Raw genomic sequence first — 230,686 nt, 5'->3', positions numbered from 1 at the left:
GATATTCCGGAAAATCAATTCCATTTTTTCCAGAGCAGAGATCACCGTATCGCCGTCGGTCGTCACGTACGCCTGACGGGGAATGGTCCCTTTCACCGGTACGCGCATGTTGCCATTGCCTTTGCCCGTCTCACTGTTGATCGGGTTCGGCTTGATTTGGGTCAGCGGTTCGTATCCGACGGAATTGTACATGTTCGGCGCGTATTCCCATGCCTGATGCTGCGGGTCGCGTTTCATGGATGCCAGAATCACAACCACGAGGGAAGCGGCAATCCATACGAACGGTAGGTATTTTTTCATTGGTACAATAAGTTGATGTGATAGATAGACAGTTTCGTGATTTCAGATCTTACGCTGCTTCTTCTACCACTTCCTTGATATTCACTTCCGTCGCACCTGTATCGCGAAGGGCTTTCTCGATTTCGGCTTCCGTTTTCCGGTTGGCTCCGGTGTCGATGGCTACGACAAACTTATCATCTGTCGCGCGGAGATCGAAAATCACCGGCTTCACACCCCACCACAGTCCGTTTGAGATAAAGAAGGTAAACACCATCCCGAAAGCGGTAAAGAGTACCGTAAACTCAAACATTACCGGGATGAAATCCGGAAGTGCATAAAAATCCTTACCCCCGATGTTCATCGGCCAATCGAGTGCCATTGTATACAGGGTCAGGAGAAACATACAGGTCAGACCCAGCGCGCCGAACATAAACGCCGCGACAGGGATCCGGGTACGGGGATGTCCGATCGCTTTGTCCAGTCCGTGAACCGGGAAAGGCGTGTATACGTCATGTACCTTGATGCCGCTGGCCCGGACGCTTTTCACCGCTGCCAGAACTTCGTCATCGTCGTCGTAAACTCCAACCAGAAATCGCTTATTAGTATCCATTGTGAGACGGATTGCAGCAGGCGGTTGAACCCGCCTGCCAATTCCTTTATTTATTCAGTGACTTTTTCTCCTGTGCTTTTACCGGGCTTCACTTTGTACGGGAAGCGCTCGGACGAGCTCTTCATAACCGCCTTCACTTCCGCCATGTTGATAACCGGGAGGTACTTGGCAAACAACAGGAAGAGGAAGAAGAACAGACCGAAGGTGAAAACGTAATCGCCGATGTCGATGATCGTCGGAGAGAACATAGCCCAGCTGGAGGGAATATAATCCCGGTGGAGGGACGTCACGATGATCACGAAACGCTCAAACCACATCCCGATGTTTACGACAACCGAGAGCGCGAACGTCCACATGATGCTGCGGCGGATGCTCTGGATCCAGAAAAGCTGGGGCGTTACTACGTTACAGGTCATCATCGCCCAGTAAGCCCACCAGTACGGACCGAAGGCCCGGTTGATGAACGCATACTGTTCGTATTCTACGCCTGAATAAGCAGCAATAAAGAACTCGGTGATGTAAGCGATACCTACGATGGAACCCGTTACGGTGATGATCTTGTTCATCGTCTCGATGTGCTCGATGGTAATGTAGTCCTGGAGTTTGAACGTCCAGCGGACGATCAGCAGGAGGTTGTTTACCATCGCAAATCCTGAGAAGATAGCCCCTGCCACGAAGTAGGGAGGGAAGATCGTCGTGTGCCATCCCGGAATCACCGAGGTTGCAAAGTCAAAGGATACGATCGTGTGTACGGAAAGTACGAGGGGGGTAGAAATACCGGCGAGGATAAGTGAGACGTACTCGTAGCGGAACCAGGTCTTGGTATTTCCGTTCCAGCCCATTGAAAGAAGGCCGTAGATGAATTTCGAAACCTTGCTCTTGGCCCGGTCGCGGATGGTAGCGAGGTCAGGAATCAGACCGCAATACCAGAAGAGGCAGGATACCGAGAAGTACGTCGAGATCGCAAATACGTCCCAGATAAGCGGAGAGTTGAAGTTAACCCACAGCGAACCGAACGTATTGGGGAAAGGAATACACCAGTAGGCGAGCCACGCGCGGCCGGCGTGCATCAGAATGAAGCTGGCCGCACAGATAACGGCGAAGATCGTCATCGCTTCCGCCGCCCGGTTGACAGATGTCCGCCATTTCTGACGGAACAGCAAAAGGATCGCGGAGATAAGCGTACCGGCGTGACCGATACCTACCCACCACACGAAGTTCGTAATATCCCATGCCCAGCCAACTGTCTTGTTCAATCCCCAGTTACCCAAGCCGTCCCACCAGGTCCAGAATACGGAACAGGTACCCAGAAACAGGACCACGGAGGAAATACCGAAAACGATTTTCCAGGAAGCGGTAGGTTTACCTTCCACCTGCCGGCAGACATCCTCCGTAATATCATGGTAGGATTTTCCACCTGTCACCAAGGGAGGTCTTACGACAGCACTGACGTGTGACATATTTCTAAATTTTCAGAGTTTCAAAAGTTAGGTTCCGGCTGCCGGTCGGGTCAGACCAGCAGCCGGAATCAAATAATTACGCGTGTTCTTTCTCGTGCTTGTGCGCTTCCTTCTTGGGCTTCTCGTGGCCGCCCTTGTGGATCGCCTGCGCATCGGCCTCATCCTTGTTCCGGATCTTGGTCAGGTAGTTCACCTGCGGAAGAACGTTGATTTCTTCGAGCATGGTGAAAGCCCGGCCTTCCTTCTCGTCGGCGAGGATTTTGAAGATGTCGCTTTCCGGGTTGTTCATATCGCCAAAGACGATCGCACCGGTGGCGCAGGAAGCCGAGCAGGCTGCCTTCACCTCGTTGGCGTACAGGGAACGGCGCTCTCTCTTGGCAGAAAGTTTACCAGCCTGGATACGCTGCACGCAGAACGAACATTTTTCCATTACCCCGCGGCTGCGAACCGTTACTTCCGGGTTGATGACCATCTTGCCGAGGTCATTGTTGAAGTGGTAGGGGAATTGGTCTTCGTCGAAATATTTGAACCAGTTGAAACGGCGTACTTTATAAGGGCAGTTGTTGGCGCAGTAACGCGTACCGATGCAACGGTTGTACGTCATCTGGTTGAGCCCTTCGTTGCTGTGCGTGGTAGCGAGTACCGGACAAACCGTTTCGCACGGAGCGTTTGAGCAGTGCTGGCACATCATCGGCTGGAACACTACTTCCGGGTTTTCAGAAGCAAGCTCCAGGGTTTTCAGCTCCTGGAAGACGCTTTCATCTTCTTTCGGCTGAACCGAAGAATAGTAGCGGTCGATGCGGATCCAGTGCATTTCACGGCGCATCACCACTTCTTTACGGCCGACAACCGGCACGTTGTTTTCTGACTGGCAGGCAACCACACAAGCGCCGCAACCGGTACAGAGGTTGAGGTCAATGACCATACCCCAGCTGTGATTGTTCTTCTTGTGACCGTTCCAGAGGGTAATATCGTTCGGAGCTTTCGCACCTTCAGACGTAGCCACCTTCGGGAAGAAACGACCGGCCTGCGCATTTTCCTGGTACTTGGCCAGAACCGTTTCCTGTACAACCGACTCACGGGCCATTACCGTGTTGTGCGTCTGGGTCTGAGCGATGCCCCACTTGTAGGTGCTGCCCGTCGGCGTTACAGTAATATCAGCGCCAGTCGCGTTGATCCAGGGGAATACGTTCTTACCAACACCGTCAGCAGCCTTACCGGCTTTGGTCCGGCCGTAGCCGATGGCCACGCCAACAGTATCGTTTACCTGGCCGGGCTGGATCAGCACCGGAAGCTCGATGGCTTCTTTGCCGGCGATTTCCAGCTTCACTACGTCGTTCTGCTTCACGTTCAGCTTTTCAGCCGTTTTCTGTGAAAGAGTAGCGTAGTTATCCCAGCAGGCTTTTGAGATCGGATCGGGGAATTCCTGCAGCCAGGGGTTGTTGGCCTGCGAACCGGTACCCATCCCTACTTTTTCGTAGGCGATGAACTCGAGCTTGTCGGAGTTGGCCCGGTAGGTGCCGCTCACTTTGCCGAGTGCGGTCAGCAGGTCATACGTCGTAGAAGGAGCAGCCGGGGTAGTACCCTTGGCCGGCTCGAATACGCCGTCGTAAACAGCCTTGTTCCAGGCTTCCTTGCTGTTGGTTTTGAGAATAGTAGCCGCCCAGTTCTTCTTCAGAAATTCGTAGAAATCTCCGTTCTGACCAGCCCAGGTCAACAGAGAAGACTGCGCCTGGCGGGTGTTGAAGATCGTGGAGATCGTCGGCTGAATGATCGAGAAGTAACCCGGCTTCGGCTCTGCGTCACCCCATGATTCGAGGAAGTGTGAATCCGGAGCAATGTACTGGCAAAGGGAAGCGGTTTCTTCGGCGCGGTCTGCGAAGGAAACACTGAGTTTCACGTTCGGCAGAGCCTCTGCGATTTCCTTTCCGCGGGGGCTGTTGTACACCGGGTTAGCGCCGTAGAAGATAACAGCGTCTACTTTGCCGGCCTTCAGTTCCGTTGCGAAGGTGTTGAACGCGTCGTCGTTACCCTGCTTGTAATTGGCAGTGCCGGCGATCGTCGTTCCGTAGTTGCCGAGCAGTTTGTTGATTTCAGCAACGACAGCCTGAACATTGGCGTCGTTCGAACCACTCACTACCAGCGTAGAACCCGGAGCAGCTGCTTTCAGATCCTTTGCTGCTTTTTCGAGGAATTCAACTTTTACGTCAGCCGTCGAAGCAGAACCGCCGATAAGCTTCAGCAGCGTAGAAGCTACCAGACCAAGCTGGGAAGGCTTCAGGCGACCCCGGTAATCCGCATTGGAAGCGGTCAGGGACATGATAGAGCTGAAGTCATAGTGACGGGACATCTGGCGGTTACCGCCTTTGCCTGACGACACTTTCCGGCCGGCTGCCCATTGCTTGGCAAACTCGTCCGGAGAAATCCAGGTGCCGAGGAAATCCGCGTCGAGGCTGACGATTACCTTGGCTTTGCTGAAATCAAAAGCAGGAAGCTGACCACCGTGAACCTGCGTCAGCCCGTAAGCAGAGGCCGGATCGTAGGAAACATGAACGGTCGACGGGTACTTGGCTTTGAAGGCCTCAATAACCGCTTTCGTGGTCGGGCTCAGAACAGTACCCGTTACGAGGCGGATATTCTGAGACTTCGCCAGTGCCGCTGCTACTTCTTTATCGAGCGTTTCCCATTCGGTTTTCTTTCCACCTTTATGGGGCTCTTTCAGTTTCTCGTTGTCGTAGAGGCTGAGTACGGAAGCGTGTACACGCGTTCCGACGCCGCCCTGCGAAATGCCCGACAAGGGGTTACCCTCGATGAAAATGGGCCGCCCCTCCCGGGTTTTCACCAGGACAGAGCAATATTCTCCACCGTCAACGAAAGAAGAAGCGTAGTAGTTGGCTACGCCCGGCTCTACGTCAACAGGCTTATTCAGGTAAGGGATTACTTTCTTAACAGGAGCTTCACAGGCAGCCAGGGAAACAGCTGCCACGCCGAAGCCAAGCATCTTCAGAAAGTCCCGACGGTACGTTCCTCCCCCATCGGTGATGTCACTGGCATCGGCAAACTCGCGGTGTGAGTTCTTAACGAATTCCGGATCATTCCGCAGTTCTTCCAGACCTCGCCAGTATCTTTTCGTAGTATTTTCCATTAGAAAAACTCGTGTTGGGGAAAGGCGGCTCCTTGCGGACCCGCCCCGAGATTATATTAATAGTGGCACTTCGAACATTCAAGTCCGCCGATATCCGCCACTTTCATTTCCTTTACGCCTTTGGAAGCGTGCAACTCAACAAGCTTGTCGTAGTACTTGTTGTCTTTTGAGTTGACGTTGGTTTTCCGGTGGCAGTCGATACACCAGCCCATCGTCAGCGTAGACCGCTGCTCGATCACTTCCATCGTCTGCACTTCCCCGTGGCACTGCTGGCACTGGAGACCTCCGACGTTCACGTGCTGTGAGTGGTTGAAGTAGGCCAGGTCAGGCAGGTTATGCACCCGGATCCATTCGATCGGCTGATCTTTTTCGATCGCGCGGTAGATCTTCTGGATTTCGGGAGAAGAAGCCTTCACCGAGTTGTGGCAGTTCATACAAATGTTGGCAGACGGAATGTTAGCCTGCTTGCCTTTGTTGACGCCGGTGTGGCAGTAGTTGCAATCGATTTTGTATTCGCCGGCGTGAAGCTTGTGAGAGAAGGCAATCGGCTGCTTCGGCGCGTATCCCTGGTGAATACCGATGCCGTACATGCCATCGAGGGTTGCCTTACCTGCCAGCAATACGAAGAGAAGAAGTGCTCCGGTACGGAAGGCAGGGCTATTGCCAAGCTTTCCGGCGTTTTCCTTCAAACGAGCGAAGAAGGGAATCTTTTCAGCTTCAGGAGAGTTCGGATCTACCGAAGACAAGCGGTTCAGAACACCCAGGATACCGAGCAGCGCTGCCAGCATCAGGATCATCACCACGAGCAGGGCTACCAGTACGACACTGAAGAAGCCGGAAGACTGATCGCCGGCCGCTGCTGCAACGGCCTGGCCACCACCACCACCTGTCGGACCTGTTGTCGGCTCAGGAGCAGCATTCTTTTCCTTAATGTATGCCAGGATGCTCTTGATGTCATCGTCAGACATACTGCCGAACGCCGTCATCATCGTCGGCTTGAACTGGTCGTACAGCTTGACAGCTGCCTCATCACCACTGGCCACCATCCCGGCGGGGTTCTTGATCCATTTGATCAACCAGGCCTCGTCGTGACGCGTGTCTACGCCTTTCAGACCGGGTCCGATCAACTTCTGTTCCCCTACATTATGGCATGATGCACAGTTTTGGGTGAAGAGCTTCTCGCCTTTAGCGGAGTCCTGGGCAAAGCTGGACGTGCTACTCCAAATCGTCAGTACGATTGCCGTCGCGGCCCATAGGAAGTAGCTGAGTGCTCGTTTGATCATAAACTTTTCAACTTTTATTTTCAGTACGGGTTAGCCGTATAGACCCATTCCGGGCCCACAAAACTACAATCGGATCGTTGTTCTTCAAACTCTGCATTTTTCCATGACATTAAAAGTAGGGTAAAAATATCTATTTAAAATCATTCTAAAGAAGTTTTAGAGACCCCCTTCGTTTGCGATTTCAACGACTGGTTTGTATGCGATTTTCTTGTTTATTCAAGTTCTAAATTCACACGATAACCTATTGTTTATCAGCGAAATAAGGCAAAACCGACAGCATTTTTCTCCCTGCCGTCCAATTTTATCTCCCTAAAAAACAAATCCCCCGGATCGGAAATCCGGGGGACCTTATTGCAACAAAAAAAGTATCAATTGTGGCAGTCAGGACACACGCCCTGCACAAGAAGATTAATTTCCTGGCGTTTGTACCCTTCCGGCAATGCCAGGGCAGGGATACGAACCTCGTCCAGGCAGGTAGTATGACCGCACACCAGGCATTTGAAGTGTACATGGTCATGGTGGTGCACATGATCCTCGGCTTGGCATACTTCCTTGCACATGGCATACTTCACCGTTCCCTCATCATCCAGTACCTTGTGCAGAATACCCTTATCGAGAAATGTCTTCAGGGTCCGGTAGATCGTCACCCGGTCGAACCGTGCATCGAGCTGGCTTTCCAGGTCACCGTGCGAAAGGGCGAAGTCCCGGTTATAGAACAAATCCAGTACATCCTCCCGGGCTTCGGTATGCCGGAGGTTGTATTGCTTGAGCATCTGGGGCACGCGTGCATTCATAGGCTTTCCTGTTTTCGGGGGTCTATTCCCCTGTATTTACTCCAGATTCAGCGCATTCTCGAACTGAAGCTTAACCAATCCGCTATATAAACCCGCTTCGAGCAAAGATAATTCTTCGTGCGTTCCCTGCTCGACAATTTCTCCCTGCTGCAGCACGTAAATCTGATCGACGTTGCGGATGGTGGCGAGCCGGTGTGCAATGATGATCGTCGTCCGGTTTTCCATTAAACCGTCCAGTGCTTCCTGTACGAGCTTTTCCGATTCGGCATCCAGCGACGACGTTGCCTCATCCAGAATCAGAATCGCCGGGTCTTTCAGAATCGCACGGGCAATGGCAATCCGCTGCCGCTGCCCGCCGGAGAGCTTCACGCCCCGCTCACCCACTACCGTTTCAAACCCTTCCGGGAAAGACAGGATGAATTGATAGGCATTTGCCTTCCGGGCTGCTTCTTCGATTTCGGCAGTGGTCGCGCCCGGCCGGCCGTAAGCGATATTTTCCCGGATAGTGCCACCGAAGAGCATGACCTCCTGAGGTACTACAGCAATATGCTTCCGGTAATCGGTAATATTAAAACCGGCGATGTCTTTGCCGTCGACAAAAATATGCCCCCCCTGTGGTGTGTGGTAGCGCATGAGCAATTGTACGATCGTCGATTTGCCGGCGCCTGAATACCCGACCAGGGCTATCTTCTCCCCTTTCCGCACCTGGAGGCTGATGTCCTTCAATACCTGTACGTCCGGGCGGGAAGGATAGCTGAACCGGATATTCCGGAAGGAAATCTCCCCTTCTACCGGCGTGGCAATCGCCTCGCCGACGCCGGGCTGTACCTCCGATGTCTCGTCGAGGATTTCCAGAATACGCTCAGACGCGCCGACCGTTTTCTGAACCTGGGCATACATATCCCCCAGCCCGCCGACCGATCCGCCGATGAATGCCGTATACAGGACGAAGCCAAAGAGGTCTGCCATGATCATTTCCCCGCTCTGCACGAGGGATGCGCCGTACCATACCACTCCGATAATCCCGCCGAAAAGGGCAAAGATGATGAAGGATACAAACGTTCCCCGAAACATGGATGCCTTCAGGGCCGTTTTCACGACCCGGTCGAGCGCCGACGTATACCGGTTGATTTCCAGGTTTTCGTTGGTAAACGCTTTGACAATCTGGATAGACTGCAGGGTTTCTTCGACTACAATATTCGCGCCGGCCAGTTCGTCCTGCGCAGCTTTGGACATTTTACGGATATAACGGCCGAAAATCATCGCAGCCACGACGAGTACCGGAAACGTCGCGAGCATGAAAAGCGTCAGCTTCCAGGAAATCGTCACGATAACAACGGTACCGATCACCAGCGTTGCGACGCCGCGCAATAGCTCGGCCAGCGTAATGGTCAGGACATCCTGAAGCTGGGTAACGTCGGACGTCATCCGGCTCATCAACTCCCCTACGCGGCGCTGTTCGAAAAAACGTATCGGCAGTGTAACGATTTTACTATAAAGTGACCGACGTACGTCTGCCATTGTCCGTTCACTCACACGCGTGAAGTAGTAAATCCGGCCAAACGAAAACAGTGCCTGCCCGATCAATACCGCGAACAATGCCATCAGTACATGATTCAGCGTGAATTGTGATTTCTTTTCCAGTACCGCTACTATCTCGCGGATGAGCAGGGGAAACGACATCATCGTCACCTGTGACAACGCAAGAAAAACCAGCCCGATCAGAAACAGGCCGCGGTATGGTTTTACGAAACGGAAAATCCGGAGAGCTTTATTCAACCCTTCCCGGTTTACCTTCTTTTTGTCTTCGGGAGAAGGCTCTTCGCCAAAGGAGCGCTTTGCCATGCGTGTAAAATGAGTTTTGCGTTTTGCGTTTTGGGTTTAATGTTCCGGGATCCGAAAGAAACTCAAAACTGCTATATATATTAAGGAGGTGCTCTCCTACCGTCCGGTTGCGAAGCGGAGCATGTTTTCAAGTACTGCCACCGGCGCCTTGTTGGTCCGCTGATCCCACGCCGCCCAGTCGGCCAGCAGCGGCCGCCGGCCCTGCACCTGCGCGAAAAGCCGCTCGATGAGGTCTTTCACGTTTTCTTCCGGCACCCAGTAGTCCTTTTCGGCATTGTCAGAAGGGTTGAGACCAAACTGCGGCTGCTCGGAGAGGTACCATTGCAGCTCGGTATAGAGTTTGCGGACGAGGGAATCGTCATATCCTTTTTCTGTCAGCGCTTCGATAAAGGCTCCTTCCGACAGCGACGGGCGCTTACCGGAAAGCGTTTGCAGGCGCTTTCCGCGGAAGGATTCTCCCTGAGAAGCGGCTACCAGAAAAAACGTCACCGCACCGAGCGCCAGCAGAACGACAAAGGCAAAAGCAAAAAGTAAAAACATAGAAATCGGAAAATTAGGATTCGGGCGTTTGGCCCCGGTATTTCGAAAGTTCCAGAATCTGCCGGGCGTCTTTGTTCTGCATCAGTTCCCTGACCGTGACGTCCGGATTCTGCTCCTTATAAAAACGCACAATCTGCCAGCCTACCCAACGGCCTATACTGCCTGGACAGCGGGGACCGATTTCGAAGGTCGTAGGCCGGTCGCCGGTATACTTCACCTTCTTCATCGGGTTGGTTTCGTACAGCAGTTTGTTGTCGATGAGGTGTGCCCAAACTAAATCCTGGGCTATTTCTGTTTCAGCGAGCTGTTTTCCCGTATATCCGATCAGCAGGCTGTCGGGTGTTTCAGGCAACAGGGTCTGGGCAAATTCATAGGCTTTGCCGTATCCGATCATCTCGTTGAGCAACGATTTATCCTGGCGATTGGTTTCCACGTATTTTTCCGACAGAATGAACAGAATCTGCGGAACCAGCGCCTTCGGATTATACCGCCAAAGCTGGTATCCGTAGACGTCCGGCCGGAATTTGGCCTTGTTCCCCAGAAAGTAATCAGTCCCGATGGTGATGGTACTATCTGTTAAAACCAGGTCAGAACCGAGGAATCCGGTAAAGGCCAGCCGGATCTCCGGCACCCGGAAAGCAGGGTCATAGGCTTTCAGGTGGCGGAATGCCGTCGTTAATTCGCGCCGCAGCGTATCGAAGTTGCCGAAACTTTCCTTGGTTTGTCCGTAAAATTCGCGGAGACTTGGTTCGTTGACTCTTCTGAAAAGCTCCGAAACCAGTTGTTCCCGCTTTCCGGCTTCCGGAAAATAGGAACGGACAAAGGCAGGATTCGCGGTGACCCAGGCTTCGACGTCCGTACGGGTGCGGCAGGCAAAAAGGGACGAATCCAACCGCTGGATAACCAGGTGAATGGAAATCGTGTCGGCACCGGGAAGAGATTTGGGGGTATGGCGGACCGAATCTGTCTCTTCATGACAGCCCGTCAGTACACCGGCGATTCCAGCCAAAAAGCTGAAAATCAAAATTTTTCTCATGAAAAAGACCTTCAAAAAATCGTGCAAAATTAGGCAAAAAATTGTCCTCTCCGGCGTTTTACTGCTGGTTTCGTTCCTGACGCGGGCGCAGAGCGGCGAGACGGGCCTGGACGACCGTCGGGGAATGATCCGGTATCACGGTTCACGGATTCAGATGGGCTTCAAGTTTTCTCCCTTTATTTCAGGCCACAGCGTCGAGGGAATCAACCAGTACCGTTCCTTTGAAAGTAACGGCGCGGGAGGGCGGATCAGTCTCGGACCGGTTGCCGATATTTTCTTCGCCGAGAAATATGCTTTCAGTACCGGGCTCTGGTACACCGTCAAGCGGGTAAGCCTCCGGAGCGCAGCGTCCTTTGTCGCAGATGTGACGCCGCCCACAGCCGCCACCACATCTACCTACAACCTGCAATACCTGCAGATTCCGCTGACGTTCAAGATGTTTACGAATGAAGTCGCGGATCGCTTCCGGATTTATGTCCAGTTCGGCGCCCTCGCCGATATTAAACTGGCAGAAAAGCCTATCAACCGCCCCCTGAATGCGCTGTATCTCTACAATGCATCCAAAGGCCGGACCCGGGCATTCAGTTTCGGAGACCTGGATTTACTGCTCGCAGCGGGCGGAGAATATGCGCTTGCTGGCAGTGACGCCCTGTTTTTCGGCATCAGCTACCAGCGGGGACTAACGAACGTGTCCCGGGCAGGAGACCTGACCATCAAACACAACTGCTTTTTCCTCGACCTTGGTTATAAGTTCTGAGGACTGTTTTCGAGACGGAAACCAACGCCGTGAACACTCACCAGGCGGAGGTTTTCGTCTTCACGCAGGTATTTCCGCAGCCGGCTGACAAAGACATCGAGGCTGCGGCCGAGGAAGTAGTCTTTCTTGCCCCACAGGCGTACGAGGATTTCATCGCGTGAAACGACTTCATTGACCCGCTCGGCCAACAACTTCAGCAAGGCCGCTTCCCGGGCGGTCAGGTCGATGGAAAAATCCCCGCTCGACAGGCGCTGGTTTGCGCTGTCGAAACGATACCGGCCGATGGAGAAGTTGCGCTTTTCCTTGCCGGATGTCCGCCGGAGAATCGCCTCCATCCGCAGTACCAGCTCTTCCATGCTGAAAGGCTTGACGAGGTAATCGTCGCCACCGGCGCGAAATCCGCGTATCCGGTCTTCTTTCAGCGAACGCGCCGTCAGGAAAATAATAGGCACCGGATTTCCTTCCCGGCGGACTTCCTCCGCAAGGGAAAAACCGTCCATTTCCGGGAGCATGACATCAAAAAGGCACAACTCATATATTTCGGTCTGCAGCGCTTCGAGGGCTGTCCTGCCGTCCTGTTTCCAGTCTACCTCGTAACCTTCCTGCTCAAGGTTATCCTTGACGACAAATCCAAGAGTTTCGTCGTCCTCCACCAGCAGAATGCGGGGTTGGCTCATACTTTTTTCGGGTTGAAGGGAAATTGCAACTGAAACCGGCTGCCTCCGCCCTCCCGGTTTTCGACGCGAACGGTTCCGTTCATCGCCTCGGTCATCGTCCGGACATAGTACAATCCGAGTCCGAAACCTTTGACATTGTGAACGGGGCCTGTCGGAACCCGGAAAAACCGGTCAAATACCCTCCCCAGGTACTCGGGCGGAATACCCGCTCCCCGGTCTTCGAACCGGATCAGCAGTTTATCTTTTTCAGGCATGGCCGAGATCCGGATATCCGGCTGGCCGGAGGAATATTTCAGGGCGTTATCGAGGAGATTAAAAAGAATATTGGAAAAATGCAGCCGGTCTACATAGAGGGAAACCTCTTCTTCCGAAAGATCCAGCGATACGGCCGCACCGGTTTCCCGGATCCGCTCCGCCGAACGCTCCAGCAGTTCGTTCAGTGCGTCCCGGATCGAGACTGTTTCGGGATGCAGGGAAGTAGTCCCGTTGGATTGCTGCGCGGTTTGCAAAACAGTATCTACCTGCTGCTTCAGTCGGAGCGCTTCTTTCCGGATGATCGTCGCATAGCTCGCCAGCCGTTCCCGCGGCTGGTCCGGCCGGGCCAGGACATCGGTTGAAATCAGGATGGTCGACAGCGGCGTTTTGAATTCGTGCGTCAGGTTATTCACAAAATCAGACTGCAATTCGGATAGCTTTTTTTGCCGGAAGATAACCCAAAGCGCATAGCTGAAAAACACAATCACGAGCAGGACAGCGCCGGTTGATACCGCCCACAGGTTCAGCTGGTTGAGCAGGTACTGCCGTTTCTCCGGAAAAAAAACCCCGAAGTAGTAGTTCTGCCTCCGTACCTGAGGAAAGGTATACTTCAGGGCAAGGGTACTGTCGCAATTGGCTGTATGGCAGACAAACCCGCCGTAGCGGATTTCGCTTTGCTCACAGTCATAAATGGCATATTCAAAATTGGCTTTGAGGTCCTGCCGGGCAAACTCCTGGCGCAGAAATACTTCGAGCGCCGACGGGTCGATGCGGTCGTTGATCTGGACGGTATAGTAGTTGGAGGTAACCCGCTCCACCGGACGGATCGGCGGGTTATTGGGCCGGTTGTTGAAATCGATAAGCCGCCGGCAGACAACCCGCAGCGAAGCAGTAACCCGCTGATCGAAGTCACGGTCTTCCATCCGGTATGCCTGGCGAAACCAGTAGAACTGAACGGACGCCAGGCCCAGCAACAGCAGGACCGACAACACGGTGAATATGCGAAGGGTACGGCTCGGCATGAAACAAAAATAACAGGTTCCGGATTAGGCGCCGGGTCGTTAACATTTCATTAACCTGTTTCCGTTTCCCCGACCAATACGACTAAGCTGTCAGAACCAATCTTCAACCTTTACTTTTATGAAAAACATCGCTCTTGTCTCCCTGGTGGTTCTTTCGCTTTTTACCGGTTGTAAGTCCTCCAGGGAAGATCCCGCTGCCGGATTTTCGGCTCAGATCCGCAACATTGTCCCCGAATCGATCATCCAAAACCTGAAAGACCGCGGAATGCCGGTTTACGAAGGTACTGCTCCTCCCAAAGTAGAAGGTATTTATGTCTCTTCGCCTCACGAACTGTTCAGTCCCTATGACGGAGACAGCTACTCCAAAGGCTACAAATTCAACGATCTGAAGATCAAATTCTCTGAACAGAATGACAAGGATCTCAGCATCCGCGCCGACCTGAAAGGCAGTACCACCGGCACCGGTATCGGCGCATTTCTATCCGGACATGGTAATTTCTTCACACTGTTTGCGGAGATTAAAGCGACGGACGGCGTTGTCACCAGCACGCAGATACGCGTATTCTCGGGCGAATGGACAGATACCGGCATCAAAAACCTGTACACCGCTCTGATCATGAAGGATAAAAACGATCCGGGCGAAACCCTGATCCCGGTAGGCCAGGGACGCATACTTCGTGACAGCGACGGACTTGCCTCCAATTCCAGCTCCTTCCGCCTGGCCACAGGGGAAGAAAAGCCGTCGGACGCATCCAACAAAAAATAAATATCCGTGATTATCAGATTTCAAAAAAGTTGCATCTTTGCGCCCGCTATGAAATTATTCGTCCCAGCATACGATCAGGATTGGAACGAGCGTCAAAGTCTGTCGAACGACTTTGGACGCGAGTATCATGATGGTTCCGGACGAAAACCATAGCACCAACGGGATGACTTAATCGTTAAGTACCCATATTGGCCCGGAACTGCGTGTTCCGGGCTTTTTTTGTTTAGGACTTCAGGTCTGAAGTGTAGAGTCGGGCCCCTTTAACCTTCTGACACCGCATCCTGAACGTCAACCAACCAATATCCAAATCAATGGAAACACAGATTACCAGGGAAGAACTAATCGCCCTGGGTTTGCTTTCGGAAGATCTCCAGAAAGCGTTTTTACGGGTAGCGAACGGATTGTTGTCCAACGGTATCTACCCGAAAGAGAAGCTCCTCGTGCTGTTTGCCGAGGTGATCGAACGGCCTAAGAAATTCGCCTTTTCGAAGAATAAGGTGACAAATCTGGGTGTGGCTGTTAAAAAAGCGGCTGACGAAGGTCAGCCCGTCATCCTGAGCGAATGGGGACTATCCCTTCTCGCCGAAGACCGCGCGAAGCAACCCGTATACGAGCTGCCGTCGCTGCCGGGTCAGGTAAGCCGTGAATTTCTCCTCCGGGAGGAAGCGCTGCCGTATGCTGTTTTCGGCGCAAATCAAATCGAGCAGGGAGCACTCAACCAGATGAATACCGCGATGCGCCTGCCCATCGCCGCGGCCGGTGCGCTCATGCCTGACGCCCATCAGGGCTATGGCCTGCCGATCGGCGGGGTCCTTGCCACAGATGCCAATACAGTGATTCCGTATGCCGTCGGGGTGGATATTGCCTGCCGTATGTGCCTGAGCGTTTTCGACCTCCCGGCGTCTGCGATTGACACCCAGACGCATTGGCTGAAGTCGTTGCTGGGCGAGCATACCTTTTTCGGAATGGGCAGCGAGTCGGGGAAAAAGTTCGAAACCACGTTATTTGACCGGCCCGAATGGACGGCCACCAAACCGATCCGGCAGCTGATGGACAAAGCCTACCGGCAGTTGGGAACGTCCGGAACCGGTAACCACTTCGTTGAATGGGGTGAACTGGAAGTACTGACGCCGGACGAAAGCCTGCCCGAGGGCCGGTATCTGGCCCTTCTCTCCCACTCCGGTTCCCGCGGGTTCGGAGGAGGCATCGCCAATCACTACTCAAAAGTGGCGATGGAGAAGACCCGGCTTCCGAAAGAAGCCCAACACCTGGCGTGGCTGGAACTTGATTCTCAGGAAGGAATTGAATACTGGATCGCGATGAACCTGGCGGGCGACTATGCCTCTGCCAATCACCACGAAATCCATAACAAGATTGCGAAAGCGCTCGGTCAGCAACCGCTGATCCGGATCGAAAACCACCACAACTTCGCCTGGAAAGAAACACTGACGGACGGACGGGAAGTGATTGTCCACCGCAAAGGCGCCACGCCTGCTGCGGAAGGAGACATTGGCATCATCCCGGGTTCAATGACCCAGCCGGGGTATGTGGTTCGGGGAAAAGGGCTGGCGGCTTCGCTCCGGTCGGCGTCTCACGGCGCAGGCCGGCAAATGTCCCGGACGAAGGCGATCCAGACCATTCAACCGGCTGAAGTCCGCAAAGCCCTCGAAGAGGCCCGCGTGCAGCTGATCGGCGCCGGGCTCGACGAAGCGCCTATGGCTTACAAAAACCTCGAGCAGGTCATGGCCGAACAGACGGCACTGGTAGAGGTACTTGCCCGGTTCTCCCCCCGTATCGTCCGCATGGCAGACGGGAAGGAGAAAGCGGAAGACTGATCCTTATTCTGCCAAACACAAGGGGCCGGCGAATGTATTCGCCGGCCCCTTCTTTTCTTTCACGCGTTTACTTCTTCGAAAACGAAAACGGAGCGTCTTCGTCTTTCGTACCGCGGGTTTTGTTAGGCTTCGCTCCCATCGTAAACTTGAGCGAGCCGCCTTTCATCAGATCGCCGTGGCTGATCCAGTTCTTGCCATAGGCCGTGCCGTTGAGCTGAAGAGACTGGATATAGCGGTTATCATCGCTGTTATTGGCCGCCGTAATGGAAACGGTCTTGCCGTTTTCCAGCGTGAGCGTCGTCTTGCCAAACAGCGGACTACCCAGTACATACTGATCCGTACCCGGGCAAACAGGATAGAAACCAAGGGCCGAGAAAACATACCAGGCTGAGGTCTGACCATTGTCTTCGTCGCCGCAGTACCCGTCCGGGGTTGGGCTATAAAGACGGTTCATGACCTCGCGGAGCCAGTACTGAGCTTTCCAGGGTTCGCCGGCATAGTTGTAGAGGTAGATCATGTGCTGGATGGGCTGGTTGCCGTGGGCATAGTTCCCCATGTTCATGATCTGCATTTCGCGGATTTCATGGATGACGCCACCGTAGTAGGAATCGTCGAAAACCGGAGGTACGACAAATACCGAATCGAGCATCTTCACAAACTCCTTCTTACCACCCATGAGGTTGGCCAGGCCCTGTACGTCGTGGAATACCGACCAGGTATAGTGCCAGCTGTTTCCTTCGGTAAACGCATCGCCCCATTTGAAGGGGTTAAACGGCGACTGGAACATACCATTCTGGTTCTTGCCCCGCATGAGTTTTGTTTCGGGATCGAAGAGGTTCCGGTAGTTCTGGCTCCGTTTGGCGAAGAGATCAATCTCGGATTGAGGACGCTTCAGGGCTTTCGCCAACTGATAGATCGCAAAATCATCGTAGGCATATTCGAGCGTGCGGGCGGCGTTTTCCGGAATTTTTACGTCGTACGGAACATACCCGAGCTGGTTGTAATACTTCACGCCTTTCCGGCCTACGGAACTCAGCGGGCCTTCGTTTTCCGTGTTTTTGAGGACGGCTTCATACAGTTTTTCAATATCATATCCACGAACGCCCTTGATATAGGCGTCTGAAATCAGGGAAGCAGAATTGGAACCGATCATGCAGTCCCGGTGACCCGGACTCGCCCACTCAGGCAGGAAGCCGCTCTCCTTGTAGGCATTGGCAAGCCCTTCCATGATCTGGCTGTTGAGCGACGGATACATGAGGTTGAAGAATGGAAATACTGCCCGGAAGGTATCCCAGAAGCCATTGTCCGTAAACATGTATCCGGGTAGTACCTGGCCGTTGTACGGGCTGTAGTGGACCACTTTGCCATTGGCGTCGAATTCGAAGAACTTCCGGGGGAAGAGCATCGTCCGGTACAGGCAGGAGTAGAAAGTACGCGTCTGATCGGTTGAACCGCCTTCTACCCTGATCCGGCTGAGCTCCCTGTTCCAGATGGCGCGGGCCTTTTCTTTAACGGTATCAAAACTGTCGTTGCCGATTTCTTTCAGGTTTCGCTCCGCCTGCTCGGGGCTGATGAACGAAGAAGCAACGCGGGCATATACTTTCTCACCTTTCGCTGTTTTGAACGTCACGACTGCACCGACGTGGTTGTCCTGGAGTTCCAGCTTGTTTGCCACAACTTCCTTTTCTTTCCAGACGGTTGTTTCGGCAAATGCATGGTCGAACACCAGCACGAAGTAGTTTTTGAAATTGGCCGGGACGCCGCCGCTGTTTTTGGTGGTATAGCCGATAATCTTCCGTTCTCCCGGAATAATCTTAATGTACGAACCCTTGTCGAGCGCATCGATCACCACGCGGGATTCATCGCTTTTGGGGAACGTAAACCGCAGGGCCGCGGCGCGTTCCGTCGGCGCGATTTCCGTCGTCACGTCGTGATCGGCGAGGTATACCTTGTAGTAATACGGACGGGCTACTTCTGACTTATGCGAGAACCAGCTCGCGCGTTCATCTTCATGAAAACGCAGCTTTCCGGTCACGGGCATGACGGCAAACTGGCCGTAGTCATTGATCCACGGGCTCGGCTGGTGCGTCTGCTTAAAGCCCCGGAGCTTGTCGGAGGTATAGGTGTAGGCCCAGCCGTCGCCCATCTTGCCGGTTTGCGGCATCCAGAAGTTCATTCCCCAGGGCAGGGCAATGGCGGGATAGGTATTTCCGGTCGAAAGGCTGAATTTGGATTCGGTGCCCATCAGGGTATTGACCCAGTCGGCGGGCTGTTCAGAGGCCGTCTGTGCCCCCGCGCGACACGTCGCCAGGGCTACCAGACCGAGTACGAGGAAACGTCTCATCAATCAGCTGTCAGTTAGTGTTTAAAGGAAATAGAGGCAAATATCCCTGTAAAACTCAATCAGGCGTCTGTTTTGCATAAAATGCGGGACAGACGCCTGGTTTTGAAAGACTTATGGAAAAGTTTAGAGTTTAGAGTTTAGAGTTTAGAGTTTAGAGTTTAGAGGGCGACTCGGGTTCGGCGGTATGGCCCCTGCCTGGTTTCAAAATTAATTCACTCAAAATCAAAATTTTATGTCAATTAACAACGAATACCACCGTGTCAAAACTCTAAACCCTAAACTCTAAACATTCCAACTTCTCTTACTTTTCAAACGTCACCGCATCCAAATAAATCAAATGCTCATTAGGCTTCTCTTTCTTCACGAATACGAAGTAGAGATCGTGCTTGCCGCCGGGGTCCTGGATCGGGGCACTCAGTTCGGCGAATTTGTTCCAGCCGCCGGTAGCGGTGTAGTTCAGCGTGCTGATGACCGCGCCCTTCGGCGAATCGGTATGCACCTCGATGGTCGCGTCCCGGTTCTGGGAAGCATACCGGTACGTCAGCTTCTGAATACCTTTCAGGTCGATGTTTTTCAGCACGAAGTACGACTTGTGATGCACCGCACCCAGGCGCTTGTCCTGGCTAACTATGTTGGAGACGGCGTCCGCTTCACCTGCCTGCACCCGGTTGGGGCGGAGGATGAGCGTCTGGCTCGTTGTGAGGGGAGTAATCGCGCCGCCTTTGTCGGTATAGGAAGCTGTCAGCAGGTAGCGTCCTTCGATCGGCGTCTTGCCGGCGTGATCTTTTAGAACCGTACTGCCTTGTTGCGGAAGGCGTACTTCTACTTTCTGGTTCGACAGCGAGAGTACATATTTCACGATTTCGGTTGCGTCTTCTTTCGACAACTGCGGGTGCGCATTCATCGCGTGATCACCCCATACGCCGCCGCCGCCGGTAATTACCTTGTTGGCCAGGCGGGTCAGCGCACCCTTGTCGTTCGTATACTTCTTCGATACGTCCATGAACGCCGGACCGACCGACTTCTTGTTGATCTGGTGGCAAGCCTTGCAGTCAGAGCCCTCCATCAGCGACTTGCCCAGGTTAAACGACGCCGAAATCTGCTGGTGCCCGATCTGCGGACCGTTGTCAGCGACTTTCGGAATGTAATTGAGGGAAACTTTTACGCGCTTTTTGTCGATGACTTTGTCTTCGTTGTCCTTCACCGTTACCTGGTACTTCAGCGGGTTGTTTCCGGGGAAGAAGAACGAGCTGTTTTCTTCTGTCGAAATCGCTACCTGCGGCAGGGTATTCCCCACTTTGATTTCCAGGGTATCAAGACCATAGGCGCCGGTCGGATCGCTGACTTTCAGAATAGCTTTGTAGATACCGTTTTTCTGGAAGGTATACGTCGGGTTGGCTTCCGTAGATGCTACCTGATTCCCTTCGAAACGCCATTCGTATGACAGCTTGTCTTCCTCGTCAAAATCATAGCTCTTCGAACTGTTGAACGCTACCTTCAGCGGAGCAAGGCCGATGGTATCTTTCGCCCAGATACGAGCGACGGGCGCACGGTTGCCGGGGTTGTAATCAATCCGGACCAGGCGGGCATCGTCGTTGTCAATACCGTAAACCGAGCCATACTCGAGCATGTAGACGGCTCCGTCCGGGCCGATTTCCATGTCTACCGGGCGGCGGAAATCGCCAAGCGTCGGCATAAACGGTTCCATGCGTTTGTAGTCGCCTTTTTCATCAAGGCGAACGGCAAATACCCAGTTCCGCATCCAGTCATAGAAGAACACGGCCTTATCGTAATAAGCCGGGAGTTTTACGGTTGACTTCAGATTCGGATCGAAGTGGTACACCGGCCCGCCCATGGCGCAGCGGCCGGCGGCGCCGAGTTCGGGAAATTCCGCCGACTTGTTATACGGATACCAGATCATCGCCTTTTGTGCCGGCGGGAGGTTCTGGATACCGGTATTATTGACCGACTTATTAACCGGCGCATTGGCGTCGAAATACTCGCCTACTGCCTTGGTTTCGAAGTTATAGGCCTTGTACGGCTTGCTGTCGCCGACGAAATACGGCCAGCCAAAATTGCCCGCCTTCTTCGCCTGGTTGAACTCGTCATACCCGCGCGGACCCTGCGGGCCATCTACGCCGGAGTCCGGGCCGATTTCTCCCCAGTAGACATATCCCGTCGCCGGATCTACCGAAATCCGGTACGGGTTCCGGCAGCCCATGACGTAGATTTCCGGCCGTGTGCCGGCAGTACCTTTCGGGAACAGGTTGCCGTCAGGAATGGTATAAGAGCCGTCTTTTTCGACATGGATTCGAAGGATTTTTCCACGAAGGTCGTTCGGGTTACCGGCCGAGCGCTGCGCATCGAAAGTAATCCGGCCCTTGCGCTCGTCGATCGGCGCAAAACCGCTCGATTCGAACGGAACGGTATTGTCTCCTGTAGAAATAAACAGGTTGCCGTGTGCATCCCACGCCATCGAACCGCCGGTATGCGCACTGACTTCCAGGTCAATCGGAAACTCAATAATCGGCTTTTCGGAGGCGACATCCAGGGTACCGTCATCACCCATCACAAAACGTGCGATGCGCTGCCGGGTCTGGTCTCCTTCCTGAATGGTATAGAAGAAATAGAGGTAGTGATTGTCCTTGAAATTCGGGTCGATCGTCATCCCCAGCATCCCGTTGAGGTACTTTTCCACAGCTTTCACCGGAAAATCATACACCAGGCGCGTCTTCTGGGTTTTCGGATCGAATTGGTAAAACTTCCCGCCCCGTTCCACAAAAAATACCCGGCCGTCAGGCGCGACGGAAAGCTCCATGGGCTCGTTGAGGTCGTTCGAAAGGACCGTTTTCACAAAGCGGTTTTCCTCCGGCGTCCGGACAGAATAGGCTTTTGAATAATCCAGCTCCTTGTCGCCGATAGCCCAGGTAATACCGCCGAGCAGGTGCTTCACGAAGAGCGGTTCACTGAAGCTTTCATTGGTATGGCCGCCGGCAGTGTAAAACGCCCGTCCGCCGTCGTACTCATGGTACCAGGCAAAGGGGTGGTTGCTGCCGTTGATCCCGCCGACGTAGCTGTCTTCGTCCAGGTTCATCAGAACGTGCACATCGGGGTTGATATTCTTGAAATTGTAGAGCTCGTCAAAGCGCTCCCACCGGTCGGGCAGGAAGCTGGTCGACGGGTGCTTTTTATCCAGTACATCAATTCCCGCCTTCTGCTGGTGCGGGTGACTGGCGAAGTAAGCGCCTACGAGTTTGTTGTACCAGGGCCAATTGTATTCCGTGTCCGTCGCGGCGTGAATACCCACGAAGCCGCCGCCGGCCTGAATGTACCGCTCAAAGGCCACCTGCTGATCGGGATCGAGCACATTCATGGTGGTACTGAGGAAGACAACCGCGTTGTACTTCTTCAGGTTTTCTTCGTTGAAAAGCGCGGCATTTTTCGTGGTATCAACGAGAATACCGTTTTCCTCGCCCAGCTTCTGCAGGGCCGCAATACCGGAGGGAATCGACGTGTGGTAGAAACCCGCCGTCTTGGAAAAAACCAGGATGCGGGGCTTCTTTTTTTCGACGGGTTTGGGCGCCGGTTCGGCGGCGACGGCAACAACGGGCGTCGACTGCGCAGAGGGAGCGGGCGTTTTTCCGGTTTTACAACCGACAACAACACCTACTCCGGCGAGTGCGACCAACAAGCCCGCACGCCATTTTCCGCTTCGGAGCGGGAGTCCTGAGTACAGCATGAGTAATGGTTAAATGGGATGAGATACATTCGTGGCGATGAAGCGCGATTTCTCCGGCTTCCGCACCAACGGAAGGGAAAAATCCTGTAAATATACCCGGCCCGGGCATTCCCGCGAAGGGGGTTGATTACTGCTTCGCGACGAGCGCCGTCTTTCCTTCGACTGTCTTCAATACCCAGACGCCTACTTTCGTCCCCTGTTCGCGTCCGTTATCGATGGCATCCATGAAGTGGATACCGCCATAGAGCCGGGAAATACCCGCCTCCTCGGCGGCGTGCCGGAAGGAACGGAAGGACCTCGCTTTCAAGCCGAAAGGCTCTTCCACGGTATCCGTATAAGCAAAATTATCACCCAGGTAGTAGGTCAGTACTTCGGCGGCGGCAGACGAAATCGTCGAGTGCCCGCTGAGGTATTCCGGAAAAGGCGGCGTCTGTAGAAAAGGCTTCCAGCCGGGGTCAATACACTGACGGATAGCCGTTTCCGGGCGAATACGATTGCTGCGGTACTTTTCGTCCCAGCAGCAAATGAACCCGTCTGTCAGCGCCAGCGCCAGTACGGTATTGATCTTCATGGCCCGTCCGAACGGAACCTTCGCTTTCTCACAGGCGATACCGGCAATTCCCAGCCAGTGTGCACCCGGAGATATCTTTTTCATGCCAACCATGAGGTGGCCGTTGTCTTCCAAAGCGAATGGATTACAATCCCAGAAAGCAGCGATCTCTTTGTGATCTCCGTCGAGCTTTTCGTCGTAGTTCTGCTTCATCAGCTTGTAGAAGGCAGAGTTTTTGTCGGTCGAATAGGCGGCCGGCGGCGCAGGCCTGAACTGCGAGCAGGTATCGAGGGTAAACGGCCGCACGGTTTTGAAATACGGCTCTACAGGTGCGAAATAACCCGGCGGCGTCGGATACCACATGCCGTCGCCCTTTACCGGCTGGTAGCGGGGATAGTTGCTAATGCGGTTATAACGATCTTTCTTCGCATAGGCCAGTATCTGTTTGCTGATCGCCTGCGCATAGGCGCGGGAGCCGGCGAGTACGTCTTCCGAAAACCCGGCTGTCCGGCAGGAATCCAGGAATTTCGCTTCATAGCCGGCCATGCGCTTGCCCGACGGCTGCATTTTCTGGGACGTTTCCATCATGGCCAGCAGCGCTGCCAGCGGAGCGGAATAGGCTTTGATTTCTGTCGGATGCTGAATTACCGGAAATCCGTTGAGTTTTCCGGCCATGCTGCCGCCAACGGAGTCATGGCGGGCAATGATCTCGTAGCCCGACAGGCACGCGTAGGAGAAAAACCGCGCTGCCAGCGGCGGGTTGCTGACGTCGTGAATCATGATTTCGGTCATCTCTTCGACGACGCGCGTAATCGCAGCCTGCGGTACTTCGGGCTCCTTGCCCGCACATCCGGCCAGGAGCCAGAGAAAAAGGAGGAAATAACGTTTCATTTTTTTGCCGGACGATACGCTACCAGCGGCTTTTCATTGATGCCCAGCAGCAGGGTTTCGTTGAGAGTAAGGATGTTGCGGACGTCTCCGATGATGCGGAAGCCGGAGTGATGCTGGGGAACGTAGCTGAATCCGCCTTTCCCGTCGCCGCGCAGTACAACCCCGTAATTCGCATCGTAGTTGCCGAAGCGCAGGCGCGCCCGGTTGATGTTTCCGGCGAGAAGAAGATCTTTGCGGCCATCCCGGTCGACGTCAAAAACAGTCATCGCCATGACCGGCGCCATCTGCGCTTCCAGGGGCAGCTTCTGCTCGGAGAATTTGCCGTCGGCGCCCTGCCGGAAGTACATGGTATGCAGGCAGTTCGCTTCCAGTTTGCGGGTGTCTTTCCGCTCTTCTTCCGTAAAAATATCCGTGAGTGTCGCCTCGGCGTAGCTTTTGTAGTCCGGGAAACGCGTCCGCATGATGCTCAGCTGGTCGAGTAACTCATCCCGGGTGACGTACGGGTAGCTTTTTCCCTGGATATAAAAACAGAGTATGGGATCGATTGCCCCGTTGTCATCAAAATCCTTGACATACAATTCTGCCGGTTCGTTTTCCGATACGCGGCATTGGGTATTTGTTCCCTGATTGCCGACGATCAGATCCGGGCGGCCATCGCCATTCAGATCATCCACCAACAGGCGGTTCCACCATCCTTTGTAGGATTTAGGAAAGTAATCAGCAGTTTTATCTACCCATTTTCCGCCCTGGTTTCCCAGTACAGTCAGCGGCATCCACTCGCCCACCAGCAATAGTTCAGGCGTTTTATCCCGGTTCAAGTCCAGCCAGGCCGCATCCGAAACCATCCCAATCTGCCGGAGACCGGGAGCCAGTTTGTCGGTAAGATCGGTGAAATGCCCTTTTCCGTCATTGATCAGCAGGTAGCTCGGCGAGCTCTCCGGGTACCGGCCGGGTACTGTCTTTCCGCCGACAAAAAGATCCGGAGCGCCGTCACCGTTTATGTCCGCCGCTTTCACGCATCCCTTCGCTCCTTTTACGGGCGGAAGAGCCGCCGGCTGAAAGTTTCCTTTGCCATCGTTGAAGTAAAGCTTATCCTGCAACCGGGCGTCGTCCGGAAGCAGGTCTCCGTATCCGCCAGCGGCCACATATAAATCCGGGAAGCCGTCTTTATTGGCGTCGAAAAAGAGAACAGCCGTCTCGTCTGCGCCGGGGGCAAAATCGGTCTTTTTCGAGAACGTACCGCCGGCCTGTTGCAGGTAGAGCGCGCCGCCCTTGCCGTTACCACCGCCGACGTACACATCTTCCCTCCCATCGCCATTCACATCTGCCTTGGCGAGTGCCGGTCCGGCAAACGACTGCGGATTGACCATCAGCGGCTGGCGCTTGAAATCGTTCAGCGTACTCGTTGCCGGCACGTAGTTTACCGGTGAGGCGACGGCTTCATACCAGGCCATTGCTGCCGGAGCAAAGACAGATTTGGCCGCTTTCGCCGCCGATTCCTTCAATACCAGCGTCTGATCAGCCTTGACCTGGTAGCGTACTTCGGTTTTGCCGTCGGGCCAGGTGATCTCCAGGGTATCTACCAACGCCTGCGTCCCCAGTCCGAAGTGCAATACCGGCGTGACGCTGGACTGGTATCCCCTTGAGGGCGACTGCTCCAGGTATTGCGTCTGGCCTTTTGCCCGGAGGCGTATCTTCGCGCCTATCCCCTGGCTGTTGTGCTGCTCTCCTTCGAGGCGAACGGCCAGGTAGTGTGCTTTGGCATCGTTCCGGTAAACCGCTGCGGGTTGGTTGGTATTATTGACGATGAGATCGAGGTCTCCGTCATTATCGAGATCGGAAAAAACAGCACCGCTGCTGTTGACAGGCTGGCGCAGGCCCCAGGACTTCGGCGTAAACGTGAGGTCTCCGTTATTCCGGAACACATAATTGGGAAGATTCGAAGCAGGGATTTGCTGGACCAGGCTGAGTACATCTTCCCGGTGAATATTTCCCTGGCGGTTTTTCATGAAATCGCCCATGTATTTCAGGAAATCCTGGTTGGTATAGTCCCTGGGATAGCCATTGGTGACGAAGAGATCCTTCCAACCGTCGTTATCCAGATCGGCAAACAGCGGCGCCCAGCTCCAGTCGGTATTTGAGATGCCGGCCAGCTGGCCTACTTCGCTAAAGGTTCCGTTTCCGTTGTTGACATGCAGCATATTGCGCATGTACTGGTAGTAGAAGCCGGAGCGCAGGTTGAGGTCGAACTTTTCATAGTTGTCCGGCGCCATGAGGAGTTTCTGGCGACGGTTATCCTCGGGGAGCATGTCGAGGGTATAGATATCCGGATAGCCGTCGTTGTTGATATCCGCGATATCATTTCCCATCGAAAAATGGGAGGTATGCCGGAGCTGCTGCTGAATCTGATTGGTGAAGGTACCGTTCCGGTTGTTGAGGTACAGGAAATCGGGAACGGTGTAGTCGTTGCCCACGTAGATATCCGGCCATCCGTCTCCGTTGACGTCGGCCACGTTTACGCCCAGTCCATACGAAAGCGCAACACTCTGGATACCGGACTGACGGGTAATGTCTTTGAATTTCCCCTTATCATTCCGGAAAAAGCGGCATCCTGCGGACGCATCTTCCTGTTTCAGGATTGCTGCCGTCGATGCTTCGTCGAGAACCGGCAATGACTTGGGGTTATGGTTAAGCAGGAAAAGATCCAGGTCGCCGTCGCGATCAGAATCGAAAAAAACGGCGTGCGTGCTGGTCGCCGGGTGGTTCAGCCCGTAGGCTTCCGATTCTTCCCTGAAATGCGGGATACCCTTCGCATCCGCACCCTGATTGATGAAAAGCTGATTGGTCCGGTTTTCGGCAGCTACGCTGCCGGAATAGCAGACGTAGATATCGAGGAGGCGGTCGCCGTTGACGTCCGCCATTGTCACCCCGGTTTTCCAGGGACCGGGACGTCCGGCGGCGCCGGAAGCGTCCGTAATGTCTTCGAAGCGCATGTTTCCCCGGTTGAGGTACAACCGGTTCGGAGTCATGTTCGCGGTAAAATACAAATCGTCGAGGCCATCGCCGTTGAGGTCTCCGGCCGCTACGCCACCGCCGTTGTAAAAATATTCATACATCAGAATATTCGTATTCAGGCCTTCGGTAAGCGTATTCGTAAAGGTAATCTGTGTCTGTTCGGGGGTTAAAAGCGAGAAGAGAGGCTCTTCTTCCTTTCCGGTCTGAACCTGTTCTTTTTCTTTTTTCTGGCAGGCAGACAGCAACAGACTGCCGGCCAGCAACAGGGAAAGTGCGCGTACCATTTCAAAAGTTAAGGGAGGGGTGAGAACAATGAAGGGAGGTTAAGCAGGATAAGCAGCACTAAAAAAGATTCAGTACGGGATGCCCGTCCCGGCAATACCGGAACGGACACCACGTACTGAAGGGTAATCCATTAATAACCGGGGTTCTGAACGAGCTTCTTGTTCCGGTTCATTTCATCCCGGTGAATGGGGATGAAGTACATCTTGTCGGACCAGTTCCGGTTTTCGATACCCGGATCAATGTCGGTGACCTTGTACGCGTAATCGTAGCTGGTCGGGTCGTATTTATACAGTGTCACGTTTTTGCCGGCTTTCAGCGTACCGTTGATCTGTATAATTCTGGCTTGCTTGCCGATGGTCGTCGGCGCGATCATCCAGCGGCGGGCATCGTGGAAACGCTGCTCTTCGTACGCCATTTCGACACGGCGTTCGTTGCGGTAGCGGTCACGGAGGGCCGTTCCCTTGTCGGTAATGGCCGGCATACCTGCCCGGAAACGGACCTTGTTCAGCCAGAGCGTAGCTTCTGCTTCTTCACCCAGTTCGATACAGGCTTCGGCGTAGTTCAGGACAGCCTCGGTGTATCGGAACAGCGGCCAGGGAATCTGCTGCTGACCGTTCTGATCGATAATTGCCGGGTTCGGATCAATGAACTTACGCATGTAGTAACCGGAGCGGGTACCGTTCCAGTCTTCGATGGAGCTCTGACGGGTGTCGAGACCAAACGCGTTGACGACTTTGCCGGTCGCGTCGTTGATCTGGTACTGACCGGTCTGGATCTGGTTGTAGGGATCCTTTCCGGCCGCGTCAGAGGGCCGGGGCTTCCAATCAGCGCCGTCATGCAGAATCGTGCCTTTGAAACGGGGGTCACGGTTGGTATACGGAGCTGCAGCATGAGCCGGGTTCGACCAGCTGAACTTCGTACCGTCCATCATTTCATAGTCGTCTACCAGGTTCTGGATCGGCGAGTTACCTGCCCAGTTGTGGTATCCGTTCGGGCCGTTGTAGAGACCGATGTGCTGACCGTTTTCATCTTTCACAGCCGAGAAATAACGGCCGAGGATGAGTTCGGCTTCGCCGCCGTTCTTCGCAGTTGCTACATTGATGTAGTTCTGGGTACCGGCTGCCGCCGTAACGGGAGCCGTCAGGTTGAGGCTGTAGCCATATCCGGAAAGATCCAGAACAGCCTTCGCCGCTTCCTTGGCCTTTTGCCAGCGTGCTTTGCGGTCGCCACTCACATACCCGAGGAATTCGGGGTTGGAGTAGCCGGCGATAACCGATGAAGTCTGCTTCGCAGTCGGTACATCGTGCAGGTCACTCGCGGCGTAAAGCAGCACGCGTGACTTCAGCGCGAGCGCGGCGCCTTTCGTAGCGCGGCCCTGAGCAAGTGATTTGCCGTCGAGGGCTTTTGCCGCATCGTCGAGATCCTTGACGATGAAGTTGACGCCTTCTTCGTACGTGTTCCGGGGAACGGTATAGTCCGCTTCACCCAGCGTAGAGACCTTGTCCATCAGGGGTACTCCACCGTAGAAACGCATCAGCTGGTGGTAGTAGAAGGCCCGCAGGAACTTGGCTTCGCCGAGGAGACGCTCTACCATAGCGGCGTTGTCGAACTTCGGACTGGCCAGGTTCTGGATAGCGAGGTTACAGGCGCGGATGCGCAGGTACATGTTCTGCCAGCTCCAGGAACCGTTTACCCAACCGATATCGGCGGGGTTTGACCGGGACTCCGTGATGGTGTTGATCCCGCGGCCGGGGTGCGTAAAGAGCGCTTCATCGGTAAGAGAAGCGTTCATCTGCTCGTCGAACCCGCCGTTCTGAAAGCCGTTGTAGATTTCGGTTACGAATGCTTCGGCCAGACCGGCGTCCGACCACACGTCTTCCTGTGATACTTCACCCAGGGGCTTGATATTCATGAAGTCCGTGCTGCATGCCTGGCTCACCAACGCAAGGCATACGATCAATCCAATTTTCTTATACAGTTTTTTCATGAGTAGAAGCACCAATTAGAAGGTGAGCGATAAACCGGTGTTGATGATGCGCGACTGCGGGTAGTACTGGCCCGTGGTGCTGCTTGATTCAGGATCGTACACTTTCAGTTTATCGAAAGTCAGCAGGTTCAGACCGTTCACGTAGACACGGAGGCTGTTGACGCCTACTTTTCTCGTCAGGGTCTGCGGAATGGTGTAACCTACTTCCAGGTTTTTGAGACGGATGTAGTCCGTGCTGCGCAGCCAGTAGGTATTACCGTTTGAGTAGTACTGGTTGCTGCGGTCGGCGATACGCGGATCAACCGAGCTCGGGTTGTTTACCGTCCAGCGGTGCTTGTACACGTCGAGGAGGTAGTTACCGATACTTCCGGATTCACCCGTGCTCACGTATGACTGAGCGCCCGTTGCGTACTGGAACAGGATGGTCATGTCAAAGCCCTTGTACTGCAAGGAGCCGTTGATACCGCCCTGGAGCGTCGGCGTGCTGGTTTTGTCACCGCGGAACTGATCGTCCGGCGTGATTTTACCGTCGCCGTTGTAATCCTTGTACTTCATGTCACCGGGGCGGAGCGTTTTGGTGATCGCGGTGTAATCGAGCTTGTTGGCGTCGATGTCAGCCTGATCCTTGAATACGCCGTCATACTGGTAGAACAGGTAGGCGCCGTATTGCTTGCCGGTAGTACGTTGATAAGAAGGAGCACCCGGAGCTTCATCCCAGAAAACGATCTTGTTCTTGGCATAACCGCCGTTTACGCTGACGTTGTACTTGAAGTCGCCTGCATTGCCGGCATATCCTACCTTGAATTCAAAACCCTGGTTGCGGAGAATACCGATGTTCACAGCCGGCAGGGTCATACCCGTCGTTTGCGGAACAGAAGCATTTTGCGGCCACAGGATGTTCGTCCGCTTGTTGTTGAAGTAGTCGAATTCGAAGTTCAGCTTGCCATTGAGCAGTTGTCCTTCGAGACCTACGTCGAGGTTATTCGCCACTTCCCAGGTGATGTTCGTGTTCGGTACGCGGCTTTCACGAAGCGTTTTCACCGGCTGGCCGTTGATGATGTACGTGTTGAAGCCGAACGTCGACAGGTACTGATACTCCTGGAGTGATCCGTTGTAGAAGATCTGGTCGTTACCCATCTGTCCGTAAGAACCGCGCAGCTTCAGGTAGTTGATCGCGGGTACTCCGTTCTTGAAGAAGTTTTCTTCCGAAATAACCCAGCCGGCCATGATACCCGGGAAGAAGCCGAAACGCTTGTTGGCCGGGAAGTTGTACGAACCGTCATACCGCCAGAGGAACTCGGCGAGGTACTTCTCCTTGTAGTTGTACGCCATACGACCGAAGTAGCTCAGACGGCCCTGGTTGTAAGCGCCGCCGCCGTTGTCTTTCTGGGCGTCTCCACCGGCAAACATCTGGTCAATCGCTGACGAGATGAAGAAGCGGCGGTAGGCGCTGAAATAATCGTCCTTCACCGTTTCCTTGTTGATACCCGCCAGGAACGTTACCGTGTGATCCTTGAAGGTACGGTCGTACGACAGCAAGCTACCGAGGAGAATGTTGAGTTTGCTTTCGTCATACTGGTTCAGGTTCGGCTCGGCCGGACCACGCTGACCTTTTACGAGCAGCGGCGTCTTGCCGTCGGCTTCGTACTTGCCCTGCCAGGTGTAGAGGAACCAGGGCGTCTGCCACTGCTTCGTGCGCTGGATGTACTTATCGACAGCAGCGGTACCCGTCAGTTTCAGGCCTTTCACACCGGGGATCTTGATTTCAACAGAACCGTTGGTCTGGAGGTAATCGCGGTAATCGCGGTTGTAACCCGTCTGGTTGGTCGTGATGACAACCGGGTTCTGACCGTTTTCGATATCCGGACCGGGCTTGCCGTTGGGCCAATAAGCCGGAGACGTCGGCAGACCGCGCATCAGCATCCGGAAGATCGCGCCTGCGCTTTGGGTCGGGAAGAAACGGAATTCTTCGCGGGCCAGGGCGCCGACTTTCACGTTGACATATTCGTTGACTTTCGCATCTACGTTGATACGAAGATCATACTGCTTGTAACCGGTAGCGGCGTTCTTGTAGTACGCATCCTGATTCTGGTAGCCCAGTGAGGTCATGTACTTGACGTTTTCGTTGCCGCCGGACAGTTGCAGCGTGTGGCGAACCTGCGGAGACCAGGTCTTCAGTGCAGATTTATACCAATCGGTGTTGGGGTGGAACCAGGGATCGGAACCATCTGCAAACTTCTGGAAATCGGTCGGACCAAACGGAGCAGCCTTTACGCTTCCGTCAGGACGGGTGTAAGAACCGGTCGACTTGAATGCATCGGTAGCACCTTTCCATTCTGCCGTCGGCAGGTTGAATACTTCCAGCTCGTTCCGCATTTCAGCGTACTGGGTAGCATTGGCCAGCTTCGGAACAACCGTCGGTTGCGCAAACCCCTGGTTAAACGAGTACGACAGCTCGGGCTTACCCGTTTTGCCGCGCTTGGTCGTGATGAGGATAACGCCGTTTGCTGCGCGTGACCCGTAGATAGAGGCCGCAGCATCTTTCAGAACGGATACGCTTTCGATATCGGCCGGGTTCAGGCGGTCAAAACCACCGTTCCGTGCCGGAATACCGTCGATTACGACGAGCGCTCCGGTGTTACCCAGCGTATTGACGCCACGGATACGGATGGTTGAACCATCGTAACCCGGCTCGCCGCCGCCCTGGGTAGCGATAACCCCCGGCATACGGCCGGCCAGTGAGTTGGAGAGGTTGACGGACGGTGATTTTACCAGGTCGGAGCCTTTCACGCTCACGACAGAACCCGTTACCGTTTCCTTCTTTTGCTCGCCGTAACCCACAACGACTACTTCAGACAGCGCTTTGATGTCGTTCTGAAGCTTCACGTCGATCGTGGTACGCGTTCCTACCGTAATTTCCTGCTTGAGGAAACCAACGTAGCTGAAGACCAGCACGGAGTTTCCGTTGGGCACGGAAATCTTGTATTTCCCGGAGGCGTCTGTCGTCGTTCCCTGAGAAGTTCCCTGGACGAGTACGCTCACACCGGTCAATGCGTTACCTTCTTCGTCCGTTACCGTACCTGTCACCGAAACATCGGCAGGTGCGACATTGAACGAGGTCGTGGCCGCTTCGTCTGACGAAGCTTCCGCCGGCATCGAGGATGTATTGACATTCTTTGCGGACAGGCGTTTCAGGATGATCTGCTCGCCGATTACCTGATAGGTCAGGTTAAGCGGATGAAGCAGCTCTTCGAGGGCGGTTCCTACCGTCGTATTCTTCAAACGCAGGCTAACCTTACGCTCGGCCGAAACCATCTCATGGCTGTAAAGAAACCGAACGTTGGCGATCTTCGAAATTCTGTCTAATACACTCTCTAAGTCCTGATTTTTAACGGCAATGGTCACTCGGTGTGCCAGAAAGTCCTGCCCCGAACTCTCGTGGGCATGACTCACTCCAACAAACACCACTGCCATGAAAAACTGCACAAGACTGACTTTCATAACGTCGTACAGCAGTTTGTTTGAGTAGACAAATTTTTGCATAGATTTGAAAGGTTTTTAATAAACCAATTGACAAAAGAACCCCTGTCATCCTCGTTGTCGGGATGAGATCAAGCAACTGTAAAAGGGGGGATTTTCTCGCCTCCGATGCTGGTACCATCGGGGGCTTTTTCATGGGATAAGGGTTAGTCGTTTGCTACATAGGCACGAATAAGAAAAAGAGACAAAGATTCGACTTAGGGGTTGAGATGTTGGCAGCCCTTACTTTTGATCATGACCGACCCGTTTTCATACACATAACTGGACTCGATCGCTGCGCAGATCATGTCCAGCTTGTCGGTCAGGGGTTTATCCCCCAGCGTAGCCGTAAGGGTACAGTTTTTTGTCACGTCGGCGTCGAATTCAATCCGTACGCCATAGGTCTTTTCCATTGCCCGGAATACCGCGCTGATCGGAGTCCGCAGGTAGATAAATGTCTCCTGTTCAATCGGTTGTAATTCCGGCGCCTTTACTTCCGACAGGGTCAGTTTGAAATCCTGCCGCTGAAACACTGCTTTCTGACTCGGGGAAAGAACCAGCATGGGTGTCGTTGCCGACGGCTCCACCGTTTCCTGTTCCACCGTTTCCTCGCGCTGATACACCGAAACCGAGCCGGTTTTGACCAATACCTGAACCTGGGTATCGTGGTCAAATGCCCGTACGGTAAAGCTGGTCCCCAGTACCCGGGCCACTACCTCGTTTGCATACACATAAAATGGCTGGCTCCGGTCTTTCTTCACTTCAAAGAAACCCTCGCCGCTCAGGAATACTTCCCGTTTTTCCTTTTCAAACCGGGTCGGAAAACTGATCCGACTGTTGGCCTGAAGCAGGACTGAACTGCCGTCCGGCAGGAGGACTACCCGGGGTTTTTCGGAGGCATTGACTACCTCTTTCAATTCTTTTCCAACCTCCTTTTTCAGCGCCTGGTACGAAACTGCGGGCGCGGGCGGCCCGGGCGCCGTCAGGTACGTCCGGCCAAATCCCCACCAGGCAAGCCCGGCGATCAGCAGAAAGCCGCTGACGGACGCAGCCAGCCCCCGGGAGAACGCAAGGCGTCGTCGGGGTACGGTATACGCAAGTATTTGCTCCGATTTTTCCAGTACGTACTCGTCTGTGAGTACGGTAGCCGGAGCCATGCCGGCCAGAACGCCTCTGGCGCGCTCCAGCGCTTTCAGAGAAGGAGGGCGACTGTACACATACGTTTCCCAGTCGGCAGACTCCTCTTCCGACGAACGGCCCAATACCCATCTCCGGAAAGAAGGGTCGTTCAGAAAATCTTCGACCTTAAAATGGTTATAGCTCTGCATGGAATAATCAAATAGGCACCTATTCCACTCTGATTAGGAAAAGGGCAGCCCGTCATACCCTTCAGAAATAGTAGTTTTTCAATTTTTTTTTAAACCCATTGCTTCCACCCGGTGTCTTTGCAACATCTATGTGTTATGCCGACACATTCAGGAAGCATTTATATTCCTATTCCTCAGGATATTACCCCAAAAAAGCAGAAAGAATAAACAGGTATAGCGGCGAAACGACCGACTTCTGCCAATGCATGCGCAGGTATGTCATCGCCTTTTGAAGGTGGTTGGAAACGGATTGGCGGGTAATGCCCATGATCTCCGAAATCTGCTGAATATCACAGTCTTCGTAGTACTTGAGATACAAGGCTTCCCGCTGACGTTCAGGAAGTTGGGCCAGCATCAGCGAAAGCTGGCTGGCGATTTCGCCTTCTGACTCGTTCCGGAGCAACGTCTCCTGAATACTGGGTTCGAAGGTAGACTCTTCCTCGCTTTCGGAAAGATCTGTATAGCGCTGATGCTGCTTGAGTTCAAAGACAATCCGGTTGCGGAAAGCCTTGAGCAGGTAATTGCGGAGAGAAGGGGGTGTATCGGTCAGGTCCTGTTTACGCTCCCAGAGATAGACAAACAAATCCTGGATAACATCTTCAATGAAATCGCTGTCGCGACAGAAGCGCGTGCCGTAATTGTGAAGAATGCGGTAATGGGTGACGATAATCTCCTGAAACGCTATGCGGTCTCCCCCGGTGAACCGTCTCCAAAGCAGGATTTCCTCACCTACCTGAATCATAGCGTTTTCTTTCATGATAGAGTTTCAGGGTAAACTAATCAAAGTTACTGCATTTGCCGCAATAGTTTAATTTATTACCCGGATAATCTCATTAAACTCCAGCGACAATTGTAAATCAGGGATCAAGTATAAAAATTTTCAGGCGGAATTTACATTAAAACAGACACAGAACGGCAAAAAAGAAGGCGCCGAACAAGCCGGCGCCTTTAACTGGATAATTTAGTACCAAAACCCGTTAACCTACCAGCTCCATCAGGTCCCGGTCGTGGATCATTTTCCGTTCGTCGGCCATGAGGAGGAAGCGGTCATACAACCGGTCGAGATCCAGTTTTTCAAACTGGAAGCCGAGCAATTGCAGGCGGTGGCGCAGGGCAGCGCGACCGCTGCGGGCCGTCAGGATGATTTCCGACTGCGGCACGCCCACTTCTTCCGGGGTGATGATTTCGTAATTGGATGCGTTTTTCAGGTGCCCGTCCTGGTGAATCCCGGACGAGTGTGCGAAGGCATTCCGGCCCACAATGGCCTTATTCGGCTGCACAGACATCCGCATCATTTCCGAGACCAGTTTGGACATCGGATACAGACGGCGGGAATCAATACCGGTTTCGAAGCCCAGATCCTTATGGACCTTGAGCGCCATCGCTACTTCTTCCAGCGACGTGTTTCCGGCCCGTTCTCCGATCCCGTTGATGGTGACTTCCACCTGCCGCGCCCCCGCCCGTATACCGGCCAGCGTGTTCGCTGTTGCCAGCCCAAGGTCGTTATGGCAGTGCATGGAGATCGTCGCCCTGTGAATATTCGATACGTTTTCGAAGAGATAGCTGATCCGGTCATACATCTGATCCGGCAGAAGGTAGCCCGTCGTGTCGGGGAGGTTGACAACCGTCGCCCCGGCGCCGATGACAGCTTCCGTCAGCTTTGCCAGGAACTGGAGGTCAGCCCGGCCCGAATCTTCTGCAAAAAACTCGACGTCTTCGACAAATTTCTTTGCATACTTCACCGCGGCCACTGCCCGTTCCAGAATCTGCTCGCGGGTCGAGTTGAACTTGTGTTGAATGTGTACATCCGAAGACCCGATACCCGTGTGAATACGCGGGCGTTTCGCCCATTTAAGCGCATCCGCAGCGACTTCGATATCTTTTTCCACGGCGCGCGTAAGGCCGCAGATTGTCGGTTCGGTGACGGCCTTGCAGATTTCCACGACCGAACGGAAATCACCCGGACTGGAAATCGGAAAACCTGCCTCGATGACATCAACCCCCAAGGCTTCCAGTTCCTTGGCGACCACCACCTTTTCTTCCGTTGTGAGCTGGCAACCAGGCACTTGCTCGCCATCTCTCAGGGTAGTGTCGAAAACTTGAATTCGCTGACTCATGGGTAAACAGTGGTTCGATGAACTGGTAAATTACATTGGTTAGGAACCGGTACTCGCGGTAACATCGCCGAAAGAAAGGCTCAATAAAAAACCCCTTCTCAAGTCTGAGAAAGGGTTCGGTATATCAACACCAGGTCCCATCCTCAGACACAACGACTGAGAAGAATAAGAGCAAGGTTGAGTTTCTGAGCAAACATGACACAGGCGGTTACGCTTATAAGGACAAAAATAGCCGGAAATTTGATTCGGACAAATTTTTTCCGTTCGATTCGCTGCTCAGAGACGTTTGAGCAGCTCGGCTCCCATGGCGTCAGTACCGAGAATTTTGGATGCGTCCGTCGTGGTATCAGCGATGTCGCGGGTCCGGAATCCATCCTTCAGCACGCCGTCTACCGCAGCGATAATCGCTTCGCTTTCTGCCTTCAATCCAAAGGAAATATCCAGCATAAGCGCAGCAGACAAAACAGATGCGAGGGGGTTGGCTACGCCCTTGCCCGTAATATCGTGTGCTGAACCGTGGATGGGTTCGTATACGCCTGTACTGTCGCCGACAGAAGCGGACGCGAGCATACCCATCGAACCGGCGATCTGGCTGGCTTCGTCCGTCAGGATGTCACCGAAGAGGTTTCCGGTTACAACCACGTCAAAGCGGCGCGGATCCTTGATGAGCAGCATTGCCGCCGCGTCGATAAACTGGTGTTCTACTTCCACGTCCGGGTATTCCGGGGCCAGTTTCTGGATGACTTCGCGCCAGAGACGGCTGGATTCGAGTACGTTGGCTTTGTCTACCGACATGAGCTTTTTGCTCCGGGTACGGGCCGCTTCAAAGGCTTTGCGGGCGATACGCTCTACTTCGTACTTGTGGTAGATCATCGTGTCATAGGCTGTATTGCCGTCTTCCAGGCGCTCGCGCTTGCCGAAGTACACGTCGCCCGTCAGTTCCCGGAAAAACAGGATATCTGCGCCGCGCAGGATATCTGCTTTGATGCTGGACGCTTCGAGCAGTTCGTCAAACAGCTTGATCGGACGGAGGTTGGCATACAATCCGAGTTCCTTGCGCATTTTCAGCAATCCCTGCTCCGGGCGTACTTTGGCAGAAGGGTCGTTGTCGTATTTCGGGTGACCTACCGCTCCGAACAGAATGGCATCCGAAGCACGCATTTTCACGAGCGTTTCTTCCGGCAGCGGATCGCCCGTTGCTTCGATGGCTACGTGACCGATGAGGGCTTCGTCGTAGGTAAACTCGTGGTTGAACTTTTCGGCGATGCGATCCAGTACCTGCTTGCCAACGGCGGTAACTTCTTGCCCGATTCCGTCACCGGGAACGATAAGGATGTGTTTTTTCATTTTTTGAGAAGTATCGGAGCCTTTGCGGCGCTATCCGACACCGGATTTATTTCAGATTTGAATAAGACGTTTATCGGCCTGTTCCGGGCTGCTACATCAGGTTCAGCATTTTCTGCGTCGCGATGATAGCCGAAACGGTCTGGTCAGAATCCAGTCCGTGCGTTTTGAACTCCTTGTTATTCCAGTGCCAGGTAATGACCGTCTCGCAAAGTGCGTCAGTTTTTCCGCCGGTCGGAATCCGCACGGCATAGTCTGTCAGCACCGGAAGATCCAGCCCTTTACGCCCGTAGATTTTCTTCAGGGCATTCATAAAGGCATCGTACTGGCCGTCTCCCTGGGCGTTGGCTTCAAAGGTTTCGTCTTCGATTCTCACCTTCAGCGTTGCCGAAGGGCGAAGATCCTTCGAATGCGTCAGCACATAGTTCAGCACCTCGATCTTGAGCTCGATTGCATTCGTATCCAGTACGTCGGAAATGATGTACGGGAGATCTTCCCGGGTAACGACCTCCTTGCGGTCGCCAAGCTCAATAATCCGCTGGGTAACCTTTTTGAGATCCTCATCCGCCAGCATGATACCCAGCTCGCGGAGGTTGTTCTCGATATTGGCTTTTCCGGAAGTCTTTCCGAGCGCATAGGAGCGTTTCCGTCCGAACCGCTCAGGCATCAACTCGTTGAAATACAGGTTGTTTTTCTTGTCTCCGTCGGCGTGAATACCGGCCGTCTGCGTAAACACATTATCGCCTACAACCGGCTTGTTGGCCGGGATACGCAACCCGGAGAAAGTCTCAACAATTTTACTGACCGAATACAGAGACCCTTCTGCTACGCCGGTTTCCACTTCCGGCATAAAGTCTTTCAGGACGGCAATGGCGCTCGCCAGCGGGGCATTGCCCGCGCGTTCGCCCATTCCGTTAACAGTCAGGTGGAGGCCGCTTGCACCCGCCCGCACCGCTTCCATGATGTTGGCGATGCTCAGGTCGTAGTCATTATGCGCGTGAAAATCGAAATGCCGGCCGGGGTAGCGGTCCACAATCGCTTTGACAAACGTGTACGACTCCGCCGGCGTCAGTACGCCGAGTGTATCCGGAAGCAAAATGCGCCGGATGGGCAGCGTCGTCAGAAAATCGAGGTATTGAAACACATACTCCGGTGAATTACGCATGCCGTTGCTCCAGTCTTCCAGGTACACGTTTGCCGAAATACCTTTCGACGCCGCGTCTTCGATGACTTTCCGGATATCGGCAAAATGCTCTTCCGGCGTTTTCTTGAGCTGATAGGTCAGGTGGTTGAGCGAGCCTTTCGTCAGCAGGTTCATCACCTTCGCGCCGGATTCCAGCATCCAGTTGATGGACACGCCGCCGTCTACAAACGTCAACACTTCCACCTTATCGATGTAGCCGTTTTCCTGAGCCCAGCTCGTAATTTTTTGTACTGCCTTGAACTCCCCTTCCGACACCCGTGCCGAAGCGATTTCAATGCGGTCTACCTTGACTTCGGTGAGAAGGATCTGGGCGAGTGCCAGCTTCTCCGAAGCCGAAAAAGACACTCCGCTGGTCTGTTCGCCATCGCGGAGTGTCGTATCCATGATCTCAATATACCTCATAGAAATCAGTAAGGCCGGGCAGCTTCGAACGTAGCAATTTCCCCTTTCATGGCTTGCAGATAGTCGATATCGTCATAGCCATTGATGAGATTGTGTTTTTTGTATCCGTTGATCGCGAATGACTCTGATTCACCCGTCGAAACGATGGTAATGGTTTGCGCCGCCAGATCAACCGTCAGTTCCGCCTTCGCATCTTTCTCGATGGCCTGGAAGATTTTGTCCAGAAACTCAGGGGTTACCTGCACGGGGAGGATACCGACGTTGATTGCGTTGTTTTTGAAGATATCGGCGAAGAAGCTCGACACCACACAACGGAATCCGTAATCATAAATAGCCCACGCAGCGTGTTCGCGGCTGGAACCGCTACCGAAATTGCGGCCGGCTACAAGAATCTTGCCGCTGTACTGCGGGTTATTGAGGACGAAATCGGCCTTCGGCGTATCGTCGCCGTTGTAGCGCCAGTCGCGGAAGAGGTTATCACCGAAACCCTTGCGCTCCGTCGCCTTCAAAAACCGCGCCGGGATGATCTGGTCCGTATCTACGTTTTCCAGCGGCAGCGGTACTGCCGGGGAGGTTAACTGGGTGAATTTATCGTAAGCCATTGTTTTTTTGCGTGTTTGGTAATTGTCGGCGAATGCTTTACGCTCTATGCTTTAGGCTGTAAGCCAGGGGATCATTTACCGATCTTTTGTTCCAAATGGTACAGTTTCTTCTTCAGCTCATTTACCTTCCTGTCCAGTGATCGGTAGATTTCTTCATTCAGAAAACCAAGTTCACAGGACAATTGAAGTAAGTACTCCGTTTCATGCGCAGATCCCAAAGCGATATGTAGAAATCGGACGAACTCATTGTCTGTATTTCTGCCACACCCTTCGCAGATATTTGCTGGAATGGAAAGGGCAGCTCTGCGAATCTGGCTGGTCAACCCATACAGTTCACTTCTGGGGAAAGTATTCGAGGACGAATAGGACTTCCAATACCAATGCATGAGCAAGGCGCCAGACTTCGTATTTCCGGAAATCCCGCATAAGCTAGAGGGTTGGCTAGGCTATAAGCTTTGATCTTTCACGGGCAATTTCGGCACATTCTCTCCAAGCTAAAAGACCGAGCTATCTACCGGCTTACTGCCTACTGCTTAAAGCGTATAGCCTAAAGCCTGCCTCCCCTACAAAAACTCTCTCGGATCCGTCACCTTCCCCGTAATCGCGGCGGCGGCGGCAACGAGCGGGCTGGCCAGCAGGGTGCGGGCTCCCGGTCCCTGGCGACCTTCGAAATTCCGGTTGGAAGTACTGACGGCATATTTACCGGCAGGAATTTTGTCATCGTTCATCGCCAGACAGGCAGAGCATCCCGGCTGACGGAGCTGGAAACCAGCCTCGGTCAGAATATCCAGAATACCTTCTTCCTTGATCTGCGCCTCCACGATGTGTGAACCCGGTACCAGCCAGGCTGTCACATTGTCTGCTTTTTTATGTCCTTTGACGACCGAGGCAAACGCCCGGAAATCTTCAATACGACCGTTGGTGCAGCTTCCGAGGAAGACAAAATCAATCGGCTTGCCGAGAATGCTTTCATCTTCCGCAAAACCCATGTAGTTCAGCGACTTGGCATAGGAAGCAGCGCCGTCCAGTACCTGACCGGCCTTCGGAATATGCTTCGAAATACCGGTACCGAGGCCCGGGTTCGTTCCGTAGGTAATCTGCGGCTCGATATCAGACGCCAGGTAGGTGTATTCCACGTCGAAGGAAGAACCTTCATCGGTCTTCAGTGTCTTCCAGTAGGCGACCGCCTTGTCCCAGGCTTCGCCCTTGGGAGCCTGCTCGCGACCGTTCAGGTACGCAAACGTCTTTTCATCCGGAGCGATCATACCGCCGCGGGCGCCCATTTCGATTGACATATTGCAGACCGTCATCCGGCCTTCCATGCTCATGTCTTCGAATACGTCACCGGCATATTCCACAAAATAACCCGTAGCACCACTCGCCGAAATCTGCGAAATAACGTAGAGAATAACGTCCTTCGGCAGTACGCCTTTGCCTACCTTGCCATTGATGGTAATGCGCATCTTCTTCGGCTTCGGCTGCATGATACACTGGGAAGCGAGTACCATTTCCACTTCCGACGTACCGATACCGAAGGCAATCGCGCCAAACGCACCGTGCGTAGACGTATGGGAGTCACCGCATACGATGGTCATACCCGGGAGAGTGATGCCGTTTTCCGGTCCCACCACGTGCACGATACCGTTTTTCTGGTGACCGAGGCCCCAGTGAGAAATACCGTATTTCGCCGTATTGGTTTCGAGCGCCTTCAGCTGATTGGCAGACAGGGGATCTGCAACCGGCAGGTGCTGGTTGATCGTAGGCGTATTGTGGTCGGCCGTCGCGAACGTCCGGTTCGGAAACAGCACGCCGATACCTCTGCTTTCCAGACCGAGAAACGCGACCGGGCTGGTTACTTCATGAATAAAGTGACGGTCGATAAACAAGACATCGGGTCCGTCTTCAATCTTGCGGACAACGTGGGCATCCCACACTTTGTCGAAGAGGGTAGTCGGCAGATTTGACATATCCATTTGCGATTAATGCTCGAAAAAATAAGATGTTACAAAGGTGGAGGAATCCGGCGACAGTCTTATAACGCCCTCCGCTCAAACAATAGCGTTTTTGGTTCTTGGATATAACGCGGGCGTTAAACCGTATTGCGCTTTAAATGCTTTGATGAAGTGCGAAACACTCTCATAACCAATCTCATAGCTGATTTCTGAGACGTTTCGGGAAGATGTTTCCAGAAGAAAGACAGCGTGTTCGAGTCGCTTTTTCCGAATCCAGGTAGCGGGGCTGGTACCAAATTCTTTCTCGAAATCACGCTTGAAGCTCGACAGGCTGCGTCCCGACAGACGGGCCAGTTCATCCAGTGTCAACGGCTTCAGGAAGTAGTTTTTCAACAGCCATTCCAGGTCCATTTTCTCGCCCTGGTAAATACTGTTCAGAAAGGCATGCAACTGCCCGGAGGAATCGTGTTCCAGCAGCAACAGCAACAGCTCATGGGATTTCAGGCGAAGAAACTGGTTGAGAAAGGGCGTCTTCCGCTGAAAAAGCGGAAAGATGGCCTCCGCAAACGCCTGCAGGCTCTCATGACCGGGAAATACGAGCAGCGGCGATTCAATATCCCGCTCTCCCAGCGGCCCGGAGAGAACTTCGAGGTGTTGTTCGACGAACGACTTCAACAGTTTTTCGTGGAAAAAGAACACCAGACTCCGATAACCGCGCTCGACGGCCTCCTGCATGAAATAATACCCCCGCCGGATGAATACCACGTCCCCTTTCCGGACGCTGATTTCCCGTTCCGGAGCCAGAAAGCGCTTCTCCCCTTCCAGCACGAAAATCACAGCGTGCTCTTCGAAGAACACTTCGTTCCGGAGCGGCGGGTCCTGATTCCGGTAGGCGACGAACGTCATCTCCTGGATTTTCAGGGACTCAAACTCTCCTGCATGGATAAAAGAAGGGACTCGCAGCATGCGCGACGAAGGGGTTAAAAATCTCCGGAAGAGGTCATCTTCCGGAGAATATTCAGGCCGCTTTCCGGTTCTGCATGGAACTCAGCGACGTTTCGTGCTTTTCGCGGAATGCTTCCCATTCGAGAAGCTGCCGGGTTTGTTCTTCGGGAGAAAGATTCGAAAACGCGGCCAACTGGCGGTGCAGGAATTCCAGTTTTTCCTGCTCAGTCGGGAATGCCTCCAATCGGGAGGCAAGGTCCCGTAATTCGGATAGGGTATTCATACTTTCTTGCTCCTCTTTTCGATCCATCTCTCCAACAGCAGGATTGTCCTGCTGGTTTCACTTAAACGAATAGTAATAATGAACTGCTACGCGTGCAGGCATGAAAAACCGGGAGTTTTCAGTCGTACCACCCCAGAAATTGATAAAATGAGACACGTCGATTTCCAGGCTCTTTTTGTACGCAATGCCAAGGGCGGGAAAAATAACCCCGGATACAGACATATTCCCGGAATATGCTCCTAATCCAATGTTCCAGAACGGCTGAATGTTGCCGCGTCCGATGTATCGTCCGAATGTTATCTCCGCAGCCCGTCCTGTTCCGGTTTCGATGCGTCCGTTGTATCCATTGATCGTTGTGATACCCGGCGTTACGAAATAGGAGACTTTCAGAAATGTGTTGTAAAATGCTCTCGGGAAGTTCAGCCTGGCAGTGAGCCCGACCGACAACTTCGGCTTCCCAGAGGCAAAATCGCTATTCAACATCTCCGCTCCTGCGCCTAGACCGACTGCGAACCTCGTTTTCTCCCGCTTCAATAAACCGGATGTCGTTCCGCTGTTACGTGCCAATGCATAGGCCTCCAGGTAGGCGACAACCGATTCCGGAGAGTACCCTTTTACTTTTGCTGAAAAACCCGGCACGTCACTCGTCAGTGTTGCGAGCTGATCCTGATACTCGCTTACTTCCTGGTAATACAGTTTTCCATTGATCATTCTCTTATACCGGAAGTAGTTCAGCTCCATCGGCTCTCCGTCCCGCTGAATGAGTAGCCGCTGTTTGTTTTCGCCGTCAATCTGAACCAGATACAAGGTAATGTCTCCGCCTTTCCACATCCTGCGGCTAAATAGCCGGAACATCTCGTAATGCTGGGGAGGAGTGGCATACGCCATGTCTGCTATTTGCAATATCCGGGCGTTCAGGGTTTCGTAATTCTCCTTCTCCACAAAAAAAGCCTTGATATCGGTCGGGGTCAGTGTCTTGGCTTCTCCGTCGGGGTTTTTAAACCGCACTTCAACCGGACTATGCTCCCAGTCTTCATATAGTAAATGGCCTTTCAACGTATCTCCGTTCAACGAAACAATGTATCCGGGTTTGTAGCGCTCCTGCGCAAGAGTTGGAAAAGCAAAAAGGGCAAACAGAAAAAGAAACAACTGTCTCTTCATATAATTCAGGTAGTCGGGTCTCGAGAGTTAATTCAAACCAGCATTCCATACAAATCCGGCTTGTCGTTCAGGTATTCATAGGTGATTTTGGCGTTATCCATGCGTTGGATAAGGCTGGCAAAATCACTCCTGGATTTCAATTCAATACCCACGATGGCAGGCCCCTGCTCGCGGTTGGTTTTCTTGACATACTCAAACCGGGTAATGTCGTCGGTCGGGCCAAGTACGTTCAGGAACTCCCGGAAGGCGCCGGCCCGCTGCGGGAACCGGATGATGAAATAGTGTTTCAGGCCTTCATAGAGGAGAGACCGTTCCTTGATCTCTTCCATCCGGGTAATATCATTGTTACCGCCGCTGACGAGGCAGACGACGTTTTTTCCACGGATTTCATCTTTCAGAAAATCAAGCGCGGCTATACTCAGGGCGCCGGCCGGTTCGGCTACAATCGCCTCTTCGTTATACAGCTGCATGATGGTCGTACATACCTTGCCTTCCGGCACAGGTACGATGCCATCGAGGTTATCCCGGCAGATCCGGTAGGTCATATCGCCTACCCGTTTGACGGCAGCACCGTCCACGAACTTGTCGATATCATCAAGCGTCACTACTTCTCCCTGCCGGAGAGAGGCCTGCATTGAAGCGGCCCCGGCCGGCTCTACACCGATCAGACGGGTATGCGGAGAAAGCGGGCGGATCGCCGTCGCGATGCCGGAGGCCAGTCCGCCTCCACCGATCGAAAACAGCACATAATCGATCTTGAAATCGGCATCCTTGAAAATTTCGAGACCCACAGTCCCCTGCCCTTCAATCACACCAAAGTCGTCAAACGGGTGAACGAAGGTCGCCTGGTGTTCCTTTTCAAACTGGCGGGCGGCATCGTAGGCATCGTCGTAGGTATCGCCCGTCAGTACCACTTCCACTTCTTCCTTGCCAAACAGCTTGACCTGCTTGACTTTCTGATTGGGCGTCGTACTCGGCATAAAAATCGTCCCTTTTACGCCCATGCTGCGGCAGGCGTAGGCCAGCCCCTGGGCATGGTTTCCGGCACTGGCGCACACGACGCCCTTCGCCAGGGCTTCGGGCGGCATTTTGGCCATGGAGTTATAGGCTCCGCGGATTTTGAAGGAACGGACGAGCTGGAGGTCTTCGCGCTTCAGGTAGATATTGGCTCCGAAGCGTTCGGATAAATTCGGATTGTGCGTCAGGGGCGTATGTACCACCACCTTGCGCAGGCGTTCGGCGGCATGAAAGATGTCGTCGAGCTGGGGGAAAACGGGTACTTCTTCGGTCTCTTTCATCCTCGGGGAAAATTGGTTTTCAGTTTTCTGCCTTCTGTTTTCAGTTAGGCAACGCCCAAAACGGAAAACAGAAGACAAAAAACCGAAAACCCCAAAACGAGAATGGGTGAACGAACGCCCACCCATTCTCCTGTTCCGGTTAAGAACTAGCTACGTTCGGGGCGCAGGCTGCGAACGGTTGCTCCGGCTTTCCACATTTCTGATTCACGGAGTTCGGCCAGTTCCACTTCCAGTTTCTCACGGTAATCCGGTTGTGAGTTACGGGTGATGGAGATCTGAGCCTGTTCGCCGGATTTAACGGAGTTGTACAGTTTTTCGAAGACGGGCTTGGTAGCTTCCTTGAAGGGCTTCCACCAGTCGAGAGCGCCGCGTTGTGCGGTCGTTGAGCAGTTGGCGTACATCCAGTCCATACCGTTCTCGGCAACGAGGGGCATGAGTGACTGGGTGAGTTCTTCTACCGTTTCGTTGAACGCTTCAGACGGAGAGTGGCCGTTTTCGCGGAGTACTTCGTACTGAGCCGCGAAGATGCCCTGGATAGCACCCATGAGGGTACCGCGCTCGCCGGTGAGGTCAGACGTTACTTCCTTGTAGAAGTCGGTCTGGAACAGGTAACCTGAACCTACGCCGATACCCATGGCGATGACGCGCTCACGCGCTTTGCCGGTTGCATCCTGATAGATGGCGAAGCTGGAGTTCAGTCCTTTGCCTTCTACGAAGAGGCGGCGGAGAGACGTACCTGAGCCCTTCGGAGCCACGAGGATCACGTCTACGTCGGCCGGAGGAATGATACCCGTCTGGTCTTTGTAGGTTACGCCGAAACCGTGCGAGAAGTACAGGGTTTTGCCGGGCGTGAGGTGCTTCTTCACGGTCGGCCAGAGGGCAATCTGGGCAGCGTCAGAAAGGAGGTAGCAGATAACCGTACCTTTTTCCAGTGCTTCTTCGATGTCGAAGAGGGTCTCACCCGGAACCCAACCGTCGGCAACTGCCTTGTCCCAGGTCTTGGAATTTTTCCGCTGACCCACGATGACGTTGAAACCGTTGTCTTTCATGTTCAGGCCCTGGCCAGGTCCCTGAACACCGTAACCGATGACAGCAATTACGTCGTCTTTGAGTACTTCACGGGCTTTCTCAAGGGGAAACTCTTCCCGGGTGACTACTTCTTCTTCGACTCCGCCGAAGTTCAACTTTGCCATTTTGAATTGATTTTTTGGTGGTACTAAAGAATTAGAGTTTTCGGTCTTCGGTTTTCGGTTTTCAGTTCTGCCGTCTTTCAACAGAAAACTGTAAACTCCGAAACTGAAAACCCGTTATGCAATCTCCCACACCCCTTCCTCCGGTAAATATTCAACGAGGCCTTTTTCCTCCTTCGACACGCTGATGCGGCCGGAGCGGACGAACTCGAGGATTCCCTGAGGTTTGATGTAGTGGTAGAATTCCATGATTTCGGCTTCCGTCCCCGATTTCTCGATGATGACGTAATCGGCGCCCCAATGTACAACCCAGGCGTTGAAATCCTTGTTGACACGCTCAATGTCGAGCTGAGGACCGCCCAGCGGCGTCGATACCTTAAACAGCGCCGTTTCGTGGTAGACGATGTCTTCGTTGAGGTACCCGTAGACTGCCAGTACGTCGACAATCTTCCGGATCTGGCGTACCAGTTTTTCGACCTGCTCCCGGGTTTCCGACTTGAGCACGATCGTAAACCGTGAAACGCCCTTCCGTTCGGTTTCGCAGACCGTCAGTGATTCGATGTTCAGCCGGCGACGGGTAAACACGATCGTAATGCGGTTCAATAACCCCACCGTGTTGGTGGTAAATATCGAAATGGTGTAGTTTGTCATGGTTTTTCAGGATTCTACTCCAAACGGATCTTGTCGACAGCCTGCCCGGCCGGTACCATGGGAAATACGTTTTCTTCCTTCTCGCAAATCACTTCGAGCAGGTATGCGCCGTCGTGATTCAGCATCTTTTCGAGCGATGCCCGCAGCTCTCCCCGCTCGCGGCACGTATGCCCTTCGATGTGGAAACCTTTGGCGATCGTCACAAAATCGGGATTTTTGATGTCCACAAAGCTGTAACGGTTGTCGAAAAACAACTGCTGCCACTGGCGAACCATCCCGAGGAAGTTATTATTCAGGATAAGGATTTTGACGTTCAGGTTTTCCTGCCAGATCGTCGCCAGCTCCTGAAGCGTCATCTGGAAGCCGCCGTCGCCGATGATGGCAACTACCTGGCGGTCAGGCGCGCCAACTTTCGCTCCCAGCGCCGCCGGAAGGGCGAAGCCCATCGTACCGGCGCCTCCCGAGGTCACAATGGAATTATGCTTCTTGAACCGATAGTACCGGTTCGCAATCATCTGGTGCTGCCCTACGTCGGTTACCGTGACAGCCTCTCCTTTGGTCAGTTCGGAGAGCAGGGCAACGGCCTCGCCCATTTTGATATGCTCACCGTCGTGAAACAACGTCCGGCGGGTGATCTTCTCTTCTTCAATGACGTCATACTTGCGGAACTCGTCCCGCCACTCCGGGTGCGATTTCTCGTCGATCAGCGGCAGCAGCGCCTTCAGGGCTTCCTTCGCATCGCCGACAACGGGCGCGGTGGCTTTCACATTCTTGTCGATCTCTGCCGGATCGATTTCGATGTGTACCACTTTCGCCTGACGGGCATACTGGCTCAGATCGCCGGTTACCCGGTCGTCAAAACGCATCCCGATCGCGATCAGGACGTCGCATTCGTTTGTCAGGACGTTCGTTCCGTAGTTGCCGTGCATACCCAGCCAGCCGACATAGTTCGGGTGATCGGCATCAATTGCCGACATCCCGAGGAGCGTCGTCGCAACGGGAATACCCGACTTCTCGGCAAACGCCTTCAGTTCAGCTTCCGCCTGCGAAATCAGAATACCGTGGCCGGCGAGGATATAGGGCTTTTTCGCCTTGTTGATGAGCTCGGCGGCCGCCCTGATCTGGTCGTCCTTCGGCACCGTCCGCGGGTGATAGCTCACCATCGTCTCGCATTTCTGATAGGAGAACGGGCGGGTCATGAGCTCCATCTGCGCCGTCCGGGTGAAGTCGAGCACAACCGGCCCGGGGCGGCCCGTCTGGGCAATGTAAAAGGCCTTTGCCAGGATTTCGGGCACTTCGTCGGCGCTCGTAATCTGGTAGTTCCACTTCGTAATCGGCATGGTCATGCCAATCACATCGGCTTCCTGAAACGCGTCGGTTCCGAGGAGCTTGTTATATACCTGACCCACAATGCACACCATAGGGGTAGAGTCGAGCAGCGCGTCGCAGATCGGCGTCATGAGGTTGGTCGCGCCCGGTCCGGACGTTACCAGGGCCACGCCGGCCTTGTTCTGCAGCCGGGCATATCCCTGAGCCGCGTGACCGGCTCCCTGCTCGTGACGGACCAGGATGTGACGAAGGACATCCCGGTAATCGTACAGCGCGTCATACGTAGGCATGATCGCCCCGCCGGGGTACCCGAACAAGGTGTCCACGCCCTCGGCCAGCAACGAAAGCATCAGGGCATGGGCGCCGGTGACGGTGCGTTGAGAGGCCTCTTCCAAAACCTCGGCAGCGGTTTGTTTCTGGTGTGCCATAAAGGAAAATGACTGGTTATTATTTCTGTGTTTTCGGGGGTTGTTACAAATCGGTGACGCAACCCTGGCTGGCGGACGATACGTTCTTGATGTATTTCCGCAGAACGCCCTGTTTGAACGGGCTTTCCGGCGCTACCCAGGCTTGTCTCCGGGCTTCCATTTCTTCGTCTGAAATGTGTACCTGAAGCAGGTTGTTAACCGCATCAATGGTAATCCGGTCTCCATCCTGAACGAGGGCAATCGGGCCGCCGTCAAATGCTTCCGGCGTAATGTGGCCAACGACAAATCCGTGCGTACCTCCGGAGAAACGGCCGTCGGTAATCATCGCGACCGAGTTACCGAGACCCGCACCCATTACCGCTGAAGTCGGCTTGAGCATTTCCGGCATACCCGGTCCGCCCTTGGGTCCTTCGTACCGGATAACGATGACCGTTCCGGGCTGAATTTCCTTGTTGGCCAACGCCTCCATAAGCGCTTCTTCCTTGTCACATACCTTCGCGATTCCTTCAAAACGCTCTCCTTCCTTGCCGGTAATCTTCGCGACGGCTCCGGTCGGCGCCAGGTTTCCGTACAGAATCTGAAGGTGACCGTTGGGCTTCAGCGGAGATTCCACCGGGAAGACGATTTTCTGGGTATCGAAATCGAGATCCGGCTCGGTTTCCAGGTTTTCAGCGATGGTTTTACCGGTGATCGTCATGCAATCGCCGTGGAGGTATCCTTTTTTCAGGAGGTATTTCATGACAGCCGGTACGCCGCCGATGGCAAGCATATCTTCCATGAAATACTTACCGGACGGCTTCAGATCCGCGATCAGCGGCGTGCGGTCGCTGATATCCTGTATATCTTTCAGGGTGAATTCTACCCCGGCTGCATGGGCAATCGCGAGGTAGTGGAGAACGGCGTTCGTCGATCCGCCGAGGGCAATCACTACCGTCAGAGCGTTTTCGAGCGACTTTCGGGTAATGATATCCCGGGGTTTCAGGTCCAGTTCGAGGAGTTTCTTCATCGCCGCGCCGACAGCCAGGCATTCCGCCTGTTTGCCCTCGTGCGTGGCCGGGAAGGTACTCGAGTTGGGAAGGCTCAGACCGAGTGCTTCGATGCTGGAGGCCATGGTATTAGCGGTATACATCCCGCCGCAGGCTCCCTGTCCGGGGATTGCGTTCTGGATGACGCCTTTGTAATCTTCGTCTGAAATCGTTCCGGCAAACTTGCGGCCGAGCGCTTCAAAAGCCGAAATAATATCCAGCTTCTGTCCTTTCCAGAGGCCGGTGCGGATCGTTCCGCCATAGACCATGATGGAAGGGCGGTTCAGGCGGGCCATTGCCATGATCGCGCCGGGCATGTTTTTGTCGCACCCAACCACCGTAATCACGCCGTCGTACCACTGGGCAGCCACTACGTCTTCGATGGAATCGGCGATGATGTCGCGGCTGGGGAGGGAGTAGCTCATCCCGTCATTACCGTTGGTCATCCCGTCGGATACCCCGATGGTGTTGAAGATAAGTCCGACGAGCCCGTTGGCCTGTACCCCTTTTTTGACGTGAACGGAAAGTCCGTTCAGGTGCATGTTACAAGTGTTTCCCTCGTACCCCGTGCTGGCAATGCCGATCTGGGGTTTGCTCATGTCTTCCTCGGTCAGGCCGACTCCGTAGAGCATGGCCTGTGCGGCCGGGTTTGTGACTTCCTGCGTCAGGACGCGTGAATAACGGTTCAGGGGGGTGGTTTCGATTGCCATCTTAACTCGTTGATAAACCGGAAAAAAGGTAAACGGACCCGTCTCGGCGTTCACCGGAAAACTACTTTTCACAGACGATGTCTGTCGTCAGCGACGCGCGTCAAACAGCCCGGATAATTGCATTTATCAAATAATTCTTGCCTTATTCTAAGACTCGGATGGACCGATAACAAAAAGACCTTTCTCGTCATGTGAGAAAGGTCCTTTCTGGTGAATATCAACCTATCTCACACGGATTGTCGGATGAGCACGAGGAGAATAATCACAAGAATATTTGAAGCGAAACGAATCATCAGGAATTGAATTTTGCCGTTTTCGGACAGGCGTATCGCAAAGGTAACGGCATCTATTTTTTAATTCCAAGAAATCAAGAAACAAAATTTTGTCTTTTTTGAAAGACGCGGCATAGTATTGCCAATTTATCAAAAACCACCTTCTTCTTTTGCAATTTTTATATTGAAAATTCGCCAGCCGGCAAAATTGTTTGCAACTCAGAATTCGATCCAGGCGGCCATCATGATCCACCCAACAACCGTATCCCGCAGAAACTGAAGCGCCCGGCTCAGGTGATTGATGACAGACTGCGACTGGATTCCCATAACGAGCGCGATTTCTTCATTCGACATATCGTCAAAAAAGCAGAGCATAATGGCTTCCTTCTGACGACCGGGCAGCTGATCGATTCCCTTCCGCAGGCGACCCATCCGGTCCTGGTAGTTTTCTTCTTCCGTCAGCAGCGACTCCGCCGAGGGCGAGAGAAAGTCTCCCGAAAGTACCTGCCCCCAGTCGAACGGCTCCTCGTGCCGCTTCAGCGTCTTGGTGATCGCGTTGCGGAATACCCGGAAGAGATAGAATTTGATTGTCTGAAGGTCGGTCAGGTTTTCCCTGCGCTGCCAGATTTCGACAAATACATCCTGTACCGTATCCCGGACGAGGTCATAGTCTGATGTCAGTCGTTTTCCATACGAAAACAACGCCGGCGAATACCTCCGGTAAATCGATTCGTAGGCCTGTGAATCTCCCCGCCGGAACGCATTCCATAATTCAGCGTCGGAAGGACTTTGATTAGCAGTCACCATAACCTTTCATTCATATACTACTATAGAAAGAGTACGAAAGACACAATATCCCCTGCACCATGACAAAAACTGCCCGGAACTCCTTCTGTGGAGCTCCGGGCAGCATCGATCAGCTCCAGTCGCGGTCCCAGGAATCTACCTTATCCCAGTCCGTCGTCGGCGCAAACCATTGTTCGCCTTTCTTAAGAAACTTCTTGGCAAACTCCTCGTTGAATTCAACTCCGAGTCCCGGTTTGTCGGGTACTTTCACGAATCCGTTGGCAAAGGGCTTGTCGATACCCGTGACGAGGTCTTCCCACCCGGCCACATCCACGCCGTGGTGTTCCAGGGCGATGAAGTTCTGGGTAGCGGCGGCACAGTGTACGTTGGCCATCATGCAGATCGGCGTACCGGCAAAGTGCATTGCCATCGGGACGCCATGTTCTTCGGCATAGTCGCCGATTTTCTTGGTTTCCAGAATTCCACCGGAAGAGGCCAGATCGGGGTGGATCATGTCCACCGCCTTCGCATTGATCAGTTTGATGAACTCTTCCTTAGCGAAAATATCCTCGCCCGTCAGCGTCGGAGTATCAATCGCTTCCGTAATCTGCCGCCACTGGTCGTGGTAAAACCAGGGAATCAGGTCTTCCAGCCATGCCAGCTGGTATTTTTCAACGGCTTTTCCGACGCGGATAGCGGTATTGACATCGAAGTGCCCGAAGTGGTCCGCGGAAACCGGAATGTCATATCCTACTACCGAACGGATCTTTTCTACATAATCGGCGATATACTGAAGTCCTTTATCTGTGACCTGAATCCGGGTGAAGGGGTGCTTGGTGAGGCCGTAGTTGCCGACTTTCTTGTTTTCGCTGTTGCCGTACTGCCGTTTTACGTCCCAGACGTTGGCGCCGACGAGCATACCCGGCTTATCGGCCAGGAGACCGATACCGAAGTCCATCTTGAGCCAGGTATATCCTTTGTCGAGACGGGTTTCCTTCAGTTTTTTTCCGAAGCTTGCCGGGTCGTCCATTTCCGGGGTATCGGCATAAAGCCGGATCTCGTCCCGGTATTTCCCGCCCAGAAGCTGGTACACCGGAACGCCGTATGCCTTGCCGGCGAGGTCCCATAGCGCCATCTCCACGCCGCATACTCCACCGGCTGCCCGGCCGTGGTTACCAAACGGCTTGATCAGCTTGAAGAGCTGTTCTACGTTACAGGGATTTTTACCGAGCAGACGGCTTTTGAGCATGAGGGCATACTTCGGACTGCCGCCGTCGCGTACTTCGCCCCACCCGACGATACCCTGATTGGTTTCAATCCGGATAACGGGACTGGTAAACGGTACGCCCTGGAGGTGGGCAATGCGAATGTCAGTGATTTTGAGATCGGACGGTTTGGATGCCCGCCCTACTTTCTGGGTAAGATACTCCAGCTCCTGCTCGGTTTTTCCGTCGAATTTCATCCCGAGGGCCAGCCCGCCCAATGCTGCTTTCCGGAGAAAACCCCTTCGGTCAGGTTCAGGAGGCGCCATAGCCACCTTGTTCGGCAGCCGGAAGCGGTCGATAAACTTTTCCATAGTAATTTATACAGTTTAGAGGTAATTTTTCGGCGAAAAGTTACGCACAATACGGACTATCCAAGAGAAAATTCTCTTTTTTTTGCACAGTGCGAAAGGCCTGTGTCTGACGTACGTATCTCATTCCTCTGAACCGATTTTATGAAAAAACTCTTCACCGCCGCTCTCATCCTGAGCGGCATTAGCCTGTTGCTTGCCTTAGGTCTGTTTTTGGCAGGCCGGGGAGACCAGACGGCCCTGCCGGTCGTCGGAGGGCTTGTCCTTCTTGCCCTTGGCGTAAAGCGATCGAAAGCGACCGCCAGCCTCACGTACACTGTTTTTATCCTTGCCGCCGTTTCCGTGGCGATGTACCAACCGCACTGGTTCCTGAAATGGGGTGATTTTGAATTGAAGAAACTGATTATCCCCCTTCTTCAGATTATCATGTTCGGCATGGGGTCGCAGTCGAGCCTGGAGGATTTCGCCGGCATTATTCAGAATCCGAAAGGGGTGCTCGTGGGGGTAGTCAGCCATTACCTCATTATGCCGACGATCGGTTTCGTACTGGCTATTTCGTTTCCGCTTCCGCCGGAAATCGCGACGGGAATTATCCTGGTCGGCTGCTCGCCGAGCGGGCTGGCCTCGAACGTGATGGCCTATATTGCCCGTGCGAATGTGCCGCTTTCGGTGACGGTGACCGCGTTTTCCACCCTTCTGTCACCGGTTCTGACACCTGCCCTGCTTCAGCTGCTCGCCGGGGCTTTTCTCCCCGTTGATTTCTGGAAGATGGTCATGGAGATTTTCAACATCACGATTCTCCCGATTGTGGCGGGATTGCTGTTCAACGCCTTCGCCTATCCGGGGCAAACCCGCCGCAGTATTGCCATTCAGGTGGTGGTGTACCTCGGCATTATCCTCCTTAAGAATGCGATTGCCCTGCAGGAAGGCTCGGATGATTTCATCGGAGGCGTTTTATGGAATTGTTTCTGGTTCCTCGGGTTGCCTGCGCTGGGCGGCTGGCTGTTTCATACCTTCACCGGCGGCAAGCGGGAAATCATGGACAAGCTCCTGTCAACGCTCTCGATGCTCGGCATTACAACGATCATCGTCGTCATTACCGCCGCCGGGCAGAAAAGCCTGATGCAGGTAGGATTGATACTCGTCATCGCCTGTTTCCTTCACAATGTCCTGGGCTATACGCTCGGCTACTGGTGCTGCCGGATGGTCGGGCTCAACGAGCAGTCCAGCCGTTCGGTAGCGTTTGAAGTCGGCATGCAAAACGCCGGTATGGCCTCCGGCCTTGCCCTGCAAATGGGCCAGCTTGCTACCACGGGCCTTGCTCCGGCCGTTTTCGGCCCGCTGATGAATACCACCGGTTCCATGCTCGCCAACTGGTGGCGGGGCCGGACACCGCGTGGCGAAGCGGAGCCCGCTGCCGAGTCCGTTCCGTCCTGATTGCCTTTTCAGTACCTCTTTTTATACCTCTAAAACCTGTTGCAACTATGTTTTCCAAATCACTCGTGCTTGTTCCGCTGCTGGCAGCCTCGCTGTCGGTCTCGGCACAGAACATCAACGCGCCGAAAGAGCTCATTCAGACTTTCACGTCCGAGTTCAAAGGCGACCGTTTTCCGGATGGACGACCAAAGGTCTCCGACGACCTCGTCAAACGCCTGAAGGATATTTCCCTGGAAGAAGCCTGGGGTGTACTGCGGAACGAAGGGTACGTCAACCAGTTTGAGGCCGGGTGGATGCAGATCAGCCCAGGCAAGGTCCTCGCCGGCCGGGTTCTGACGGCGCAGTATATGCCGTCGCGGCCGGATATGGAAAAGCCGATCAAAGACAAAGGCAAAGCCGAAAACCGCAAGGGTGCGCCCAACTCCTGGCCCATTGACCAACTGACGGAAAACGACGTTTATGTGGCTGACGGCTATGGCAAGATCATCGACGGCACCCTCATCGGCGACAACCTCGGCAACTCGATCTATGCCAAGTCAAAAACCGGCGTGGTGTTCGACGGCAGTGTCCGGGACCTGGAAGGGCTGGAAGAAATCAATGGTTTTACCGGCTTTGTGCGGGGCTTTGATCCGTCGTTCATCAAAGACATGCTGATGACAGGTATCAACTACCCGATCCGGATCGGGAGGGCGACGGTACTTCCCGGCGATCTGGTACTCGGCAAAAAGGAAGGCGTGATCTTCATTCCGGCGCATCTCGCGGAAAAAGTCATCACAACGGCTGAATGGATCGCGCTGACAGACGATTTCGGTCACCAGATGCTGCGGGAAGGAAAATACACGCCGGGAGAAATCGACATGAAATGGTCTGCCGCCATCGTGGATACCTTCCGCGGCTGGCTCAAACAGCATCCGGAAAAAGTTAAAATGTCTGCCGCTCAGCTGGAAGAGCGGATGAAGAAGTTGTGAGTTTCAGGGTTTAGAGTTTGAAGTTTAGGGTTTGAAGTTTAGGGTTTAGAGTTCCGCTATTCCTGCAAGAACTCTAAACCCTAAACTTCAAACTCAAAACTCTAAACTTTCCCTATCCTTTCTTATCCAGCACCGCAATGGTTATCCGGCTGATGCAGACCGGCTGGCCTGCTTCGTTTGTGATGCGGATGTCCCAGACCTGGGTAGTCCGGCCGACGTGGATCGGCGTTACTTTCCCAAAGACAAAACCTTCTTTTACCGAGCGCAGGTGATTGGCGTTGATTTCGAGGCCTACCGGGATTTTGTCCTCCGGGAGCGTGCAGGCCGCGGCGACACTGCCCAGCGTCTCGGCCAGCAGAACCGACGCGCCACCGTGGAGAATACCGAAGGGCTGGCGGGTACGGTGGTCGACCGGCATCCGGGCGATGATGTAATCGGCGCCTATTTCCGTGAATTCGATGCCGAGGTGCTCGCCGGCGGAATTTTTCCCGAGGCGGTTGAGCCAGTTGACGTCAATGTCTTTCCGAAACATAGGGGTTGATTGGTTAGTTTATCGGGTACAGAATACGGCTGACAAGCCGATGGTTCCCGGCAAAAAAGAACGTCCTGCAAAATAAATTTCGAACTATCGAATACACACTCGGTCGACTGACGGAGGATTTCGTAATTTTGCGGCGTTTTTACCGGTAATCCTGATTGTCAGGCGGTTTCCACGTTTAAAAAAGAGCAGGTTTTCTGTCCCAAACTACTATTTTGAAAGTCATTTATCTGATTCGGCACGGAGAAACCGAATACAATCGATTGGGCATAGTACAGGGATCGGGGGTCGACTCTGATCTGAACGAGCGGGGCCATGCACAGGCCCGGGCATTTTACGAAGCGTACAAGGACGTTCCCTTCGACCGCATCTATACCTCTGCCCTGAAGCGGACGGTACAATCGGTCCAGCCGTTCATCGACGCAGGCCTCCCCTATGAGCAGCACGCCGGTCTCAACGAGTTCGGCTGGGGCCGTATGGAAGGCAAAACCCCGCACTACACCGAAGACGAATACTACCGCAGCCTGATTTACAACTGGCGGGTAGGGAACGTCGACGTACGCGCCCACGGCGGAGACAGCCCTGTGATGGTCCGCGAACGGCAGATTCCGGTCATCGAACACATACTCAGCCGGGAAGACGAAAAAACGGTACTGGTCTGCATGCACGGCCGCGCCATCAAAATCCTCCTCACGACGCTGTTTGATGAGCCGCTGTCGGAAATGGACCACTGGGATCACTCGAATCTCTGCCTTTACCGGCTCCGGTACGATTATCAGACGAAGCGCTATGCCCTCGAAATGGCGAACGACACCCGTCACCTCGCCGGTATCGAGCACGAGCCCGAAGTCAGCAATTCCTGAAAATACACAAGGCAGAATACGGGTACAGCCTGCGTTCTGCCTTTTTCTGTTTTCCCATGCTTTACGATGTGACTGTGATCGGAGGGGGTATCGTCGGATTGGCGACGGCCTACCAGATCAAACGCCGGCGCCCGGAACTCCGGCTGCTGCTGATCGAGAAGGAACCATATGTGGCGGCGCACCAGACCGGCCATAACTCCGGCGTGATCCACTCCGGCCTGTATTACAAGCCGGGCAGCCTGAAGGCGGTCAACTGCATCCGCGGGTACGACATGCTGCTGCAATTCGCGCGGGAGGAAGGTATTCCGTTTGATCTCTGCGGCAAGATCGTCGTAGCTACCAAGCCCGAGCAGGTACCGCTGTTGCAGAATTTGTATGACCGCGGCCAGCAGAACGGCCTGACGACCATCCGGAAAATCAGTCTGGGGGAGATGAAGGAAATCGAGCCGCATGTAGCAGGCGTGGATGCGATGTTTGTTCCGCAAACGGGTATAATCGATTACAAGGTCGTCGCCGAAAAATACGCCGAAAAACTCCGAAACCTGGGCGGTGAAATCCATCTCGGTGAAAAAGTAAAAGGTATCGCAAAAGGCCCGAGTCTGAGTATTGTGACGACGACAAAATCGGCTTATGAAACGAAGCTGGTCATCAATTGCGGGGGATTGTATTCCGACAAAATCGCGCAGATGACACAGGAGCAGCCGATTGATGTGCGGATTACGCCCTTCCGCGGCGAGTATTACCAGATCCGGAAAGACCGGGAGTACCTCGTCCGGAACCTTATCTATCCGGTACCCGACCCCAATTTCCCCTTCCTCGGCGTCCATTTCACCCGCATGATCGGCGGAGGTGTTGAAGCCGGACCGAACGCGGTACTCGCGTTCCGGCGCGAAGGCTACAAAAAGCTTGATATTAATTTCAGCGAGTTGTTTGAGACGCTGTCCTGGCCCGGTTTTCAGAAAGTAGCAGCCAAATACTGGGAAACCGGCCTTGGCGAAATGTACCGGAGCTTCTCAAAAGCGGCCTTCACCAAGGCCCTGCAGGAGTTGATTCCGGATATTCAGGAAAGCGACCTCGCCCCCGGTGGCGCAGGCGTGCGTGCACAGGCCTGTGACCGGACGGGAGGTCTGCTCGACGACTTTTCGATTCTGGAAGACGAGAAGGTCATCAACGTACTCAATGCGCCGTCGCCGGCAGCTACGTCTTCGTTGTCGATCGGGTTGACGGTTTCGGAGATGGCGTTGAAGCGGTTTTAGACATCTGGTAGCATACTGAACGCTCCGCAGGCATCCGCTTGCGGAGTTTTTTTGTTTTTTCTGCTTTCGAAAGACCCGTTATACCATACTGATTTTCAGCACATTAGTTTCAAAAAAAAAGAAAAAGTCAAAAAAAATATCACTTTTTTCCAAAAACACTGAGTTAAAACCGGCCCTCCGTCCCTCTTGTTGTCAAATTGATCGGGAAACATGTCGTATCAGAATTTCAGCCGGGAAGACTTCGTCGCCGACTCCTACTTCCGGAAGTGGGTGAAGCAGCCCGACACCGCCACGCGGGAATTCTGGTCCCAGTTTCTGACCGACTACCCCGAGCAAACCGAAACGATCCGGCAGGCTGCCGAACTGGTCTTGCAGTTGTCGGAGATCGCGGTGGAAAAAGCGCCGGTAGTCACCGACGAAGAGCAACAAACTACCTGGGAAGCGATTCAGCGCCGGGCTTACCCCGACGTATACGGTGTACGTGTACTTCCGCTATACCGTCGCCGCTGGGTATGGGGTACGGCCGTCGCGGTCATCTTTGCCATTGGCTGGACGTGGTGGTGGTTTGCCGTGTACAAAAGTCCGGAGCGCGTTTACCAGAACCTGGTTTCTCAGGTAAACATGCCTCTGAAAGAATGGATTAACAACTCCCAGCATGCGCAGACGATTACGTTGCAGGACGGCAGCTCCGTGATTCTGCAACCCGGTAGCCGGCTGAGCTATCCGGCGTCTTTTGCGGTCGATAAACGGGAAGTATACCTGTCGGGCGAGGCCTTGTTTGAAGTCGCGAAGAACCCGCAGCAGCCTTTTTTTGTCTATGCCAACGAATTGATAACCAAAGTATTAGGCACTAGTTTCCAGGTCAGCGCCTATCCGAAAGACCGGAACGTGGTGGTGAAGGTACTGACCGGCCGGGTATCTGTTTTTGCGCAGTCCGATTCGCAGGTGAAGGAAAAAGCCAGCTCCCGCGAGCTCGAAGGCGTGGTCCTGAGCCCGAACCAGCAGATTACGTATTCCCGGGAAAATGTACGGCTGACCAAGTCGCTCGTCAATGACCCCGCGGTACTATCCAACCCTACTCCTGCTCTTCAACGATTCGTATTCCGCAATACGCCGGTGACGTCGGTTTTCCGAACCATCGAGAAATCCTACGGCGTAACGATGGTATACGACGAAGATATCCTGAAAAACTGTCAGCTGACGGCGGATCTGACCGACGAGCCACTCTTCCGCAAGCTGGAGATCATTTGTAAGAGTATCGAAGCCCGTTACCAGATTCTGGACGCTCAGATCGTCGTTACAGGCAACGGATGTACCAGTACCGCCGAATAGCACGTCTTTCTTCGCTCAACAAACACGATCATTTACCTCTTTTAGCTTAACCTCTGAACCGCCTGCCCTGCGCAGGCACTATGAACCGTGCCCGACCCCTTCTCTTTATCAGGGAAGGGGATTCGCGGCCATCCAGCCTCTGTTCACTGATTACCAGCCTTATCAGTACGCGTAGCGCCTTTTTACTGCTGCTTTTTATGAACAAAACCTAAAAAAGAAAGCCGATAATGTGCCACCATTATCGACTTCCGTATCCCTGAGAAAACGCTTCATCCGTTTGCCGCGGATGCAGGGTGGATTCTGCGCTCGATTCTCACCGACAAAACCCCTCTAATGTATGAAAAAACCACTATTTCTGGTTGGCTGGAAAATCATGAAGTTGGCACTCATTCCCTTTATGGTGAGCCTTGCTTTCGCAACAGTCTCTTTTGCGACCGACGGCAAGGCTCAGGACGTACTGGACCGCAAGGTAACCCTGCGGGCCGACCGCGATGATTTCGGCGCGGTACTCTCCATGCTGGAGAAATCGGCCGACGTCAAGTTTTCGTACAGTCCGCAGCTGGTAGGCGTTCGCCGGAAAGTTTCTATTTCGGCAGTCGACGAAAAGCTCAACGCTGTCCTGGAAAAACTGCTTTCTCCCCTCCGTCTGGAGTATGAGGTGGTTGGAAATCAGATTATTCTCAAACGAAAAACGGTTTCACAGATCGAGCCGGTCAGCTCCCTGCCGGAAGCCAGTCTGGTCTCGGTTCCGCAGGTGGTCATCACCGGGAAAATTTCGGATGAAAACGGCCTGCCGGTTCCGGGCGTTTCCGTCCGGATGAAAGACAATCCGGGCATCGGTACTACTTCCAACGCCGAAGGCCGCTACTCGCTCAATGTACCGGATAATACGACGGGCATACTGGTATTTTCCTCCGTCGGGTATTTTCCGGAGGAAGTACCCCTTCAGAACCGGAACGTCATCGACATAACGCTGCGCGCCGCCACGACGGCACTGACCGAGGTAGTCGTTACTGCACTGGGTATCAAGAAAGAATCGAAGAAACTGGGATACTCGACATCTACTGTCAATACGGATCAGATCACGAATAACCGGACGGTCAACCTCGGAAACAGTTTGCAGGGAAAAGTAGCCGGTGTCAACGTCACTGCGCCCGCAGGCGGGCCCGGTGGTACGTCGAAGATCCGGATACGGGGTCAGTCGTCGTTCAAGGGCGACAACTCGCCGCTTATTATCGTCAACGGTGTTCCGATCAACAATACGAATTTTTCGAGCCGGCAGGGTGATACCGACGGCACTACCAACCGCTCCGGATCGGCAGCGGACGGTGGAGACGGCCTTCAGAGTATCAACCAGGACGATATTGAGAGTATCACCGTCCTGAAAGGATCTACCGCTGCCGCACTTTACGGGTTCCGGGCCAAAGACGGGGCTGTTGTCATCACCACCAAAACCGGGCAACGCGGTACAGGTATCGGGGTGGAGTTTAACTCCAACTTCCTGGCCGACCGGGCGCTCGACTACACAGATTTTCAGTATTTGTACGGACAGGGAGAGTATGGCAAACGCCCGCAGACTGTAGGTGATGCGCAAAGCTCCGGGGTATTCAGTTTCGGGGAAAAGCTCGACGGCCAGCCGACCTATCAGTTCGACGGCGTACAACGGCCCTACGTAGCCGAGAAAAACCGCATCCGCGACTTTTACCGCACCGGTATTTCCTGGAATAACTCCATCGCTCTTTCCGGAGGAAATGAAAAAGGCGGTTTCCGGCTGTCGTTTTCGAACATGGATGCCATGTCTATCGTCCCGAACTCCGACTACCACAAACAGATTCTCAACCTCGGGCTGAACTACAATTTCACGCCGAAACTATCGGCGCAGCTCAACGCCAACTATTCCAACGAATACAACCATAACCCACCGCAAATCGGGCTTCAGGACCTCAACGCGAACACGACTGTGTACACGACAGCCACGTCTGTCGCCATGAAAACCCTGAAAGACGGCCGGTACGACGAAAACGGATACGAGCGCGCTACTTCCCGTTTCACCAACCGGAATAACCCCTACTGGGTGGCATATGATCGCTTTGAGCATGCGCGCCGGGACCGGATTTTCGGCAATGCGTCGCTGCGGTACCAACTGGCCGACTGGCTGTATGTCCAGGGGCGGATCGGGCAGGACTACTTCACCCGGCCGTATGACTTCAACAGACCGACGGGTACCCGCTCGGTAGCAGCAGCGGCAACGGGTTTCAACGGGTACTTCTATCAGGAAACACTCACATTCCGCGAGCGAAATCTTGATTTCCTTGTCGGCGCGAATCACAAGATGGGCAACTTCGGGGTGGACGTAATTCTGGGCGGTAACTCCCTCCAGCAGATCTACACGAATACCAGTGCCTCAGCGACCAACTTCTATATCCGCGGCCTGTATACCATCATGAACGGGCAGAACAAGGACCCGCAGTACGCCTATTCGAAGAAGCGGGTGAATTCTGTTTACGGCGTTGCGGAGTTTTCCTACAAGAACTTCGCCTTCCTGAACGTAACGGCCCGAAACGACTGGTTTTCAACCCTCAACCCGCAATCCAACAGTTACCTGTACCCGTCGGTGAGCGGTAGCTTCGTCCTCAGCGACGCTCTCAAAAGCCGCCCCAACTGGATGAATTACACCAAGATACGGGCAGCATATGCGGAAGTCGGCGGAGATACCGATCCCTATCAGAACAACCTCTTTTACAACCTGAACGCAAACCCGCTGCAGGGGCAGGCGCTTGGCTACATCACGAGCGACGTCAGCCCGAACCCCAACCTGCGCCCGCTGAAGGTGAAAGAAGCTGAACTCGGTCTGGAATTCAAAACCCTGAACAACCGGATCAGCCTCGACCTCGCATTCTACAACAAGAAGACCGTTGACGAAATTCTCAACGTGGATATCTCCACCGCTTCCGGTTATAACAAGGCCAAAGTCAACGTAGGGCAACTGCGGAACAAGGGGATCGAAGCTCTGCTGACAGTAGTACCGGTGAAAAACCAGAAGTTTACCTGGGAATCGTCCCTCAACTTCACCTACAACCAGAGCGAAGTACTGGCGCTGGCCGACGGCCAGGCCCGGCTGAAAGTAGGTCAGGGTGATTTTTTCGGGGAAGTATGGCACGAAGTCGGCATGCCGATGGCCTCTCTCCGCGGCATTGCCTACAAGCGCGACGCCCAGGGCCGCATCATTACCTCCGGCGGCACACCGGTACAGGGGAATGTTCAGACCTTCGGCAGTGCGATTCCGAAATATACCGGCGGCTGGATCAATACCTTCACAATCAAAGGGTTCCGGATTTTTACGCAGGTGGATTTCAAGGGCGGACATAAGATCATCTCCAACTCCAACCTGAACTTTCTCCGCCACGGACTTTCGAAAGAATCGCTCGTGGGCCGGGAAGGGGGCGTTCTGTTCGACGGCGTCAACGCCGATGGCAGCGCCAATACCACCCGTGTCGAGGCCGAGCTTTTCTACTCCAGCTACCGTAGCACCAACAACGCCGAGCGCTTCATTTACGACGCGAGTTTCATTCGCTGGAGAGCCTTGTCGGTCAGCTACGACCTCTCCCGGTTTGTCAACAAAGGCTTCGTGAAAAACCTGACGATTTCGGCGCTTTGCAACAACGTGTTGCTGATCAAAAAACACCTGGACAACCTGGATCCGGAAGCCGTCAACGGTGCCTCGGATAACATCCAGGGCATCGAGACGCACACGCTCCCGACAACGCGCAGCTACGGTGTAAACGTGAACCTGAAATTCTAAAGAGTTGAGGGTTTCGGGTTTAGTGTTTAGAGTTCAGCACTCCAACCCTAAACACTAAACCTCAAACCCTAAACTCAAAACGCCTCAAACATGAAAAAAACGCTGGCATTTGTTCTCCTCGCCGCCCTGCTCAGCAGTTGCGACAAAGACTTCGAACAAATCAATAAAAACCCGGTTCAGTCGACGAGCATCGACCCGGTATATCTCTTTTCCAACGCCCAGCTTAACACCACGCTGACAGCACAAACGGTTCATTATGAGTCGTCTATCGTTCAGCAGGCAATTACGCCATTTGGCGGCGTCAACGCAGGGGCGAACTTCAACATCGACTACCGGGACAACACGCGCATCAACTGGTTTACGTTCTACAGCGGAACCAATAACGGAAACAACGGACCGATCAAACTACTGGCCGATGTACTGAACCAGACCAAGTCCGACGCCAACCGTTCCAACCTCTATCACATGGCCCGGATCTGGAAGGCATATGTGTTTATGGTTTTGGTGGATAGCTATGGAGACGTCCCGTACTTCCAGGCAGGCCAGGCGTATTTGCAGGGGACGAAACTACCGAAATACGATCCCCAGGCAGATATCTACACCGATCTGGCCAAAGAGCTCGATGAAGCGACCGCGGCACTCGACGCCACCAAGAAAATCGAAGCCGGTGATCTTTTCTATCAGGGAAATGTCGCAAAATGGAAACGCCTGGGCTACTCCCTCCTGCTCCGCCTGGGTATGCGCTACTCCAAACTCGACGCGGCCAAGGCCCAGAGTCTGGTTCAGAAGGCGTTTCAGGGCGGGGTGTTTCAATCGAACGACGACAACGTCAAAATCCTCTATACCAGTATTTACACGAGTCCGCTCGGCAACCTCTGGAACAATACCGAAAAGGCCAATTTTTACCTTGGCGCCCCGTTTGTTGCTTATCTCAAAACCAACAACGACCCCCGGTTGAAGGTGATTTCGGTGAAGTACGGCGAACCTTCCAAAAATCCGGAGCAGACGACGGTCAATACCACGCCCGCCGACCAGATCGGGATGCCTTATGGCTATGACGATGGCTCGCTCGCCACGGCGCCCAACTTCCCCGGGAAAATCGGCTCCGGCGGCTGGGCCTATTCGCAGATCAACCGGCGGACAGTCGGGAAGGTAGACGGTCCCCTCCACTTCATTACCTATGCGCAAACGCAGCTTCTTTTGGCCGAAGCCGCTCAGCGGGGCTGGATTCAGGGTGCGGCGGCCGATTTTTTTAAAGCCGGTATCGCCGGACATATGAACCAATTGAAAGAATACGATGCGGCAGCGACTATCGCACAGGCTGATATCGACGCCTACCTCACCGCACATCCGCTTGCAGCCGCTACAGCGCTGGAACAGATCAATACGCAATACTGGGTGGCTTCCTTCCTCAACGGGCCGGAAGCATTTGCCAACTGGCGACGCAGCGGCTTCCCGACCCTGGCGCCGAATAAGTACCCGGGCCGGACCATCAAGGGAGATTTTATCCGGCGCCTCACTTATCCGCAGCTGGAGCAGTCGGTCAATGCAGATAACTACAATGCGGCCGTTGCCCGTCAGGGTGCGGACGACCTCGATACCCGTGTTTTCTGGGACAAACCCTGAAAAGTACAATACCTTTTTTTCCGGAAGGCCGCGCCGTTCAGGCGTGGCCTTTCCTGTTTATTCTGCCGGATTTCCAGGAACAAAATCGGCTGATGCTATTCTTACGCAAAACAGAATAATATTCTGTTTTGCGTAATTCACCCAAGCTGCAATCTAATTGTACTATTCTAGTAAAAAATAGATGAAAAGACTATTTTGTTCTATTAACAAATTGATAATCAAATTTTTATCCTTTTTAACTCAGATTCAGACTGGAGTCATTTTATCTTTGCAGCGGAATAAGGCGGAAGGAGCCCGGGCCATTTTCGACCACTCATCCAAATATTATTCCGTTTAACGCAAATCAAAACAGTACTCAAACAGCACCTGTTACTTTTGAACTGTCTTCCGGAGAGGCCGCCTGCGGGGACAACTAAAAAAGCCATGACAATCATGAAATCCATCATCCGTTCCTTTGCCCTCGTTCTCGCCCTTGGCGCTTCTGTACTGACGGCCTCTGCCGCACACGATCCTGAAACCGGTAAGGCAGCCGGAGACTTCCAGTCGAACGTATTCAAGTCGAAAAACGCTACCAAGTTTTATTGCTTTGTGGACAAGGTGGTTGGCAAGAGCCTCACCATCACCCTGCGTGACGAAAACAACCGCATCCTGAACGAGCAGTTTGTCTCGAAGAATGCGACGCACGTAGCCCAGCTGATCGACCTGAGCCAGCTCGAAGACGGCAACTACTCGCTTTCGATTTCAGACGCCAACAAAATGGTGGTTCACCCGGTCCGCATCGCGACCGCGTCGGCAGTCAAATACATTTACGTGTCTGAGGACGCTGCTCCGGCAACGAAGTAAGCAAGCCTTTGGCCGCAGGAAAGTGAGTCCGGAAACGGGCTCACTTTTTTTGTGGCCGGGGCAGAGGGCGTGGGGCTTGAGGTAGTAAGCAGAGAGGAAACGGGCGGAATGTGTCAGGAAAGCGCAATTCCCGAAAACGGGTGCAGAAAAAGCTTCCGGTATAAAAACAAAAAAACCCGGCGGAACCCACCGAGTCTTTCCCGTAAAAGCCATGAAAACAATAAATGATGTTCAAACATAGGAAAATTCTTTCAATATTCAAAACCTTGGATTCCGCTATTTTCAAAATTTTTATAAATCTATCGGCGGTTTGACCCACAAAAAATGCGGCCTTACCCCTGTAAAGCCGCATCTGGTCGAAATAGTATGGGGGACCCCGTTTTTTACTTTTTCGGATAGGGAATGATCAGTTTTTCGCCCCGCTCGGCATAGTTTTTCGTCTTCCCGTTGGCCTTCATGATGGCCTCTACCGTCACACCGTACTTCTGTGCAACGACCCGCAGAATGTCTCCCTGCCCTACCGTATGCACGGCGTATACCGGAATTTTGAGGTTACTGCCTGAGCTGATTTTGGTGGGATCGACGCCGGGATTCGCCTCCTTCAGTCGGGACTCGGACATGCCATATTTGGAGGCAATGCTGTAGAACGTCTGGCCCTGCTGCACCTTGTGGGATACGGAGCCGCCGCTGACGGAAACAGAAGTCTTTTTCTCTTCTTTCTTTTCCTCCTTCTTCGGTTCCTTCCGTTTTGCGGACGTATCGGCAGCAGCGGTTGTACCGTCGGGCTTTGCCTCGTTGTTACCGCCGATGACTTCCGGCTCGACAGGCGCCGGTGTCGGCACGTCGTTCGATTGCGTAGATTCCGTGTCGGTCACGGCCGAGGTTTCCACCCGTTGCGGCGTGAGGGTCACGGCGTCGTCATCCATGAAGTAGGAATAGCCTATGTACAGCAGCGCCAGCACCACGATCACCAGCACACCGAGTGTGATGACCGGGAGACTGGATCCGCCCTTATTACGCTGATCTTCCATATACAGACTGTTGGTTTTGGTTGACGTGTCGGATAGCCGGTCAGACCGGAGGCAGGCCGGCTTTCGCCTGGAGGCTCATCTCTTCCACCTTCGCTTCCAGCGCGATTTTGTATGCCTGCAATTTATCGGCGATTTCCTTATTTCCAACGCCGATGATCTGAATCGCCAGCAAACCGGCATTTTTTGCTCCGTTCAGTGCTACCGTCGCCACAGGTACCCCGCCCGGCATCTGGAGAATGGAGAGGACGGAATCCCATCCGTCAATAGAGTTGGACGATTTCACCGGTACGCCGATAACGGGCAGCGTGGTGACGCTGGCCACCATACCGGGCAGGTGCGCGGCGCCGCCCGCGCCGGCTACGATGACCTGCACACCGCGTTCCCGTGCGGTACGGGCGTACTCGATCATTTTGAGCGGCGTACGGTGCGCCGAGACGATATCGATTTCATACGGGACGCCGAATTCGTTGCAGGCGTCCACCGCCTCCTGCATCACCTTCAGATCGGAGATGCTTCCCATGATAATTCCTACCATTGCGTATTGAATTGGTTATCGGTCAGGCGATGATTCTGACCGTATCTTTCAGAGTCTGTACTTTCCGGCGCAGGCTGTCCGCGTCCTTGTCAATGAGGGTAACGTGCCCCATTTTCCGGAATGGCTTTGTCGTCGCCTTGCCGTAGAGGAAAGGATGCACGCCGGGCGTTGCCAGCAGTGCTTCCATGCCTTCGTAGCGGGCCGGCCCTTCAAACCCTTCCGCTCCGAGGAGGTTGATCATCGCGGCATAGCAATGCGCGCTGGTGTCTCCCAGGGGCCAGTTGAGGATAGCCCGGAGGTGTTGTTCAAACTGGCTGACGTCGTTCGCTCTCAGCGTATGGTGGCCGGAATTATGCGGCCGGGGAGCTACTTCGTTGATAAGGATCTCTCCGTCTGCCGTCAGGAACATTTCCACCGCGAGGAGTCCGACCAGTCCGAAGGCCTCTGCTGCGCGACCGGCCACTTCCCGGGCTTTCCGGTCGGTTTCCGGGGAAATATCCGCGGGAGCAAAAAGGTATTCGACCAGGTTGGCCTCCGGATGGAAGACCATTTCAACGGTCGGGAAAGCTTTTACTTCGCCGCTTTCATTCCGGGCGACGATCACGGCCAGTTCTTTCTCAAAGGAAACGGCCTTTTCGAGCAGGCCCGGCGCGTCAAATGCCTTGTCAAAGTCAGCTGGCGTGACAATACGCTGCACGCCCTTGCCGTCGTAGCCGCCTTTTCCCAGTTTGTTGAATGCAGGAAGGAAACCGGCATACTTCCGGGCATCTTCCCGGTTATCTACCAGAATAAAATCGGACGTAGGCAGGCCGTGATCCCTGTAAAACTGCTTCTGAACCCGCTTGTCCTGGATAATCTCGACGATTTCCGGCTGGGGAAATACCTTCACCCCTTCACGCTGGAGTTGTTTGAGGGCATCGAGGTTCACGGCCTCGATCTCGATGGTCAGTACGTCGAGGTCTTTCCCGAACTGATAAACAGTGTCATAATCCTGAAAAGAACCTACAACAAATTCCGGGGCGATTGCAGCGCAGGAGGCTGTGGGATCAGGATCCAGTACCCTGATCTGCAGGTCGAAATCAACGGCTGCCTGGAGCAGCATGCGGCCGAGCTGGCCTCCGCCCAAAATTCCGAGGCGGACAGAAGGAGTAAACATGCTGCAAAGATAGAGTGAATGGGCGGAGACTGCTAATACGGGGCAGCAAGTTTGCCGCGGCTCTTCCGGTCAAACGCAGGATATCCCGTCAAATTGCCGTATGTTCGGCGCAGGATGAAACCCTATCGTTTTCTGAAGCATACGGGCTGGCCGCTGACCTTTTACTGGCCGGGATTACGGGTAAACGGCATTACGCTATGGCCGTTTATCGTCGTTTCCGTACCCCGCCCGGCGCCCGGATTGATGAATCACGAGCGTATTCATCTCCGGCAGCAGCTCGAGCTGCTGGTGCTGCCTTTCTACGTCTGGTACGTGGGAGAATATATCTGGCACCGGTTCCGGGGCAAAGCGCCCTATGATGCCTACCATGCCATCAGTTTTGAGCGGGAAGCGTATACACAGGAGGAAGACCTGAAGTACCTGCCGGAGCGCCCGCTGTGGGCCTTTCTGGCCTATTTCCGGCAAAAATAAAGCCCTTCCGGAGGGAAGGGCCAGGAATCAGGCTTCGCCGATAGGACCGTTGTAGTTGGTCGGAAACTGGAAGCCGGAGGGGCCTCCGCCTTCGTTGATCGGGCCGTAGTTTTCTTCGTACTTGGCAATATTATCCTGAAGGGCATTCATCAGCCGGAGCGCGTGATCCGGGGTAATGATTACCCTGGACTTTACTTTCGCTTTCGGCACGTTGGGCATCAGGCGAACAAAATCAATGACGAATTCACTTTGGGAATGCGAGATGATGGCCAGGTTGGAATACGTACCTTCCGCCATTTCCTCAGACAGTTCGATTTCAATCTGATCGCCCTGATCTGCCGCTTGTTGTTTTGCCATAGTTGTCGGGGTAATACGGGAGATTGCGCTCCCAGGTCCAAAAATCGCTCTGTTTCTCCGGTCAAATCTAGTCAGTAAACCCAATTCTGATTGTCCGCACAGGAAGAAATTGAATCTTCCCGTCGGACACAGATCGCCGGATAATGTCAAAATCCGGGCACTAATTTGCCCCGGAAGTGATTCTTCTCACACAAAGGCCCATTTGGAAAAATCCCAGTTTCTGTACCAGCCTTTTTGCGTACCTTTGAGGTCTCTTTTCCATCAACATCATTGCTCGAATGAAGATTTCTCTTCGCTTCCAGGAACTTTTTGAAAATCGCCACAACAACTCGGATGAGGCTGACCGTTCGGCCATGCTGGCTGAAATTGGCGTAGGGTCGATTGAAGAACTCATTTCCCAGACCGTACCGGCCGCGATCCGGCGTCCGGCGCCGCTGAACCTGCCGCCGGCACTTTCGGAGGCGCAGTTTTTGGACGATTTCAAGAAACTGGCAAGCCGCAATACCCTTTTCAAGAGCTATATCGGGACGGGTTATTACGACACCCACACTCCCACCGTCATTCTCCGGAATATCCTCGAAAATCCCGCCTGGTATACCGCCTATACGCCTTACCAGGCTGAAATTTCACAGGGACGCCTCGAAATGCTGCTCAACTTCCAGACCCTGATCATGGAACTGACCGGCATGGAGATTGCCAACGCTTCTCTTCTGGATGAAGCGACTGCCGCCGCAGAAGCGCTCCACCTTTTCTATGCTCTGAAAAAGGGCGCCAAGGCCAAAGCGGATACATTCTTTGTTTCAGATCGCTGCCACCCGCAGACGATCGACCTGCTGCAAACCCGTGCTACGCCGATCGGTGTGAAAGTCCTCGTCGGCGATCACCGCACTGTGGACCTGACCAACGAAGCTATTTTCGGAGCCCTCCTCCAGTACCCGGCTACTGACGGTGCCGTTTTCGACTATACTTCCTGGATCGCCGCTGCGCACGAACTGGATATCAAGGTAGTCGTTGCCGCAGACCTGCTGGCCCTCACCCTGCTTACCCCTCCGGGTGAAATGGGCGCCGATGCGGTTGTCGGATCTGCCCAGCGCTTTGGCGTACCGATGGGCTTCGGCGGTCCTCACGCCGGTTATTTCGGAACAAAAGATGAATTTAAGCGCCAGATGCCCGGCCGGATTATCGGCGTATCGGTTGATACGGAAGGTAACCGCGCCCTGCGCATGGCCCTGCAAACCCGGGAGCAGCACATCCGTCGTGAAAAAGCTACTTCCAATATCTGTACGGCTCAGGTACTCCTGTCGGTCATGGCGGCTGCCTATGCGGTTTACCACGGTCCGGAAGGCCTCCGTAAAATCGCCGAGCGTACGCATGCGCTTACGCAGCTGACGGCGCTGTCTCTCAAGGAACTGGGTTATGAAGTGCTCACCGAAGCTTTCTTCGATACGATCCGCGTTCGTGTTTCCGATAGTCAGGCCGTCCGCACAGCTACGGAAGCGGCCGGTCTCAACCTCCGGTATTTCGGGGATGATACAGTCGGTATTTCGTTCGACGAAGTCAAGACCTATGAAGACGCCGTTGCCCTGATCGGTATTTTCAGCCAGCTGGCCGGAAAAACCGTCAACCTGGACGAAATCGAAAACGCCCTTTCCTGGGAATTTGACGAAGTACTGACGCGTTCGTCGGCCTACCTGACGCACCCCGTTTTCAATACGCACCACTCGGAGCACGAAATGCTTCGTTACCTCAAGTCTCTCGAAAACAAGGACTTGTCTCTCGTACACTCGATGATCTCGCTGGGTTCCTGCACGATGAAACTCAACGCGACTACCGAGATGATCCCCGTCACCTGGCCGGAATTCGGCAAGCTGCACCCCTTTGTCCCAAAGGAACAGGCAGCCGGGTATTACGAGCTGTTCAAAAACCTGAACGACTGGCTGTGTGAAATCACCGGTTTCGCGGCGATGTCGCTTCAGCCGAACTCGGGCGCCCAGGGCGAATACGCCGGTCTGATGGTGATCCGGGCTTACCATGAGTCGCGTGGCAACGGTCACCGGAATATCGCGCTGATTCCGGCTTCGGCGCACGGTACCAACCCGGCGTCGGCAGTGATGGCAGGGATGAAGGTAGTAGTAACGAAGACTGACGAGAACGGCAACATCGACCTCGCCGACCTCAAGGCCAAAGCCGAGCAGTACAGCGAGAACCTGTCGTGTCTGATGGTGACGTATCCGTCGACGCACGGGGTATTCGAAGAATCCATCATCGATATCTGTAACCTGATTCATGCCCACGGCGGTCAGGTATACATGGACGGCGCTAATATGAACGCCCAGGTAGGCCTGACCTCTCCCGGTACCATCGGAGCGGATGTCTGCCACCTGAACCTCCACAAGACGTTCTGTATTCCTCACGGCGGCGGCGGTCCCGGTATGGGCCCCATCGGCGTAGCGGCGCACCTGGCGCCGTTCCTGCCCGGCCACGCTGTGGTAGACGGTGTGGGAGGTGCGCAGGCTATTTCGGCCGTTTCGGCGGCTCCGTTCGGTTCGGCAAGCATCCTGACGATCTCCTACGCGTACATCGCCATGATGGGTGGAGAAGGTTTGACACATGCTACTGAAACGGCGATCCTGAATGCCAACTACATCAAGGCCCGTCTGGAAGCACACTTTCCGGTACTGTATGTTGGTTCACAGGGACGTTGCGCACACGAAATGATCCTCGACTGCCGTCCGTTCAAGCAAACAGCCGGCGTGGAAGCGGAAGACCTTGCCAAGCGCCTGATGGACTACGGTTTCCATGCGCCGACGCTCTCGTTTCCGGTGGCCGGTACCCTGATGGTGGAACCGACGGAATCGGAATCGAAAGCCGAACTCGACCGTTTCTGCGACGCGATGATCGGTATCCGGAACGAAATCCGTGAAATTGAAGAAGGACAGGCTGACAAATCGGTTAACGTCCTGAAAATGGCGCCGCATACCCAGAACGTGGTACTTACCGGCGAATGGACCCGGCCGTACTCGCGTGAGAAGGCCGTCTTCCCGCTGCCGTATGTGAAGGCTGCGAAATTCTGGCCGACGGTCAGCCGGATTGATTCGGCATATGGCGACCGGAACCTGGTTTGTGCTTGTATCCCGGTAGAAGATTACGCTACGGCGGAGTAAGCTCTGATAGTTGATTTTGGCGGCGGTCTCTTAGGTGAAGAGACCGCCGCTTTTTTTCTGTGAAGTCTGTGTAGTCTGTGAGAAAAAAATAATGCTCACAGACTACACAGACTTCACAGAAAAAAGCTGACTTAGATTGAGACGGCAGCGCCTGCCACGCACAATAAGCAACCGGATGCGCCGACGCCGCGGTGTACCGCTTATTGCTTACTACTTAAAGCCCCCACGAGTATTTCCACCCCTCTTTCCCGTCATTATATAAAATTCAAGATTTTTTTGAATTAAGCTAAGGGTATTTCCCGGAAACCCTGACTTACTCATTGAAGACCGGTATCTGGCCGGTCTGACCGGAAACAGAACGTCACTCACGGTATGGAGATTCAGGCCGACCAACGCGGAGATCACGGAGCCTTTCCCCCGGAAAGGAAGCCCGTGATGGCCGACAGCGAGGTATTCATCCGACAAGCCTTTGCGAAAGATCCCCGCAAAGGGTATGAGTTGCTGTACCGCCGGTACCACAAGGTATTGTGCAGCCATGCCGTGCGCTATGTGTACTCGCGGGAGGTGGCGGAAGACCTCGTCGCCGATGTGTTTCTGAGTCTGTGGAGAAGCCAGTCGTTTGAAACAGTGCTCGGCAGCTACCGGGCGTACCTGTTTTCCGCGGTCCGCAAGCGGGCGTATACCCATTTGCAGGATGAGTTCAGGCGATCAGGCCTGACGTCGGATCTGGATGAGGAAGTATCCCTGACCGACGATGATCCTCAGCGTATTCTCCAGTTTACGGAACTGGCGGTACAGTTGGAAAACGGCATCCGGTCGCTCCCTCCGCAATGCCAGCGGGTGTTTCTGATGAGCCGCTTTGAAGGACGGAAACACCGGGAGATTGCCGAGGAGTTACAACTCAGTATCAAAACAGTAGAAGCGCACCTGCAAAAAGCCCTCGTACACCTGCGCAAGATTGTCCAGAATGGTCTCGTCGTCATGTTATTCTGGCTTTTGTAAACAGGAAGTAAGGGGAAAACGGTCCGATCCGGACTACGTCAGTAAACAGGAAACCATGGAACAGCCCGTCAGCAAACAAACGGTTTTTGAGCACTTCGAAGGGAGGACGTCGCCGCTGCAGCGCCACCTCCTCGAAGAATGGCTCAGAACGCCCGTGAACCGGGAGACCTACTATGAATGGCTGGAAGAATGGGAAACGCGTCATTTACAGTACATCGCTGATACCGACGGGGCGATGCAGCAGTCCCTCACGCAATTGGCTATCCAACCCACGACAGAACCTGCTCCGGCCATCCGGAAACCCTGGATGTCGCTCCGCCGCGCCGCCGCCGCCGCGCTGGTGCTGCTGACTCTCTCAGCCGGTCTGTACCTGATCAAAGATTACGTGCTCTACAAAACCTTTGAAACTGCCTATGGACAGGTCAAGAAGATTACGCTCACAGACGGTACAATAGTCACCCTCAATGCCCATTCCACCCTGCGGCTGAGCCGCTTTGGTTTCGGGAAGGAAGGAAGGCATGTGTACCTGACAGGCGAGGCCGATTTCGACGTGACGCACACGCCTGATCATCAGCCTTTTCAGGTACACATCGACAAGGGATTTGACGTGACGGTATTGGGTACGCAGTTTACCGTGTATGCCCGTACCCGGAAAACGCAGCTGCTGCTCAAGACGGGCAAGGTCCGGATCGACTATACCGAAGGCGCCCGCCAGCGCAAGGTATTCGTCAAGCCGGGAGAGCTCGTCAGCCTGGACCCGCAGGGCCGGTTCAACCACAAGACGGTGCGGAGCCCCCGCCCGTATGACGCCTGGAAAGAATACCGGTACGAATTTCACCACACACCGCTTCAGGAGATTGCTTACATGCTTCAGGAGAATTACGGCTTGCAGGTGGAAATCACTGGTACGCGCCTCGCCGGCGAAACCGTAAACGGTACGTTCCCCGCCAGAACCGCCGAAGAATTGCTGCAGGCCATTGCCCTTGCTTATGACATCAACGTCAACCGGCAAGACAGCAAGGTCGTGTTTTTTGAATAGCCTTCTCCACGAAAAAACGAACTCACCACTTACCCTCTAAATCTTCATTTAGAATGGACAAACCGTTTATCTGCTTTATCAGACGGTATACTCTGCTGGGCGGCGCGTTGCTGTTGCTGCTGCCTCCGCCGCTGTCAAGCCAGACCGTCGCCCGGATCGCGTTCGCCTCTCAGGTCAGCCATTCCCAGACCCTCCAGCCGCTGGGAGAAGCCCTGGACGAGCTCAAGGCTCACTACCGGATCGACCTGATTTATACTGACCGCCTCGTCGCCGGGCACAAAGTAGCCTCAATCAGCTATGGCCGGTTCCAGTCGGCCGAGATGGCGCTGCAGGAGCTTCTCAAAAACCTTGACCTCCGTTTTCAAAAGGTCAAAGACAAAACGTATATTATTAGACGTTCAAGACCGGTCAAGAAACAAAACCCCGCCGAGACGCCTGCACACGAAGAAAACGAACGCAGTCAGGCTGATTTTACGGCCGTTCCGCTGGCGGGGTTGACGCCGACTACTTCCGCTTTCGGGGAAGACCAACCCATTCGCGGGCAGGTCGTCGCCGCTGAAACGAACGACCCGCTCGTGGGCGTATCCGTACTCGTGAAAGGTACCACCCGCGGTGTCAATACCGATGCGGACGGCCGTTTTCAGCTGGCGCTGCCGGCGGTACCGGCTACGTTGATTTTTTCGTACGTCGGCTATGAGCGACAGGAAATCAACATCACCTCACAGACGAATATCGACGTCGTCCTGAAGCCGGATCAGCGGTCGCTCGAAGAAGTGGTGGTCGTAGGATACGGTACCCAGAAAAAAACCAACCTGACGGGCGCAGTAGCGACCGTTTCCAGCGAAGACCTGATCCGCCGGCCGGTGGGCCAGACCTCCACGGCCTTGCAGGGTATGATGCCCGGCGTCACGGTTACGCAGCGATCCGGACGCCCCGGCGGTGATGCCGGTACCATTCGGGTACGGGGTGTCGGAACCCTTGGCGGCGGGCAGGATCCGCTCGTCCTCATCGACGGGATCGAAGGATCGATGAACAACATCGACCCCAACCTGATCGAAACGGTGACGGTACTGAAAGACGCCGCATCGTCTTCCATCTACGGCTCCCGGGCGGCCAACGGCGTCGTCCTCATCACCACGAAACGGGCGAAAGGTGGCAAGCTGTCTGTCAATTACAACAACTACTTCGGGTGGCAGTCGCCCACCAACCTGCCCCACATGGTCAACGCCGTCGACCACATGCTGCTTACCAACGAAGCGTATGTGAACGTAGGCCGGGCGCCGCTGTACTCCGACGACCTCATCCAGAAATACCGCACGGAAGGGGCCTCCAACCGCGACCTCTACCCGGATACCGACTGGCAGAAGGCGGTATTGACCGGCTCCGGCTTTCAGCAAAGCCACTTCCTGACGGTCAAAGGCGGTACCGAGAAGTTCCGCTTCCTGACTTCACTCGGGTACCTCAATCAGAACGGTATCATCCAGAATTCCAGTTTTACGCGGTATACCCTGCGGAACAACATGGATATGCAGTTTTCGAAGAAGCTCAGCGCCCGGGCGGATATTCAGCTTGTTGCGCCGACGACCATCGAACCCGGTCGCAGTTCCGATGAAGTATTCCACTGGATGAACCGGATTCCGGCCAACCAGATCGGCATCAATTCAAACGGTACCTGGGGCGACGGCTGGAACGGAGACAACCCCATCGCCTTTTCACGGGCCGGCGGGCAGATGAAAAACAACTCTCCGTATGTCCTCATCAATGCCGCGCTGGTCTACAAGCCGGTTGACTGGATCACGGCAGAAGTAGCCTACGCTCCGAAGTATGCCCTGAGTATCGACAAAAACTTCAACAGAAATATCCAGACCTACAAACCGAACGGCGCGCTCAGTTTCCTGGCCCCGGCCAAAAGTACGTTGACGGAGGGAACGAGCCGGTCGTTTTACAATACCCTCCGGGGAACCGTCACCCTGGACCGGACCTTCGGCGATCACGGCGTGAAGGTGCTGGCCGGTTTCTCGCGGGAAGACTTCCGGAACGACTATGTTACGGCGTACCGTGAAGGATTCCTTCTCCCCGACTACAACGTACTGAACGCCGGTGCAGCTGATATTCAGCGCAATACCGGCGGCGCGTCGGAATGGGCGCTTCAATCGTTCTTCGGACGGATCAACTACGATTACAAGCAGAAATACCTCTTCGAAGCCAATGCCCGGTACGACGGCTCGTCGCGCTTCGTGAAAGGGCAGCGGTATGGCTTCTTCCCCTCGTTTTCAGCGGGATGGCGGGTATCGCAGGAAAACTTCATGCAGCCGCTTTCCGGCGTGGTCAACGAGCTGAAGCTGCGGGCATCCTGGGGTCAGTTGGGAAACCAGAACATCGGTACGTATCCGTTCATTTCGTCGCTGAACTTCGGGTCGTATGCGCTTGGCAAGCAGATCGTGAACGTCGTCGCGCTCAATACCCTCGCCAACACCAATATCACCTGGGAGCGGACGGAAATGAGCGACATCGGGCTTGATCTGACGCTGTTTTCACGCCTGTCGCTAACCGCTGATTACTACCTGAAACGCACGAAAGACATCCTCCTCACCCTTGATATCCCGGCGATTATCGGCCTGGGGGCGCCGAATCAAAATGCCGGTGTCGTTGACAACAAAGGCTGGGAGCTCGGCCTCACCTACCGGGGCAAGGCGCGCGATTTCCGGTATGACATCGGGTTTAATATCTCCGATGTCCGGAACAAGATCATTGACATGCGCGGCGTCAACCTCACGGGCGTGACCGTCAACCGGGAAGGGTATCCGATCTCCTCTATCTACGGGTTACAGGCAGAAGGGTATTTTCAGTCAGACGACGAAGTGGCCGCCCATGCCCAGCAGTTCGGTACCATCAAACCCGGCGATCTGAAATACAAGGATCAGAACGGAGACGGAATCATCAATGCCGACGATTACGTCGTGATCGGCAGCACGGTACCGCGGTTTACGTTCGGGTCGACGATCAACCTGGCTTACAAAGGTTTCGGCCTGAATGTGGTACTCCAGGGCGTAGGCAAAGCCGATGGTCTGCTGTACGAACAGGGCATCATGCCCTTCTTCCTGGGCGGCACGGTGCAGGAGCAGCATAAAAACCACTGGACTCCGGAAAACCGGAACGCGGCCTTTCCGCGCCTGGCATTCAGCGAATCCAACAATGAAAAGATTTCCAGCTTCTGGATGAAAAACGCCGCCTATTTACGGTTGAAGAATGTCCAGTTCAGCTATACCCTGCCGCAGGCGCTCACCCAGCGCGCGGGCATCAGCTCGCTCCGGCTCTTTGCCAACGGGCAGAATATCTGGACGCTGGACCGCTTCTGGAACGGCTACGATGTCGAGTCGCCCGTAGGTACCGGCCGTACCTACCCGCAGGTGAAAATGTTCAGTTTCGGAGTGGACGCCAGCTTCTGAGCCGGCACAAAACCTACCAACGTCATGCGTACTTATTTTACCCTGGCCTTTTTACTGGTTTGCCTGACGCTCACCAGCTGTGAAAAATACCTTGAGCGGTACCCGCTGGAAGGGCCGTCTGATCAATCCTATTTTTCAAATGCTGCCGAACTGGAGCTGGCCGTCAACGGCTGCTACAAAGGCATGAATTTTAACCCGACGGACGGGATGCCGTTTCCACTCCTGCTCGACTGTGCCACGGATCTTTCCTGGGACCGGAACAACAGTACCCTCCAGCAAATCGGAAAGGGCGCTCACGACAGCAACAACGGCTGGGTGCGGTCGGTCTGGAACGAGTCCTACAAGATCATTGGCCGCTGTAACTTCATTCTGACCAATATCCAGAAGATGGACGGAAAGATGGACGCGGCGCTCTTTGCCCGTTATCAGGCGGAAACCCGCTTCATCCGCGCCTATACCTACTATTATCTCATCGAACTTTTCGGAGGGGTGCCACTGGTCAAAGGGGTACTTGCCCTGGAGGACGCACAGGTACCGAAGAGTACCAAAGAAGAATGCGCGGCCTTCGTGCAGACGGAGCTGGAAGAGGCTGTCAAGGTACTTCCGGTCAGCTACGATGCGAAGAACAACGGCCGGGCTACCAAAGGCGCCGCCCTGGCGACCCTGGCGCGCACCGCGCTGTTTAACGGCAAATGGGACGTCGCCGCCAACGCCGCCAAACAACTGATCGACGCGAAGACCTATTCCCTTCATACCAATTTCGGGGAACTGTTTACGTACAAAGGTCAGTCGTCTCCCGAAATCATCTGGGCGCTCCAATACCTGAAAGGCACGCTCACCCATGCGACACCGCAGAACTACCTCTCACGCAATGCCCAGGGCGCTTCCAATAAAGTACCCGGGCAGACGCTCGTCGATTCCTACGAATGTACCGACGGACTATCGATCGATAAATCACCGCTTTACAACCCCAAACAGCCGTTCAAAAACCGCGATCCGCGGCTGGATATGTCGCTGGCGGTACCGGGCTCCGTCTATTTCAATTATCAGTTCGAAACGCACAAGGACAGCGTGAAGTGCTGGAATTACAATACTACTCCGGCAACCCGGATCGACAACCAGGACGCTATTCACGCCTTTGCGACCTATACCGGCTACTGCTGGCGGAAGTACACCGATATGACGGATAAAGACGACCGCAGCAACTCCGAAATCAACGTGATCCTGATCCGCTACGCCGAGGTACTGCTCATTTATGCAGAAGCGAAAATCGAAGCCAATCAGATCGACCAAAGCGTATACGATGCTATCAACGCCGTCCGGAAGCGGGTGAATATGCCGGCGCTGGCAACGGGCCTGACGCAGGCCCAACTCCGCTCCGCCGTCCGGAAAGAGCGCAAGTACGAACTGGCCAACGAAGGTTTCCGGCTCTTCGATATCCGCCGGTGGAAGATCGCAGAGAAGGTAATGAGTGGAAATTTCCTCGGCCGTGTTCCGAAAGGATACCCCGCTACGGCTCCGGTAATCGACGAAAACGGCACGCCTGACTACTCAGCCGTTCCGAACAAAGGCGACCTGCGGGTGGTAGAGCAACGGATCTTCAATCCCAAACGCGACTATCTGTGGCCCATTCCGTACATCGAAACCGTAACTAATAAGGCCCTCAAACAAAACGACGGCTATTGACGCGTAACTTTCAGGAGCGGAACGAGGGCTACACGCCATGCTCCGCTCCTGATTCACCTCTAACCTGTTTTCTATGCCATTACCCCGTCGTGACTTTCTGAAATTGTCCGGGATGGGCGCTCTGGCCGTCTCTCTTCCGGCATTTTCAGTCGCTGCTTCCTATGATCTCATTATTGTCGGCGGAACGCCCGCCGGCATCATGGCCGGTGTTGCGGCCGCCCGGCTTGGGAAGAAATCCCTTATTCTGGAACGGACAGCTTATATCGGCGGATTGCCGGCCAACGGACTGGGCGCTACCGACATCGCGACGCGGGGCGCTACGGGTGGGCTGTTTGCGGAGTTTGTTCAACGGATCAAGGCCCATTACGTCAAGCAATACGGCGAAAATTCCCAGCAGGTAAAAGACTGCTCGGACGGCTACCATTTCGAACCGCACGTCGCGACGGCCGTTTTCCAGGAGCTACTCAAGGAACATCCCGGCATCACGGTACTGACAATGAGGCAGTTTGATTTCGAACCTGAAAACCTCACGATCTCCGGCAAGCGCATCACCGGCATCCGGGTACTCAACCGTACGACCGGACAGACGGAAACCTACAGCGGAAATGTCTTTCTTGATGCTACCTACGAAGGCGACCTCATCGCGGCGGCAGGCGTACCCTTCTTCCTTGGGCGGGAAGGGAAAGACCGCTACAACGAGCCCGGCGCCGGCCGGGTGTACAAATACTGGGGTGGAAAGGAAGGCCCCGGCTCGACGTTCGCCGAAGACAACGCCGTTCAGTCTTACAACTACCGCCTTTGCCTCACCAGCGATCCGGGTATCCGGGTACCGATCCGCAAGCCGGCCAACTACAACCGCGAAGAGTTTATTTCCCTGATCGACGATGTAAAATCAGGCTGGCATACGGGTATCGAAGCCCTGAAGCTCACCGATACGCAGCGGGACGAAAACAAGAAACGGGTTGCCGCCGGCCAGCCGCCGGTAGTACCCGGTATGCCGGTGGGTATCGCACGGCTGACCAATATGGTCAAACTACCGAACGGCAAAACCGACGCGAATAACCAGCACCTGGCGTTTCTGTCGACCGACCTTCCGGAAGAAAACTGGCCCTACCCGACCTCGGGCTGGGATTGGCGTGACAAGTTTGCCAAACGCCTCCGGGAGTATACCGAAGGCCTCTTTTACTTCGCTCAGAACGATCCGGAGCTGCCCGAATGGTTTCGGAAGCAATGCCTGGAATGGGGCTGGGCGACAGACGAATATACCGACAACGGCCATTTCCCGCGCCAGCTCTACGTCCGGGAAGGCCGCCGCATGAAAGGCAAATACCTCTTCAAAGCCGAAGATGCACTGCCGGTGCAGGCGGGCGGGCGACCGCCGGTCCATGCCGACAGCATTACTGCCAGCCATTACGCCCTTGACTCGCACGCCGTGCGCAAGCGGGAGCCGGGCAAGATTCACCTCGACGGGTTCCTTTCCTATCCATCGAAAGTATATACCGTGCCGTTCCGCGTGATACTTCCGGATTCGCCGATTGAGAACCTGCTCGCTCCGGTTCCGGCATCCGCTACCCATATCGGCTTTTCGACGCTCCGCATGGAACCCTGCTGGATGGCGCTTGGCCAGGCAGCCGGCGTAGCCGCCGCTCTTGCCGGCGCCAGATCGGTTCATGACCTCTCCGTACCGGCTCTGCAACAGGAGCTGCTGAAACAAAAAGCCATTCTTATTTATTCTCCGGGACTGGATGTTCAGGCCGCTGATTTTGCGGCCCGGCAGCTGGCAACCCTGAAAAACGAAGCCTCCCGCTAAACACCAACCGCTTTACCAATGAAAAAAACACTCGCTTTTCTGCTCCTGCTTTCGTCGGCAGCCTATGCGCAGAAACAGGTCGATATCTGCGTCTACGGAGGTACTTCCGGAGGCGTTATAGCAGCTGTCGCCGCCAAACGGATGGGTAAGTCTGTCGTTCTGGTCGAACCCGGCAAGCACGTCGGAGGGATGACCACCGGGGGCCTCGGCCTGACCGATATCGGAAACAAGTATGCGATTTCGGGCCTTTCTCTGGATTTCTATCGACGGCTGGGCCTGCACTACGGTCATTTTGAGCAATGGATTTTTGAACCGCATGTCGCAGAAAACCTATACCAGTCGTATCTGAAAGAAGCCAACGTACCTGTTCTCTACGAGCAACGTATCCGTTCCGCCAAAAAAGATAAAACGACGCTGAAGGAAATCACGCTGGAAACCGCCGGCGGTAAAACGCAGACGATCCGTGCGGCGATGTTTATCGATTGTTCGTACGAAGGAGATCTGATGGCGAAAGCGGGTGTTTCTTATACCGTTGGACGGGAAGCCAACAGCCAGTACAACGAAACCTACAACGGCGTTCAGCTCATGCACGGGCACCAGCTTCCGGACGGCATCGATCCGTACCGCACGCCGGGCAAGCCCGAAAGCGGCCTGGTGTGGGGCATCGGCACGGATAACCTGGCGCCAACCGGCGCGGGCGACAAAAAGGTACAGGCCTACAACTACCGCATCTGTCTCTCGAAAAACCCCACCAACCAGATCCCTATCACCAAACCCGCCGACTATGACCCGGCCCGGTATGAGCTCGTCCTCCGTATCATGGAAAAGAAGCCCTGGAAGACCCTCCAGGACGGATTTATCTGGAGCCTCATGCCGAACGATAAAACGGATATCAACAACCGCAACGGGTTTTCGACTGACATGATCGGCGCCAACTACGACTATCCTGAAGCGTCGTACGAAAAACGTGCGGAAATCATCCGCCAGCACGAAAGCTATACGAAGGGGCTGCTGTACTTCGTCGGTCACGACCCGCGCGTACCGGAAGAAATCCGCAACCAGATGCTGCAATGGGGGTATCCGAAGGACGAGTATACGGATAACGGCGGCTGGTCGCCCCAGCTGTATGTCCGGGAAGCCCGGCGGCTGGTCGGCGACTACGTCATGACCCAGGCCAACTGCCAGGGCAAGGAAGTGGTGGAAGACGGCGTCGGACTGGCAGCCTATACCATGGACTCCCACAACTGCCAGCGCCTGGTGATTGAAAAAGACGGGGTTAAAATGGTGAAAAACGAAGGCAACGTCGAAGTAGGCGGTTTCCCGCCGTACCCGATCAGCTACCGTTCCCTGATTCCGAAAGCAACCGAATGCGGTAACCTGCTGGTGCCGGTATGTATGTCGGCCAGCCACATTGCCTATGGTTCGATCCGGATGGAGCCGGTGTTTATGGTACTCGCCCAATCGGCGTCGGTCGCCGCAAGCCTCGCGATCGACAAAAAGCAGACCGTGCAGCAAATCCGCGGGCAGGAAGTCAAGGCCCTGCTCGACAAAAATCCCCTGCTAAACGGCTCCGCTCCGGACCTGGTGGTCGACGACGCGCAGGAAGGTCAGGTAACCGTCACCGGAAACTGGAAAAAAGAAGGCAAAGGCTCCGGCGCATATGGCCATTCGCTGCTGAGCGGTAATGATCCGCAGGGCGCGGTCCGCTTCACACCGGCCGTCAAAGCAACCAAACCCTATACGGTGTATGCCTATTTTCCCCGCCGGACAGACGCCAGTTCCCGCACCGAAATGACCATTTTTGATGGCAAAAAAGCACATCCGGTGGTTCTGAATAAGGAAAGCCTGATCGTTGAAGGGCAGACCTCCGGCGCCTGGGTAAAAATCGGTGACTACACGTTTTCACCGGGAGGATATGTGGAGATTTCGGGAAAAAATGCAGACGGTACGGTCGTCGCCGACGCCGTGCAACTGACTGTCCGCAAATAGCGTCAGATCGGTCGCAGCCAGGTTCTGGCGAGCAGAAAGAGCTTCTGAATATCCGGCACCCGGACCCGTTCTTCGCGGATACGGCTGACCGGCAGCGACCGGATCCGGGCAAACAGCCGTAGGTAGTAACAATACGCCAGGTATACTCCTGCCCGCGCGCCGCGGGGGAGCTGGCGAATACCGGCAAGCGCCGCGTCGAAATCCGACTGAATGTCGGCTTCGATGCGGCGCTTGTCTTCTCCCGAAAACTGGTTGAAATCGACGCCGGGGAAGTAGGTCCGTCCGCGATCGAGAAAATCCGACCGGACGTCCCGCAGGAAATTGACTTTCTGAAAGGCAGCGCCCAGCCGGCGCGCCGGCGCGCTCAGGCGATCGTACATCGCCCGGTCTCCTTCGCAAAAGACACACAGGCACATCAGCCCGACTACTTCCGCAGAGCCGTAGATATAGGTTTCGTAGCCTTCTTCGGAGTAGTGGGTCTGGTCGAGGTCCATTTCCATCGACCGGAAAAAGGCTTCCGTCAGCTCATCGCTGATCCCATAGGTATGAACCGTTTTCTGATAAGCATGTAACACAGGATTGAGGCTGATTCCTTCTCTCAGCGCCTGATACGTATCAGCCCGGAATCGGGTGAAGAGCGTTTTTTTATCGTACCCGTGAAAGGTATCCACAATCTCATCGGCATAGCGGACAAACCCGTAGATCGCATAAATCGCCCAGTGAAACCGGCGGTCGAGCGTCCGGATACCCAGGGTAAACGACGTGCTGTACCGGCGGGTAATCAGCCGGCTGCATTCCAGGGTAGTCTGCTCGTATAACTCCAGATCGGTTTTCATGCGGCGTTCAGGGGGCAAATTCTTTCCTGACTTCGTCGGCCACGACCAGGCCGGAAATCAGGGAGGGCGGCACTCCGGGACCGGGAACCGTCAGCTGCCCGGTGTAAAACAGGTTGCGGACGTGCCGGTTTTTCAGGGAAGGCTTCAGCAGGGCGGTTTGCCGGAGCGTATTGGCCAGGCCATAGGCATTGCCTTTGTAGGCATGGTAATCGTAAATGAAATCCGAATGGGCATAGGTCCGTTTGTACACGATATGTGGACGAATCGGATGACCTACATACTTTTCGAGCCGGTCCATTACCAGCTGGAAATAATGCTCCCGCCGTTCTGCCGTATCATCGGCAAGACCCGGCGCGACCGGAATCAATATAAACAGGTTTTCGCAACCTTCCGGCGCTACCGACGGATCTGTTTTAGACGGCGCCGAGACATAAAACAAGGGCTTTTCCGGCCACCGGGGATCGGTATAAATTTCGTGGGAATGCTTCCCGAAATCTTCGTCAAAAAACAGGTTGTGGTGGAGAAGACGATCCACCCGCCGGTTGACCCCGATGTAATACAACAGGGACGACGGCGCCAGGGTACGCGTTTCCCAATACGATTCCGGGTAATTGCGGTGGTCGGGGTGCAGCAGCCGGTCTTCCACGTGGTGGTAATCCGCTCCCGCCACGACCACATCTACCTCATACAGAGCTGTTTTGGTCGAAACCCGCCGGATCAGGCGGCGTTCGTCCGTTTCCACTCCCAGAACCTCTTCTCCCAACCGGATACGGACGCCTTTTTCTTCCGCAAGCGCGACCATACCCCGGACAATTTCATGCATTCCACCCATCGGGTACCAGGTCCCGAGGGCGATTTCGGCATAGTTCATCAAGCTGTACATGGCCGGTGTATTTTTCGGAATAGCCCCCAGAAACAGCACCGGAAACTCCATCAGCTGGAGAATACGCTCGTTGCGGAAATACTTGCGAATATGAGAGTGGAACGACTGAACGACATCCAGGCGCGCGGCATCGGCGAGGAGTTTCACGTCCAGAAACTCCGACAGGCTGCGGCTCGGTTTCCAGACAAACCGGTTCATCCCGACATCGTACTTATAGGCTGCCTGCTTCAGAAAGGCATCGAAGCGCGGACCGGATCCGGGCTCAACGGCCTCGAACAGTTGGCGGACGGCATCTGTCCCCGCCGGCAACGCCAGTGACTCATCCGGCCCGAAAATGACCTGATACGAAGGATCGAGCCGTACCAGTTCGTAATAATCCGAAGGCTTTTTCCCAAAGCGGGCGAAGTACTGTTCGAACACATCCGGCATCCAGTACCAGCTTGGCCCCATATCAAAACGGAAACCATCGGCATCGAACACCCGTGCGCGACCGCCCGGCGTGTCGTTTTTTTCGAGGATCGTAACCCGGTAGCCGGCATCGGCAAGCGCCGTGGCGGCGGCCAGCCCGGCAAAACCGGCGCCGATTACGATTACTTCCATGCGATTAGTAGTCATCTATCCCCTAAACTTACGACACCTGTTATTGTTTTCCCGTATACCAATAAATAGCGATCAGATCAGGAAGCTACCTAGCTACCAATAATCATTTGATTATCAGTAACATAAATCACTATCTGACACGCAAAAATCCCGCCCGGACGTACCGGAGCGGGATATATTCAGGCTTTTACGGTTCAGGCTGCGTACTCGTACACGTGAAGGCGGCTCTTCAGCTCCTTCCGGGCAAGGTGGATGCGGTTTTTGACGGTTCCGATGGGTATTTGCAGGACGTCGGCAATTTCATGGTATTTGAATCCTTCGAAATACATCAGAAAAGGTACTTTGAATGACTCATCCAGTACGACGAGCGCCTTCCGGATATCCTCGTTTACGAAGCCGGATAAGGCCAGGTTATCGGTCGAAGAATCCGTCGAATTGATATAATAAAGATCGTCTGAGGTATCGATAAATGTGTTTTTCCGCACCAGCCGCTGGTAGTTGGTGATGAAGGTATTCTTCATGATTGTATACATCCAGGCTTTGATATTCGTGCCTTCTGCGTACTTGTCCCGGTTGGTAAACGCCTTCAGCAAGGTATCCTGCAGAAGATCGTTGGCATCTTCAGCGTCCTTCGTCAGACGAAGAGCATAAGGTCTCAGTGATTTGGACAAGTGGCTTACCTGATGTGAAAATTCGATCGCGGTCATAAGTGGGGACGTTAGGCAAATTCCTGTTTACAACACCCAGCCGTGTCAAAAAAGCGGGCCAGAGTTTTTGTAGAAAATAATCCACATATTCTCAGAAGAAAAGTTCTTTTGCAACGTCATTGCAAAAACACCGTATCTTTGCCGCCACATGAATGGCAAGAGGATGCGCTGGTTTTTCAGCATGATCGCAGGGAGTCTGCTGGCGCTGTCGGCCAACGGGCAATCGTGTACCTGCACGCTGCGGGGGCAGGTCAACGACCGGCAAACGGGGAAACCGGTAGCCGGCGCGGAAATTGTTTTGAAGGAAGCCGGCCGGCACGCTGTCACCGGCGCCAACGGGCGTTACGAGATCCGGAATCTCTGCCAGGGAAACCATACCCTGACGTGCCGTCTGGTTGGTTATCAGGCTGATACGCTGTCTGTTAACCTGGCGCACGCCGAGCTGGAGCAGGATTTACATCTGTCGGAAGAAGATATTCACTTACAGGACGTCGTGGTTACGGCCAAAAAGGAGGAAGCCTCCACGCTGCCCCGCACTACGCTGACCGGCGAAGACCTCGATCAGACCCGCTCGCTCGCTGACGCGCTGAAAGCTGTCACCGGCGTCACAACACTCCAGACCGGCAGCAGCATCGGTAAACCGGTTATTCACGGCATGCACTCCAACCGCGTGCTGATTCTCAACAACGGTATCCGGCAGGAAGGACAGCAATGGGGCAGCGAGCACGCGCCTGAAATCGATCCGTTTGTGGCAACCCGGCTCACAGTCGTGAAAGGCGCCGCCGGCGTGCGGTATGGCCCGGACGCGATTGCGGGCGTTGTGCTGGTCGAACCGGAAGCCCTTCCCAATCAACCCGACCTGCATGGAGAGCTCAACCTCGCCGGTTTTTCCAACGGCCGCCAGGGTATTTCTTCGTTGCAGCTACAGGGTGGCCTGCGCCCCCTGCCCGGCTTCAGCTGGCGGGTACAGGGTACCCTCAAGCGGGGTGGAAACATCCGGACGCCGGGGTACTTTCTGGATAATACCGGCATATCCGAGCGGAATTTCTCTCTGGCCGCCGGGTACCGGCGCGGAGCATGGGCGGCAGAACTCTTTGCCAGTCAGTTTAATACCGAAATCGGCATCTTTTCCGGCTCGCATATCGGCAGTCTGACCGACCTCGAAGCCATTCTCAAAAACGGAGAGCCTTTTGTAAAAAGCGGATTCAGCTATGCCATCGGGCGACCCTACCAGGACGTTTCGCACGGTTTGCAAAAAGTCAAAATCAGCTACCGCCGCAAGGGGCTCTGGACCCTCACCCTTGCCCGGCAGCAGAATAACCGCGCGGAATACGACCTTCACCGGCCCCGGAACGACAGTCTCGCCTCCCTCAACCGGCCCGAGCTCAATTTTGAACTGAGTACCTACTCCGGCGATCTGGTCTGGGAACATACCGGTCGTATTTCCGGATCTGCCGGAATATCAGGGCAGTACCAGCGCAATCTGGTATATGGCCGGCCGCTCATCCCGAATTTCCGGCAGGCTTCGGCAGGGTTTTTCTGGATTGAAAAATATACATCCAGAGACTGGGATGTCGAAGCGGGAATCCGGTACGACTACCGGTACCAGCGCATTACCCTGTTTCCGTCCCGCGGGGTGCGGACCTATCAGTACCTTCGTTTCGGAAATGTATCCGGAACGCTGGGCGTAGTGCGCCGCATCGGCGAAAACTGGACGATCCGCCTGAACCCGGGTATGGCCTGGCGACCGCCCAATGTCAACGAATTATATAGCGAAGGTGTACACCACGGCGCAGCCGCCTATGAAGAAGGCGACGCTTCCCTCCGTCCCGAAACGGCCTATAACCTGGATCTGACGACACAATACACGGCGAAGCGCTTCTCAGCAGAGCTATCTCTGTACCGGAACTATATTCAGAACTTCATCTATCTCAAACCGCAGGCGGAGCCGATTCTGACGGTACGCGGGGCCTTCCCCTACTTCAAATACACCCAGGTAGATGCTGTGTTTCAGGGAATTGATTTCTCTGCGGGGTGGGTTATCACGCCGCAACTGAGCTGGAGAGGTACGTATGCCATCGTCCGTGCAAAGGATGTCCGGAACGACGCCCGGCTCGTCCAGATACCACCGGACCGGTTCAGCAACTCACTCCGCTGGGAAAAGCAGCAGCGCATGGGCTGGTTTGACAAGGTATTTCTACAAGCAGGTCATCAGTACGTCGCCCGGCAAACCCGTGCGCCGGAAGGCGGCGACTTTGCCCCGCCGCCCGCTGCCTACTGGCTCTGGAATGTATCTGCCGGTGGACGTATCCCCGGAAAAAAACAAAACCTGGACGTCAGCGTCCAGGTTTCGAATCTCTTTGATACCGTTTACCGCGATTACCTCAATCGTTTCCGGTACTATGCCGACGACCAGGGAAGGAACATCGGAGGGAGAGTGAGGTATTCTTTTTAGAAAATCGTTTACGGTTTTCTGTCTACAGTTTTCTGTTGATCAGATTTTCGGACCGACGGAATCGTAGACGATTACTTTTTCCCAGAGGTGGGAATATTCTTCCACAAATTTCAGGTGAATCGGGTGCTTCTGGTAGACTTCTTCTTCCTCGAGATTGTCGAAGAAACACAGCCAGGACACCGCATAACCCTTTTCGATGACGCTCCGGTTGGTCGTCGCGGGAGACCCGATGTGTACAAAACGGATCGTCGGTACCTTTTTCAGTTTGTGCAACCCTTCGAGCAGTTTGGCTTTGTCTGCTTCGCTTCCGGGGTTTTTCAGGTAGAAATAAACGTGGTGAACAAAGAGCTCCTTCGGAGCCGCTTCCGGCATCACTGCCGCGGGGACCGCAGCCGCCAGGGCCGAGTTCCGGAGAAATTTCCGGCGGGAAGAGTTTTCCATGTGAATCTATCGGACAGATCGAAAAATATCGATTCGAAAATAGCAGCCTTTTTTCTCCCGAAATAATAGTTTTTTAACAAAGGTTGATACTAAAACCATCTGCGGATCAGCCAGATAAGGAGATTGAGGACTACCGTAACAACGAGGCATGTCACAACCGGAAAATAGACCTCGGTCTTACCGCTCCGGAAGTGGATGTCGCCTGGCAAACGGCCCAACAACGGCATACGGTCCTGGAAAATCCAGAGCAGCAGTCCGGCCGCAAACAATAGCCCTCCGGCAATCATCAATCCCTTTCCCATCAATACGCTTCGTTTTCGGACGGGAAGTCGGACGTTTTGACATCGTCCACGTATTTCGATACCGCACCGAGAATCACATCGCCGATATCGGCATACCGCCGCAGAAAGCGCGGTTTGAATTCCTTGTTGATTCCCAGCATGTCGTGCATGACCAGAATCTGCCCGTCGCAATGCGGACCTGCGCCGATACCGATGCTGGGAATATTGACCGACTCGGTTACTTCCTTCGCCAGCGTAGAAGGAATTTTCTCCAGGACATAGGCGAAACAGCCCAGCTCGTCGAGCAATGAGGCGTCATCTTTCAGCTTCTGCGCTTCGGCTTCTTCCTTGGCCCGGACGGCATAGGTGCCGAATTTGTAAATCGACTGCGGCGTAAGCCCCAGGTGCCCCATCACCGGGATGCCGGCACTCAGCACGCGGGAAATGGACTTCCGGATTTCCTCTCCGCCTTCCATTTTGACGGCATGCGCGCCGGACTCTTTCATGATCCGGACGGCAGAACGCAGCGCCTCTTCCGAACTTCCCTGGTAAGAGCCGAAAGGCAGGTCAACAACTACCAGCGCCCGCTTTACCGCCCGAACGACCGACTGGGCATGGTAGATCATCTGATCGAGGGTAATCGGGAGGGTCGTCTCGTGCCCTGCCATGACGTTCGAGGCCGAATCGCCGACGAGGATGACCTCTATGCCGGCTGCATCGATGAGCTTGGCCATCGAATAGTCGTAGGCCGTCAGGCAACTGATTTTTTCCTTTTTGGACTTCAGTTCCTGAAGGGTATGGGTCGTAACGCGCTTGATATCAGGATTGTGTACAGACATATACCGGTCGTAAATAGGATGTATGCAAGCCCTCAGACGGGCGGGAAGACGAAGGTAAGGCAGCTTTTTGTTCTGCCGATACCCCGCCGTAAAAGAAAAGAAGCCTGCCGGATGGGGCAGGCTCCCGGTTAGTGAGCTTTCAGCTTGTCCTTGAAGACCTTTTCAAATTTTTCGACCTTCGGGCGAACCACAAACTGGCAATACGGCTGACTTCCGTTTTCGTTGAAGTAATTCTGATGGTAGTCCTCCGCCTTGTAGAAATTGGTAAAGGCCGTAATCTCCGTCACCAGCGGATCGGGGTAGATATGCGCCTTGTCTACTTCCTGCTTCCAGTGTTCGGCTTCCTCTTTCTGCTGCGCGTTGTGGTAAAAAACCGCGGAACGGTACTGCGGACCTACGTCGTTTCCCTGCCGGTTGAGGGTGGTCGGGTCGTGCGTACGCCAGAAAACGGCGAGCAAGTCGGCAAAACTGATTTTCTTCGGATCGTAGGTGATGTTCGTGACTTCGGCGTGGCCGGTCTGACCGGTGCATACCTGCTTGTACGTCGGGTTGGCGACGAAACCGCCGGAATACCCCGATTCGACTTTCACGACACCTTCCAGCCGCTGAAAAACGGCTTCGGTGCACCAGAAACATCCGGACCCGAAAGTGGCCACTTCGAGACCTGCCGGAACCTGCACGGATGTTTTGGGCAATGGCTGATTCATAGCTTTCTTCTGCTCCTGCGCGGGCGATTGGCAAGCGAAGAGCGTCGCAGCCGACAGGAGACTCAGTTTGAGAGTTCGAAAAATCGCTTTCATTTGCATGGATAACCCTAAAAAAGCCCGGATAGTTTGTCCGGCGCCGTTTCCCCCCCCATCCTTCTCACCGGCAACCTGACAGAACATGAAAATTAAACTTAATTCAGAATCCTTCCGCTTCACGGGAGAAGAAAAAGTCAACCTTTCGGAGCTCCCGACCCAGGTCAAGGACCTGTACGAGTCGAAAGAAGCCTACGAAAGCCTTCTGGAGGAATTCCGCCAGGAAATCGACGAGCTGCAAACCACCATGTATGCCCACAACCGGTACGGGCTGCTGCTTATTTTTCAGGCGATGGATGCCGCCGGGAAAGACGGAACGATCAAGCACGTCATGAGCGGCGTCAATCCGTTCGGCATCCGCATTCACAATTTCAAGCGGCCGACCGAGCAGGAACTGGAACATGATTTTTTGTGGCGGACGACCGTCCAGCTCCCCGAACGCGGTTCAATCGCCATTTTCAACCGGAGTTATTACGAGGAAGTGCTGGTCGTCAAAGTCCATCCCGAAATTCTGACAAAGGGACAACGGATTCCGGAAGCCTATACCAAGGATCTCGACAAAGTCTGGAAACACCGCTACAAAGACATTAACGCACTGGAGAAATACCTGCACCGGAACGGGATTGCGGTCATGAAATTCTTCCTCAACGTCTCTAAAAAAGAACAGGGTAAACGCCTGATCGAACGCATCGAGGACCCTTCCAAAAACTGGAAATTTGAAGAAGCCGACGTACAGGAGCGCGCCTACTGGAACGACTACATGAAAGCGTATGAAGAAATGATCCGGGAAACGTCTACCGATCACTCTCCCTGGCACGTCATTCCGGCGGACGATAAGAAAAACATGCGGCTCATTGTCAGCCATCTCATCCTTGAAAAACTAAGGACGTTTGACATGCATTTTCCCGAATCCGACGCCAAACGTCAGGAGGCGCTGAAAAAGCTCATTTCCACGATTCAGGAGCAGGACAAAGACTAACGGGTCACTTCCGCGATCAGCTTCAGCCAACGTGCTTCGCCCTGATTGTACCATTTCCGGAACTGTTCCCGGACGGATTTATAGCGTGGCAGGTAGTCGAGGAAAAGATCCAGATCCTCGAACGATTCTGCCCGGATACCCGCGCCGGCGTGGACGGCGTCGAGCGCATTTACTTCCTGCTCGAAATGGCGGGGCGTCGGAAAGAGCATGACCGGCTTACCGAGATACATAGCCTCGGAGATCGACTCGAAACCGGAGGTACTCACCAGGCCCCGGCAGCGGCGCATGGCGTCGAGAAAGGCCGTCGCGTCGACGGGGTGAAACACAAGATTGGACAGCGGGCGATATTGATTCCGGTGACCGGGGTGATCCCAGAACGCCTCTACCCGTACATCAGGATGGCGCCGGCACCAGTTTTCCAGATCGCCGCCGAGTTTGTAATGGGTCATGTAGGCAAGCAGGAAACCTTCGTCACAGACAGCAAGGTCTTTCAGTTCCGGACGCAGCAGCGGCGGAACAACACGAATGGTACCGTCGTCCGGAAGCTCGTAAAACGACAGCGCGAGGCGAAGCGTCGTTCCGACCGAAGCAAGACGCGATACATTGTCGAGCGCCATCCGGTGAAAATGACCGGTCGTATGCCGGATGGAAAAGGCATGATGCTCAAGCAGAAACTGATGCGCGACGGAAAGAACAGGAACAGGTCTCCGATAGCGCCACTGCCAGATGCCGCAGAGCATTTCGTAAAAGTTAATGATGAGATCGGGCCGGTGTTCGGCAATGATGCGGTCGGCCTCGGCCCCCTGACTCCAGAACCGGGGGATAAAGCGGGCATTCCGGAAAAACGTCTTCGAAACGGCCAGCCCCTTATCCCGGTGGCTGTATTGCAGGGCCGGACTGGGCAGGGCCGTCAGCGGAAAGCGGAAATGGCGGCTGAGCATCGCCGGTACGCCCCGGCCGGGTGTCGTGCCAACGATGGCTCCGGTGACTTCGTGGCCTGCCCGCACGAGGATATCATGCAGGGCAATGGCCTGCGTCTGGTGGCCGCGTCCTTCCCCCTGAATAAAAAAGAATATCCGCATACACCCGTCAGTGCTTGACCGAGCTCAAAGATAAGAGGCTTTTGAGGATGTCGTCTTCCTGTTCGTCGGCAAGCTCGTCGGGGAAGGCGGTATCCGGCAGGTCTTCATCCGGTTCGATACCTGCGAGCTGGGTGTAATAAAGCAGGCTCCAGTTGCCGTCATGGTCTTCGACGAGCGCCGTGAGGGATTCGACCCAGTCGCCCGAATTGAGGTATTGCACGTCCCCGATCATGCGGATAGACGGCTGGTGAATATGCCCGCAGATAATGCCCTGGCAGCCTTTGGATTGCGCGAGATCGGCCAGTTTTTCCTCGAAATCGGAAATGTAGCTGACGGCTGCTTTTACCTTCAGTTTGATTTCCTGGGAAAGCGAATAGTACGGCAGTCCCCGCCAGGCGCGCCACTGGTTGTAAAACTTATTGATCCCCAGCAGGAGGTTGTAGCCTACGTCGCCGATGTACGCGAGCCATTTGAGGTGCGTCGTAATCCGGTCGAAAATATCGCCGTGGGTGACGTAGTACTGCTGGTTGTGCTTGGTTTTGAGTACATAGTCCCGGCGGATGGAGAAGTACTTGCCCACCCGGATCGGCAATACATGATCCAGAAAATCGTCGTGATTTCCCCGAAGGTAAACGACTTTGGTGTCGTACTCTTCTATCATTTTCAACACCTGGCGGAAAAAGGCGGTGTGACGTTTCTTCCAGGTGTTACCGTATTTTTTCAGTTGCCAACCGTCGATAATATCCCCGTTCAGGATAAGCTTGTCGCATTTATACAGTTTCAGAAAGGCCGTCACTTCCTTGGCCTTGGAGCCTTTGGAACCGAGGTGAATATCTGAAAGGACGATCGTGCGGAAATGGGTGCGTACTTCCATACTGCAAAGTACTTTCGCTGCACGTTTTCGGACTCAAAAACGCGTTTACGCTTTTGAGAAGATTCTAAGTAGCTGGATAACAATCTGTTAATAATTGGCGGTCGGCTTTCGGCGGTCGGCAATCGGCTTTGAGCTGTAGGCTTTAGGCTATAAGCTGTAGGCAGGGCGTTTTCGGCTTTTTGGCGCTATATAATTTTCGGCATTGGCGTTGAACTGGTGTTGCGGGCAAAAAATAGGCGGTCGGCGGTAGGTAATCGGCTTGAAGCTGTAGGCTTTAGGCTATAAGCTGCAGGCAGGGTGTTTTCGGCTTGTTAATGCCAGTAAATGTTGGGGGATTGGCGTTGAACCGGCCTTGCGGGCAAAAAATCTGAGGTCGGCAATCGGCTTTAAGCTGTGGGCTTTAGGCTGTAGGCAGGGCGTTTTCGGTTTATTGGCGCTGAACCGGTGTTGCGCACAAAAAAAACCGGCTTTAAGTCCCGGGCCGCTAATTGCCTGTTACCTAAAGCCGATTCATAAAAACGCTGATTGCTGAAAGCCAGCCATCTTCCGACAGCTTACAGCCTAAAGCCTACAGCTTAAAGCCGATTGCCGACCGCCGAAAACCGACCGCCGACCACCCCTACCACCACCGGTAAAACAGCCCCGCTGAAGCCGAAACGGCTGCGACGTTACTGAGGTATCCGGAGTTTTTGTAGGGAGAATAGAAGTACGTGGCCTGGACATCCGCGCCGAAATTGCCGTTTCGCGCGAACAGGAAGCGGGCGCCGGCACCCAGCTGACCACTGAAGGCAGCCTTGTTCTGGCCGTCCTGCAGGTAACCGTAGTACGTCAGGTTACGCATCGCGCTGCCGCCGACCGCCGCCATGACGTACGGGCGGACCTGCGCATTGGCGTCCGTAAAGTAGTACTTCCCGAATACATGCAGGGACGTAGCCCCGAGCGAACGGGTCTGTATCGCCGAAATATCCTGGTTGTCAAACGTGTAGATCTGGCGGGGAGAGCGCTCCTTGAAATACATATAGGAGAACTGCAACCCGATCGAGTAGTTCTTCGGATAGACAAACTCGCCGGAAATATTGTAGTTATACTTCGACGACGTATTCGTGTAATCCTTCAGGCTTCCCATAGGCAGCGCCACGCCGTAGCGCGCCGTGATCTGGTAGTGGGTATAGCGCTCAAAAGGCGACTTCATGTTCCGAGTCGGAACACTGCGGTATTCGTAATCCTGTTTCTGATAATAATCCGGATTTTTCTGAGCAAACGCTCCGGACGTCAGTCCGATCAATCCGAGAAAAAGCCATTTTTTCATAAGACCTTCTTAAAAAAGGGGTGTCAACCTATTTCGCTTTCAGGTAGGCGGATTGGGTAAAAACCGCGTCTACGAGACCGGAAATGGACGCCTGATCGTAAATTCCTTCTCCCCGTATCTGGGCATCCCAGATCACCTCTGCCTTGTTGTCCTTGATGTTTTTTAAATCGGCGATCCGGACGTACCAGTAGTTCTCGCTATACGAATAGTAGCTGTAATACGGAGCATACCCGTAGCCGTAGCCATACCCGTAGCCATACCCGTAACCCCAATAGGGATCATACCAGGGGTTGTACGTCGGAACATAGCCCGATTGCGTGTAGGAAATCCGCGCCGGCGTTACTTCGAGATCAGGCTTGGCCGTCCGGGCTACCTTTGTATACCCTCTGTCCGTCAGATTCTTGACGATGCGGTCGATATACGCCAGATCCTGAGGCGTGACGCCACGACCCTGATTGTTGTTATCCACCACCAAAACCGAATCTCCGATGGAGAAGGTTTTGTAAGACGTGAAGTCCGCCGTGGAGTGGTTGGTGATAAATACCTGAGAGTCTTTCGGGCTCAGGTCCTTGACCGGGTCCCGCTCGCAGGCAGTCCAGATGCCGGCACTGAGCACCAGCAGCAGGAGCGACTTAGAGATTCGTTTCATAACGATGATGCAAAACTTACTTTATCCAACGCAAAAAGCTGCCAACAAATTTTCCTGTTCACTGCACAGACACCGCGAAGGCAGCCCGGGTTTACTGCAAACTTAGTTTTTTAATATGGTTTGAACGCAGATTAAACGGTCTCCCTCAGCAGGTTGCGTATAAGCAGCACCGCCCGTTCAAATCGTTGCTCAAACGAACCCGCGATCACCGCATAGGAACGGTGCTGTTCGTCCAGCAACTCTTTTAACCTTAAAAAATGCCATTCCCGGCGGTTTTCAAACAACCGGATCGCATCGCCGCTCCAGGGAACATCCGGCGACAGCAGCAGGTACAGGTCGTACGACTGTCGTCTGGCCATATCTACAATCACTTCCGGACTCTTACCCAGGTACAGCTCCGCGTAGGTCTGGGTGACGAGTACGTCGGTATCACAGATAAGAAGCTTCGGACTCGTCACCGCCATCGCCTGCTCTTCCAGCAGCAACTGGCCGGCAGCGATGTGGCAGAGGTCGAACGCGTCGCATTCGTTTCCGAACTTTTCGCAATAAAGCCTGCCGTATTCTTCCACGAAGACGGTTCCGAAATGGCTGGCAAGCCGGCGGGCAAGCGTGGTTTTACCGGTCGATTCCGGTCCGGCAATGACGACTTTGCGCAACATGCAGTGGTTGTTGACACCCGAAAAAGGCCGGGAAAACGTCCCGAAAATAGTCAAAGATGCGCCAGCGACGCATCCGCGTGGTTTTCTTTTTCCCGAAGCTCAAAAAGTGCGGTGAATTCAGCCGATAGTCTTTGCCGGGAAAAACGGGTTTCGGCCAGTTGCCGCGCCCGGCTGCTCACCGCCCGAAGCTTCTCCGGATTTTCCCGGTATGGCTTCAATCGTTCAAAAAATACGGCAGGCATCGCAGGGTCGGCATAAAACCCGCAACCTTCTGCTTCGATCAGGTCGCAATGCCACCCGCGGATGTTGATCACACACAGTTTTCCGGCGGCAAGCGATTCAAATAATTTATTGGGTGAATTGGTCTCGAGGGCCGGGACGGGCAGGTACGACAAGTACACTACATCCGTCACATTCAGCAGACGTTTCAACTGATCTTTACTCAGATGCCCCAGAAAACGAATATTCGGAAGATTACCCGCCTGCTCCTTCAGGCGCTCCAGTTCCGAGCCGGTTCCGGCAACGAGAAACTGTACGCCGGAATCCGTTTGACCGGCCTGCGCGATCCGGATCAGGGATTCCAGCTGCACGACTTTTCCGATTGATCCGAAATAGGTAACGACGGTTTTCCCTTCCAGTCCCCATTCCCGGACCAGCCCGGGGTCTTTGGTTTCGGGATAGAAAAATGCGCAATCGGCGATATTCGGAATGCAGACGACCTTTCCCGGGTCGGGTATACGCCGCTGAATATTCTCCTGAATCGCGGGCGACAATGCCACGATTTTCCGTGCATGCCGGTAAAAATACCTTTCCAGGCCATAGAGTACTCTCTGAACCAGTGGGTTGGAGAAATACCCCATCTGGATAGGCGTCAGCGGCCAGAGATCCCCAACTTCGAAGTAATACGGAACGTTCCGAAACCACTTCATCGCCAGGCCGATAAACCCAACGGTCAACGGCACCGAAGCTACATAACAAACCCGTACACCCCTGATCTGCAAGGCACACCGGATCGCTTTAGCAACAAAGACACTGTATACGTAGAGACGCCGCAGCGTACCGAACGACTGCTCGTACCGGAGAGGCAGGTAATGGACGGTCATGCCGTCGATTTCTTTCCGGAGATAATCGGGCTGGTTGTGACTGGTGATGACTTCTACCGCATACCCTCCCTCCACCAGCGCCCGCGACAGGTAATACGAGCGGATGATTCCGCCTTCATCCGGTGTCTTGAAAAACTGATAAACGTATAAAATCTTAGATCTCATTCAGCAATGGGCATACCTCCTGATAGTCATGCAAATTACGAAGAGTCCGGAAATACAGGCGTTTCTTTTCGATGCTTGGGAAAATCCGGGTCTTTTTCCGGCAGGAAGGAAGAAGGCCGGCGTTGCCATTCGCCTGAGAATCAGCCCGGCTTTCTGACCGGGCGTTTTCAACTCTTACAGGTCTTTGGTTTCCGGTGATGACCTGCCTACCTTTGTTTCATAATCGCAGGTATCATGTCCGTGACGAGAGAGTATACTGCCCGGAAATCCGGCACTACCACCCTGAAGGCAGCCCTTGAGGAGATGTTGCGCGCATACCAGCTCAAAAGCCGTTTCAGCGAGACGTATCTCGTCTCCTCCTGGGAACGCCTCGTTGGCAAGGCCATCGCCAACCGGACGGGGAAAATTTATGTAACGGAAGGCCGGCTTTTTGTCGAAATTACTTCTGCACCGCTGCGCCAGGAGCTGGTCCTGGCTAAATCCAAACTGATCGAACTGATTAACCGGGAAATGGACGAAGAAGTCATCCGCGACGTCGTCTTTCTCTGATATAAAAAGGACCGGCCTTCTTCGAAAGCCGGTCCTTTTTTCTGCTAGACGAGGTATTTCAGTCGGATTACCTCTTTTTCTGTCAGGTATCTCCACTGGCCGCGCGGCAGGTCCTTCTTGTTCAGTCCCGCGAAAACCGTCCGGTCAAGTTTCGTTACTTCATACCCGAAGTGTTCGAAAAGACGGCGAACGATGCGGTTACGACCGGAGTGAATCCGGATTCCGATTACCTGCGCGTCCGGGGTAATGATGCTTACTTCATCCGGTTTGATAAAGCCATCTTCCAGCTCGGCTCCCTGACGCAGGGCTTCGAAATCCGACGTGGTGACCGGCTTATCAATTTCAACCTGATAGATTTTTTCAATCTGGTTGGACGGGTGCGTCAGTTTCTCGGCCAGCTCTCCGTCGTTGGTGAGGAGAATAAGGCCGGTGGTGCTGCGGTCCAGACGACCGACGGGATAAATCCGTTGGTCGGCGGCTTCGCGCACCAGATCCATCACGGTACGGCGATCGAGGTCGTCTTCTACCGTCGTGATGTAATCTTTCGGTTTGTTGAGCAGGACATACACCATTTTTTCCGGATTCAGAATCCGGCGTCCATAGCGGACTACTTCTCCGGGTTTCACCTGATGACCCAGCTCTTTTATCACTTTTCCGTTGATCGAAATTTCTCCGGCTTCGATAAGCTTGTCGGCATCCCGGCGGGAGCAAACGCCCGAAAGGGCGATGTACCGGTTCAGGCGCAGTGAATCGTCCTGCTTCTCCGTTTTGGCGATCTTCCGGCGGATTTTATCAGGAGCGTTTTCTTTGTACTTATCCAGGTTGTAGGTCGGTGTGCGCTTCGGTCCGCGCTCGTCAGACGGGCCTTGCCCGCGACGGCTTTTGGGCCGGGTGGCATCGCTGTCCGAGCGCTTTCCGAAAGATGCCGGCGCTTCGGATCTCGGTTTACGTGCCGGGCGGTCGCCTTCTTCGCGGCGCTCTCCGGTTTTGGGGAATTCGCGTTTTCCGCCAAATGAGCGGCTACCTTCCGGTTTTTCACGGAAAGGCTTCGAAAATTCCTTCTTATCGCTGAACGGGCGGTCACCTTCCGGCTTTCCTTTGAAGGGTCTGCTGCCAAACTCCTTCCGGGCCGGACGATCTCCCTCTGACTTTCCTTTAAACGGTTTATTGCCAAATTCCTTCCGGGGAGGACGGTCGCCTTCTGACTTTCCTTTAAACGGCTTGCTGCCGAATTCTTTCCGGGGAGGACGGTCGCCTTCCGGTTTTCCCTTGAACGGTCTGGAGAATTCATTCTTGCCGGCGAATGAGCGGTCGCCTTCGGGCTTCCGGTCACTGCGGAAGTCGCCTCTGGCCGGGCGTTCGCCGCGGGGGCGGTCGTCTTCCCGGCGGGGTGCGCGGGCGGGACGTTTTTCTGAGAACCGGCCTCCTTCGGCCGGTTTGCCTTCTGAGCGGGCGCCTCGTCCGGATGCACCGGCGGGCTTGCCTTCTGTTTTACGGGGTCTGCGTGGAGACTCCTCTTGCTTAGCCATTGTCAAATGGTGTTAGGGCTGCGCGGAACGTGTATTCCGCCCGTTGGACCAACAGAAAACAGCTCTTCTGAGTCCCATAATTCCGGCACCTACCAAGGTCCGGCAGCCTGATAAAAAGGTTGCAACATCCCTGCTGTAACTCCCTGACTTCAATGATATTATTAAAAATCAGCAAATAGGGGCGACAAAGGTAAAATAAATTCTCCGTTTATCGGTTTTATCGTCTGGGATTGTGCCTCTTTGAGAGGCGCCGGGGTCCGTTTTTCCGCCAGGCCGGGCCGGAAGATGGATTTCGTGAATCGGCTTCTCCGATTTTCCCCTAACTTGAACCCGCAAACGATCGCATCCATTATGAAGTTGATTACTACTTCCCGTCTTACGCTCCTCCTCCTGAGTGTCGGCCTGGCTGCCTGTCAGTCCGCGCTCCAGACCGTCAAAAAAGGAGAAAAGCACTACGAAAACGGCGAGTACGAACTAGCCATCCAGCAGTTTCAGAAGGTGGTGACGCAGGACCCGGCCAAGGTGAACCTGTACATTGCGGAAAGTTACCGACGTTCCAACCGGCTACCCCAGTCGGTCGACTACTATAAAAAAGCGCTTGACGCAGGTACCAAAGAACCGACTGCCAGCCTTTATTATGCCTATGCACTGAAATCGCAGGGCGACTATACCGGTGCAGCCGATCAGCTTCAGAAATTCACCCGGCAGAAACTGACCAACCGTTCGCTGGTCTCCCTGGCCCGCCGGGAGCTTGAAAACCTCACCCTGCTGGACTCGCTCAGCCGGAAAGTGAGCAACTACAAGCTGACCAACCTCTCGAACCTGAATACTCCTTCCGCTGAATTTGCCCCGGTAGTCCTCAACACGGATCTCGTCTTTACGGCTTCCCGGAAAGAAACCATCTATAAAACCAACGGCCAGCACATGCTTGGCCTGTATAAAGCCAAACTGACCTCCCCTTCTGAAACCGGCGCACCTGAACTTTTCAGCCAGACGGTATTCGGAGAAAACATGAACGAGGGTACGCCGGTGTTCTCCAACGACGGCAAAATGATGGTCTTCGCCCGGGGAAATACAGGCCGGAGCAAAGGCAAGGGCAATACTTCAGCCGATGTAGATTTGTATATCAGCCGGAACAACGGCGGCCTGTGGTCGGAACCTGAGCGCCTCGCCTTCAGTGATTCCGCCTCGTGGGATGGCTCTCCGGCATTTTCAGCCGATGGCGGCACGCTTTACTTTGCCTCCAACCGCGCGGGCGGTTCCGGCGGACTCGATCTCTGGCGCGTCAATATCGACAAGGCCGGTCGGTTCGGCCGTCCGGCAAACATGGGCCGTGACCTGAATACTCCCGGGAATGAGCTGTTTCCCTATGTTTCGCCGGATGCCAAACTGTATTTTGCGTCAGACGGCCATGCCGGTTTCGGCGGACTCGATCTGTTTGTCGCGACCCGGAACGAAGGCGTTATCGAAGTACATAACCTCGGATTTCCGTTCAACTCCCGCTCGGATGATTTCGGGTTGGTCTGGGCAGATACCACCCGCGGTTATTTTGCTTCCAACCGGGATGGCGGAAAGGGTGACGACGATATCTATTACTTCGAGTCCACCCGCGAGCCGGTACAGATTGCACACGAGCCGCTTAAGCCGAAAGATCCCAACCTTCCCTCCAATCCGGGCGATAAGCGCGTGGTTCGCTACTTCCTCGGAGGTACCGTTGTCGATTCCAAAACCCAGGAACCGCTTGGCGGCGTGAAGGTGACAGTCCTGGATGACAACGAGAGCCCCATCGGCGAAGCCACGACCGGCAATGACGGGAAGTTCGGCGTTTACCCGATCAAGATCGGATACGATTATAACATTGTGGTCGACAAGCCGGACTACATCAAGAAACAGGAGCTCTTCATCACCGAAGGGAAACAACTACCGGCCGACAGGCTTTCAAAGCCGCTGACCGACACTACGCTGTATGCCACCGTGGACATGCTCCGGAAAGAGCTCGGTGCAGAATTGACGAAGGCATTCAAAATCGAAACCATTTACTATGACTTTGACAAGTACAACATCCGGGCAGATGCTTCGGTAGAGCTCGATAAAGTTGTACGGATCCTGCAGGACAATCCTGACATCAAACTCGAACTCGGCTCACATACCGATTCGCGGGGTACGAACGTCTATAACGAGCGCCTCTCCCAGCGACGGGCGGAGTCGGCTGTTAACTATATTCTGTCACGCGGGATTTCGCCCGACCGCATTACCGCGAAGGGATATGGTGAAAGCGAGCTGCTGATCCCGAATGCGAAGACGGAAGAAGAGCACCAGCTCAACCGCCGTACCGAATTCAAAGTAATCGGCATTCAATAAAGCCATTTTGCATTATGATCCCCGGGGCATCCGCTCCGGGGATTTTTTGTTGGCCGAAGGCTCATTTTCTCTGTTAACCCTCTTCAAAATCCGGCATTTTCATTGGGATATCTATCACCCCGATGAAGCGCATTTTTCTGTTGTGGCTCCTGGCGCTGACGTGCCGGGCACAGGTTCAGCCAGCCGAAGACCCTACTGCCCTGCTGGCCCGGTTGTGGCCCGACCAGGCTGAGTCGCTTAGCGAGGAGCAGGCTGAAAACCTGTATCAGCTCTACCAGCAACCGCTCGACCTCAACACGGCCGGGGAAGAACAACTGGCGTCTCTTTTTCTGTTAACCCCTGCCGAGATACGCAGCTTTCTCCGCTACCGGAAAGAGGCAGGTCCGCTCGTTTCCCTTTATGAACTACAGGCCGTGCCGGACCTGAATATCCCCTTGATCCGGAAGCTGCTGCCCTTTGTCCGCGTAGAAGAAGGTCCACTCCGCAAAAAAGCCGAAACCACGCTTCTGCTGCGGTATGACCGGATAGTTGAACAACGAAAAGGTTTCATTCCCGACGCGCAGGGCTATCGCCGCTACCCGGGCTGGCCGTTTCGGCTCTATGCCCGGTTGACGAGTCAGGCCGCAGAAAACCGGTCGTTCAATGTCACCGTCAAACAGGACGCCGGAGAAGCGCTTGTCTGGAATGCGGCGACACGGAGATACGGGCCGGATTTCGTTTCCGCATCCGCCCATTGGAAAAACAGAGGCCGATGGATGGCTTTGCAGGCGGGTGACTATCAGTTGTCTGTCGGACAGGGGTTGATACTCGCCGGAGGGTTTGCCCTTGGGAAAGGTGCGGAGACGGTACTGACCGTTCGCCGGCCGCACCTCGGTATACGGTCCTATACCTCGGGAACAGAAAGCGGCTTCTTCCGGGGTGGCGCCGCGACGTACCGGGTATCTAATGGTATCGATGCCACCCTGTTTATCTCCCGTATCCGCCGGGACGCCAATCAGACGGATAGTACCGCGGTCAGCAGCCTGCAAACTTCCGGCCTTCACCGCACCACCGGGGAGGTAGCAGATAAAGGAGCTTTGGTCTCTATCGATATCGGCGGCCATATCCGCTGGAAATCGGAGCGCCTGCAGGCAGGCGTAACCTTTCTCCATACCCGTTACGACAAAGCGCTTCGCAAAGCCGACCGGCCCTATAACCGTTTCGAATTTTCCGGTCGCGAAAACAGCGTCTGGGGTGTTAATCTGGCGGGTTATCAGCGAAACGTGTACCTCTTCGGCGAGGCCGCCGTTTCCTCTTCCGGCGGAACGGGAATCGTCGCCGGAGCACTCGCGCCGCTGAATCGCCGGTGGGATGCCAGCCTGCTTTTCCGCCGGTACGGGCAGCGTTTTCACTCCTTTTACGGCAATGCGTTTGGAGAGAATACCCGGAACAGCAACGAAACCGGGCTGTATGCCGGAGCAACATTCAAACCGACTGCCAGGTGGCAGCTCTCCTTCTATGCGGACGGATTCCGCTTTCCCTGGCTGAAGTACCTGGTAGACACGCCTTCACAGGGGTATGGAGGATTATTCAGAGCGGCATACCTTCTCCGGAAAAACCAATCCGCTACATTCCAGGCTTTCTTCGAACGAAAAGAAAAAAACCTTCCGGCGACGATCGGTAAGGGCGTTGTCCCTACCCGGAGAGGCGGCTGTTTTGCCGACATCGAGTGGTCGCTCGGCCGCCGTATATCCCTGCATACGCGTGTTGCCGGCTCGCTTTCGGGTTACAAGGGCTATCCGGTATCGGCAGGGCTGGTCTGTTTGCAGGACGTAAGCGCCCGGTTGCATCGGGTGACGCTTTCGGCGCGGGTAGCCTGGCTACGGACGGATGACTATGACAGCAGAATCTATTCCTACGAAAAAGACGTAGCAGGAGCTTTTTCCATTCCGGCATATGCAGGAAAAGGCTGGCGTGGCTACCTCCTCGTTCAGGTACCGGCAGGACGCCACGCAGACGCCTGGCTGCGCCTTTCCCGTACCGAGTGGCCGGGGCAGGCTTCGTCCGGCTCCGGCCTGGACGAAATCGCTTCGTTTCACCGGACCGACATACGCGCGCAGCTCCGGTGGCGCTGGTAGGCTCAGATAAAATTAACTTCCGGCTGCAGGTTGATGCCGTACTTTTCGAAGACGGAAGCCTGTACTTTGGCAGACAGGTCGCGGACCTGCGCGCCGGTAGCGCCTCCAAAATTGACAATAACGAGCGCCTGGCGGTCATGTACACCGACGGCACCGTCGCGGTACCCCTTCCACCCGGCCCGTTCGATGAGCCAGCCGGCGGGGACTTTGACGCGCCCTTCTCCGGCGGGATACCCCGGAAGATCGGAATGCACAGCTTTCAGGTCATCGTATTGCGCCCGGGGGATTTCCGGATTTTTGAAGAAACTACCTGCATTACCGAGGACAGCGGGGTCCGGTAACTTGGACTGGCGGATATGGATCACCGCGTCGCTGACGGCCTTCGGGGTAATCTCCGCCACGCCCATTTCCTGAAGGGTTTTCTGGATATCTCCGTAGGCGATGTGCAGCTTCGGGACGCGGGACAGGCGGAAAGTCACGCTGACAATCACATACTGCCCTTTCAACTCGTGTTTGAAGATACTTTCCCGGTAGCCGAAGCGACAGTCTTCGTTGCGGAATATCTTCCGTTCGCCGGTTGTCCGGTGAACCGCTTCGAGCTCATCCATGACGTCCTTGATTTCGACGCCGTACGCGCCGATATTCTGCATCGGCGACGCGCCGACGAATCCCGGAATGAGCGACAGGTTTTCAAGGCCGCACAGGTCCATCCCGAGCGTTTGAAGGACCAGTTGATGCCAGACGACGCCGGCGCCGGCTTTCACCCATACGTCATCCCCTTCTTCCCGCACAATCGTTATTCCAGGTATGGAAATCCGGATAGCAAGGCCCGGAAAATCCTTTGTCAGCAACATGTTGCTCCCGCCTCCGAGAATGAGTATTTCCTGACCTCCGGACTGAGCCAGCGCCTCAACCAACTCTTCAACAGTCTGAATATCAATAAAATAACGGGACTTGGCTTCAATCCCAAAGGTGGTATAGGGTTTCAGGGAGACGTTCTCGAGTACTTTCATATGGATGATCCGGACAGCGTTCGGCTTTCAAACTTCGGCAAAGTTCCCGAAGGAATGGGTTTGATATTCGGGAAATTGCCGGAATTTTGCCGAAGAAAATGCCGGTCCCTTTCCCCCGAAGGGCCGGTCCGGCAACCGACTCATATGGCAATCCGATCTTTTTTACTGCTGTTCGTTTCAGGCATCGTCCTGGCAGCCTGCTCGTCCCGGCCGATACCGTCCAGTTCGGCGAAGGGATACGACCTGGACCTGTCGGCATTTCGTCCGAAATACGAAGCTGGAAGTGAAAAAGGAGCTGCTCCGGAGGAAAAGACGCGGAAGCCTGCTCCGACGATGAGCGACCAGCCACTGTTTATTCAGCAGAAACTGGATTATTCGCTCGATACCCTGGCTACCCGCAACCGGAACGCCCGGTATATTGCCGGCTACAAGATTCAGCTGTATACCGGAACCAGCCGGAGCGAGCTGGACGCGGCGAAAGTTTTTGTCTATCAGACCTATCCCGAACTTGACACGTATGTCGCCTACAATCATCCGACGTACCGGTTGCGTATCGGCGATTTCGGCACCCGGCTCGATGTGGAAAAGTATCTCAACAAGCTCAAGGACGATTATCCCTCCGCCACCATTGTTTCGGACCGGGTATTGGTGAGTGGGGCGCTGAAAATAATGGATAGCCGTGCGGCCGTTAAAGAAGACGAGCCTTAAAATAGAAAGACCGGTATCCAGCAAGTTGAACTTTCGCTTAGTTTTGCACCGGCGCTCGGCGTCGTATCGTTCACAACCTTCGAACCGGAGCGCATATCCGGGAGACGGTGCGTCTATTTGTATCCCTATAATTCCATATGAAGAAAGCCTTAATAACCGGCATTACCGGTCAGGATGGTGCCTATCTGGCCGAATTGCTGCTCAAAAAAGGATATGAAGTCCATGGTGTCAAGCGGCGCAGCTCGCTGATCAACACCGAACGGATCGATCATTTATATCAGGACCCGCACGATCAGAACGTGCGTTTTCACCTGCATTACGGGGATCTGACGGATTCTACAAACGTCATCCGCCTGATTCAGGAAATCCAGCCCGACGAAATCTATAATCTGGGAGCGCAGTCGCACGTACGCGTAAGCTTCGACGAGCCGGAATACACGGCTCAGGTCGACGGTCTCGGAACGCTGCGTATCCTCGAAGCGGTTCGTTTGCTGGGACTGACGGAAAAGACCCGTATTTATCAGGCTTCTACTTCTGAGCTGTACGGGCTGGTTCAGGCGGTTCCCCAATCGGAAACGACGCCCTTTTACCCGCGTTCTCCATATGCTGTGGCGAAGATGTACGCCTACTGGATTACGGTCAACTACCGGGAAGCGTATAATATGTACGCAGTAAACGGCATTCTGTTCAACCACGAGTCACCCCTCCGCGGAGAGACCTTCGTAACCCGTAAAATTACCCGCGGGGTAGCGCGGATCGCGCTCGGCCTGCTCGACAAGATTTACCTCGGCAACCTGGACTCACAGCGGGACTGGGGTCATGCCAAAGATTATGTAGAGGCGATGTACCTGATTCTCCAGCAGGAAACGCCGGAGGATTATGTTATCGCGACGGGTATTACGACGCACGTCCGGGATTTCGTCAAGATGGCCTTTGCCGAAGTAGGCATTACGGTGGCGTTCAAGGGCGAAGGCGTATCGGAAGTCGGTTATGTCACGGCCTGCTCCAATCCGGAGTTTCAGGTTGAAATCGGGAAGGAAGTTGTAGCCGTTGACCCGCGCTATTTCCGTCCGACGGAAGTGGATCTGCTTCTCGGGGATCCGACCAAAGCGAAGACGAAGCTCAACTGGCAGCCGAAGTACGACCTGCCTGCGCTGGTCAAGGACATGATGGCGGCCGATGTTGACCTCTTCAAAAAGGATCTTCACCTGAACAAGGGTGGTTTCCGGACATTGAACTATTTCGAGTAATCCGGCTGAAAGGCCTGAACACTATACCCGGGCGGCGGCGGTTTCGCCGCCGCTTTTTTATTCTTCGCCTATGTTTATTGAACGAGCGAACGGTCTCCGGAATCATGCCGGGTGGATTGAGGTCATCTGCGGCTCCATGTTTTCGGGGAAAACCGAAGAGCTGATCCGTCGGCTGAACCGCGCGCTGATTGCCCGCCAGAAGGTGGAAATCTTCAAACCGGCGATCGATACGCGGTATGACGCGAGAGACGTGGTTTCACATGATTCGTCTACAATCCGGTCGACTCCGGTGCATACAGCACAGGAAATCCTGCTGTTCGTCGGCGATTGCGATGTGGTGGGAATTGACGAGGTGCAGTTTTTCGACGCAGAAATTGTCAACGTCTGCAATCAGCTGGCCAACTCCGGGAAGCGGGTAGTAGTGGCCGGGCTCGACATGGATTCCAACGGAAAGCCGTTCGGTCCGGTACCGGATCTGATGGCCGTAGCCGAACTGGTAACCAAAGTCCACGCCATCTGTGTCGTCTGCGGGGAGCTGGCGGCGTATTCTTTCCGGAAGGAGGCATCACCGGAGCAAATACTGCTGGGTGAGAAGGATCTGTATGAAGCGCGTTGCCGCCGGCACTTTCTGGAAGGACAGCGAATACATTCCTGAAACGCCCGCGTTTCTACCTGAAAAAATGCTGCCGGTCGGATGACCGGCAGCATTTTTTTTGCCCTCATCTGATGATTCTTACCTACCCTGTTGTTTCCGTTACCTACGGAATCACCAATATTATCCGGATAAAGAACAATTCGATATTTTATTATGCAATCGTGTTACTTTTCATTATTTAATAAATAATTTTATTAATTATACGACATATTGTAAATTAAAATCTAAAATTTATGTCATAAAAATAATCTATTTAACAATAAAGTGATATGTTTGTTCTCTATTAACAAACCGTTATTTTTCCATAACCATTCTATGACCAAATTTCTACTCACCCTTATCATACCGTTGGTCATGATAAGTGCCCCCGTGTTTGCGCAGAGCATCGGCGGGACAGTAAAGAGCGTATCGGATGGATCACCCATTCCAGGCGTTTCTGTGACTGTGAAGGGAAAGACGCTTGGCGCCCTGACGAACAGCCAGGGCCAGTACAAGCTGGCGATCAGCGGTGAAAACACGCTGATATTCTCGGCCATCGGCTACAAAACACTTGAAGTAGCAACGGCGGGCAGGACGACTGTCGATGTAACCCTCGAGGAAGCGACTTCCAGTCTGAATGAGGTAGTTGTGACAGCGATGGGTATCGCCAAAGAGTCCCGGAAGCTGGGTTACGCAACGACCCAGATCAGTGCGAAGGACATCACGGCGACGTCTCCCACCAACTTTGCCTCGGCACTGTACGGAAAGGCTCCGGGTGTAACGATCAATGCAAACCCGGGCGGTGCGACGAGTGCGGTGGGTATTCAGATTCGGGGTGTTAACTCCATCGGATACCAACGGCAGCCCCTGCTGGTTGTTGACGGTGTTATCATCCGGAACGGGGACGCCAACAACGAGGGCTACTGGAACAACCAAAAGATCGGAGCGAACGGTTTGCTGGATATCAACCCGGAAAACATTCAGGACATCAACATCCTGAAAGGTGCAGCTGCATCAGCGCTGTATGGTTCGGACGCGAACTTTGGTGTGATTGTAATTACCACAAAAAACGGTAAAAGCATCAAAAAAGGCATTGGCGTAGATGTAAGTCTCTCCGGCAATGTTGAGAAGGTCTCGACTGTACCTGATTTCCAGACGGAATGGGGTCCCGGATACGAACGTTCTGTCAACATGGCTTCGTTCGGTGCTGACGACCAGGGCTGGATTCATACGACGGTCAACGGACAAAGCGTGAAGTACCCCAACTTCCGTTCCTATGCGCAGTTTGGCCCCAAAATGGATGGAAGTGATGTGTATTGGTGGGATGGCCAGATGCGGAAGTACACTACGCAGAAGAACAACTGGAAGCAATTCTACCGTACCGGAAGCAGCACCATCGCAACGGTTGCGCTCAGTAATGCGACGGATCGCGGCAGCTACCGCCTTTCTTTCACCCGCAATGACTACCAGGGTATCCAGATCGGCGGTAAGCAGGAGAAGAACACGTTCAACCTGAACACGAAATACTTCGTAACGCCGAAGGTGACTCTCGACGTCGTGATGAACTATGTAAACGAAAAAGTTCATAACCGTCCCCGGCAGATCTACTACCTGACCAACAACTTCGGCGGTTTCTTCAGCCCTGCCGATCAGATGAGTGTCTTCTTCAACAAGTATCAGACATCCAAAGGGTACAAGTGGGTGGATTACAACTCGAACCTGGACGTCGAAGAGCGCCTCAAGTACAACGTTCGAGCGAAAGACTTCCTCGATTTCCTCTGGAACCAGCTGGCCAATAAGTATGACGAAACGAGCAACCGGTTCATGCCTTCTGCGACACTGAATTACAACATCGTGAAGGGACTGAATCTGCGCGGTCGGATGGGGATTGACTATACGAGCTTCAATCAGGAAACGAAAGAACGCAGCACACAGCCGATCTCTGCCGGAGCCAGCGGTTCGTATGGCACGGTTTCGAACAATTCGACCTATACCTATGGCGACCTCCTCCTTACCTACGAGCGCCAGCTGAGCCAGAAACTCAATGCCACGATCTCCGTCGGCTATCAGGCGCGTAAAGAGAAGTACAATTTCGCTTCAGCCAGCACCCGCGACGGTCTGACCTCCGAAAACTGGTTCAGCCTCAGCGCGAGCAAAACTTCGCCGGCACAGGGTTCAACTTCTGTCGAAATGCTGCTCAAGGACGGGATGTTTGGTATCCTGAACCTGGAATACAACAACTTCCTGTTTGTGGAAGGTACACTTCGCCGCGAGCGCTCTTCTTCATTGGCCCCGGGCAACAACACATTTGTTTATCCGGGTGTGAGCTCCTCGTTTGAACTGAGCAATGCGTTTAACCTGCCTGCGGCCGTTTCGTACAGCAAACTGAGAGGCGCCTGGGGCGTGGTAGGTAACCCGCCGGATCGCTACATTGCCAATCAGGTTTACTCTTCCGGAAGCCTCGACGGCACGCCGTATCTGTTCCCGGCTACCTCCGGCTTCGGGAACAAAAACCTGAAGAACGAAATGAAGTATGAATTCGAAATCGGCTGGGAAAACCGCTTCCTGAAAGATCGTGCCGGTTTTGATATTACGTACTACAGCAACAAGATCAAGGATCAGATCACCACACTCGGTACTCCGTCTACTATCGGGTCAAGCAGCGTGCTCCGGAACGTGGGCGACATGCGGAACTACGGGATCGAACTCTCTCTCTATGGAACGCCCGTCAAGAGCAGCCATTTCTCCTGGAATGCCCGCCTGAACTTTGCCATGAACCGTTCGAAGGTCATTTCTCTCGCAGACGGCCTTGCTCAGCTAACGCTCGACAACAAGGATAACGGCTCCCTGTATGTATACGCCAAACCGGGCGAAGCTGCCGGTTCGATCTGGGGATATGACCACATGAAGGATGCCAAAGGCAACTACGTAGTTGGCGACGATGGCTTCTATCAGATCGACTACAGCAAGCTGGTGAAATTTGGTAACATCCAATCCAAGTTCTCCGGCGGTCTCATGAACACCTTTACGTACAAGAACTTCTCGCTCGGCGTACTCACAGACTTTGTCTGGGGCGGTCAGGTTATCTCCCTGTCCCGTCTCTATGGCACTGGCTCCGGTTTGTATAAAAACTCGTTGTTTGGCCGCGATGCCGAGCACGGCGGCGTTGCCTACTACAAAGACGCCACTACCGGAAAACTGACCGGTGTTGGTGCAGGAGTTGACAATGGCCCGAAGGGTGAGAAAGTATATCACGATGGCATCATCGCGCAGGGAGTAACAACCGGCGGGGAGAAAAACGCGACGATCGTAGAAGCACCCCAATACTATCGCTACCACTATAACTGGGGCGGCTATCCGGGATCAGGTTCAAACATCACTTACAAGGACGCCGTGTTCGACAACAACTTTATCAAGCTCCGTGAAGTGTCGCTCTCGTACACGATTCCTTCCAAGGCGCTGTCCAAGCTGAAAATCCAGAACGTCACCGTTTCCGCTTACGGCCGGAACCTTTTCTACTTCTACAAGTCACTGACGGGTCTTGATCCGGAAGAAGGCGTCGGTACAGGCTGGGTAAGCCGTGCGACCTCAGTGGGTGCCGGTAATGCTGCCACCCGATCCATCGGAGGAAGCCTCCGCTTTTCATTCTGATCTCCGGACTCTAGCATAGTTCTAACATGAAACGACTTCTCAATATAACCCTTTGCGTTCTGCTTGCTTCCGGCGCCTTCCTGAGCGGGTGTAAGCAAGCCGCCATCGACGAGGCGTACCTCAATCCCAACAAGACGACGAGCGCCGACGTGCAGCGTCTCTGGGCTGCGATGCTGTTCAACGAAGCTGTCATTCCCCGTTACTGGAACCTCTACACGTTCCAGGTACCGGCCCTTGGCAACTACAGCCAGACATCCGGAACGATTACGAGCAATGGCATTTACGAGCAGCCGACGGCTTATGCCTCGACCCGCTGGGATATCTACTTTACCCAGACCATGGCCCGCTACCGGGAAATGGAGAAGGTGTATAAAGGCCTGGCCACGGCGGAAGATAAAGCCGGCTTGCTGCTTTTCATGGAGACCGGACGGATCTTCCTGTATGATCAGACCGCGCAGATGATAGATATGTGGGGTGACATTCCCTTCACCGCTGCCGGCAGCCTGAACGCCGACGGAACGATCACCCTTCCGGCGTATGACGATGCTGAAACGACGTACAAGTTCCTGCTCACCGACCTGAAGCGTATCTCCGATTATTTGACGACTGTGACCCCCTCCAGCTTCTATGCGACGCAGTTCTCTTCCTATGACTATGTCAACAAAGGCGATCTGGCGAAATGGAGAAAATACTGCAACGCACTGATGCTGCGCCTCGCCATGCGGATTTCCTACAAGGATGAAGCTACAGCAAAAGCGCTTGTAACGACCATTCTGAGCAACCCGGCCAACTATCCCCTGCCGGCTACTGCCAAAGAAAGCATCACCATTCAGGCGGGCGACGTAAACAGCAACCTGGTAGCCAAAACAGCTATGCGTGAAGGCCTTGCTGTCAACCCCTACCCGGCTGCAGCCATGGTCAATGATGTAATGAACACCTCGCAGGATCCCCGTCTGGCAGTTCTGTTCACCAAAACGTCGAAAGGCACCTATCAGGGTGTATCCAAGACCTGGACTGCGACCCAATATACCGACGCGGTGACTGCCAATGGAATCTCCCGCTGGGATTCGACGACGTTCTACCTGAACGATCTCTTCCCGGGTATTCTGATGACATCAGGCGAAACATGGTTCAACGTCGCCGAAGCCAACGAACGCTGGGGTCTCGGCAATGCTAAAACGGCCTACGAGTCAGGCATTCGCCAGTCTATCGCTTTCTGGACTGCGATCAACAACGCCAGCAGCTGGACCGGGGCCAAGGAAGCAGTTCCCACAGAAGCAGCAATTACGGCCTTCCTGGCAAACGCGAACGTGGCATATGGCACTGACAACCTGAAAAAAATCGCAACGCAAAAGTGGATTGACTTCACGATTATGCAGGCGAATCAGGCATGGTCGGATTACCGGAGAACCCGCCTGCTGAACCTGCCGTTCCCAACTGACAACGGCTCAGCATCTGCTCCGAATCCTCCGACCCGTCTGCTTTACCCGACGAGCGAGGCTTCTCTCAATACAGTGAATTACAATGCTGTAAAGGGCAAGGATAACATCAAGACGAAGATTTTCTGGGATGTGAAATAATACACGCCTGAAAAATCAAAAAGCCCGGATAAGAATATCCGGGCTTTTTGATTTTTCAGGGCCCGTCCTCTAAGATGTACCGTAAGACATCTGATACACCTTCTTCAATTTCAAAAACAACATACTTCACTTATCCGGGCTCAGGGACAGAGAACAAAAGATCAACTATCCTCTCCATCCGTACTTCACGATGCCTTGCGGAATATCCCGAAGCGAGAGCCCATACTTTTTTCACCTGCCTCTTTGAAAAATAGTAAGGGAAATATCCAAAAACATCCGTCTTAATTCCAGCACAATCACTTCAATTTCAAGAATCCAATGTCCGTGTCTATCGTACACAATCTTCGAGAATCGCAGTTAAATTACTTATTACCAGTTAATTACACAAAGCCAACATTACATTAGCCTGAGTAATTAGTACCGACAAACGGCGATAAACAGCTATCAGATTAGCACCTGAACGTTGTCTTTCGTTTGCGGCTGCCAGAATAGGATCAGTCCTTACTCCTGGTGTTTTTATCTCCTGTTTCCGACTTAATACTATCCTTGTTTTCCCAGTAATCCGGCCAACCTACCAGTTGATCCTATACCCTTTTTGTCTCTGTTCTAAACAACTTTCTCACTTTTTAAAACCTCAGATTCGCGTATGAGAATGCAAAACCTTTACAAAAAAAATGGTCTTGCCTGGTTCTTTCTCCTCCAGTTACTGGTAGGAATCGGAGCCTTTGCCCGGCCAGCCGACATCTCCGTTTCCGGGAAAGTCACCGATGAAAAAGGCGATGCCCTCCCCGGCGTGAGTATCCTGCTCAAAGGCACCACACGCGGCGCCACTACCGACGCCAACGGCCTTTACAAAATCTCCGTCCCGAATGAAAATGCGGTGCTTGTGTTCAGCTCTGTCGGCCATGAACGCACGGAGATAGTCGTCGGGCGAAGACTCGTGATCGACGTACAGTTGAAAAGCAATGAAAAAGCACTCGACGAAGTCGTCGTGGTCGGCTATGGTACCCAGAAAAAAGTAAACCTGACGGGCGCTGTTTCCACGGTCGACTCGAAAGCCCTGGAATACCGCCCCTCGCCGACGCTCGCCAACGCCCTGCAGGGGGTGTCACCGGGGCTTACCATCACCCGCACGAGCGGACAACCCGGCAACCAGAACATCCGGCTCCAGATCCGCGGTGTGACTTCGGCCAACGGCAACGTGGATCCGCTGGTCATGCTCGACGGCGTCAGCGTGCCTATTTCCACCATGACGACCCTCAACCCGAACGATATCGAAAGCATCAGTATCCTCAAAGATGCCGCCGCCGCCGCGATCTATGGCGCGCAGGCTGCGGGTGGCGTGGTGCTCATCACCACCAAAAAAGGGAAAGCCGGCAAAGTGACGTTTGACTACCTCGCTCAATACGGTACCGACTGGTCGATCAACGTTCCGGGTCGCCTCAGCCTCATGGATGAAGCCCTGTACGCCAACCTCGCGCGGACGAACTCCGGCAGTGCTCCTGAGTATACCGACGAAGATCTTCAGCGCATCCGCGATAAAATTCCCTACGTCGTCAACCCCGCTGATACCGGCACATACCTGTATTACAACCAAAAGTCGCTCACGGATCAGCTTCTCCGGAAATACACGGTCATGCGGACGCACAACCTCACCGCACGCGGCGGTTCAGACAAGGTCAACTTCCTGATTTCAGCCGGATACTACGAGAAGCAGGGTGTGTTTAAGGTCGGCCCGGACAACAACCGCCGGTATAACCTCCGCGTCAACCTCGGGGCCCAGCTCACCAAGCACCTGTCGCTCGATACCCGCCTCTCCTATACCCTCGAACGCATCCGGCAATCTTCCGCCGGAACAGACGGGCAGGGTTTGCTCTACCAGGCCTATCGCCTCCGGACCCGTACGCCGTTCTTCACGCCGGAAGGCCGGTACAACGGCGCCGGATCAACGGCCCAATCCTATGGTCTGCTGGAATCAGGCGGTTATAACAACTACGACAAGCGTCAGTTTGACGGTGTGGCGACGCTTCAGGCTGCCGACTTCGTCAAAGGCCTGACACTGAGAGGCATTGCCGGTCTTCAGTACCGACCGGCCAACCGGAGAGTTTTCGCGCGGACGGTACCTTTCTGGGGACGTTCCCGGATTCTCAGCTATGCCAACAACCCGAACTCCTACCAGGTTACGAACGAACTCGTCCGGAATACCAACCTCCAGTTTCTCGCTACCTATGACCTGAAACTCGGCGAAAAACACAATTTCACCGTATTGGGCGGCTATCAGTGGGAAGAGTACCGGGAGGAAGGCGTCTCGACGACATCGACCAACCTCGTCAGCAACGACCTGCCGACGCTGAACCTCGGCGACGATAAAACCAAGAGCAACAGCGAGTATGTCAACGCACGGGCGTTCCAGTCTGTCTTTGCGCGCTTCAACTACAATTATGACGGGAAGTACCTTTTCGAAGCGACGGTACGCCAGGATGAAAGCTCCAAACTTGCTCCCGGCTTCCGGTCCAAAGTATTTCCGTCCGTATCTGCCGGCTGGAATATTCACCGGGAAAACTGGTTCAACCAGGCGCTGCCGGTCTTTACGGAATTCAAGCTCCGGGGTTCCTGGGGCCGTCTGGGAGGCGCCCTCGGCGACAACATCGGGTACTACGATTACCTGAGCCAGCTGAGCCGCGGTTCCAGCCTGGTACTCGGCGATTCACGGGCTTCGTATATCTTCCAGGGCTCGATTCCGTCGGCAGCGCTTTCGTGGGAAACCATCGAAACCAGCGACGTAGGTATTGATCTCGGCTTCTTCCAGAATAAACTTCAGTTTACGGGAGACTATTACGCCAAATTCAACCGGAACATGCTGACGCCCATGCAGCTTCCCGGAACGATCGGCATCGGTACGCCGCGCCAGAACAACGGAGAGCTGAAATCCTGGGGCTGGGAAGCGGAAGTCCGGTATCGCGGGCAGATCGGCAAGGATTTCAACTACTCGGTAGCTGCCAACATCTCCGACAACCAGAACAAACTCCTGAGCTACTCCGGCCGCTCCGTAGTAAGCGCCGGCACCAACAACCTGATCGAAAAGTTCCCGATCAATACCATCTGGGGCTACCAGACGAACGGTTACTTCAACACGCCTGACGAAGTGAAAAACGCCGCCTTCCAGGACAGCCGGACCGGCGCAGGCGATGTCCGGTATATCGATCAGAACGGAGACGGCCGTCTTTCGGTCGGAAAAGGTACCGTCGCCGATCATGGAGACCTGATCCTGCTCGGCACAACTACCCCGCGCTACCAGTTTGGCTTTACCCTGAGTGCGCAATGGAAAGGGTTTGACCTGACAGTTTTCCTCCAGGGCGTAGGCAAGCGGAACTACCGCCCGACGCCGGAGGCAATTGCCCCGCTGCTCGTTACCTGGAAGCAGGCGCTGGCCATTCACTCCGACTACTGGACGCCGGAGCATACCAACGCGCTCTTCCCCCGGCCGTATACCGGCGGCACGCACAACTACCTGGCGTCTGACAAGTGGACGATGAACGCCGCCTACATGCGCCTGAAAAACCTGCAACTGGGGTATACGCTGCCTTCGAAACTCACCGAGAAAGTACACCTGCGCCAGGCCCGGTTCTTCTTCTCCGGCCAGGACCTGTTTACCGTTTCGGGCCTGGGTAAGTTCCAGGGCTACTTCGATCCGGAAATGCGGGATAACGTCGAAAACGACTATCCTTTTTTCGCAACCGCTTCCCTGGGTCTGAACATCTCTTTCTGATCGGCAGTCATGTGTAGAACGAACCTTAGCATTTCCATGAAATCATTCACCCAATACGTAGTCATTGCCCTCACGATGGCGGTGGCATTGCCGGCCTGCAACGTGGAGCGGCTTCCCGAAACATCCATCAGCGACCAGACCTACTGGCGCTCGGAAGGAGACCTGAAAACGGCGGCGAATTACCTGTATACATTCCTTCCGGCCTGGGGGAATGACGATGTCTGGTCGGACGATGCCTTCGGTCTCGCCGCCAACAACATCAGCGACGGCACCCGGCTGGCTCCCGCCACCGACGGCAACTACAATACCAACTACAACCTGATCCGGGCGGCTAACAACATCGTAGAGAAAGCCCCGAGAGCGGCCGCTGCTGCCAGTCAGAGCGCCATCGACCGGTATACGGCAGAAGCCCGGTTTTTCCGCGCATGGGGGTATTTCAACCTGGTTCAGCGGTATGGAGACGTCCCCCTGATTCTGAAAACCCTGACCGAAAACTCGCCGGAGCTGTCAGCACCGGCCAGTCCGCGGGCGGCTATTTTCGATCAGATTTACCAGGACCTGGATTTTGCAGCCGCCAAACTGCCGACGCATACCACCCTCGGAACAGCCGATTACGGCCGCATCAGCAATACCTCGGCCCTGGCTTTCAAGGCCCGCGTGGCCCTGTTTGAGGGTACCCGCGCCAAGTACCACAACTACGGAGAACCCGCCAAACACCTGAAAGCGGCAGCCGACGCAGCCAAAGCCGTTATCGACAGCAAGCAGCACGATCTCTTCTCCGGCGCCTACTTTGATCTTTTTCAGATGGCGGGTGAAGGGCGGCAGAACCGGGAGAACATCATCGTCAAGCAATACGGTGTCTCCCTCACGGAACGGGTCCTGACGCACTCCTACTACCGGAGTTCGCTGGAAAACGGCAACCTGAACCCGACGAAAAGCCTCGCGGATTCCTACCTGATGAAAGACGGCCTGCCGATCGGCGTATCGCCGCTGTATAAGGCGCCGGTCGTATCGACGGACGTATTCGTGGACCGCGATACCCGCATGAGCGATACCTTCATGAAAAAAGGGGACCCGATGATGACGACGAAACCCATCTTCGATATCGCCAACCTCGTCTTCAACAAAACCGGCTTTATGTTCCGGAAGACGGCCAACATAGACGACTGGAATACCTCTGCTTCGACCATCGACCGGCCCATTCTCCGTTATGCCGAAGTGCTCGTAACCTATGCGGAGGCACTCTATGAGCTGAACGGCTCGATCAACGATGCGGACCTGGACCTGACGGTCAACCGCCTGCGCCAGCGCGGCGGCGTTGCCAAGCTCACGAACGCTTTCGCAACGACGAATAACCTCAACATCCGGGATGAAATCCGCCGGGAGCGCAGGGTAGAACTGGCACAGGAAGGGTTCCGGTACTGGGATCTGATGCGCTGGAAAACCGCGGAAGTTGAACTACCGAAAGCTGTTTTGGGTAACTACTTCTTCAAAGCGGAGTTTGGCACCATCGCTTCCGTCCGACTGACGCCCGACAACTACATCCTCGTACAGGACGCCAGCTTCCGGAAGTTCGACCCGGCCAAAGACTACCTCTGGCCGCTGCCGATCAACGAAATCGCGCTGAATCCGGCGCTGAATCAGAATCCGAAGTGGTAATAGCTTCTTTTTGACTACTAAAAAACCCGCTCCGGAAACAGAGCGGGTTTTTTAGTAGTCAGTCAGGCTATAGGAGCGCTTCAGAGTTCATGAATCGCCTCGACGGCGTACTCTCCTGTTTGCCATACGTTAAGGCACAATACCAGGTCGCCGGGCTCGCCATCCACCCATAGCTCAAATTCAATGTAATGCTCGTCATCCGCTTCCTCCCCGAAATCTTCGAATTCGAGTAAAGCATCGGAAGGCGGCATGGTGATCTTTCCACCGGCATCGGCAATCGATTCCTCGATTTCACCGGAAGTCAGAATCTGATCCCTGTCGTTGGCAACCAGGTGATCATAGGCTCCTTCGGCGAGGTCGCTGATCACGCGGGCGAGGATGTCTGCAATTTGGGGTCGTTGCATGGAAGGTGTGTTTGGCACAAAGATGCGCAGCAGCGCGTATATCAAACAGTCCGCCTGTCACAAAAAACCCCGGCAGGAATCCAGCCGGGGTTTCACATTCGGATATTGCTCTAAACATTCTACTTCTTCGAAGCCTCTTCTTTGGTCGCAACGACCTTCATCACACCGTTCATGATCCGCCAGTGACCGGGGAAAGTACAGACATACACGTACTCGCCGGGCTGCGTCGGGGCCACAAACTTCAATGATGTACTTTCATCCGGGTTGATCAGTTTCGTGGCGATAATCACCTGCGGAATTTCGGGTACATAACTTTTGTACACGGCATCCGGGCGCGTGATCATCGCGTCGGCGGCTTTGCCGATCGCTTCGAGCGACTTCGGCTTTCCGATCACGAAGTTGTGCTGCATCTGATCCGGGTTTTCGATCTGCACTTCTACCGGCTGGCCGGCTACAACGGTAAACTCCTTCAGGTTGAACTGAAGCTTCTCCGTCACCGTCTTCAGCTTCACGACCTGGAGATTGGGATCTACTTTGTCGTCGTCCGACTTCCGCAGGCCCATCACCTGGCTCAGCTCGTTCAGGGCTTTCTGGTTATCGGACGAAAAGCCCTTTTCCAGACTTGCCAGCAGCGCGGCGTCTGTCTCGGTCGGCGTCAGTTTCCGCTTCGGATCCCAGCCGCGCTTCAGGCCGGCGAGGATGGCACGGGTATCGCTGTCGTTCAGGCCGTTCAGGAGGGTGAGGTATGAGCGAACGGTTGCGTCGTCCTGCGTGGCGGCGTAACCCCGCGACGCGTTTTCCAGTACCCAGCCGGTCAGGTTTTGCAACGGCTGATAGGCAATGGTGTACCGGAAGCTGTTGTTGTTGTCGTTGTTTTCGGAGATTTTGTTTTCAGGATCGGCATTGACCGTGATGACAAAGTTCCCCGGAACGTCGGAGTTGAAACCCATACCCCCTACCCAGGGGCCGTTATTGCTTTCATTGATCACCGCCTTTTCGCCCGGCGCCAGTCCTTTTACAAAGGTGTAGCTCACCCAGTTGATCGTCAGGTTCGGACCTTCGGCACGGATGGCCAGCTCGATCGGCGTACCGTTCGGGATGGCTGCCGAGCCGCGGTTTTCCACTTCCACCCCAAACCGGATACCTTCCCGGACCGTCGGTTTGGCGTTGGAAGCTTTGACAGCCGTCACAACGACATCGGCTTTCGGACCCGTGGATGCCGCCTTTTCCTCTCCGTGGTTCATCGCGTGATGGCTGTGATCCATCCCGGCAGCGGCGGCAGCCGGAGCGGCTTCCGCACCCTTGCGAGGCGCCTGAGCGATGAATTTCTTCAATAGTGCCGCATCGTTCGCCGTAAATACAGATGTCAGTGCGTCCGGCAGCCAGCGATCCGAGACGAAAGAAGCCTTGCCAAGTGCCGTCGTCACCGCTTTCTCTACTTCCGGCGTCACCGGTGCATCGGCGAAAGCCAGCAACGTTTGCAGGGATACCAGCGGCTCGGCGTCGTTAAGCGCATTCACAGCAAGCAGTTTCGATACCGTCGCGGCGTTGCGCGGCAATACCTGAACAGCCGTTTTCCGGACCGGGGCCGACGGGTGCTGAAGTGCTCCCTGCGCAGCGGCAAGTGCCTCGGCGTTCGAGCCGTCGAGTACTCCGAGGCCCTGAAGCGCCCACAAGGCGTGAATCGCGCCGGGGTTTGAACCGATCTGGTCCAGTGAGGTATTCTTCACCAGGGCAATCAGTCCCGGAACGACATCCTTCTTATTCCGTTCAACAATCATGCGTTGGGCCGTCTGCCGCCAGAACATATTGTTGTTCGCCAATGTCGCAACCAGCTCTTCCGGCCGGTCTTTCGACAGGCTCAGCGGGCGGTAGGCCGGCGCCTGTTTCCAGGCGAGGCGGTAGATACGGCCGTGGCTGTTGTCGCGCAGGTCAGTCTGATATGCATTTCCTGCCCCGTTTGAAAATCCTTTCGGCGTCGGGTTGTGCTGGATAATGAAGCTGTACCAGTCGATGACCCACACTGCGCCGTCCGGGCCGGTTTCGGCGAATACCGGCGCAAACCATTCATCTGCTCCGGCAATCAGGTTGAAATCGTTCTTGTCGTGGTAATCCGTACCGCTTTTTTCCAGGGTATTGAGGTGGACGATGTGCCCGGTAGGCTCCGCGACAAACGCCACTTTATTCCAGTATTTTTCCGGGAACGCGCGAGCGGTATAGAAGTTATGCCCGGCTGCAGCGGTATAGCCTCCAAACACGTCCACCTGCCGGATACGCGTCAGTACTTTCATGTCCTTGTGCGTGTCCGTACTGCGGCCGCCGCGGAGGCGCAGTTTTTCCCAGCCCATAAGATACCTGTTGGGGATGGCCATGTACCAGCCGTGATCATTGTTGGCCGTCGACCCGAAGAGGTTTCCCGTTTCGTCAAAAGCAAGGCCCCAGGTATTGTTCGACGTCCCCGTCAGGTATTCCAGTTCAGAGCCGTCCGGCCGGAACCGGAAAAAGCCCTGCCCGAACTGGTGCTTTTTGCCCCCTACGGTTCCGTTGAAGCCGGAATAACCGATACAGGCGTAAATCCAGTTGTCAAAACCATAGTGCAGGTTGCTCGGCCCGGCGTGGGTATCACTCGTTCCGAAACCGGTCATGAGTACTTTCCGGACGTCGGCTTTGCCGTCGCCATCGGTATCCTTCAGGAAAAGCATATCCGGTGCCTGGGAGACGATAAATCCGCCGTCATAGGCCGTTAGACTCGTCGGAATACTCAGGTTTTCGGCGAAGCGGGTATACTTGTCGGCTTTGCCGTCTCCATTGGTATCCTCGCACATAAGGATGTAGTCTTTTCCGCCGGCATCTTTCCGTTCGTTCGGATAGTCAAGTGTGACAATCACGAAAAGACGGCCCTTTTCATCCCACGTCATTGCAATCGGATGCTGGACATTCGGCTCCTGCGCAAAGAGGTTGAGCGTGAAGTCCGGATGAATCTGAATATGCTTCATGGATTCTTCCGGAGACAGGGGCTCCTGCTCCAGCTGAGGTCCGGGGCGCCGCTCGTAGTTCGGCAGGTTCGCTTCGTGGAAGGCAAACGGCGCCGGGCTCAGCGTCTTCAGGAGTTGGCTCACCTGATCGCCCACGGCCCACTTAATGCCTTTTTCCATCAGATCGTGGAAACCGGGCTGGTTCCAGGTAATCTGATCGTGGCCGTAGGCGGTGTAGAATACGCGCCCCTTGCCGAAATTCCGCACCCAGGTATAGGGCTCAGTCGTTTTGCCGGGTTTGTCTTTGGCTTGTTTGGCGTCGATAATCCGCTCGGTCAGTACGACGTTGTCCGCCGCCAGTTTGGAGTGAAGGTAGGTCTCGTCTACCGTCTTGAATTTGTTGGCGCCGAAGATCGCCGGGTGATCCGGCTTCGCCCAGACCGGCTGAATGGTATCCCAGCCGTGTTTCCAGAACTGCCCGCCAACCATCTGGTTGACAAATACATCGGAATTCCGGAAACACCAGGAGGCGCAGTGAACGGCGATCATACCTTTTCCGCCTTTCACGAAATCGATCATCGCTTTTTCCGGCGCCGGCGGAATGCTATCCCAGTTGGCAAATACCAGCAACCCGTCGAATTTCGACAGGTACTCCGGGTTCAGGTCTTCCAGCTTATCCGTATAGGTGAGGTTGATACCCCGGTTACCCAGACCGGCCATGAGCAACGGCGCCATCTGAATCGGGCGGTGATGGCCGTTATCGCCGAGAAACAGAATCTCGATCCGCCGGCCTGCGGTGTTTTTGGCGGACGAAGCGGGTTGCCGCGTACAGTACGTCAGCGTCAACAGGCAGACGGCCGCCAGCACCGCGAGAATTTTCTTCATAGTGAATCAGTTTTTGCAATCGAACGAACAGGATGGTTTCAGACAACAGGATGACATCGGAAGCCGAAACCATCCTCTTCAAACAGATCAAGCCTTCTCGAAATCCGGGAGATACAGGATCTTGCCTCCCTGGAGGGCCGACTCATGCGCCAGGATACCAACGCTGGTCCACTCGGCAGACTGCACCGCGTTCGGGAACGGGTCACGGTCTTCCACCAGCGCCGTCAGGAATTCATTCACCAGGTGCGGGTGCGAGCCGCCATGCCCCGCTCCCTGCGTAAAGCTCAGGTGGGTATTGTCGGCGATGTCATAGACACCTTTCGTCGTAAAGTCCTGTATTTCAGCAGGCAGGTAATGTGCAAAATCGGGAACCGTCACCCGCTCCGGGATCTCGTGCTCCTCTTTCTTCGCGGTATGGATCACCGCTTCTTCTCCTTCGATCAACGGCCATTCAAACGACTTCTTTGATCCGTATACCTCGAAGCTCTCGCGGTATTGCCGGGCCGTATCAAACAGCGAGCGGTATACATAGGCCGCCAGGTCGCTGTCCCGGAACTTGATATGAGCCGATTCTACTGCAAAAGGAGAATTGTGGATAGCAGCGAGGTCTTCGCTGATCGTCCCCGAACCAAAGCACGAAACATATTCGGGGCGGGATTTCAGCAAACCGGCCACCGGACCCACGCAGTGCGTCGCATAGTGCATCGGAGGGAGGCCGGGCCAGTAATCCGGCCAGCCTTCCATGTCCTGCTGGTGGCTGGCTTTCAGGAATTGTACCTTCCCGAGCTCGCCTTTTTCATATAAATCCTTGACAAACAGAAACTCACGGCTATATACCACGGTCTCCATCATCATGTATTTCTTGCCGGATTCCTTGCAGGCTTTGACGATTTCGAGGCAGTCTTCCACAGACGTTGCCATGGGTACCGTACAGGCTACATGCTTGCCTGCGCGGAGCGCCTTCAGGCTTTGCTCGGCGTGATTCGGAATCGGGGAATTGATGTGTACGGCATCGATATTCGGATCCTTCAGCAGTTCGTCGTAATCCGTGTAGCGTACGTCCACACCGAAGGCATCGCCAATGGCATTGAGCTTCTCGGGCGTACGCTGGCAGATCGCGTACATGTTCGCATTCGGATGACGCTGATAAATGGGGATAAATTCTGCCCCGAAGCCGAGGCCGACAATCGCAATGTTGATTTTCTTTGACATACGAAGTTGAGTTGTAATCAGTTATCTGACGAGGCTCGCCCGGCGGGGTTCCCATTCACCCTGAATAAAGGCCAGGCCGTCCCGCATAAGCTGCTCTTCTGAATCAAACATTTTGCGCCAGATATTGGCAGCGGTCAGTTTCGGGCTGAAAGCTTCGATACTCAGCCATCCCTGGTAATCGATATCCGTAAGCGCCTGGAAGACAGAGTCCCAGGGGACGTGTCCTTTACCCGGCGTCGACCGGTCATTTTCCGACAATTGCACGAATGCGATGCGGTCGCCCATGTTCCGGATGCAATCGCCGAGGTTTTTCTCTTCAATATTGGCGTGGAAGGTATCAAACATGATCCGGCAGGCGGGGTGATTGACGTCGTCCACGAAACGAACCAGCTCTTCGCCGCAGCTCGTGAGGTAGAGCTCAAACCGGTTGAGGTACTCCAGTCCGAGTACCACGCCCTGCTGCTGTGCATATTCCGCGAGGTTGTAAATGCCTTCTACGCCCCGCTTCCACTCTTCCCCGGTGGCCGGAGCGCCGGAAAATACCCCCAGTGCGGAGTGAAACGGCCCCATCAGGTGCGGTGCGCCGAGGAGCGCAGCGCAGTCGATGCACCGCTTCAGGTGCTCCAGCGCATGGGCACGCACGGCCGCATCCGGGCTGATGAGGTTGGTATCTGCGCCGCAGAAGGTATCCGCCTGCCGCTGCAAACCGAGCTCGTCAAGCTTCTTTACCCACGGCTCCCAGGAAGCAGGGTTCGTATCAAAAATGGGAATCTCCACGCCCCCGAAGCCGATCTCTCTGATCTTCTCCAGGGTCGGGAAAAACGATGGATTCAGGTCGTTGCCCCAAAGGAGCAGATTCATGCTGTAGATCATGATGCAATTTTATTAGGGAAAAATGATAAAAACTCCGTCCGTTTTGACCATCAGTTACTGAATTTTGACCTATTTTGCAGAAGCCAGTCTCCTATTGTATCAAAATAAAGAATACCCCTGCTATGAGGTCAGCTTTACGGAAATCCATCGAAAATCAGGTCGCTTCCTTTACCATGCAGGAGCTGGTTGCGCCGCACTTCGACCCGAACTGGCACTTCCACCCTCATTATCAATTATTTACAGTCATAGAAGGTACCGGAACGCGGTTTATCGGCGACAATATCCAGCCGTTCGAACCGGGCGATACCGTTTTTCTCGGTCCGAATATTCCGCACCTCTGGCGGAGCGACCCATCGTACTTCCAGCAGGGTTCGGTCCTTCAGACGCGGGGCGTGGTTGTTTATTTTACGGAAGACTTTCTGGGAAATGATTTCTTCTCCCGACCGGAAATGCACGTCCTCCAGGGATTTTTCGCCGAGTCGGTCCGGGGATTTGAAATTCAGGCAAGCTATCGTGACAGTGTCCGCGAAAGCATGTTCAACTTACTCAAAGCCAATGGATTTCAGGCTATTCTGCAGTTATTGACTTTGCTGGATGAGCTGTCGCAATCGCCCGATTGCCAGCCGATTGCGAGCTTCGGGTATGTCAATAACCACAAGGTTTCGGAAACGGAGCGCATGCAGAAAGTGCATGACTATGTGCTCGATCATTTCCGGCAGGATATCCGGCTGGATGAAGTGGCTTCGCTCGCGGGGATGAGCTCGTCAGCCTTCTGCCGGTATTTCAAGACCCGGACAAACCGGACGTTTTCGGAATTTGTCAGCGAAGTGCGCATCGGCTATGCCTGCAAGCTGCTGATCGAAGGAAAGAGTACCGTCACGCAGATATGCTATGAAAGCGGCTTCAACACGATATCCAACTTCAACCGCCAGTTCAAAGACGTGACCGGCATGACACCGGCGCAGTACCAGCGGGCGTACAGGTAGGCGGTCGGCTTTCGGCAATCAGCTATCGGCTTTAAGCTGTAGGTGATAGGCCTTAGGTCGTGGCGACGCATGTCTGACGCCTGTTGGGTAGTCGAATTACTTTTCTGATAATCAGTATTCTATAAAGTACTTTCCGGAAATCCGGCTCCCGACCTCCTGCCTATAGCTTATCGCCTACAGCTTAAAGCCGAAAGCTGATTGCCGAAAGCCGACCGCCGATAGCCCCAACAAAAAAGCGGACGATTACCCGCCCGCTCTTTGCTATCAGTCACTCCCTACGACTCAGGAGTGCATCGTTTGTTTTTCGAGATCGAAGAGCTCTACCAGGTATTCGGCGAGCTGGTCCTGATCGCCGCGGCGACAGGCATTCTTGAGGCTGACCGCCGGCGACCGGAGAATCCGGTTGATGATGTTGGCGGTGAGCTTGTCAAATTTCTCTGCTTCTGCCGGCGTCAGGTTTTTCAGCTGACGGGACAGCTCTTCCTTGCGGATCTGATCCAGCGCATTCTTGAACTTTTGAAGCGTCGGAGAAATCGACATTTCTTTTGACCAGTCTTCGAATCCGGCCATCGCCTCGTCCAGAATCTGGTGGACCTGAGGAACGGCCTCAAGCCGCTTCTGCAACGCCGCATTCGCTTTCGACTGAATATCGTCGATCGAATACAGCAACGTCCCGGGTACTTCCTCCGCCTCCTGCTCCACACTTCGGGGAACAGACAGATCAATGAAGTACTTGAACGTCAGAATATTAAGGTTTTCTACAAATTGCTTCGTAAAGAGCGGTGTATCCAGGCGCACAGACGACACGATGACGTCGGCATGAGCTACTTCCGCTTCCAGGTTTTCCCACTCTGCCACGCGGTAATCCTTCCCTTCGGCGAGGTTCTCGGATTTGGCACGGGTACGGTTCAGCAGGGTAATCTGGGCAAACTGCTTGTCATCCAGGTTTTTTACTACATCCGAACCGATTTCCCCAAGCCCGACGATCAGTACTTTCGGCAGGGTATGGTTACGGGTCAGGTCCTCGATGAGTTCAACGGCTGCATAGGAAACAGAAGCGGCTCCGTCACGGAAGCTGGTTTCCTGAGCAACCCGCTTGCTCGAGAAGAAAATGGTGTGCATCAGGCGGTGAAGGAACGGACCGGCAACGTCGACATCGGCCGACCACTGGTACGCATGTTTTACCTGATTCGGAATCTGAAGATCACCGACTACCTGAGAATGCAGGCCCGTCGCTACCTCAAACAAATGACGGACAGCCAGACGCTGATCGTCCATCACCTCAAAAAGCGGAAGAAGTTCTGCGGGATTTTCAATACCCTTCTCGATCGCGAGCAGCTTGATGATCTGCTCCGCGAACGAATCCGCCGAAGTGTAGTATACTTCCGTGCGGTTACAGGTCGAAACCACGAGAATGTCCTGAAAACCGAACATTTCCTTCAGTTTCAGGGAAAATGTCTTTGCTTCGTTCTCGTCAACAGCGACCTGCTCCCGGATAGAAAGGGGGGCCGTTTTATACGATAAACTGATTGCTCGAAACGTATTAGTCATCTCCTTCACGAAAATCACACAAAAGTACGACAGGATAACCCACACTCCTCTGCGAAAAATCCCTTTCCGAACTATTTAGAATCTTTCAAAATTGCTTGAGCAGGACAGCTCATTTTTCGGAAACAAGATTAACGTGTATCAAAAGGCCAGCCAATGATTTTTGTCACTTTGGGACGAACATCCTGACATTTGGGACATAAACCGGCCCCATACCCTCTGCCACAAGCTCAGAAGAACGTGGCGCGCAATACGCGCCACGTTGCCTGACCTGACGCTATTGTCCAACTATTTGCCCTTTCAGGCCGCCGAGAATGGTCAACAGTTCTGTTTTCTCCTGCGAGGGCACGCTGTTCTTGTCAAGTGCTTTGACAAGCTCGTTGACGAGGGCGGTAAACTCATCGTCGGTAATTTTCATCCCTTTGTGGGCCGTCATCATGTCTTTTCCCATGTACTTTTCCGGGCCGCCCGTTGCCTGACCGATCTGATTGATCAGGTTGTTGACGAGGTTGTTCGCGCGGGTGGGATCGCCTGCTTTGGCAGCATCCACAAGCGGCTTGAACGTCCGGAGCAGTTTGGAATTCGCAGTCTGGGTTTCCGCTACGACGTTGCCGGCAAAGTCGTTGACCACCTTGGTAATGGCAGCATTACCGCCCAAACGGGTATACAGAGACGGTGTAGCGGGCGTGTCGTCGTTTTTCTTACATGAAGAGAAGGTGAGGGTGCCTGCCACCAACAGGGCAAGCGGGAGCATACGTTTGAACATTGTCGTAACAAGTTAGAATTGAAAAAGAAAAGGTTTGGGTAATAGCGCCCCTCCGCCCGGCTTTGCAACCGGGGGCAGGTATTCCGGACAACCGGAATGGTCAGTAATATTCGGAGAAGAACTTCCGGACGCTGAGCGCGAACTTCAGGCGGTTTATTTTTTCGATGTACGAAGCCGGAACGGGGCATTGCGGCCCGGGATCACCCTCCCAGGTCTTCCATTGAGGCGCGGCAAGCCGAAACATCCCCTCCTGCGTGAACGCCTGACGCAGACGGTCTTCGCCTACTTCGTCCGGGTTATAGCTGAGAATGGCAAACTGATTCTGCGGATTGATATTGCAGGAATGAACACCGGAAATACGAAGCAGCCGGTCGTCCAGCATGCTTGCCTGATCAGCCGTCTTCAGTCCGACGACCTGATAGGATGCCCAGGCTACAGGTGGAAAATAAGCCGACAAAGGAGGTTCCTCCCAATTGGCCCAGACAACTAATCCCAGAAATGGCAGCAGGAAAATGAGCAGGATCCATCGGATCCGTTTGGAAAGCGGTTTCATGATTCAAAAGGTGTGTGGTTCGTTGTTAATTCAATAGCAGACCACGACACCCCGCCGCATACTGGCAGGCCGCTGAACAGACCGGAACGTTTGTATAAAGGCAGGGTATTTATGGACTCTGCTATATTTACGTCACGTTTTTTTCGTTGGTTTTCTCAGTATGAAAAATAGTATTGAAAGTACCCGACCGGCAGGAACAAGCCGCCCGGAAAGCAGGAAAGGAAGCTTGTCCGCGCGGATGCTGTCGGGGGATTTATACCAGCAGAAGAACCAGGTCAAAGTCGGGATCCTTGTCATCCTCCTGCTCTTTTCGGGGGGATGGTTCTATTACACCCAATCGCTTATTGCCAAGCTTGAAGCGCACGAGGAGGAAGAAGTCAAGCTCTATGCGGAAAGTATGGAGTACGCCCTGACCAGCCCGCTCGATACCGACCTGAATTTTTTCATGGATAAGGTCGTCAAAGCCAATACCGAAATACCGGTTATCATTGAGTATCAGGGCCAGTACCAGGGAAAGAACCTCGTCGTTCCGAAGAATACTGACGAGCGCGCTTTTCTGAAAGCCAAAGCAGAGGAATTCCGGACGCTGCATCCTCCGAAAGAATTCAATGGCGGTTTCGGCAAAGGGTATGTATACTTCAGCCACTCCTTCCTCTTCACGCAGCTTCAGTATTATCCGCTGGTGATGTTTCTGGGCTTGCTCGTTTTCGGATACCTCGCCTACCTCGCCTTCAGCGCCGCCCGGCGGTCGGAACAAAACCGGGTATGGGTAGGCCTGGCGAAAGAAACAGCACATCAGCTGGGTACGCCGCTGTCGGGCCTGAAAGGATGGGTCGAGTACTTCAAAACCGATCCCGACCGCTATGAACCGGAGTTTGTGCTGGAAGTGGAGAAGGACGTCGAGCGGCTCGAAACCATCACGGCCCGCTTCTCCAACATCGGCTCGGTACCTACGCTGACGCCCGAACCCCTGGCGCGGCACATCGAGCAGTTCGTCAATTACCTCAAGCGGCGGGTCTCTTCCAAAATCCGCTGGGAAATTGTCAATGAGCTGCCGGAAGGCAAGCTGGTACCCGTAAACCGCTATCTTTTTGAATGGGTCATCGAAAACCTCTGCAAGAATGCCGTTGATGCAATGGAAGGTGTCGGCGAATTGCACATCCACCTTCATCAGAAAGGCGATCAGGTAATCCTCGATATCCGGGATTCAGGAAAAGGTATCCCGAAATCCAACTGGAAGAGTGTCTTCAATCCGGGTTTCAGTACCAAAAAGCGCGGCTGGGGATTGGGGCTTACCCTGGCCAAACGGATCATTGAGAATTACCACCGCGGAAAATTGTTCGTCCGCGCTTCAGAACCCGGAAAGGGAACGACCTTCCGGATTTCCATTCCCGAAAAAAACTAAAAGGAGCGGCTTGCGGGCCGCTCCTTTTTTATTGATTTACGACTACCTGCGTCGTGGATATTTCGTTACTGACGTTTCGGGCTCTGTCCATGATTTTGATCTTGAACGAAAGGGTATCGTTTTTCGGGACGGTCCCGGGGTAGATCAGAATAGCCCGGGAAAGCGTTCCTTCTATCGGCCCGATTTTGTTATCGTCGCGCAGCCGGGGAAAGTTACCGGAGTTTGATATTGTTTGTGATATCTCCACCGGTGCGCCTTTTACCTGACGAAAGGTACGTACCTGATAATTATAGGTAGTTTTATAGAGGAGAGAATCTTCCTTCAGGGTGGAAGATACGCCGAGGTCCCCGTCTCCGTCCTGAAACTTAACTGCGATGACGAGCGAGTCTGTCTTGTTTCCGAAGCCGTCCAGCTTGGTGTTCTTCGAAATGCTTTCGAAGGTGATCACCGGGACATTATCGAAATGCGGCTCGGGCGTACAACTGTAAAACCCGATACCGGCGGACAAAAGGGCTAATACCAAAAATAAACGTTTCATAGGAACCTTACTCTTTTCTGTACTGTCATAAACGGCAGAACCGGCTGAAAGTTACACAACAGCGGTGGTAAATTGTTTATGTTTGCGCGGTATGGTTTGCCGCTTTTCCCATTCTTCGTTTCCATGTTGTATCTGAATCAGTTGAAAAACCGGGTCCTGTCCGTCACCGAATCCTCGTTTGACGACCTCTGCCTCGCTATTTTTCAGTTTCAGGCCAGCCAGAACCCCGTTTACCGGGAATACCTTTCCCATCTGCGTATTTCCCCGGCTTCGGTCCGGACGGTAACGGAGATACCTTTCCTGCCGATTGAGTTTTTCAAATCGCATGAAGTCGTCAGCACCCGCGAGCCCGCCCGTGTGGTTTTTGCCAGCAGCGGCACTACCGGGCAGATTACCAGCCGGCATTATGTTTCCGATCCTGATTTTTACGATGCCGTCAGCGAACAGATATTCCATCGTTTTTACGGTCCGCTGACCGACTACCATATCCTGGCCCTCCTTCCCTCCTACCTAGAGCGGAACAATTCCTCTCTGGTACATATGGTCCGGTATTTTGCTGAGAAAACCAGGTCCGAACATTCCGGGTTTTACCTCCATAATACCGATGAGCTGCTGGAACGGATGCAGGTTTTGCAGCAAACGGGCGACCGGAAAATTCTCCTCATCGGCGTCACTTTCGCCCTGCTCGATCTGGCGGAAGCCGAACCGGCTATTTCGGGAGACCGGCTCATCGTCATGGAAACAGGCGGTATGAAAGGCCGGCGCCGGGAGATGCTGCGGGAAGAAGTACATGAAATACTGACCGGCGCCTTCCACGTTCCGGCTATTCACTCGGAGTATGGCATGACGGAGCTGCTTTCACAGGGGTATTCCGCCGGCGAAGGGCTGTTTCACCTGCCGCCGGGTATGCGCGTCATTCTCCGGGATGTGAACGATCCTTTTACCTATTATACCGACGGCAGCGTGCGGGCCGGGGGTGTCAACGTCATCGACCTGGCCAATGTAGATTCCTGCTGTTTTCTGGAAACAAAGGATTTGGCCAATTCCGGTCCTGACGGCTCCTTCCGGATTCTGGGGCGATTCGACAACTCCGATATCCGCGGCTGTAACCTGATGGTACTCTAACCCGATAAGGCTATGCGTTTTCTGATTCGCCTGCTGCTGCTTGTACTTGTCGTCGCCGGAATTATCTGGGGATGGGAAGAAGTGAAATCCAAAAAATGGCTGTCCTTCGGCGACACGCCGGAGATCAGCTCCAATCATTCCCTGGTGCTGAAGGAAATCACGTCGCTCGGAAAACTGGAGCTGGTCCGCTATAACTTCCGGGATGTTGTGGACCAGCAGATTACCCGCCAGTACCTCCCGGATGCCAAGGCATTGCTGATCATCCAGGGAGAAGCCGTAGGCTGTCTGGACCTGACGCATATGACGGTAGCAGATCTGGGCGAATCCCGGGATTCACTCATTATCCGGCTACCCGACCCCGAAATTTGCGTTGCTCGCGTAGACCACTCGAAATCAAAGGTTTACAATACTGAGTTTGCGTTTACGGACGAAGCTCTGCTCATTGAAGAAGCCTTTAAGAAAGCCGAAACCCAGGTAGCGCAATCGGCCATCGATATGGGTATTCTGGACCAGACAAAGCAGAATGCAGAGAAGATACTTCGCCCGATGCTGGAGAAAGTGTCCGGGAAAAAAGTATTGCTCCGGTACCGGATGAAAGGAACGATTGAAAATCCGAAATGATATGACGCGTGTCGTTATTGTGACGGGAGGCGCGCAGGGAATCGGGCTGGTACTGACCCAATGCCTCCGGAAAGAAGGATTTGCTGTTTCGGCCTGGGATACAGACGAAGAAGCCCTGGCGGAAGCCAGACGGGAAAGTGACGCGCTGTTCCTTTCCTGCGATGTCAGTCGGGAAAACGAAGTCGCGGATGCGCTCGCCGCGACGATTGCCCGCTTCGGGCAGATAGACGCGCTCGTAAACAACGCCGGTATCGGTGTCCGGAAATCTCTTTCGGAAATTTCGCTGGAGGAGTGGAACCGGGTACTTGCCGTTAACCTGACGGGGCCTTTTCTCTGTGCCAAACATGCAGAGCCCTATCTCCGGCAAACAAAGGGGGTCATTATCAACCTCTGCTCGACGCGGGCCTTCCAGTCGGAGCCGGATACGTTTCCCTATACAGCTTCGAAAGGCGGTGTCTGGGCATTGACACACTCACTGGCGGTCAGTCTCGGCCCGGATATCCGGGTCAACGCGATATCGCCCGGGTGGATTGATGTTTCACCGTATCAGAAAGCTTCGCATCGAAAGCCGGAAGTACTCCGGCCGGAAGATCACAGCCAGCATCCGGCGGGGCGTGTCGGCACACCGGAAGACATCGCGCGGATGGTCCTGTTCCTGCTGAATCCGGAAAACTCCTTCCTGACGGGTCAGAACTTTACGGTCGACGGCGGCCTGACCCGAAAAATGATCTACCTCGAATAAACAAAAAGCCCCGCCTCATTAGGCAGGGCTTTGAAAGGCTTAATCTTCTTTTCCGTCGTCGAGTACGTTCGGTTCGAGCGTATCGACCAGCGCTGATTCATCTCCCCGTACTTTCTCTTTGATTTTGGCTTCGAGTTCGTCGAGCAGTTCCGGATTGTCCTTGAGCAGGTCTTTGACGGCGTCGCGTCCCTGACCGAGGCGGTTGCTGTCGTAGCTGAACCAGGAACCGGATTTCTTAACGATGTCAAGTTCAACGGCCAGGTCCAGTACTTCGCCTACTTTCGAAATGCCTTCTCCGTACATGATGTCGAATTCAACAACCTTGAACGGAGGGGCCAGTTTGTTTTTCACGACTTTCACACGGGTACGGTTCCCGGTGATGCTGTCGGGTCCTTCCTTGATCTGACCGGCGCGACGGATATCGAGGCGGACGGAAGCGTAGAACTTCAGTGCATTACCGCCCGTCGTCGTTTCGGGGTTACCGAACATGACGCCGATCTTTTCCCGCAGCTGGTTGATGAAAATACAGCAGCAGGAGGTCTTGTTGATCACCCCGGTCATCTTCCGGAGTGCCTGGGACATGAGGCGGGCCTGGAGACCTACCTTCGAATCGCCCATGTCTCCTTCGATTTCCGCTTTCGGAACGAGAGCTGCAACAGAGTCAATAACAATAATGTCAATGGCTCCGGACGAAATGAGGTGTTCGGCAATCTCAAGTGCCTGCTCCCCGTTGTCGGGCTGGGCGATCAGGAGGTTACCGGTATCGATACCAAGTTTTTCAGCGTACGTCCGGTCAAAGGCGTGTTCCGCATCAATAAAGGCAGCCAGGCCGCCCTTCTTCTGCGCCTCCGCGATGCAGTGCATGGCGATGGTCGTTTTACCGGATGATTCAGGTCCATAGATCTCGACAACACGGCCCCTGGGTACCCCTCCGATGCCTAATGCCAGGTCGAGGCCGAGCGAGCCGGTCGAAATAACCGGAACGTCCAGCACTTTCGCGTCCGACAATCGCATGACCGTCCCCTTGCCGTAGGCCTTATCCAATTTTTCAATGGTCGTCTGCAGAGCCTTTAACTTTTGGCTGGCATCCGTGCCGTTTTGCTGTGCCATGTATCAAAAAACGAGCTATTGAGTGAATATTTTGTCCTAAAAGTAGTGGCTTCCGGGCGAAATTCCCAACCAAACACCAAAAAATCTTACCGGAATTTCCAAAAATTGAGGAAGCGGCAACAGGTAAAACTACCATTCAATCTGTACTTACACTTAAAAAATACAGTCCGGCAGACTTGTTACGTTAAAGTTACGGCCGGTAGCCGATCTTTGATGCCATGAAACGATTTCTTGCGAAAGTATTCCTCTTTTTTGTCGTCTCCGCCGGCATTCTGGCCATTTGGCAATGGGATTGGGTTACCTACGGATGGATGCAATTATCGGGCGGAGCCCGGGTTATTCTCGATGCACGCCCGGTCGAAGATGTACTCGCCGACACCTCCGTTCCCGATTCCATCAAAGCCAAACTCCGCCTCATAGAAGACATACGCCGCTTCGCCATCGATTCCATCGGTCTCAGTAATACCCCAAACTACCAAACCTACTACGACCAGCACGGCAAACCGATCTGCTACGTACTGACCGTCGCCGAGAAGTATGCGCTCCGGGGTGTGGATTTTTCCTTCCCTGTTATCGGTTCCTTTGCCTACAAGGGTTTCTTCGACAAAGATCGTGCCAATGCGGAAGAAAAAGTCTGGCAGACAAAGGGTTATGATACGGAAGTCGGACCCGTCTCTGCCTATAGTATGCTCGGCTACTTCCGCGACCCGATCCTTTCCGGGATGCTCCAGCTCCCGGAAGGCCGCATGGCCAACATGCTGATGCACGAAATGACCCATGCGACACTCTTTGTCAAGGATCAGCATGAATTCAATGAAAACCTGGCCAATTTCGTGGGCGACTACGGCGCCGAACGGTTCCTGGCACATCGTTTTGGCATACATTCTCCCGAGTACCGCCGCTATGAGCAGGGAAAAATCTTCCGCGAACGCTATATCCGGCATTTCAACCGCGGGAAAGACCTGCTCGACAGCCTGTACCGGGGCTTCGGTCCGTCGTTACCTGTAAAAGACAAGGAATTTCGGAAACAACAGCTTATCGGACAGATACTGCGGACGACCGATACACTTTATCGGGACCTCGATCAGGTACGGCGCCGGCAATGGGACGACGACGAACGTCCGAACAATGCCTTTTTTATCGGATTTTCGACCTACAACGCCCGGCGTAACGAATTTGAAACGGAATTCAAGAATCGCTTTCACGGAGATTTCCGGCGGTATTTCGTCTATCTCCGATCAAAATATTCCGGGCTGCGGGACTAAATCCATCACCATCCTGTTGGTACAACTCCCGAAAACGCTTATCGTTGCACTGCCCGAAAACCTTCCCTGAAACTAGTTCCATGAAGAAGTTCACAACCGGCATATACATGAAATGGGCGTTGGCGGTCCTCCTACCGGGCATGCTTTCCTTCCAGCAGCCTTCCGAGGCTGATAATCAACCCGTTAGCTTTTCAACCGGCGAACACCTCGAATACCGTGTCCACTACGGTTTTCTCAACGCGGCCGAGGCCATCGTCGATGTCAGCGACAAATTCCACCGGGTCAAGGGTAAGACCTGCTACCGGGTGACGGCCGTTGGTCGTACCACCGGCGCATTCGACCTCGTAACGCGCGTCCGGGATAGCTGGCAGTCATACATCGATACCCAGACGCTGATGCCTTCCGAGTTTTACATGAAACAGCAGGAAGGCCGCTACTTCAAGGAGCAACGCATTTCGTTCGACCAGGGCGGAGATAAGGTAGTCTCGGCTACCAAAGGCAAGAATTCACCGGAGGAATACAAGGAGTTCAAGGCGCCCGACAAGCTTCATGATGTCATCAGCGGGTACTTCTTCCTCCGGACGATTGATTTCGGCTCGATGAAAGAAGGACAGGTCGTGACGGTGAAAGCTTTTTATGACAACGAATTCTACGACCTGCGCGTCAAATATGTCGGCAGAGAGACCATCAAGACCAAATTCGGGAAGCTGAATACCCACCGAATTATTCCGCAAATGCCGAAGAATGAGCTGTTTGACGGAAAAGACGCGATTCGTATCTGGGTTTCAGACGATGTCAACAAGGTACCGGTCAAGGTGGAGTTTGATCTCATGGTCGGTGCCGTGGCCATGGATCTCCGGTCCTACAAAAACCTGAAAGAGGAATTTCACTGGCAATAGCCTTAGCGGCTGAGGCGCTGCTTCCATTTCCATAACCCGTTGATCCAGCGGGGAAGGCGGTTGGCCCGTATTTCGTAGTATGGAGCCCGATCTCCTCCAAAACTGGCGTAAAAGCCGGAAATAGCTTCCACCGGCGCGCTTTCAAAGTCAAAATACCCGGATGTTCCGGCGTGCTCCTGCAAAAACAGGTCAATCAGAAAGGTGCGGGCATTGCCTTTTCGCCCGGTGGGCGTGGCGGCATTGAAGAGATAGAGTGTCCGCCCTTTCCAGGTAACAAACCAGCCGCCCGCTTCTTTCATACCTTCCCGCTCGGCGTACCAAAGCGCAGAGAGGCCTCGCTTTTCAGTTTCTGTAAACAGTATTTCCAGCAGTGCATAAGCCTGCTGATCCGCACCGCCTTCGATTCCGGCTTCGTGATTTTCTTTGAAAAAAGAGCCCAGCGTGGCTATTTCCGTTCCGATAACGCGCTCCCAACCCTGTTTCCCTGCCCGCTGGAGGTTCATTTTCCGGTCGCGGTTGTACCCGGCGCGGATGGTATCGATGGATTGTTCGAGCGGGATCAGATGCGTCGCAAACGGCGTGAGCCTTCCATACGGCCAGGACACGGGAGCGGGGGGATACTCCAGCGATAAACTGGCCACAAAACGGTAACGGCGCAGTAATTCCGGGAGAAAGGACGCCGCCCGCTCGTCGTTCACACGCCCGTACACGCTCAGGAACTGACAAAACAGGGGCTGATGAACGAAGCGAATGCCGTACTTCTGCCGTACCGGGAGGGGTAAAACAGCCGCATATTCCCCGTTTTCAACCCAGACAAGGCAATCCCAATCGGGCGAAACAATATCGAGCCACCACGACAAACCATAGATGGTTCCGTGCGGAGAAGCTTCCACACAGGCATCGTAAGCGCGGGTGTCAAGTCGGGAACGACGCAATAAACGAAACATAATTGCCCGGGAACAAGGCTCAGTTCTTCTTCCCGAAATTCTTCTGAAGATCCAGCAACTGATTCCGCACGTCCTTGTTGTGCTCTTTCAGTTCGGAGATGGTCTGAATGGCGTGGATAACCGTCGAGTGATCGCGGCCTCCAAAATGGTATCCGATCGACTTGAGGGAGAGATCGGTGTAATCTTTGGCAAAAAACATCGCCACCTGCCGCGGGAAAACAATTTCCTTCTTGCGGCTCTTGCCCTTCATATCCTGAAGCGAAACGCGGAAATGCTGCGAGATCGTCTCCATAATGGTTTCGATGGTGACTTCCCGCTCCGAATCCTGTACGATGTTCCGGAGGACCTGGCGGGCCAGGTTCATGTCGATCTCCCGGCGCAGCAGGGTAGCCTGCGCGATCAGGGAAACGATCACGCCTTCCAGCTCGCGTACGTTGGTATCGATGGAGTGAGCGAGGTATTCGACTACTTCGTAATCGATGTCGACACCGTCGCCGTGAAGTTTTTTCAGGATAATAGCGATCCGCGTCTCCAGATCAGGCGTCTGAAGATCCGCCGAAAGGCCCCACTTAAACCGCGACAACAGACGGTCCTGCAATCCCTGAAGGTCTTTCGGGGGACGGTCGGACGTCATGATAATCTGCTTGCCGGTCTGGTGCAGGTGGTTGAAAATATGGAAGAATGTCTCCTGCGTCCGCTCTTTTCCGGCGAGGAACTGAACGTCGTCAAGGATGAGTACGTCGACCTGCAGGTAGAAATTGGTAAAGTTCTGGATCGAGTTGTTCCGGACGGCCATCACGAACTGGTTCATGAATTTTTCCGTCGAAACAAACAGCACAAACTTACCGGAATTGAAGGCCTTGATCTGGTTTCCGATGGCCTGAGCAAGGTGAGTCTTGCCCAAACCGACGCCGCCGTAAATCAGCAGGGGGTTGAACGACGTCACACCCGGTTTCGAGGCCACAGCCTGCCCGGCCGAGCGGGCGAGGCGGTTGCAATCTCCCTCGACGTAGTTTTCGAAGGTATAGATCGGGTTGAGGTAGGACGTCAGTTCGAGTCCATCCAGATCGGGCAATTCAAACGGGTTCCGGAGCTGTTCCGGCTCGGAAGGGCGCTTCGCCGGAGGGGCCGGCGCCTGGGGAGCAGGACGCTGGTTGGGTACTGTATAGCCCATGGGCGGCTTTTTATCATCGCCCCTGTCCACAATCACCGAGTACTCCAGCATACCCTGCCGGCCGATCGCATGATCAATAGCCCGGCGCAGAATATGCACGTAATTTTCTTCCAGCCATTCGTAGAAAAACTCGCTCGGTACCTGGATCGTCAGGGTAGCACCGACCAGACGCGCGGGCACAATCGGCTCGAACCAGGTCTTATAGCTCTGGTCGGGCACGTACTCACGTATGATCCGTAAACATTCCTGCCAAACGGATTTGGCATCTCTGACGACAGTCTGCAAGGCTATTTCAGGCTGGATTTTTCATAAGGGGAGGCAAAGATAAATATTCGTGTCTGCCTCGGAATAGTCTTCCGGTAAATTCACCAAAAAAAATTAAGGTTATTATTTTTCGGACACGTTCCGGACAAATTAGGGATTTTCCCGGTAAATCGGAAGGGCGAGTCATTCACCGATTCTGTTTTCTCCCGATAGGCCTGTCTCCCGTAATCATCTGTTAATATGGACTCTTTTTCCGCTTTCGGTTCTTTTCCACCTACTACCCGCGCAGCGTGGGAAGCCCAGGTACAACGGGAGCTGAAAGGGCAGGACGCCGACCTGACCTGGCAGCCTGACCCCTTCCTGCACCTGGCGCCGTACTACACCGCGGAAGACGCGCAGGCCGTTCCGGCGGCAGCGATTCGGGCGGCTCAACGAAACGCTACAGGTTGGGAATACCGGGCACTGATCCCCGTTTCAACCGAAGAAGACGCGCGGCTGGCAGCCCTGGCGGCCCTTCAGGAAGGCGCAACGGCGCTTGAATTTGTGCTGCCCAGCCGGCCCGTGCAACTGACACGCCTGTTGCAGGGACTGAAACCCTCCGATACGCCGCTCTATTTTTCCGGTGCGGCCGACTACCTGGAATTGGCGGATGCCCTCGGTCGCCTTTTTTCATTTCAGTGGAAAGGTGGTTTCGGCAGTCTGCCTGCGGGAGACCTGTCCGGTTACGAGGCAGGTCTTCTTCACAAAACCGCCGGCTCTCCCGGTTTCCGGACGTTTCGCTTCCGGCTGGAAACCCACGCGTCGCCGGTGGAACGGCTTGGCACCTTCCTCCTGGATTTTGTGCGGTGGCTCGATCGCCTCACTGACGCCGGGCTGGACGCCGGACTACTCTTCCGAAAAACGGAAATAGCGATTGATCTAAGTCCTTCTTTTTACCTGGAAATCGCGACAATCCGCGCCCTCCGCTACTTAACCTCGCTGGTAGCTGACGGCTATGGGGTTTCGGAGCGGTTGTTTATCCACGGAGTACCGGCGGCTCCTGTTCCTGCTGCCGGCAGCGAATCTTTCGATGACCTTCTCCGGGCCGGTTCGGAATCGGTCGCAGGGATTATCGGGGGGCTGGACGCACTATCCGTACTTCAGTCCGAAGATGTTTTTTCGAGACGCATCGGAACCAATATTTCGAATCTGCTGCGGGAAGAAAGCCACCTCGGACGCGTAGCCGACCCGGCTGCCGGCAGCTGGTTTCTCGAAAAACTCACGTGGGAAATAGCCCGGAATGCCTGGGAATATTTTTTGTCCGGTCTGGCGGGCGGCGATTAGGATATCCTTAAAAATGCCGGTGCCTGTTAGGAGAATTTCGCCGGAGACTTTAGTTTGGGTCGTCCAAACCCCATAAGCATGCTCCGTTCCCTATTCGCCCTTATCCTGCTTGGCCTCACTTCCTGCGTACAGATTCAGTCCAATACCCGCTCGGGGCAACTGCCTTCGTTCCGGAAAATGCTGGTTGTACTCGAACGCCCGCAAGACGAAGTCCGGGAATCCCGGCAACTGCTGAAAGAATGCCCCGAAGGCTACACCCTCTGCACGGTCTCCTACCACCCGACATTGTCGTTTGAAGACCTTCCCGAATTTGTCCGCAAACAAAACGAAGCCTGCCAGGCACAGGCGACGCTGATTATCACCCGGATACCTTTTGCTGCGCGGGACTATGCCTATACCGCCGGACACGGTACCGGATACACCTTCCAGCTGGAGCTGCAATCCCTTCCGGATGCCCTGCCCATCTGGAAAGCCCGGATCGCTTCTCAGACGGAAAAAATACCCGCCCGGGCGATTTTCCGTAAATTGCAGCAAGACGGCCTTCTCCGATAATTCCGAATGCTACCTGATTTCCGGCATATCCATACCCTGTCAACCGGGCAACCCGCTTCCGGCCCCGCCTGGGATGCGGGACTACCTCCTTTTCTACGTGGTCCGTACGCAACTATGTACGTTCGCCAACCGTGGACTATACGGCAATACGCAGGTTTTTCCACAGCGGAAGAATCAAATGCTTTTTACCGTCGTAATCTGGCTGCCGGACAGAAGGGATTATCGGTAGCCTTCGACCTGGCTACTCACCGCGGATATGATTCGGATCATCCGCGGGTGACCGGAGATGTTGGTAAGGCCGGCGTCGCCATCGACAGTGTTGAAGACATGAAAATCCTCTTCGACCAGATTCCGCTCGATACCATGTCGGTTTCGATGACGATGAACGGGGCGGTCATTCCCATTCTTGCCTTTTACATCGTGGCGGCAGAAGAGCAGGGCGTACGGCCGGAGCAGCTTTCAGGTACTATTCAAAATGATATCCTGAAAGAGTTCATGGTCCGGAATACCTACATCTACCCGCCGGAGCCGTCGATGCGCATCATCGCCGACATTTTCGGGTACACGAGCAGGCATATGCCGCGGTTCAATTCCATCTCCATTTCCGGATACCACATGCACGAGGCCGGTGCGCCGGCTGCGCTGGAACTGGCCTTTACCCTGGCCGACGGCTGGGAATATGTCCGGACGGGCGTCAAAGCCGGCCTGGCTATCGACGATTTTGCTCCCCGGCTTTCCTTTTTCTGGGGAATCGGGATGGATCTGTTCACCGAGATCGCCAAAATGCGGGCAGGGCGGCTCCTTTGGGCGCGCATTATTCAGACCTTCGGCCCGAAAAACCCGAAGTCAATGGCGCTGCGTACACATTGCCAGACGTCCGGCTACTCGCTGACGGAACAGGACCCGTTCAACAACGTCACCCGGACGCTCGTTGAAGCAATGGCAGCGGTATTTGGCGGGACGCAGTCGCTCCACACCAATTCCCTGGATGAGGCGTTGGCTCTCCCGACCGATTTCTCGGCGCGCATTGCCCGCAATACGCAGCTTTTTCTTCAAAAGGAAACGGATATTACCCGCGCAGTAGATCCCTGGGGCGGAAGTGAATACGTCGAAAACCTGACGCAGGAACTCGTTGAAAAAGCCTGGAAGCAGATTGAAGAAGTAGAAGCCCTCGGCGGCATGTCCCGGGCGATTGAAACCGGTCTTCCCAAGCTCCGCATCGAAGAAGCTGCCGCCCGGAAACAGGCGCGCATCGATGCCGGCAAGGACATCATCGTGGGCGTAAACCGCTTCAAAACGGATGAGAAGGCAGATATTCCACTTCTCGAAGTCGACAACCAGGCCGTCCGCGAGCAGCAATTGGAGCGGCTCCGCCAGGTACGGGCTTCCCGAAACCAGCAGCAGGTAGAGGCCGCTCTGGCGCGGCTTGCTGCCGCAGCCGCCGGTTCCGGCAATCTGCTCGAAGCCGCAATTGACGCCGCCCGTGTCCGGGCGACGCTCGGGGAAATCTCCTCGGCCCTGGAGCAGGTCTTCGGGCGACATAAAGCACTCATCCGGACCATTTCCGGTATATATGCAGCAGAAGTGAGCGACGACGAAAATTTCCGGCTGGCGCGGCAGCTCGCCGACGAATTTGCCCGCGCCGAAGGGCGCCGGCCCCGTATTCTGGTCGCAAAAATGGGGCAGGACGGGCACGACCGCGGCGCCAAGATCATCGCCACGAGCTTCGCCGATCTCGGGTTCGACGTAGATGTGGGACCTTTGTTCCAGACACCCGCCGAAGTGGCGATGCAAGCCGTCGAAAACGACGTACACGTCATTGGCGCGTCGTCTCTCGCCGCCGGGCATAAGACGCTCATACCCGAACTGATCGCTGAGCTTAACCGGCTCGGCCGGCCGGATATTCAGGTCGTTGCGGGAGGCGTCATCCCGCCGCAGGACTATGCCTTCCTCGAGGAGGCCGGCGTCAAGGGTATCTTCGGCCCCGGAACGGTGATTTCCATCGCTGCCCAGCAGATACTCAGGACCCTGCTCGACAGTTGAGGTCAGATCCCCGTTATTCCGTAAAATCTTCTGCAAAAAGTACGCATCCGGCGGAAACTATTCTGCTGAGACACGGGTTGCTTTTGAAATGAAACACCTATTTTCTGCCGTTTTTTAATATAAAATATGGCCGAAACTCTTATTTTTGGGTTTTCCGAGTACTTTATTTGGAAGCTCAGAATTCCATTTTTCGTTTCTCACGGTCCGAATGCTGCTCTTCAATCTTGGGTTTTTAGATATTGATTTTCTGGATGTACTGGATGTGCTCCTGGTTGCCTTCCTGCTGTATCAGGTTTATTTTCTGATACGGGGAAGTATTGCCAGCCGGGTATTTCTGGGCTACCTGCTGGTGTACGGATTCTACCTGATCGTGCGGGCGTTGAAGATGGAACTGCTGTCTACCATACTCGGGCAGTTCATGGAAATAGGCGTGCTGGCGCTGGTGATTATCTTCCAGCCGGAGATCAGGCGTTTTCTGTTTTTTGTGGGACGGTCCACCAACCTCCAGCAGTATCCGATACTACACCGGATTTTCAGTCAGAAATCGGAACGGCAGACTACCTGGGAGCTTCAGCCGGTGATCGACGCCACCAAGAAACTCGCCGCCAGCCGCACAGGCGCCCTGATGGTCATCAAGAAAGAAGATTCCCTCAAACGATACATCGAATCAGGCGATTCCCTGGACGCCCACCTTTCAAAAGCTCTTCTTCTCGCTATTTTTCAGAAAAACGGCCCACTGCACGATGGTGCGGTGATCATTTCCGACGGAAAGATCAAGGCCGCGCGGTGCATGCTTCCGGTCTCTGAAAACCCCGAAATTTCTCCAATTCTCGGCTTTCGCCACCGGGCAGCTATCGGCCTGTCGGAGCATTCGGACGCGGCGATTGTCGTGGTTTCGGAAGAACGCGGTGAGGTTACCCTCGTTACCGAAGGTGGCATACACCGGCACTTGCCCGTACACGATCTCCAGGAAAAGTTAGTAGAATACCTCAGCGAGCGCTAGGCTTTCAGCGCGGCCTGGTAGGTTTGGATAGCGCGCTCACGCGCGAAGGCGTGCTCGACAACCGGCGGCGGATACCCGAACGCATCGGCTTCCGGTACCCACTTCCGGATGTAGCGCCGGTGCGGGTCAAACTTCTGAGCCTGTAATGCCGGGTTGAATACCCGGAAGTACGGAGCGGCGTCACAACCGCTGCCCGCCGCCCATTGCCAACCGCCGTTGTTGGCAGCCAGATCATAATCCAGCAGCTTTTTCGCGAAGTACGCTTCTCCCCAGCGCCAGTCGACCAGGAGGTGCTTGGCCAGGAAACTCGCCGTCACCATCCGGACGCGGTTGTGCATGTAGCCGGTAGCGTTCAGTTCGCGCATGCCGGCGTCGACGAGGGGGTAACCCGTCCGTCCGTCACACCAGGCTTCAAATTCAGCTTCCTTATTCCGCCAGCGGATGCGGTCGTATTCCGGCCGGAAGGACAGCCCTTTTCCGACGTGCGGAAAGTGATGAAGGATCTGAAAATAGAAATCCCGCCAGATCAGTTCATTAAGATAGGTTGCGTTGTAGGCAAGGGCGTCCCGGACGAGGTCCCGAATGGAAATCGTTCCGAAGCGCAGGTGTACGGACAGGCGCGTAGTGCCCTCCATTCCGGGGAAATCCCGTGTTTCGGCATAGTGCCTGATGCGTTCGGAAGACCAGCTTCTTTCCGGAAAGGCAAATGCCGGCGTATCCTCAAAACCCATTTCTTCCAGGGAAATCAGGGGTAAAGGGGGCGTCTGAAAAAAGGCATCGAAATAGGTTTCGGTGGGATAGGAACGGGTATAAAAATCCGTCAGCGTTGCTTTCCACGCCCGGCTGTACGGTGTGAACACCGTATAGGGCGTTCCGGACTGGCTCAATACTTCCTTCTTTTCAAAAATGCATTGATCCTTGAAGGTATAAAACGCTTTCCGGTTGGCGTTGAGGAACTTACCGACGGCGTCATCCCGGTCAACGGCAGCGGGCTCGTAGTCGTGATTGGTGTATACTTCGGCGATGTCGTATTCATGCAGCAGCTTTTTCCACACGTCCACCGGCGCACCGTATTCGACCCGGATGGACGATCCCAGGGAAGCCAGTTCTTCCCGCAGCCGGCGTATTTCCCGGTGGATAAAGGTGACGCGCAGATCCCGTGGATCTGACAGCTTGTCCAGTATTTCCCGGTCGAAAATAAACAGCGGCAGCACCCGGTACCCGCTTTTCAACGCATAGTAAAGGGCGGCCTGGTCGTGCAGGCGGAGGTCTCTCCGGAACCAGCAAACGGCAATTTTTTCAGACATAACCGATCAATCGTTCTCCCTCAACCGGCCGCAGGTTCAAATTGTTTTGGCGCGGCTGATACCCGCCCGGATGGGAACCAATCCCGGGCGCGGCCCTGTTAGCACGGTGTCGGCAGGAAAGTACAGGGAGGTTTGCATCCTTCCTGAGATTCCTGCGATATTCGTCCGGCACTTACTACATATTTTGCACATGTTCCTTCATAACATAACCTATAGCATCGAGCACAACTCCCACGACGAATGGCTGACGTGGATGAAGGAAACCTATGTCCCGCAGGTACTTGCCACGAATCTTCCCATCGGCAACCGTATTTTCAAGCTGCTTACTGAGATCGACAACGGCGGAGTTACCTACTCGTTTCAGTTCTTTTTTGCCGATATGGAAGACTACCAGACCTTCCAGAATGACTATGCCGAGCGCCTGGCAGCGGAGGTAGAAAGACGCTACAAAGATCGCGTATTTTCCTTCCGGACCCTGCTTCAGGAGGTCTGATTCCCATTGCGGTACTTCATCAACACCGATTGAAAATTCTACTATTGCTATCGGGTACGTCGGCTCCGGAAACGTCTATTTCCAACAGGCCGGTCTCCTACCCCGTTTCGCTGAGTAACCTTTCACTCCAATAATTGAGCACGATGAGTACCTTACAACTTGAGTCTCTTTTTCCCGACGCGGAGCAGATTCCTTCGGAATTCCTGCTTTCCGAACCCGTAGAACAACGCGAATACCTCATTGGTGGCGCCATGAAGTCCTGGAACGGCGCCACCCAGGATGTTTACTCGCCGATTTACCACCGTACGAAAAACGGACTGGAGCAAATCCGGATCGGCAGCTACCCGGTTGTCGACGCCGCCAATGCCATGGAAGCCCTCTACGCAGCGGTCAAAGCCTATGACAACGGGCGTGGCGAATGGCCGACAATGTCAGTAGCCGATCGCCTCGCCTGCATGGCTACGTTTACCGAGAAAATGGTGCAGAAGCGGGCGGAAGTCGTGAAGTTACTGATGTGGGAAATCGGTAAATCACAAGCCGATTCTGAAAAGGAATTTGACCGGACCGTCCAGTACATCCACGATACAATGGATGAACTCAAGCGGATCGATCGCGAAAGTTCCAAATTCAGCCTCCAGGAAGGAATCATCGGCCAGGTACGCCGGTCTCCGCTGGGCGTGGTACTTTGTATGGGGCCGTTCAACTACCCCCTCAACGAAACCTATACCATGCTCATCCCCGCGATTCTGATGGGAAACGTGGTGCTTTTCAAACCTCCCAAGCACGGCACGCTGCTGCACTACCCGCTGCTCGAAGCATTCCGCGACAGCTTCCCGGCGGGCGTGGTCAATACGCTTTACGGCCGCGGAAACACGGTAGTACCGAGCCTGATGCAATCCGGAAAGATTGATGTACTCAGCCTCATCGGCTCCAGCCGCGTCGCTTCCGATCTCAAGAAACTTCACCCGAAAACCAACCGGCTGCGCGCCATCCTCGGTCTCGATGCGAAAAATGCGGGGATTATTCTCGAAAACTCCGACCTCGACCTGGCCGTGAAAGAATCCGTTCTCGGGTCGCTCTCGTTCAACGGCCAGCGGTGTACCGCGCTCAAAATTCTCTGGGTGCATAAAAATCGCGCCGAGGAATTCCTGGGCAAGTTCAGCGACGCCATCGGCAAGCTCAAACTCGGAATGCCCTGGGAAAAAGGCGTCAACATCACGCCCCTGCCGGAGCCGAACAAACCGGCCTACCTCGTTGAATGCATCGAAGACGCCAAGCTCAAGGGCGCCTCCGTCATCAACCCGAATGGTGGGGAAAATCATAAATCTTTCGTATACCCCGCGCTTCTGTATCCGGTGAAAGACGGAATGAAGATTTACCGGGAAGAGCAGTTTGGCCCCGTGATTCCGGTGGCGGTTTTCGACGACGTCGAACAACCGATCCAATACCTGATCGACTCCCAGCACGGCCAGCAGGTCAGTATTTTCGGCAGCGATCCGTCGGAAATCGCACACCTGGTCGACCAGCTCGTCAACCAGGTATCCCGGGTAAACATCAATGCCCAGTGCCAGCGCGGGCCCGACGTATTCCCCTTCACCGGTCGCAAAGACTCGGCAGAAGGAACACTGTCGGTCAATGATGCGCTGCGTTCGTTCTCCATCCGGACGATCGTCGCCACCAAAGAAACGGCTGAAAACAAGGCAATTGTCAATGAAATCCTGCGGGATAACGAGTCGAATTTTCTCTCGACGCGGTACATCCTGTAGTCTCCGGTTTCAGGTTTTTGCCCCTATCCCCGGTGTTTCGATGCCGGGGATTTTTGTTTTCCGGGCTATTCTTTTCCCCGGCTGATTTTATCCATACGCCATAAAAAAGGCCTGCCCTTTGAAGGCAGGCCTGGTGGCAAAACCGATATCCGCAAGTTTGCGATGACTTGTTTACTCCGAACGCAGGTATTTGTAAACAAGGCCGCCGGCAATGGCGCCGGCAACCGGTGCGGCGATAAATACCCAAAGCTGAGAAAGCGCCCAGCCACCTGCGAATATGGCCTGGCTGATACTTCTGGCCGGGTTGACCGACGTATTCGTCACCGGAATGCTGATCAGGTGGATAAGCGTCAGTGCAAGCCCGATCGCGATTCCTGCAAAACCGGCCGGCGCCTTTTCATCCGTTGAACCGAGAATCACCAGCAGAAAGAAGAACGTCATCACGAACTCGGTAACCAGTGCGGCGGTCAGGCTGTACCCGCCGGGAGAGTGCTCTCCGTATCCGTTGGCGGCGAAATCGCCGAGCTGGCTGCCGTTGCCGGTAGCAATAACCGAGAGCACAGCCGCGGCAGCAATAGCGCCGAGAACCTGTGAAATGATGTATGGAACCAGATCCCGGGTCGCTGTTCTTCCGCCCACCCACAAACCGATCGTCACCGCGGGATTTAAGTGAGCGCCGGAGATGGGGCCGAGCGAGTAGGCAATCGTTAAAACCGTCAGACCGAAGGCAAGCGATACACCCGCCAATCCGATTCCGACATCGGGAAATGCCGCGGCGAGTACGGCACTGCCGCATCCGCCCAAAACGAGCCAGAAAGTGCCAAGAAATTCAGCTATGTTCTTTTTCATGCAGATAGGATACTGTTTCTATTGGTAATACATAGGGCAATATTCGCATCTGCGGAGGGATAGCTATAGTATTTTTCGCTCAACGACAGCAAACAGGCTCTGAAAGGAAGCTATAGCGCCTTGAGCCGGGGCGTTACTGAGCCTTTGCGTCAACCCGGGTTTTCGGATCGGCGGGCGGCTGGCCGGGAGCATATAGTCTCCTGTAAACCAGCACAGTATGGGCAATATGAAAGAATAGAAACAGCCCAATTGTCACGCATACCGCCCAACGCCGGATAGGTAATCCGAACGAAAAGCGGCCGCCCAGGCGAAGTATGCCCGTCATCCAGAGTCCAGGCGTAAGCGCCGGAGCGAGAAAACCGGGAAGGCTGGTACTCCACCCGCTATACGGCAACAGGATGAGGAGCAACCAACTGAGCAGGTACAACCCCAGACCAACGCCATAGAGGTACCATCCCGTCCGGGAGCCGGCAATGGGCATCAAAAAAGCAAAGACAAAAAACAGCGTCCGGAACAGCTGCTCGCCGTATACAATCCAGGCGGGGATACCCCTGCCGAATACCTCAGGCTGGAACGCCGGCGGCAGGTAACCGGTCATTCCTATATTCCAGATCATAACCGGAACCGTGAGCAGCAGACAGGTGAGCAGGTATTTTTTCATGGTAGCTGATAAAAGTCGTTTCCTGCCTGCATGTATGCGATGACCTTTGTCAAAAACCCAAAATATGGGACGAAACCGCCCGATTTACCCGGTGGTCTGCGCCTTGCTGGCTATCAACGGACTCGGTGCGCTTCCGGCGGGATACAGTTTCATGGTGCATCCCGACGGCCACGCACTCGGCATGGATACCGGTATGCTCCGCTACTCGCCTTTTCGGGATTTTCTGATTCCGGGGATGCTGCTCTTTGTGTTTAATGGCTGCTTCAGCGTGGCGACGTTGTGGCTGTTGCTGAAAAAGCATGCGAACGCCCCGCGCTTTGTGGCTTTTCAGGGTGCTATTCTTGTGATCTGGATACTGACGCAGGTCGTGATGCTCCGGACCCTGAATATCCTGCATGTGGTCTTCGGAACAATCGGTCTGGTATTGCTTCTTCTGTCGAAAAAGGCCGTACGCGGGTAATCCTTTTACAAGAGCCGGTTGTGGACGGCATACGAAAGCGCTTCCACCATATTCCCCACGCCAAAGCTCTCGAAAATCTGGCGCCGGTAATACTTCACCGTATCCGCTGAAAGGCACAGGCGGTCTGCGATCTGGTTGATGGTCAGCCCCTGGGAATACAGCCGCAGTACTTCCAGCGCCCGGTCCGCCAGTTTGGGTTTGGGAACCCGCCGCCATACCCTGGCAACGGTATCCAGCTGCCAGACATCGTCCGAACCCTGCCTTTGAATGGAGATATTACCGGCCTGCTGATGCGGAGAAAGCGACACCAGGCACATGGCTTTCCACAACCTGCCTTCCCCGGTTAAAAACAAGGGGGTTAGTTTGTGGTTGATCAGTACCGCTTTTCCCGCTTCATTCACCAGGTGAAAATCATAGGTAATGTGGATCTCCTTTTTTTCTTCGACTGTGAGTGTTTCGAAGAAGTCAAACCCCAGTTCGTTGATCATTTCCAGCAGTTTCAGGTCTTCTTCCGGTACCTGTCTGAAATAGAACTCATAGCCCCAGGCCTGTACCTGTTCCGCGGAATGCCCGCATAGAAACAGCGGATTTTCCGAAACATACTCGAACCCCATTTTCTCATAATCAATGATATAGAGACTGGTATGGGTCAGGCGGGCAAATGACTTCACCGCTTCCAGGTAGTTGTCACACTGGCGCTGGTCTTCTTCCGTCACAGGTCCGACCTGGTTTTTCGTCAGCAGGGTAGTGGGCGGAATCTTCTTCATAAGCACAGAGGTGAAACACGGAAACTACACTTTTGTGTAATGGCCGGAAAGCTGTCCTTTCGGAACTTTGGCAAAAAAAGAAGCATGAAGCCAGCGCCAGCCGCCTTAACCGACGACGAGTTACAGCGCCTCAAAAAATCCGTTATCAGCAAGCTTCTGGGCATCGGTGGTGTCTGGGTCGTGCTGCTCAGCATCCTTGGTTATCAGGCGGTGCAAAAAGGAAATTATACGGTCTTCATTCTTCTTTCCATCATCAGCGCGCCGACCTGGATGCCGTTGCTGAAATCGTTGAAAGAACTTCAGAAAGAAATGGAAAACCGCCGGGCGGCCCATTCCTGAGCCACCCGGAAACGTATTTCCGGTTATTGATACATTTCCGATTGAAATCAGCAGGGCTTTTAGTCCTTATAGATCTCAACCACGATTTTTCCATCCGACTTCACGTACCCGCGGTACATCCCCTCGGAGTTGAAGGGCATCGCCAGATTCCCTTTCGCATCGAGGGCGATGACGCCGCCTTCTCCGCCTTTTTCGACGAGTTTTTTCAGGACTACTTCCTTCGCTGCGTCAGCAACGGACAGCCCCTTGTACTTCATCAGTGCGGCGATGTCATAGGCCACGACCGAGCGAATAAAGTACTCGCCGTGGCCTGTCGCCGATACCGCGCAGGTAGCATTGTCGGCATAGGTACCGGCGCCGATGATGGGAGCGTCACCTACCCGGCCATAACGCTTGTTGGTCATACCTCCCGTGGAAGTACCGGCGGCGAGGTTGCCGTTGCGGTCCAGCGCGACGCAGCCTACCGTACCGAACTTCTTTCCTTCTGTAAAGATCAGGTCATCGGCACGGCTGCCGGCTTTCTTCATATCCGGCTTTTTCGGTTTTTCTTCCGAATGATCGAGCTCTACCTTTTCCTGCTCAATGGCTTTTTGAAGCGCATTCCAGCGGCTTTCGGTGTAGAAATAACCCGGATCGACGATTTCAAGGCCTTTTTCTTTCGCGAATACTTCGGCCCCTTTGCCGATCAGCATGACGTGCTGGGATTTTTCCATGACGGCCCGGGCGGCTGAAATGGGGTTTCGGATCGTCGTCACACCCGCTACGGCTCCGGCTTTTCCGGTCTTTCCATCCATCATGGCGGCGTCCAGTTCGTTTTTCCCTTCGTGGGTAAACACGGCGCCTTTGCCGGCATTGAACAGCGGGGAATCTTCCATGACATGAATAGCCTCTTCCACGGCATCCAGGCTGGCGCCGCCTTTTTGCAGGACTGCGTACCCGGCTTTCAGGGCCTGTTCGAGCGCCGCGCGATAGGCTTTTTCCTTTTCAGGCGTCATGTTTTTCCGGGTGATGGTCCCGGCGCCGCCGTGAATCACCAGGGTAATATCCGATTGCCCGAAGGCAGGCGCGGCGGCAAGACCGGCCAGCAGCAGTAGCCATTTTTTCATGAAGTGTACGAGAAGAAGATTCGGATCAAGTTACGAAACGATCGGGGGCTCCCCGACCGCCCGTCGACAAAAAAAGGCAGACTCCGTGACGAAGCCTGCCTTTTCCGGGAAAACAGAAGTACTTTCTACACCCGTAAAAATGTCTTTTTCTTGTACATAAAATAAAGGAACGCCCACTTGACGGCCAGCACGCCGGTCATCAGCAGCGCCGCCTTCAGCCATTCCTGGGAGAGGAATCCAACCAATCCTCCGAAGAAAAACTTCGCCGCGTACTCAAAATCGATGAACTCGCCGGCGAGGTAAATCAGAATGGAGTTCATCCCGATAACGGTGAAAAAGAACGTCCATTTGTGATATCCTTTTACGTCAATGATCCAGTAAAACACCGCCAGCAATAACAGGCTGAGGCCGCCCGTTACGAGCATAAACGAGCTCGTCCAGAGGTTTTTATTGATCGGGAAGACAAAATCCCAGAGCCATCCGGCGGCCACAAATGCGGCGCCGAGTACCAGCAGCCGGGTCGTTTTCTTCTCCTGGCTGACCGACCGGCCGTCTTTCCGCAACAGCGTACCGGCATAGATACCGAGCAGGGCGTTGCAGATGGCGGGCAGGGTGGAGAGGAGACCTTCCGGATCGTGGACGGTTTTGTAGAGGTGTCCGGGCATCAGCAGCCGGTCGATATAGCCGGGCAGGCTGCACTCCATCGTCAGCACACCTGCGCCGCACCCCGGCACCGGAACGAGCGTCAGCAACGCCCAGTAGCCCAGCAAAATGCCGAAAAAGGCATAGTAGCGCCCTTTGTCTCCTGCGTAGAGGTAAATCAGCTGGGCAAACATCCCGGCCAGACCGATACGCCCGAGTACACTCCCGAACCGAAGCTCATGCCAGGGTTTTTCAAACAATCCGTTGTTGTAGATGATACCGAGGATCACCAGCACGACGCCGCGGGTGACTACTTTCTTCGCCAGTGCAGCCTTTGCATCTCCTTTTTCGAGGCGACTGCCGAGGGAAAACGGCGTCGATACACCTGCCATGAAAATGAACAGCGGGAAAATCAGGTCATATGCCCGGAATCCGTTCCATTCGGGATGGGTAAACTGATCGGCCAGAAAGAGGGCCCAGCCCCAGCCGGTCATTTTGGCGATGACGTGGAAGACGTCTTCCGCCCCCATGATCCAGAACATGTCGAACCCGCGGAGGGTATCGAGTGAAAGTAGTCGTTTGACAGGTAGAGGTTGCGCTACGCCGGGTTCAGCAGAAGCAGTGGCTACAGACATACGGGTTTGGGGGGAGAGCGTTTTGGTAGTTCGTAAAGATGGTCAAAAATGCCCTTTAATCCATATTGAGGCTATTTTTTTCGGGATGCCTTGCGCTTTTTATAGGCTTCGAAACGGTTTTGATACTCTTCCTTCTGCTCGGGTTTGTAGCGGCGCTGGTAGTCCGGCGGGAGATCGAGCAGCTCCGGCATCAGTTTCGGCGCCAGATCCGTGAGGGTATTTTTCCCGGAAGTACTTTTCGTAAGCCGGAACGAGTCGTATAGCTGACCGGTGACGGTATAGGATTGGTACGACAGGTTCTGCCCGTCGATCTCGACTGTCTGGTAAAGCTGCGTGTTGCTGGCGGCGCGGTCCATCCAGTCCTGCAAGCCGATGTCATACATTTTTCCACCGCTGACAGAAACCACATATACCGGGCCGTCCGGGTTTTTCCGGCTCATACCCACCGGCATATTGATGCCCCGCGCATAGGTATGGTCGTGCCCCTGGAGGACGAGGTCGACTTTGTATTTCTTGAAAATCGGCTCCATTTCGGCCCGCCAGTCTTCGTTGTCCCGGCCATTTTTAGTGGAATAGACCGGGTGGTGCTGCACGACAATTGTCCATTTCGACGGGTTATTTTTCAGCACGCCTTCCAGCCAGGCAGATTGCTTCGCCATGACTTCCTTGTCCTGCAAGGCGCCTTCCGAATCCAGCGAAATAAACCTTACGCCCTGGTAGTCCAGGAAATACGCCCGCTCTTCCATGCCGGCCGGGCCGTTTTCGGGCAGTGCGAACGACGGCCGCCAGTGCGGGGTAATCCGCCGCTTGCCGTTTTCACCTTTGAAGTACTCGTGGTTGCCGGGCGTTGCCAGCACCGGAATGACGCCATTGATCCAGCCGGAGGCTTCAAACCACTCGCCCCATTGCCAGTCGGCATTGGCCGTCGTAATCAGGTCTCCGGCATGAATGAGGAGATCCGCTTTCGGCATGGTACTATACGCGCCGCGGATGGTACGGGACCAGAGCGACCGGATTTCAATCTGCGCGTCTCCGAAATACAGAAAAGAGAACGGCGCGGGACTTTCCTGAGCGGTACGGAACTGAAACCATTCGCTCCAGTGGCTGCCGTCGCCGACGCGGTAGCTATAAAGCGTTCCGGGTTTGAGGCCGGAAAAATGAACGGTATGTGAGTGTGCGCCCCGGCCTTCGAGGATGACCTTTTCGGTTTGGGCGTTAACCGAAAGGGACGTTGCTGCGAGGTCCGGCGTCGGGTTGGCTTCCGTGATCATGCCGATGCCGGTTACCACGGTCGTATCCGTCCGCCAGCTAACCGACTGAGTAGTAGCAGCCTTGTTGTCCTTCCAGCCCAGCACTACCCGGTCGGGAAATACGCCGGCGGGATATTCCTTGTGCACCTGCGCGGTGACGCAGACCGATGTGAACGCTGCTGCCAGCAAGAGAAAAGAGGTTTTCATGGGTTTGGTGATTAACAGGGAAGGTATATACCGGATCTCCGGAAAACAGATACCTTCTGCCGGAAGGGTTGTTTCATTTTTTACATCCGGCCTATGGAAATCGATTCGGCGGCTGAAGAAAGAGCGGATACCCCGGCCCGGATTGTCCGTCACAGTACGGGATAGGGGTCTCGTTTTCAATACTCTTCTTTTGGGGAAAGAGGCCACTTTTCGAGGATATTTTGGAAGGCTAGTAGTCCACTCGCCCGCAGGGATGGTATTATGAAACGATTGTTTAGAAAGGAATTACGGTAATGTCACAACACAACGCGCTTCCCGAAGGCCTCTGGCCGGTTATGATTACGCCCTTTACAAGCAGCTATCAGCTGGACCTGGGAGGCCTGGAAAAAATCACCCGCTATTACATCGACGGCGGCTCCAACGGACTGTTTGCCAACTGTCTTTCGAGCGAGATGTTTCAGCTCACGGACGACGAACGCATACTCCTCACCCAAAAAGTGCTGGAGTTCTCGGCAGGACAGGTACCCGTAGTCGCCACGGGTACCTTCACCCGGGATCAATCCAAAAACGCCGATTTCATCAAGCGGATTTACGACACCGGCGTGCAGGCGGTCATCCTCATTACCAGCATGCTGGTGGAGCCTGATGAAAACGAGGCCATTCTCAAAAGCCGCCTCGAATACCTCATGCAGCAGACCGGGGATATTCCGCTGGGCGTTTACGAATGCCCCGTGCCCTACAAGCGCCTGCTCAGCCCGGACCTGATGAAGTGGATGGCCGACAGCGGCCGGTTTGTCTATCACAAGGATACCTCCTGCCACTCGGGCGCTATTGACCGAAAAGCCAAGGCGATTGCCGGTTCGGCGTTCGGGTTTTACAACGCCGATACGACGACGGCCCTCGACTCCCTCGATTCCGGAGGACGCGGTATCTCGCCGATTTCGGGCAACTTTTACATCGAACCGTATACCTACCTTCTGAAGGCATATAAGGAAGATGGACGGACCGAAGCGCTCAACCGCCTCCACGCGGTGCTGACGGCGATGGACCGCATCACGCACTCCTTCTATCCCTACTCTGCCAAGCTGTTCCTGCAGCGCCGGGGGATGAAAATCGAGGCTGTCACGCGGATTCCGCATGAAACGCTTTCGAACGTCGATCACCTGCGCCTCCATGCGCTTTCCGATTCGCTTCAACTGCTGAGCGAGCTCTACGGCTTCCCGCTGCTGCGCTTCTGATATCCGGAGGGGGTCGTACCGGTCCCCTCCTCTCTCACTTTACCTCTGCTCCTTTATGAAATCCCTTCCGTTTATCGACTTGAGTATCATCGGGATTTACCTGGTCGGAATGGTGGCTGTCGGCGTTTACTTTTCCCGGAAAAACCAGGACGAGAGCCAGTTCACCACCGCCTCCGGTAAAATCCCCGGCTGGGCGATCGGCATGTCGATTTACGCGACGTTCCTGAGCAGCAATACCTTTCTCGGCGTTCCGGGAAAAGCCTTCGGCTCCAACTGGAACTCCTTCGTTTTCAGTCTTTCCATGCCCCTGGCGGCTTTTCTGGCGTCGAAATACTTCATTCCTTTTTACCGGAGTACGGGTGAAGTATCGGCTTATACCCACCTTGAGCATCGTTTCGGCCCCTGGGCGCGGACCTATGCCGTGGTTTGTTTTCTGCTGACGCAACTGGCCCGGATGGGTTCTATTTTCTTCGGAATTGCGCTCAGCCTCCAGGCACTGACGGGCTACCCGATGGAAACCATCATGATCGTCGTCGGCATCTGCATTGTTTTGTATACCGTAATGGGCGGGATGGAAGCCGTTATCTGGACAGAAGTTGTGCAGGGCGTCATCAAAACCATCGGCGCGGTCATTATTCTCTGGCTGGTAGTGGATGGCATGCCGGGCGGCGTTTCGAAAATTGTTGAAATCGGCGAGGCAGACAACAAATTCAGCCTGGGCAGTTTTACCCCTGACTTCACGACATCTACATTCTGGGTTGTTCTCCTCTATGGTTTTTTCATGAACCTGAACAACTTCGGCATGGATCAAAACTACGTCCAGCGCTACCATACTACCGGTTCAACAAAAGAAGCCGCGGGTTCCATCTGGCTCTGCGTTTACCTCTACGTACCGATTTCCCTCATCTTTTTTGTCATCGGCAGCAGCCTGTATGGCTACTACCAGGCGCATCCGGAGTTGCTGGATACCATCCGGCAGCAGGTAGCCGCCGAACGCCTTCCGGGAGGGACTCCGGAAGCAGTGAAGCAGCTCGCTGCCAGCCTGACGCCGGCCGACTATGGCGACAAAGTCATGCCGCATTTTATGGTCACCAACGTCCCGAAAGGGCTTCTGGGGCTGATCGTGGCCGCCATTCTCTCCGCAGCGATGAGTACCATCAGCTCGGGGATGAACGCGTCGGCAACGGTATTTTCGGTAGACATTTACCAACGCTACATCAATCCGAAACCGGCCCGGCCGATGCGCCTGCTGTACATCGCGACGACGGCCTTCGGCCTCCTCGGCATGGCTACCGGTATCGCGATGATCGGGGTGAAAAGCGTGCTGGATGTCTGGTGGACACTTTCCGGCATCTTCGCGGGAGGTATGCTCGGCCTCTTTCTGCTGGGTATTGTCTCGAAACAAACCCGCAGCGCCGAAGCCGTCATTGCCACCTTCATCGGACTGCTGGTGATCCTGTGGATGACGTTTTCCCCGAAACTCCCGGAAGATTTTGTCCGGAGTACCTTCCACCCCAATATGATCATGGTGGTTGGTACGCTCACGATTTTCCTGGTCGGCGTACTGCTCACCCGGCTTCGCAAGCCGGTTCCTGCGTGATTGTCATTTCTCTCATCTACCGTTCTATACTACCATGTCCCCAATCGTTCAGATCTCCCTGGATCTAACCAATATCGACGAAGCGCTGGAAACGGCGGCCCTTGCCCTTCGCGCCGGTGTTGACTGGCTCGAAGCCGGCACGCCCCTTATTCTGGCAGAAGGCCTTCACGGCGTCCGGAAACTCCGGGAGGCGTTTCCCGGCGTCCCCATCGTGGCCGACCTCAAGACGATGGACGGCGGCTACCTCGAAGCGGAAATGATGGCCAAGGCCGGCGCTACGCACGTAGTGGTGATGGCCCGCGCCCATGCCGAAACGGTCAAATGCGTGGTTCAGGCCGGAAAAGACTTCGGTGTGAAAGTCATGGGAGATAACATGATTTCGGAGGATATGGTCGCCGGCGCCAAATGGCTCGAAGACCTCGGCTGCGATTACATCATCCACCACATTGGCTACGACGAGCGCCGCGGCATTGCGGCGCAGGGTCTTCGGATGCCCAGCCCGCTCGACCAGCTGCGGGATGTCGTCAATGCCGTCAGCATACCCGTGCAGGCTGTAGGCGGCCTTTCGCTGGAGCAGGCGATCCAGTGCCCGGCCTACGGAGCTCCGCTGGTGGTGCTCGGCGCTCCGCTGACCATCGATGCCGATGCATTCAAGACGGCCGACGGCAACCTGGAAGCTTCCCTCCGACTGATTTGCGAAAAGATCCATGCTTACGGCGACGTTGCCGTTTGATTCCACCCCTTTCCATGAACGCAGCAGTAGTTAATTTCTCGGCAGAGCGCGGCTCCGTCGAAATACGTGAAATTCCGGTTCCTGAAATCGGAGAAGAGGATGTACTCCTGGAGGTAGCGAATGTCGGCGTTTGCGGCAGCGACCTCCATCAGTGGACGGCCGATCACAGCTGGCACGTCAACTATCCCGTCGTACTCGGGCATGAGTTCGGCGGTACCATTGTCCATACCGGCAGCCGGGTGACGGGCTGGAAGGCCGGCGACCGCGTCGTCAGCGAAACCGCCGCCGTCATCGATCCGCAAAACCCGCTCAGCCGCCAGGGCCTGTATAACCTGGACCCGACGCGAAAGGGCTTCGGCTATGGCGTCAACGGCGCGATGACCAAGTTCGTCCGCGTTCCGGCGCGCTGCCTTCACCGCATTCCGGATTCGCTGCCGTTTGAGCAGGCGTGCCTGACGGAGCCCTGCTGCGTGGCTTACAACGCGGTAGTCGGCAATTCGCCGATCAAGCCGGGCGACCGTGTCATCGTCCTCGGACCGGGAACCATTGGCATCCTCTGCGCAGCGGTAGCCCGCCTGTGCGGCGCACAGGTGGCGGTTGTCGGGCTGGAAGCCGATCGCCACCGCCTTGAAATTGCGAAGCAATACGGGTGCGAAGCCATCATCGGCGACGCGTCGGAATGGGCCTTTGCGGCCGACGGCCAGGGCGCTGATGTTATCCTCGACGCCGCCGGCTCCAGCATTACATTGAAAATTGCGCTTCAGCTCGTTCGCCCCAACGGACATATCACGAAAGTCGGCTGGGGACCGCAACCGCTGGGCTTTTCGCTGGATCCCCTCGTTCAGAAAAATGTCACCCTTCAGGGCAGTTTCAGCCACAACTGGCCGATCTGGGAGAAAGTCATCTCGCTGCTGGCCAGCGGCCAGCTCGACGTACGCCCGATCATCGGCGGCGTCTGGCCGCTCGAAGAATGGCACGAAGCCTTCGAAAAAATGCATTCGGGAGAAGTGGTGAAGAGTGTGTTGAAGCCGTAGGGTGGCAGTCGGCTTTCGGCGATCGGTAGTCGGCTTTCGGTGATCGGCAGTCGGCTATAGGCTATAAGCAATAGGCCATAGGCAAGCTACCCGGGCTTGCCTATGGCTTTTTTTATGGGTCGGCAAAGAACGCATTGGATTCGGACGGCTTAAAGCTTATTGCCTACAGCCTATTGCTTTAAGCCTATTGCTAAAAGCCCCTCCCTCCCCCATCTTTGAGGAAATTGATTTCCTCATGAACAGACTACTGGCTCTTTTACTTCCCGTGGCGCTGGCTTTTCAATCGGGTGACCCGGACCGGGTCATCGACGGCAAGGCCTTCGACCAGCACATGAAACAACTCGCCTCTGATACCTTTGAGGGTCGGAAACCCTTTAGTACCGGCGAGGAAACCACCGTCAACTACCTCCGGGCTGAATTTCAGAAACTGGGCCTGAAACCCGGAAACGGCAAAAGCTATTTCCAGGATGTTCCGATGGTGGATATTCTGTCGAAACCTACCGGTCCGCTGGTATTTTCGGCGGCGGGCGGTTCGGCTTCGTTCAACTACCTCGACGACTTTGTAGCCGGCAGCCGCCGTATCGAGGAAAACGTAAAGATTCAGGATTCGGAAATGGTTTTTGTGGGATACGGTATCGTCGCACCGGAATACGGCTGGAACGACTATGCCGGTATCGATGTAAAAGGGAAGACGGTCGTGGTGATGGTTAACGACCCCGGCTTCGTCGACAGTACCCTTTTCCGGGGCAATAATATGACCTACTATGGCCGGTGGACCTACAAATTCGAGGAAGCCGCACGTCAGGGCGCTGCCGGTGTCCTGATTATCCACGAGAGCAAAGCTGCCAGCTACTGGTGGAGTGTTGTCCGGAGTGGCTGGTCAAAATCGAAACTGTACCTGCAGACGCCCGACCAGAACCGCTCCCGCGCCGCCGTGGAAGGCTGGATCACGCAGGATGCTGCACGCAAGCTCTTCCAACTCGCCGGGGTATCGCCGGAAGTCATGCGGGATGCCGGGCAGAAAGGCTTCAAGCCGGTACCTCTCCACGTAAAAGCTTCGCTGGGAATCCGGAATACCATCCGCCAGTCCACTTCCCGCAACGTCATCGCCGTTTTACCCGGAACACAACGCCCGGACGAAACCATCATTTACAACGCCCATTGGGACCACCTCGGCAAGGGCGAGGCCATCAAGGGAGATTCTATCTATAACGGCGCTGCCGACAATGCATCGGGCGTTGCCGCGATTCTGGAAATCGCCAAAGCGTTCACGCTGCAAAAGAAAAAGCCGGCCCGATCGATTGTTTTTCTGAGTGTAACGGGGGAAGAACAGGGTCTCCTCGGCTCAGAGTACTACGCCACGCATCCCGTTTTTCCGTTGAACAAGACCGTCGCCAATATCAACATCGACGTACTTCAGCCGTTTGGCCGGATGAAAGATGTGATTATCGTCGGAAAAGGGCAGTCGGAACTGGACGAATACATCGACGCGGAAGCGAAGAAACAGGGTCGTTTCACCCGGCCGGAGCCGAATCCGTCGGGCGGCTGGTACTTCCGGTCGGATCACTTCAATTTTGCGAAAGTCGGCGTACCCTCTGCCTACATCGAAAACGGCGTCGTCTCCCTTCAGCACGGCGAAGACTGGGGCAAGGCACAGAAAGAAGAATACAACCTCAGCCGGTACCACGCGCCGTCGGATGAGTACCGCAACTGGAATCTGTCCGGTATTGTGGAAGACATGCGTATTCTCTTCAATGTTGGCTACAGGCTTTCCAACGAAACGACCTTCCCCGGCTGGAAGCCCGGCTCGGAATTCAAAGCAGCCCGGGATGGTATGATGAAAAAAAAGTAGTCGGTTTGGGGGATTGGGAGGTAGTAAAAGGGAGTTTTCAGTTTACGGTTTGCTGTTTTCTGTTTGGCCCGGAAGTGGCTTCCGGCACACCGGAATGTCATTCACCCGAAACTGAAAACAGCAAACCGTAAACTGAAAACACGATGCAGTATCTTCGCCTCCTCACCCTCACCCTTCTCTCCCTTCCCGTTCTGGCGCAGGAATTTCCGCCGGAAATTGTGCGGTTTAAGGCACATCCGGGAAATCCTGTTTTTCAGGCGACGGGTACAGGTACCTGGGACGACAAGATCCGGGAACGCGGCTTCATTCTCCGCGAAGGCGCCAACTGGTACCTCTGGTATACCGGTTATAAAAAGGGCAGCGACCCGACGAAGTACCTCGGCCTGGCAACTTCCTCCGACGGCCTTACCTGGACCCGCCATACCGGCAACCCGATCCATACTACCGACTGGGTCGAGGATATGTTTGTCCACAAAGAGGGGAAAACCTATTACATGTTTGCGGAGGGGAAAGACGATGTCGCTCATTTGCTGTCGTCTGCCGACCGTATTCACTGGAAGGAACTCGGCCCGCTCGACATCCGGTATACCAACGGGCAGCCACTGACCAAGGGTCCTTTCGGCACCCCCGCAGTATGGAAGGAAAAGGGAACGTGGTACCTCTTTTATGAACGAAACGATGAGGCGGTCTGGCTGGCGACGTCCAAAGACCTGAAAACCTGGACCAATGTGCAGGACGAACCGGTACTCAGCAAAGGCCCGGAAGCGTATGACCGCTATGGTGTAGCATTCAACCAGATCATCCGGCACAAAGGCAAATACTATGCTTACTACCACGCGACGGCGTTTCAGGACTGGCGGGAATGGTCGGTCAACGTCGTCGTTTCCGACGACCTTATTCACTGGAAAAAGTACGCCGGCAACCCGATTGTCGGCCAGAATAAATCAAGCGGTATCGTCGTCCCGGATGGGAAGGGGTTCCGTTTGTATACGATGCACCCGGAGGTGAATGTGTATTTTTCGGGGAAGTAGGGGAAGCATGGGGCAGAGGGTTTGGGGTGCATTTCGGTGGGAGTAGGCCCCGGGCTGACCGCCTGGTGTAGGCCCCGGGCTGACGCCCGGGGTTAATGGGGTTAGACCCCTTCGGGGTCAGGGACACGCGGCATTACCCTCTGCCCCATGCTCTCTGCCCCCTGCTATTTCAACAACCAGATATCTGAAATCTTCGACTGCTTGCGCCAATTAAGCTGGGATTCTTCAGGGCCGTCGAACGTGACGCGGATCTGGCCGTCGCGGGTGAGTACATCGGGGATGAGCCACTCTTTCACCCCGTTTTCTTCTTTTGAATAGACGAGCGGTTCGAGGCGCTTGCCGTCTACCCGCAGCAGGGCGTCGCCCGACCCCACCACCCGGATGCGGTACTGCGCACCGGGATCGAGGAAGTCGTACTCCAGCTCAGGCAGTCGCTGGAAGGTCTGGAAAGACAGGCGTGCGCGGCTTTTGCCATTGTCCCACCAGGCGATATCGGTCGCGTCGTCCGAAATCGTTTTCACCCGCGGGCCTTTGCTGACGCTCGAGATATCGTCGTAAAAACTACCCGGACCGGGGTTTTCCCATTTCGCGATCTCAAGAAGCCGGGCCTGTTGTTTGGCAGGATCCGTCCATTGCCGGATGCGGCCGAATTCGTCCGAAAGCCACCAACGGTTGTTGAGAGGATAGTCTACAAAATCAAGCACGCAACCACGCTCATACCCTTTTGCCTGGTGTTTGGGTACGCTGGTTTGCAGACCGATGCTGGCATACAGGTCAGCGCACAGGTCTTCGATCCGCTTCCGGAGATCCGGAGAGATCGGAGCGCTGTCAGCCTGGTTGATTTTCGCCAGGGCCAGGTCCATTGCCTTGCCGGCGCCAAGCGTACCCGCCTGCGCCAGAAGGTCATTAGCCTGCTTTTCGAGGCCTGTTTCGTATACGAGGCGGCGACGGGTGTAGGCATCGTAATAGGCCCGCATCAGGTACAGCTGCCAGCGCCAGTTGGATTTCAGGGCCGGGTGCGCGGCTTCGAGTGTTTTCCAGAACGAGAGCGTCCCTTCTACTCCGCCGTTTTCCGCGAGCGGACCGGCCCAGTTTGCTTCCAGGGCAGTCAGCCCGGCTGCTGCCGGCGCTTCTGCCGAAGGACCGAAGAAAAAACGGGTATAGTCAGCCAGGATTTCGTTGACATCCATTTCCGGATCCCAGGCACGCATGCTCCAGACGACTTTGTTGAGGTCGTCGTGGCAGCCATCCGAATACGACACAAAACCGTCGGTAAACGGCGCATAGCGGGCATGCGTCCGGGCAACAAAAAACGGTCTCGGGTTGGCGGCTTCACGACCCAGGGTAAGGGCATAGGCCTGGTCCCAGCGTTCTACCGGAAACTCGCAGCGTACGTTATGGGTAATGTCCGGGTACTGACGGAGTTTATAGTTTTTCGGAAGACGGTAGCGGGTTTCCGACAACGACGGACTTCCCGGACCATGCGCCAGCCCTTCCAGCCACGCCGGCTTGTTTTGATCGAGGTACCGGTAGAAGTAATCGATCTGCTCCACACTGAAGCCTTGCAGCGACAGCCATATTTTGGCGTTGGGATGGTACTTCACCAGCCGGTCGTGCAGGTCTTTCAGGAAGGGCATCACTTCCCGGGGATGGTTGTCGCCGGGGTCTCCACCCGGAACGAAGATATGGTCCAGCCGGGGGCAGGCCTTGTAAAACTCTTCATGCAGGGCCAGCTCCGCCTTGCGTTTGGCCTCATCCGTGAGTTCGAAGGTCACCGGCGTCCAGACCCAATAATCCATATCATAATCACGGCAAAGCGCACTCATCCGGATCCGCATTTCCTTTGGCGAGATCTTGAAATGCGGGCTGCTCGTTTCTTCCTCGTGAAAAGGAATCCCCTCCACGGCGTTTGAGCCGAAAATGGCCAGCTCCCGGATATACTGCTCAAACTGCCGGACGGTCCAGGCATCGTACGAGTTGGCCGTATGCCGGTAGCCAAGCTGGTGCCCCCGGATCGGGTATTTCGGCGCGCTTGCTACGTCTACCGCACCGGGCAGCGTGAGGGTACCGGCGGCCATCTGCAGGTGGCGAAGGAGCCATCCGGCACCAAAAAGAACGCCGCGGGCGTCGGCGCCGATGACCCAGATCGTCGTCCCTTTCGCGCCGGCTTCGCTTACTACGCGGTAGCCTTCCGCCTTATCAACGGCCGGTCCGGCGGGTACCGGTCTCCCCTGCAAGTCGCGGTCGCCCGCCAGCACCAGCGCGATGGTCGTTGCCGAAAATCCGTTGCCGGGATTGAGTTTGGTACGACTGGTGATTTCCTCCCGGAGCATGCGCGGGGCGGTCTCCCGCATGGGCAGCGGAATGGAGGATGAAACGGCAATAGTTGCCTTTTTCAGGTCTGTTTGAGCCCAAAGAGGTGCCACGCTCAGGCAAAGCGCGAGCAAAAACAGCTTCTTCATGTATTGGAGTTAGTGTGAGGTTTGAAGACTGCGTATCTGTCCGGCAATCCATTCCATGTCGGCCCGGGTCCCGAGCAATACATGCTGGAATATCCAGACGGCTTCGTCGCTGCAGGCCTTTTCGGCAACCGGGCAATGCACGTTTGCATAGTCGACCGACTCCGGAATGGCATAACAGAGAAAGTTCTTATGTTGAAAAACAGGCTGTTTGTACAACGGATGCGGATAGCCGCCCGAGCAGGGCACACCTGTTGCCGCCAGCTTCTGTACGAACTCCTGTTTGCTCATTCCCCCGAAAAAAGAAGCATCATACCGGAAGATATAGAGGTGGTAGCTATGGCGGATGGGTACATCTCCCCGGCTCAACGGCCGGATGCCGGGAATATCCCGAAGTAACTCGTCGAGATACAGGCCATTCGCCTCCCGCTGAAGGGTTTGCGCTTCCAGCCGGGCCAGCTGCGCCGAAAGCAATACCGCCTGCAACTGGGTAATGCGGTAGTTACAGCCCGGGTTGAAGTGATCGTACCATTGTCCTTCCGGCAACCGGCCGACATTCCGGAGCGATGCCATCGTCCGGTGCAGGTCGTCGTTATTCGTGATGACAATACCCCCTTCTCCGCTGGTGAGGTTTTTGGAAGACTGGAAACTGAAACTGCCGGCGTCGCCGATGGAGCCCAGCTTCCGGCCTTTGTACTCCGCTCCATGCGCATGGGCGGCATCCTCGATGACCCGGAGGTTATGCCGGCGGGCAATGCCGAGGATGGCGTCCATGTCACAGGGAAGTCCGGCGAAATGAACCGGAATAATGACTTTTGTCCGTTCGGTAATTGCCGCCTCGATCGCAGCCGGGTCGAGGTTATAGGTATCCGGATGGATATCCACAAAAACGGGTACGCAGTTGACCTCGATGACGGTGGAGGCCGTCGCGATGAAGGTATACGGCGGAACGATGACTTCGTCTCCCGGCCGGACGCCGCAGGCCATCAGAGCGAGGCGGAGCGAGACAGAACCGTTGACACAGGTAACGCCATGACTGGCGCCGCAGTAGCCGGCGAAGGCCTCTTCAAAATCGGCAACGGCTTCCGTGCAGTCGGGATTACCCCATTTTCCGCTGCGGACGACGTCGGCAACGGCTTGCACTTCGGTTTCGTCGAACTGAGGCCAGGAGAAAGAAGGAACGGACATAGAAGTTAGAGGTTCTGAAAACAGGCTATTCATCAGCCCGACACATGCCGGTAGCACAGGCGAATCGTATCCAGTGCCGATTCGGGGGTGCATACCGCGTCGGCCTTTCCGGACCGTATACTGGCATAAAAACGGGCAATCTCCTCGTAAAAGCCGATTCCGGCGTCTTCGACCGGAATTTCTTCGAGCCGGTCGGCCGTCGCCACGCGAATGACCTCCGGCTTCATCGAGGTAAACTGAACACTGGCCTGTTCGAAGCGGGCGGTAAACCCGGCCTGAAACGGAAAGGCCGTATGAAAAATATTGCCGCCTTCGATCCGGGCCGTGACGCCATTGGCGTAGGTCCAGGTTGCAGAGACGTAGTCGTGCGGACTCAGCGCGCCGGGCAGGTTGACAGAACGTACCTCCTCCGGCAAGCCGAGTACATACTGGGCAAAATCAATGTCATGAATGACGAGGTCAAACAATGCGCCGCCGGAAGACCCGTCAGCCTTCTTTTCCTGCCATTGCCCCCAGGCCGGTTCACCGGTAAACCGGGTCAGCGAGAGAAACTGTAACGCACCATAGGTACCGGCATCGAGCCATTCCTTCAACCGGCGGTAGGCGGGCATGAACCGGACTACCTGCGCCACCATCAATATGCGCTGCTTCTCCGCGGCGAGGCGGATGAGGGCTTCTCCCTGCGCGACATCAAGCGTGAAGGGCTTTTCGACCAGCACATGCAGGCCGCGCTCGAGTGCTTCCAGGGCCATCGGCACGTGCAGATCGGTATGTACACAGAGGTGCACGGCGTCTACTTCCCGGTTTTCCAGGCACTCGGCGAGGGATGGGTACACCGGCACGGCAGCCAGGGCTTCTTCGCTGATTCCTTCGATCGCAAAATTTCCGGCCCCTTCCCGGAGTTTTCGGGAAACAGACGAAGGGTCACGGACGATCAGGGCGACGAGCTCGGCGTTTTCATTCCGGAGAATCTGGGCGATATGGGTCATACCCATGAAGCCGAATCCGACAACGGCAACCTTTACTTTCATACAGGAGGTATCAACTTGGTTATAGTACAGAAAGGGAGAATCATCAGGCTATCAGGCCTGTTAATAAAAACCCCGGACTGGGAGGGTCCGGGGAGAAACTTTAATCGGTTTTCTGTTTTCGGTTTACTGTTTTCAGTAAGTATACGACTGGTATTCCTGAGTCCAACTGAAAACGGAATACCGAAAACTGAAAACGCGAAGCCATCATTTCACCTTAAAATCCACCAACGTCTTATCCCACGCCAGCGAGATAGTTCCTGAGTTGGCGGCTTCGATCACGAATTTCTCGTTTGCCTTGGGTGATTTGTGCGAGGGTACCTTCACGCGGAGTACGTCTTCCTTCTCGTCGTATTTGTAGTGTCCCCACTGTTCGGCAACCTTGTTGAAGATGATCGTCCATTCTTTTTCGCCGGGGATGGTAAAGAGAGAATATTTTCCGGCGGGGAGGTCTTTGCCTTCTACTTTCAGGGCGCCGGACGTTTCGAAGGTAGTCGCTTCGTTGGCGCCGGTTCTCCAAACCTTACCGTAAGGAGCGAGGTTTCCTTTCGGATCCCAGACGTCGCGGCCTTTGACGGAGGGCTGAGAATAGTTGATGGTAATCGTCTTTCCATTCACTTTGGCGGACGCCGTTGCCGGAGGGCTGGGGCGTTTCGACTTGTCTTCCTGAGCAAACACTGCGGTGGTAAAGGCCAAGGTTGTCACCAAAAAGGTGAAAATCGCTTTTTTCATGGATGTAAAATGGTTTTGTGACACACAAAAGAACGCTTCTTCGGCTAATTCTTTACGTGGACGGACCAATTTTTAGCAGGTGTATTCGCTTCTTCTTCGGGAATGCGCGAAGTTTGTCTTCATACACATGCACACATGAGTTTAAGATACCGGCGAACCGAGGAAGTTCGTCCTTTTTTTGCTGAGCAATTCCGCATCGAAAATCTCCGCCGGGAGCAGCAGCGGGCTGCCCTGCTGGCGACGCTCTTCGCGGTCGGAACCTCGCTGCTTTTTCTCTTCCGGGGTATCGTCACCGACGAGACCCTCAAGCTTACCTTTTTCCGTACCCTGATTGTGTTTCTGGTCATTATGGCCGTGTACGAATGGGGTGTTTACCGGTCCATCGGTCGGCTCGTAAACCTCAACAAGGACCTGCCGCTGGCTGTCAAGTTTGTGAATGCCGCCGTGGAGGTGACGGCTGTGACGCTGGTCCTCTATATTTCGTCGGAGGATTTCACGCGGCAGATTTTCGTGATGATTTCCCCGCTCGCGTCTTTCTATTTCTTTTTCATTATTCTGTCGACGCTGCGGCTCAGCCTCATTCTCTCGGTTTTCACGGGATTGATCGCCGCCGTGGAATACACGCTGCTGAGCCTGTATTTTCTGAAGAATACACCCCTGCCGGCCGAAGCCCAGCTGTACCACCCGCTGCCGTATGTCGGGAAGGGTACCCTGCTTTTTCTGGCCGGGTTTGCGGCAGGGTACGTAGCCCGTCAGATCAACAAGAGTATCCGGACAACCATCGAGTCCATGGAATCCCAGAATCAGCTTATTACCATTTTCGGGCAACAGGTATCGCCGGAAGTCGCAGAGGTAATCGTGAGCAACCAGGGCCATATTGAAAGCGCCCGGGTACGGGTGGCGGTCATGTTTCTGGATATCCGGGAGTTTACGGCTTTCGCGGAAAAACACACGGCCGAGGAGGTCGTCGCCTATCAGAATGCCTTTTTCAGTATCATCGTCGGCGTTGTAACCCGCCATCACGGTATCGTCAATCAGTTTCTGGGCGACGGCTGCATGGTCAGCTTCGGGGCGCCCGCGCCGGTAGAGAACCCGTCTGCCGCGGCAGTTGCGTCGGCGCTGGATATTCTCGCGGAAATACAGCAGGCCGTGCGCGACAAGCAGCTGATTCCGACCCGCATCGGCATTGGCGTGCATGTTGGGGAAGCAGTCTCCGGTAACCTGGGAACAGAGCTCAGGCAGCAGTACAGTCTGACGGGTAGTGTTGTCATTCAGTCTACCCGCATCGAAAGTCTCAATAAGGAATTCGGCTCGCAGATACTGGTTTCCCAGCAGGTACTCGACGACCTGACTGCGTCACCTGCCGGTGCGACGCCCCTCGGAGCGGTCCACCTGAAGGGTATGGAAGAGGAAGTATTTCTGTGGAAACTGGCGTAAACCCGGAGCGCCGTCTATCCTGTTTCAAACCCGATATCAGCTGCATTTCCCTATCTTGCCGGAAACTACTTCAGATTTCCACACATTCATGAGATCGTTCATCAACGCTGCAGTCCTGACCGGATGCGTGCTGACCAGTTCGCTGGCTATCGCGCAGAAACCGAAAAAGGCTACTCCCAAAACGCCTGCCCTTCCTGAATTTCAATTAAAAACCGAAGACCCGGGTGTACACGTCCGCTTCCTCGCCGCAGACGAAATGCTGGGCCGGCGGACGGGTGAAATCACCAATAACGTCGCCGCCCGGTATATCGCTGAGCAATACCGCCGGCTTGGACTGAAACCTGCCGGAACCCAGGCGGATTACCTTCAGGCAGTGGCGCTGGAAAGAGTAGCTTCCGATAACAAGGGACTACTGGTCTATGGATCGGATTCTCTCAAAGTCAAACAGCATTTTATCCTTCTTTCGGGAGAAAAGACCACGTTCGCGCATACGCCCGTCGTTTTTGCCGCCTACGGAACCGAGGCCGATTACCAGGGTCTGGATGTGAAGGGCAAGATTGTCGTCGCCCAGTTTGGTACAGCCGAAGCCAAGAACCCGCAGGAAGGTTTTGACCTTTCCGAAAAGAAAGTCAAATGGGCCGCCGACAAAGGCGCTGCCGCACTGATCGAGGTACTCCCGCCGCAACTGCCCTGGCAGATCGTGGTGCGTTACTTCGCGGGCGACCGCGTACGGGTTGCTTCCGAGAAAAGCGAAAAACCGGCCATGCCGCATCTCTGGATCGGCGGGACGGCCTCGAAGGGATTCAACCGGGATCATGTAAAGGAGATTTCCGGCGAAACACCCGGACAGGAGAAAGTACCGGTGCGGTCGTTCAACGTCGCCGCTGTACTTGAAGGTACCGATCCGGCGCTGAAAAACGAATACGTAGTACTCTCAGCGCATTTTGACCACGTCGGCACCGGGAAAAACGGCGGCGGAAATTTCACTGCGGCCGACAGCATCTTCAACGGCACGCGTGACAATGCGTTCGGCACGGCGGCGGTCCTCGAAGCAGCCAAAACGCTTTCGCTCGTCAAACCGAAGCGCTCTGTACTCTTTCTGAACTTTACGGGAGAAGAAATGGGACTTCTCGGCAGCAAGTACTATGCCGAAAACCCGCTGGTACCGATGAAATCCTGCATTTTCAACCTCAACAGCGACGGCGCGGGCTATAACGACACCACGCTTGTGACGGTAATCGGCCTCGAGCGTACAGGCGCCAAAGCAGAGATCGAAGCGGCGGCCAAAGCCTTTGGGCTGCGTGTCAACGAAGACCCCGCTCCGGAGCAGGGATTGTTTGACCGGTCGGACAATGTGAGCTTCGCTGCGAAGGGTGTACCGGCGCCGACGATCACGCCGGGCTTCAACAAATTCGACGACAAGATCTACAAATACTACCACCAGGTTTCTGACAACCCGGACACGATCAGCTACGATTATCTGCTGAAGTTCTGCCAGACCTATGCATACGCCGCCCGGCTCATCGCCAACCTGCCGGCGCGGCCGCAGTGGAGCAAGGGAGACAAATACGAACCGGCAGCCCAGGAGCTGTACAAGTAATTTGAGTCTTCTTTCTGAAAAAAGCCGTTTCTCCGGAAACGGCTTTTTTCTTGTGCTACGGGCGTTTTTCCCGCGCCGGGATACCTCCGCCTGCCTGCCGGTATTGGAATTTTACAAAATCCGGCGAACCTATCCGGCCCTGTTTTTCGTAGATAGAACGAGAAAATAGCCGGCCGAACGTCCATTTTTTAACAATTTCAATTTGAAATAGACTCGGTTAAAGAATATGTTGCCATTTCAGGCAAAAAAAGGCATACCCTGCTGGCTCTATCAAAAAAATCATATTTTTGTACGCAAGGCCCCGCAAGGTCTCCGCCAATTTCATAAACATATAGAACCGCCATTCGTATGAAACCAACCTATCCGGGCCTGTTCGCGCTCCTGCCGGATTGTGTCTCCTTCACCGGAAATCCGCGAACCCTGCACGCATCTCTTTTACGGTCAGCATAGTCTGTCTCTTCCCCGGAACCCATGTTCCCGGTGATCTTTTTCACCTTATCAAAAACCGCCAAACCGGGGTCATGCATCGCCCTGCATTCCCCACCCTTACTCTATGAATTTCCAGCATACCTACGTCGTCATCATGGCGGGTGGAGTCGGCACCCGCTTCTGGCCTTTCAGCCGTCAGACGTACCCCAAGCAATTTCATGACGTACTCGGCATCGGACGGACGATGCTGCAGATGACTTTCGACCGGATGCGGGAAATCTGCCCGCCGGAAAACGTCTACATCGTCACCAGCCAGGAATATTACCAGCTGACGAAAGAGCAGCTTCCGATGCTGTCGGACCACCAGATTCTCCTGGAACCGGCCCGGCGCAATACCGCTCCGTGTATCGCCTATGCGAGCTACAAGATCGCTGCCCGCGACCCGGAAGCCAACATCGTCGTGACCCCCGCCGACCACCTGATTCTCAAGGAACAGGAATTCACCAACCGGCTGAAAGTTGCCCTTACGGAAACCGAGCGGAATGATATTCTGGTGACGCTCGGCATCACGCCTACCCGCCCGGATACCGGCTATGGTTATATCCAGTTCAACGGCGTCGGTATCGGTGAAGTCAAGAAGGTGAAGGAATTCCGGGAAAAACCGCACCTGGAACTGGCTCAGGCTTTCCTCGAAAGCGGAGATTATGTCTGGAATGCCGGCATTTTCGTCTGGAATGCCCGCGCGATCCGCCAGGCATTTGAGGCCCATCTTCCTGCTCTGCACGATGCGTTCGGCGAGTTCGATCAGTTCTATTCCGACGCGGAAGCCGGCGCCCTGCTGGATCTTTACCCGCTGTGCGAGAATATTTCCATCGACAACGGTATCATGGAAAAAGCGCCCAATGTCCACGTGGTACTGAGCGACATCGGCTGGTCGGACCTGGGTACCTGGAAATCCTTGTATGAAGTATCCGAGCAGGATGCCGACGGCAATGTCGTAGACGGCCATATTGTCACCCAGGATACAACCGGCTGCATCATCAAAACGCCGAAAGAGCGTCTCGTCGTGGTCGAAGGCCTGCACGACTTCATCGTCGCCGAGTTTGATAACGTACTGCTTGTCTGTCCGAAAGACAAAGAACAAAAAGTAAAGAACTACGTCGCTCTTGCCGCGCAGCGGGGCGTAGAGTTCGTCTAGTTCAGTCAGAGCGCTTCTTTCTCCGGAAAGAAGCGCTCTTTGTTTTTCGTTGTGTTATTCCCTGTTTTTTCTGGATTCCCGGAATCTGTCTTCCAAACCACATGAAACTGAAAACGCTTCTTTCGCTTTTGATTCCCATGCTGCCGGCGCTGTCATACGGCCAGCTGACCAATCCGGCGCTGGACACATTGAGCCGGCCGGGCATTCATTTCAAGCTTGAGGCGGGAGGATTCGGAGGCAGCGGCAACCGCATGCCTTTCTGGTTTCGGGCCAATCAGTTCGGGACTGTTCCGCTGGAATCACCGGCGGGGCTGGTCACAGCGGCCGCCTCCGGGCTATGGGGCAATCCGGATAATCCCCGGCGGGTATATGTGAAAGCGGGGGTAGAAGTAACGGGTAATATCAGTCGGAATTCCCGCGTGGTTCTGCCGCAGGCGTATGCAGCCATCCGGCTGGGGCACGGGGAACTTTCGATCGGACGGAGAAAGGAAATCAACGGGATAACGGACACATTGATGAGCACCGGGTCATATGCCTGGTCCGGGAATGCGGTTCCGATCACGCAGATCCGGCTCGGGACGAGGGACTATGCTCCCCTGAAGTTTACACATGATCTGATTGCTGTCAACGCGTTTTTCAGCCACGGCTGGTTCGCGAATTCCGATTCGATGCAGAACGTCTTTCTTCATGCAAAGGCCTTGTACGTACGCATCGGGAAACCAAACTGGAAAGTCCGCTTTTACGGCGGTATGTCGCACTATGCACAATGGGGCGGCTACTCGGCTTATCTGGGGAAAATATACGCGGATAACGGCCATCTGCCTTCGTCGTGGGACGCCTTCGTCAAGGCGCTCTGGCCCAGCAAGGTTGACGGAAATTCTTCCGGCAAGTTCACCACATTCGATACGCTTAACCGGTCCGGAAACCACCTCGGGTCGATTGACGTGGCGCTGGAAGTCCTCATGAAGAAATCGAACCTGCTTTTCTACATACAGCATCCCTGGGAAGACATGTCAGGCGTTGTGATGGGGAACCTGCCGGACGGCTTGTATGGCGTCCGATGGCAGAACCGCGCTCCATCCGGAGGGGCTTTCGCGCTTCGTCAGGTGACGGCTGAGTTTCTGACGACGCTGAACCAAAGCGGAGCGCTTCCGCCGAAAGGGGCAGACGATTACTTCGTCAATTATCAGTACCTGGATGGCTGGACACACGAAAAGCGCGTCATCGGGACACCTTTTTTCACCCGCTGGATGGACGCAGATCCCCGCTGGGCCAAACTTAAGGGTGGTTTTAAGAGCCCGGTCATGATCAATAATAACCGGGTACAGGTGATTCATATCGGCCTGCTTGGCGCATTCCGTTCAGGCGCGACGGTCAAAATGCTGTTATCCCAGAGCTGGAACTATGGCCGGCCGATGCGTCCGTACCCCGTCATTGTCACACATCAGTTTTCCGGTCTCGTCGAAGCGACGATTCCCGTGCGCAAGGTACCGGGTCTTCAGTTCTCCCCCGGATTTGCGCTCGACAGCGGCGACTGGCTCGTGCCGGCGGCGGCAGGTATGCTGCGGGTTCGCAAACTCTTCTAAGCTAACGTTTGTAGAAATTCTTCGACGGATTCCGGAAAAGCATGTCCTTGTTGCGGTACATGCGCTGGAAATCGTCGGCGCTTTTCTGCCCCGGGTAAACACCCCAGTAGCTGGTTGTATCACTATTCCGCCAGATAAGCACGTAGGATAGACCGGAGTCCTTGATTATGGGGTTCAGGGTATTGGTCCACCAGTCTGATACGGAAACGAAGTACAGGCCGGCTTCCGTTAATGCCCAGGGCTTTCCTTTCTCCTGCCCTATTCCGCGGATGATACCGATTCTTCGCCGGGCTTCGTCCACAAAGGCAGTTCCGCCGGGATGGTTGGAGGCTTTGTCGTAATAGTCAAAGCCGAGAATATCGACGTAGGCGTCTCCCGGGTAGCGGCGAAGATATCCCTCTTTCGTCGCGAACATATCCGGGCTGTATGCGTAGAGCAGATTATGCAGGTTTTTGGTATCCCGGAGGTAGTCGACGGTAAACCGCCAGAGACGGATAAACTCGTCGGCGGTACAGTGGGTCTGGCCCCACCAGAACCATTCACCGGTATGTTCATGAAACGGCCGGAAGATAATGGGAATCTGCTCGCCTTTCGGCCCCCGGAGCGAGCCCAGGTAATTGGCTACGCGGTCAAGCCAGCCACGGTAGCGTTCAAGTGCTACCGGATCGGCGAAAAGGCGCTTGATTGTCGAGTCTATTTTGGTGGTTTTGACCCCTTCGTCCGGCAAAACGGGATTATTGCAATGCCACACGAAGGTATTGATACCACCCATTGAATAGGCTTTCCGGACGTAGTAGGCGATCTTGCTGAAACGGACTTTGTCAACGTTCTGCACGGTATCCACCTCAATTTTACCGAGTTCCCAGCCAAAGACGGCCGGGTACTCACCTACGAGATCGTAAATATCCGATCGCCCGTCTTCCTTCTTTCCCCTGTAGCCGGTCACCAGATCGTCCTGGTGGCCGAACAATACGCCTGTTTTAGAAGAGCGAATCAGGTTGATATACAGATTTCGCGTCTCCGCGGTAGCCGCCGGATCCGAGGGGCGTTGCGAAAAAGCGGGAAGCGATAGCAGCATCCCCGCCAGCATGATGAATTTCCACATAGTCTCGTAACGTCTGAATCGTTTTCATCAAGTGTGGGGCCGGAACTTCTCAGAAAGGATTCCGGTAGAGCCGGAACCGCTGTTTAAGAATCATAATGAAGAAGGCAGGGTCATCAATAAGGTACCTTCTCCAGAGCCTTTCGGGCTCCTGAGCAATCCGGTACAGCCACTCAATATGAAGGCGTTGAATCCATTCCGGAGCCCGTTTGATATTACCGGCCTCGAAATCGATCGTCGCTCCCAACGCCATGAAAATATCTATACCAGGCAACTGGCTTTTGTACTTCAGCAACCATTTTTCCTGCTTCGGAGCACCTACGCCAATCACCAGAACATTGGCTCCGCTGCGGTTAACGGTTTCGATGATGCGGGCGCATTCTTCATCCTTCTTTTCGAACCCGAAGGAAGGTGACATGGCTCCTACAACGATTTCTCTCCCCGTTTTCGCATTGATACGCTTCATGGCTTCTGCGGCCACGCCTTCAGCGGCTCCGAGCAGGAAAATTTTTACCGCTTCATTGTCTTTGTGATACGTGTAATAAGCGGGAAGAAAAGAAGAACCGGGAATCACTTCCTTGAAAGAAGTGCCGAGAAACAGCCGCGAGCTCAGGTTGAGAATATTGCTGTCGCAGATGACCCACTCCGCCTGCGAATAGGCCTCGTAAAACTCAGGGTCTCTCTGTAGTTTGACGAGGTGATCGACGTTCGGCGTTACGACCACTCCCTTTTTCAGGGTCTTCAGCAGATCGTCCAGGGATACCGAGCAAATATCGATATTCAGGATACGGTTCTTTTCCATACAGGGCGGGATACTAGGCGACGGTTTCGTAAATGGAATCGAGGCGGTTAACGAAAGAAGTAGTGTCGTATTTCTGCACGATGGTTTCCCGTGCCTGGGCGGCAAGTACAGGAATCTGCTGCCGGTTCCGGAACAGATTCCGCAGTTTTTCGGCGATATCGGCTCCGTCGTATTTCTTCACCCGGATACCGTTTACCTTGTCCGTCACAACGTATTTCATCGACGCTTCATCGGTAACGACCGGAACCAGTCCCGCTGACATGGTTTCGAGAAGCGACATGGGCAATCCTTCGCTGTGACGGGAAGGCAGAATAAACAAATCTGCCTCGTAAATCGCCTTCAGTTTTTCATCTCCGGAGACGACGCCACGGAAATCAAAATCGCTCCCCATGACGTCTTTACAAGCCGCCACAAACTCCTTTTCAAGCGGGCCTGATCCACAGGCAATCAGGCGGAAAGGAGCTTCAGGGTAAAGCTGTTTTACCGCTTCCATGACATCTTCCACTCCCTTGCTTTCGTTGATCCGGGCGAGGTAGAGAAGCGTAATTTTTTCGTCCTCAGCCAGCTGTTTCGGGCGGAATTTGTAGTAGGAAGCATTGATGGCGTTGAGCAGTACTTCAGCCTTATCGAAAGAATAATTTTCCACCAGCACCTTCTTCTCCAGCTCACTCAGAACCAGCACTTTATCTGCGTCATTCAGAATCCGGTGAATCAGAAAACGGATTACCTTTCCTTTCGGTGGCAGCATCAGGTATTTCCCGCCGTGGATATGCAGCAAAACCTTTCGGCCAAGCATTTTCGACATCAGCATGGCTGCATATTCACGGATAATTCCCATCGCGTCAAAAGGGACGTTCAGGTGAACGAGCTGAACCTTACCGCGGACAAGAAACAACGGAAAATCGACCAGAAAACGTGCCTGCTTGACAAACCAGCCAAATCCCTTTTTTCCGTCTCCATCCCGGTATCCCATCTCATAGAGTAGGAGGTTGTTCTTGCTGAGATCAACAATCGTCGCGACTACCGTTGAGATACCGCTGACGACCACTTTCGGGTCCAGGTTTTGGGAAGTAATGGCAATACGCATGGCGAAAGACTATACGGTTTGTTTCAGAATCCGGGCGGGGTTTCCGACCACCACCGAGTTCGGGGGAATATTGCTGAGTACCATCGATCCGGCGCCGATCTGTACATTGTCTCCGATGGTAATCTCGCCAAGAATGCAGACGTGAGCGCCTATGTTGACGTTGTTTCCGATCACCGGACATCCGCCGTTATCCCGGCGGTTGCCAATGGTTGTCGATTGCCGGAGAATACAGTTCTCACCGATTACCACGTCTTTATTAATTACGATCGCCTGGAGGTGGTATACTTTCAATCCTTTTCCGATTCGGGCGTTGAAGGGAATTTCGGCCCCAACGATCCATTCGAAGAATACTTTGTAAAAAATCCGGAAAGGGATACAAAGAACCGAGAGCAGTTTACCCCGGCAGGACAGCGCCGCAAGACGAAAGAAAAAGGCGAATATTCTCCCCTTGGAATTGCCGGCATTTGCCGGCCAATCCTGAAAAATAAACATCTAATTGGTGGTTGTCAGTACGGGCATAAGCGGGCCCGCCTTCCGGTTTACAATCAAAAAAGATTCGGGATAATACAGCTCTTTCAGCGCCAGCGCCATCAGGAAAAACTGCAGGTGCATGGTTACTACACGTTCCAGCGTCTGATCAATAAAGGCAGTAATAAAGTTAGTACCGATAAGCATGCAGCATGCCAGCGCCAGGAACCCTCTGACGTGCGTAAGCTTGAGAAAAATCCGGCCTATAATGAGGAGATACAGGATATACCCAACTACACCAAACTCAATAAATAAGGCGCACATCGAGTTAAAAGGGTTTCCGAGAATCGCACTCCGTCCGCCACTATCCTTTGCATACTCATCATCGAAATACTTACTCAGGTACTTCTTTGTAAACGTATTGGACTTCGCCGGAACGAAAGACGGAAGGGTTACAGCGTTATCCCGCTTAAAGAGTACGTCGTATGCCAGCGCATTCGCCGCCCGGCTTCCATTCGTCCCCGGTCCACTACCAAATACGTACTGATATAACGGACGCGTATCCGGGTCAAGAGAGCTGACAAAATAGAGAAACTTCGCGTTGTATTTCCCCGTGATGTAGTCATCGTAATCCTTGGAAATCGAGAGAAATTTCTCGTTGAGGAAGCTCAAAGATGAAACGAAGACCAGAATTCCGGCAACCAGCAGAAAGACTTTCGCGATGACATTCTTCCCGGATACATACCGCAGTGCCGAAATTACGCTGAAGGAAATGATGATCGCGTAAAGCTCGGTTTTTGAGTCGTTCAGGTAAATCAGGAAGATATAAAAAACGCAAATAGACACGAAGATCAATGACCGAACATCCATCTTAAATGTTCGCGTGAAATTCATGATATACGGCAGGATCGAGAAAAACAGCAAAATAGCGAGTGACGGTGCCGTGCTGGTTGTTCCCGTAATCATGTCTCCATAGGTCGGAGTAGCCAGAATTGCCCCGATTCCCTTAGGAACGGCCTGAAGAAAAAAAGCAATGATAGCCTGCGCAAAGCTCAACGCCAGCATATTCCGGAAAACCTTCTCCAAATCCCCGTATGTCAACGGATTCCGGAAAACATAGAAAGCGATAAACCCCGGAGATATAAATGTCAGAATAAAGAACGGAAAAGAAAACCAGCTCCCCTCGAAGAAAATCTGAATGACATAGGACGCCATCAGGTAGATCAGCAGGTAAAAGAAGGGTTTCAGCAACGGAGGGGTCGCCCGGAATAAACTTTTACCGGTCAGCAGCAGGCCCAGCAGGGAGAGACTATATCCATAATATACCAGTTCGCTGGATGTATACAGAGCATAAATTCCTACAATCAGCACATTGGCAATATTCCGGTTGTATGCGTAAAACAACGTCAGGAAGACGATAACCGGAAGCAGAACCTTATCATCCGGAAGAACGAAAATAACCAATGACAGCAGGAGATGCATGAACAAATCCCGCAGGAAAAACATCGGCTTAAAATAAAAAATATTATACCCGTTCATGTCGTTCAGTGTTACGATTTCCTTTTCGAAATCTCGTTAAACATCGAAAGGTACCGGGAAGCAATCCGCTCCCTCGAATATGTATCCGACACAAACTTTCGGGTCGTCTCCGAAAGTTTCAGGTACCGGTCACCATGATCCGTCAGAACACGTTCCAGTATCCTCTGCAGATCCCCCGGGCTTTCCGGTTCAAACAGATAGCCGGAAATACCTTCTTCGACCTGGTCGACAAAAGAGTCAATCCGGCTGGCAATTACAGGAACGCCATAGTTATAGGAAATCATCAAAGGCCCGCTCTGTGTTGCATCCCGATACGGTAAAACGAGGTAATCTGTACCCGAAAAAAGTGGCGCAACTTCATCATTTCCGATAAAGCCTATTTTCTTTTCAATGACGCTATCATCTCCTATCATGGGTTCATATTGTGCCGACCAGTCGTCGCAACGTCCGGCAATAGTCAGCGTAAAATCCCGACGGGTTTTACTCAGTCCGTTAACTGCATTCAGCAATACATCCAGTCCTTTGTAAGGAAGAATATTCCCGAAAAACAGGAACCGGACACCTCCATCGCGCGCTGCGGTCCGCTGGCCATCCCCGTAATCACTCAATGGCAATGGAATAGCGTAGACTTTTTTTGATGGGTAGAGGCGTCTGAACAGCCGTTCCTGGGATTTGGAAAAAACCTGAAATGTCTGAAAAAGAGACATAACGATCTTTCGGCCAATTCCCAGCATTTTGGCATTCGGGAAATTGCTGTGGTACTCAACATCATGCAGTCCGATAATCACTTTTTTTCGATCCAGCAATCCGGATAGCAAGGCAAAAATGGGATGATCAAAGGATGCGATGTAAATAACATCCGGATTCTTCTCCCGGATATCCCGAATGATACTGTAAAAAATCGAAGCAATCCGGATGTCACGGAAGCGGTATTTCAACAAAAATGCCTGATAAGCTACACCGTTTCGTGCACAGTAATCCTGAAGTTCTTCAGATGTGAAATTGGTATTCTTGTTCTGGATAACAACGCTGTAGTGGATGTCACATTTACCTGCGAGCAGGTCCAATACCCCAACGTCTACCTGGGAAAAGGAAGCTGTCGACAAGTAATATAATTTCATCCGTTGCATACTGGCTTCTCCTAAGTATAGAACAAGGGCTTATAATTGATCGTGTACTTCAGATTCGATTTTCGGGTACCGATTACCTTCGCCGGAATACCTCCCGCAATACTCATCGCGGGAACGTCTTTCGTAACAATAGCACCACTTGCGATAACTGCTCCGCGCCCGATAGTAACTCCCGGTAGAATAATCACACGGGACGCAACCCATACATGGTCTTCGATGATAACGTCGCCTTTTTTTATACCGTGATAGTCATCATGCGGATCGTGCTCCAGCGTAAAAATCCAGGTTCCACGGGCTATATCTACGTTATTTCCAAGGATCAGCTTTCCGTGGCGGCCATCGAGCAGGCAATCCGGATTGATCATACAATTATTCCCGATTGTAATCTGGTCCCGACCCTGCTCCGAATTCAGAATTTTCACGTTATAACTCACATAAGAATCCTTCCCAACTTTCATAAAGCACCTTACCAGTGGCATTCGGATAAAGTTAAAGGGGATCTTATTTAGAAAAACATTGTAGACATACAGCGACATCCACTGGAAGTACAGTTTGAAGTACCTCAGTTTGAAGTATTTCAGCAATTTCATTTGGCGAGGGCTTTCGGGCTGCTTACTTTTTCCTCCAGTTTCCCGATGTAGGCGAGAAACTCCCGGAACATGTAATTCGATTTATCTCTCAGCTTTCCGACCGAAAGCTGGCAATCAAAATTTTCCTTTTCGAAATAAGACAGGCTTTGGGCCAGTTCTTTTTCTCCGAACGGCTTATTCCACAAAAGAAACTCCGGAACCTGCTGGGTAAGAATTTTCAGCTTCGGTTCGATCTCTACACAAATCGTCGGCTTGTTCAAAAGAGACGCAAAAACAGCACCATGATACCGGGCGGTAATGAACCCGTCAAACCCTGCCATAAACTGCGTAAAGTTCTCGATTGTATCCTTTTCCGGTGTCCAGACTACGACCTCCTGTTTTACTTTCTGCAGCTGCTTCATCCATTCCGGATCGCGGTCAGGAGCAAAAACGATATACACAAACTCATACTGATCATGCTGCGCGTCGACAACATTCATCAGCGGCGTATAGTACATGCTTCCTTCCTTTTCGTGAATCCAGTCACGGACAATGACGCCGATCTTTTTCTTCGCTCTTGCGGGAGCCTTCAGATTAATAGTTGACAGATCCAGGTAATCCGAAAAACAGATATCCGCGCCAAGCAGCGCATTTTCTACACCCCAATCCTGGCAGTAACCATAAGAAACTTCATCACGTACCGCCATGAAGTCAAACTCACGCGCCAGCGCCTTGTAACCATCCAGGCGCTCATCGCTGAACTTGAACGGTCCGAGGCCAATTCCTACCGCAGCTTTCTCGCTTTTGAAACCGGAACCTGCGTTAAGCTTATTAGCGATTTTCTTGAGAATGTCTTTGTACTCCATGCTCCGGATACGCGACACCGCTCTCGCTAATTTGGATTCCTTTTTGCCGAAAGTAAAGAACTGCGTTCCTCCGCCATAGACGAGAAGATCGACTTCCTGCATCCGTACGTCCACCAGATTGACATACGTGGAAGCAGAAAGCAATGAGTTGCAGTATTCGGCGTCAATCGTCGACGTGAACGTCAGCTGAGACGTCAGCCCGTTCCGAATAAAAAAGCTTTCCAGGACACACATTAATGCGTCATCTCCAAAATTCGACTCCCCATAAGCACCCCTGACCAAGATATTCATTGTCAACCGATTAATAAGTGAAAAGCATCTGTTACCAACCACCCTGTCCGGGTTAGTCTGTTGGCGAATTTGACTGTTGAGATTCTGACCTCTGTGATTCGTTTTACGGCCCGTGATCAGTCAAATACCTGTTTGATTTCTTTGCTAAGCTTGAGTTTCATGTATATCCGATCCTCTGCTTTCAGCTTTGCGTAGTGTTCCGTGTCGCGCTGTTTGATAACTTTGACCGGATTTCCCACTGCGATCGACATCGGCGGTACTTCTCCGGAAACAACACTCCCGGCTCCGATGATACATCCTTCGCCGATCCGCGCTCCCGGAAGCAGAATGACATCGCTGCCAAGCCATACATTTTCTCCAATGACGACCTCTCTTCTATCGAACGTTTCATCATACGGAATACTCGTCGCATTCCGGAATGTATGGTTCACGGAATGAACTTTCAACCGGGGGCCAATCACTGCTCCCCGCTTGATTTTCACGCCGCCAAGAGCATGAATAACGGCGTCAGGGCCTATGTAAACAAATTCTTCAATCACGCATTTGTCCGGAAAAGCTATCTTAACCCGCTTGTCCAGCACAACGCTTTTTCCGCAAAAAATCAACTCCTTCTTCAAGCTCTTCGATTCACTGACTTCCCACCAATCAATGAGCTTCTGGATGATTTTATGAATCATGAAGTTTATTCTTTAATTGTAGTTAACCTTGCTCTTCAGCATGACCTTCCCTTTCAGAACTATTTTGCGGATCAACTCTCTGTTAAGGTATAGAGACAATCCGACGGCTATTACGACAGCCAGCACATTAAACAGCTTGTTGTCCAGGAACGAAAGCCCCATGATCAAAAACGCAGTAAACAGCAGGGAGAAAAACAATACGTTATCGACATGTACCGGAAAAAAGGATTTTGTCTCCTTCAATCGGATCAGGTATACCAGGAAGAAGCTGACAAATACGCCGATTCCCGGGCCAAACAAACCGATGTAGTTGATCAACACCGAGCTGATAATAATGTTGACTACCGTACCAACCAGCGTTGTCACGAATATCCCCACGGTCTTTCTCTCTTTCTGATAGCCTACTCCGACATATGCGGCGAATGATGAAAATGCGACACCGAGGTAAAGGAACGGCATGTACTGCCAGGATTCCAGGTAGCGGGCATCGATAAAGTACTCCACCATGAATCTGGATCCGGCAATCAACAAAAAGATCAGCGAGAATTCGAAAATGATATACTTCCGGAACGTGTTGCTGACGAAATCCGTCTTCGACTCATTTACGACTGCATGATCCTGCCAGGCCAGGAGAAAAACCGAATTGATAACCGTGATAATCGCCGGAAATCTCGTCGAAACGGCATAAATACCGTTGGCGTCTGTATTCAGAAAATAGAGGATAATATACCGGTCGATCGTACTGATAAGCCACCAGCTGATCATGTTTGGTATCAGCGGCCATGAATAACTCAGCATCTTTTTTGCTTCTCCGAGGTCAAACAGATCGAGTGAAACAAACCTGTTCAGCTTGAGCGAATACACGATAAACCCGATCGACACCGCATTGGCAAGTATCAACGCGATAAAAAGTCCCGAGACGCCATTCTTTACGAAAATGAGAAAGAACGCATTAACGAACGCAATCAGCAATGCATTGATAATACCTACCAGGGAGTACAAATTCCCCTTTCCTAGTCCTCTGATTAACTGTTGGAGAAACGGGAAATAGCAGGATACAACCAGAATAAAAATAAAGTAGACTGAAAACTCAAAGTGAACAAACTGGTTCACAATCCAGAACAGTCCGATGAATAACAGCGTCGATACCGTCACAACAACCAAACCATTGGTTATCGCTTTCTTTTTGATTTCCTCATCTCCTTTGGATTCGATGAGCCATCGGTAAACGGCGTCCGAAATCTGCAAGTTAACGAAGGGAACCAGCAGGCTGATGGTATTCAGCATCAGGTCATACTTCCCTAAGTCTGACTTATTTAAATAGAATGTAAAAACAGGAAGTAAGCAAAACGTAATAATCTTGGAACCTATATTACCTATAGTATAAACCAAGGTACTCTTCAAAAGGACTTTGCTTTGGTCCATCGTAATAGTAAGTTGCTAATCGAACAAAAAGACGTTGGATTCGTCCGTTCCTAAACAGCCTTTTCGTCTCCGGTTACCATCTTCTCTACCGTCCACCAGCAGATTTTTACGTCGAGAACTGCCGATTGACGCCGGATATACCAGCGGTCAAGCCGGACACGGTGAAGCATGTCCGTCATTCCGGTTTCGCCACGCAGGCCGCGCGTCTGCGCCAGGCCTGTGATACCCGGCTTTACAGCGTAGCGGTGGAGGTAACCAGGCACAACGGCTTCGTATTGCGCGTCGTGCTCCACAGCATGCGGTCGCGGACCTACAATGCTCATGTCGCCCATGAGTACGTTCAGGAACTGGGGCATTTCATCGAGATTGGTTTTCCGGAGAAAACGGCCGATCGGGGTAATCCGGGGGTCGTGGGCCGTCGCCTGCTTGAAGGCGGCATTCCGGTCAAACCGCATGGTGCGGAATTTGATGCAGCGGAATTTCCGGCCGTTCCGGCCGTTCCGGCCGTTCCGGCCGTTCCGCCACTGGAGGAAGAAAACCGGACCGGGAGACGACAGTTTGACCAGCAGGCCAATCACCGGAATCATCCAGGTCAGTACAGTCAGGGTAACCAGACTGGACACAGTAATGTCAAAAATGCGCTTGCCAAACGGGGTGGTCTGACGGGCAAGCGTTTCATGGGAACGATCCAATCCGCCGTTTTGATCGATAAACGGGGAGTCAAGCTGGATGGTGTTGGCGGAATACTTCATGATCTGGCGGATTTTGGTTGGGCTGAGAGCGGAGGTTTCTGGCAAAGTTCTCCCCATTTCCCCCGGCAAAGGTGACTTACCGGGGGAATGTACTCGCAAATGGGAGATGGAAAACTGTGATTCAGAATGCGGCTCCTCTGGCGGGAGAAGCACGCGGCTAATGGTTCGTAACCGTGGCGGCGGTCAGAATAGCGTAGCTCAAACTAGGATTGAACCTGTTTGCCCTTTTCATCACCGTAATAGCCGTAGCTATAACTGTAATAATACGCTTCTCCTTCTCCGACGCCGTTCAGAATGATATTCAGCTTTTGGAATCGCTGCTCCTTGTAGAGCGTGTCGATCATTTTCAGGTAATTCTTCGGTGTCACATCGTGACGTACCATATACATCGTCGAATCCGCAAAGGGAGCAATCAGCTGCGCATCGGTTACAAGTCCGATCGGCGGTGAATCGACAATGACATAATTGAAGCGCTCGCGCAGTTCAACAAACAACTGCTCCAGACGCTGGCTGCTGAGCAATTCCGACGGGTTCGGCGGAATCGGTCCGCTCGGCATGATGTAGTAATTTTCATAGCCCGGAATCGGGTGAAGCGCTTCGTCGAGTGTGGCCTCGCCGATCAGGTAGTTACTGATACCGATGCCGTTTGTCATACCGAGTGCTTCGCGCAGTTTCGGCTTCCGAAGGTCCATTTCCAGAATAACGGTCGGGCGGTCTACCAGGGCAAGACTGGCCCCCAGGTTGAGCGACACGAAAGACTTTCCTTCTCCCGAAATACTGGAAGTGAACAGCAGCACCTGACTGTCAGTAGCCGATTTGAGGAACTGCAGGTTCGTCCGGATGGTACGGATCTGCTCGGAAATCACGGAGCGGTTTTGCGGCGCCATGATCAGGCGGTCGGCATCCTTGCTCTTGACCACTTCGCCGAGGATGGGTACCTGCGTTACTTCTTCCACGTCCGTCCGGCGCATTACGCGGTTATTCAGCGCATCTTTTGCCGTAATCGCTCCGGCCGGGATAACCAGGCCGACGAGGCAGAAGAGTGCGAAGATCACTTTCGCAACGGGACGAACGGGTTCGTTCGAGCTGCGGGCCGGGTCAACCGTCCGGCTGTCAGCAATCGTACACGCGTAGGATACGGCGGTCTCTTCCCGTTTCTGCAGAAGGAACGTATAAAGGTTATTCTTGATGGCCTGCTGGCGGGAAATATCGATCAGCGAACGCTCTTTCTGCGGAATACTCCGGATGACTCCTTCCAGCTTCCGGTTGGTCGCCATCAGTTGAGTTTTCGAGGTATTCAGCATGGTTTTCGTCGTCTGAATATTTTCCTTGATGTTCGCTTTCGTCGTTCTGATCTGGCTTTCGAGCGACTGAAGCATCGGGTTTTGTTCGGAAGTCGTACGGGCGAGCTGTTCGCGCTGCAATTCCAGCTCCGATACTTTCGTGATCAGTCCGAGAAGAACCGGATCGCTCAGACCGAGGGTAGACGGCGCGCCGGCACGTTCTTGTGAACGGCTGTTGACATACCGCTCCACATCCTGTATGGCGCCGAGCTGAAGACCCACCTCGTTGAGCTGGGCATCGTTTTGCTGAACCGTCTGCAGAAAGCTCTGCGCCTGAGCGCTCAGGTCGGTAATACCCTGAGCTGTTTTGTATTGTTCGACGTTTTTCTCAACCGTCTGCAACTCACCGGAAACAAGCCCGAGGCGTTCGTCCAGGAATTTGAGTGTATTCGACGCGGTCTTGTTCTTGTCTTCAACAGCCGCGGCGTTGTATTCGTCGATAAGCCGGTTCAGAATTGCCTCTCCTTTTGCAGGAACGGCGTCGAGGATAGTCAACTGAATAACCGTTGATTGCTTGCTCGCCGTTTCCGCCGTAAAGGCTTTCAGGTAGTTTTCGACAGCCTTCGCCCTCGGCAGGGCAACGGCAATCAGTTTCTCGGGCGCGTTGGTAACGGGTTTCGGTGCAAAGAAGCGAATCCGTCCATACGGCGTCTGAACGCTTTGGTTCAGCGGGAAATTCTGATCGTTGATCCGGATAGTGCGCGCGTCGGGGAAAGAAAGATTCAGTTCCGTCTTGTACAGTTCCGGCGTCGCTTTTTCCACGATAATCCGAACCGGTACATCACCGTACACTTCGCGCTTTCCGAAATTCGTGGGAGCGAAATAGGTAACATCCAGATTCAGGTCACCGACGATCTTGTCCATCAGTGTGTAGGACTTCAGAATCTCGATTTCGTTATCGACCAGTTTCTGCTGACCGAAAATATCGAGCTGTTTCATCAGTTCCCCGGTATCTACACCTTTCTTCTCGTCCTTGACAAGCAGACTTGCCTGAACCCGGAAGATCGGTTGCTGATACAGCATGTAAACGTACGCTGCGCCGAGCGCAACAACTATAGAGGCGAGAAACCAGGGCCAGTTCCGTACATAGCGGAATAAAATCGCACGGATGTTGGTCTGGTCCGTCTCTACGACCGTATACGGCACATAGGACGAGTACGCGTTGTTCGTTGCCATAAATTCCTTTCTTATTGGATATATGAATCGAGTGGATTGATTACACAGAGGCGGACTGTGTTACTACTTCCTGACCAGAACACTGACCAGTACAAGTATGGCGGATGCACCACTGATTACGATAGGCAGAATCCGGTAACTATTGTCGGTGGAAGCTGCCCGGGCCTGACCCGGTTCAACGTACACGATATCGTTCGGATGCAGGTAATAATACGGAGAGCGGAAAAAATCACGCTTGGTCAGATCCACCCGGGCGAACGTCTTTTTTCCGTTTTCCTCCCGGATAATCAGCACGTTTTCGCGCTTGCCGTAAATGGTGATGTCATTTGCCATCCCGAGTGCCTGCAACAACGTTACCTGCTCGTTGTTGACCAGAAACAGCCCCGGATGGTTCACCTCTCCGAGAATGGAGATCCGAAAGTTTACGTTGCGGACATTCACCACCGGTTCCTTCAGGTAGGATTTGATTTTATCCTTCAGAAGAGCTGAGATCTGAGACGTCGTCTGACCCGTTACCGATACCCGTCCGATCATCGGAAACTCAATCGTTCCCTCTTTACTGACAAGGTAGCCCGGCTGGTAAGCCAGCGGATTGGCAGAGGCTGTGATGATCTGCCCCTGTGCCATTGCGCTGTTTTCCGGCAAATTGAAAACAGCAGTGGCTTCCGGATTCAGGCTGTTAACCGTTACAGACAGTACGTCTCCCGGCTGGATAGTCGGCGTGAAACGCTGAGCCACGCTCAGTGAATCAGCAACAACTCCGTCTCCTCCCTGAAAGAGAGCGAGATTCTTCGATGAAACACAACTGGAAAAACAAAAGGCAAGCGCCGAAAACAAAGACACAGTCTTTGCGAGGCGTACCTGATCCTGGCGGAATGATCTGGTAAACATATAGCTTCAAAAAGTCCAAAATGGCGGCAAGAGTCGAAACTCCTGTTCAAAGAAAATATATATTTTGGTTAACAACCAAACAATTACAGATTCTTTTTCACATCACCCCCATTTACTAACATTGGTTAATGAGTATGGAACAATAATTAGAATTATGTTCTCCCAATTAACAAATACTCAAAATTTGGGAGACAATTTCTTAACATTGGGCAAATGCGGCAATGACCAAGAAAATATAGGAATAGTCCAATAAGCTTCGGTTTTCAGAAATTGGATTAATCAAAGCAGCGTTTCGTTCCGGAGCGGCTGGTTTTTCAACAGCCCGAAATCCGATACCGAGAAAATCCGTTCGTACCGGGACAAATCCGCCGGCCGGTGCAGATCGCTCCCGACAAAATCAACCCAACCGTGTTTTAGCAGTACTTTCGCCTGTTGCCGGGCCTGCTCGCCGTATTTTCCCATCAGCGACATGGCATTTAACTGCAACAGGCATTCGGATTCACGCAGGCGGCTGATCTCAGCCTCGAAATGCTGGTAGTATTTGTACCGCTCCGGGTGAGCCAGAACCGGCGTATACCCTGCCGCCTGAATCCGGAAAATAAGATCCGTCAGATGCAGGGGAGCAGACGACCAGGCCGTTTCCACCAGCAGGTAACGGGGCTCTCCGAACGAGAGTACCTGTTTGTTGGCGAGCAGGTCCGGGAAAAAGTCGTCGAGCAGATACTCCGCTGCGACGTCGATCTCCACCGGGATACCATGCCGTACCGTCAGCTCCTGCAACTGGTCTTTTCCCCGCAACAGGGTATCCCTGGAATTCGGAAACCAGTCCCGGCTGACGTGCGGCGTCGTGATCACCTTCCGGATACCCCATTCCGCAAACTGCCGGAGACACTCAGCGGCTTCTTCTTCCGAAGAAACCCCGTCGTCTATCCCTGGCACCAGGTGAGAGTGGATATCTACTTCCCAAAAGCAGTTCTTCACTGCCTCTTCGGGGGCTGCCTTTTCCGGAAAAATCTTCTTCCGTAACCGATGCCATAATGTTTCAGAATGCATGGTGCATGGGGAATAGTGAGCCGGTGAAAGACCTCCCGGATAAAATTGAATTCATGAATTGTTCGGTCGTTTCCCGCATGAATCAACATCCCCGAATCCCGTCCAGCACAACAGGCAGAATGCCATATTTGTTTGGCATCCGCCGGTTCGCTTTTTCCGGAGTCGTGAGAGCGGGTACGTCCCCATCAAACAGGCAAACTTCCGGAAAAGGAAGGCGATTCAATCCCGGAAAACGTTCTCTCCGGGGTACCTTCCGAGAAAGACTAACGAAAAATAACGAAACGCGGATGCCCTGCCGGAAAAATCCGGCGGGGACGCCGCATGGGTATCAGGTGCAAAATCAGCGCCTGCATGCTCTCAGCCGCCATTTGGCGGGGGTATTAAAAAATTACAATTTCTTTGCGGGGTTCCCGAAAACGGTCGCCCCCTCTCCCACGTTCTCTACCACCACAGAACCAGCACCTATGCGCGCTCCGGCTCCGACCTGAATACCCGGAACGATCGTCACGCCGGAACCAATAAATGTGTTTTCTCCAATTTTTGCTCCGGAACCTACCACGCTTCCCGCGCCGATCTGCACGAAATCTCCTACCTCTGCTTCCGTATCTACAATAGCACCCGCGTGCAGGAGGCAATGACTGCCTACCGTGGCGAACGGCTGCACAACCACCCGCGCAGCAATGAGGTTGCCGTGGCCGATGGGCGCTTCTTCCGACAAAATAGCAGTAGGGTGAATGGCGTTGACAGGCTGGGTATGCCGCGTTTCATTCAGAAATCCGACCAGCGTTTTACGCTCGGTCCGGTCTTCGACAGCCACAAAGGCCTCGCATTTTTTTCCGATCAGCTTGGTAAAGCCTTCGTTGTCTGTTTCGCCGAAGACGGCGACCTCGCCGATCTCGGTGCCGTGCAGCGTGGCATCGTCATCGAGAAATCCGTATACAAGAACGCCGTTCCGGTTGAAAATATCGAGGGCTGTTTTTCCGAGCGGGCCCGCCCCGAAGATAATGACTGGGTTTTCCATAGCTGTTGTACGCCGAAAGCTTCCGGCAATCCTTCCGCAAAAGTAGCGGATTCCATCCCGATATCCATTCCGGAATGAGTGAACGTAACGGGAAGTGTATCCCGCTGTAAAGCAAAGATTTTCGGGGGAAAGTTGCATGTATTCCCGCGTGGCGTGTAATTTCGCCCGTTGAAAAGTCAGACCAAGCCGTTCTTTCCGACGGCTCTGGCTTATCGAGAAGCGGGGAGAGACGGGCTCTGTGAACCGCTGGCAACCTATTTCATGCGAAACAAGGTGCTAATTCCTGCCCCGGGGAAGGTCTCCGGGGAGAGATAAGGTTTATTCTCATGGTTCTGACTCGATCCCTTTGCGGGGGGCCGCTGCTTCCCGCCTCTGTCTTCGACTTCTTTCTTACCGGAATTACCCGTCTTTGTTGCATACCCTGATCCGGAGATAACCCTTCCGGAACGCCGCCCTTTGGCCGGTCACTTACGCCTTTAAACTATCTTTTACTCACAAAATCACTGCAACAAGAAATGTCAGAACTCCGCTTTGAGACGCTCCAGCTTCATGCCGGACAGCAGATTGACCCCGCTACCAATGCACGGGCAGTGCCCATTTACCAGACCACTGCCTACCAGTTCAACGACTCTGCGCACGGTGCGCGCCTGTTTGCCCTTCAGGAATTCGGGAATATCTACACCCGGATCATGAACCCTACCAACGATGTGTTCGAGAAACGCATCGCCGCCCTCGAAGGCGGAGTGGCAGCTCTGGCTGTTGCGTCCGGCCATGCCGCACAGTTCATCGCGATCAACAACATCACAACCGTTGGCGATAACTTCGTCACTACTTCCTATTTATACGGAGGCAGTTACAACCAGTTCAAGAACTCCTTCAAGAATATCGGTGTGGAAGCCCGCTTCGCGGACGGCGACAAGGCCGAATCATTCGAGCGGCTTATCGATGAAAAAACCAAGTTCCTTTACCTCGAAACCATCGGCAACCCCGGTTTCAATGTTCCTGACTTTGACGCCTTTGCCAAACTGGCGCAGAAATACGACCTCCCGCTGATCGTCGACAATACCTTCGGCGCCGGCGGTGCCGTCGCACAGCCCCTCAAACACGGCGCCCACATCGTCGTTACCTCCGCGACCAAATGGATCGGCGGCCACGGTACAACGATGGGCGGCGTGATCATCGATGGCGGTACCTTCAACTGGGGCAACGGTAAGTACCCGCAGTTTACGTCTCCGTCGCCGAGCTACCACGGCCTGGTATTGAATGACATTTTTGGCATTGGCGGCCCGTTCGGAAACATTCAGTTTATCATCCGGGCACGGGTGGAAGGCCTGCGCGACTGGGGTCCGTCTCAGGCGCCGTTCAACAGTTTCCTCCTGCTTCAGGGCCTGGAAACCCTTTCACTCCGGGTGGAACGTACCAACGACAATGCCCTGGCGCTGGCCAAATGGCTGCAATCGAACAATGCCGTGGAGTACGTCAACTACCCCGGCCTGGAAAGCAGCCCGTATCACGAACTGGCGAAAAAGTACCTGACGCGCGGTTTCGGCGGCGTGCTGACCTTCAAGCTCCGGGCCGGTAAAGAGGCAGCCGACAAGCTCGTAAACTCCCTCAAGCTCGTCAGCCACCTCGCCAACGTTGGCGATGCCAAGACTCTCATCATTCACCCGGCGAGTACTACCCACTCCCAGCTCTCGGATGCCGAGCAGGTGACAGCCGGTGTCGAACCGGGTCTGCTACGGGTATCGCTCGGGTATGAACACATTGAAGACATCAAGGCCGACTTTGAGCAGGCGCTCGCCGCCGCGCTCGGCGCATAGCCTTAAACAGGGAGGCAGCTGCGGCTGTCTCCCTTCTTCCAAATGAAGAAGTTCATCCGGATTACGACCGGCCATTACCGGATCGTCCACGGGTACGACGCGGACAACCGCGAGATAACCGAAGAAGTACGGGTGGAAGTACCCATGGTGAAACTGGTGGCGATTGACCGGATACTGTCTGTGTCAAGCCGGTACATTCTCGTCACCGGTTCGTTTGACAGACAGATGTACTGGGAATACGAAGAGTCTTTTGACGAAATAGCCGCGCTGCTGAGCGCGCAGGGATTACTCATTAATTGATTGCGAATTGTCTGAACTGAAGCGTTACCACTACCCCCACGATTTCACACTGGAATGCGGGGTAGTTCTGCCGGAGATCGAAATTGCCTATCACACTTACGGAACCCCTTCAGCGGAAAACGTAATATGGATTTGTCATGCCCTGACCGGAAACTCCGATCCGGCAGACTGGTGGAGCGGACTGGTCGGGGAAGGAAAACTCTTCGACACCCGGCAGCATTTTATTGTCTGTGCCAATGTATTGGGGTCGGCCTACGGGTCCACCAATGCCCTGTCGGTCAACCCCGCTACCGGAGAACCCTATTACCAGGATTTTCCGCTGATTACCATCCGGGATATCGTGGCGAGTCTCGACCTGCTGCGTGAACACCTGGGCATCCGGCGTATCAAAACGCTGGTGGGCGGGTCTCTCGGCGGGCAACAGGCGCTGGAATGGGCCATTCAGCAGCCGAAGCTGTTTGATCAGCTGATTCTGATCGCAACCAATGCCCGTATGTCTCCCTGGGGCGTTGCCTTCAACGAGTCCCAGCGGATGGCCATTCAGGCCGATCAAACGTGGCAGGAGCGCCGGCCGGATGCCGGTCTTTCCGGCATGAAGGCCGCACGTGCCACGGCGCTGCTCAGCTACCGCAATCCCAAGACGTACGACTTTACCCAACCCCGCGAAGAATCGGCGATCGAGAACTTCCGGGCCTGCTCCTATCAGCAGTATCAGGGCGACAAACTTGCCGCCCGGTTCAATGCTTTTGCCTACTGGACGCTGTCCAAGGTGATGGATTCACATGACGTCGGACGCAACCGCGGCGGCGCCATGAGCGCGCTCAACCAGGTCAAAACCCAGACGCTGATTATTGGTATTCAGTCTGACGTACTTTTCCCGATTGAAGAGCAACGTTTTCTGGCCCGGTACATTCCCCAGGCCGAGCTGACTGAAATCGATTCCCTCTACGGTCATGACGGTTTTCTGGTGGAAAATGAACTGATGACGAAGACCATCCGTACCTGGGAACTGGCCAATCAGTTTGCCCCCCGGGAAGAGGAAGAACTCATCATCCGGGACCGGGTGCGGGTCGACGTGCGGAAAGGTTTTAGCGAGTACATCGCCGTCGAGAATATATCCTTTGTGGCGACGCCCTCCACGGTTCACCTCATCAACGGAAACCGCATCGAATCTGAAAATAACCTGGAAAAAATAGGGCAGGCGCTGCAGGAGTTGTACGACTTCGCGCCGCTGAGCCCGCGACTCCCGCATATCCTGGCCAATACCCGCTTTGTCAAAGGCTTTGACGAAGCGACCAACCGGATGTTTTTTGCCGACGGGCGCACGCATACGCTGCCGTCGTTTCCGCTTCCGGTACGTTGACCAGGCAATAGTTATTTTTTAGAAAAGCTCACAGAAGGATCAGTCCCTGTGGGCATTTTTATTTTCTCCTTTCTGTGTGTTCTGTGCTTTCTGTGAGAAAATAAAAAAGATGCTCACAGAAAGCACAGAATACACGGAAAAGTCAGGAGCTGTTTCCTCTCGTGTCAGGAGGTAATACTTATAGAGAACCTACTCTCTTTTTCCTACCCTCTTTTCCCCTTTTTCCGAAAAGACAACCCCGTGGGCATTTCAGCTCATAAATGGTATATTTCAGCGATTCGATTTTGTCTATCTGTGTTTTCCGTGTACCTTTCCGTTCGGTTTCAACCCAATTTCTGTCTTGCTGAATTGCCTAACTTATTTCATACCTTAATCTCTCACATTACTGCATGAAACGTCGTGAAGCCCTGCAAATGGTAGGTATGATGATGGGCGGGCTGCTGGCCACTCCGGCACTCGCGGACATCGTCGAAGGACGGAAAGACCTTCCTACCGGCACTGCGAAGCTCATCTTCGATCAACCGACCGAAGACCTCATCGCGGAAATCGCTGATGTCATCATTCCTACCACGGCCGATTCGGCAGGAGCCAAGGCGGCCGGCGTAGGCCCCTTCATCAACCTGCTGGTTTCTGACTGCTATCCGAAAGAGTACCAGGATCGTCTCCAGAACGGACTGGCACGGGTGGACCGGGAAACCAGGGCAGTATACGGCAAGTCGTTCAAAGACGCTTCTGCTGAACAAAAGACAGCTATCCTCAAGCTGGAGGAAGCCAACGCTTTCGCCGACCGCAAAGCCGGTGTGAAAGAGCAACCCTTCTGGTTTACGATTAAGGAGCTGACCATGTTCGGCTATTTCACTTCCGAAATCGGCGCTACCAAGGCCCTGGCCTATGAGTATGTTCCGGGACGCTACGAAGGATGTACCCCCCTCAAGCCGGGTCAAAAAGCATGGGCAACCTAGTCTGACACACGTGAACAGCTCCGTCTTCCCGCCTGCCGGAAAGCCACGGAAAACTGTAAACAGCAAACAGACAACTGATTAATCGATTTTGATCATGAACATTCTTCGAGCAAACGAACAAAATACATACGATGCCATCGTTGTCGGATCAGGTATCTCCGGCGGATGGGCAGCGAAAGAGTTGACCGAAAAAGGTCTCAAAACCATCGTTCTGGAACGCGGCCGTAAATTCGAGCACGTAACAGACTACGAAAACGCACTTAAAAAGCCCTGGGAACTTCCTCACCGCGGCCGGATCACGACCGAAGAGCGCGCTTCCCACCCCTTCCTCAGCCGCGATTATCCCTACGGCGAGGCCAACAAGAGCTACTGGTTCAATGACCTGGACGCACCTTACGGCGAACTCAAGCGGTTCGACTGGTACCGTCCGAATATTGTCGGCGGAAAGTCTATCATGTGGGGTCGTCAGAGCTACCGTCTCTCCGACCTCGACTTCGAAGCCAACGCCAAAGAAGGCATCGGTACCGACTGGCCGGTTCGCTACGCAGACATTGCTCCCTGGTACAGCTATGTGGAGAAGTTTGTCGGCGTATCCGGCAGCAAGGACGGCCTCGCCCAGCTTCCTGACGGCGAGTTCCTCCCTCCGATGCAGATGAACTGCGCCGAGCAGGTCGTCAAGAAAGGTATCGAAGGCAAATTCCCGAACCGGGTCATGACCATCGGCCGGGTAGCCAACCTGACGCAGGCAGGTCCGCAGCAAACCAAAGTAGGCCGCGGCCCCTGTCAGTACCGGAACCTCTGTTCCCTCGGCTGTCCGTATGGCGGCTACTTCAGCAGCCCGTCGGCGACGATTCCGGCAGCCAAAGCGACCGGTCGCCTGACGATCCGCCCCAACAGCATCGCTGCGGAGATCCTTTACGATCCCCAGACGCAGAAAGCCAAGGGCGTACGCATCATCGATTCTGAAACGAACGAAGCCATTGACTTCTTCGCGAAAGTCGTCTTTATCTGCGGCGGCGCCATCGGTTCAACGGCCCTGCTGCTCAACTCCATCTCTGACCGCTTCCCGAACGGTTTCGGCAACGATTCCGGCCAGCTTGGTCACAACCTGATGGATCACCACTTCCGCACCGGCGCTTCAGGCCTCGTGGAAGGATTGGACGACAAATACCTCTTCGGTCGCCGGGCCAACGGGATTTATATTCCCCGCTACCGGAACATCGGCAACGACAAGCGTGATTACCTCCGTGGCTTCGGCTACCAGGGCGGCGGCAGCCGTCAGGGCTGGGGTGGTCTTGTCGCTGAAATGGGCTTCGGTGCAGACCTGAAGGAAAAAGCTACCAAGCCGGGACCGTGGTCAATGAACCTCGGCGGCTTCGGCGAAACCCTTCCGGCCTACGAAAACCGGATGTTCCTCGACCGCAACAAGAAAGATAAGTGGGGCCTGCCGACTGTCGTGTTTGACGCCGACCTGCGCGAAAACGAGCGCAAGATGCGGAAAGACATGATGAACGACGCCGCTGAAATGCTCGAAGCCGCCGGTGTGAAAAACATCCGGACGTTCGACAACGGCTCCTACCTCGGAATGGCTATCCACGAAATGGGTACCGCCCGCATGGGTCGCGACCCGAAAAACAGTATCCTCAACGGCAACAACCAGGTATGGGGCGCCAAGAACGTGTTCGTCACCGACGGCTCGTTCATGGCCTCTGCCGGCTGCCAGAACCCGTCTCTGACCTACATGGCCTTCACGGCCCGGGCGGCAGACTTCGCGGTGAAGGAGCTGAAGAAGAAAAATATCTGATCGGTTTAGGATCAGAAGCAAAAACGGGCGGATTGACATCCGCCCGTTTTTTATTGTCAGTCTTCAAACAAGGTATTTCTGCAAATCAAACGCCTTAACCCATTCCGGCAATTCTTCCTGCTTCGACGTCAGTTCGGTTACGCCTTCATAAGTTACGTCAACCAACGTTATATCCGCAAACATCTCCCTGTGCTGCGCCAGTAGCGGCAAGGTATCGTCATACATTTCCCGGATCACTTCAGGCTTTACTTCGTGTCCACCATTTTGAAACCTTATTTCGGCACGATGGAGACAAATCTGAATATCATCGGTAAAGAAGAGAGTCAACAATACGTTGATTTCGCGGCTATAGACTGAAGAAATGCATAGTGCGACTCAAAGCCAAGATTTAGTTCAAGTGCAAAATCTTCCCCTGCTATCAGAAATTTCCGAATACGCTCGTTAGTCGTCAGCGACGCTATATCCCGATAGTCTGAGAACCCCTTCCTTTTGTATTGATAGGCCGCGAGATCCTGATCTATAATAGCGACGCCTTCCGGTACAAAGGATCTGCTCTGTGTACTTTTTCCGATTCCCGGAGGACCGGCGATCAGGAATACATTCACTTGATTATCTGGATCCTTCCGTCCCTGTGTTCTGCAACGATATGGCCTTGTTTTCTGTACACTAATGGTTGCCCGATCGAAAACAGGTATTCACGAGCATCTTCAGCCATCTCCTTTTGCCAGTGCACGCGTTCCTCGGAGGTCATGTGGCGCGGGTCATGTTGTCGCTTTCCTACTTTGAATTCGATATCCATTTTCAATCGCTTTTCTCAAAGATACAAAACGAGAACGTGACCTACTTATTCTCCTCCTCCCTTCGGCCCCTTCACTATATACCCGAACCGTGTTTTCTGCTCTTCCGACGGCTTCATCTTCCAGCGCCAGGTAATCAGGCCGGTTTCGCTGTTGACATCCGCACCGGGGGCTTTTTTATCCTGAATTTCGATTTCCTTGTTTCGGGAGAGCGGAAACTGATCGTAAACCACGAGGGTAATCGGCTGGCTGCGGGTACTTTTTGCCTTGATTTCATACCCGAATTCCTCCGATTTCGAGCTTCCCCAGAACGATTTTTTGTTAAAGTCTTTCGTCCGCGTGCGCTGAATCTGTACCGCCGGATCTTTCCCCAAAGACAGCATAAGGGTATCTCCCGTACCAGTGTCCAACCGGCCTTTCCCTACAAAATTACCTTCGAGAAAGAGACTCATCTCGCCATCCTGAAAGCCATACTTCGTCCAGTCGGTAATCTGAGCCGTCAGAAAAGCATCCTGGCTGCGCTTTGGTACTGCCCTGTATTCAAAAGACGCCGGTATCTCCGCCTCTTTGATTTCCACGGCATATACTTTTCCGTCTGACAGGATCGTGTAGGAATTCTGGATTTCATAGGAGCGGCTGGTCGGCGCTTCCTTTTCGGTAAAATCAATAGGGACAGGCATGCGGCCCATCAGGGCATTCGAAACAGCACCGGTAGCCGCCGTTTTCCGTTGCGTACCATATCCAACCACTACTACTTCATCCAGTACTCTGGTATCGACACTCATCTCCACATCAAGCAGCTCCTGCGATATGCCCCTCGACTCCTTCTGATAGCCGACAGACATAAACTCCAGCTGCCGCGCATTTTCCGGTAAGATCGGCGGAATATCCAGGCGGTAAATACCGTTTTCATTCGTCAGAACGCCCAGGGACGTATTCCGGATTTGAACAGATACACCCGCCACGGCTTCGTGCGTCTTCTTATCCGTCACCCGCCCGGATACCTGGTGCACGCCCGGGTTGTACTGGCTTGGCGGCGGCATCTCATAATCCGTGCGGTATTCCACTCCTCCATACCACGGGCTGAGCTGAGGCAGCGTCGCATTACGACGCGGATCAGCATTCGAAAGCGTCAGTTTCACTCCATTCCAGTCTTCTCCCGTAAACTGAAAAACCTGCGCGCGGTAGCCTACTGTCAATGGTTTTTCGAGGTTTTCCACACGAATATCATAGGAAGGTTTCCAGCCCGCATCCGGCACAAAGTATGTAACCGTAAACGCCGCCGCCGGAACAGGTACCTTGCTCGACACCGTCACCCATACCTCTCCTACCTGTTTGTCGGCTCCGGTATTCAAGAGGGTCATTTCTTTGTTGAGCTCCTTGACTTCGTCGTTCAACTTGCTGATGGCCCGGTCGATCTCCAGTTGCTTCATGAGTACTTCTGTGAGACGTACCCGTTGAAAATCAGCGGCTTCCTTGATGTCAGTCGCCTTCAGGTTCTGCATCTTGCCGGCGAGCTCCTGGTTTTTCTTGAGGAGTGCTTCTTCCTGAATGAATACTTCTTTCATTTTCAGCTGAACGCTGATCTTGTCGTCCAGTACTTCCTTCTTTTTTTCGAGCTCCTGCGTTTTTTCATAGCGGGATTTACCGCCTTCCGCAAAACCCTGCTGCGTATTCACAGACAGCACCGTAAAACTGCCTTCGCCTTTTAACTGAACAGTATTCCGGTCCAGTTTCGGAGACAGATTCCCGAAATACAGCTCTGTCCTTCCTGCCGGCAGAGATACTTTGGCCGTTCGGGTTATCTGCGCGCCATTGAGAAAGACAGTGACTTTTTCCGGTTTGGAAGAAAGGGGAACCGGGGTGGTTTCTGCACCCGCAAACAGGGGCAAAAACAGGAGAAAAAGGCGTTTCATCGTTGGATCAGACTAGTTTAAAGGCTGGATGCAGCGCCGGGCAGCATTCCATAACGCCGGCGAACATTTTTTTTATTTTCTCCCGATAATAGCCATTTTCTTCCTTGATTCGCAGGCTGACCGCATCCCCATGTTTCTTAAACTACGCCGCACTTCTGATCCTTCCGACGACGAACAGGACCTCCTCCGTGAATATAGGGAGACGGGAGACCTGCGCATTCTCGGCAAGCTCTACGAACGGCATATGGAAATGCTGTACGCCGTCTGCTACAAATACCTGCGCGACGAAGACGAAGCCAAAGACGCCGTCATGGCCATCTTCGAAGAGCTCATCGAAAAGGCACGCACGCATACCATTGCCAACTGGAAAAGCTGGCTGCACAGCGTCGCCAAAAATTACTGCCTGATGCAGCTTCGCTCGGAAAAAATCCGGGTGGATGATTTTTTTGACGACGACCGTATGGAATCAGCTGTCTTTCCGCATCTACAGGACGACAGCGCGGAGAAAGAAAGTACCTTCCGCTACCTCGAAAAATGCCTGGAACAATTGAATCCGGAGCAGAAAACGACGGTCTCTTTGTTCTTCCTGAAAGAAAAAAGCTACCGGCAGATCACCGAAGAAACCGGCTATGATCCGAATCAGGTAAAAAGCTACCTGCAAAACGGTCGCCGGAACCTGAAACTGTGCATGGACAACGCCTCATGAAACCCGTTACGCCCGAACTCCTCCGTCGCTATGCGGCCGGCACCCTTTCCGATGCGGAACAGCACCGGGTGGAGCGTGCCGCGCTCGACGATCCGTTCGTGGCCGATGCACTGGACGGGTTTCTGGCAATGGAAGGCAAATCGGTACCGCTGGAAGAATTGCAGGCCCGCCTCGACCGGCGGACGCGCCCCAACCGCCGCCTCATCGGCTGGGCACCACTCGCGACAGCCGCAGGCCTGGCGGGTATTCTATTTCTGGGGTATTCCCTGTTTTTCCGGACGCAGGCGCCGCTTACGCCGGAAATAGCCAAACAATCGGCGCCGCCCGCACTGAAAGACAGCGTTGTACCGGCAGCGCCTGTTCCGATGGCAGAGCAGCCGGCCGTCGCCTATGCCCCGCCGAAAGCCCGGCTATCCAACCGGGATGAGCCTGCAGGTAGTTCGCAACGGACAGCCGACAGTTCTATTCCGCAAGTCGCTATGGCTGCTGCACCGATACCGGCACGTAAAATGGCGATGAAACTGGCATCCCCTGATACGTTTCGACAGTATGGAGATGCCGTTCCTCCTCAAGCAATGCTACAGGGTAAGGTAGTCGCAGATTCGGGTAAAGGCGAGGTTCGGACCAAGTTATCAACTCCTGCCGATAGTACCGTTCCCGGCCTCGGCGCTGACACCTCTCTGATGAATGAAGTGGTAACAGTGGGCTATGGCAGGCAGGCGATTACTGAGAGGCCTCCGATACCTTTCCGAGGTATTGGTGACTTCCGTACATACCTCTCCACCCGGCGTCGCATTCCGGCACAGGAACCACCAATAGGCAAGGTTATCTTACAATTCCGGGTCAATACCGACTCTACCCTTTCCCGCCTGCGCGTCGTTAAAGGTCTCGGCAAGCCTTATGACGACGAAGCCCTTCGCCTGGTCAGAGAAGGGCCTCGGTGGCTACCCGCGCTCCGGAACGGGAAGCCCGTCAGCCGGAAAACACGGGTTGAAATTCCGTTTTAGTTATTTGGAGAGCTCGGTCGCGCGTTTCTGAGCGGCATGCATCCCGGCGATCAGCGCACCGGACAAATCATGCTGTTCGAAGGTTTTCAAGGCGGCTTCCGTCGTACCACCTTTGGACGCCACGGCTTTGATCAGCTCGTCCAGGCTCTTATCTGCTGTCTGAATCAGGTGATAGGAACCCAGCATAGTCTGCTTCACCAATTGGGCGGAAAGGCTTTCGGGGAATCCCATCTGCGTACCTGCTTCGATCATCGCCTTCACGAGGTAGAAGAAGTAGGCCGGTCCGGAGCCGCTGACTGCTGTAGCGGCGTCGAGGAGGCTTTCGTCTTCCAGAAAAACCGAACGCCCGGTGGCGTTGATCAGGTTTTCGGCGCGGCGGAGGTTTTGAATATCTACTTCTTTGGCGGCAGCGAAAGCCGTCATCCCCATTCCGAGCATTGCCGGGGTATTCGGCATGGCACGCACCACAAGCGGGTGATCCAGGGCCGTCTGTATCTGCTGGATCGAGATACCGGCCATGATACTCAAGACCAGCTGATTATAGCGAATTACCGGCTTGAGCTCGGTATGTACCGGCCCGAAATCCTGCGGCTTCACCGACAGAATAATCAGGTCTGCTTCTGAAATACGCGGGCCGATGGTATCGACCACGACGCCCGTTTGCTCGGCACGCAGGGCTTCGCCGCGTTCGGCCGATTTTTCGATCAGAAAAAGGTCCTCTTTCCGGACGAGGTTGTATTGCAGAAACGATTTGGCAAAGGCCATACCCATGTTTCCGCAACCGATAATCGCTATTTTCATATGTAGAGGGGAATAGGAATCAGGGCATCAGTTCTTTCAGCTTCGCCTCCAGGGCTTCGCCGCGGAGTTCCGTCGCAACGATATTGCCCTTCGGGTCGATCAGTACCGTGAAGGGAATGTGCTGAATACCGTAGTCCACAGCTGCAGCTGAATCGAAGTACTTCAGGTCAGATACCTGGGTCCAGGTCAGACCGTCTTTCTGGATGGCGTCCAGCCACAGCTTCCGGTCAGAATCGAGGGATACGCCGAATACCTCAAATCCTTTGTTTTTGAACTGATTATACAGCCGGACAACATTCGGATTTTCCCGGCGGCAGGGTCCGCACCAACCGGCCCAGAAATCGATCAGCACGTATTTTCCACGTAACGACGACAGCGATACGATCTTGTTATTGGCATCCGGCAGGTTGATTTCCGGCGCCGGACTGCCGAGGGCAAGACCTTTGCGGCTGGTCTGCACCCGGCGTACGGTTGCGACAAATGCCTTGTACATCCGGACGTCCGGCTTTTCTTTTTCAAACCGGTCGGCCAGTTGCTCAAACACGGCGAAGTCCTGTTCCTGATTCAGGAAGTTCGTCGCATACAATGCCGCCAGACTCGCTCCCATTTCGGGGATCATGGTCTTCACCTGCTGCACGACTACGGCCTGCTCCTGTTCGAATTGCTTTTCGATCTTTTGCTTCGTGACCTTGTCCTTCTTTTCGTTGGCGGCTTCGTAAGCGACATTGAGCTTATCCACTTTTGCCTTGAATCCTTCGTTGATGGCATTCAGACGCTGGAAATACTCCATGTTTTTGGAGCCGGTTACTTTGGTTACCGGTTTTCCGGCTGCTTTGGCGTCGGTTTCGACGAGCAGGGTTTCTCCGCCTTCGATCAAAAGAATCGCAGGTGGAAGTCCCCCGACGTTCAGCCGGTAAAAACCGCCGCCGTCGGTAGCTTTTCCGCTGATCCGGAATTTGCCGTCAGCAATAGCAGACGAATCCAGTTTCACGGCTACTCCGCGGTCGTTGATAAACGCCAGATAGGCTTTTTCACCCGGATTCGGGTTTCGGACAGTACCTTCAATTTTGTAGCCATCCTGGGCAAATGCCTGGACAGACAGGGAGACGAGAAGACCGGCAAGGACGCGTTTCATCAGGATAGATTGTCTAGTGAACGGGCAACGAGTTGATTGGTAACTTTCGGATCTGCCTGCCCCTTCGATTTCTTCATCACTTCCCCTACAAACAAGCCAATGAGACCTTTTTTCCCTTTTTTGTACTCTTTGACTTTGTCCGGCCAGGCAGCCAGTACCTCGTCTATCAACGCCTGAAGCACATCGCTATTGCCCTGCTGAATCAGTTGCAGCTCTTCGGCCAGCGCCAGCGGCGCTACGTCAGGGCGCTCTACCAGTGCCGGGAAAAGCTTCTGGGCCGCTGCGGAATGGCTGACTTTGTTTTCGTCGACCAGCCGGATAAGGGCCGCCAGTACTCCCGGAGAAACCGGGAACGCCGAGAGCTCCTTTTTCGATTCGTTCATCCACGTCCGGACAGGACCGGTCAGCCAGTTGGCAACCGTTTTGGGAGCTGCCTGGGCAATAGCTTCTTCGAAATAGGCTACTGTCGCTTTTGATTCGGTCAGGAGCAGGGCGTCAGCGTGCGACAGGCCCAGCTCTCCCTCGTACTTTTGCATCAACTGCCGGGGCAGCGCAGGCATTTTGGCGCGTTCGGCAGCCAGCTTCTCCTCATCTATCAGGATAGGCACGAGATCCGGCTCCGGGAAATACCGGTAGTCGTTCATGCTTTCCTTTACCCGCATGCCGTAGGTACGACCGGTTTCGGGGTCAAACATCCGGGTTTCCTGAATGAGGGTACCTCCTTCTTCGAGGACGCTGACCTGCCGGTCGTATTCAAACTCGATCGCTTTCTGCAGAAAACGAACAGAGTTCATGTTCTTGATTTCGACTTTCGTACCCAGCACCGGATCACCCCATTTCCGGACGGAGATGTTGGCATCGCAGCGCAGGCTACCCTCTTCCATGTTGCCATCGCAGATATCCAGGTAGCGCACCAGCTTCCGGATTTCGGTCAGGTAGGCGCCGGCTTCTTCCGCCGACCGCATGGCCGGATCCGTCACAATTTCAATCAGGGGCGTGCCGGCACGGTTGTAGTCGAGGAGGGTATCGGTCGACTGGTCGTCGTGAATCGATTTTCCGGCATCTTCTTCCAGGTGGGTATGGTGCAGCGGAATGGCTTTCTCGGTGCCATCTTTGAGCTTCACCCAGATCTCGCCACCCACGCAAATGGGTTTTTTATCCTGCGAAATCTGATAGCCTTTCGGCAGATCGGGATAGAAGTAGTTTTTGCGGTCAAACACCGTCCGGGGCGAAATGGTACTGTTTGTCGCCAGCCCGAAGCGAATTGCCAGGTCTACTGCCTTCTGGTTCAGCTTCGGGAGCGTTCCGGGATGCCCGAGGGTAATAACAGAGATATTGTGATTCGGCGGCGAACCGAAATGATTGGCGTCAGAAGCAAAAATCTTACTCTCGGTAAGCAACTGGGCATGGACTTCCAGGCCAATGACCAGTTCGTACTGGGCTTTTATGTCGTCTGTCACGATAGAACAGGGATTTTCGAGGGGCAAAGGTAAGGGATTTTGGGGGGCTTTAGGCTGTAAGCGATAAGCTGTAGGCTATAAGCGATTGGCGGCAATGGCGTCGGCCTCCTGCTTAACGCTTATTGCTTACAGCCTAAAGCCTATAGCCGCCAGCCAATTGCCGGCTACCGCCCCTACTCATTTCTCGCCATATCCCGCTTCACGTCCCGGTCTTTGATGTCGTGGCGTTTGTCGTGGAGTTTCTTTCCTTTGGCGAGGGCGATATTGAGTTTGGCAAATCCGCGTTCGGAGATGAAGAGGCGGGTCGCGATGATGGTCAGCCCCTGGTCCTTGAGTTTGTTACTCAGTTTTTTCAATTCCCGGTTTTGAAGCAGGAGTTTACGGTCCCGGAGCGGATCGTGGTTGTAATGCGTACCTTCTTCGTACCGGGAGATATTCATACCCCGAACGTAAAGCCCGTCGCTCAAAAACAGGCAGTAGGTATCCGTCAGGTTGGCTTTTCCCTGGCGGATGGATTTGATCTCGGTACCTGTCAGGGCCAGCCCGGCCGTGAAGGTTTCGAGGAATTCGTATTCGAACGAAGCCCGCCGGTTCTTGATTTCGACGTGCTTCTGTATTTTTTCTTTTTCGGCCATAACGGTTGGAGTGCTCCTCCTAACAGAAAAGCCACGCAGTCGGCGTGGCTTTTCGATCGGCCGGAGCCAGCTTATTTCTTTTCTTCTTTTTTCTCTTCGGTCTTCGGCTGGGTTTCCTTGTACTCCTTGTTCAGACCGTCGATGAGTTTTTGCGTCACATCCAGGTTGGTGTCAGCAAAAAGGATGCCGCCGCCTTTCTGGAAGCCGAGTACAAACTGGTACTTGGTATCGTTGTTGTACTTCTTGATGTAGTTATAGATGTTGTCGTACAGCTTTTCCGTTTGCTGCGCACGCTCGGTAGAGAGGTCGTTGGCAGCTTTCTGACGGTAATTCTCGAAATCAGCCGCTTTTTTCTGAAGCTCAAGTTGCTTGGCTTGCGCTTCTGCCGCGATCATACCGCCGGCACGTTGCTGAAATACCTGAATTTCGCGCTGGATGGTAGCACCTTTCTGGTTCAGTTCGAGGTCCAGCTGGGTTCCTTTTTGTTCGAAAGCTTTCTGGGTATCCTTGAAGAAATCGTAATGCGTCAGCAGTGAATCGGCGTTGACGTATACAATCGACTTGCCACCGACTGAACCCGCCGGAGTCCCGGCCGCCGCACTGTCTGATCCTTTAAAGTGCAGGTAATACAAAACAGCTACCGCCACGGCCAACACGGCGTTCAGGGCCAAAGAGAGGTTTTTCACTGAGACTGGATGGTTTGGTTATGATAAACAGATCGGCAAAAATAGGCAAATGCCGGAAAGTGGCAAGCCGGGAGACTGCCACGATCTCAGGATTTTAGGTAAATCACCAGTAGGCTTTGGCTTTTTCCGCTTCCGACAGGGTTTGGGGAGAGATCAGCTGACGGAGAAAATACCCACTCATGGAAGCAAAACCACCGACCAGCGCACCGATCAACGCTGTAGCTGCCAGCAGGGCCGGCGTTCCGGCTCCCTGAAACAGGGTACTGATGCGTTCGGTCAGAATACCTCCCGACCGCTGATGCTCATACCACGCCAGGCCGAGCCACAACAGTCCCGCCGAAAAAAAGCCATTGAAAAAGGCTCCCTTGCCCGAGGTACCTTTCCAGGCTGAAATCCCGAACGGTACCAGCGCGACCGACCACCAGGGCAGAAAGTACTGCACCATGGCTGAAAGCAGAATCATCAACAGAAAAGACATGAATCTCAGGGTTTCGTAATTTTCCAGGTTCCGACGATACGCGGGTTCGGCTCCGCACCGGATTTGAGGTAGACGAGCTCGTTGAGCCGGCCGTCTCTCCAGGTATTGACCATGTTGTCGTAGAACGGGCTGCCCGGATTTCCCGACTGTCCGCCGGGGTATACGCCATAGGCTGTCGGACCGTCTTTCCCCAATGCCACAACCATCCGCCAGGACGGCCCCCATTTGCCCCGGAAGGCATTTGGTACTTCCGAACTCCCGCCCGCCCGGACGTCGTCCCGGCCAAATGATTTGAGTGGCGGCAACAGGTGCGCGATCGTCGATCCCTTGACTTCACCCCAGGCCCAGGTTTTGGGAGAAAAAGCGCCGTGGTGTTTTTGCAGGCTGTCGACAGCCGCTTTGAAGCTCAGCTGGATGATATCCCGGGCCGTCTCGGTTTTGTCGGTTGTCTTTTCCAGGTCAAACCACTTCGACTCTTTTTTCTTCCAGATAAGCTCCCAGACCCGGTCATCCTGCGGCGCCTGGAGCGGCTTGCCGTCGGTCGTCCGGAATTCATCCCAGACAAAATAGGGAAGCAAATCGGTCCATTCTTCGAAGATCGTCGCGCCAACCGACCCGATCGTATTCTGGTAGTTCCACTGCTGCAAGGCCGAATAAGCAGAGTATTGCGTGGCACTCAGCGCCGACATATCAAGCTCCTTCAGCAGATCCGGTAGCAGGTCCCTGCCCAGCACATTGTACACGTCATTTTGCAACAGGCGTAAGCTATCGGGCGTAGCCTGCTCCATCGCTGCCAGGCGCTCGTTGATACGGATGGCCCGGTTGGGCGGTGCAAACCGCCAGTTGAGGTAGTAAGGGTACGTTTTATCGGTCGAAGACTGGTTCGCCGAACTCACATATCCGCTGGCCGGGTTTTTGACGTGCGGATTCTGTTCGTGGGGAATCCAGCCCTGCCAATCGTACTCGGGGCGGGTTCCGTCCAAAAGAAATTTCCCTTGCTCCTTCCATTTCAGCGGAAATTTGCCGTTTACCCAGATCGCGATATCCCCTTCATTGCTCGCAAAAACAAAGTTCTGCGCCGGTGAAACGTAATGGCTCAGCGCCCGGACATAATCATCATAGTTTTTGGCGCGGTTCAGCATGTAAAACGTCCGGATCGGATTGCCGGGCTCATGCGCGATCCAGCGCAGCGCCAGGCTCGGCTGTTTGTCTTCCGGAAACCGCGGCATCGCCACCGGACCATGATGGGTATACGCAACCGTATCAATCACGGCAGGTTTGCCCTTTATTTTGATTTCTTCGTAGCGGAAGGTGGTCTTCACCCACTGTTTATCAAAGAAATACTCTTTTCTGGACTTGTCCCGGAAGCGGATAGCATACAGGTCTGCTACATCCGACGCTACATTAGTTTCACTCCAGGCCACATCGCGGTTGAAGCCGATGATGACGCACGGAGCACCCGGCAACGAAGCGCCGCAGGCGTTGCTTTCAGGCGACGACAATTGAACCTGATACCAGATAGACGGGAGTGTCAACCCGAGGTGCGGATCGCCGGCGAGAATAGGGAATCCGGTGGCCGACTTCTTACCCGAAACGGCCCAGTTATTGGATCCGATGCCTTCCGGCCGGAGAGGCCAGCTATCTGGCTCGGAAGCCCCGCCTGCCTTGATTTCGTCGTAATCCCGGGGAGCGCGGGGAATGGCTACCCGGCGGAAGTCCCAGGCAGTACCTTTGGGAATTACCGGGCTTTCCCGTTCCACAAAATCAGGATACAGATCCCGCACCACTTCCAGCCCGAATTTTTCCAGCACGCTGGTCAGCGATGCATCACCGCTGCGGGGACTGGCCAGCGTATGAGTCATCTCCACCATGAGCAGCATGGATTTTTCCGGAGACCAGGCTTCGGGTTGAAAGCCGAGTAACTTATATTCCACCGGGTAATCGGCCTTGCGAAGCTGGGAGATATAGGCATTGACCCCATCGCTGTAGGCTTCGAGGATGCCGCGCATCTTCTCGTCCTGCTGGGTGAATTTCCAGGCTTCCTCGGCGGCTTTGACCGATCCGGTGCGGCGTTTGTAAAGGTCGAGTGGCAGGGCTTTTTCGCCGACGATTTCGCTAAGGCGGCCGGCAGCGGAGCGTATCGTCAGCTCCATCTGGAACAACCGGTCCCGGGCAGTAACATACCCCTGGGCATAATACAGGTCGTGGTCGTTGGCGGCGAAGATATGAGGGACGCGGTTATCGTCGAACCGGATGGTAATCTCCTCCTGTGCACCCGGCAGGTGTATTTCCTCGTTGAGCATATCCACCCGGCGCTCGTTGCTCCAGAAACCGGTAAAAGGACTGAGAAACGACCCGAGGGCGGGGGCCGGTCCCAACGGGGTACTCAATAGCCATAAAAGGCCGCCCGTTACGGCGACGCTGAGAACCGCTTTCACCATACTTTCAACATCGATTGAGTAACAAGATGTACAAACCTAGCAGATATGCCCGCAGAAACAAAAAGACGGGGTTGTCTACCTGTTGTAAAGCGGATCACAGGCAAATAATAGTATTTTTGAATGAATGTATTGCAATATTAAAACGATGGTCTATCCAATGTCTATTGATTTTTGGTACGACAACCGCATCGGGGCAAACGTTCGATCTTCAGGGACACCGCGGATGCCGCGGCCTGATGCCCGAGAATACCCTGCCGGCTTTCCGCAAGGCGCTTGAACTCGGAGTGACAACGCTGGAACTCGACGTTCTGTTTTCGCGGGACAGTCAATTAGTAGTCTCGCATGATCCCTGGTTTTCCCCGGTCTTCAGTACGGCGCCGGATGGGAAGCCGGTTGAAGACAAAAACCGGTGGATATCCGAAATGGACTATGCCGATATCCGCCGGTACGATGTTGGTCTGCGGAAGAACCCGTCGTTTCCGGAACAGGCATCCGTCGCAGCCTGGAAACCGCTGCTCGAAGACGTTATCCGCGAGGCGGAGCAGCGGGCGCCCGGCAAGGTGCATTACAGTATTGAGTTGAAAGTATCCGGTATGTCTCCGGCGACCGCCGAACGGCTTTCTGACCGGGTCAATACCTGCCTGAAATCGGTTCCGGGACCTGCTTCGGTGACGATCCAGAGCTTCGATGCCGCTGTGCTACGCTACTGGCGCCGGCAGATTGCAGCCGGTGCTTTCCTGCCTGTCCGGCTTTCCGCCCTGACTACCTGGAAAGGCGTCCGGAAAATAGAAAGGGAATTGGGGTTCCGGCCCGACGTTTACAGTCCTTTTTACCGGAGAGTAACCCGGCGCCTGATACGAAAAACCCATGAAAATGGCATGAAAATTGTGCCGTGGACCGTGAATTCTGCCCGGATTATGCGCAGAATGGTCCGTTCAGGCGCCGATGGTCTGATAACCGATTACCCGGATCGATTCCCGCGGTAAGTCCGGACAGACACACGGTGTAGTTATTTTTTTATGTAAGGAAACATTCGTTTCAATTCGCATATTTGCATATCGGTCGAATGCCTATGCTTACCCTCTTTAACGATACGTTGGTCTGGCTTATGAAGCGAAGGCTCGCTCGGATTGATGCGTTCCGCAGAGATCCGTGGCCTATTCAGGAGCGCCAGTTTCAGCGGCTTATCCGCGACGGCCGATCCACGCAATGGGGGAAAGCATTCGGATATAAGAGCATCCGGTCAGTAGCCGACTTTCAGCGGGAAGTGCCCGTTTCGGCCTATGAGGACCTGTTTCCGTACATCGAACGGGTCATGCGGGGTGAAGACCGGGTATTGTGGCCCTCTCCGATTCACTTCTTTTCCAAGTCTTCCGGTACCACCAACGCGCGCAGCAAGTTTATCCCCGTTTCCCGCGAATCGCTCGATGAAGGGCACTTCCGGGCCGGGAAAGACATGATGGCGTTGTGGATCGATAACAAGCCGACCACCCGCGTCTTCGAAGGCAAGGGGTTATCCGTCGGCGGCAGCCTTTCCCAGAACCAGCTCAACGAGCAGACGATTACGGGCGATATCTCCGCGGTGGTGATGAAAAACCTCCCCAGCTGGGCGCAATTTATCCGGACGCCCTCCCTGAAGGTTGCCCTGATGGATGGCTGGGAAGACAAAATCCGGTGTATGGCGGAAGAAGCCTCCCGCGAAAACGTCACCAGTATCCTGGGCGTGCCCACCTGGACAATGGTTCTTATCCAGAAAGTTCTGGAAATCACCGGCAAAGAAAATATTCTGGACGTATGGCCGAATTTTGAGGTCTTTATCCACGGCGCCGTGGCGTTTCAGCCTTACCGGGACCTCTTCCGGAAAGAAATCTTCGCGACCGATTCGGTTCGCTACCTCGAAACATACAATGCGTCGGAAGGCTTTTTCGGTCTTCAGGACGACCTGGAGTTTCCGAATGAACTGCTGCTGATGCTGGATTACGGGATTTTCTATGAATTCATCCCGCTTTCCGAACTCGGCAAGCAGCACCCCAAAGCGCTCACGCTTCCGGAGGTTGAACTGAACCAGAATTATGCCGTCGTCATCTCGACAAACGCCGGCCTCTGGCGGTACCTCATCGGAGATACTGTCCGGTTCACGTCCAAAGAGCCATACCGGGTACGCATATCCGGGCGTACGAAGCACTTTATCAATGCTTTTGGCGAAGAAGTCATCATCGAAAACGCCGAAGTAGCGCTGACCGCCGCCTGCGAAGCTACCCATGCGACCATCACCGATTACACCGCCGCACCGATCTACATGCGCAGCGGCAGCGAGCGCCACGGGCACCGCGGCGGGCACGAGTGGGTGATTGAGTTTTCGACTCCTCCTGATAATCCGGAACGGTTTGTCGCCTTACTCGACGAGACCCTCCGCCGGATCAATTCCGATTACGACGCCAAGCGTAGCTTCGATCTGGCCCTGATCCGTCCCAGCGTCCACCAGGTACCTCCCGGAACGTTCTATGAATGGATGAAACGGCGTGGCAAACTGGGCGGACAAAATAAAGTCCCGCGACTCTTCAACTCGCGGGAATATGTGGAAGAAATCCTGCAAATGACCTCTGAGCACCAGGAACTAGGGGTGGAGAAATAGGCGGTTTTCGGTTTTCGGTTTTCGGTTTTCGGTTTTCGGTTTTCGGTTTTCGGTTTTCGGTTTTCGGTTTTCGGTTTTCGGTTTTCGAGGGATAGCCGGATCGGTCACTGACCCCTAAAAATGCGGCAAACCTATTCGCCCACCCCAACTGAAAACCGAAAACTGCTTCTAAAACGTCACCCCCACTGACACCTGCGCAGAAGTATTCTTCGCCTTGCCGAGGATACGGTCGGCCGCATACGAGTCAGCCAGCTTTTGCAACCCGAGGTTGTAGCGGGTGCCGACCAGTACTTTCCCGAAGTACAGCGTCAGCCCGGCGCCGAGGCCGTAATCAAACCGGTGAAAATCATCGGTATTCAGATCCCTCGATCCGTTTCCCCAATTGCTTTTCGTATCCAGCTTCGCGTTGAGGAGGTATCCCACATACGGTCCGGCGTGGATATCGACAAAATCGCCGATATGAAATGTAGCCAGCACGGGCAGCTCCAGGTAATTCAGTTTGAAGGTATTCTTCCCGGAAAAATCCGGCAGGTTAAACGTTGCCGTGGTACCCTTGGTGGTATATCCCAGCTCCGGCTGAATGGACAGAAATTCCGGTATGACAGGCAGCTGGGTAAAGGCTGCTATGTGAAAGCCATAGCGGGGATTGCGGTCGCTGGCTTCGTTGACACGGAGGTTGCTGACGGATAGCCCGCCGCGTATTCCGGAACGAACGGGCGTCTGGGCCAGCGTGCTGAATCCGATCAGCAGCGCCGGCAGAAGGAGCAGATAGCGTTTCATGGCAATTAGCGGGCGCTGGTCAACTCGCCGTTGCGGGCAGCCCGTTTCATGTTTTCGTTGGCAGATATGGCGATTTCGACGCGGCGGTTCTGGCGACGACCGGCTTCGGTACTGTTATCAGCTACCGGCTGGGTAAGTCCATAGCCTTTGATGGTCAGTCGGGACGCGCGTACCCCGCGGGAGCGAAGGAAGCTGGATACCGAAGCAGCGCGGCGCTCGGAAAGATCCTGGTTGTAATCGGCAGAACCGGTATTGTCGGTATGGCCTTCCACCAGCAAATCTGTATCCGGGTTTTTCTGAAGGGTTTCGGCGAGTTTTTCGAGGTTCTCGCGCGTGGTGGCGCTGATTTCGTCCGAGTTATAAGCAAAGAGCAGCTGGCCGTCCATGCTCACCCGGATTCCCTCTCCTACCCGTTCAACTTTGGCCGTTTTTCCGAGATCTTTTTCGAGTTGTTTGGCCTGTTTGTCCATTTTCCGGCCGATGATGGCGCCGGCAGCCCCGCCGACGGTCGCGCCCAGAATGGCTCCGATGGCTGTGTTTTTGGAGAAACGCCCGACGACACCGCCGACTACTGCGCCGGCGCCGGCGCCGATCAGTGCGCCTTTCTGGGTTTTATTGAGGCGGGACTTTTTGCGATCCTGGGAACTGCGGGCGCAGGAAGTGAAGGAGGAAATAAGCATTGACACCAGCACTACCATCCACAGTCCGCTGAGAAGTGTCTTTTTCATGGCGATTGATTGTTGGTACTGCTTTTATGTACGGGAAAAAAGAGTACCTGCGGTTTGGATGAAGTGTTAAGGATTCTTAAACCGGGGCATAATGTCCTCACTTTCAAAGCGAAAAAAACGCCGAAAAAAGACTCGATTCCCTTTCCCAAACAAAAAAGCCGCCCTTCCGGACGGCTTCTCTCTTCTCATTAAAACCGCGATCAAAACGCCAGTCGCAGCCGTTCCACCGGCTCATTGCCGATCAGGTGGCTCTGGATAATCTCTTCCACATCTGACAGCTCAACTTTGCCATAAAAAACACCTTCCGGATAGACCACCATCGACGGGCCGAAGGCACATACGTCGAGGCAGCCGGTCTTCTGGGCACGGATGTCAATCTGAAGGCCGAGGTCTTTCAGACGCTCCTTGAAGGCGTCGACCAGGGCCATACCATGCTCTTCGCCACAGGATTTCTTCGGTGCGGGTTTCTGATTCGTACAGATAAAAACGTGTTTCTTGTATTTCATGATGCTCGTTACGAGTCCGGCGAGTGTACCGGAGCTATCCTGCAAAAATAGCCATGAAAGCGGTACTCCCTCCCTACTCCGCGTCGATCCCGGACTATATCCTCGTTACGGTCAAAATCAGAATACGTCGGAATTTTATTATCACAGGAATAAATAGCACTTATCCTTTCCATGCGTACCTATTTTAATGGAGGAATTGCACTATCTTTATCCGGCACCCCATTAACCGAACGAAATTTCCTCAATACCCGCTTGACTTCGCAACCGGGAGAAACTGCCGTGCGGGTTATCCGGCGGCAGCTTTCCCGGATTTCTGCCGAAAACAAAAATCCGGCCCGCTTCTGCTACGAAACGCGCCGGATGAATAGGTCAGCGAGGTCAATGCGGGACAAGGCCAGAGACAAAGGGAGTAAGCCTGTCGGCTTACTCCCTTGTTTGTTATTTCTCGGGATAACCCGGGTTCTGCTTCAGGTTCTGGTTGGCCTGCAGCTGACGCTGTGCAACGGGGAACAGGTTTTTGTTCGGATCGTTGGAAGGCGTGTGATCCCACCAGGAGGCGGTCACAAACTTCCCGAAGCGGATCATATCCGTCCGGCGCTTGCCTTCGAAGATGAACTCGCGGCCACGCTCGGCGAGCAGCTCGTCCAGCGTCAGGGTAGCGGTGGTGTACGCTTCCTTGTCGAAGTCGGCTGCGGTAAACGCGCGCTTCCGGACGTCGTTGATGAGCTTCACTGACTCCGCCGTAGCCGTTCCGCCGTTCTTCCGCATGAGTGCTTCAGCTTTGGCGAAATAGGTATCGGTGAGGCGATAGAGTACCCAGTCGTTGCTCCAGTACTTCGCATCGGTCTGACGGCCGGGGCGGTACTTGTTGAAACGGGCGCCTGAGTTTTCTTCGCCATCGATCATCGTCGAACGGGTACCTCCTTCGCTCGCGCGGCGGATTTCCTTGACGAAGGTCAGCTGCTTGCCGACATACTCTTCGGTACCGAGAACCGGCTTGGTCGGGTCAGTTGTATAGAACTGGGGACCGATCAGCATCCAGGTAGATTTCCGGAGATCATTCTCCTTGAAAGCATCGTAAGCGCTCGGGATGACGACTACCCCGTTGTTTCCGTTGGCATCACCGTCGTAGATGTACCGCTGGTTGAAGTGGTAGAAGTCACTGTTCCAGCCGCAGCGGGTCGGCGTAGCCTGGAAGTCGTACACGAGCTGGAAGAGAATTTCCTTCGAGTTGTCGTTCGTCGTATTATAGGTCGAAAGCAGGTCGCTATCAAGCGCCAGGGTTCCGTTGAGCGCACCGGTTTGCCCGGTAATGATCTTGTCGCAGGCTGCGATGCAATCGTCCCAGCGGGCCTTGCCGGTCCATACTTCGGCGTTGAGATAAAGCTCCACGAGCATGGAGTATCCGGCTGCCTTGGAGATCCGGCCGATCATTTTCTTGCTCAGGTCGGGCAGTGCGTCGACGCTTTCCTTCAGTTCTTTCTCGATGAAAGCGAATACTTCGGCGCGGGCTACCGTCGGAGGGCTCAGGGGCGTACCCACCGTCGTCACCACCGGAATGTTTCCATACAGGTCCATCAGCTTCAGGTAGTGATAGGCCCGGAACACACGGAGCTCGGCGATAAAAGCGGCCTTTTCGGTATCAGAAACGCCGACTTTCGCCCAGTTGATTTTGCCGAAGTCCGTCAGGGCATTGTTACAGAAACCGATACCGGTATACGCCAGACGCCAGGGATCCCAGACGTTGTCTTCGGTATATACCCAGCTATGACCGTGGAGGCGGATCCACTGCGCGTCGTCATACCCGTGGCGGCCTTTCTGCGGCCAGGCCAGCTGATCGGCCGAGAGCTCGTTCAGGCGCCAGTACGAACGCTGGGAAGTCGGCGCCATCCAGGCATTGGCATGGGTATACGGACGAAGAACAGCGGAGAGGATTTCCTGCCGGTTGTTATAGAACTGGTCAGCGTTGATCTCGCTGTACAGCTTTTCATCGAGATTGGTACAGGCGTTGGTGCCGGCCAGTACGGTCAGCAGACCTGCGTAAATGAGTCCTTTATTGAATGTTTTCATCTGCTTGTTCGTCTGTTAGAATTCAACATTGAGACCCAGGGTGAACGAGCGCGTACGCGGGTAGAAACCACGGCCATCGATGCCGGGTCCGAGGCCCGTATCGTCCACTTCGGGGTCCATTCCGCGGTATTTCGTGATGGTAGCCAGGTTTCGGCCGGTGGCATACAGACGGAGACTGCGGATAACAGGCGAGTTGAACTTGAAGTTGTAACCCAGCGTCACGTTGTCCAGCTTCACGAATCCACCCGGTTCGAGGTAGTAATCGGAATACTGAAGCACGTCGTTGATCTGGTTGTTGCGCGTGATCGCGTCTTTCAGGACGTTGTTCGGCAGGTATACCTTGTTGCCGAAGAATACCTGCTGGAGGTTCAGGATCTGGTAGTCGAACTTCCCGCGGAAGAAGACCGTCAGGTCGAAGTTCTTGTACTTCAGACGGTTGTTCCAGGAAAGATAGAATTTCGGAATACCATTGCCGATGTAGGCATAGTCGTCGTTCGGAACGATCTTGTCAGCCGTTACAGCTTCGCCGGTCTTCTTGTAGAAAAGCCACTTGCCTTCCGGTGTGAAACCGGCAAAGCGCTTGCCATAGAAGCTGCCCAGCGGGCCGCCTTCGATCGTACGGATCGCGTCGCCGAGGGCGCCGAAACCACCGATACCACCGAAGGTCAGGTAGGTTACCTTGAATACGTCATCCGAGAACGACACCAGCTTGTTGTGCTGGGTGTTGCCGACTACGTCCATATCCCAGCTGAAATCCTTGCGCTTCAGTACGGATCCGCTCAGGGATACTTCCACCCCGTTGTTGTCGATGACCCCTACGTTGGTGAAGAGCGTCGACTGGATGTACGGAGGCAGCTGCGTGTTGAAGTTACCGAGGAGGTCGGAGGTACGACGCTTGTAAACATCGATCGCCCCGCTCAGGCGGCCCTTGAAGAGGGAAAAGTCTACCCCGACGTTCCATTCCTTCTTCTTTTCCCAACGCAGGTTCGGATTCGGATTGTTGGAAGGGCCGTAGGTCTGACGCCATACGCCGTCGTCGTTGAGGTACAGGTTACCCGTTCCGAGACGCACGAGCGACTGGTAGTTGGGAATACCCTGGTTACCCGTTACCCCGTAACCGATACGGAGCTTCAGTTCGTCTACATAACCCAGTTGCTTGATAAACGACTCCTGCGCCATGTTCCAGCCGAGAGACGCCGCCGGGAAGTACCCGAACTTGTTGTTCCGGCCAAAGCGGGAAGAACCTTCGCGGCGGAGAATCACCTGCGCGATGTACTTGCCCTTGTAGTCGTAGTTCAAACGGCCGAAGAAGGCGATCAGCTTGTTGTCGTACTTGTTGCTCGACAGCGAAGCCTTACCCAGGCTGAGGAAGTTACCGGCGCCGAGGTTGTTCTCTTCGAAGATATCGTTGAGGAAGCCTGCGTTTGCACCGGAGAATTCTTCATACACACCATACTGGTAGCTGTAACCAGCGAGGGCTTTCAGCGTATGGTCTTCGGCGATTTTGCGCTCGTATTCGGCGGTCGACTCAAACGTCGTGTTCGTGTTCAGGTAGTTGTACTTCCGGGCATAGCCGGTACCGTTGATCGGCGTACCGTTGAGGTTATCGAGCATCGACGAGCGCGAGCCACGAAGGCGGTACTCGTTGTCGTTGCGGACGTCCCGCTGAATGGCGCCGAACGCAGACACTTTCAAACCTGCCAGGGGCTCCAGCGTAAACCGTACGTCGGCAGAGGTCGTCTGCTGGTCGCGGAGGTTCTTCTGCTGCGCCAGACGGCCGATGGGGTTCGTCGTTGATCCTTCTTCGTAGTACGTTCCGTCGGGGTTGAATACCGGTTGCGTCGGGTTCCGTCCGAGGGCGTTTTCGAAGTCGCCGGCCTGACCGCCGAGGAGGTTCGCCTTGTTGAAGTTCGTGGCGAGGTTTACCTGAGACGTCAGCATGTTGTTGAGTCCCTTCTGGTTGAAGCTCAGACGGCCACCGAACTGGCGGCGCCAGTTCTGAATTGTGATCGGGTTGGCCTCGTTGTAGTACATCGACACGCGGTAGTTGCTGTTCGGGCCGTTACCGCCTGAAAGCGCCAGGTTATGGTACTGGCTGACGTTCTGCTTGTCGAGCAGCAGGTCATAGAAGTCGGTCGAAGCACCGAGATCCTTCATCTGCGCACCTTTCGGGTTACTCGGATCAGCGGCATAGGTACGCCATTCATCGGCAGTGAGGAAGCGCGGTCTTTTCGACACCACTTCGCGCTGCGCATAGGTCGAATAGCTCACGCGTGCAGGGCCGGTCTTACCTTTCTTCGTGGTGATGAGGATAACCCCGGCGTTACCGCGGGTACCGTAGATTGCAGCAGCGGAACCGTCCTTCAGTACGTCGAATGATTCGATATCATCCTGCTGGAGAAGGTCCAGGTTACCGCCCGGAATACCGTCGACAACGATGAGCGGAGAGCGGTCCCCGTTGATGGAGACAATACCCCGCAGCTGGATCGCTACGCCGGAGTTCGGGTTGTTACCCTGGGTACGGGTGATTTGCAGACCGGCTACCTTGCCCTGGATCAGGTCCATGGCATTCCGGGTACCACCCTGGTTGAAATCTTCGGTCTTGATGGACGTAACGGCGGAGGTTACTTCGCCACGCTTCTGGGTACCGTATCCGACTACGACAACCTCGTTCAGCGATTTGATGTCTGACTTCAGGACGATTTCGATGGCTGTCCGGTTTTCTACCGCAACTTCCTGTGTCTGGAAGCCGATCGAAGAAATGACCAGTGTAGCCTTTCCGTCCGGAATGTTCAGGGTGAAGCGTCCTTCTACGTCCGTAACCGTTCCAACGTTGCCGCTGCCTTTGAGGAGGACGGTAGCGCTGGGTACCGGCGAGCCGGTTTCGTCCTTGACGACCCCGCGTACCGACAGCAACGGATTGCCGATCAGTTTGCCGGGAAGCATCAGGGTGATGTACCGTTCGATGAAGTTGTTGGCCACTTTATTGGCACGGGTAAGCACCAGCCGGTTTCCGACAACTTCAAAGTTGATGTTAAGGGGATGAAGTAATTTGCTGAGAACCGTCGTCAGGCTCTCGTTGGAGGCGTCGATTGATACCGCCCGTCCCGATTGAATCAGGTCAGGGCTGTATGAAAACCGTACGTCAGCCATCTTCTCAATCCGGGACAGCACTTCGCTGACACTCTTGTTCTTCAGCTCTACAGAGATACGCTTATTGAGGATCTCCTGTGCCCGTGTGGTATGCGCCACCGACACGTTCGTAAAGAAGGAAATGACAAGAAGTTGGAGTAATGTTAATCGCATGATCTTCCACCCAAATTCTTTGGAGAATAATGGTTCTTTCATACATTTGAAATGGTTTTTTTGAATAGAAAAACACAAATGATCCCCTGCATCCGTTAACGGCGGATGTGCGAACTTCACAGAGGGAATTGTTTGGAAGTCAGTGGTGGTCGGACATCACTGACTTCATTGTTAAAGGGGGTTTTGAGGCATAGATCGGGGTTAATGGTTCGTGAATAAGCTGAAATGAAATGTTTGTCAGGGTAGAGGTGCACAGCCCCGGCCGGAAACCGCCACGAAGGCGTCCTTTGTCGACCAGTTGGCTTCGATCGTTTTGCAGATAATATCGAGTTTCTGGGACAGCGTGCCGTCCTTCAGATCCGTTGTGATCCGGCAGTTTTCGAGCGCTTTCTGCTCAATCACCACCTTGATTCCGTAGACTTTTTCGATTTCCCGGAAGACGGTACTCACCGGCACCGAATCATACACCAGGCTCACCGGCCGGATGACCGGCAGCTTCGCTTCCGCCAGGGCATTCACCGGACTCTTGAACAGCTTCAGCGCCTTTCTGGCAAATACCACCTGCTCGTTCGGCGTCAGGATAACCTGTTGCGGAAACCGCTCCTTCGGGCGGGTTTCTTCTTCCGGTTCCTGGAAAACGGCTACCTTCCCAGTCCGGACGGTAACCGTCACATCGGCATTGGCACCCCAGGCACGTACGTCAAAACTCGTCCCTAATACCTTGGCTACCAGTCCGTTGGCATGCACGAGAAAGGGCCGGCCCGGGTCGCGTACGACTTCAAAATACGCTTCGCCGCTCAGCGCCACGATCCGTTGTTCCGGTTCAAAGGGAGAGGCATACCGGAGATGGCTGCCTTTCTTCAGAATCACCGAGCTGCCGTCGGGCAGGGATACCAGCCGGGGCGCTTTTTGTTCGTTAAAAACGGTGACAGAATCAACCCGGTTTTCGAGCGCCACCGGCGCCAGCGCCGGAACCGTTGTTTCCGAGGATAAATAGCGGAACAATCCGATGCCCAGCCCGGCCACCAGCACGATGCCGGCAGCTGCCGCTACGCGGCGACCCCAGAAGCGGCGTACAGGCGCTTCCTCCGGCGTAATCCGGCCTGCGATACCCTGCCAGATTTCGTCTTCCTTTTCGCTGCCCGCATACTGGGCCTCCATCAGGGCCGCGCTCGCATCGGAGAGGCGCCGTACTACTTCGGCTGCCCGCTGAACCGTTTCCCGCTTTTCGGGATGGTTCTCCAGAAAGCTCTCCCAGTAAGCCGTCGAAGCTGCGTCCGGTGATTTTACCCACCGGCGAAAGTGAGCATCGCCGATAAAGTCCTCTTCCGACTCAGGTATATAATTCATTCGAAATGGATTGTTTCTACAGGAGATAGCACGGGACCGGGTCGCTCAACTCAGTTTTAGCACTATTTTTTTCCAGGCTTGGATTGATCAGCAAAAAAGAAGGAACAGAATCAGCGGAAGAACGGAGTCTGTCAGGACCCGCCGCAGGGAAGTATACGCCCGGTTGAGGTGGTTATTGACCGATTGCTGGTTGATTCCCATGATACCGGCGATTTCCTCGGTCGAAAAATCGTCGTAAAAAGCCAGCAGTACCGCTTCCCGCTGGCGCCCCGGCAGTTCGCTGATCGCTTTCTGCAAACGCAGCTGCCGGTGACGGGAGGATTCCTCCTCGATCACGCTCGCTTCGAAAGCCGGAATGAAGAAAAGATTGGTGACATCCTCGGAAAACTCGTCGTCTTCCTGGACAAGAGAAGACTGCCGGAGGGCATAGAGCCGGTTCCGGAGGACCCGGAACAGGTAAAATTTGATCGTATGCAGGCTTTTGAGATTTTCCCGGCGCTTCCAAAGCTCGACATATACGTCCTGGATGGCGTCTTCGACCATTTCCAGATCCGAACTGATCCGCTTTCCGTACGCCAGCAGCATGGAGAAATGAGAGCGGTAAATCTGCTCAAACGCCTCCATATCGCCTTGTTTGAAGGCGTGCCACAGCTCCGAATCGTCCTTGTATGTCAGATGCGTACTCAATTGTCTGATCTTCTGGCCCCGAATATACAGCCAAAAGAGGGAATCGTCTTACACACAGGCTCCTTCTCCCGGCCGGAGCGGCAGAAGCCGGCTCCGAACCGGACGATTCCCCTTTTTCCACGGCTGCTGATCAGGTACCAGGAACGAATACTTTCACGGCATTACGCGCCGGCTTCAGGCTTTTGAGGTACACGTAAATACTTCCCAGGTCCTGATCCGACATACCGCCGTACATCGTCCAGGGCATAATCGTCTGAAAGCCCGTGACCTTCGGCGCGTGATAGCTTGAATCGGCATAGGCCTTGAACCGGGCGATAAAAGCCTCCTTCGTCCACTTTCCGATACCCGTCTCAACATCCGGGGTAATATTGGCTGAATACAGGACCCCAGTGGGCAGCTGAAAGTTGCGTCCGCCCGAAAAGGCTTTCTCTTCCAGAATCTGGCCGTTTTCGGCCTGGGTATGGCATTCCTTGCAGCCGGCGGCATTCGCGAGGTACCCGCCGTAAGCAAGCGCGTCCTGCGGATTCGGGCGGGTCGACGGCGACGCCTTCGCCGGAATGGTATTCAGGATAAAATTGAACGGAAAAGAAGCCTCGCTTGCCGGCACTGCGTGGTCAATCGGCTTGAGCGTACGCAGGTAGGCAATGAGGCAGTGGATATCCTCCGGGTCCATACGGGAATAGTACGGGTACGGCATAATGGGGAAGAGCGCGTGCCCGTCGCGGCTCACGCCTGTCGTAATCGCCCGGTAGATTTCTCCGTCGGTCCAGTCTTTCAGTCCTGCCGGCGTAATGTTCCGGGAATAGAATTTCCCCGGAAAGCCCAGCTTCTCGTCAAACAGCTCGCCACCCTGCCCGAGGGTACCGGCGACCATAGGCCCGGAAAAGGCACTCATGTCACGCGCGCTGTGGCAGTCCATGCAAACCGTTACGTGGTTGGCGAGGTACTCGCCACGTGCAACCCGTTCGGGTGTAATCTGAACCGTCAGTTCGGGAGGAGGACCTGTGTCGGGAAGCGCAGTTTTGACATAGGTCAGTAAGGCAGCCAATAGCACTGCTATACCCAGCAGGGCATAGCCGAAGATTTTTGCGGCTCGTTTCATTTTGCTCGTTTTAAGGTGACAGGCGGTATGCTCCCGGCGGCGACACCGGCAGGTTGAACAACCGTTCACAAAAGACGAGAAAAAAGGGATCGTTTCCCACGGAAACCATCCCCGATTCGTAAGCGGTACGATCTGATTCGCAAGTGGTTACGCTACAGGATTCCCTGGGGATGCAATTCGGGAAGAAGGCCCATCTGCCGCAGCATCGAAGCCAGGTCCCAGAGATGCCGGGTACGGGCTACCTTGCCGTCGCGTATCTCCAGAATCGTCTGTCCTTTCAGTTGCAGCCGTTTTTTGGTCGACGGGATATTCATGATCTTTCCCAGCTGCGTGCCGGAAGCGATCCAGGCAATCGCGATCCGGTTTTCTTCCGAGACCATCTCTTCAACGGCCAGTTGCAGATCCGGGAAAGCCAGAAACAGACGGGTAAGTTTCTCATGCAAATCGGTCAGTCCACTGATTCCGGCACCTTCCGACACCAGGCTGCCGAAGTAGTCAGGGTGGTAAATGGCCACAATCCGCGGAACGTCGTGCGTATTGTATGCGTCCAGGATCTCCTCCAGCAATGATTGATGTTGCATACTTCAAACAAGGGTTTATACGCCACCCGCAACCGGCTGTATCAGTCTTCTGCCATCGGTCGTGGCGTTTTCGCCAGCAATCCGATCTGGCGGATCAGGGAAGCAAGATCCCATAACCCGGAGGCATGGCTGACCTTGCCGTCGCGGCATTCAAATATCAAAATTCCCTTCAATTTAATCGTCTTTCCGCTGGGATTAAAACCCATCAATTGCCCGACATGCGTACCGGTCATTTCAAAAACCACGGCCACCCGGCCGCAATCGGCGATGGTATCGGTCCGGCGCAGGCGCAGATCCGGAAACGCATGGACAAAACGGTCCAGGGTATCCCCTACCGCTACTGATACCAGTGGGTTAGCGGCGTTGTCGGCAGCGTGCCGGTGATACACGTCCTGAAGCGCCGTACGGTCGTGCGCATTCCAGGCGTGAAACAGGTCGTCGGTAAAGCGGTGATAGTTCATGTGGACAGGTCATTTAGCGTCGTTGGCAAAAGCCGGCCGGGCTGTTCCGGGTGGTCAGCGACCTACCCCGGAACAATTCGCTGCAGACAACCTCTCTCAGGCCGGGAAATCCGGACGTACTCCCGCGTACCGCCATACACGTTTCCGGACTTCTGTTTTTCAGGTGTGGTATCATTACCCGGTAAAGGGTATTTCATCGTGCGGCGCAGGACGCCGGCTTTTTTTCGGAAGAAAGCCCTCGAACGGACTCTCTCATTTGGACAGTACAAAGGTGCGCCGGCGAACTGGTCACCTGCCAGTCCACTTTTTGTTCACTTTTTGCTCAATCGAAAAAAAAAGCAGGAGAATAGGTCAGTTTTCTTCCTGAACCCAGAGAATATCCGTCAGCGCCCGGATGCCCTTCGCCAGGTAGCGCCGGTAGGTGCTGAACGGAAGGCGGAGAAAATCGGCGATCTGCTCCTGGCTGGTTCCGGCCGGATTGAAGAATGTCCGGTGTACGACACGGTGAAACTTCTCATTGCGGGGCGACGACTCCAGCCCGGAAAGTGCCTCCCGCAGCAGGCGACGGAGCGCAGCCACCCGCTCGGCATCCGGGGCCTGATTCCCGGCTGCTGCGACGACGATCTTGGAACGGAGCAACGGATTCTGATACAGGCGTTTTTCGGAGGAAAGGTCTTTCAACGCCTCCGCTGCACTTTCATAAAATTCATCTTCACTCAAAATCATCACCTGAAGACGTACCGGGCGCTCCTCTCCGTCAGGAACGGAAGCGGGTACACCCAGACCGGCCAGCCATTCCGTTGCCGGTACCTTGCGCCAGTCGTGGGCGAAGAACCCAAAGTCCTGCCCTTCGTTCCGGATCGTCAGTTCCGGTACCAGCTGCATATCCGCGCCGGCCAGCATAGGAGCCCGTAATTCGGGCTGCGACACGCCCCAGAAGGTTACCGCCAGGTTCGGCGTGTTCAGACAATACTGCAAAACCGACAGGTACATACTGCTTTGAAGGCTGGACACTGCCTGATAGGTATCGGCCGACATCCAGAACCGGAACAAGGTCGAGACTTCTCCGCGCCGGAGGTTCCCTTTCTCCCGAAGCCAGGTGAGAGCCCGGTCAACAGTCGGATCGCCCGTGGGTGCGGTCAGCTCCTGCAACCGGATCGCCAGCAGAAAGCCACTGACACCAGCCCCGGCCGGGCGGGATACCCATACCTCCGTTGCGGGGTGCGACAACCAGGCATTGAGGTATCCGGCCGATGCCTCGCCTTCCCACTGCCGGGTCATTGCCAGCAGCGCATCGCGGTCTGCCTGATGCCAGGCCTCCAGCGGCATACCCGGGTTCTCCCAGTGGAAAAACGAACGGACGGTTTCCCGCCGGAGGTAGTTCAATTCAAACAACAGCTTCCGTTGTGTTTCTCCGGTAGTTTTTCCGATGCGGGCTATGTAGTATCGCCGCACGCGGGTATGCAATTCCCGGTACCAGTCGGGGTTTCGCCACTGAAGATCGGCACTGAGTGACTCACGGGCCACTTCGTGCAGGAAGAGCCCGTGGCGGTTCCATTCCACGAAAGACAACTCCTGCAACCAGGCAAACAGCTCGCTGACGTCTTCCATATCCAGGACATGCTGCAACAGCGGCTCGGTCGTGACATGTATCAATGCCGCTATTTCCAGCACCAGCCGGTGAGCGGGCGACGGCACCTTCTGCACAAAATGCTCCAGTAGTTTCCGGATGATATCGGGGGAATCCTCGGGGCGGAATTCCCGGCCCGGATATTGCTCAAGCATATCGGCTACGACCGACAGTGCCAGCGGATGCCCGTGCGTAAAATCCAGAATCCTCGGAATTTGTGCTTCGGAGATGTTTCGCTTATCCAGGTACTCCCGGCTTTCGTGGGGACTGAGGTTCCGGACCTGAATGGTCTTCATCAATTGCTGCCAGCCGGCGTCGATGGTCCACAGGGTCGACGGCGCTTTCCGCCCGCTGATGACCGTCAGGACATGATCCGGCAGAAGCGGCAGAAAATCCTGACGCATCCAGTCGTCGATCGGCTGGAGCAATTCATAGGTATCAATAAAGAGAATGGTGCGTTCGTCCCGGCTTTCCAGTTCATCGTATACCGAAGCATCCGAGCCGATTTGCAGGGCCTGGCGGAGCGAGCCGAGTAATGCTCCCGGCTCTGGGGCAAAATCCCGGGCATCGAGGAAGAGACAGGTATACCCGTTTCCGGCCGACCATTCAATGTATTCGCGGATGAGCGTCGATTTGCCCTGACCACCGGGACCGTATACGTAAAGAAGCACCGTATCCCGGTCGGGATGCCGTACCAGCTGCTGAAAGTCAGCCAGTTCTTTCTCCCGGCCGACAAAGTATTTCTTCCTCGCATGGCGCAGCAGCTCGTGAATTCTTCTGGGCATAGTGCAAAACGGCGGTCCCGTCGTTGAAAGCCAAGTTAGGTATTTTGGGAATACCTCCGGCGACGAATCGCCCGAACGGTTTCCAAACATACCGGTCCCTTCTTATCTTGCTCACCTGTGTAAACCTCTAAAACGCCTTGCCAGATGCAGCGCAAAATCCTCCTGAACGAAAACGAAATTCCAGAAAGCTGGTACAACGTCGTCGCCGACATGCCCAATAAGCCGCTTCCTCCACTCCACCCCGGAACGAAGGAGCCCATTGGTCCGGACATGCTCGCGCCCCTCTTCCCGATGGAACTCATCAAGCAGGAGGTATCGCAGGAGAAATGGGTGGGTATTCCGGAAGAAGTACGGGATCTCTACAAACTCTGGCGTCCGACGCCGCTGTACCGGGCTTACAACCTTGAAAAAGCCCTCGATACTCCGGCGAAAATCTATTACAAGTACGAAGGCGTCAGTCCGGCCGGCTCACACAAGCCCAATACCGCGATTCCGCAGGCCTACTACAATGCCAAAGAAGGCGTCAAGCGCATTACTACCGAAACCGGCGCCGGGCAGTGGGGTACCGCACTCAGTTTTGCCTGCGAGCTGTTTGGTATTGATTGTGAGGTATTTATGGTAAAAGTGAGCTATGAGCAAAAGCCATACCGCAAAATGGTGATGAACACCTACGGCGCGAAGGTCCATCCCTCACCCACGAATCTCACCAATGCGGGTCGCAGTATCCTTGCCCAGGACCCGAATTCACCCGGCAGCCTTGGCATTGCAATCTCGGAAGCGGTGGAAGTTGCAGCTTCGGACGACAACACAAAATACGCCCTTGGCTCCGTCCTCAACCACGTACTCCTGCACCAGACGGTCATAGGTCTCGAAGCCATCAAGCAGATGGAAAAGGCAGGAGACATGCCTGATATTGTGATTGCTCCGTTTGGCGGCGGGTCCAACTTTGCCGGTATTTCGTTCCCTTTCCTGCGCCTGAATTTTGACGAAGGAAAGAAGATCCGCTGTATCGCCGTGGAGCCGGCCTCCTGTCCGAAGCTGACGCGCGGTCAGTTCCGGTATGATTTCGGAGATTCAGTGGGAATGACGCCGCTGATTCCGATGTATACCCTCGGTCACAACTTTGTGCCTTCGCCGATCCATGCAGGCGGTTTGCGGTACCACGGCGCCGGTGCGATCGTCAGCCAACTGCTGAAAGACGGCCTTATCGAGGCACAGTCCCAGCAACAAAACCGCTGTTTTGAAGCCGGGCTTCAGTTTGCCCGCACCGAAGGGATCATTCCGGCTCCGGAAGCAACGCACGGTATTGCCACTGCGATCGACGAAGCCCTGAAATGCAGGGAATCCGGAGAAAGCAAGACTATTCTCTTCAACCTCTGCGGGCATGCCCACTTCGATATGGCGGCATATGAAGCCTACCTGTCGGGCAAGCTCGTCGATCAGGAAATTACTTCTGAAGAAATAGCTGCTTCTTTGGCAACGCTTGATACGCCTGTTCCGGCATAGTGCCTTCTTTCTGTGCATTCTGTGTTTTCTGTGAGAAAAAATAAAGTGGCTCACAGAAAACACAGAATGCACAGACTATCAAAAACCAATTCCCAGTTCTTTCCGCAGCTTTCCCGATAGTTTAGACGCCACAAGCCGGAAGGACTCGTGAATATGCGCCTCCCACTCCGCCTTTGTAAGCCGGTCGAGCGAATCGACGTGCACCCAGTGATAGCGCCCCACGTGCGATGCCGGGTGAATACCTTCCCGCCCGGTTAATACCTCAAATTCTTCCGGTGTTGTTTTGAATGAAGCGGAAACCGGCACCCGGTCGGGCGAAGTAGCCAGAAACATCTTCGCGCCGATGTTGAAACACAGGTGTTCTTCCCATTTGATATCGGTCGTCACGCCCGGAAGTGCCAGGCATATCTCCTGCAGGTCTTCGAGTGTAATGCGGTTCATCTATTAAGTATTTGTATATTTTTCGAGCCAATTGTTAAGTTTTATTTAAATACGGCCGAAGTCCTTTTGCGCCTGATCGCGTGCGGCTAGCTTTACCTGCAATAGCCCGAACCTTCTTTTTGCGGGTATTTACCTCGTCAATCCTCCGCTGAAATGGACTCCAGAAGAGACTTTCTCAAAAAAGCCGCCGTCATGAGCGCCGGTTTTTCCGGCCTCCAGTCGATCCAAAAGGCCTTCGCCATTGATCCCCTCCCCGGTACTACGTATCTCGACGCCGAACACGTGGTGATTCTGATGCAGGAAAATCGCTCGTTCGACCATGCCTATGGTACCTTGCAGGGAGTACGCGGGTTCGACGATCCCCGGGCGATCCAGCTGCCGGACGGCAACAAGGTATGGCTTCAGACCAATGCCAAAGGAGAAACCTACGGCCCTTTCCGCCTCAATATCAAAGATACAAAAGCGACCTGGATGAGTTCCCTGCCTCACTCCTGGGAAAATCAGGTCGACGCGCGCAACAACGGTCGCATGGACGGCTGGCTCGAAGCCAAAAAATCCGGGAACAAAGCCTATGCTGACATGCCGCTGACGATGGGCTACTACAACCGGGAAGACCTGCCGTTTTACTATGCCCTGGCAGATGCCTTCACGGTATGTGACCAGAACTTCTGTTCGTCTCTTACCGGTACTACGCCCAACCGGCTGTACCTCTGGACCGGTACCATCCGCGATCCGCGGCAGGAAGGAGCCATGGCGAACGTCCGGAATGAAAACGTCGATTACGACCGGGAAGTAAGCTGGACGACCTTCCCCGAGCGGCTCGAAGACAACGGCATTTCCTGGAGAATCTACCAGAACGAAATCAGCCTCGATACCGGCCTTCACGGAGACGCCGAAGCCTGGCTCGGCAACTTTACAGATAACCCGATCGAGTGGTTTTCGCAGTACCGGGTACGTTTTCACCCTGCATTTTACGCGTTCATCCAAAAGGAAATACACGTCCTCCCCGGCAAAATCAGGGCGACGGAAGACAAACTGGCCGGTATGAAGCCCGGTGACCCCGATTATGCCAAAACCGAACGCAGGCTAAGGGAGCAAAAACAGTTTCTCGAAGAAATCCCAAAAGACCTGACTGAGTATACCCCTGAAAAATTCCGGGAGTTATCTCAGCGGGACAAAAACCTGCACCAGAAGGCCTTTACGACCAATACAGGCGACAAAGACTACCGTACCCTCGATACCCGGACTTATTCCGACGACGGAAAAACCCGGACCATGTCTCTCCCCAAAGGCGACGTACTCCATCAGTTCCGTCAGGATGTACAGAACAAGCAGTTGCCGACTGTTTCGTGGGTAGTTGCGCCCGAAAACTTCTCCGACCACCCCGGCGCGCCCTGGTACGGCGCCTGGTTCCTTTCGGAGATGATTGATATACTCACCCGGAATCCGGAAGTCTGGAAGAAGACCATTTTTATCCTTTGCTACGACGAAAACGACGGCTACTTCGATCACGTGCCGCCGTTTGTTCCGGCGCACCCCGATCAGCCGGAAACCGGAAAGAATGCGATGAACGCCGTCAACGAATTCGTCACCAAAGAGCAGGAAGACAAGCGGCCGAACAAGGGGCGGACGGGCCCGATCGGCCTCGGTTTCCGTGTACCGCTGGTCATTGCTTCGCCCTGGAGCCGCGGCGGGTATGTCAACTCCGAAGTATTCGACCATACTTCCATCCTTCAGTTTCTGGAGAAATTCCTGTCGCACAAAAAAGGAAAAGCCATTACTGAAACGAATATCAGCGAGTGGCGGCGTACGGTATGCGGCGACCTGACTTCTGCATTCCGGCCCTATCATGGCGAAAAACTGAAACTTCCCGAATTTGTCCGGAAAGAGCCTTTCTACGAAAGTATCCACAAGGCACAATTCAAGGACGTTCCTGCGGGCTACCGGAAAGTATCGAAGGAAGAACTGGCCGATATCCGCCGGAGCGCAAAACCCTCTCCCGAGCGGAACCGGCAGGAGAAAGGTACCCGGGCCTCATGTGCGCTGCCATATGAGCTTTATGCCGACGGAGAAGTACGCGACGGGCGCCTTCACCTCCACCTGGCCACCGGCAAAAACCTGCCCGGCGCTGTTGGCGCGCCGTTTCAGGTGTACGATCAGTCAGGTGAGACCCGCGTCCGAACCTATACCCTCAATGCTGATGACCGTCTCGTCGAAGAACTGCCGTCGGGCCTGTACCGCGTCTATGGTCCGAATGGCTTTTTCCGGGAATTCAACGGCGGGTTGCCTGATCTCGAAGTCCGGTGTGAATACGAATCAAAAGGAAAAGCGTTTACCGGCAATGTCATATTGATGCTTCGTAACCGTAGCCAAAAGCCGGTAAGCCTCGAAATACGGGACGAATCCTACGGAAAAACGGCTCAGACGAAAACACTCCCGGGCGGTGGGACGCTGTCGGTCGTCGTCGATCTGAAAGGCAGCCACCGCTGGTATGATTTTTCCATCCGGATCAAGGGGCGTGACGATGCTTTTTACCGCTATGCGGGCCGGGTCGAAACGGGTAAAGACGGACTGACCGACCCGCTCATCGGCCGGGGATAAGGTACCACAGGAAATAAAAGGCTGAAACCCGCGTTGTGCAAAACAGCGCGGGTTCTTTTTTTGCGCTGTAATGATTTCAACCATGAAGATAAGACTGCTCGTTCCCCTTCTCTCTTTGCCACTGTTTGTCACGGCCCAGGATGCCCAGCAACTTCTCAATGACGGCTTAAAAAAAGCCCAGGCGGGTCAGGTACGGGAAGCCGTCACGCTGTTTAACCAGTCGCTGGCCCAGAAAGATGACTATCCCGTACGTCAAAGCCGGGGGATGGCCTATTCCCTTCTGCGGAATTACGACGAGGCCGTTCAGGATTTTACAAAAGCAATTCAGTTCAAGGCTGATGCGAAGAAGTCGTTTCTCGCCCGGGGAATCGCCCGGAAAAAGCTGACGGACTACCAGGGCGCGCTGGCGGATTTTTCTTCCGCGATCAAAATTGACCCCAAAATGGCCGATGCCTATTACAACCGCGCGCTGGTATACGAACTGCTGGAGAATACAGACAAAGCCTGCGCCGACTACAAACAGGCGCTGTCTGCCGGGTTCAAGCCGGCGGAGCTGAAAGTCGAAACCTGTAATAGCCCGCTGCCGGTACCACCTAACCGGCGCCCGCTGCTTACCCTTGCCGGTACGTCGACAGACACGAAGTATGGACTGACGAAGGACAACCCCGTCCGCGTAGGCACCAGTCCTGCCGGAGAATATGAAAACCTGACGACGTACCTCGATCTGCTTCGGGATGGGCAGGGCAAGCCCATAGAGTTCAAAAAAACGGGTACTTTGCCGTATGCCTCCAACAATGCACCGAATGGAAAAGGTACCATCGAAGTCATTGAGGTGAACTACCGGGATGGGAAAAATGTGGCGAAAAAAGCGACCCTGTACCTGACGATCTTCGACTTCGACACGCCAAAGGCTCCTGCCGGATTATCGACGGTCAAGCGATAAAAAGGAAGGCGGCTGTTTCTGAGAGAAACAGCCGCCTTCCTTTTTTACTTCTGTGAAGTCTGTGTATTCTGTGAGAAACAAAATCAGGCTCACAGAATACACAGACTTCACAGAAATCAGAT

General features: G+C 54.3%; 182 protein-coding genes and 1 riboswitch (1 of these 183 cut by a window edge). Of the genes, 68 read left to right on the top strand and 114 right to left on the bottom strand.

Annotated features, from left to right (window positions below; genetic code table 11):
* The 9 genes from BLR09_RS20595 to BLR09_RS20555 all read right to left on the bottom strand — a co-directional run.
* Positions 1 to 300 carry the beginning of a c-type cytochrome gene (locus BLR09_RS20595; RefSeq protein ID WP_093207457.1) on the bottom strand. 327 nt of this gene lie to the left of the window's left edge, so 300 of the gene's 627 nt are visible here — the first part of the coding sequence; its start codon is at positions 298 to 300; the stop codon falls past the left edge of the window.
* 49 nt (positions 301 to 349) lie between these two features.
* Entirely contained in the window at positions 350 to 889 is a 540-nt protein-coding gene (locus BLR09_RS20590) for a DUF3341 domain-containing protein (RefSeq protein ID WP_093207454.1), read from the bottom strand.
* A gap of 50 nt (positions 890 to 939) precedes the next feature.
* A complete protein-coding gene (nrfD, locus tag BLR09_RS20585; protein ID WP_093207452.1) occupies positions 940 to 2,349 on the bottom strand; it encodes an NrfD/PsrC family molybdoenzyme membrane anchor subunit in 1,410 nt (469 codons plus the stop codon).
* Positions 2,350 to 2,425: 76 nt separating this feature from the next.
* The gene (locus tag BLR09_RS20580) at positions 2,426 to 5,494 is read right to left on the bottom strand and encodes a TAT-variant-translocated molybdopterin oxidoreductase (protein WP_093207449.1); all 3,069 of its coding nucleotides are present in this window, start codon (positions 5,492 to 5,494) and stop codon (positions 2,426 to 2,428) included.
* Between the two features lie 56 nt (positions 5,495 to 5,550).
* On the bottom strand, positions 5,551 to 6,777 hold the full coding sequence (locus tag BLR09_RS20575; protein ID WP_093207446.1) for a cytochrome c3 family protein: 1,227 nt from the start codon (positions 6,775 to 6,777) through the stop codon (positions 5,551 to 5,553).
* A gap of 368 nt (positions 6,778 to 7,145) precedes the next feature.
* Positions 7,146 to 7,571 (bottom strand): Fur family transcriptional regulator, encoded by a 426-nt coding sequence (locus BLR09_RS20570; RefSeq protein WP_093207444.1) that lies wholly within the window; start codon positions 7,569 to 7,571, stop codon positions 7,146 to 7,148.
* A 36-nt stretch (positions 7,572 to 7,607) separates the two neighbouring features.
* On the bottom strand, positions 7,608 to 9,416 hold the full coding sequence (locus tag BLR09_RS20565; protein ID WP_093207441.1) for an ABC transporter ATP-binding protein: 1,809 nt from the start codon (positions 9,414 to 9,416) through the stop codon (positions 7,608 to 7,610).
* A gap of 96 nt (positions 9,417 to 9,512) precedes the next feature.
* The gene (locus BLR09_RS20560; protein ID WP_093207439.1) at positions 9,513 to 9,956 is read right to left on the bottom strand and encodes a hypothetical protein; all 444 of its coding nucleotides are present in this window, start codon (positions 9,954 to 9,956) and stop codon (positions 9,513 to 9,515) included.
* Positions 9,957 to 9,969: 13 nt separating this feature from the next.
* A complete protein-coding gene (locus BLR09_RS20555) occupies positions 9,970 to 10,992 on the bottom strand; it encodes a gliding motility protein GldB-related protein (protein WP_093207436.1) in 1,023 nt (340 codons plus the stop codon).
* Between BLR09_RS20555 and BLR09_RS20550 the strand changes: the two genes are divergently transcribed.
* On the top strand, positions 10,991 to 11,749 hold the full coding sequence (locus BLR09_RS20550) for a porin family protein (RefSeq protein WP_093207433.1): 759 nt from the start codon (positions 10,991 to 10,993) through the stop codon (positions 11,747 to 11,749). The two genes, BLR09_RS20555 and BLR09_RS20550, sit on opposite strands and share 2 nt — an antisense overlap.
* Here the strand turns inward: BLR09_RS20550 and BLR09_RS20545 are convergent.
* Both BLR09_RS20545 and BLR09_RS20540 read right to left on the bottom strand, forming a co-directional pair.
* Positions 11,737 to 12,426: a response regulator transcription factor gene (locus BLR09_RS20545; RefSeq protein ID WP_093207430.1), complete on the bottom strand. Its 690-nt coding sequence runs from the start codon at positions 12,424 to 12,426 to the stop codon at positions 11,737 to 11,739. The genes BLR09_RS20550 and BLR09_RS20545 overlap by 13 nt on opposite strands.
* Complete coding sequence (locus BLR09_RS20540) at positions 12,423 to 13,703, bottom strand: sensor histidine kinase (RefSeq protein ID WP_093207428.1); 1,281 nt, start codon at positions 13,701 to 13,703, stop codon at positions 12,423 to 12,425. Before BLR09_RS20540 ends, BLR09_RS20545 begins: the two co-directional genes overlap by 4 nt.
* 118 nt (positions 13,704 to 13,821) lie before the next feature.
* Here BLR09_RS20540 and BLR09_RS20535 point away from each other — a divergent pair, with 118 nt between their 5' ends.
* Positions 13,822 to 14,469 (top strand): hypothetical protein, encoded by a 648-nt coding sequence (locus BLR09_RS20535; RefSeq protein ID WP_093207426.1) that lies wholly within the window; start codon positions 13,822 to 13,824, stop codon positions 14,467 to 14,469.
* 311 nt (positions 14,470 to 14,780) lie between these two features.
* Complete coding sequence (locus tag BLR09_RS20530; RefSeq protein ID WP_093207424.1) at positions 14,781 to 16,304, top strand: RtcB family protein; 1,524 nt, start codon at positions 14,781 to 14,783, stop codon at positions 16,302 to 16,304.
* A 67-nt stretch (positions 16,305 to 16,371) separates the two neighbouring features.
* On the opposite strand, the gene BLR09_RS20525 is transcribed toward BLR09_RS20530, so the two are convergent.
* The 24 genes from BLR09_RS20525 to BLR09_RS20410 all read right to left on the bottom strand — a co-directional run bounded on the left by BLR09_RS20525 (position 16,372) and on the right by BLR09_RS20410 (position 53,276).
* Positions 16,372 to 18,648 carry a GH92 family glycosyl hydrolase gene (locus tag BLR09_RS20525; RefSeq protein ID WP_093207421.1) on the bottom strand — a complete coding sequence of 759 codons (2,277 nt, stop codon included), beginning with the start codon at positions 18,646 to 18,648 and terminating at the stop codon, positions 16,372 to 16,374.
* 301 nt (positions 18,649 to 18,949) lie between these two features.
* Positions 18,950 to 22,387: a ThuA domain-containing protein gene (locus tag BLR09_RS20520; RefSeq protein ID WP_093207419.1), complete on the bottom strand. Its 3,438-nt coding sequence runs from the start codon at positions 22,385 to 22,387 to the stop codon at positions 18,950 to 18,952.
* A 127-nt stretch (positions 22,388 to 22,514) separates the two neighbouring features.
* Positions 22,515 to 23,828, bottom strand: coding sequence for a vanadium-dependent haloperoxidase (locus tag BLR09_RS20515; protein WP_093207416.1), 1,314 nt, complete (start codon positions 23,826 to 23,828; stop codon positions 22,515 to 22,517).
* Positions 23,825 to 27,127 (bottom strand): VCBS repeat-containing protein, encoded by a 3,303-nt coding sequence (locus tag BLR09_RS20510; RefSeq protein ID WP_093207413.1) that lies wholly within the window; start codon positions 27,125 to 27,127, stop codon positions 23,825 to 23,827. The genes BLR09_RS20515 and BLR09_RS20510 overlap by 4 nt, the downstream gene beginning before the upstream one ends.
* Positions 27,128 to 27,258: 131 nt before the next feature.
* Positions 27,259 to 29,115, bottom strand: a complete 1,857-nt coding sequence (locus tag BLR09_RS20505) for a RagB/SusD family nutrient uptake outer membrane protein (RefSeq protein ID WP_093207411.1) — start codon at positions 29,113 to 29,115, stop codon at positions 27,259 to 27,261.
* Positions 29,116 to 29,130: 15 nt separating this feature from the next.
* On the bottom strand, positions 29,131 to 32,658 hold the full coding sequence (locus BLR09_RS20500) for a TonB-dependent receptor (RefSeq protein ID WP_245689974.1): 3,528 nt from the start codon (positions 32,656 to 32,658) through the stop codon (positions 29,131 to 29,133).
* A 194-nt stretch (positions 32,659 to 32,852) separates the two neighbouring features.
* A complete protein-coding gene (locus tag BLR09_RS20495) occupies positions 32,853 to 33,962 on the bottom strand; it encodes a FecR family protein (protein WP_093207408.1) in 1,110 nt (369 codons plus the stop codon).
* A gap of 181 nt (positions 33,963 to 34,143) precedes the next feature.
* Positions 34,144 to 34,758 carry an RNA polymerase sigma factor gene (locus tag BLR09_RS20490; protein ID WP_093207406.1) on the bottom strand — a complete coding sequence of 205 codons (615 nt, stop codon included), beginning with the start codon at positions 34,756 to 34,758 and terminating at the stop codon, positions 34,144 to 34,146.
* Between the two features lie 220 nt (positions 34,759 to 34,978).
* Entirely contained in the window at positions 34,979 to 36,118 is a 1,140-nt protein-coding gene (locus BLR09_RS20485; RefSeq protein ID WP_093207403.1) for a 2-isopropylmalate synthase, read from the bottom strand.
* Between the two features lie 276 nt (positions 36,119 to 36,394).
* Complete coding sequence (gene leuB / locus BLR09_RS20480; protein ID WP_093207401.1) at positions 36,395 to 37,465, bottom strand: 3-isopropylmalate dehydrogenase; 1,071 nt, start codon at positions 37,463 to 37,465, stop codon at positions 36,395 to 36,397.
* 91 nt (positions 37,466 to 37,556) lie between these two features.
* Positions 37,557 to 39,068, bottom strand: coding sequence for an alpha-isopropylmalate synthase regulatory domain-containing protein (locus BLR09_RS20475; RefSeq protein WP_245689973.1), 1,512 nt, complete (start codon positions 39,066 to 39,068; stop codon positions 37,557 to 37,559).
* 5 nt (positions 39,069 to 39,073) lie between these two features.
* A complete protein-coding gene (leuD, locus tag BLR09_RS20470) occupies positions 39,074 to 39,670 on the bottom strand; it encodes a 3-isopropylmalate dehydratase small subunit (RefSeq protein ID WP_093207396.1) in 597 nt (198 codons plus the stop codon).
* Between the two features lie 71 nt (positions 39,671 to 39,741).
* Positions 39,742 to 40,056: a four helix bundle protein gene (locus BLR09_RS20465; protein ID WP_218126700.1), complete on the bottom strand. Its 315-nt coding sequence runs from the start codon at positions 40,054 to 40,056 to the stop codon at positions 39,742 to 39,744.
* A 177-nt stretch (positions 40,057 to 40,233) separates the two neighbouring features.
* A complete protein-coding gene (gene leuC, locus BLR09_RS20460; RefSeq protein ID WP_093207563.1) occupies positions 40,234 to 41,637 on the bottom strand; it encodes a 3-isopropylmalate dehydratase large subunit in 1,404 nt (467 codons plus the stop codon).
* A gap of 81 nt (positions 41,638 to 41,718) precedes the next feature.
* A complete protein-coding gene (locus BLR09_RS20455) occupies positions 41,719 to 42,588 on the bottom strand; it encodes an AraC family transcriptional regulator (protein ID WP_093207393.1) in 870 nt (289 codons plus the stop codon).
* Positions 42,589 to 42,640: 52 nt separating this feature from the next.
* The gene (locus BLR09_RS20450) at positions 42,641 to 42,850 is read right to left on the bottom strand and encodes a hypothetical protein (RefSeq protein ID WP_143011170.1); all 210 of its coding nucleotides are present in this window, start codon (positions 42,848 to 42,850) and stop codon (positions 42,641 to 42,643) included.
* A 57-nt stretch (positions 42,851 to 42,907) separates the two neighbouring features.
* Positions 42,908 to 44,011, bottom strand: a complete 1,104-nt coding sequence (locus BLR09_RS20445; protein WP_093207388.1) for a hypothetical protein — start codon at positions 44,009 to 44,011, stop codon at positions 42,908 to 42,910.
* A gap of 32 nt (positions 44,012 to 44,043) precedes the next feature.
* Positions 44,044 to 45,309 carry a threonine ammonia-lyase IlvA gene (gene ilvA / locus BLR09_RS20440; protein ID WP_093207386.1) on the bottom strand — a complete coding sequence of 422 codons (1,266 nt, stop codon included), beginning with the start codon at positions 45,307 to 45,309 and terminating at the stop codon, positions 44,044 to 44,046.
* Between the two features lie 146 nt (positions 45,310 to 45,455).
* Positions 45,456 to 46,502: a ketol-acid reductoisomerase gene (gene ilvC, locus BLR09_RS20435; protein WP_093207384.1), complete on the bottom strand. Its 1,047-nt coding sequence runs from the start codon at positions 46,500 to 46,502 to the stop codon at positions 45,456 to 45,458.
* A 114-nt stretch (positions 46,503 to 46,616) separates the two neighbouring features.
* Positions 46,617 to 47,150, bottom strand: a complete 534-nt coding sequence (gene ilvN, locus BLR09_RS20430) for an acetolactate synthase small subunit (RefSeq protein WP_093207381.1) — start codon at positions 47,148 to 47,150, stop codon at positions 46,617 to 46,619.
* Positions 47,151 to 47,164: 14 nt separating this feature from the next.
* Complete coding sequence (gene ilvB, locus BLR09_RS20425; protein ID WP_093207378.1) at positions 47,165 to 48,907, bottom strand: biosynthetic-type acetolactate synthase large subunit; 1,743 nt, start codon at positions 48,905 to 48,907, stop codon at positions 47,165 to 47,167.
* Between the two features lie 43 nt (positions 48,908 to 48,950).
* Positions 48,951 to 50,642: a dihydroxy-acid dehydratase gene (gene ilvD, locus BLR09_RS20420; RefSeq protein WP_093207376.1), complete on the bottom strand. Its 1,692-nt coding sequence runs from the start codon at positions 50,640 to 50,642 to the stop codon at positions 48,951 to 48,953.
* Between the two features lie 491 nt (positions 50,643 to 51,133).
* Positions 51,134 to 51,721 carry an RNA polymerase sigma factor gene (locus tag BLR09_RS20415; RefSeq protein ID WP_093207373.1) on the bottom strand — a complete coding sequence of 196 codons (588 nt, stop codon included), beginning with the start codon at positions 51,719 to 51,721 and terminating at the stop codon, positions 51,134 to 51,136.
* Between the two features lie 109 nt (positions 51,722 to 51,830).
* The gene (locus BLR09_RS20410; protein ID WP_093207370.1) at positions 51,831 to 53,276 is read right to left on the bottom strand and encodes a mandelate racemase/muconate lactonizing enzyme family protein; all 1,446 of its coding nucleotides are present in this window, start codon (positions 53,274 to 53,276) and stop codon (positions 51,831 to 51,833) included.
* Positions 53,277 to 53,417: 141 nt separating this feature from the next.
* Between BLR09_RS20410 and BLR09_RS20405 the strand changes: the two genes are divergently transcribed.
* Together BLR09_RS20405 and BLR09_RS20400 are read left to right on the top strand one after the other, a co-directional pair.
* Positions 53,418 to 54,710, top strand: coding sequence for a bile acid:sodium symporter family protein (locus tag BLR09_RS20405; protein ID WP_093207367.1), 1,293 nt, complete (start codon positions 53,418 to 53,420; stop codon positions 54,708 to 54,710).
* A gap of 47 nt (positions 54,711 to 54,757) precedes the next feature.
* On the top strand, positions 54,758 to 55,678 hold the full coding sequence (locus BLR09_RS20400; protein WP_093207364.1) for an RraA family protein: 921 nt from the start codon (positions 54,758 to 54,760) through the stop codon (positions 55,676 to 55,678).
* Between the two features lie 112 nt (positions 55,679 to 55,790).
* On the opposite strand, the gene BLR09_RS20395 is transcribed toward BLR09_RS20400, so the two are convergent.
* Positions 55,791 to 56,210 (bottom strand): hotdog fold thioesterase, encoded by a 420-nt coding sequence (locus BLR09_RS20395; RefSeq protein ID WP_093207361.1) that lies wholly within the window; start codon positions 56,208 to 56,210, stop codon positions 55,791 to 55,793.
* 221 nt (positions 56,211 to 56,431) lie between these two features.
* On the opposite strand from BLR09_RS20395, the gene BLR09_RS20390 reads away from it, so the two are divergent.
* The 6 genes from BLR09_RS20390 (at position 56,432) to BLR09_RS20365 (ending at position 65,938) form a co-directional block, all read left to right on the top strand.
* A complete protein-coding gene (locus tag BLR09_RS20390; RefSeq protein WP_245689972.1) occupies positions 56,432 to 57,079 on the top strand; it encodes a histidine phosphatase family protein in 648 nt (215 codons plus the stop codon).
* A gap of 56 nt (positions 57,080 to 57,135) precedes the next feature.
* Complete coding sequence (gene lhgO / locus BLR09_RS20385) at positions 57,136 to 58,335, top strand: L-2-hydroxyglutarate oxidase (RefSeq protein WP_093207356.1); 1,200 nt, start codon at positions 57,136 to 57,138, stop codon at positions 58,333 to 58,335.
* 210 nt (positions 58,336 to 58,545) lie between these two features.
* Complete coding sequence (locus BLR09_RS20380) at positions 58,546 to 59,667, top strand: FecR family protein (RefSeq protein ID WP_093207353.1); 1,122 nt, start codon at positions 58,546 to 58,548, stop codon at positions 59,665 to 59,667.
* Between the two features lie 337 nt (positions 59,668 to 60,004).
* Positions 60,005 to 63,469, top strand: a complete 3,465-nt coding sequence (locus BLR09_RS20375) for a SusC/RagA family TonB-linked outer membrane protein (RefSeq protein ID WP_245689971.1) — start codon at positions 60,005 to 60,007, stop codon at positions 63,467 to 63,469.
* A 90-nt stretch (positions 63,470 to 63,559) separates the two neighbouring features.
* Positions 63,560 to 65,095, top strand: coding sequence for a SusD/RagB family nutrient-binding outer membrane lipoprotein (locus BLR09_RS20370; protein ID WP_093207351.1), 1,536 nt, complete (start codon positions 63,560 to 63,562; stop codon positions 65,093 to 65,095).
* A gap of 432 nt (positions 65,096 to 65,527) precedes the next feature.
* Positions 65,528 to 65,938, top strand: a complete 411-nt coding sequence (locus BLR09_RS20365; protein ID WP_143011169.1) for a hypothetical protein — start codon at positions 65,528 to 65,530, stop codon at positions 65,936 to 65,938.
* 383 nt (positions 65,939 to 66,321) lie between these two features.
* Here the strand turns inward: BLR09_RS20365 and BLR09_RS20360 are convergent, their stop codons facing one another.
* Genes BLR09_RS20360 through BLR09_RS20350 form a run of 3 tightly spaced genes read right to left on the bottom strand, consistent with a single transcriptional unit; the run spans position 66,322 to position 68,660 of the window.
* Positions 66,322 to 66,969, bottom strand: a complete 648-nt coding sequence (locus tag BLR09_RS20360; protein ID WP_093207345.1) for a LysM peptidoglycan-binding domain-containing protein — start codon at positions 66,967 to 66,969, stop codon at positions 66,322 to 66,324.
* Positions 66,970 to 67,009: 40 nt separating this feature from the next.
* Complete coding sequence (gene purE / locus BLR09_RS20355) at positions 67,010 to 67,504, bottom strand: 5-(carboxyamino)imidazole ribonucleotide mutase (protein WP_093207342.1); 495 nt, start codon at positions 67,502 to 67,504, stop codon at positions 67,010 to 67,012.
* A gap of 22 nt (positions 67,505 to 67,526) precedes the next feature.
* A complete protein-coding gene (locus BLR09_RS20350; RefSeq protein ID WP_093207340.1) occupies positions 67,527 to 68,660 on the bottom strand; it encodes a 5-(carboxyamino)imidazole ribonucleotide synthase in 1,134 nt (377 codons plus the stop codon).
* A gap of 114 nt (positions 68,661 to 68,774) precedes the next feature.
* On the opposite strand from BLR09_RS20350, the gene BLR09_RS25910 reads away from it, so the two are divergent.
* Entirely contained in the window at positions 68,775 to 69,131 is a 357-nt protein-coding gene (locus tag BLR09_RS25910) for a hypothetical protein (protein ID WP_317039240.1), read from the top strand.
* A 27-nt stretch (positions 69,132 to 69,158) separates the two neighbouring features.
* Here the strand turns inward: BLR09_RS25910 and BLR09_RS20340 are convergent, their stop codons facing one another.
* On the bottom strand, positions 69,159 to 69,488 hold the full coding sequence (locus tag BLR09_RS20340; protein WP_093207338.1) for a DUF3467 domain-containing protein: 330 nt from the start codon (positions 69,486 to 69,488) through the stop codon (positions 69,159 to 69,161).
* Between the two features lie 278 nt (positions 69,489 to 69,766).
* On the opposite strand from BLR09_RS20340, the gene gcvP reads away from it, so the two are divergent.
* From gcvP to BLR09_RS20305, 7 genes are all read left to right on the top strand, one after another.
* Positions 69,767 to 72,652, top strand: a complete 2,886-nt coding sequence (gene gcvP, locus BLR09_RS20335) for an aminomethyl-transferring glycine dehydrogenase (RefSeq protein ID WP_093207335.1) — start codon at positions 69,767 to 69,769, stop codon at positions 72,650 to 72,652.
* A gap of 372 nt (positions 72,653 to 73,024) precedes the next feature.
* Positions 73,025 to 73,654, top strand: coding sequence for an RNA polymerase sigma-70 factor (locus BLR09_RS20330; protein ID WP_245689970.1), 630 nt, complete (start codon positions 73,025 to 73,027; stop codon positions 73,652 to 73,654).
* Positions 73,655 to 73,709: 55 nt separating this feature from the next.
* Positions 73,710 to 74,693, top strand: a complete 984-nt coding sequence (locus BLR09_RS20325) for a FecR family protein (protein WP_176785626.1) — start codon at positions 73,710 to 73,712, stop codon at positions 74,691 to 74,693.
* Between the two features lie 53 nt (positions 74,694 to 74,746).
* A complete protein-coding gene (locus tag BLR09_RS20320; protein WP_093207330.1) occupies positions 74,747 to 78,142 on the top strand; it encodes a SusC/RagA family TonB-linked outer membrane protein in 3,396 nt (1,131 codons plus the stop codon).
* A 24-nt stretch (positions 78,143 to 78,166) separates the two neighbouring features.
* Entirely contained in the window at positions 78,167 to 79,828 is a 1,662-nt protein-coding gene (locus tag BLR09_RS20315) for a RagB/SusD family nutrient uptake outer membrane protein (protein WP_093207328.1), read from the top strand.
* Positions 79,829 to 79,901: 73 nt separating this feature from the next.
* Positions 79,902 to 81,638 (top strand): FAD-dependent oxidoreductase, encoded by a 1,737-nt coding sequence (locus BLR09_RS20310; protein WP_093207324.1) that lies wholly within the window; start codon positions 79,902 to 79,904, stop codon positions 81,636 to 81,638.
* Positions 81,639 to 81,656: 18 nt separating this feature from the next.
* A complete protein-coding gene (locus tag BLR09_RS20305; RefSeq protein WP_093207322.1) occupies positions 81,657 to 83,627 on the top strand; it encodes an FAD-dependent oxidoreductase in 1,971 nt (656 codons plus the stop codon).
* A 2-nt stretch (positions 83,628 to 83,629) separates the two neighbouring features.
* Here the strand turns inward: BLR09_RS20305 and BLR09_RS20300 are convergent, their stop codons facing one another.
* The 3 genes from BLR09_RS20300 to BLR09_RS20290 all read right to left on the bottom strand — a co-directional run bounded on the left by BLR09_RS20300 (position 83,630) and on the right by BLR09_RS20290 (position 86,653).
* Positions 83,630 to 84,463: a phytoene/squalene synthase family protein gene (locus BLR09_RS20300; RefSeq protein ID WP_093207319.1), complete on the bottom strand. Its 834-nt coding sequence runs from the start codon at positions 84,461 to 84,463 to the stop codon at positions 83,630 to 83,632.
* 7 nt (positions 84,464 to 84,470) lie between these two features.
* On the bottom strand, positions 84,471 to 85,946 hold the full coding sequence (locus BLR09_RS20295; RefSeq protein ID WP_245689969.1) for a phytoene desaturase family protein: 1,476 nt from the start codon (positions 85,944 to 85,946) through the stop codon (positions 84,471 to 84,473).
* 194 nt (positions 85,947 to 86,140) lie between these two features.
* Positions 86,141 to 86,653 (bottom strand): RNA polymerase sigma factor, encoded by a 513-nt coding sequence (locus BLR09_RS20290; protein ID WP_093207314.1) that lies wholly within the window; start codon positions 86,651 to 86,653, stop codon positions 86,141 to 86,143.
* A 148-nt stretch (positions 86,654 to 86,801) separates the two neighbouring features.
* Between BLR09_RS20290 and BLR09_RS20285 the strand changes: the two genes are divergently transcribed.
* Entirely contained in the window at positions 86,802 to 89,108 is a 2,307-nt protein-coding gene (locus tag BLR09_RS20285) for a TonB-dependent receptor (RefSeq protein WP_245689968.1), read from the top strand.
* A gap of 39 nt (positions 89,109 to 89,147) precedes the next feature.
* On the opposite strand, the gene BLR09_RS20280 is transcribed toward BLR09_RS20285, so the two are convergent.
* From BLR09_RS20280 to msrA, 4 genes are all read right to left on the bottom strand, one after another.
* Positions 89,148 to 89,549 (bottom strand): Dabb family protein, encoded by a 402-nt coding sequence (locus BLR09_RS20280; RefSeq protein ID WP_093207309.1) that lies wholly within the window; start codon positions 89,547 to 89,549, stop codon positions 89,148 to 89,150.
* Positions 89,550 to 89,638: 89 nt separating this feature from the next.
* Entirely contained in the window at positions 89,639 to 89,851 is a 213-nt protein-coding gene (locus BLR09_RS20275; RefSeq protein ID WP_093207306.1) for a DUF2905 family protein, read from the bottom strand.
* Positions 89,851 to 90,669 (bottom strand): 3-methyl-2-oxobutanoate hydroxymethyltransferase, encoded by an 819-nt coding sequence (gene panB / locus BLR09_RS20270; protein ID WP_093207303.1) that lies wholly within the window; start codon positions 90,667 to 90,669, stop codon positions 89,851 to 89,853. Before panB ends, BLR09_RS20275 begins: the two co-directional genes overlap by 1 nt.
* 128 nt (positions 90,670 to 90,797) lie before the next feature.
* Positions 90,798 to 91,469 (bottom strand): peptide-methionine (S)-S-oxide reductase MsrA, encoded by a 672-nt coding sequence (gene msrA / locus BLR09_RS20265; protein ID WP_218126699.1) that lies wholly within the window; start codon positions 91,467 to 91,469, stop codon positions 90,798 to 90,800.
* 85 nt (positions 91,470 to 91,554) lie between these two features.
* On the opposite strand from msrA, the gene BLR09_RS20260 reads away from it, so the two are divergent.
* Entirely contained in the window at positions 91,555 to 92,448 is an 894-nt protein-coding gene (locus tag BLR09_RS20260; RefSeq protein WP_093207298.1) for a polyphosphate kinase 2 family protein, read from the top strand.
* Here BLR09_RS20260 and BLR09_RS20255 read toward each other — a convergent pair.
* The 6 genes from BLR09_RS20255 to BLR09_RS20230 form a co-directional block, all read right to left on the bottom strand.
* Entirely contained in the window at positions 92,445 to 93,530 is a 1,086-nt protein-coding gene (locus BLR09_RS20255; RefSeq protein WP_093207296.1) for a glycosyltransferase family protein, read from the bottom strand. The two genes, BLR09_RS20260 and BLR09_RS20255, sit on opposite strands and share 4 nt — an antisense overlap.
* Positions 93,531 to 93,537: 7 nt before the next feature.
* Positions 93,538 to 94,404: a UDP-2,3-diacylglucosamine diphosphatase gene (locus tag BLR09_RS20250; RefSeq protein ID WP_093207294.1), complete on the bottom strand. Its 867-nt coding sequence runs from the start codon at positions 94,402 to 94,404 to the stop codon at positions 93,538 to 93,540.
* A 619-nt stretch (positions 94,405 to 95,023) separates the two neighbouring features.
* Positions 95,024 to 95,713, bottom strand: coding sequence for a hypothetical protein (locus BLR09_RS20245; RefSeq protein WP_093207292.1), 690 nt, complete (start codon positions 95,711 to 95,713; stop codon positions 95,024 to 95,026).
* Between the two features lie 28 nt (positions 95,714 to 95,741).
* Entirely contained in the window at positions 95,742 to 96,362 is a 621-nt protein-coding gene (locus BLR09_RS20240) for a DUF4136 domain-containing protein (RefSeq protein WP_093207289.1), read from the bottom strand.
* 131 nt (positions 96,363 to 96,493) lie between these two features.
* The gene (locus BLR09_RS20235; protein WP_093207287.1) at positions 96,494 to 97,021 is read right to left on the bottom strand and encodes an AAA family ATPase; all 528 of its coding nucleotides are present in this window, start codon (positions 97,019 to 97,021) and stop codon (positions 96,494 to 96,496) included.
* A 50-nt stretch (positions 97,022 to 97,071) separates the two neighbouring features.
* A complete protein-coding gene (locus BLR09_RS20230; protein ID WP_093207284.1) occupies positions 97,072 to 98,289 on the bottom strand; it encodes a glycosyltransferase family 4 protein in 1,218 nt (405 codons plus the stop codon).
* 234 nt (positions 98,290 to 98,523) lie between these two features.
* On the opposite strand from BLR09_RS20230, the gene BLR09_RS20225 reads away from it, so the two are divergent.
* A complete protein-coding gene (locus tag BLR09_RS20225; protein WP_093207282.1) occupies positions 98,524 to 98,838 on the top strand; it encodes a DciA family protein in 315 nt (104 codons plus the stop codon).
* A gap of 44 nt (positions 98,839 to 98,882) precedes the next feature.
* Here the strand turns inward: BLR09_RS20225 and BLR09_RS20220 are convergent, their stop codons facing one another.
* Complete coding sequence (locus BLR09_RS20220; RefSeq protein WP_093207280.1) at positions 98,883 to 100,367, bottom strand: pseudouridine synthase; 1,485 nt, start codon at positions 100,365 to 100,367, stop codon at positions 98,883 to 98,885.
* A 351-nt stretch (positions 100,368 to 100,718) separates the two neighbouring features.
* Between BLR09_RS20220 and BLR09_RS20215 the strand changes: the two genes are divergently transcribed.
* Positions 100,719 to 102,728: a CHU_0125 family OmpA-like outer membrane integrity protein gene (locus BLR09_RS20215; RefSeq protein WP_093207556.1), complete on the top strand. Its 2,010-nt coding sequence runs from the start codon at positions 100,719 to 100,721 to the stop codon at positions 102,726 to 102,728.
* Between the two features lie 122 nt (positions 102,729 to 102,850).
* Complete coding sequence (locus BLR09_RS20210) at positions 102,851 to 104,845, top strand: helix-hairpin-helix domain-containing protein (RefSeq protein ID WP_093207277.1); 1,995 nt, start codon at positions 102,851 to 102,853, stop codon at positions 104,843 to 104,845.
* A 2-nt stretch (positions 104,846 to 104,847) separates the two neighbouring features.
* Here the strand turns inward: BLR09_RS20210 and murB are convergent, their stop codons facing one another.
* Positions 104,848 to 105,858, bottom strand: a complete 1,011-nt coding sequence (gene murB, locus BLR09_RS20205; RefSeq protein ID WP_093207275.1) for a UDP-N-acetylmuramate dehydrogenase — start codon at positions 105,856 to 105,858, stop codon at positions 104,848 to 104,850.
* A 144-nt stretch (positions 105,859 to 106,002) separates the two neighbouring features.
* Here murB and BLR09_RS20200 point away from each other — a divergent pair, with 144 nt between their 5' ends.
* The 7 genes from BLR09_RS20200 to BLR09_RS20170 all read left to right on the top strand — a co-directional run bounded on the left by BLR09_RS20200 (position 106,003) and on the right by BLR09_RS20170 (position 119,109).
* The gene (locus tag BLR09_RS20200) at positions 106,003 to 106,566 is read left to right on the top strand and encodes an SPOR domain-containing protein (protein WP_176785625.1); all 564 of its coding nucleotides are present in this window, start codon (positions 106,003 to 106,005) and stop codon (positions 106,564 to 106,566) included.
* A gap of 137 nt (positions 106,567 to 106,703) precedes the next feature.
* Positions 106,704 to 107,816, top strand: coding sequence for a GDP-mannose 4,6-dehydratase (gene gmd, locus BLR09_RS20195; protein ID WP_093207270.1), 1,113 nt, complete (start codon positions 106,704 to 106,706; stop codon positions 107,814 to 107,816).
* 70 nt (positions 107,817 to 107,886) lie between these two features.
* Positions 107,887 to 108,471, top strand: a complete 585-nt coding sequence (locus BLR09_RS20190) for a thymidine kinase (protein WP_093207267.1) — start codon at positions 107,887 to 107,889, stop codon at positions 108,469 to 108,471.
* 315 nt (positions 108,472 to 108,786) lie between these two features.
* Positions 108,787 to 112,101 (top strand): SusC/RagA family TonB-linked outer membrane protein, encoded by a 3,315-nt coding sequence (locus BLR09_RS20185; RefSeq protein ID WP_093207265.1) that lies wholly within the window; start codon positions 108,787 to 108,789, stop codon positions 112,099 to 112,101.
* A gap of 26 nt (positions 112,102 to 112,127) precedes the next feature.
* Positions 112,128 to 113,681, top strand: coding sequence for a SusD/RagB family nutrient-binding outer membrane lipoprotein (locus BLR09_RS20180; RefSeq protein WP_093207263.1), 1,554 nt, complete (start codon positions 112,128 to 112,130; stop codon positions 113,679 to 113,681).
* A gap of 652 nt (positions 113,682 to 114,333) precedes the next feature.
* Positions 114,334 to 117,450, top strand: a complete 3,117-nt coding sequence (locus BLR09_RS20175; RefSeq protein ID WP_093207260.1) for a SusC/RagA family TonB-linked outer membrane protein — start codon at positions 114,334 to 114,336, stop codon at positions 117,448 to 117,450.
* Between the two features lie 36 nt (positions 117,451 to 117,486).
* Entirely contained in the window at positions 117,487 to 119,109 is a 1,623-nt protein-coding gene (locus BLR09_RS20170) for a RagB/SusD family nutrient uptake outer membrane protein (RefSeq protein ID WP_093207258.1), read from the top strand.
* 80 nt (positions 119,110 to 119,189) lie between these two features.
* Here BLR09_RS20170 and BLR09_RS20165 read toward each other — a convergent pair whose 3' ends face one another.
* The 4 genes from BLR09_RS20165 to BLR09_RS20150 form a co-directional block, all read right to left on the bottom strand.
* Positions 119,190 to 119,513, bottom strand: a complete 324-nt coding sequence (locus BLR09_RS20165; protein ID WP_093207255.1) for a DUF7668 domain-containing protein — start codon at positions 119,511 to 119,513, stop codon at positions 119,190 to 119,192.
* Between the two features lie 119 nt (positions 119,514 to 119,632).
* Positions 119,633 to 123,373 (bottom strand): PVC-type heme-binding CxxCH protein, encoded by a 3,741-nt coding sequence (locus BLR09_RS20160; RefSeq protein WP_093207253.1) that lies wholly within the window; start codon positions 123,371 to 123,373, stop codon positions 119,633 to 119,635.
* Between the two features lie 87 nt (positions 123,374 to 123,460).
* On the bottom strand, positions 123,461 to 124,585 hold the full coding sequence (locus tag BLR09_RS20155) for a Gfo/Idh/MocA family protein (protein ID WP_093207250.1): 1,125 nt from the start codon (positions 124,583 to 124,585) through the stop codon (positions 123,461 to 123,463).
* Between the two features lie 21 nt (positions 124,586 to 124,606).
* Positions 124,607 to 125,446 carry a sugar phosphate isomerase/epimerase family protein gene (locus tag BLR09_RS20150; RefSeq protein WP_245689967.1) on the bottom strand — a complete coding sequence of 280 codons (840 nt, stop codon included), beginning with the start codon at positions 125,444 to 125,446 and terminating at the stop codon, positions 124,607 to 124,609.
* Positions 125,447 to 125,580: 134 nt separating this feature from the next.
* On the opposite strand from BLR09_RS20150, the gene BLR09_RS20145 reads away from it, so the two are divergent.
* Positions 125,581 to 126,444 (top strand): AraC family transcriptional regulator, encoded by an 864-nt coding sequence (locus tag BLR09_RS20145; RefSeq protein ID WP_093207246.1) that lies wholly within the window; start codon positions 125,581 to 125,583, stop codon positions 126,442 to 126,444.
* A gap of 282 nt (positions 126,445 to 126,726) precedes the next feature.
* Here BLR09_RS20145 and hemA read toward each other — a convergent pair whose 3' ends face one another.
* The 3 genes from hemA to BLR09_RS20130 form a co-directional block, all read right to left on the bottom strand.
* Complete coding sequence (gene hemA, locus BLR09_RS20140) at positions 126,727 to 127,995, bottom strand: glutamyl-tRNA reductase (RefSeq protein ID WP_093207243.1); 1,269 nt, start codon at positions 127,993 to 127,995, stop codon at positions 126,727 to 126,729.
* Between the two features lie 274 nt (positions 127,996 to 128,269).
* Positions 128,270 to 128,758: a group I truncated hemoglobin gene (locus tag BLR09_RS20135; RefSeq protein WP_093207241.1), complete on the bottom strand. Its 489-nt coding sequence runs from the start codon at positions 128,756 to 128,758 to the stop codon at positions 128,270 to 128,272.
* 100 nt (positions 128,759 to 128,858) lie between these two features.
* A complete protein-coding gene (locus tag BLR09_RS20130; protein ID WP_093207238.1) occupies positions 128,859 to 129,311 on the bottom strand; it encodes a hypothetical protein in 453 nt (150 codons plus the stop codon).
* 160 nt (positions 129,312 to 129,471) lie between these two features.
* Here BLR09_RS20130 and BLR09_RS20125 point away from each other — a divergent pair, with 160 nt between their 5' ends.
* Positions 129,472 to 130,716: a sensor histidine kinase gene (locus BLR09_RS20125; protein ID WP_245689966.1), complete on the top strand. Its 1,245-nt coding sequence runs from the start codon at positions 129,472 to 129,474 to the stop codon at positions 130,714 to 130,716.
* A 28-nt stretch (positions 130,717 to 130,744) separates the two neighbouring features.
* Here the strand turns inward: BLR09_RS20125 and BLR09_RS20120 are convergent, their stop codons facing one another.
* Positions 130,745 to 131,254 (bottom strand): hypothetical protein, encoded by a 510-nt coding sequence (locus BLR09_RS20120; protein WP_093207236.1) that lies wholly within the window; start codon positions 131,252 to 131,254, stop codon positions 130,745 to 130,747.
* A gap of 123 nt (positions 131,255 to 131,377) precedes the next feature.
* Here BLR09_RS20120 and BLR09_RS20115 point away from each other — a divergent pair, with 123 nt between their 5' ends.
* Genes BLR09_RS20115 through BLR09_RS20105 form a run of 3 tightly spaced genes read left to right on the top strand, consistent with a single transcriptional unit; the run spans position 131,378 to position 133,742 of the window.
* Positions 131,378 to 132,379, top strand: coding sequence for a phenylacetate--CoA ligase family protein (locus tag BLR09_RS20115; RefSeq protein WP_093207233.1), 1,002 nt, complete (start codon positions 131,378 to 131,380; stop codon positions 132,377 to 132,379).
* A gap of 12 nt (positions 132,380 to 132,391) precedes the next feature.
* Positions 132,392 to 133,000 carry a DUF4230 domain-containing protein gene (locus BLR09_RS20110; protein WP_093207231.1) on the top strand — a complete coding sequence of 203 codons (609 nt, stop codon included), beginning with the start codon at positions 132,392 to 132,394 and terminating at the stop codon, positions 132,998 to 133,000.
* 1 nt (position 133,001) lies between these two features.
* Positions 133,002 to 133,742 (top strand): SDR family oxidoreductase, encoded by a 741-nt coding sequence (locus BLR09_RS20105; RefSeq protein ID WP_093207228.1) that lies wholly within the window; start codon positions 133,002 to 133,004, stop codon positions 133,740 to 133,742.
* Positions 133,743 to 133,781: 39 nt separating this feature from the next.
* Here the strand turns inward: BLR09_RS20105 and recA are convergent, their stop codons facing one another.
* Positions 133,782 to 134,852: a recombinase RecA gene (recA, locus tag BLR09_RS20100; protein ID WP_093207226.1), complete on the bottom strand. Its 1,071-nt coding sequence runs from the start codon at positions 134,850 to 134,852 to the stop codon at positions 133,782 to 133,784.
* A 218-nt stretch (positions 134,853 to 135,070) separates the two neighbouring features.
* Between recA and BLR09_RS20095 the strand changes: the two genes are divergently transcribed.
* Both BLR09_RS20095 and BLR09_RS20090 read left to right on the top strand, forming a co-directional pair.
* Entirely contained in the window at positions 135,071 to 136,117 is a 1,047-nt protein-coding gene (locus BLR09_RS20095; RefSeq protein WP_093207223.1) for an aminopeptidase, read from the top strand.
* Between the two features lie 80 nt (positions 136,118 to 136,197).
* Positions 136,198 to 137,016: a DUF3108 domain-containing protein gene (locus BLR09_RS20090; RefSeq protein WP_245689965.1), complete on the top strand. Its 819-nt coding sequence runs from the start codon at positions 136,198 to 136,200 to the stop codon at positions 137,014 to 137,016.
* Between the two features lie 2 nt (positions 137,017 to 137,018).
* On the opposite strand, the gene BLR09_RS20085 is transcribed toward BLR09_RS20090, so the two are convergent.
* Complete coding sequence (locus BLR09_RS20085) at positions 137,019 to 137,963, bottom strand: GNAT family N-acetyltransferase (protein ID WP_143011168.1); 945 nt, start codon at positions 137,961 to 137,963, stop codon at positions 137,019 to 137,021.
* 19 nt (positions 137,964 to 137,982) lie between these two features.
* Entirely contained in the window at positions 137,983 to 139,422 is a 1,440-nt protein-coding gene (gene dnaA, locus BLR09_RS20080; protein WP_093207217.1) for a chromosomal replication initiator protein DnaA, read from the bottom strand.
* Positions 139,423 to 139,641: 219 nt separating this feature from the next.
* On the opposite strand from dnaA, the gene BLR09_RS20075 reads away from it, so the two are divergent.
* The 4 genes from BLR09_RS20075 to cdaA all read left to right on the top strand — a co-directional run bounded on the left by BLR09_RS20075 (position 139,642) and on the right by cdaA (position 144,322).
* Positions 139,642 to 140,724, top strand: a complete 1,083-nt coding sequence (locus tag BLR09_RS20075; RefSeq protein ID WP_093207215.1) for a methylmalonyl-CoA mutase family protein — start codon at positions 139,642 to 139,644, stop codon at positions 140,722 to 140,724.
* A 78-nt stretch (positions 140,725 to 140,802) separates the two neighbouring features.
* Positions 140,803 to 141,276 carry a hypothetical protein gene (locus tag BLR09_RS20070; RefSeq protein ID WP_093207212.1) on the top strand — a complete coding sequence of 158 codons (474 nt, stop codon included), beginning with the start codon at positions 140,803 to 140,805 and terminating at the stop codon, positions 141,274 to 141,276.
* A gap of 6 nt (positions 141,277 to 141,282) precedes the next feature.
* On the top strand, positions 141,283 to 143,319 hold the full coding sequence (gene scpA / locus BLR09_RS20065; RefSeq protein WP_093207209.1) for a methylmalonyl-CoA mutase: 2,037 nt from the start codon (positions 141,283 to 141,285) through the stop codon (positions 143,317 to 143,319).
* Between the two features lie 208 nt (positions 143,320 to 143,527).
* The gene (cdaA, locus tag BLR09_RS20060) at positions 143,528 to 144,322 is read left to right on the top strand and encodes a diadenylate cyclase CdaA (RefSeq protein ID WP_093207207.1); all 795 of its coding nucleotides are present in this window, start codon (positions 143,528 to 143,530) and stop codon (positions 144,320 to 144,322) included.
* Here cdaA and BLR09_RS20055 read toward each other — a convergent pair.
* On the bottom strand, positions 144,319 to 145,629 hold the full coding sequence (locus tag BLR09_RS20055) for a cryptochrome/photolyase family protein (protein ID WP_093207204.1): 1,311 nt from the start codon (positions 145,627 to 145,629) through the stop codon (positions 144,319 to 144,321). The two genes, cdaA and BLR09_RS20055, sit on opposite strands and share 4 nt — an antisense overlap.
* A gap of 190 nt (positions 145,630 to 145,819) precedes the next feature.
* On the opposite strand from BLR09_RS20055, the gene BLR09_RS20050 reads away from it, so the two are divergent.
* Both BLR09_RS20050 and BLR09_RS20045 read left to right on the top strand, forming a co-directional pair.
* Entirely contained in the window at positions 145,820 to 146,122 is a 303-nt protein-coding gene (locus BLR09_RS20050) for a DUF4286 family protein (protein WP_093207202.1), read from the top strand.
* A gap of 143 nt (positions 146,123 to 146,265) precedes the next feature.
* Entirely contained in the window at positions 146,266 to 147,888 is a 1,623-nt protein-coding gene (locus BLR09_RS20045; RefSeq protein WP_093207199.1) for an NADP-dependent glyceraldehyde-3-phosphate dehydrogenase, read from the top strand.
* A gap of 171 nt (positions 147,889 to 148,059) precedes the next feature.
* Here the strand turns inward: BLR09_RS20045 and aqpZ are convergent, their stop codons facing one another.
* Both aqpZ and BLR09_RS20035 read right to left on the bottom strand, forming a co-directional pair.
* Positions 148,060 to 148,737: an aquaporin Z gene (aqpZ, locus tag BLR09_RS20040; protein WP_093207197.1), complete on the bottom strand. Its 678-nt coding sequence runs from the start codon at positions 148,735 to 148,737 to the stop codon at positions 148,060 to 148,062.
* Between the two features lie 133 nt (positions 148,738 to 148,870).
* Entirely contained in the window at positions 148,871 to 149,398 is a 528-nt protein-coding gene (locus tag BLR09_RS20035) for a hypothetical protein (protein WP_093207194.1), read from the bottom strand.
* A 64-nt stretch (positions 149,399 to 149,462) separates the two neighbouring features.
* On the opposite strand from BLR09_RS20035, the gene BLR09_RS20030 reads away from it, so the two are divergent.
* Complete coding sequence (locus tag BLR09_RS20030) at positions 149,463 to 149,858, top strand: hypothetical protein (RefSeq protein WP_093207192.1); 396 nt, start codon at positions 149,463 to 149,465, stop codon at positions 149,856 to 149,858.
* 5 nt (positions 149,859 to 149,863) lie between these two features.
* Here BLR09_RS20030 and BLR09_RS20025 read toward each other — a convergent pair whose 3' ends face one another.
* Positions 149,864 to 150,625: a helix-turn-helix transcriptional regulator gene (locus BLR09_RS20025; protein WP_093207189.1), complete on the bottom strand. Its 762-nt coding sequence runs from the start codon at positions 150,623 to 150,625 to the stop codon at positions 149,864 to 149,866.
* 84 nt (positions 150,626 to 150,709) lie between these two features.
* Between BLR09_RS20025 and BLR09_RS20020 the strand changes: the two genes are divergently transcribed.
* The gene (locus BLR09_RS20020; RefSeq protein ID WP_143011167.1) at positions 150,710 to 150,964 is read left to right on the top strand and encodes a hypothetical protein; all 255 of its coding nucleotides are present in this window, start codon (positions 150,710 to 150,712) and stop codon (positions 150,962 to 150,964) included.
* A 59-nt stretch (positions 150,965 to 151,023) separates the two neighbouring features.
* On the opposite strand, the gene BLR09_RS20015 is transcribed toward BLR09_RS20020, so the two are convergent.
* The 3 genes from BLR09_RS20015 to BLR09_RS20005 all read right to left on the bottom strand — a co-directional run bounded on the left by BLR09_RS20015 (position 151,024) and on the right by BLR09_RS20005 (position 154,804).
* Positions 151,024 to 152,070 (bottom strand): isoaspartyl peptidase/L-asparaginase family protein, encoded by a 1,047-nt coding sequence (locus BLR09_RS20015; RefSeq protein ID WP_093207184.1) that lies wholly within the window; start codon positions 152,068 to 152,070, stop codon positions 151,024 to 151,026.
* A gap of 125 nt (positions 152,071 to 152,195) precedes the next feature.
* Positions 152,196 to 153,347 carry an acyltransferase family protein gene (locus BLR09_RS20010; RefSeq protein ID WP_093207182.1) on the bottom strand — a complete coding sequence of 384 codons (1,152 nt, stop codon included), beginning with the start codon at positions 153,345 to 153,347 and terminating at the stop codon, positions 152,196 to 152,198.
* Positions 153,348 to 153,418: 71 nt separating this feature from the next.
* Positions 153,419 to 154,804, bottom strand: coding sequence for a purple acid phosphatase family protein (locus tag BLR09_RS20005; protein WP_093207552.1), 1,386 nt, complete (start codon positions 154,802 to 154,804; stop codon positions 153,419 to 153,421).
* A 293-nt stretch (positions 154,805 to 155,097) separates the two neighbouring features.
* Between BLR09_RS20005 and BLR09_RS20000 the strand changes: the two genes are divergently transcribed.
* The 6 genes from BLR09_RS20000 (at position 155,098) to BLR09_RS19975 (ending at position 162,292) form a co-directional block, all read left to right on the top strand.
* Complete coding sequence (locus tag BLR09_RS20000; protein WP_093207179.1) at positions 155,098 to 156,042, top strand: dihydrodipicolinate synthase family protein; 945 nt, start codon at positions 155,098 to 155,100, stop codon at positions 156,040 to 156,042.
* Positions 156,043 to 156,097: 55 nt separating this feature from the next.
* On the top strand, positions 156,098 to 157,642 hold the full coding sequence (locus tag BLR09_RS19995) for a sodium:solute symporter family protein (RefSeq protein WP_093207177.1): 1,545 nt from the start codon (positions 156,098 to 156,100) through the stop codon (positions 157,640 to 157,642).
* A 34-nt stretch (positions 157,643 to 157,676) separates the two neighbouring features.
* On the top strand, positions 157,677 to 158,375 hold the full coding sequence (locus BLR09_RS19990; protein WP_093207174.1) for an orotidine 5'-phosphate decarboxylase / HUMPS family protein: 699 nt from the start codon (positions 157,677 to 157,679) through the stop codon (positions 158,373 to 158,375).
* A 14-nt stretch (positions 158,376 to 158,389) separates the two neighbouring features.
* The gene (locus BLR09_RS19985; protein ID WP_093207172.1) at positions 158,390 to 159,409 is read left to right on the top strand and encodes a zinc-binding dehydrogenase; all 1,020 of its coding nucleotides are present in this window, start codon (positions 158,390 to 158,392) and stop codon (positions 159,407 to 159,409) included.
* Between the two features lie 235 nt (positions 159,410 to 159,644).
* Positions 159,645 to 161,261 carry a M28 family metallopeptidase gene (locus BLR09_RS19980; protein ID WP_093207169.1) on the top strand — a complete coding sequence of 539 codons (1,617 nt, stop codon included), beginning with the start codon at positions 159,645 to 159,647 and terminating at the stop codon, positions 161,259 to 161,261.
* A 143-nt stretch (positions 161,262 to 161,404) separates the two neighbouring features.
* Positions 161,405 to 162,292, top strand: coding sequence for a glycoside hydrolase family protein (locus BLR09_RS19975; protein ID WP_176785624.1), 888 nt, complete (start codon positions 161,405 to 161,407; stop codon positions 162,290 to 162,292).
* Positions 162,293 to 162,456: 164 nt separating this feature from the next.
* Here the strand turns inward: BLR09_RS19975 and BLR09_RS19970 are convergent, their stop codons facing one another.
* The 4 genes from BLR09_RS19970 to BLR09_RS19955 form a co-directional block, all read right to left on the bottom strand.
* Positions 162,457 to 164,754, bottom strand: coding sequence for a hypothetical protein (locus BLR09_RS19970; RefSeq protein ID WP_093207167.1), 2,298 nt, complete (start codon positions 164,752 to 164,754; stop codon positions 162,457 to 162,459).
* Positions 164,755 to 164,763: 9 nt separating this feature from the next.
* Positions 164,764 to 165,939, bottom strand: a complete 1,176-nt coding sequence (locus BLR09_RS19965) for a DegT/DnrJ/EryC1/StrS family aminotransferase (RefSeq protein ID WP_245689964.1) — start codon at positions 165,937 to 165,939, stop codon at positions 164,764 to 164,766.
* A 32-nt stretch (positions 165,940 to 165,971) separates the two neighbouring features.
* Positions 165,972 to 166,970 carry a Gfo/Idh/MocA family protein gene (locus BLR09_RS19960; protein WP_093207162.1) on the bottom strand — a complete coding sequence of 333 codons (999 nt, stop codon included), beginning with the start codon at positions 166,968 to 166,970 and terminating at the stop codon, positions 165,972 to 165,974.
* Between the two features lie 204 nt (positions 166,971 to 167,174).
* A complete protein-coding gene (locus BLR09_RS19955; RefSeq protein ID WP_093207159.1) occupies positions 167,175 to 167,699 on the bottom strand; it encodes a DUF2911 domain-containing protein in 525 nt (174 codons plus the stop codon).
* A 135-nt stretch (positions 167,700 to 167,834) separates the two neighbouring features.
* On the opposite strand from BLR09_RS19955, the gene BLR09_RS19950 reads away from it, so the two are divergent.
* The 4 genes from BLR09_RS19950 to BLR09_RS19935 all read left to right on the top strand — a co-directional run bounded on the left by BLR09_RS19950 (position 167,835) and on the right by BLR09_RS19935 (position 173,949).
* Positions 167,835 to 169,136: an adenylate/guanylate cyclase domain-containing protein gene (locus tag BLR09_RS19950; RefSeq protein WP_176785623.1), complete on the top strand. Its 1,302-nt coding sequence runs from the start codon at positions 167,835 to 167,837 to the stop codon at positions 169,134 to 169,136.
* 88 nt (positions 169,137 to 169,224) lie between these two features.
* Positions 169,225 to 170,736 carry a M28 family peptidase gene (locus BLR09_RS19945; protein ID WP_093207154.1) on the top strand — a complete coding sequence of 504 codons (1,512 nt, stop codon included), beginning with the start codon at positions 169,225 to 169,227 and terminating at the stop codon, positions 170,734 to 170,736.
* 553 nt (positions 170,737 to 171,289) lie between these two features.
* Entirely contained in the window at positions 171,290 to 172,363 is a 1,074-nt protein-coding gene (locus tag BLR09_RS19940) for a mannose-1-phosphate guanylyltransferase (protein ID WP_093207151.1), read from the top strand.
* A gap of 101 nt (positions 172,364 to 172,464) precedes the next feature.
* Positions 172,465 to 173,949 (top strand): capsule assembly Wzi family protein, encoded by a 1,485-nt coding sequence (locus BLR09_RS19935; RefSeq protein ID WP_093207149.1) that lies wholly within the window; start codon positions 172,465 to 172,467, stop codon positions 173,947 to 173,949.
* 1 nt (position 173,950) lies between these two features.
* On the opposite strand, the gene BLR09_RS19930 is transcribed toward BLR09_RS19935, so the two are convergent.
* The 15 genes from BLR09_RS19930 to BLR09_RS19860 form a co-directional block, all read right to left on the bottom strand.
* On the bottom strand, positions 173,951 to 175,054 hold the full coding sequence (locus BLR09_RS19930) for a glycoside hydrolase family 26 protein (RefSeq protein WP_093207146.1): 1,104 nt from the start codon (positions 175,052 to 175,054) through the stop codon (positions 173,951 to 173,953).
* 49 nt (positions 175,055 to 175,103) lie between these two features.
* A complete protein-coding gene (locus BLR09_RS19925) occupies positions 175,104 to 175,853 on the bottom strand; it encodes a WecB/TagA/CpsF family glycosyltransferase (protein ID WP_093207144.1) in 750 nt (249 codons plus the stop codon).
* Positions 175,854 to 175,866: 13 nt separating this feature from the next.
* Entirely contained in the window at positions 175,867 to 176,940 is a 1,074-nt protein-coding gene (locus tag BLR09_RS19920; protein WP_093207141.1) for a glycosyltransferase family 4 protein, read from the bottom strand.
* A 9-nt stretch (positions 176,941 to 176,949) separates the two neighbouring features.
* A complete protein-coding gene (locus BLR09_RS19915) occupies positions 176,950 to 177,432 on the bottom strand; it encodes a serine acetyltransferase (protein ID WP_093207139.1) in 483 nt (160 codons plus the stop codon).
* Positions 177,433 to 178,890 carry a hypothetical protein gene (locus BLR09_RS19910; protein ID WP_143011166.1) on the bottom strand — a complete coding sequence of 486 codons (1,458 nt, stop codon included), beginning with the start codon at positions 178,888 to 178,890 and terminating at the stop codon, positions 177,433 to 177,435.
* A 68-nt stretch (positions 178,891 to 178,958) separates the two neighbouring features.
* On the bottom strand, positions 178,959 to 180,068 hold the full coding sequence (locus BLR09_RS19905) for a glycosyltransferase family 4 protein (RefSeq protein WP_176785622.1): 1,110 nt from the start codon (positions 180,066 to 180,068) through the stop codon (positions 178,959 to 178,961).
* Positions 180,069 to 180,088: 20 nt separating this feature from the next.
* The gene (locus BLR09_RS19900; RefSeq protein ID WP_245689963.1) at positions 180,089 to 180,499 is read right to left on the bottom strand and encodes an acyltransferase; all 411 of its coding nucleotides are present in this window, start codon (positions 180,497 to 180,499) and stop codon (positions 180,089 to 180,091) included.
* A 164-nt stretch (positions 180,500 to 180,663) separates the two neighbouring features.
* The gene (locus tag BLR09_RS19895; protein ID WP_093207131.1) at positions 180,664 to 181,803 is read right to left on the bottom strand and encodes a polysaccharide pyruvyl transferase family protein; all 1,140 of its coding nucleotides are present in this window, start codon (positions 181,801 to 181,803) and stop codon (positions 180,664 to 180,666) included.
* A 116-nt stretch (positions 181,804 to 181,919) separates the two neighbouring features.
* Positions 181,920 to 182,480 carry an acyltransferase gene (locus tag BLR09_RS19890; RefSeq protein ID WP_093207128.1) on the bottom strand — a complete coding sequence of 187 codons (561 nt, stop codon included), beginning with the start codon at positions 182,478 to 182,480 and terminating at the stop codon, positions 181,920 to 181,922.
* Positions 182,481 to 182,492: 12 nt separating this feature from the next.
* Positions 182,493 to 183,905 carry an oligosaccharide flippase family protein gene (locus BLR09_RS19885; RefSeq protein WP_093207126.1) on the bottom strand — a complete coding sequence of 471 codons (1,413 nt, stop codon included), beginning with the start codon at positions 183,903 to 183,905 and terminating at the stop codon, positions 182,493 to 182,495.
* 50 nt (positions 183,906 to 183,955) lie between these two features.
* Positions 183,956 to 184,657 carry a sugar transferase gene (locus BLR09_RS19880; RefSeq protein ID WP_093207549.1) on the bottom strand — a complete coding sequence of 234 codons (702 nt, stop codon included), beginning with the start codon at positions 184,655 to 184,657 and terminating at the stop codon, positions 183,956 to 183,958.
* A 203-nt stretch (positions 184,658 to 184,860) separates the two neighbouring features.
* The gene (locus BLR09_RS19875) at positions 184,861 to 187,176 is read right to left on the bottom strand and encodes a GumC family protein (protein WP_093207123.1); all 2,316 of its coding nucleotides are present in this window, start codon (positions 187,174 to 187,176) and stop codon (positions 184,861 to 184,863) included.
* A 63-nt stretch (positions 187,177 to 187,239) separates the two neighbouring features.
* On the bottom strand, positions 187,240 to 188,067 hold the full coding sequence (locus tag BLR09_RS19870) for a polysaccharide biosynthesis/export family protein (protein WP_093207121.1): 828 nt from the start codon (positions 188,065 to 188,067) through the stop codon (positions 187,240 to 187,242).
* A 279-nt stretch (positions 188,068 to 188,346) separates the two neighbouring features.
* Entirely contained in the window at positions 188,347 to 189,120 is a 774-nt protein-coding gene (locus BLR09_RS19865) for a tyrosine-protein phosphatase (protein ID WP_245689962.1), read from the bottom strand.
* 388 nt (positions 189,121 to 189,508) lie between these two features.
* A complete protein-coding gene (locus BLR09_RS19860) occupies positions 189,509 to 190,141 on the bottom strand; it encodes an acetyltransferase (RefSeq protein WP_093207118.1) in 633 nt (210 codons plus the stop codon).
* Positions 190,142 to 190,347: 206 nt separating this feature from the next.
* Positions 190,348 to 190,459: riboswitch (SAM riboswitch) on the top strand.
* Between the two features lie 197 nt (positions 190,460 to 190,656).
* Between BLR09_RS19860 and BLR09_RS19855 the strand changes: the two genes are divergently transcribed.
* The 5 genes from BLR09_RS19855 (at position 190,657) to BLR09_RS19835 (ending at position 196,390) form a co-directional block, all read left to right on the top strand.
* On the top strand, positions 190,657 to 191,961 hold the full coding sequence (locus BLR09_RS19855; RefSeq protein WP_093207116.1) for an O-acetylhomoserine aminocarboxypropyltransferase/cysteine synthase family protein: 1,305 nt from the start codon (positions 190,657 to 190,659) through the stop codon (positions 191,959 to 191,961).
* 42 nt (positions 191,962 to 192,003) lie between these two features.
* Entirely contained in the window at positions 192,004 to 192,261 is a 258-nt protein-coding gene (locus tag BLR09_RS19850) for a hypothetical protein (protein ID WP_093207113.1), read from the top strand.
* 7 nt (positions 192,262 to 192,268) lie between these two features.
* Positions 192,269 to 193,624, top strand: coding sequence for a homoserine O-acetyltransferase family protein (locus BLR09_RS19845; protein WP_317039238.1), 1,356 nt, complete (start codon positions 192,269 to 192,271; stop codon positions 193,622 to 193,624).
* Between the two features lie 389 nt (positions 193,625 to 194,013).
* Complete coding sequence (locus tag BLR09_RS19840) at positions 194,014 to 194,586, top strand: gluconate 2-dehydrogenase subunit 3 family protein (RefSeq protein ID WP_093207111.1); 573 nt, start codon at positions 194,014 to 194,016, stop codon at positions 194,584 to 194,586.
* A 94-nt stretch (positions 194,587 to 194,680) separates the two neighbouring features.
* Complete coding sequence (locus BLR09_RS19835) at positions 194,681 to 196,390, top strand: GMC oxidoreductase (RefSeq protein ID WP_176785620.1); 1,710 nt, start codon at positions 194,681 to 194,683, stop codon at positions 196,388 to 196,390.
* Between the two features lie 63 nt (positions 196,391 to 196,453).
* Here the strand turns inward: BLR09_RS19835 and BLR09_RS19830 are convergent, their stop codons facing one another.
* The 3 genes from BLR09_RS19830 to BLR09_RS19815 all read right to left on the bottom strand — a co-directional run bounded on the left by BLR09_RS19830 (position 196,454) and on the right by BLR09_RS19815 (position 199,103).
* The gene (locus BLR09_RS19830; protein WP_093207108.1) at positions 196,454 to 196,717 is read right to left on the bottom strand and encodes a hypothetical protein; all 264 of its coding nucleotides are present in this window, start codon (positions 196,715 to 196,717) and stop codon (positions 196,454 to 196,456) included.
* A gap of 274 nt (positions 196,718 to 196,991) precedes the next feature.
* Positions 196,992 to 197,189 (bottom strand): hypothetical protein, encoded by a 198-nt coding sequence (locus tag BLR09_RS19820; RefSeq protein ID WP_093207103.1) that lies wholly within the window; start codon positions 197,187 to 197,189, stop codon positions 196,992 to 196,994.
* Positions 197,190 to 197,234: 45 nt separating this feature from the next.
* A complete protein-coding gene (locus tag BLR09_RS19815) occupies positions 197,235 to 199,103 on the bottom strand; it encodes a DUF4139 domain-containing protein (protein WP_093207100.1) in 1,869 nt (622 codons plus the stop codon).
* Positions 199,104 to 199,233: 130 nt separating this feature from the next.
* Here BLR09_RS19815 and BLR09_RS19810 point away from each other — a divergent pair, with 130 nt between their 5' ends.
* Complete coding sequence (locus BLR09_RS19810; protein WP_093207543.1) at positions 199,234 to 199,809, top strand: RNA polymerase sigma factor; 576 nt, start codon at positions 199,234 to 199,236, stop codon at positions 199,807 to 199,809.
* On the top strand, positions 199,806 to 200,816 hold the full coding sequence (locus BLR09_RS19805) for an energy transducer TonB (protein WP_093207098.1): 1,011 nt from the start codon (positions 199,806 to 199,808) through the stop codon (positions 200,814 to 200,816). The genes BLR09_RS19810 and BLR09_RS19805 overlap by 4 nt, the downstream gene beginning before the upstream one ends.
* Here the strand turns inward: BLR09_RS19805 and proC are convergent, their stop codons facing one another.
* From proC to BLR09_RS19770, 7 genes are all read right to left on the bottom strand, one after another.
* Positions 200,817 to 201,617, bottom strand: coding sequence for a pyrroline-5-carboxylate reductase (gene proC, locus BLR09_RS19800; RefSeq protein ID WP_093207095.1), 801 nt, complete (start codon positions 201,615 to 201,617; stop codon positions 200,817 to 200,819).
* A gap of 19 nt (positions 201,618 to 201,636) precedes the next feature.
* The gene (locus BLR09_RS19795) at positions 201,637 to 202,752 is read right to left on the bottom strand and encodes a TlpA disulfide reductase family protein (protein WP_093207092.1); all 1,116 of its coding nucleotides are present in this window, start codon (positions 202,750 to 202,752) and stop codon (positions 201,637 to 201,639) included.
* Positions 202,752 to 204,215 carry an Asp-tRNA(Asn)/Glu-tRNA(Gln) amidotransferase subunit GatB gene (gene gatB, locus BLR09_RS19790; protein WP_093207542.1) on the bottom strand — a complete coding sequence of 488 codons (1,464 nt, stop codon included), beginning with the start codon at positions 204,213 to 204,215 and terminating at the stop codon, positions 202,752 to 202,754. Before gatB ends, BLR09_RS19795 begins: the two co-directional genes overlap by 1 nt.
* Positions 204,216 to 204,385: 170 nt before the next feature.
* Positions 204,386 to 204,847, bottom strand: coding sequence for an SsrA-binding protein SmpB (gene smpB / locus BLR09_RS19785; RefSeq protein WP_093207090.1), 462 nt, complete (start codon positions 204,845 to 204,847; stop codon positions 204,386 to 204,388).
* 71 nt (positions 204,848 to 204,918) lie between these two features.
* Positions 204,919 to 205,533, bottom strand: coding sequence for an OmpH/Skp family outer membrane protein (locus BLR09_RS19780; protein ID WP_093207087.1), 615 nt, complete (start codon positions 205,531 to 205,533; stop codon positions 204,919 to 204,921).
* A gap of 103 nt (positions 205,534 to 205,636) precedes the next feature.
* Complete coding sequence (locus BLR09_RS19775) at positions 205,637 to 206,011, bottom strand: hypothetical protein (protein ID WP_143011165.1); 375 nt, start codon at positions 206,009 to 206,011, stop codon at positions 205,637 to 205,639.
* A 5-nt stretch (positions 206,012 to 206,016) separates the two neighbouring features.
* Complete coding sequence (locus BLR09_RS19770; RefSeq protein WP_093207082.1) at positions 206,017 to 208,452, bottom strand: penicillin acylase family protein; 2,436 nt, start codon at positions 208,450 to 208,452, stop codon at positions 206,017 to 206,019.
* A 116-nt stretch (positions 208,453 to 208,568) separates the two neighbouring features.
* Between BLR09_RS19770 and BLR09_RS19765 the strand changes: the two genes are divergently transcribed.
* Both BLR09_RS19765 and BLR09_RS19760 read left to right on the top strand, forming a co-directional pair.
* Positions 208,569 to 209,438: a glycerophosphodiester phosphodiesterase family protein gene (locus tag BLR09_RS19765; RefSeq protein ID WP_394331414.1), complete on the top strand. Its 870-nt coding sequence runs from the start codon at positions 208,569 to 208,571 to the stop codon at positions 209,436 to 209,438.
* 122 nt (positions 209,439 to 209,560) lie between these two features.
* Positions 209,561 to 211,087: a GH3 auxin-responsive promoter family protein gene (locus BLR09_RS19760; protein ID WP_245689960.1), complete on the top strand. Its 1,527-nt coding sequence runs from the start codon at positions 209,561 to 209,563 to the stop codon at positions 211,085 to 211,087.
* A gap of 168 nt (positions 211,088 to 211,255) precedes the next feature.
* Here the strand turns inward: BLR09_RS19760 and BLR09_RS19755 are convergent, their stop codons facing one another.
* The 11 genes from BLR09_RS19755 to BLR09_RS19700 form a co-directional block, all read right to left on the bottom strand.
* Positions 211,256 to 211,867: a porin family protein gene (locus BLR09_RS19755; RefSeq protein WP_093207074.1), complete on the bottom strand. Its 612-nt coding sequence runs from the start codon at positions 211,865 to 211,867 to the stop codon at positions 211,256 to 211,258.
* A gap of 5 nt (positions 211,868 to 211,872) precedes the next feature.
* Positions 211,873 to 212,595, bottom strand: a complete 723-nt coding sequence (locus BLR09_RS19750; protein WP_093207071.1) for a YiaD family glycine zipper/OmpA-like lipoprotein — start codon at positions 212,593 to 212,595, stop codon at positions 211,873 to 211,875.
* A 200-nt stretch (positions 212,596 to 212,795) separates the two neighbouring features.
* The gene (locus BLR09_RS19740; RefSeq protein WP_093207540.1) at positions 212,796 to 213,101 is read right to left on the bottom strand and encodes a (2Fe-2S) ferredoxin domain-containing protein; all 306 of its coding nucleotides are present in this window, start codon (positions 213,099 to 213,101) and stop codon (positions 212,796 to 212,798) included.
* Positions 213,102 to 213,539: 438 nt separating this feature from the next.
* On the bottom strand, positions 213,540 to 215,171 hold the full coding sequence (locus tag BLR09_RS19735; RefSeq protein ID WP_093207066.1) for a RagB/SusD family nutrient uptake outer membrane protein: 1,632 nt from the start codon (positions 215,169 to 215,171) through the stop codon (positions 213,540 to 213,542).
* A gap of 15 nt (positions 215,172 to 215,186) precedes the next feature.
* Positions 215,187 to 218,519 (bottom strand): SusC/RagA family TonB-linked outer membrane protein, encoded by a 3,333-nt coding sequence (locus tag BLR09_RS19730; RefSeq protein WP_093207064.1) that lies wholly within the window; start codon positions 218,517 to 218,519, stop codon positions 215,187 to 215,189.
* Positions 218,520 to 218,714: 195 nt separating this feature from the next.
* Positions 218,715 to 219,827: a FecR family protein gene (locus BLR09_RS19725; RefSeq protein ID WP_093207061.1), complete on the bottom strand. Its 1,113-nt coding sequence runs from the start codon at positions 219,825 to 219,827 to the stop codon at positions 218,715 to 218,717.
* A gap of 87 nt (positions 219,828 to 219,914) precedes the next feature.
* The gene (locus BLR09_RS19720; protein ID WP_093207059.1) at positions 219,915 to 220,514 is read right to left on the bottom strand and encodes an RNA polymerase sigma factor; all 600 of its coding nucleotides are present in this window, start codon (positions 220,512 to 220,514) and stop codon (positions 219,915 to 219,917) included.
* Between the two features lie 130 nt (positions 220,515 to 220,644).
* On the bottom strand, positions 220,645 to 221,616 hold the full coding sequence (locus BLR09_RS19715) for a c-type cytochrome (protein WP_093207539.1): 972 nt from the start codon (positions 221,614 to 221,616) through the stop codon (positions 220,645 to 220,647).
* A gap of 152 nt (positions 221,617 to 221,768) precedes the next feature.
* Positions 221,769 to 222,197 (bottom strand): ester cyclase, encoded by a 429-nt coding sequence (locus BLR09_RS19710; RefSeq protein ID WP_093207056.1) that lies wholly within the window; start codon positions 222,195 to 222,197, stop codon positions 221,769 to 221,771.
* A 41-nt stretch (positions 222,198 to 222,238) separates the two neighbouring features.
* The gene (locus BLR09_RS19705) at positions 222,239 to 222,658 is read right to left on the bottom strand and encodes an ester cyclase (protein ID WP_093207054.1); all 420 of its coding nucleotides are present in this window, start codon (positions 222,656 to 222,658) and stop codon (positions 222,239 to 222,241) included.
* Between the two features lie 351 nt (positions 222,659 to 223,009).
* A complete protein-coding gene (locus BLR09_RS19700; RefSeq protein WP_093207051.1) occupies positions 223,010 to 225,073 on the bottom strand; it encodes a hypothetical protein in 2,064 nt (687 codons plus the stop codon).
* A gap of 144 nt (positions 225,074 to 225,217) precedes the next feature.
* On the opposite strand from BLR09_RS19700, the gene BLR09_RS19695 reads away from it, so the two are divergent.
* Positions 225,218 to 226,579: a TrpB-like pyridoxal phosphate-dependent enzyme gene (locus tag BLR09_RS19695; protein WP_093207048.1), complete on the top strand. Its 1,362-nt coding sequence runs from the start codon at positions 225,218 to 225,220 to the stop codon at positions 226,577 to 226,579.
* Between the two features lie 78 nt (positions 226,580 to 226,657).
* On the opposite strand, the gene BLR09_RS19690 is transcribed toward BLR09_RS19695, so the two are convergent.
* Positions 226,658 to 227,020: an MmcQ/YjbR family DNA-binding protein gene (locus BLR09_RS19690; RefSeq protein ID WP_245689959.1), complete on the bottom strand. Its 363-nt coding sequence runs from the start codon at positions 227,018 to 227,020 to the stop codon at positions 226,658 to 226,660.
* A gap of 153 nt (positions 227,021 to 227,173) precedes the next feature.
* On the opposite strand from BLR09_RS19690, the gene BLR09_RS19685 reads away from it, so the two are divergent.
* Both BLR09_RS19685 and BLR09_RS19680 read left to right on the top strand, forming a co-directional pair.
* Entirely contained in the window at positions 227,174 to 229,621 is a 2,448-nt protein-coding gene (locus tag BLR09_RS19685; protein ID WP_093207046.1) for a phosphocholine-specific phospholipase C, read from the top strand.
* Positions 229,622 to 229,703: 82 nt separating this feature from the next.
* Entirely contained in the window at positions 229,704 to 230,564 is an 861-nt protein-coding gene (locus BLR09_RS19680) for a tetratricopeptide repeat protein (RefSeq protein ID WP_176785618.1), read from the top strand.
* Positions 230,565 to 230,686: the final 122 nt, after the last annotated feature.

Source organism: Siphonobacter aquaeclarae (genome assembly GCF_900103285.1).
GTDB classification, from domain to species: domain Bacteria; phylum Bacteroidota; class Bacteroidia; order Cytophagales; family Spirosomataceae; genus Siphonobacter; species Siphonobacter aquaeclarae.
Note: the sequence above shows the minus strand (reverse complement) of the source record. Positions and strands in the feature narration are given on the sequence as shown.

Bases quoted from the DNA above. Each gene is read 5' to 3' on its own strand.
- BLR09_RS19835 (WP_176785620.1), top strand. From the start codon at position 194,681: ATGAACATTCTTCGAGCAAACGAACAAAATACATACGATGCCATCGTT.
- nrfD (WP_093207452.1), bottom strand. From the start codon at position 2,349: ATGTCACACGTCAGTGCTGTCGTAAGACCTCCCTTGGTGACAGGTGGA.
- BLR09_RS20210 (WP_093207277.1), top strand. From the start codon at position 102,851: ATGAAGCGCATTTTTCTGTTGTGGCTCCTGGCGCTGACGTGCCGGGCA.
- BLR09_RS20030 (WP_093207192.1), top strand. From the start codon at position 149,463: ATGGGACGAAACCGCCCGATTTACCCGGTGGTCTGCGCCTTGCTGGCT.
- BLR09_RS19840 (WP_093207111.1), top strand. From the start codon at position 194,014: ATGAAACGTCGTGAAGCCCTGCAAATGGTAGGTATGATGATGGGCGGG.
- BLR09_RS19980 (WP_093207169.1), top strand. From the start codon at position 159,645: ATGAACAGACTACTGGCTCTTTTACTTCCCGTGGCGCTGGCTTTTCAA.
- BLR09_RS20360 (WP_093207345.1), bottom strand. From the start codon at position 66,969: ATGGAAGATCAGCGTAATAAGGGCGGATCCAGTCTCCCGGTCATCACA.
- BLR09_RS20410 (WP_093207370.1), bottom strand. From the start codon at position 53,276: ATGGAAAAGTTTATCGACCGCTTCCGGCTGCCGAACAAGGTGGCTATG.
- BLR09_RS19875 (WP_093207123.1), bottom strand. From the start codon at position 187,176: ATGGCAACGAACAACGCGTACTCGTCCTATGTGCCGTATACGGTCGTA.
- BLR09_RS20260 (WP_093207298.1), top strand. From the start codon at position 91,555: ATGAAAATTAAACTTAATTCAGAATCCTTCCGCTTCACGGGAGAAGAA.
- leuC (WP_093207563.1), bottom strand. From the start codon at position 41,637: ATGTCAAATCTGCCGACTACCCTCTTCGACAAAGTGTGGGATGCCCAC.
- BLR09_RS20590 (WP_093207454.1), bottom strand. From the start codon at position 889: ATGGATACTAATAAGCGATTTCTGGTTGGAGTTTACGACGACGATGAC.
- BLR09_RS20015 (WP_093207184.1), bottom strand. From the start codon at position 152,070: ATGAAAAAATGGCTACTGCTGCTGGCCGGTCTTGCCGCCGCGCCTGCC.
- BLR09_RS20525 (WP_093207421.1), bottom strand. From the start codon at position 18,648: ATGAGACGTTTCCTCGTACTCGGTCTGGTAGCCCTGGCGACGTGTCGC.
- BLR09_RS20365 (WP_143011169.1), top strand. From the start codon at position 65,528: ATGAAATCCATCATCCGTTCCTTTGCCCTCGTTCTCGCCCTTGGCGCT.
- BLR09_RS19955 (WP_093207159.1), bottom strand. From the start codon at position 167,699: ATGAAAAAAGCGATTTTCACCTTTTTGGTGACAACCTTGGCCTTTACC.
- BLR09_RS20475 (WP_245689973.1), bottom strand. From the start codon at position 39,068: ATGAGGTATATTGAGATCATGGATACGACACTCCGCGATGGCGAACAG.
- leuB (WP_093207401.1), bottom strand. From the start codon at position 37,465: ATGAAAAAACACATCCTTATCGTTCCCGGTGACGGAATCGGGCAAGAA.
- BLR09_RS20005 (WP_093207552.1), bottom strand. From the start codon at position 154,804: ATGAAAACCTCTTTTCTCTTGCTGGCAGCAGCGTTCACATCGGTCTGC.
- BLR09_RS20245 (WP_093207292.1), bottom strand. From the start codon at position 95,713: ATGAAAAAATGGCTTTTTCTCGGATTGATCGGACTGACGTCCGGAGCG.
- BLR09_RS20380 (WP_093207353.1), top strand. From the start codon at position 58,546: ATGTCGTATCAGAATTTCAGCCGGGAAGACTTCGTCGCCGACTCCTAC.
- BLR09_RS25910 (WP_317039240.1), top strand. From the start codon at position 68,775: ATGAAACCCTATCGTTTTCTGAAGCATACGGGCTGGCCGCTGACCTTT.
- BLR09_RS20285 (WP_245689968.1), top strand. From the start codon at position 86,802: ATGAATGGCAAGAGGATGCGCTGGTTTTTCAGCATGATCGCAGGGAGT.
- BLR09_RS19890 (WP_093207128.1), bottom strand. From the start codon at position 182,480: ATGATTCATAAAATCATCCAGAAGCTCATTGATTGGTGGGAAGTCAGT.
- BLR09_RS19905 (WP_176785622.1), bottom strand. From the start codon at position 180,068: ATGAAATTATATTACTTGTCGACAGCTTCCTTTTCCCAGGTAGACGTT.
- BLR09_RS20290 (WP_093207314.1), bottom strand. From the start codon at position 86,653: ATGACCGCGATCGAATTTTCACATCAGGTAAGCCACTTGTCCAAATCA.
- BLR09_RS20445 (WP_093207388.1), bottom strand. From the start codon at position 44,011: ATGAAGAGACAGTTGTTTCTTTTTCTGTTTGCCCTTTTTGCTTTTCCA.
- BLR09_RS19920 (WP_093207141.1), bottom strand. From the start codon at position 176,940: ATGCGTATTGCCATTACTTCCCAAAACCTGGACCCGAAAGTGGTCGTC.
- BLR09_RS20090 (WP_245689965.1), top strand. From the start codon at position 136,198: ATGAAGAAGTTCACAACCGGCATATACATGAAATGGGCGTTGGCGGTC.
- BLR09_RS20500 (WP_245689974.1), bottom strand. From the start codon at position 32,658: ATGCAAAAATTTGTCTACTCAAACAAACTGCTGTACGACGTTATGAAA.
- BLR09_RS20565 (WP_093207441.1), bottom strand. From the start codon at position 9,416: ATGGCAAAGCGCTCCTTTGGCGAAGAGCCTTCTCCCGAAGACAAAAAG.
- BLR09_RS19925 (WP_093207144.1), bottom strand. From the start codon at position 175,853: ATGGAAAAGAACCGTATCCTGAATATCGATATTTGCTCGGTATCCCTG.
- ilvC (WP_093207384.1), bottom strand. From the start codon at position 46,502: ATGGCAAAGTTGAACTTCGGCGGAGTCGAAGAAGAAGTAGTCACCCGG.
- BLR09_RS19935 (WP_093207149.1), top strand. From the start codon at position 172,465: ATGAAACTGAAAACGCTTCTTTCGCTTTTGATTCCCATGCTGCCGGCG.
- proC (WP_093207095.1), bottom strand. From the start codon at position 201,617: ATGAAAATAGCGATTATCGGTTGCGGAAACATGGGTATGGCCTTTGCC.
- recA (WP_093207226.1), bottom strand. From the start codon at position 134,852: ATGGCACAGCAAAACGGCACGGATGCCAGCCAAAAGTTAAAGGCTCTG.
- BLR09_RS20085 (WP_143011168.1), bottom strand. From the start codon at position 137,963: ATGTTTCGTTTATTGCGTCGTTCCCGACTTGACACCCGCGCTTACGAT.
- BLR09_RS20495 (WP_093207408.1), bottom strand. From the start codon at position 33,962: ATGCAGAGCTATAACCATTTTAAGGTCGAAGATTTTCTGAACGACCCT.
- BLR09_RS20095 (WP_093207223.1), top strand. From the start codon at position 135,071: ATGAAACGATTTCTTGCGAAAGTATTCCTCTTTTTTGTCGTCTCCGCC.
- BLR09_RS19850 (WP_093207113.1), top strand. From the start codon at position 192,004: ATGAAGAAGTTCATCCGGATTACGACCGGCCATTACCGGATCGTCCAC.
- BLR09_RS20010 (WP_093207182.1), bottom strand. From the start codon at position 153,347: ATGTCTGTAGCCACTGCTTCTGCTGAACCCGGCGTAGCGCAACCTCTA.
- ilvB (WP_093207378.1), bottom strand. From the start codon at position 48,907: ATGGCACACCAGAAACAAACCGCTGCCGAGGTTTTGGAAGAGGCCTCT.
- BLR09_RS19975 (WP_176785624.1), top strand. From the start codon at position 161,405: ATGCAGTATCTTCGCCTCCTCACCCTCACCCTTCTCTCCCTTCCCGTT.
- BLR09_RS19820 (WP_093207103.1), bottom strand. From the start codon at position 197,189: ATGGATATCGAATTCAAAGTAGGAAAGCGACAACATGACCCGCGCCAC.
- BLR09_RS20235 (WP_093207287.1), bottom strand. From the start codon at position 97,021: ATGTTGCGCAAAGTCGTCATTGCCGGACCGGAATCGACCGGTAAAACC.
- BLR09_RS19730 (WP_093207064.1), bottom strand. From the start codon at position 218,519: ATGAAAGAACCATTATTCTCCAAAGAATTTGGGTGGAAGATCATGCGA.
- BLR09_RS19965 (WP_245689964.1), bottom strand. From the start codon at position 165,939: ATGTCCGTTCCTTCTTTCTCCTGGCCTCAGTTCGACGAAACCGAAGTG.
- BLR09_RS20510 (WP_093207413.1), bottom strand. From the start codon at position 27,127: ATGGTACGCGCACTTTCCCTGTTGCTGGCCGGCAGTCTGTTGCTGTCT.
- BLR09_RS20580 (WP_093207449.1), bottom strand. From the start codon at position 5,494: ATGGAAAATACTACGAAAAGATACTGGCGAGGTCTGGAAGAACTGCGG.
- BLR09_RS20240 (WP_093207289.1), bottom strand. From the start codon at position 96,362: ATGAAACGAATCTCTAAGTCGCTCCTGCTGCTGGTGCTCAGTGCCGGC.
- BLR09_RS19760 (WP_245689960.1), top strand. From the start codon at position 209,561: ATGAAGCGAAGGCTCGCTCGGATTGATGCGTTCCGCAGAGATCCGTGG.
- BLR09_RS20400 (WP_093207364.1), top strand. From the start codon at position 54,758: ATGTTTTCCAAATCACTCGTGCTTGTTCCGCTGCTGGCAGCCTCGCTG.
- BLR09_RS20560 (WP_093207439.1), bottom strand. From the start codon at position 9,956: ATGTTTTTACTTTTTGCTTTTGCCTTTGTCGTTCTGCTGGCGCTCGGT.
- scpA (WP_093207209.1), top strand. From the start codon at position 141,283: ATGCTACCTGATTTCCGGCATATCCATACCCTGTCAACCGGGCAACCC.
- gmd (WP_093207270.1), top strand. From the start codon at position 106,704: ATGAAGAAAGCCTTAATAACCGGCATTACCGGTCAGGATGGTGCCTAT.
- BLR09_RS20575 (WP_093207446.1), bottom strand. From the start codon at position 6,777: ATGATCAAACGAGCACTCAGCTACTTCCTATGGGCCGCGACGGCAATC.
- msrA (WP_218126699.1), bottom strand. From the start codon at position 91,469: ATGAAAGCGATTTTTCGAACTCTCAAACTGAGTCTCCTGTCGGCTGCG.
- BLR09_RS20020 (WP_143011167.1), top strand. From the start codon at position 150,710: ATGAAGCCAGCGCCAGCCGCCTTAACCGACGACGAGTTACAGCGCCTC.
- BLR09_RS20395 (WP_093207361.1), bottom strand. From the start codon at position 56,210: ATGTTTCGGAAAGACATTGACGTCAACTGGCTCAACCGCCTCGGGAAA.
- BLR09_RS19755 (WP_093207074.1), bottom strand. From the start codon at position 211,867: ATGAAACGCTATCTGCTCCTTCTGCCGGCGCTGCTGATCGGATTCAGC.
- BLR09_RS19910 (WP_143011166.1), bottom strand. From the start codon at position 178,890: ATGCATCTCCTGCTGTCATTGGTTATTTTCGTTCTTCCGGATGATAAG.
- BLR09_RS19885 (WP_093207126.1), bottom strand. From the start codon at position 183,905: ATGGACCAAAGCAAAGTCCTTTTGAAGAGTACCTTGGTTTATACTATA.
- BLR09_RS20535 (WP_093207426.1), top strand. From the start codon at position 13,822: ATGAAAAACATCGCTCTTGTCTCCCTGGTGGTTCTTTCGCTTTTTACC.
- BLR09_RS20190 (WP_093207267.1), top strand. From the start codon at position 107,887: ATGTTTATTGAACGAGCGAACGGTCTCCGGAATCATGCCGGGTGGATT.
- BLR09_RS20375 (WP_245689971.1), top strand. From the start codon at position 60,005: ATGAAAAAACCACTATTTCTGGTTGGCTGGAAAATCATGAAGTTGGCA.
- BLR09_RS19940 (WP_093207151.1), top strand. From the start codon at position 171,290: ATGAATTTCCAGCATACCTACGTCGTCATCATGGCGGGTGGAGTCGGC.
- BLR09_RS20310 (WP_093207324.1), top strand. From the start codon at position 79,902: ATGCCATTACCCCGTCGTGACTTTCTGAAATTGTCCGGGATGGGCGCT.
- BLR09_RS19880 (WP_093207549.1), bottom strand. From the start codon at position 184,657: ATGAAGTATTCCGCCAACACCATCCAGCTTGACTCCCCGTTTATCGAT.
- BLR09_RS20105 (WP_093207228.1), top strand. From the start codon at position 133,002: ATGACGCGTGTCGTTATTGTGACGGGAGGCGCGCAGGGAATCGGGCTG.
- BLR09_RS20340 (WP_093207338.1), bottom strand. From the start codon at position 69,488: ATGGCAAAACAACAAGCGGCAGATCAGGGCGATCAGATTGAAATCGAA.
- BLR09_RS20000 (WP_093207179.1), top strand. From the start codon at position 155,098: ATGTCACAACACAACGCGCTTCCCGAAGGCCTCTGGCCGGTTATGATT.
- BLR09_RS20035 (WP_093207194.1), bottom strand. From the start codon at position 149,398: ATGAAAAAATACCTGCTCACCTGTCTGCTGCTCACGGTTCCGGTTATG.
- ilvN (WP_093207381.1), bottom strand. From the start codon at position 47,150: ATGACAAACTACACCATTTCGATATTTACCACCAACACGGTGGGGTTA.
- BLR09_RS20170 (WP_093207258.1), top strand. From the start codon at position 117,487: ATGAAATCATTCACCCAATACGTAGTCATTGCCCTCACGATGGCGGTG.
- BLR09_RS20330 (WP_245689970.1), top strand. From the start codon at position 73,025: ATGGAGATTCAGGCCGACCAACGCGGAGATCACGGAGCCTTTCCCCCG.
- BLR09_RS19950 (WP_176785623.1), top strand. From the start codon at position 167,835: ATGAGTTTAAGATACCGGCGAACCGAGGAAGTTCGTCCTTTTTTTGCT.
- BLR09_RS19985 (WP_093207172.1), top strand. From the start codon at position 158,390: ATGAACGCAGCAGTAGTTAATTTCTCGGCAGAGCGCGGCTCCGTCGAA.
- purE (WP_093207342.1), bottom strand. From the start codon at position 67,504: ATGGTAGGAATTATCATGGGAAGCATCTCCGATCTGAAGGTGATGCAG.
- hemA (WP_093207243.1), bottom strand. From the start codon at position 127,995: ATGACTAATACGTTTCGAGCAATCAGTTTATCGTATAAAACGGCCCCC.
- BLR09_RS20070 (WP_093207212.1), top strand. From the start codon at position 140,803: ATGCTCCGTTCCCTATTCGCCCTTATCCTGCTTGGCCTCACTTCCTGC.
- BLR09_RS19740 (WP_093207540.1), bottom strand. From the start codon at position 213,101: ATGAAATACAAGAAACACGTTTTTATCTGTACGAATCAGAAACCCGCA.
- BLR09_RS20465 (WP_218126700.1), bottom strand. From the start codon at position 40,056: ATGCATTGGTATTGGAAGTCCTATTCGTCCTCGAATACTTTCCCCAGA.
- BLR09_RS20225 (WP_093207282.1), top strand. From the start codon at position 98,524: ATGTCCGTGACGAGAGAGTATACTGCCCGGAAATCCGGCACTACCACC.
- BLR09_RS20405 (WP_093207367.1), top strand. From the start codon at position 53,418: ATGAAAAAACTCTTCACCGCCGCTCTCATCCTGAGCGGCATTAGCCTG.
- BLR09_RS19700 (WP_093207051.1), bottom strand. From the start codon at position 225,073: ATGCCCAGAAGAATTCACGAGCTGCTGCGCCATGCGAGGAAGAAATAC.
- BLR09_RS20050 (WP_093207202.1), top strand. From the start codon at position 145,820: ATGTTCCTTCATAACATAACCTATAGCATCGAGCACAACTCCCACGAC.
- BLR09_RS19945 (WP_093207154.1), top strand. From the start codon at position 169,225: ATGAGATCGTTCATCAACGCTGCAGTCCTGACCGGATGCGTGCTGACC.
- BLR09_RS20175 (WP_093207260.1), top strand. From the start codon at position 114,334: ATGCAAAACCTTTACAAAAAAAATGGTCTTGCCTGGTTCTTTCTCCTC.
- BLR09_RS20295 (WP_245689969.1), bottom strand. From the start codon at position 85,946: ATGGAAGTAATCGTAATCGGCGCCGGTTTTGCCGGGCTGGCCGCCGCC.
- BLR09_RS19865 (WP_245689962.1), bottom strand. From the start codon at position 189,120: ATGCATTCTGAAACATTATGGCATCGGTTACGGAAGAAGATTTTTCCG.
- BLR09_RS20055 (WP_093207204.1), bottom strand. From the start codon at position 145,629: ATGTCTGAAAAAATTGCCGTTTGCTGGTTCCGGAGAGACCTCCGCCTG.
- BLR09_RS19930 (WP_093207146.1), bottom strand. From the start codon at position 175,054: ATGTGGAAATTCATCATGCTGGCGGGGATGCTGCTATCGCTTCCCGCT.
- BLR09_RS20135 (WP_093207241.1), bottom strand. From the start codon at position 128,758: ATGTTCAAACGTATGCTCCCGCTTGCCCTGTTGGTGGCAGGCACCCTC.
- BLR09_RS19725 (WP_093207061.1), bottom strand. From the start codon at position 219,827: ATGAATTATATACCTGAGTCGGAAGAGGACTTTATCGGCGATGCTCAC.
- panB (WP_093207303.1), bottom strand. From the start codon at position 90,669: ATGTCTGTACACAATCCTGATATCAAGCGCGTTACGACCCATACCCTT.
- BLR09_RS20200 (WP_176785625.1), top strand. From the start codon at position 106,003: ATGGCAATCCGATCTTTTTTACTGCTGTTCGTTTCAGGCATCGTCCTG.
- BLR09_RS20275 (WP_093207306.1), bottom strand. From the start codon at position 89,851: ATGGGAAAGGGATTGATGATTGCCGGAGGGCTATTGTTTGCGGCCGGA.
- BLR09_RS19750 (WP_093207071.1), bottom strand. From the start codon at position 212,595: ATGAAAAAGACACTTCTCAGCGGACTGTGGATGGTAGTGCTGGTGTCA.
- BLR09_RS19915 (WP_093207139.1), bottom strand. From the start codon at position 177,432: ATGTTTATTTTTCAGGATTGGCCGGCAAATGCCGGCAATTCCAAGGGG.
- BLR09_RS19970 (WP_093207167.1), bottom strand. From the start codon at position 164,754: ATGAAGAAGCTGTTTTTGCTCGCGCTTTGCCTGAGCGTGGCACCTCTT.
- BLR09_RS19870 (WP_093207121.1), bottom strand. From the start codon at position 188,067: ATGTTTACCAGATCATTCCGCCAGGATCAGGTACGCCTCGCAAAGACT.
- ilvD (WP_093207376.1), bottom strand. From the start codon at position 50,642: ATGGCAATCGAAACCACCCCCCTGAACCGTTATTCACGCGTCCTGACG.
- leuD (WP_093207396.1), bottom strand. From the start codon at position 39,670: ATGGCTTACGATAAATTCACCCAGTTAACCTCCCCGGCAGTACCGCTG.
- BLR09_RS20530 (WP_093207424.1), top strand. From the start codon at position 14,781: ATGGAAACACAGATTACCAGGGAAGAACTAATCGCCCTGGGTTTGCTT.
- BLR09_RS19735 (WP_093207066.1), bottom strand. From the start codon at position 215,171: ATGAAAACATTCAATAAAGGACTCATTTACGCAGGTCTGCTGACCGTA.
- BLR09_RS20320 (WP_093207330.1), top strand. From the start codon at position 74,747: ATGGACAAACCGTTTATCTGCTTTATCAGACGGTATACTCTGCTGGGC.
- gcvP (WP_093207335.1), top strand. From the start codon at position 69,767: ATGAAGATTTCTCTTCGCTTCCAGGAACTTTTTGAAAATCGCCACAAC.
- BLR09_RS20045 (WP_093207199.1), top strand. From the start codon at position 146,266: ATGAGTACCTTACAACTTGAGTCTCTTTTTCCCGACGCGGAGCAGATT.
- BLR09_RS19685 (WP_093207046.1), top strand. From the start codon at position 227,174: ATGGACTCCAGAAGAGACTTTCTCAAAAAAGCCGCCGTCATGAGCGCC.
- BLR09_RS19705 (WP_093207054.1), bottom strand. From the start codon at position 222,658: ATGAACTATCACCGCTTTACCGACGACCTGTTTCACGCCTGGAATGCG.
- BLR09_RS20325 (WP_176785626.1), top strand. From the start codon at position 73,710: ATGGAACAGCCCGTCAGCAAACAAACGGTTTTTGAGCACTTCGAAGGG.
- cdaA (WP_093207207.1), top strand. From the start codon at position 143,528: ATGCTGCTCTTCAATCTTGGGTTTTTAGATATTGATTTTCTGGATGTA.
- BLR09_RS20545 (WP_093207430.1), bottom strand. From the start codon at position 12,426: ATGAGCCAACCCCGCATTCTGCTGGTGGAGGACGACGAAACTCTTGGA.
- BLR09_RS20280 (WP_093207309.1), bottom strand. From the start codon at position 89,549: ATGGAAAACTCTTCCCGCCGGAAATTTCTCCGGAACTCGGCCCTGGCG.
- BLR09_RS20130 (WP_093207238.1), bottom strand. From the start codon at position 129,311: ATGAAACCGCTTTCCAAACGGATCCGATGGATCCTGCTCATTTTCCTG.
- BLR09_RS19690 (WP_245689959.1), bottom strand. From the start codon at position 227,020: ATGAACCGCATTACACTCGAAGACCTGCAGGAGATATGCCTGGCACTT.
- BLR09_RS20220 (WP_093207280.1), bottom strand. From the start codon at position 100,367: ATGGCTAAGCAAGAGGAGTCTCCACGCAGACCCCGTAAAACAGAAGGC.
- BLR09_RS19715 (WP_093207539.1), bottom strand. From the start codon at position 221,616: ATGAAACGAGCCGCAAAAATCTTCGGCTATGCCCTGCTGGGTATAGCA.
- BLR09_RS20450 (WP_143011170.1), bottom strand. From the start codon at position 42,850: ATGAATACCCTATCCGAATTACGGGACCTTGCCTCCCGATTGGAGGCA.
- BLR09_RS19860 (WP_093207118.1), bottom strand. From the start codon at position 190,141: ATGGAAAACCCAGTCATTATCTTCGGGGCGGGCCCGCTCGGAAAAACA.
- BLR09_RS20515 (WP_093207416.1), bottom strand. From the start codon at position 23,828: ATGAAACGTTATTTCCTCCTTTTTCTCTGGCTCCTGGCCGGATGTGCG.
- BLR09_RS20255 (WP_093207296.1), bottom strand. From the start codon at position 93,530: ATGCGGATATTCTTTTTTATTCAGGGGGAAGGACGCGGCCACCAGACG.
- BLR09_RS20075 (WP_093207215.1), top strand. From the start codon at position 139,642: ATGGACTCTTTTTCCGCTTTCGGTTCTTTTCCACCTACTACCCGCGCA.
- BLR09_RS19695 (WP_093207048.1), top strand. From the start codon at position 225,218: ATGCAGCGCAAAATCCTCCTGAACGAAAACGAAATTCCAGAAAGCTGG.
- BLR09_RS20160 (WP_093207253.1), bottom strand. From the start codon at position 123,373: ATGAAGAAAATTCTCGCGGTGCTGGCGGCCGTCTGCCTGTTGACGCTG.
- BLR09_RS20520 (WP_093207419.1), bottom strand. From the start codon at position 22,387: ATGCTGTACTCAGGACTCCCGCTCCGAAGCGGAAAATGGCGTGCGGGC.
- BLR09_RS20125 (WP_245689966.1), top strand. From the start codon at position 129,472: ATGAAAAATAGTATTGAAAGTACCCGACCGGCAGGAACAAGCCGCCCG.
- BLR09_RS20485 (WP_093207403.1), bottom strand. From the start codon at position 36,118: ATGAGTCAGCGAATTCAAGTTTTCGACACTACCCTGAGAGATGGCGAG.
- BLR09_RS20115 (WP_093207233.1), top strand. From the start codon at position 131,378: ATGTTGTATCTGAATCAGTTGAAAAACCGGGTCCTGTCCGTCACCGAA.
- BLR09_RS20350 (WP_093207340.1), bottom strand. From the start codon at position 68,660: ATGTTTACTCCTTCTGTCCGCCTCGGAATTTTGGGCGGAGGCCAGCTC.
- BLR09_RS19770 (WP_093207082.1), bottom strand. From the start codon at position 208,452: ATGGTGAAAGCGGTTCTCAGCGTCGCCGTAACGGGCGGCCTTTTATGG.
- BLR09_RS20215 (WP_093207556.1), top strand. From the start codon at position 100,719: ATGAAGTTGATTACTACTTCCCGTCTTACGCTCCTCCTCCTGAGTGTC.
- smpB (WP_093207090.1), bottom strand. From the start codon at position 204,847: ATGGCCGAAAAAGAAAAAATACAGAAGCACGTCGAAATCAAGAACCGG.
- BLR09_RS19990 (WP_093207174.1), top strand. From the start codon at position 157,677: ATGTCCCCAATCGTTCAGATCTCCCTGGATCTAACCAATATCGACGAA.
- BLR09_RS20145 (WP_093207246.1), top strand. From the start codon at position 125,581: ATGAGGTCAGCTTTACGGAAATCCATCGAAAATCAGGTCGCTTCCTTT.
- BLR09_RS20165 (WP_093207255.1), bottom strand. From the start codon at position 119,513: ATGCAACGACCCCAAATTGCAGACATCCTCGCCCGCGTGATCAGCGAC.
- BLR09_RS20180 (WP_093207263.1), top strand. From the start codon at position 112,128: ATGAAACGACTTCTCAATATAACCCTTTGCGTTCTGCTTGCTTCCGGC.
- BLR09_RS20370 (WP_093207351.1), top strand. From the start codon at position 63,560: ATGAAAAAAACGCTGGCATTTGTTCTCCTCGCCGCCCTGCTCAGCAGT.
- BLR09_RS20120 (WP_093207236.1), bottom strand. From the start codon at position 131,254: ATGAAACGTTTATTTTTGGTATTAGCCCTTTTGTCCGCCGGTATCGGG.
- BLR09_RS20550 (WP_093207433.1), top strand. From the start codon at position 10,991: ATGAAAAAGACCTTCAAAAAATCGTGCAAAATTAGGCAAAAAATTGTC.
- BLR09_RS20300 (WP_093207319.1), bottom strand. From the start codon at position 84,463: ATGAAAACCGATCTGGAGTTATACGAGCAGACTACCCTGGAATGCAGC.
- BLR09_RS19815 (WP_093207100.1), bottom strand. From the start codon at position 199,103: ATGAAACGCCTTTTTCTCCTGTTTTTGCCCCTGTTTGCGGGTGCAGAA.
- BLR09_RS20555 (WP_093207436.1), bottom strand. From the start codon at position 10,992: ATGAGAAAAATTTTGATTTTCAGCTTTTTGGCTGGAATCGCCGGTGTA.
- BLR09_RS19680 (WP_176785618.1), top strand. From the start codon at position 229,704: ATGAAGATAAGACTGCTCGTTCCCCTTCTCTCTTTGCCACTGTTTGTC.
- BLR09_RS19710 (WP_093207056.1), bottom strand. From the start codon at position 222,197: ATGCAACATCAATCATTGCTGGAGGAGATCCTGGACGCATACAATACG.
- BLR09_RS20415 (WP_093207373.1), bottom strand. From the start codon at position 51,721: ATGGTGACTGCTAATCAAAGTCCTTCCGACGCTGAATTATGGAATGCG.
- BLR09_RS19805 (WP_093207098.1), top strand. From the start codon at position 199,806: ATGAAACCCGTTACGCCCGAACTCCTCCGTCGCTATGCGGCCGGCACC.
- lhgO (WP_093207356.1), top strand. From the start codon at position 57,136: ATGCTTTACGATGTGACTGTGATCGGAGGGGGTATCGTCGGATTGGCG.
- BLR09_RS19795 (WP_093207092.1), bottom strand. From the start codon at position 202,752: ATGAAACGCGTCCTTGCCGGTCTTCTCGTCTCCCTGTCTGTCCAGGCA.
- BLR09_RS20150 (WP_245689967.1), bottom strand. From the start codon at position 125,446: ATGAATCTGCTCCTTTGGGGCAACGACCTGAATCCATCGTTTTTCCCG.
- BLR09_RS20540 (WP_093207428.1), bottom strand. From the start codon at position 13,703: ATGCCGAGCCGTACCCTTCGCATATTCACCGTGTTGTCGGTCCTGCTG.
- murB (WP_093207275.1), bottom strand. From the start codon at position 105,858: ATGAAAGTACTCGAGAACGTCTCCCTGAAACCCTATACCACCTTTGGG.
- BLR09_RS20185 (WP_093207265.1), top strand. From the start codon at position 108,787: ATGACCAAATTTCTACTCACCCTTATCATACCGTTGGTCATGATAAGT.
- BLR09_RS20455 (WP_093207393.1), bottom strand. From the start codon at position 42,588: ATGCTGCGAGTCCCTTCTTTTATCCATGCAGGAGAGTTTGAGTCCCTG.
- BLR09_RS20025 (WP_093207189.1), bottom strand. From the start codon at position 150,625: ATGAAGAAGATTCCGCCCACTACCCTGCTGACGAAAAACCAGGTCGGA.
- BLR09_RS20155 (WP_093207250.1), bottom strand. From the start codon at position 124,585: ATGTCAAAGAAAATCAACATTGCGATTGTCGGCCTCGGCTTCGGGGCA.
- BLR09_RS19810 (WP_093207543.1), top strand. From the start codon at position 199,234: ATGTTTCTTAAACTACGCCGCACTTCTGATCCTTCCGACGACGAACAG.
- BLR09_RS20230 (WP_093207284.1), bottom strand. From the start codon at position 98,289: ATGAGATCTAAGATTTTATACGTTTATCAGTTTTTCAAGACACCGGAT.
- BLR09_RS20505 (WP_093207411.1), bottom strand. From the start codon at position 29,115: ATGAAAAAACTGTATAAGAAAATTGGATTGATCGTATGCCTTGCGTTG.
- ilvA (WP_093207386.1), bottom strand. From the start codon at position 45,309: ATGAAAGAGACCGAAGAAGTACCCGTTTTCCCCCAGCTCGACGACATC.
- BLR09_RS19960 (WP_093207162.1), bottom strand. From the start codon at position 166,970: ATGAAAGTAAAGGTTGCCGTTGTCGGATTCGGCTTCATGGGTATGACC.
- BLR09_RS19855 (WP_093207116.1), top strand. From the start codon at position 190,657: ATGTCAGAACTCCGCTTTGAGACGCTCCAGCTTCATGCCGGACAGCAG.
- aqpZ (WP_093207197.1), bottom strand. From the start codon at position 148,737: ATGAAAAAGAACATAGCTGAATTTCTTGGCACTTTCTGGCTCGTTTTG.
- BLR09_RS20315 (WP_093207328.1), top strand. From the start codon at position 78,167: ATGCGTACTTATTTTACCCTGGCCTTTTTACTGGTTTGCCTGACGCTC.
- BLR09_RS19995 (WP_093207177.1), top strand. From the start codon at position 156,098: ATGAAATCCCTTCCGTTTATCGACTTGAGTATCATCGGGATTTACCTG.
- BLR09_RS20490 (WP_093207406.1), bottom strand. From the start codon at position 34,758: ATGAAAGAAAACGCTATGATTCAGGTAGGTGAGGAAATCCTGCTTTGG.
- BLR09_RS20305 (WP_093207322.1), top strand. From the start codon at position 81,657: ATGAAAAAAACACTCGCTTTTCTGCTCCTGCTTTCGTCGGCAGCCTAT.
- BLR09_RS19895 (WP_093207131.1), bottom strand. From the start codon at position 181,803: ATGAATATCTTGGTCAGGGGTGCTTATGGGGAGTCGAATTTTGGAGAT.
- BLR09_RS20110 (WP_093207231.1), top strand. From the start codon at position 132,392: ATGCGTTTTCTGATTCGCCTGCTGCTGCTTGTACTTGTCGTCGCCGGA.
- BLR09_RS20250 (WP_093207294.1), bottom strand. From the start codon at position 94,404: ATGGAAGTACGCACCCATTTCCGCACGATCGTCCTTTCAGATATTCAC.
- BLR09_RS20570 (WP_093207444.1), bottom strand. From the start codon at position 7,571: ATGAATGCACGCGTGCCCCAGATGCTCAAGCAATACAACCTCCGGCAT.
- BLR09_RS19775 (WP_143011165.1), bottom strand. From the start codon at position 206,011: ATGTCTTTTCTGTTGATGATTCTGCTTTCAGCCATGGTGCAGTACTTT.